Origin of the sequence: Streptomyces sp. NPDC048664 (genome assembly GCF_040650555.1) — a bacterium.
In the GTDB taxonomy this organism is placed as follows: domain Bacteria; phylum Actinomycetota; class Actinomycetes; order Streptomycetales; family Streptomycetaceae; genus Streptomyces.
The window spans coordinates 1-230,686 of the sequence record NZ_JBEZHK010000011.1 but is presented as its reverse complement, the minus strand read 5'-3'; the positions used below and the strand labels follow the sequence as shown (position 1 = coordinate 230,686).

General features: G+C 72.7%; 200 protein-coding genes, 2 tRNA genes, 1 rRNA gene and 1 riboswitch (1 of these 204 cut by a window edge). Of the genes, 134 read left to right on the top strand and 69 right to left on the bottom strand.

Translation table 11 applies throughout. From position 1 onward, the window contains the following. The 3 genes from AB0C59_RS15335 to AB0C59_RS15325 form a co-directional block, all read left to right on the top strand. On the top strand, positions 1-2,101 hold the 3' portion of the coding sequence (locus AB0C59_RS15335) for an MMPL family transporter (RefSeq protein WP_363004547.1). It extends 143 nt beyond the left edge of the window; the window shows 2,101 of its 2,244 coding nt (coding positions 144-2,244); its start codon lies off the left edge, out of view; its stop codon occupies positions 2,099-2,101. 189 nt (positions 2,102-2,290) lie between these two features. Continuing rightward, entirely contained in the window at positions 2,291-3,178 is an 888-nt protein-coding gene (locus AB0C59_RS15330; protein ID WP_363004545.1) for an NAD(P)-dependent oxidoreductase, read from the top strand. A gap of 104 nt (positions 3,179-3,282) precedes the next feature. Continuing rightward, positions 3,283-3,558 (top strand): DUF1876 domain-containing protein, encoded by a 276-nt coding sequence (locus AB0C59_RS15325; protein ID WP_363004543.1) that lies wholly within the window; start codon positions 3,283-3,285, stop codon positions 3,556-3,558. Between the two features lie 28 nt (positions 3,559-3,586). Here the strand turns inward: AB0C59_RS15325 and AB0C59_RS15320 are convergent, their stop codons facing one another. Continuing rightward, complete coding sequence (locus AB0C59_RS15320; RefSeq protein WP_363004541.1) at positions 3,587-4,759, bottom strand: serine hydrolase domain-containing protein; 1,173 nt, start codon at positions 4,757-4,759, stop codon at positions 3,587-3,589. 252 nt (positions 4,760-5,011) lie between these two features. On the opposite strand from AB0C59_RS15320, the gene AB0C59_RS15315 reads away from it, so the two are divergent. Beyond that, positions 5,012-5,389: an SsgA family sporulation/cell division regulator gene (locus AB0C59_RS15315; protein ID WP_363004539.1), complete on the top strand. Its 378-nt coding sequence runs from the start codon at positions 5,012-5,014 to the stop codon at positions 5,387-5,389. A gap of 63 nt (positions 5,390-5,452) precedes the next feature. Here the strand turns inward: AB0C59_RS15315 and AB0C59_RS15310 are convergent, their stop codons facing one another. The 3 genes from AB0C59_RS15310 to AB0C59_RS15300 all read right to left on the bottom strand — a co-directional run bounded on the left by AB0C59_RS15310 (position 5,453) and on the right by AB0C59_RS15300 (position 10,714). Next, the gene (locus AB0C59_RS15310; protein WP_363004537.1) at positions 5,453-7,123 is read right to left on the bottom strand and encodes a penicillin-binding transpeptidase domain-containing protein; all 1,671 of its coding nucleotides are present in this window, start codon (positions 7,121-7,123) and stop codon (positions 5,453-5,455) included. A gap of 94 nt (positions 7,124-7,217) precedes the next feature. After that, the gene (locus AB0C59_RS15305; protein WP_363004535.1) at positions 7,218-8,852 is read right to left on the bottom strand and encodes a penicillin-binding transpeptidase domain-containing protein; all 1,635 of its coding nucleotides are present in this window, start codon (positions 8,850-8,852) and stop codon (positions 7,218-7,220) included. Between the two features lie 116 nt (positions 8,853-8,968). After that, entirely contained in the window at positions 8,969-10,714 is a 1,746-nt protein-coding gene (locus AB0C59_RS15300) for a phospholipid carrier-dependent glycosyltransferase (RefSeq protein WP_363004533.1), read from the bottom strand. A 63-nt stretch (positions 10,715-10,777) separates the two neighbouring features. Between AB0C59_RS15300 and rsmI the strand changes: the two genes are divergently transcribed. The 11 genes from rsmI to AB0C59_RS15245 all read left to right on the top strand — a co-directional run bounded on the left by rsmI (position 10,778) and on the right by AB0C59_RS15245 (position 23,885). After that, positions 10,778-11,632 carry a 16S rRNA (cytidine(1402)-2'-O)-methyltransferase gene (rsmI, locus tag AB0C59_RS15295; RefSeq protein ID WP_363004531.1) on the top strand — a complete coding sequence of 285 codons (855 nt, stop codon included), beginning with the start codon at positions 10,778-10,780 and terminating at the stop codon, positions 11,630-11,632. 403 nt (positions 11,633-12,035) lie between these two features. Continuing rightward, on the top strand, positions 12,036-12,419 hold the full coding sequence (locus tag AB0C59_RS15290; RefSeq protein ID WP_363004529.1) for a hypothetical protein: 384 nt from the start codon (positions 12,036-12,038) through the stop codon (positions 12,417-12,419). Positions 12,420-12,479: 60 nt separating this feature from the next. Further along, complete coding sequence (locus AB0C59_RS15285) at positions 12,480-13,361, top strand: TatD family hydrolase (protein WP_363004527.1); 882 nt, start codon at positions 12,480-12,482, stop codon at positions 13,359-13,361. Between the two features lie 133 nt (positions 13,362-13,494). After that, a complete protein-coding gene (locus AB0C59_RS15280) occupies positions 13,495-14,865 on the top strand; it encodes a ubiquitin-like domain-containing protein (RefSeq protein ID WP_363004525.1) in 1,371 nt (456 codons plus the stop codon). Between the two features lie 63 nt (positions 14,866-14,928). Continuing rightward, positions 14,929-15,801 (top strand): 16S rRNA (adenine(1518)-N(6)/adenine(1519)-N(6))-dimethyltransferase RsmA, encoded by an 873-nt coding sequence (gene rsmA, locus AB0C59_RS15275; protein WP_363004523.1) that lies wholly within the window; start codon positions 14,929-14,931, stop codon positions 15,799-15,801. Further along, positions 15,798-16,691 carry a 4-(cytidine 5'-diphospho)-2-C-methyl-D-erythritol kinase gene (locus tag AB0C59_RS15270; RefSeq protein WP_363004521.1) on the top strand — a complete coding sequence of 298 codons (894 nt, stop codon included), beginning with the start codon at positions 15,798-15,800 and terminating at the stop codon, positions 16,689-16,691. The genes rsmA and AB0C59_RS15270 overlap by 4 nt, the downstream gene beginning before the upstream one ends. A gap of 119 nt (positions 16,692-16,810) precedes the next feature. Next, positions 16,811-17,140: a hypothetical protein gene (locus AB0C59_RS15265; protein ID WP_363004519.1), complete on the top strand. Its 330-nt coding sequence runs from the start codon at positions 16,811-16,813 to the stop codon at positions 17,138-17,140. 108 nt (positions 17,141-17,248) lie between these two features. Next, positions 17,249-19,054: an ABC-F family ATP-binding cassette domain-containing protein gene (locus tag AB0C59_RS15260; protein WP_363004517.1), complete on the top strand. Its 1,806-nt coding sequence runs from the start codon at positions 17,249-17,251 to the stop codon at positions 19,052-19,054. 216 nt (positions 19,055-19,270) lie between these two features. Continuing rightward, on the top strand, positions 19,271-20,992 hold the full coding sequence (locus AB0C59_RS15255; protein WP_363004515.1) for a PQQ-binding-like beta-propeller repeat protein: 1,722 nt from the start codon (positions 19,271-19,273) through the stop codon (positions 20,990-20,992). Positions 20,993-21,086: 94 nt separating this feature from the next. Next, entirely contained in the window at positions 21,087-22,904 is a 1,818-nt protein-coding gene (locus AB0C59_RS15250; RefSeq protein WP_363004513.1) for a PQQ-binding-like beta-propeller repeat protein, read from the top strand. A gap of 288 nt (positions 22,905-23,192) precedes the next feature. After that, a complete protein-coding gene (locus AB0C59_RS15245; RefSeq protein WP_363004511.1) occupies positions 23,193-23,885 on the top strand; it encodes a LuxR C-terminal-related transcriptional regulator in 693 nt (230 codons plus the stop codon). A 52-nt stretch (positions 23,886-23,937) separates the two neighbouring features. Here the strand turns inward: AB0C59_RS15245 and AB0C59_RS15240 are convergent, their stop codons facing one another. After that, the gene (locus AB0C59_RS15240; protein WP_363004509.1) at positions 23,938-24,270 is read right to left on the bottom strand and encodes a hypothetical protein; all 333 of its coding nucleotides are present in this window, start codon (positions 24,268-24,270) and stop codon (positions 23,938-23,940) included. Positions 24,271-24,291: 21 nt separating this feature from the next. Then, a complete protein-coding gene (locus tag AB0C59_RS15235; protein WP_363004507.1) occupies positions 24,292-25,971 on the bottom strand; it encodes a sodium:solute symporter family protein in 1,680 nt (559 codons plus the stop codon). A gap of 222 nt (positions 25,972-26,193) precedes the next feature. Between AB0C59_RS15235 and galT the strand changes: the two genes are divergently transcribed. The 3 genes from galT to galK are packed head-to-tail and all read left to right on the top strand — an operon-like array spanning position 26,194 to position 29,363. Beyond that, the gene (gene galT / locus AB0C59_RS15230; protein ID WP_363004505.1) at positions 26,194-27,255 is read left to right on the top strand and encodes a galactose-1-phosphate uridylyltransferase; all 1,062 of its coding nucleotides are present in this window, start codon (positions 26,194-26,196) and stop codon (positions 27,253-27,255) included. Beyond that, positions 27,252-28,220 carry a UDP-glucose 4-epimerase GalE gene (gene galE, locus AB0C59_RS15225; protein ID WP_363004503.1) on the top strand — a complete coding sequence of 323 codons (969 nt, stop codon included), beginning with the start codon at positions 27,252-27,254 and terminating at the stop codon, positions 28,218-28,220. The genes galT and galE overlap by 4 nt, the downstream gene beginning before the upstream one ends. Beyond that, positions 28,221-29,363, top strand: coding sequence for a galactokinase (gene galK, locus AB0C59_RS15220; protein ID WP_363004501.1), 1,143 nt, complete (start codon positions 28,221-28,223; stop codon positions 29,361-29,363). It begins immediately after the preceding gene. Between the two features lie 25 nt (positions 29,364-29,388). Here galK and AB0C59_RS15215 read toward each other — a convergent pair whose 3' ends face one another. Then, positions 29,389-29,844 carry a GNAT family N-acetyltransferase gene (locus AB0C59_RS15215; protein WP_363004499.1) on the bottom strand — a complete coding sequence of 152 codons (456 nt, stop codon included), beginning with the start codon at positions 29,842-29,844 and terminating at the stop codon, positions 29,389-29,391. Positions 29,845-30,076: 232 nt separating this feature from the next. Here AB0C59_RS15215 and AB0C59_RS15210 point away from each other — a divergent pair, with 232 nt between their 5' ends. After that, a complete protein-coding gene (locus AB0C59_RS15210) occupies positions 30,077-30,850 on the top strand; it encodes a response regulator transcription factor (RefSeq protein ID WP_363004497.1) in 774 nt (257 codons plus the stop codon). Here AB0C59_RS15210 and tamR read toward each other — a convergent pair. Beyond that, positions 30,809-31,306, bottom strand: a complete 498-nt coding sequence (gene tamR, locus AB0C59_RS15205; RefSeq protein ID WP_363004495.1) for a MarR family transcriptional regulator TamR — start codon at positions 31,304-31,306, stop codon at positions 30,809-30,811. The two genes, AB0C59_RS15210 and tamR, sit on opposite strands and share 42 nt — an antisense overlap. 185 nt (positions 31,307-31,491) lie before the next feature. On the opposite strand from tamR, the gene AB0C59_RS15200 reads away from it, so the two are divergent. Together AB0C59_RS15200 and AB0C59_RS15195 are read left to right on the top strand one after the other, a co-directional pair. Beyond that, complete coding sequence (locus tag AB0C59_RS15200) at positions 31,492-32,298, top strand: trans-aconitate 2-methyltransferase (protein ID WP_363004493.1); 807 nt, start codon at positions 31,492-31,494, stop codon at positions 32,296-32,298. A 3-nt stretch (positions 32,299-32,301) separates the two neighbouring features. Further along, positions 32,302-32,691 carry a glyoxalase gene (locus AB0C59_RS15195; protein ID WP_363004491.1) on the top strand — a complete coding sequence of 130 codons (390 nt, stop codon included), beginning with the start codon at positions 32,302-32,304 and terminating at the stop codon, positions 32,689-32,691. A gap of 123 nt (positions 32,692-32,814) precedes the next feature. On the opposite strand, the gene AB0C59_RS15190 is transcribed toward AB0C59_RS15195, so the two are convergent. Next, complete coding sequence (locus AB0C59_RS15190; protein WP_363004489.1) at positions 32,815-33,480, bottom strand: TetR/AcrR family transcriptional regulator; 666 nt, start codon at positions 33,478-33,480, stop codon at positions 32,815-32,817. 7 nt (positions 33,481-33,487) lie between these two features. Continuing rightward, on the bottom strand, positions 33,488-34,498 hold the full coding sequence (locus AB0C59_RS15185; RefSeq protein WP_363004487.1) for a fatty acid desaturase: 1,011 nt from the start codon (positions 34,496-34,498) through the stop codon (positions 33,488-33,490). 381 nt (positions 34,499-34,879) lie between these two features. On the opposite strand from AB0C59_RS15185, the gene ppc reads away from it, so the two are divergent. Next, positions 34,880-37,585 (top strand): phosphoenolpyruvate carboxylase, encoded by a 2,706-nt coding sequence (gene ppc, locus AB0C59_RS15180; protein WP_363004591.1) that lies wholly within the window; start codon positions 34,880-34,882, stop codon positions 37,583-37,585. 82 nt (positions 37,586-37,667) lie between these two features. Here the strand turns inward: ppc and AB0C59_RS15175 are convergent, their stop codons facing one another. The 6 genes from AB0C59_RS15175 to AB0C59_RS15150 all read right to left on the bottom strand — a co-directional run bounded on the left by AB0C59_RS15175 (position 37,668) and on the right by AB0C59_RS15150 (position 42,564). Continuing rightward, a complete protein-coding gene (locus AB0C59_RS15175) occupies positions 37,668-38,189 on the bottom strand; it encodes a hypothetical protein (RefSeq protein WP_363004485.1) in 522 nt (173 codons plus the stop codon). A 103-nt stretch (positions 38,190-38,292) separates the two neighbouring features. Further along, positions 38,293-38,895 (bottom strand): aminoacyl-tRNA hydrolase, encoded by a 603-nt coding sequence (pth, locus tag AB0C59_RS15170; RefSeq protein ID WP_363004483.1) that lies wholly within the window; start codon positions 38,893-38,895, stop codon positions 38,293-38,295. Between the two features lie 70 nt (positions 38,896-38,965). Further along, positions 38,966-39,577: a 50S ribosomal protein L25/general stress protein Ctc gene (locus AB0C59_RS15165; RefSeq protein ID WP_363004481.1), complete on the bottom strand. Its 612-nt coding sequence runs from the start codon at positions 39,575-39,577 to the stop codon at positions 38,966-38,968. Positions 39,578-39,790: 213 nt separating this feature from the next. After that, the gene (locus AB0C59_RS15160) at positions 39,791-40,765 is read right to left on the bottom strand and encodes a ribose-phosphate diphosphokinase (RefSeq protein WP_363004479.1); all 975 of its coding nucleotides are present in this window, start codon (positions 40,763-40,765) and stop codon (positions 39,791-39,793) included. 153 nt (positions 40,766-40,918) lie between these two features. Continuing rightward, positions 40,919-42,367, bottom strand: a complete 1,449-nt coding sequence (glmU, locus tag AB0C59_RS15155; RefSeq protein WP_363004478.1) for a bifunctional UDP-N-acetylglucosamine diphosphorylase/glucosamine-1-phosphate N-acetyltransferase GlmU — start codon at positions 42,365-42,367, stop codon at positions 40,919-40,921. Between the two features lie 124 nt (positions 42,368-42,491). Then, positions 42,492-42,564, bottom strand: a tRNA-Gln gene (locus tag AB0C59_RS15150). Between the two features lie 204 nt (positions 42,565-42,768). Here AB0C59_RS15150 and AB0C59_RS15145 point away from each other — a divergent pair. After that, entirely contained in the window at positions 42,769-44,097 is a 1,329-nt protein-coding gene (locus tag AB0C59_RS15145; protein WP_363004476.1) for a histidine kinase, read from the top strand. 355 nt (positions 44,098-44,452) lie between these two features. Here the strand turns inward: AB0C59_RS15145 and AB0C59_RS15140 are convergent, their stop codons facing one another. Together AB0C59_RS15140 and AB0C59_RS15135 are read right to left on the bottom strand one after the other, a co-directional pair. Further along, positions 44,453-44,986 carry an SUKH-3 domain-containing protein gene (locus AB0C59_RS15140; RefSeq protein ID WP_363004475.1) on the bottom strand — a complete coding sequence of 178 codons (534 nt, stop codon included), beginning with the start codon at positions 44,984-44,986 and terminating at the stop codon, positions 44,453-44,455. Positions 44,987-45,057: 71 nt separating this feature from the next. After that, a complete protein-coding gene (locus AB0C59_RS15135) occupies positions 45,058-45,558 on the bottom strand; it encodes a YwqJ-related putative deaminase (RefSeq protein WP_363004473.1) in 501 nt (166 codons plus the stop codon). Positions 45,559-45,841: 283 nt separating this feature from the next. Between AB0C59_RS15135 and AB0C59_RS15130 the strand changes: the two genes are divergently transcribed. The 6 genes from AB0C59_RS15130 (at position 45,842) to mfd (ending at position 58,740) form a co-directional block, all read left to right on the top strand. Next, positions 45,842-46,861, top strand: coding sequence for an SMI1/KNR4 family protein (locus tag AB0C59_RS15130; RefSeq protein WP_363004471.1), 1,020 nt, complete (start codon positions 45,842-45,844; stop codon positions 46,859-46,861). Positions 46,862-46,868: 7 nt separating this feature from the next. Continuing rightward, positions 46,869-49,676, top strand: coding sequence for an SUKH-4 family immunity protein (locus AB0C59_RS15125; RefSeq protein WP_363004469.1), 2,808 nt, complete (start codon positions 46,869-46,871; stop codon positions 49,674-49,676). Positions 49,677-49,957: 281 nt separating this feature from the next. Continuing rightward, positions 49,958-50,842, top strand: a complete 885-nt coding sequence (locus AB0C59_RS15120; RefSeq protein WP_363004467.1) for a cellulose-binding protein — start codon at positions 49,958-49,960, stop codon at positions 50,840-50,842. 550 nt (positions 50,843-51,392) lie between these two features. Then, on the top strand, positions 51,393-52,181 hold the full coding sequence (locus AB0C59_RS15115; protein ID WP_363004465.1) for an ABC transporter ATP-binding protein: 789 nt from the start codon (positions 51,393-51,395) through the stop codon (positions 52,179-52,181). Next, positions 52,178-54,757, top strand: a complete 2,580-nt coding sequence (locus AB0C59_RS15110; protein WP_363004463.1) for an FtsX-like permease family protein — start codon at positions 52,178-52,180, stop codon at positions 54,755-54,757. The genes AB0C59_RS15115 and AB0C59_RS15110 overlap by 4 nt, the downstream gene beginning before the upstream one ends. Before the next feature lie 443 nt (positions 54,758-55,200). Then, the gene (mfd, locus tag AB0C59_RS15105) at positions 55,201-58,740 is read left to right on the top strand and encodes a transcription-repair coupling factor (protein ID WP_363004461.1); all 3,540 of its coding nucleotides are present in this window, start codon (positions 55,201-55,203) and stop codon (positions 58,738-58,740) included. 32 nt (positions 58,741-58,772) lie between these two features. On the opposite strand, the gene AB0C59_RS15100 is transcribed toward mfd, so the two are convergent. Next, entirely contained in the window at positions 58,773-60,038 is a 1,266-nt protein-coding gene (locus tag AB0C59_RS15100; RefSeq protein ID WP_363004459.1) for a helix-turn-helix transcriptional regulator, read from the bottom strand. Between the two features lie 145 nt (positions 60,039-60,183). Between AB0C59_RS15100 and AB0C59_RS15095 the strand changes: the two genes are divergently transcribed. The 7 genes from AB0C59_RS15095 (at position 60,184) to AB0C59_RS15065 (ending at position 68,341) form a co-directional block, all read left to right on the top strand. Beyond that, positions 60,184-61,299 carry a radical SAM protein gene (locus AB0C59_RS15095; RefSeq protein WP_363004457.1) on the top strand — a complete coding sequence of 372 codons (1,116 nt, stop codon included), beginning with the start codon at positions 60,184-60,186 and terminating at the stop codon, positions 61,297-61,299. Continuing rightward, the gene (locus AB0C59_RS15090) at positions 61,292-63,388 is read left to right on the top strand and encodes a fatty acid--CoA ligase family protein (protein ID WP_363004455.1); all 2,097 of its coding nucleotides are present in this window, start codon (positions 61,292-61,294) and stop codon (positions 63,386-63,388) included. Before AB0C59_RS15095 ends, AB0C59_RS15090 begins: the two co-directional genes overlap by 8 nt. Positions 63,389-63,632: 244 nt before the next feature. Next, a complete protein-coding gene (locus AB0C59_RS15085; RefSeq protein ID WP_363004453.1) occupies positions 63,633-64,349 on the top strand; it encodes an SDR family oxidoreductase in 717 nt (238 codons plus the stop codon). Then, positions 64,343-65,167, top strand: a complete 825-nt coding sequence (locus AB0C59_RS15080) for an ROK family protein (RefSeq protein ID WP_363004451.1) — start codon at positions 64,343-64,345, stop codon at positions 65,165-65,167. Before AB0C59_RS15085 ends, AB0C59_RS15080 begins: the two co-directional genes overlap by 7 nt. A gap of 26 nt (positions 65,168-65,193) precedes the next feature. Continuing rightward, on the top strand, positions 65,194-66,420 hold the full coding sequence (locus tag AB0C59_RS15075; RefSeq protein ID WP_363004449.1) for a DegT/DnrJ/EryC1/StrS family aminotransferase: 1,227 nt from the start codon (positions 65,194-65,196) through the stop codon (positions 66,418-66,420). Continuing rightward, positions 66,417-67,496 carry a Gfo/Idh/MocA family oxidoreductase gene (locus AB0C59_RS15070; RefSeq protein ID WP_363004447.1) on the top strand — a complete coding sequence of 360 codons (1,080 nt, stop codon included), beginning with the start codon at positions 66,417-66,419 and terminating at the stop codon, positions 67,494-67,496. Before AB0C59_RS15075 ends, AB0C59_RS15070 begins: the two co-directional genes overlap by 4 nt. Next, on the top strand, positions 67,493-68,341 hold the full coding sequence (locus tag AB0C59_RS15065) for a glycosyltransferase (RefSeq protein ID WP_363004445.1): 849 nt from the start codon (positions 67,493-67,495) through the stop codon (positions 68,339-68,341). Before AB0C59_RS15070 ends, AB0C59_RS15065 begins: the two co-directional genes overlap by 4 nt. Here AB0C59_RS15065 and AB0C59_RS15060 read toward each other — a convergent pair. From AB0C59_RS15060 to AB0C59_RS15050, 3 genes are read right to left on the bottom strand one after another with little or no spacing between them, the layout of a single operon-like run. Beyond that, positions 68,317-68,982 (bottom strand): PIG-L family deacetylase, encoded by a 666-nt coding sequence (locus AB0C59_RS15060; RefSeq protein ID WP_363004443.1) that lies wholly within the window; start codon positions 68,980-68,982, stop codon positions 68,317-68,319. The two genes, AB0C59_RS15065 and AB0C59_RS15060, sit on opposite strands and share 25 nt — an antisense overlap. Beyond that, a complete protein-coding gene (locus tag AB0C59_RS15055) occupies positions 68,982-69,410 on the bottom strand; it encodes a type II 3-dehydroquinate dehydratase (protein ID WP_363004441.1) in 429 nt (142 codons plus the stop codon). The genes AB0C59_RS15060 and AB0C59_RS15055 overlap by 1 nt, the downstream gene beginning before the upstream one ends. Then, on the bottom strand, positions 69,403-70,086 hold the full coding sequence (locus AB0C59_RS15050; protein WP_363004439.1) for an HAD family hydrolase: 684 nt from the start codon (positions 70,084-70,086) through the stop codon (positions 69,403-69,405). The genes AB0C59_RS15055 and AB0C59_RS15050 overlap by 8 nt, the downstream gene beginning before the upstream one ends. A gap of 105 nt (positions 70,087-70,191) precedes the next feature. On the opposite strand from AB0C59_RS15050, the gene AB0C59_RS15045 reads away from it, so the two are divergent. The 15 genes from AB0C59_RS15045 to AB0C59_RS14975 are packed head-to-tail and all read left to right on the top strand — an operon-like array spanning position 70,192 to position 86,422. Then, positions 70,192-71,727 carry an alkaline phosphatase family protein gene (locus tag AB0C59_RS15045; RefSeq protein WP_363004437.1) on the top strand — a complete coding sequence of 512 codons (1,536 nt, stop codon included), beginning with the start codon at positions 70,192-70,194 and terminating at the stop codon, positions 71,725-71,727. Positions 71,728-71,773: 46 nt separating this feature from the next. Continuing rightward, positions 71,774-72,040, top strand: coding sequence for an acyl carrier protein (locus AB0C59_RS15040; RefSeq protein ID WP_363004435.1), 267 nt, complete (start codon positions 71,774-71,776; stop codon positions 72,038-72,040). Between the two features lie 19 nt (positions 72,041-72,059). Next, a complete protein-coding gene (locus AB0C59_RS15035) occupies positions 72,060-74,336 on the top strand; it encodes a beta-ketoacyl-[acyl-carrier-protein] synthase family protein (RefSeq protein ID WP_363004433.1) in 2,277 nt (758 codons plus the stop codon). After that, positions 74,333-75,715, top strand: a complete 1,383-nt coding sequence (locus AB0C59_RS15030) for an alkaline phosphatase family protein (protein WP_363004431.1) — start codon at positions 74,333-74,335, stop codon at positions 75,713-75,715. The genes AB0C59_RS15035 and AB0C59_RS15030 overlap by 4 nt, the downstream gene beginning before the upstream one ends. Further along, entirely contained in the window at positions 75,712-76,389 is a 678-nt protein-coding gene (locus tag AB0C59_RS15025; RefSeq protein ID WP_363004429.1) for a hypothetical protein, read from the top strand. The genes AB0C59_RS15030 and AB0C59_RS15025 overlap by 4 nt, the downstream gene beginning before the upstream one ends. Beyond that, on the top strand, positions 76,358-77,170 hold the full coding sequence (gene cysD / locus AB0C59_RS15020) for a sulfate adenylyltransferase subunit CysD (protein ID WP_363004427.1): 813 nt from the start codon (positions 76,358-76,360) through the stop codon (positions 77,168-77,170). Before AB0C59_RS15025 ends, cysD begins: the two co-directional genes overlap by 32 nt. Before the next feature lie 10 nt (positions 77,171-77,180). Continuing rightward, positions 77,181-78,446, top strand: coding sequence for a GTP-binding protein (locus AB0C59_RS15015; protein WP_363004425.1), 1,266 nt, complete (start codon positions 77,181-77,183; stop codon positions 78,444-78,446). Beyond that, entirely contained in the window at positions 78,443-79,786 is a 1,344-nt protein-coding gene (locus AB0C59_RS15010; RefSeq protein WP_363004423.1) for an alkaline phosphatase family protein, read from the top strand. Before AB0C59_RS15015 ends, AB0C59_RS15010 begins: the two co-directional genes overlap by 4 nt. Beyond that, the gene (locus tag AB0C59_RS15005) at positions 79,780-81,609 is read left to right on the top strand and encodes a cobalamin-dependent protein (protein WP_363004421.1); all 1,830 of its coding nucleotides are present in this window, start codon (positions 79,780-79,782) and stop codon (positions 81,607-81,609) included. The genes AB0C59_RS15010 and AB0C59_RS15005 overlap by 7 nt, the downstream gene beginning before the upstream one ends. Continuing rightward, complete coding sequence (locus tag AB0C59_RS15000; RefSeq protein WP_363004419.1) at positions 81,603-82,529, top strand: hypothetical protein; 927 nt, start codon at positions 81,603-81,605, stop codon at positions 82,527-82,529. The genes AB0C59_RS15005 and AB0C59_RS15000 overlap by 7 nt, the downstream gene beginning before the upstream one ends. Positions 82,530-82,555: 26 nt before the next feature. Continuing rightward, entirely contained in the window at positions 82,556-84,064 is a 1,509-nt protein-coding gene (locus AB0C59_RS14995) for an MDR family MFS transporter (RefSeq protein ID WP_363004417.1), read from the top strand. Positions 84,065-84,083: 19 nt separating this feature from the next. Continuing rightward, positions 84,084-84,341, top strand: coding sequence for a helix-hairpin-helix domain-containing protein (locus AB0C59_RS14990; RefSeq protein WP_363004415.1), 258 nt, complete (start codon positions 84,084-84,086; stop codon positions 84,339-84,341). Beyond that, a complete protein-coding gene (locus AB0C59_RS14985) occupies positions 84,338-85,162 on the top strand; it encodes a class I SAM-dependent methyltransferase (protein WP_363004413.1) in 825 nt (274 codons plus the stop codon). The genes AB0C59_RS14990 and AB0C59_RS14985 overlap by 4 nt, the downstream gene beginning before the upstream one ends. Further along, positions 85,159-86,031, top strand: coding sequence for a shikimate dehydrogenase (locus AB0C59_RS14980; RefSeq protein ID WP_363004411.1), 873 nt, complete (start codon positions 85,159-85,161; stop codon positions 86,029-86,031). Before AB0C59_RS14985 ends, AB0C59_RS14980 begins: the two co-directional genes overlap by 4 nt. A 31-nt stretch (positions 86,032-86,062) precedes the next feature. Then, positions 86,063-86,422 carry an MmcQ/YjbR family DNA-binding protein gene (locus tag AB0C59_RS14975; protein ID WP_363004409.1) on the top strand — a complete coding sequence of 120 codons (360 nt, stop codon included), beginning with the start codon at positions 86,063-86,065 and terminating at the stop codon, positions 86,420-86,422. Positions 86,423-86,428: 6 nt separating this feature from the next. Here AB0C59_RS14975 and AB0C59_RS14970 read toward each other — a convergent pair whose 3' ends face one another. Genes AB0C59_RS14970 through AB0C59_RS14960 form a run of 3 tightly spaced genes read right to left on the bottom strand, consistent with a single transcriptional unit; the run spans position 86,429 to position 89,029 of the window. Next, on the bottom strand, positions 86,429-87,202 hold the full coding sequence (locus tag AB0C59_RS14970; RefSeq protein WP_363004407.1) for a class I SAM-dependent methyltransferase: 774 nt from the start codon (positions 87,200-87,202) through the stop codon (positions 86,429-86,431). Between the two features lie 37 nt (positions 87,203-87,239). After that, entirely contained in the window at positions 87,240-88,229 is a 990-nt protein-coding gene (locus AB0C59_RS14965; protein ID WP_363004405.1) for an aldo/keto reductase, read from the bottom strand. An 11-nt stretch (positions 88,230-88,240) separates the two neighbouring features. Further along, a complete protein-coding gene (locus AB0C59_RS14960) occupies positions 88,241-89,029 on the bottom strand; it encodes an NAD-dependent epimerase/dehydratase family protein (protein ID WP_363004403.1) in 789 nt (262 codons plus the stop codon). Between the two features lie 125 nt (positions 89,030-89,154). Between AB0C59_RS14960 and AB0C59_RS14955 the strand changes: the two genes are divergently transcribed. Then, a complete protein-coding gene (locus AB0C59_RS14955) occupies positions 89,155-90,399 on the top strand; it encodes a nucleotide disphospho-sugar-binding domain-containing protein (RefSeq protein ID WP_363004401.1) in 1,245 nt (414 codons plus the stop codon). Between the two features lie 27 nt (positions 90,400-90,426). Here the strand turns inward: AB0C59_RS14955 and AB0C59_RS14950 are convergent, their stop codons facing one another. After that, complete coding sequence (locus AB0C59_RS14950; RefSeq protein WP_363004399.1) at positions 90,427-91,782, bottom strand: hypothetical protein; 1,356 nt, start codon at positions 91,780-91,782, stop codon at positions 90,427-90,429. 203 nt (positions 91,783-91,985) lie between these two features. Here AB0C59_RS14950 and AB0C59_RS14945 point away from each other — a divergent pair, with 203 nt between their 5' ends. Then, complete coding sequence (locus AB0C59_RS14945; protein WP_363004397.1) at positions 91,986-93,365, top strand: NDP-hexose 2,3-dehydratase family protein; 1,380 nt, start codon at positions 91,986-91,988, stop codon at positions 93,363-93,365. Here the strand turns inward: AB0C59_RS14945 and AB0C59_RS14940 are convergent. Beyond that, a complete protein-coding gene (locus AB0C59_RS14940; RefSeq protein WP_363004395.1) occupies positions 93,352-93,714 on the bottom strand; it encodes a glyoxalase in 363 nt (120 codons plus the stop codon). The genes AB0C59_RS14945 and AB0C59_RS14940 overlap by 14 nt on opposite strands. Positions 93,715-94,037: 323 nt before the next feature. On the opposite strand from AB0C59_RS14940, the gene AB0C59_RS14935 reads away from it, so the two are divergent. Genes AB0C59_RS14935 through rfbA form a run of 3 tightly spaced genes read left to right on the top strand, consistent with a single transcriptional unit; the run spans position 94,038 to position 96,114 of the window. After that, the gene (locus tag AB0C59_RS14935; protein ID WP_363004393.1) at positions 94,038-95,006 is read left to right on the top strand and encodes a methyltransferase; all 969 of its coding nucleotides are present in this window, start codon (positions 94,038-94,040) and stop codon (positions 95,004-95,006) included. Then, positions 95,003-95,170, top strand: a complete 168-nt coding sequence (locus AB0C59_RS14930; RefSeq protein ID WP_363004391.1) for a hypothetical protein — start codon at positions 95,003-95,005, stop codon at positions 95,168-95,170. Before AB0C59_RS14935 ends, AB0C59_RS14930 begins: the two co-directional genes overlap by 4 nt. Before the next feature lie 44 nt (positions 95,171-95,214). Then, the gene (gene rfbA / locus AB0C59_RS14925; RefSeq protein WP_363004389.1) at positions 95,215-96,114 is read left to right on the top strand and encodes a glucose-1-phosphate thymidylyltransferase RfbA; all 900 of its coding nucleotides are present in this window, start codon (positions 95,215-95,217) and stop codon (positions 96,112-96,114) included. Positions 96,115-96,120: 6 nt separating this feature from the next. Here the strand turns inward: rfbA and AB0C59_RS14920 are convergent, their stop codons facing one another. Next, complete coding sequence (locus AB0C59_RS14920; protein WP_363004387.1) at positions 96,121-97,167, bottom strand: 3-dehydroquinate synthase family protein; 1,047 nt, start codon at positions 97,165-97,167, stop codon at positions 96,121-96,123. Between the two features lie 125 nt (positions 97,168-97,292). Next, on the bottom strand, positions 97,293-97,997 hold the full coding sequence (locus AB0C59_RS14915) for a hypothetical protein (RefSeq protein WP_363004385.1): 705 nt from the start codon (positions 97,995-97,997) through the stop codon (positions 97,293-97,295). A gap of 239 nt (positions 97,998-98,236) precedes the next feature. Between AB0C59_RS14915 and AB0C59_RS14910 the strand changes: the two genes are divergently transcribed. The 13 genes from AB0C59_RS14910 to AB0C59_RS14850 all read left to right on the top strand — a co-directional run bounded on the left by AB0C59_RS14910 (position 98,237) and on the right by AB0C59_RS14850 (position 112,548). Next, positions 98,237-100,255: an N-6 DNA methylase gene (locus AB0C59_RS14910; RefSeq protein WP_363004383.1), complete on the top strand. Its 2,019-nt coding sequence runs from the start codon at positions 98,237-98,239 to the stop codon at positions 100,253-100,255. A gap of 160 nt (positions 100,256-100,415) precedes the next feature. Beyond that, on the top strand, positions 100,416-100,976 hold the full coding sequence (locus tag AB0C59_RS14905; protein ID WP_363004381.1) for a hypothetical protein: 561 nt from the start codon (positions 100,416-100,418) through the stop codon (positions 100,974-100,976). A 38-nt stretch (positions 100,977-101,014) separates the two neighbouring features. After that, the gene (locus tag AB0C59_RS14900) at positions 101,015-102,502 is read left to right on the top strand and encodes a serine/threonine-protein kinase (protein WP_363004589.1); all 1,488 of its coding nucleotides are present in this window, start codon (positions 101,015-101,017) and stop codon (positions 102,500-102,502) included. Between the two features lie 152 nt (positions 102,503-102,654). Further along, positions 102,655-103,482: a glycoside hydrolase domain-containing protein gene (locus AB0C59_RS14895; RefSeq protein ID WP_363004379.1), complete on the top strand. Its 828-nt coding sequence runs from the start codon at positions 102,655-102,657 to the stop codon at positions 103,480-103,482. A gap of 139 nt (positions 103,483-103,621) precedes the next feature. Then, a complete protein-coding gene (locus tag AB0C59_RS14890) occupies positions 103,622-104,272 on the top strand; it encodes a SurA N-terminal domain-containing protein (RefSeq protein WP_363004377.1) in 651 nt (216 codons plus the stop codon). A 38-nt stretch (positions 104,273-104,310) separates the two neighbouring features. Further along, positions 104,311-105,282, top strand: a complete 972-nt coding sequence (locus tag AB0C59_RS14885; protein ID WP_363004375.1) for a nucleoside triphosphate pyrophosphohydrolase — start codon at positions 104,311-104,313, stop codon at positions 105,280-105,282. An 80-nt stretch (positions 105,283-105,362) separates the two neighbouring features. Beyond that, on the top strand, positions 105,363-106,658 hold the full coding sequence (locus AB0C59_RS14880; RefSeq protein WP_363004373.1) for a cytochrome P450: 1,296 nt from the start codon (positions 105,363-105,365) through the stop codon (positions 106,656-106,658). A 144-nt stretch (positions 106,659-106,802) separates the two neighbouring features. Next, a complete protein-coding gene (locus AB0C59_RS14875) occupies positions 106,803-107,816 on the top strand; it encodes a transglycosylase family protein (protein WP_363004371.1) in 1,014 nt (337 codons plus the stop codon). Positions 107,817-108,013: 197 nt separating this feature from the next. Next, positions 108,014-108,181, top strand: a riboswitch (cyclic di-AMP (ydaO/yuaA leader). 4 nt (positions 108,182-108,185) lie between these two features. Continuing rightward, positions 108,186-108,869, top strand: a complete 684-nt coding sequence (locus tag AB0C59_RS14870; RefSeq protein ID WP_363004369.1) for a transglycosylase family protein — start codon at positions 108,186-108,188, stop codon at positions 108,867-108,869. A 263-nt stretch (positions 108,870-109,132) separates the two neighbouring features. Continuing rightward, entirely contained in the window at positions 109,133-110,419 is a 1,287-nt protein-coding gene (eno, locus tag AB0C59_RS14865; RefSeq protein ID WP_363004587.1) for a phosphopyruvate hydratase, read from the top strand. A gap of 134 nt (positions 110,420-110,553) precedes the next feature. Beyond that, the gene (locus tag AB0C59_RS14860) at positions 110,554-111,033 is read left to right on the top strand and encodes a septum formation initiator family protein (protein ID WP_363004367.1); all 480 of its coding nucleotides are present in this window, start codon (positions 110,554-110,556) and stop codon (positions 111,031-111,033) included. 34 nt (positions 111,034-111,067) lie between these two features. Next, entirely contained in the window at positions 111,068-111,598 is a 531-nt protein-coding gene (locus tag AB0C59_RS14855) for a DUF501 domain-containing protein (protein ID WP_363004365.1), read from the top strand. Further along, on the top strand, positions 111,595-112,548 hold the full coding sequence (locus AB0C59_RS14850; RefSeq protein ID WP_363004363.1) for a Ppx/GppA phosphatase family protein: 954 nt from the start codon (positions 111,595-111,597) through the stop codon (positions 112,546-112,548). Before AB0C59_RS14855 ends, AB0C59_RS14850 begins: the two co-directional genes overlap by 4 nt. 51 nt (positions 112,549-112,599) lie before the next feature. Here the strand turns inward: AB0C59_RS14850 and AB0C59_RS14845 are convergent, their stop codons facing one another. Next, a complete protein-coding gene (locus AB0C59_RS14845) occupies positions 112,600-112,869 on the bottom strand; it encodes a type II toxin-antitoxin system RelE/ParE family toxin (protein ID WP_363004361.1) in 270 nt (89 codons plus the stop codon). Further along, positions 112,866-113,138 carry a type II toxin-antitoxin system Phd/YefM family antitoxin gene (locus AB0C59_RS14840; protein WP_260639121.1) on the bottom strand — a complete coding sequence of 91 codons (273 nt, stop codon included), beginning with the start codon at positions 113,136-113,138 and terminating at the stop codon, positions 112,866-112,868. Before AB0C59_RS14840 ends, AB0C59_RS14845 begins: the two co-directional genes overlap by 4 nt. Positions 113,139-113,674: 536 nt before the next feature. Here AB0C59_RS14840 and AB0C59_RS14835 point away from each other — a divergent pair. Continuing rightward, entirely contained in the window at positions 113,675-115,057 is a 1,383-nt protein-coding gene (locus AB0C59_RS14835; protein WP_363004359.1) for an NAD(P)/FAD-dependent oxidoreductase, read from the top strand. 294 nt (positions 115,058-115,351) lie between these two features. Further along, entirely contained in the window at positions 115,352-116,650 is a 1,299-nt protein-coding gene (locus tag AB0C59_RS14830) for a cyclopropane-fatty-acyl-phospholipid synthase family protein (RefSeq protein ID WP_363004357.1), read from the top strand. Positions 116,651-116,749: 99 nt separating this feature from the next. On the opposite strand, the gene AB0C59_RS14825 is transcribed toward AB0C59_RS14830, so the two are convergent. Together AB0C59_RS14825 and AB0C59_RS14820 are read right to left on the bottom strand one after the other, a co-directional pair. Beyond that, positions 116,750-119,278: an ABC transporter permease gene (locus AB0C59_RS14825; RefSeq protein WP_363004355.1), complete on the bottom strand. Its 2,529-nt coding sequence runs from the start codon at positions 119,276-119,278 to the stop codon at positions 116,750-116,752. Between the two features lie 86 nt (positions 119,279-119,364). Continuing rightward, positions 119,365-120,135, bottom strand: a complete 771-nt coding sequence (locus tag AB0C59_RS14820) for an ABC transporter ATP-binding protein (RefSeq protein ID WP_363004353.1) — start codon at positions 120,133-120,135, stop codon at positions 119,365-119,367. 422 nt (positions 120,136-120,557) lie between these two features. Here AB0C59_RS14820 and AB0C59_RS14815 point away from each other — a divergent pair. Continuing rightward, positions 120,558-120,640: transfer RNA gene (locus AB0C59_RS14815), tRNA-Leu, on the top strand. A 248-nt stretch (positions 120,641-120,888) separates the two neighbouring features. Then, on the top strand, positions 120,889-121,764 hold the full coding sequence (locus AB0C59_RS14810; protein WP_363004351.1) for a Bax inhibitor-1/YccA family protein: 876 nt from the start codon (positions 120,889-120,891) through the stop codon (positions 121,762-121,764). A gap of 83 nt (positions 121,765-121,847) precedes the next feature. Here the strand turns inward: AB0C59_RS14810 and AB0C59_RS14805 are convergent, their stop codons facing one another. Beyond that, on the bottom strand, positions 121,848-122,075 hold the full coding sequence (locus tag AB0C59_RS14805; RefSeq protein WP_363004349.1) for a DUF4287 domain-containing protein: 228 nt from the start codon (positions 122,073-122,075) through the stop codon (positions 121,848-121,850). 119 nt (positions 122,076-122,194) lie between these two features. Here AB0C59_RS14805 and AB0C59_RS14800 point away from each other — a divergent pair, with 119 nt between their 5' ends. Continuing rightward, on the top strand, positions 122,195-122,488 hold the full coding sequence (locus AB0C59_RS14800) for a hypothetical protein (RefSeq protein WP_363004347.1): 294 nt from the start codon (positions 122,195-122,197) through the stop codon (positions 122,486-122,488). A gap of 40 nt (positions 122,489-122,528) precedes the next feature. Here AB0C59_RS14800 and AB0C59_RS14795 read toward each other — a convergent pair whose 3' ends face one another. The 3 genes from AB0C59_RS14795 to AB0C59_RS14785 all read right to left on the bottom strand — a co-directional run bounded on the left by AB0C59_RS14795 (position 122,529) and on the right by AB0C59_RS14785 (position 126,182). After that, a complete protein-coding gene (locus AB0C59_RS14795; RefSeq protein WP_363004585.1) occupies positions 122,529-123,455 on the bottom strand; it encodes a hypothetical protein in 927 nt (308 codons plus the stop codon). Between the two features lie 265 nt (positions 123,456-123,720). Then, the gene (locus AB0C59_RS14790) at positions 123,721-124,941 is read right to left on the bottom strand and encodes an acetyl-CoA C-acetyltransferase (RefSeq protein WP_363004345.1); all 1,221 of its coding nucleotides are present in this window, start codon (positions 124,939-124,941) and stop codon (positions 123,721-123,723) included. Positions 124,942-125,111: 170 nt separating this feature from the next. After that, on the bottom strand, positions 125,112-126,182 hold the full coding sequence (locus AB0C59_RS14785; RefSeq protein WP_363004583.1) for an SGNH/GDSL hydrolase family protein: 1,071 nt from the start codon (positions 126,180-126,182) through the stop codon (positions 125,112-125,114). A gap of 179 nt (positions 126,183-126,361) precedes the next feature. Between AB0C59_RS14785 and AB0C59_RS14780 the strand changes: the two genes are divergently transcribed. Further along, entirely contained in the window at positions 126,362-127,753 is a 1,392-nt protein-coding gene (locus tag AB0C59_RS14780) for a cystathionine beta-synthase (RefSeq protein WP_363004343.1), read from the top strand. Between the two features lie 391 nt (positions 127,754-128,144). On the opposite strand, the gene AB0C59_RS14775 is transcribed toward AB0C59_RS14780, so the two are convergent. Both AB0C59_RS14775 and AB0C59_RS14770 read right to left on the bottom strand, forming a co-directional pair. Next, positions 128,145-128,579, bottom strand: coding sequence for a hypothetical protein (locus AB0C59_RS14775; protein WP_363004341.1), 435 nt, complete (start codon positions 128,577-128,579; stop codon positions 128,145-128,147). Between the two features lie 185 nt (positions 128,580-128,764). Further along, positions 128,765-129,751 carry a DMT family transporter gene (locus AB0C59_RS14770; protein ID WP_363004339.1) on the bottom strand — a complete coding sequence of 329 codons (987 nt, stop codon included), beginning with the start codon at positions 129,749-129,751 and terminating at the stop codon, positions 128,765-128,767. Positions 129,752-130,481: 730 nt separating this feature from the next. On the opposite strand from AB0C59_RS14770, the gene AB0C59_RS14765 reads away from it, so the two are divergent. From AB0C59_RS14765 to AB0C59_RS14685, 17 genes are all read left to right on the top strand, one after another. After that, positions 130,482-131,321: an alpha/beta fold hydrolase gene (locus tag AB0C59_RS14765; protein ID WP_363004338.1), complete on the top strand. Its 840-nt coding sequence runs from the start codon at positions 130,482-130,484 to the stop codon at positions 131,319-131,321. Between the two features lie 44 nt (positions 131,322-131,365). Beyond that, complete coding sequence (locus AB0C59_RS14760) at positions 131,366-132,283, top strand: isocitrate lyase/phosphoenolpyruvate mutase family protein (protein WP_363004337.1); 918 nt, start codon at positions 131,366-131,368, stop codon at positions 132,281-132,283. Continuing rightward, positions 132,280-133,281, top strand: coding sequence for a 3-oxoacyl-ACP synthase (locus AB0C59_RS14755; RefSeq protein WP_363004335.1), 1,002 nt, complete (start codon positions 132,280-132,282; stop codon positions 133,279-133,281). The genes AB0C59_RS14760 and AB0C59_RS14755 overlap by 4 nt, the downstream gene beginning before the upstream one ends. Continuing rightward, entirely contained in the window at positions 133,278-135,713 is a 2,436-nt protein-coding gene (locus AB0C59_RS14750; protein ID WP_363004333.1) for an iron-containing redox enzyme family protein, read from the top strand. Before AB0C59_RS14755 ends, AB0C59_RS14750 begins: the two co-directional genes overlap by 4 nt. 18 nt (positions 135,714-135,731) lie before the next feature. Then, entirely contained in the window at positions 135,732-136,922 is a 1,191-nt protein-coding gene (locus AB0C59_RS14745; protein ID WP_363004581.1) for an acyl-CoA dehydrogenase family protein, read from the top strand. A 102-nt stretch (positions 136,923-137,024) separates the two neighbouring features. Continuing rightward, positions 137,025-138,152, top strand: a complete 1,128-nt coding sequence (locus AB0C59_RS14740; protein ID WP_363004331.1) for a cytochrome P450 — start codon at positions 137,025-137,027, stop codon at positions 138,150-138,152. Positions 138,153-138,311: 159 nt separating this feature from the next. Beyond that, positions 138,312-139,391, top strand: a complete 1,080-nt coding sequence (locus AB0C59_RS14735) for a saccharopine dehydrogenase (protein WP_363004329.1) — start codon at positions 138,312-138,314, stop codon at positions 139,389-139,391. Next, entirely contained in the window at positions 139,381-140,604 is a 1,224-nt protein-coding gene (locus AB0C59_RS14730) for a saccharopine dehydrogenase C-terminal domain-containing protein (RefSeq protein WP_363004327.1), read from the top strand. The genes AB0C59_RS14735 and AB0C59_RS14730 overlap by 11 nt, the downstream gene beginning before the upstream one ends. 85 nt (positions 140,605-140,689) lie before the next feature. Next, positions 140,690-142,021, top strand: a complete 1,332-nt coding sequence (locus tag AB0C59_RS14725) for a SidA/IucD/PvdA family monooxygenase (RefSeq protein ID WP_363004325.1) — start codon at positions 140,690-140,692, stop codon at positions 142,019-142,021. After that, positions 142,018-143,109 carry an FAD-dependent oxidoreductase gene (locus AB0C59_RS14720; protein WP_363004323.1) on the top strand — a complete coding sequence of 364 codons (1,092 nt, stop codon included), beginning with the start codon at positions 142,018-142,020 and terminating at the stop codon, positions 143,107-143,109. The genes AB0C59_RS14725 and AB0C59_RS14720 overlap by 4 nt, the downstream gene beginning before the upstream one ends. Beyond that, the gene (locus AB0C59_RS14715) at positions 143,106-145,403 is read left to right on the top strand and encodes a class I tRNA ligase family protein (protein ID WP_363004321.1); all 2,298 of its coding nucleotides are present in this window, start codon (positions 143,106-143,108) and stop codon (positions 145,401-145,403) included. The genes AB0C59_RS14720 and AB0C59_RS14715 overlap by 4 nt, the downstream gene beginning before the upstream one ends. Further along, complete coding sequence (locus tag AB0C59_RS14710) at positions 145,404-148,778, top strand: amino acid adenylation domain-containing protein (RefSeq protein WP_363004319.1); 3,375 nt, start codon at positions 145,404-145,406, stop codon at positions 148,776-148,778. It begins immediately after the preceding gene. Further along, positions 148,775-150,337: an AMP-binding protein gene (locus AB0C59_RS14705; RefSeq protein WP_363004317.1), complete on the top strand. Its 1,563-nt coding sequence runs from the start codon at positions 148,775-148,777 to the stop codon at positions 150,335-150,337. Before AB0C59_RS14710 ends, AB0C59_RS14705 begins: the two co-directional genes overlap by 4 nt. After that, positions 150,330-150,641, top strand: coding sequence for an acyl carrier protein (locus AB0C59_RS14700; RefSeq protein ID WP_363004315.1), 312 nt, complete (start codon positions 150,330-150,332; stop codon positions 150,639-150,641). Before AB0C59_RS14705 ends, AB0C59_RS14700 begins: the two co-directional genes overlap by 8 nt. 2 nt (positions 150,642-150,643) lie before the next feature. Then, positions 150,644-151,258 carry a GNAT family N-acetyltransferase gene (locus AB0C59_RS14695; RefSeq protein ID WP_363004313.1) on the top strand — a complete coding sequence of 205 codons (615 nt, stop codon included), beginning with the start codon at positions 150,644-150,646 and terminating at the stop codon, positions 151,256-151,258. Further along, positions 151,255-152,361: a C45 family peptidase gene (locus AB0C59_RS14690; RefSeq protein ID WP_363004311.1), complete on the top strand. Its 1,107-nt coding sequence runs from the start codon at positions 151,255-151,257 to the stop codon at positions 152,359-152,361. Before AB0C59_RS14695 ends, AB0C59_RS14690 begins: the two co-directional genes overlap by 4 nt. A gap of 24 nt (positions 152,362-152,385) precedes the next feature. Further along, a complete protein-coding gene (locus AB0C59_RS14685) occupies positions 152,386-153,189 on the top strand; it encodes a phosphopantetheinyl transferase-like protein (protein WP_363004309.1) in 804 nt (267 codons plus the stop codon). On the opposite strand, the gene AB0C59_RS14680 is transcribed toward AB0C59_RS14685, so the two are convergent. The 5 genes from AB0C59_RS14680 to AB0C59_RS14660 are packed head-to-tail and all read right to left on the bottom strand — an operon-like array spanning position 153,098 to position 157,891. Further along, positions 153,098-154,315 (bottom strand): aminotransferase class I/II-fold pyridoxal phosphate-dependent enzyme, encoded by a 1,218-nt coding sequence (locus tag AB0C59_RS14680; RefSeq protein ID WP_363004307.1) that lies wholly within the window; start codon positions 154,313-154,315, stop codon positions 153,098-153,100. The genes AB0C59_RS14685 and AB0C59_RS14680 overlap by 92 nt on opposite strands. After that, complete coding sequence (locus tag AB0C59_RS14675) at positions 154,305-155,042, bottom strand: alanyl-tRNA editing protein (RefSeq protein WP_363004305.1); 738 nt, start codon at positions 155,040-155,042, stop codon at positions 154,305-154,307. Before AB0C59_RS14675 ends, AB0C59_RS14680 begins: the two co-directional genes overlap by 11 nt. Continuing rightward, positions 155,035-155,994, bottom strand: coding sequence for a pyridoxal-phosphate dependent enzyme (locus tag AB0C59_RS14670; RefSeq protein ID WP_363004303.1), 960 nt, complete (start codon positions 155,992-155,994; stop codon positions 155,035-155,037). The genes AB0C59_RS14675 and AB0C59_RS14670 overlap by 8 nt, the downstream gene beginning before the upstream one ends. Then, positions 155,991-156,992 (bottom strand): DMT family transporter, encoded by a 1,002-nt coding sequence (locus tag AB0C59_RS14665; protein WP_363004301.1) that lies wholly within the window; start codon positions 156,990-156,992, stop codon positions 155,991-155,993. The genes AB0C59_RS14670 and AB0C59_RS14665 overlap by 4 nt, the downstream gene beginning before the upstream one ends. Next, entirely contained in the window at positions 156,989-157,891 is a 903-nt protein-coding gene (locus AB0C59_RS14660; protein ID WP_363004299.1) for a hypothetical protein, read from the bottom strand. Before AB0C59_RS14660 ends, AB0C59_RS14665 begins: the two co-directional genes overlap by 4 nt. A gap of 279 nt (positions 157,892-158,170) precedes the next feature. Here AB0C59_RS14660 and AB0C59_RS14655 point away from each other — a divergent pair, with 279 nt between their 5' ends. Continuing rightward, the gene (locus AB0C59_RS14655) at positions 158,171-159,094 is read left to right on the top strand and encodes a LysR family transcriptional regulator (RefSeq protein WP_363004297.1); all 924 of its coding nucleotides are present in this window, start codon (positions 158,171-158,173) and stop codon (positions 159,092-159,094) included. 298 nt (positions 159,095-159,392) lie between these two features. On the opposite strand, the gene AB0C59_RS14650 is transcribed toward AB0C59_RS14655, so the two are convergent. The 3 genes from AB0C59_RS14650 to AB0C59_RS14640 all read right to left on the bottom strand — a co-directional run bounded on the left by AB0C59_RS14650 (position 159,393) and on the right by AB0C59_RS14640 (position 161,512). Further along, a complete protein-coding gene (locus AB0C59_RS14650; protein WP_363004295.1) occupies positions 159,393-159,704 on the bottom strand; it encodes a hypothetical protein in 312 nt (103 codons plus the stop codon). Between the two features lie 63 nt (positions 159,705-159,767). After that, positions 159,768-160,604 (bottom strand): hypothetical protein, encoded by an 837-nt coding sequence (locus tag AB0C59_RS14645; RefSeq protein ID WP_363004293.1) that lies wholly within the window; start codon positions 160,602-160,604, stop codon positions 159,768-159,770. Next, on the bottom strand, positions 160,601-161,512 hold the full coding sequence (locus AB0C59_RS14640; protein ID WP_363004291.1) for an ABC transporter ATP-binding protein: 912 nt from the start codon (positions 161,510-161,512) through the stop codon (positions 160,601-160,603). Before AB0C59_RS14640 ends, AB0C59_RS14645 begins: the two co-directional genes overlap by 4 nt. Before the next feature lie 225 nt (positions 161,513-161,737). Here AB0C59_RS14640 and AB0C59_RS14635 point away from each other — a divergent pair, with 225 nt between their 5' ends. Further along, on the top strand, positions 161,738-162,580 hold the full coding sequence (locus tag AB0C59_RS14635; RefSeq protein ID WP_363004289.1) for a MurR/RpiR family transcriptional regulator: 843 nt from the start codon (positions 161,738-161,740) through the stop codon (positions 162,578-162,580). Between the two features lie 170 nt (positions 162,581-162,750). Here the strand turns inward: AB0C59_RS14635 and AB0C59_RS14630 are convergent, their stop codons facing one another. The 5 genes from AB0C59_RS14630 to AB0C59_RS14610 form a co-directional block, all read right to left on the bottom strand. Continuing rightward, on the bottom strand, positions 162,751-163,125 hold the full coding sequence (locus AB0C59_RS14630; RefSeq protein ID WP_363004287.1) for a hypothetical protein: 375 nt from the start codon (positions 163,123-163,125) through the stop codon (positions 162,751-162,753). 16 nt (positions 163,126-163,141) lie between these two features. Then, entirely contained in the window at positions 163,142-163,675 is a 534-nt protein-coding gene (locus tag AB0C59_RS14625; protein WP_363004285.1) for a roadblock/LC7 domain-containing protein, read from the bottom strand. Between the two features lie 43 nt (positions 163,676-163,718). After that, the gene (locus AB0C59_RS14620) at positions 163,719-164,693 is read right to left on the bottom strand and encodes a hypothetical protein (RefSeq protein WP_363004283.1); all 975 of its coding nucleotides are present in this window, start codon (positions 164,691-164,693) and stop codon (positions 163,719-163,721) included. Continuing rightward, positions 164,690-165,088, bottom strand: a complete 399-nt coding sequence (locus AB0C59_RS14615; protein WP_363004281.1) for a hypothetical protein — start codon at positions 165,086-165,088, stop codon at positions 164,690-164,692. The genes AB0C59_RS14620 and AB0C59_RS14615 overlap by 4 nt, the downstream gene beginning before the upstream one ends. A 255-nt stretch (positions 165,089-165,343) precedes the next feature. Next, positions 165,344-166,774: a diaminopimelate decarboxylase gene (locus AB0C59_RS14610; protein ID WP_363004279.1), complete on the bottom strand. Its 1,431-nt coding sequence runs from the start codon at positions 166,772-166,774 to the stop codon at positions 165,344-165,346. Between the two features lie 143 nt (positions 166,775-166,917). Between AB0C59_RS14610 and hutU the strand changes: the two genes are divergently transcribed. The 4 genes from hutU to hutI are packed head-to-tail and all read left to right on the top strand — an operon-like array spanning position 166,918 to position 172,368. Beyond that, positions 166,918-168,582, top strand: coding sequence for a urocanate hydratase (gene hutU, locus AB0C59_RS14605; RefSeq protein WP_363004277.1), 1,665 nt, complete (start codon positions 166,918-166,920; stop codon positions 168,580-168,582). Beyond that, positions 168,579-169,814, top strand: a complete 1,236-nt coding sequence (locus AB0C59_RS14600) for an allantoate amidohydrolase (RefSeq protein WP_363004275.1) — start codon at positions 168,579-168,581, stop codon at positions 169,812-169,814. The genes hutU and AB0C59_RS14600 overlap by 4 nt, the downstream gene beginning before the upstream one ends. Beyond that, complete coding sequence (locus AB0C59_RS14595) at positions 169,811-171,160, top strand: formimidoylglutamate deiminase (protein WP_363004273.1); 1,350 nt, start codon at positions 169,811-169,813, stop codon at positions 171,158-171,160. The genes AB0C59_RS14600 and AB0C59_RS14595 overlap by 4 nt, the downstream gene beginning before the upstream one ends. Positions 171,161-171,195: 35 nt before the next feature. After that, positions 171,196-172,368, top strand: coding sequence for an imidazolonepropionase (gene hutI, locus AB0C59_RS14590; RefSeq protein ID WP_363004271.1), 1,173 nt, complete (start codon positions 171,196-171,198; stop codon positions 172,366-172,368). A 213-nt stretch (positions 172,369-172,581) separates the two neighbouring features. Here hutI and AB0C59_RS14585 read toward each other — a convergent pair whose 3' ends face one another. Then, entirely contained in the window at positions 172,582-173,508 is a 927-nt protein-coding gene (locus tag AB0C59_RS14585; RefSeq protein ID WP_363004269.1) for an RNA polymerase sigma factor SigF, read from the bottom strand. A gap of 251 nt (positions 173,509-173,759) precedes the next feature. On the opposite strand from AB0C59_RS14585, the gene AB0C59_RS14580 reads away from it, so the two are divergent. From AB0C59_RS14580 to AB0C59_RS14550, 7 genes are all read left to right on the top strand, one after another. Beyond that, a complete protein-coding gene (locus AB0C59_RS14580) occupies positions 173,760-174,128 on the top strand; it encodes an STAS domain-containing protein (protein WP_363004267.1) in 369 nt (122 codons plus the stop codon). Positions 174,129-174,447: 319 nt separating this feature from the next. After that, on the top strand, positions 174,448-175,050 hold the full coding sequence (locus AB0C59_RS14575) for an ATP-binding protein (RefSeq protein WP_363004265.1): 603 nt from the start codon (positions 174,448-174,450) through the stop codon (positions 175,048-175,050). Positions 175,051-175,231: 181 nt separating this feature from the next. Continuing rightward, positions 175,232-175,984 (top strand): LPXTG cell wall anchor domain-containing protein, encoded by a 753-nt coding sequence (locus AB0C59_RS14570; RefSeq protein WP_363004263.1) that lies wholly within the window; start codon positions 175,232-175,234, stop codon positions 175,982-175,984. A gap of 48 nt (positions 175,985-176,032) precedes the next feature. Further along, entirely contained in the window at positions 176,033-176,992 is a 960-nt protein-coding gene (locus AB0C59_RS14565; RefSeq protein WP_363004261.1) for a hypothetical protein, read from the top strand. After that, complete coding sequence (locus AB0C59_RS14560; protein ID WP_363004259.1) at positions 176,989-178,134, top strand: hypothetical protein; 1,146 nt, start codon at positions 176,989-176,991, stop codon at positions 178,132-178,134. The genes AB0C59_RS14565 and AB0C59_RS14560 overlap by 4 nt, the downstream gene beginning before the upstream one ends. A gap of 2 nt (positions 178,135-178,136) precedes the next feature. Continuing rightward, a complete protein-coding gene (locus AB0C59_RS14555; RefSeq protein WP_363004257.1) occupies positions 178,137-179,414 on the top strand; it encodes a hypothetical protein in 1,278 nt (425 codons plus the stop codon). A 204-nt stretch (positions 179,415-179,618) separates the two neighbouring features. Next, the gene (locus AB0C59_RS14550) at positions 179,619-179,816 is read left to right on the top strand and encodes a hypothetical protein (protein WP_363004255.1); all 198 of its coding nucleotides are present in this window, start codon (positions 179,619-179,621) and stop codon (positions 179,814-179,816) included. 79 nt (positions 179,817-179,895) lie between these two features. Here the strand turns inward: AB0C59_RS14550 and AB0C59_RS14545 are convergent, their stop codons facing one another. Beyond that, positions 179,896-181,398, bottom strand: a complete 1,503-nt coding sequence (locus AB0C59_RS14545) for an oligopeptide:H+ symporter (protein ID WP_363004253.1) — start codon at positions 181,396-181,398, stop codon at positions 179,896-179,898. 675 nt (positions 181,399-182,073) lie between these two features. Between AB0C59_RS14545 and AB0C59_RS14540 the strand changes: the two genes are divergently transcribed. Further along, positions 182,074-182,751: a response regulator transcription factor gene (locus tag AB0C59_RS14540; protein WP_059130771.1), complete on the top strand. Its 678-nt coding sequence runs from the start codon at positions 182,074-182,076 to the stop codon at positions 182,749-182,751. A gap of 56 nt (positions 182,752-182,807) precedes the next feature. After that, a complete protein-coding gene (locus AB0C59_RS14535) occupies positions 182,808-184,088 on the top strand; it encodes an ATP-binding protein (RefSeq protein WP_363004251.1) in 1,281 nt (426 codons plus the stop codon). A 60-nt stretch (positions 184,089-184,148) separates the two neighbouring features. On the opposite strand, the gene AB0C59_RS14530 is transcribed toward AB0C59_RS14535, so the two are convergent. Further along, positions 184,149-184,691 (bottom strand): GtrA family protein, encoded by a 543-nt coding sequence (locus AB0C59_RS14530; protein ID WP_363004249.1) that lies wholly within the window; start codon positions 184,689-184,691, stop codon positions 184,149-184,151. A gap of 287 nt (positions 184,692-184,978) precedes the next feature. Between AB0C59_RS14530 and AB0C59_RS14525 the strand changes: the two genes are divergently transcribed. Genes AB0C59_RS14525 through AB0C59_RS14515 form a run of 3 tightly spaced genes read left to right on the top strand, consistent with a single transcriptional unit; the run spans position 184,979 to position 187,829 of the window. Then, positions 184,979-186,118, top strand: a complete 1,140-nt coding sequence (locus tag AB0C59_RS14525) for a 5-(carboxyamino)imidazole ribonucleotide synthase (protein WP_363004247.1) — start codon at positions 184,979-184,981, stop codon at positions 186,116-186,118. After that, complete coding sequence (gene purE / locus AB0C59_RS14520) at positions 186,115-186,639, top strand: 5-(carboxyamino)imidazole ribonucleotide mutase (RefSeq protein ID WP_363004245.1); 525 nt, start codon at positions 186,115-186,117, stop codon at positions 186,637-186,639. The genes AB0C59_RS14525 and purE overlap by 4 nt, the downstream gene beginning before the upstream one ends. A gap of 5 nt (positions 186,640-186,644) precedes the next feature. Further along, a complete protein-coding gene (locus AB0C59_RS14515; protein ID WP_363004243.1) occupies positions 186,645-187,829 on the top strand; it encodes a dipeptidase in 1,185 nt (394 codons plus the stop codon). 61 nt (positions 187,830-187,890) lie between these two features. On the opposite strand, the gene AB0C59_RS14510 is transcribed toward AB0C59_RS14515, so the two are convergent. Further along, the gene (locus AB0C59_RS14510; RefSeq protein ID WP_363004241.1) at positions 187,891-188,409 is read right to left on the bottom strand and encodes a CbrC family protein; all 519 of its coding nucleotides are present in this window, start codon (positions 188,407-188,409) and stop codon (positions 187,891-187,893) included. Between the two features lie 264 nt (positions 188,410-188,673). Here AB0C59_RS14510 and AB0C59_RS14505 point away from each other — a divergent pair, with 264 nt between their 5' ends. The 6 genes from AB0C59_RS14505 to AB0C59_RS14480 all read left to right on the top strand — a co-directional run bounded on the left by AB0C59_RS14505 (position 188,674) and on the right by AB0C59_RS14480 (position 191,649). Continuing rightward, positions 188,674-188,865, top strand: a complete 192-nt coding sequence (locus AB0C59_RS14505; RefSeq protein WP_363004236.1) for a hypothetical protein — start codon at positions 188,674-188,676, stop codon at positions 188,863-188,865. Beyond that, the gene (locus AB0C59_RS14500; RefSeq protein WP_363004234.1) at positions 188,849-189,373 is read left to right on the top strand and encodes a DUF6879 family protein; all 525 of its coding nucleotides are present in this window, start codon (positions 188,849-188,851) and stop codon (positions 189,371-189,373) included. Before AB0C59_RS14505 ends, AB0C59_RS14500 begins: the two co-directional genes overlap by 17 nt. Next, positions 189,370-190,200, top strand: coding sequence for a helix-turn-helix transcriptional regulator (locus AB0C59_RS14495; protein ID WP_363004232.1), 831 nt, complete (start codon positions 189,370-189,372; stop codon positions 190,198-190,200). The genes AB0C59_RS14500 and AB0C59_RS14495 overlap by 4 nt, the downstream gene beginning before the upstream one ends. Positions 190,201-190,532: 332 nt before the next feature. Further along, positions 190,533-190,757 (top strand): hypothetical protein, encoded by a 225-nt coding sequence (locus AB0C59_RS14490; protein ID WP_363004230.1) that lies wholly within the window; start codon positions 190,533-190,535, stop codon positions 190,755-190,757. A 96-nt stretch (positions 190,758-190,853) separates the two neighbouring features. Then, positions 190,854-191,087, top strand: a complete 234-nt coding sequence (locus tag AB0C59_RS14485; protein ID WP_363004228.1) for a DUF397 domain-containing protein — start codon at positions 190,854-190,856, stop codon at positions 191,085-191,087. 94 nt (positions 191,088-191,181) lie between these two features. Beyond that, a complete protein-coding gene (locus tag AB0C59_RS14480; RefSeq protein ID WP_363004226.1) occupies positions 191,182-191,649 on the top strand; it encodes a hypothetical protein in 468 nt (155 codons plus the stop codon). On the opposite strand, the gene AB0C59_RS14475 is transcribed toward AB0C59_RS14480, so the two are convergent. Both AB0C59_RS14475 and AB0C59_RS14470 read right to left on the bottom strand, forming a co-directional pair. After that, a complete protein-coding gene (locus AB0C59_RS14475) occupies positions 191,559-192,680 on the bottom strand; it encodes a DUF3987 domain-containing protein (protein WP_363004224.1) in 1,122 nt (373 codons plus the stop codon). The two genes, AB0C59_RS14480 and AB0C59_RS14475, sit on opposite strands and share 91 nt — an antisense overlap. A 338-nt stretch (positions 192,681-193,018) precedes the next feature. Continuing rightward, positions 193,019-194,176: an acyl-CoA dehydrogenase gene (locus AB0C59_RS14470; RefSeq protein WP_363004222.1), complete on the bottom strand. Its 1,158-nt coding sequence runs from the start codon at positions 194,174-194,176 to the stop codon at positions 193,019-193,021. A gap of 179 nt (positions 194,177-194,355) precedes the next feature. Here AB0C59_RS14470 and AB0C59_RS14465 point away from each other — a divergent pair, with 179 nt between their 5' ends. After that, positions 194,356-195,699: a UDP-glucose/GDP-mannose dehydrogenase family protein gene (locus AB0C59_RS14465; RefSeq protein ID WP_363004220.1), complete on the top strand. Its 1,344-nt coding sequence runs from the start codon at positions 194,356-194,358 to the stop codon at positions 195,697-195,699. 100 nt (positions 195,700-195,799) lie between these two features. Here AB0C59_RS14465 and AB0C59_RS14460 read toward each other — a convergent pair whose 3' ends face one another. Then, the gene (locus tag AB0C59_RS14460; RefSeq protein WP_363004218.1) at positions 195,800-197,080 is read right to left on the bottom strand and encodes an LCP family protein; all 1,281 of its coding nucleotides are present in this window, start codon (positions 197,078-197,080) and stop codon (positions 195,800-195,802) included. Positions 197,081-197,221: 141 nt separating this feature from the next. Between AB0C59_RS14460 and AB0C59_RS14455 the strand changes: the two genes are divergently transcribed. After that, positions 197,222-197,794 carry an acyl-CoA thioesterase gene (locus AB0C59_RS14455; RefSeq protein ID WP_363004216.1) on the top strand — a complete coding sequence of 191 codons (573 nt, stop codon included), beginning with the start codon at positions 197,222-197,224 and terminating at the stop codon, positions 197,792-197,794. A 48-nt stretch (positions 197,795-197,842) separates the two neighbouring features. Here AB0C59_RS14455 and AB0C59_RS14450 read toward each other — a convergent pair whose 3' ends face one another. Beyond that, complete coding sequence (locus AB0C59_RS14450) at positions 197,843-199,312, bottom strand: LCP family protein (protein ID WP_363004214.1); 1,470 nt, start codon at positions 199,310-199,312, stop codon at positions 197,843-197,845. Positions 199,313-199,438: 126 nt separating this feature from the next. On the opposite strand from AB0C59_RS14450, the gene AB0C59_RS14445 reads away from it, so the two are divergent. Then, entirely contained in the window at positions 199,439-200,467 is a 1,029-nt protein-coding gene (locus AB0C59_RS14445) for a glycosyltransferase family 2 protein (RefSeq protein ID WP_363004212.1), read from the top strand. A gap of 101 nt (positions 200,468-200,568) precedes the next feature. On the opposite strand, the gene AB0C59_RS14440 is transcribed toward AB0C59_RS14445, so the two are convergent. From AB0C59_RS14440 to AB0C59_RS14430, 3 genes are all read right to left on the bottom strand, one after another. Beyond that, positions 200,569-202,020: an LCP family protein gene (locus tag AB0C59_RS14440; RefSeq protein ID WP_363004579.1), complete on the bottom strand. Its 1,452-nt coding sequence runs from the start codon at positions 202,018-202,020 to the stop codon at positions 200,569-200,571. 407 nt (positions 202,021-202,427) lie between these two features. Next, positions 202,428-204,167 carry an LCP family protein gene (locus AB0C59_RS14435; RefSeq protein WP_363004210.1) on the bottom strand — a complete coding sequence of 580 codons (1,740 nt, stop codon included), beginning with the start codon at positions 204,165-204,167 and terminating at the stop codon, positions 202,428-202,430. 480 nt (positions 204,168-204,647) lie between these two features. Further along, on the bottom strand, positions 204,648-205,403 hold the full coding sequence (locus tag AB0C59_RS14430; protein ID WP_363004208.1) for a TIGR03089 family protein: 756 nt from the start codon (positions 205,401-205,403) through the stop codon (positions 204,648-204,650). A 139-nt stretch (positions 205,404-205,542) separates the two neighbouring features. Between AB0C59_RS14430 and AB0C59_RS14425 the strand changes: the two genes are divergently transcribed. Then, positions 205,543-207,189, top strand: coding sequence for a peptidoglycan recognition protein (locus AB0C59_RS14425; RefSeq protein WP_363004206.1), 1,647 nt, complete (start codon positions 205,543-205,545; stop codon positions 207,187-207,189). 153 nt (positions 207,190-207,342) lie between these two features. Then, a complete protein-coding gene (locus AB0C59_RS14420) occupies positions 207,343-208,425 on the top strand; it encodes an NDP-sugar synthase (protein WP_363004204.1) in 1,083 nt (360 codons plus the stop codon). Positions 208,426-208,490: 65 nt separating this feature from the next. On the opposite strand, the gene AB0C59_RS14415 is transcribed toward AB0C59_RS14420, so the two are convergent. The 4 genes from AB0C59_RS14415 to AB0C59_RS14400 all read right to left on the bottom strand — a co-directional run bounded on the left by AB0C59_RS14415 (position 208,491) and on the right by AB0C59_RS14400 (position 212,462). After that, positions 208,491-209,492, bottom strand: a complete 1,002-nt coding sequence (locus tag AB0C59_RS14415) for a DNA-3-methyladenine glycosylase 2 family protein (protein ID WP_363004202.1) — start codon at positions 209,490-209,492, stop codon at positions 208,491-208,493. Positions 209,493-209,605: 113 nt separating this feature from the next. Next, a complete protein-coding gene (locus AB0C59_RS14410; RefSeq protein ID WP_363004200.1) occupies positions 209,606-210,910 on the bottom strand; it encodes a coenzyme F420-0:L-glutamate ligase in 1,305 nt (434 codons plus the stop codon). Then, a complete protein-coding gene (gene cofD / locus AB0C59_RS14405) occupies positions 210,907-211,890 on the bottom strand; it encodes a 2-phospho-L-lactate transferase (protein WP_363004198.1) in 984 nt (327 codons plus the stop codon). Before cofD ends, AB0C59_RS14410 begins: the two co-directional genes overlap by 4 nt. 65 nt (positions 211,891-211,955) lie before the next feature. Then, complete coding sequence (locus tag AB0C59_RS14400) at positions 211,956-212,462, bottom strand: cysteine dioxygenase family protein (protein WP_363004196.1); 507 nt, start codon at positions 212,460-212,462, stop codon at positions 211,956-211,958. A gap of 727 nt (positions 212,463-213,189) precedes the next feature. Between AB0C59_RS14400 and AB0C59_RS14395 the strand changes: the two genes are divergently transcribed. From AB0C59_RS14395 to AB0C59_RS14385, 3 genes are all read left to right on the top strand, one after another. Beyond that, positions 213,190-213,453, top strand: coding sequence for a WhiB family transcriptional regulator (locus AB0C59_RS14395; protein ID WP_010986447.1), 264 nt, complete (start codon positions 213,190-213,192; stop codon positions 213,451-213,453). A gap of 203 nt (positions 213,454-213,656) precedes the next feature. Next, positions 213,657-217,346: a glycosyltransferase gene (locus AB0C59_RS14390; RefSeq protein ID WP_363004194.1), complete on the top strand. Its 3,690-nt coding sequence runs from the start codon at positions 213,657-213,659 to the stop codon at positions 217,344-217,346. Further along, complete coding sequence (locus AB0C59_RS14385; RefSeq protein ID WP_363004192.1) at positions 217,343-218,899, top strand: DUF5719 family protein; 1,557 nt, start codon at positions 217,343-217,345, stop codon at positions 218,897-218,899. The genes AB0C59_RS14390 and AB0C59_RS14385 overlap by 4 nt, the downstream gene beginning before the upstream one ends. Before the next feature lie 53 nt (positions 218,900-218,952). Here AB0C59_RS14385 and AB0C59_RS14380 read toward each other — a convergent pair whose 3' ends face one another. Beyond that, complete coding sequence (locus AB0C59_RS14380; RefSeq protein WP_363004190.1) at positions 218,953-219,402, bottom strand: metallopeptidase family protein; 450 nt, start codon at positions 219,400-219,402, stop codon at positions 218,953-218,955. A 348-nt stretch (positions 219,403-219,750) separates the two neighbouring features. Here AB0C59_RS14380 and AB0C59_RS14375 point away from each other — a divergent pair, with 348 nt between their 5' ends. From AB0C59_RS14375 to AB0C59_RS14340, 8 genes are all read left to right on the top strand, one after another. Next, positions 219,751-220,125: a DUF3499 domain-containing protein gene (locus AB0C59_RS14375; protein WP_363004188.1), complete on the top strand. Its 375-nt coding sequence runs from the start codon at positions 219,751-219,753 to the stop codon at positions 220,123-220,125. Positions 220,126-220,286: 161 nt separating this feature from the next. Beyond that, positions 220,287-221,654 (top strand): phosphomannomutase/phosphoglucomutase, encoded by a 1,368-nt coding sequence (locus AB0C59_RS14370; RefSeq protein WP_363004186.1) that lies wholly within the window; start codon positions 220,287-220,289, stop codon positions 221,652-221,654. A 133-nt stretch (positions 221,655-221,787) separates the two neighbouring features. Beyond that, on the top strand, positions 221,788-221,958 hold the full coding sequence (locus AB0C59_RS14365) for a Trm112 family protein (protein ID WP_363004184.1): 171 nt from the start codon (positions 221,788-221,790) through the stop codon (positions 221,956-221,958). A gap of 34 nt (positions 221,959-221,992) precedes the next feature. Next, positions 221,993-223,120 (top strand): SIS domain-containing protein, encoded by a 1,128-nt coding sequence (locus tag AB0C59_RS14360; protein WP_363004182.1) that lies wholly within the window; start codon positions 221,993-221,995, stop codon positions 223,118-223,120. A gap of 62 nt (positions 223,121-223,182) precedes the next feature. After that, a complete protein-coding gene (manA, locus tag AB0C59_RS14355; RefSeq protein ID WP_363004180.1) occupies positions 223,183-224,334 on the top strand; it encodes a mannose-6-phosphate isomerase, class I in 1,152 nt (383 codons plus the stop codon). A 156-nt stretch (positions 224,335-224,490) separates the two neighbouring features. Then, entirely contained in the window at positions 224,491-225,462 is a 972-nt protein-coding gene (locus AB0C59_RS14350; protein ID WP_363004178.1) for a cation diffusion facilitator family transporter, read from the top strand. Between the two features lie 253 nt (positions 225,463-225,715). Further along, positions 225,716-227,173: an adenosylhomocysteinase gene (ahcY, locus tag AB0C59_RS14345; protein ID WP_363004176.1), complete on the top strand. Its 1,458-nt coding sequence runs from the start codon at positions 225,716-225,718 to the stop codon at positions 227,171-227,173. A gap of 132 nt (positions 227,174-227,305) precedes the next feature. Next, positions 227,306-227,920 (top strand): hypothetical protein, encoded by a 615-nt coding sequence (locus AB0C59_RS14340; RefSeq protein WP_363004174.1) that lies wholly within the window; start codon positions 227,306-227,308, stop codon positions 227,918-227,920. Positions 227,921-227,947: 27 nt separating this feature from the next. On the opposite strand, the gene AB0C59_RS14335 is transcribed toward AB0C59_RS14340, so the two are convergent. Beyond that, complete coding sequence (locus AB0C59_RS14335; protein WP_363004172.1) at positions 227,948-228,877, bottom strand: RDD family protein; 930 nt, start codon at positions 228,875-228,877, stop codon at positions 227,948-227,950. 121 nt (positions 228,878-228,998) lie between these two features. Here AB0C59_RS14335 and AB0C59_RS14330 point away from each other — a divergent pair, with 121 nt between their 5' ends. After that, a complete protein-coding gene (locus tag AB0C59_RS14330) occupies positions 228,999-230,006 on the top strand; it encodes a stage II sporulation protein M (protein ID WP_363004170.1) in 1,008 nt (335 codons plus the stop codon). A gap of 596 nt (positions 230,007-230,602) precedes the next feature. Then, positions 230,603-230,686, top strand: a 16S ribosomal RNA gene (locus AB0C59_RS14325); the annotation flags it as partial.

The window sequence follows — 230,686 nt, the reverse complement described above, 5'->3', positions numbered from 1 at the left end:
GGGCACGGAGGCGCAGCGGGCCTTCGACCTGCTGGAGCAGCGCTTCCCCGGCATGAGCGCCGACGGCGCCACCGCCCGTGTGGTGTTCAAGGCGCCGGGCGGTGAGAAGGTGACGGCCGCGGACAGCAAGGCGGTCGTGGAGAAGGCCGTCAAGGAGCTGCGTGGCGGCTCGGAGGTCGTCTCCGTCACCGACCCGTACACCGCGCACGCCGTCAGCAAGGACGGCACCACCGCCTACGCGAGCGTGAAGTACAAGGTCTCCGGAATGGAGCTCAAGGACTCCTCCCGCAACGACCTCAAGGACGCCGCGCGGCACGCCCGGGTCGGTGGGCTGACCGTGGAGGTCGGCGGTGACGCGCTCACGGAGATGCCCAAGGAGGGTGCCGGCGAGATCATCGGCATCGCGGTGGCCGCCGTGGTGCTCGTCATCACCTTCGGCTCCCTGGTGGCGGCCGGACTGCCGCTGCTCACGGCCCTGATCGGGGTCGGCATCGGCGTCTGCACGATCACGGCACTGGCCGACGCGCTGGACCTGGGCACGACCACCTCCACCCTGGCGATGATGATCGGACTCGCGGTCGGCATCGACTACGCGCTGTTCATCGTCTCCCGCTACCGCGTCGAGCTGTCCGAGGGCCGCACCCGCGAGGAGGCGGCGGGCCGGGCGGTCGGCACGGCGGGCTCGGCGGTGGTCTTCGCGGGCCTGACCGTGGTGATCGCGCTGGTGGGCCTCGCCGTGGTGAACATCCCGATGCTGACGAAGATGGGCGTGGCCGCGGCTGGCACGGTCGCCGTCGCGGTCCTCATCGCGCTGACGATGATCCCGGCGCTGCTCGGCTACGCGGGCCGCACGGTCAAGCCGGCCGGTGAGAAGAGCCGGCTGCTGGGCGGCGGCCGGCGCGCGGCCGAGTCGGACGCGCAGGGCAAGGGCGCGCAGGGCGCGAAGGACAGGCCCAACATGGGCACGCGCTGGGCGAGCTTCGTCGTGCGCCGCCCGGTCGCGGTCCTGCTGCTCGGCGTCGTCGCGCTCGGCGCGGCGGCGGTCCCCGCCTCCAAGCTCGAACTCGGTCTGCCGGACGACGGCTCGAAGCCGGTCTCCACGACGCAGCGCCGCGCCTACGACCTCCTGTCGGAGGGCTTCGGACCGGGCTTCAACGGCCCCCTGATGGTCGTCGTCGACGCCAAGGCGAGCGCTCACCCGAAGAGCGCGGTCACCGAGGTCACGAACGAGATCAAGGGCATGAAGAACGTGGTGGCCGTGACGCCCGCGACGTTCGACAGGTCGGGCGACACCGCCGTGGTCAGCGTGATCCCCGACTCCAAGCCGTCCTCCACGACGACCGAGGACCTGGTGCACGGCATCCGCGGCGCGGGCGCCGGCATCACCTCGGACACCGGCGCGAAGGTGCTGGTCACGGGCGCGACGGCGATGAACATCGATGTGTCGCAGAAGCTGAACGACGCGCTGGTGCCGTATCTGGCGCTGGTGGTGGGCCTCGCCTTCCTCCTGCTGATCGTGGTCTTCCGCTCGATCCTGGTCCCGCTCAAGGCGGCGCTCGGCTTCCTGCTCTCGGTGACGGCGGCGCTCGGCGCGGTGGTCGCGGTGTTCCAGTGGGGCTGGCTGGCCGGTCTGGTGGGCGTCGAGGAGACGGGCCCGGTCATGTCGATGATGCCGATCTTCATGGTCGGGGTGGTCTTCGGTCTCGCGATGGACTACGAGGTCTTCCTCGTGACCCGGATGCGGGAGGCGTACGTCCACGGGGAGACGGCCGGCCAGGCCGTCGTGACCGGCTTCCGGTACGGCGCCCGGGTCGTCACCGCCGCCGCGATCATCATGATCGCCGTGTTCTCCGGGTTCATCGGCTCCAGCGACTCGATGGTCAAGATGATCGGCTTCGGCCTGGCCATCGCGGTCTTCTTCGACGCCTTCGTCGTCCGCATGGCCCTGGTCCCGGCCGTCCTGGCCCTGCTGGGCAGGAAGGCCTGGTGGCTGCCGCGCTGGCTGGACCGCGTCCTGCCCAACGTGGACGTGGAGGGCGAGGGCCTGCGCGCCCACGAGGAGTCCGGCGCCGAGCGGGACAGGGACCTGGTCCGCGCCTGACGCGCGACGGCGACCCCGAGCCGGTGAGGGCACCGCACCGACGGTGCCCTCACCGGCTCCATCCGTTCCAGGGCCCGAATCGGGCGGCGCGGGCCCCGGCACGCGGATCATGGACCGTGCCGTACGGGGAACACAGGGACGGGAAGACTCTTCCGGGGCGCAGACACCCCGACGACCACAGGAGCCGGCATGACGGACAAGTTCACCGTGAGCGTCCTCGGGACCGGGATCATGGGCGCCGCCATGGCCCGCAACATCGCCCGCGCCGGGCACCCGGTGCGGGCCTGGAACCGCACCCGGGCCAAGGCCGAGCCGCTGGCCGCCGACGGCGCGCACATCGCCGACACCCCTGCCGAGGCCGTACAGGGCGCGGACGTGGTGCTGACCATGCTGTACGACGGCGGGGCCGTCATGGAGGTCATGCGGGAGGCCACCCCCGGTCTGCGCCCCGGAGTCGTCTGGGTGCAGTCGACCACCGCCGGCGGCGAGGCCACCGCTGAGCTGGCCGCCTTCGCCGAGGAGTGCGGGCTGGTCTTCTACGACGCCCCCGTGCTCGGTACCCGCCAGCCCGCCGAGGCGGGGCAGCTGACCGTCCTCGCCGCCGGGCCCGAGGAGGGCAGGGCGGTCCTGGAACCCGTCTTCGGCGCCGTCGGCGCCCGCACGGTGTGGACCGGGCCGGACGCCGCGGAGGGCAGCGCCAGCCGGCTCAAGCTGCTCGCCAACAGCTGGGTGCTGGCGGCCACCGCCGCCGCCGGTGAGGTCCTGGCCCTGGCCCGGGCCCTGGACGTGGACCCGGAGAGGTTCTTCGAACTCATCGCGGACGGCCCGCTCGACATGGGGTACCTGCGCGCCAAGATCGGGCTCCTGGTCGACGGCGAGCTGACCCCGCCCAGCTTCACCGTGGCCACCGCGGAGAAGGACGCCCGGCTGATCCTGGAAGCGGCCGAGCGGGGCGGTGCCCGGCTCCACCTCGCCGCCGCCACCGCCGAGCGCTTCCGCCGTGCCGCCGAGCAGGGCCACGCCGACGAGGACATGGCCGCCGCGTACTTCGCGAGCTTCGACGAACCCCGGCCCTGACGGACCCCACGGACCCCGCGGCCCCCGCGACACCCCGGGGCCGCGCCGTGCGCCGGGAGGCAAGGCGAGGCACCCTGGAATCAGCGGTTCCGGAGGTGATCGTCATGATGCACACCGCAGTCGGATGGCATGTGGAGCTCGAGTTCGAGGAGGACGAGGAGCGCACCCGGGCGGCGGCGCTCGTGCGGCTCCCCGACGGGAACGAGGTCCGCTCCCACGGGTATGCGAGCCGCCATCACTCCGACTCCAATCAGCCCGGGGTCGGGGAGGAGATCGCGGGCGCGCGCGCCCTCAACGACCTCGCCATGCAGTTGCTGTCCAAGGCGCACGACGAGATCGACGGGGCGTCGGGGCGGATCTCGCATCCCCTGACCCACTAGGGCCCGGGCTCCGGCCCGTCGGGACTGCTCAGGCCGTCCCGGCCGTCGACGCGCGCACCGCCCGTACCAGCGCCTGGGCCCGGGGGTCAGCCGTCACGCTCGTGCGGAAGCCGTTGGTCACATAGCCGAAGGCGATCCCCGACTCGGGGTCGGCGAAGCCGAGGGAGCCGCCGCGGCCCGGGTGGCCGAAGGAACCGGGGGCGAGCAGCGGGGACGCGCCGCCGTGCAGCATGTACCCGAGGCCGAAGCGGGTGGACACCACCAGCACCCGGTCGGGGCCGGCCGAGGCCTCGGTGCGGGCGCGCTCGGCCGTCTCGGGGCTGAACAGGCGCACGCCGTCCACCTCGCCGATCAGCGCCGCGTAGAAGCGGGCGAGAGCGCCGGCCGTGGCGATGCCGTTGGAGGCGGGCAGCACCGCCGCGCGATAGGCGGGGTCGTTCTCGTCGGGCAGCGGAGTGATCGCGGCGAAGGCGCGGCGGGTCAGTCCGGCGGGGTCGGCGTAGGCGTCGGCGACCGCGCGCGTGGGGCGGGTGCGCAGCGCGCCCTGCCGCTCCTGCTCCGGTGCCGTGACCGGGCCGACCCGGCCCACGCGGTGCGCCTCGGCCTCGGGCAGTCCCAGCCACAGGTCCAGGCCCAGGGGCCGGGCGATCTCCGAGGCCGTCCACCGGCCGATGGACCCGCCCGTGACCCGGCGTACCAGTTCGCCGGTCAGCCAGCTGTAGGTCTGCGCGTGGTACCCGTGGTCCGTGCCGGGCTCCCAGGCGGGCGCCTGCGCGGCCAGCCGGGCGGCGGCGAGATCGGGATCGGCGGCCTCGGCGGGCGTGAGCGGACGGTCGAGCACCGGAACCCCCGCCCGGTGCGCCGGCACGTCCCGGACCAGGGTCCGGTCCTTGCCGCCCGTCTTGAACTCGGGCCAGTACTGGCCGACCGGCGCGTCCAGGTCCAGTTCCCCGCGCTCGGCCAGCATCAGCAGGACGGCCGCGGCGACGCCCTTGGTCGCCGAGCGCACTATCTGCGCCGTGTCCCGCTCCCAGGGCGCGGTGCCGTCGACGTCCCGCGTCCCGCCCCACAGGTCCACGACCTGGCGCCCGTCGCGGTACACGGCCACCGCCGCGCCGCGCTCCCCGAGCGTCTCGAAGTTCCGTACGAACGCCTCCCTGACCGGCTCGAAGCCCTCGGCCACAGTGCCGTTCACGTCCACGTCCGTACGCTCCTCATGATGCTTGTTCCCTGATCTTCCCTGCCCCCGACGGGATCACCGCCTGCGACTGTGGGTGCAACGCACGCCTGGCGCCTGTGATTCCTGTGTCGCACCTCGGCCACCAGGTGAAACGTGGCAATGCTCACCTGTGCGGCCCAGGCTTCCTTTGTCGCTGTATGGGACATTGGTATGTGTGACCGCACAGTAACGAGGGACTCATCTTCCGCCGGTGTCCAGCGTGAGGAGTGGCCGATGCCCGTTGTCGAACAGTACGCACGAGCCCATGTCGTCACCGACTCCCCCGAGGCCCCGGACGCCGTCCCCATCGTTCTGCGCTACGACCCCGACAGCGATCCGCGCTCCGTACGCGTCGGTCTGCCCGGCCCCCACGAGTGGGCTTTCTCCCGGGAACTCCTGGAGAAGGGACTGCGCGCCCCCGCGGGCAGCGGCGAGGTCCGGATCTGGCCCTGCGGCCGGGTCCAGGCCGTCATGGAGTTCCACTCGGGCCACGGCGTCGAGGTGCTCCAATTGGAGTCGAAGACGCTGCTGCGCTTTCTGCGGCGCACCTACACGACGGGGGCGACGGCCGGGGTGAAGGCGGAGGAGACCCTGGCGCACCAGATCTCCTGACAGATCTCCCGACCCCGCCGCCCACCGCCCGGTGGGCCCCGTCAGCCGCCGGCCGTCAGCCCGTCAGCTTCCCGCCCGCAGCAGCGCCGCGACGATCGGTCCGGCCGAGTCGCCGCCGTGGCCGCCCTGCTGGACGACGCCCGCGGCCGCGAGGTCGCCCTTCCAGGCCGTGAACCAGCCGTTGGGCTGGTCCTGGCCGTCGACCTCCGCCGAGCCCGTCTTCGCGCCGAAGTCCGGGCCGAGACCCGCCATCGCCTTGGCGGCGGTGCCCGAGGAGGCCGTGTACTGGAGGACCTCCTTCAACTGGGCCTGGGTGGAGGCCGACATGGTCCGGCTCGTCTTGGCGGTCGTGCGGTGGTCGACCGAGGGCGAGACCAGGTACGGCTGGTGGAACTCGCCCGTCTTGGCCGTCGAGACCACCGAGGCCATGTTCAGCGGGTTCATCCGCACGCTGCCCTGCCCGATCAGGGACGCCGCCATCTGGGCCGCGCTCTGCACCGGCACAGCCCCGTCGAAGGACGGCACACCGATGGCCCAGCTGTTCATGCCGAGGCCGTAGACCTGCTGGGCGACCTTGGTGAGGTCGTCGTCGTGCAGCTTCTTCGCCTGGCTGATGAAGGCCGTGTTGCAGGACGCGGCGAAACTCGCCTTGAACGTGCCGTTCTTGATCTCGAACGTGTTGTCGTTCTGGAACTTCCAGCCGCCGTACGTCACGTACTTGGGGCAGGGGTGCGGCTTGTCCGCCTTCGCCAGGCCCTTCTCGAACAGCAGGGTCGACGTCACGATCTTCATCGTGGAGCCCGGGGCCAGGGAGCCCTGGAAGGCCACGTTGAAACCGTGGTCGTGGTTCGCCACCGCCAGGATCTCGCCCGTCGAGGGGCGCATGAGGACCACGGACGCCTTGTCCTCGGTCTTCACCTCCTGCTCCGCCTTCGCCTGCAGGGCGGCGCTCAGCGTGGTCCGCACCGTGCCCGGCGTGCCCCGGCTCAGCGTCACCAGCGTCTTGTCGGACGCCTTCTGGACGCCCTTGGCCGCCGCGCCCCGCACGACGCGCAGTTCGATGCCCGCCCTGCCGCCGGCCTTCTTGCCGTACTTCTCCCGCAGGCCGTCCAGCACCGTGCCGAGGGACGGGTAGGCGGCGGTGGTCAGTTCGCGGCCGTCGCGGTCCAGCGCGGTGACGGGGGGCGTGCCCGCCGCGCCCGTCACCAGGCGGTCGCCGTCGGTCAGGTCCGGGTGCACCACCGACGCTCGCCACCGCACCCGCGGGCGACCGGACTCGGGGTCGCGCACGACGGTGAGGCGGGTCGCGTACGCCAGCGGCCTGCTCCTGCCCTCGTAGGACACCGTCGCCTTCACGTCGAACGGGACCGACGCCCCGGACGCCGTGCCCGGGGTGAGGGTGACGCCCGTGATGTGCGCGTCCTTGCGGTACCCGGTGAGGGCGCTCGTCGCGGCGGTCGCGTCGTCCGTGGCGGCGGCTGCCTTCGCCGTGTCCCCGCGGCCCCAGGCCGTGAGGAACGCCGCGGCCGTCGTCCGCACCTCGGAGGCCGACAGCGGGCCGGTCTTCACGGCCCGGTGGGTCCGCCCGGCCCCCTTGCCGTCGTCGGCAGCCGCCCCGCCACCCATCAGGCTGTAGCCGCCGACCGCGCCGGCCACCCCGACGAGGGCGATCAGCCCCCCGATCACCAGCGGCTGGTTGCTCCCGCGTTCGGCGACGCGCCTTCTCTTGCCCACTTCTCCCGATCCTCCGCGCTGCCCAGGCCCCCGCTGCCTCGTTTCTCCTCAACGACGGGACCCACACTAGGGTCCCGGGGTGACAGGAGTGACGTCAGCCGCCGGTTCGTAGCACAGCTGCGACGATCGGGCCGGCCGCGTCGACGCCGTGCCCACCGCCCTGGGACATGGCCGTCGCCGCGACGTCGCCCCGGTAGCCGGTGAACCAGCTGTTGGACTTCGCCTGCCCGTCGACCTCCGCGGAGCCGGTCTTCGCCCCGAAGTCGCCGCTGAACCCCGCCATGACGGGCTGGGCCGTGCCCTGGGTCGCCGTCAGGTGCATCATCGACTTGAGCTGGGCGACCGTGGCGGCGGGCAGGCCCTTGGCGGTGGCCAGTTCGCGGTGGTCCAGGCCCGGCGGGACCAGGTAGGGCTGGCGGAACGTGCCCGTGACGGCGGTCGCCGTGACCGACGCCATGTTCAGCGGGCTCATCTGGACCTGGCCCTGGCCGATGAGGTTCGCCGCCTTGTCCGGGCCGCTCGCCGCCGGCACCGAGCCGTCGAAGGAGACGATGCCGGTCTTCCAGTTGTCCCGGCCGAGCCCGAAGCGGTCCTCGGCCTCCCGGGTCAGCGTGTCCGCCTGCATCCTGTCCGAGCCCGCGAGCTTGACGAACGCCGTGTTGCACGACCTGCGGAAGCTGTCCGCGAGCGTCGCGCCCTCGTCGGCCTCGAGGCCGGTGAGGTTGTGGAAGGTCTGGCTCTGCCACACCGCCGAGTCCGGGCAGGGCGCCGGGCCGTTCATCGTGGTGACGCCGTTGTCGATGGCCGCGGCCGCGCTGACGATCTTCATCGTGGAGCCGGGCGCCACCCGCCCCTCGAACGCGGCGTCGAACCCGTCCTTGCGGTGGTTGGCGACGGCGAGCACCTCGCCCGTGCTGGGCCTGACCGCGACCACCGACGACTCCGGGTACTGCCGCACGGCCCCCTCGGCCGCCGCCTGCGCGGAGGCGCTGAGCGTGGTCCGCAGCTTGCCCGGGGTGCCCGGGGAGAGGGTCAGCAGGGTCTTGCCGGGGGTGTCCTCGGCGGTGTGCCGGACCGCCAGCTCGATGCCCGGGCTGCCGCCCGCCTTGTCGCCGTACTTCGCGCGCAGCGCCTCCAGGACCGGCCCCAGGGACGGGTACTTGTCGGCCGTCAGCACCGCTCCGTCGCGGTCCACCGCCTCGATCGGGGCCTTCGCGGCCTCACCGGTGACGAGCGTGTCGCCCTTCTGGAGGGCGGGATGGATCACGGACGGCTTCCAGTCGACCAGCGCGCGTCCGGTGGTCAGGCCGCGCACGACCGTCAGACTGCCGGTGTAGGCGAGGGGCCGGCTCCTGCCCTCGTAGGCCACCGTCGCCTTCACGGAGAACGGCACCGTGCTCCCGTGCCGGGCCCCGGGGGTGATGGTCACATGGGTGATGTGCGCGCTGGTGGCGTAGTCGCCCAGCAGCGGCCGCGCCTCCACGGCGTCGTTCGTGTACGAGGCCGCCTCGTCGGCGTCGCCCTTCGCCCAGGCGGCGAGGAACTTCGCGCTCGCGTCCTCGACCTCGCCGCCCGACGGAGGCCCGGTCCGCGCCGCCGCCGTCCCCCCGGACCCGCTCCCCGCGGGATCGTGCAGTGCCGACAGAAGGTTGTACGCCCCGTACCCGGCGCCCCCCACGAGCACCGTGCACACCCCGCCCACCAAGGCGACCTTGACCCCCGAACGCATGACGCGCCCCTCCCTCCCCGTGAAGCTCACACTGTAAGCACGCGGAGGGGACGCGGTGACCGTCGTGTTCGTTTTTTGTCCGAATGGTGATCAGAGGGGCGGCGGGTGCCAGCCCGTCAGATCCAGGTGTCGAGCCACATGCGGGAGCGCCATTCGTCGATGGTGATCGTGGTGCCGGTGTACAGGGGCCAGAAGTAGATGAAGTTCCAGGCGATCAGCAGGACGAGGACGCCCGCGGCCGCCGCGCCGACCACGCGGCGGCGTTCGTCCGAGCCGGGCGGGCCCAGGATGGCGCCGATCATCATCGCCACCGCCAGGCACAGGAACGGGACGAACACGACGGCGTAGAAGTAGAAGATCGTCCGCTCCTGGTACAGGAACCAGGGCAGATAGCCCGCGGCGACGGCACCGGCGATGGCGCTCGCCCGCCAGTCGCGCCGGAAGGCCCAGCGCCACAGGACGTACAGCAGCGCGAAGCACGCCGCCCACCACAGCAGCGGGGTGCCGAGCGCCAGGACCTCGCTGGCGCACTTCTGGCCCGGGGCGGCGGAGCAGCCGGGGGAACCGGCGGCCGGGGACTCGTAGTAGTACGAGACCGGGCGGCCCGCCACGATCCAGCTCCACGGGTTCGACTGGTAGGTGTGCGGGGACGTCAGCCCGACGTGGAACAGGTAGACCTCGTGCTCGTAGTGCCACAGGCTGCGCAGCCAGTCGGGCACGAAGGACCAGCTGCTGCCCTTGCCGTCGGTGACCGCCCAGTTGCGGTAGTAGCCGCCGGTGCCGTCCGAGGGGGAGAGGATCCAGCCGATCCAGGAGGTCACGTACACCACGACGGAGACCACCAGCATCGACACGAACGTGAGGGCCGTGTCGAACTTGAGCACCGGCAGGTACGCGCGGTACCCGCGGGCGCCGGCCACCCGGCGCGCGCCCACGTCCCACAGCAGGGTCATCACGCAGAAGGCCGCCAGGAAGTACAGGCCGTTCCACTTGGTGCCGATGGCCAGGCCGAGCATGACGCCCGCCACCCACCGCCACGGCCGCGCGCCGAGGAAGGCGGTCTCGGCGACGCGGGAGTCCGGGCGCAGCCTGCCGTCCGCGTCCACCGGGAGCGCCGCCGCCAGTCTCGCGCGGGCCTTGTCCCGGTCGATGAGCAGGCACCCGAAGGCCGCCAGCACGAAGAACTCCAGGACACCGTCCAGCAGCGAGGTCCGGCTCATCACGTACTGCAGGCCGTCCACCGCCAGCAGTGCGCCGGCCAGGCAGCCCAGGAAGGTCGAGCGGAACAGCCGGCGGCCGATGCGGCACAGCATCAGCACCGCCAGCGTGCCGAGCAGCGCGGTCATGAACCGCCAGCCGAACGGGTTGAAGCCGAAGAGCAGTTCGCCGAGCCCGATCACGTACTTGCCGACCGGCGGATGCACCACATAGGCGGGATCCGTCGGGATCACCACCTGATGGGCGTGATGGATGATCAGGTCGTTGGCGTTCTTCGGCCAGTTGGCCTCGTACCCGTCGTGGACGAGCGCCCACGCGTCCTTGGCGTAGTAGGTCTCGTCGAATATCACCGCGTTCGGCTTGCCCAGGTGCCAGAACCGCATCAGTCCCGCCATGAGCGTCACCAGCAGCGGCCCGCCCCACCCGAACCAGCGGGTGACGCGCTCGGCGGTCGCCTCGCCCACCCCCATCGCCGCCCACAGGCGCGTGCTGGGCCGGTGGTACGCGGGCGTCAGGCGGTCGCGGACATCACCTCTGGGCAGCTCCGCGTTCCCGAACCGGCGCAGCCGTTGCTGCCACCACGGCCGCTGCTCTTCGGTGGCCTGGACCTGCCGGGTGTGCGTGGAGGACGCGGTACTGGTCACCGCGCCATCGTAGGGAACCCGTCTGTGTGAGTCCCGCGCATGGTGCCTGGGAGGATGGAAAACGTGACTGTCGCACCCGGAACCCTGGTCCTTGCCGGTACCCCCATCGGAGACATCGCGGACGCGCCGCCGCGACTCGCCGAGGAACTGGCCACCGCCGATGTGATCGCCGCCGAGGACACCCGGCGGCTGCGCCGGCTCACCCAGGCGCTGGGGGTGCAGCCCACCGGGCGTGTCGTGTCCTACTTCGAGGGCAACGAGTCCGCCCGTACGCCGGAGCTGGTGCAGGCGCTGACCGACGGGGCGCGGGTGCTGCTCGTGACCGACGCGGGGATGCCGTCCGTCTCCGACCCCGGGTACCGGCTGGTGGCCGCCGCCGTGGAGCAGGACGTCCGGGTCACGGCCGTGCCCGGGCCCTCCGCCGTGCTCACCGCGCTCGCGCTGTCCGGGCTGCCCGTCGACCGGTTCTGCTTCGAGGGGTTCCTGCCGCGCAAGGCGGGGGAGCGGCTGTCCCGGCTGCGCGATGCCGCCGAGGAGCGGCGCACCCTGGTCTACTTCGAGGCCCCGCACCGCCTGGAAGCCACCCTCACCGCGATGGCGGAGGCGTTCGGGGCGGAGCGCCGGGCCGCCGTGTGCCGTGAGCTGACCAAGACGTACGAGGAGGTCAGGCGCGGGGCGCTGGGCGAGCTGGTGGAGTGGGCCGGGCAGGGCGTACGGGGGGAGATCACCGTCGTCGTGGAGGGTGCCGGGGAGAAGGGGCCCGAGGAACTGGACGCGACGGAGCTGGTGCGCAGGGTGCGGGTGCGTGAGGAGGCGGGGGAGCGGCGCAAGGAGGCGATCGCGGCGGTGGCTCTGGAGGCGGGGGTGCCGAAGCGGGTGGTGTTCGACGCGGTGGTGGCGGCCAAGCGGGGGGGCTGACCGGCCGGGTGGGGGCGGGTTCGCTTCGGCTCGGGAGCGTTGCGGGTGCGTCGTGGGTTTTGCGCGGTTCCCCGCGCCCCCAAGGGTGGGAGTTCTGTGCGTTGTCCGGTGCGGGGCGTGGGGGATCTGCGCAGTTCCCCGCGCCCCTGACCCGGGCGCCCCAGGACGCTCTGAGCAGGGGGTTTCTCCTTTGAGCGGGTGGGTCAACGGGCGGTAAACGCGGGGCGGGGAAGGCAAAGGCGAAGTCGGGCGAACGGGTGGGTTTGGCAAGCCGGGACCAAATCGGCTCCAACACTCGGCAGACCCTGCTGCGTTCGCGGCGGTGAAGGCGTCCACTGGGGGCAGGGACGTTCCCGTCCCTCGCCCCACCAGGGCGCTTGTCCAGCGGACAAGAGGAGCTGGCATGAGTGAGAGCGCAGGGCAGGCCGGTCGGGGTACCGCCGCCGTCGTGCACGAGTCCTATTCCTTCGCCTGCATGCGGTGCGGGCACGGCTGGGAGCAGTCGTACGAGATCGAGCACCACCACGACGTGGACGGCCACGAGTACGTGCGGTACATCGCCGAAGGCAGTGTCGTGCCGTCGCCGCTGAGCCGGCCCACCTGCCACAACTGCGACAGCCACGTGGTGCGCATCATGCGCCCCGGCCGGGTGTCCTTCGCGCAGGACTCCCTGCGCCGGTACCACCGGGAGGGCCACGACGAGCCCGGGTCGCCCGAGCGGGGCGAGCGCCACCACTGGCACCTCTCGGACCTGCTCCACCCCTTCCAGCACCGCAAGGCGGGCTGAGGGCCCGGTTCGCGCACGGCCCCGCGGGGGGCGGCCCCGACCCTTTCGTAGGATCGGGGCATGCCTTCCCACACGTCCGACAAGAACGTGCCGCCGCCCCTCCCGGAGCCCCTGCGCGTCCCCGTCGCCGACTCGCACACCCACCTCGACATGCAGTCCGGCACGGTCCAGGAGGGTCTCGCCAAGGCCGCGTCGGTGGGCGTGACCACCGTCGTCCAGGTCGGCTGCGACGTGAAGGGCTCCCGCTGGGCCGCCGAGACGGCCGCGACGTACGAGCAGGTGCACGCGGCCGTGGCGCTGCACCCGAACGAGGCCCCCCGGATCGTCCACGGCGACCCGGACGGCTGGTCCCGTCAGGGCGCCCGGGAGCCGGGCGGCGACGCGGCGCTGGACGACGCCCTCGCCGAGATCGACGCCCTCGCGGCCCTCGCGCACGTCAAGGGCGTCGGCGAGACCGGCCTCGACCACTTCCGCACCGGCCCCGAGGGCAAGGCCGCCCAGGAGCGGTCCTTCCGGGCGCACATCGAGATCGCCAAGCGGCACGGCAAGACCCTGGTCATCCACGACCGCGACGCCCACGCCGACGTGCTGCGCGTCCTCGAGGAGGAGGGTGCGCCCGAACGGACGGTCTTCCACTGCTATTCGGGTGACGCGGCGATGGCCGAGGTGTGCGCCCGTGCGGGGTACTTCATGTCCTTCGCCGGCAACGTCACCTTCAAGAACGCGCAGCCGCTGCGCGACGCGCTCGCCGTCGCTCCCCTGGACCTCGTCCTGGTGGAGACCGACGCGCCCTTCCTGACCCCCGCGCCGTACCGCGGACGCCCCAACGCGCCGTATCTGATCCCGCACACGGTGCGGGCGATGGCCGAGGTGAAGGGGGTCGAGGAGGACGTGCTCGCGACCGCGCTCGCCCGCAACACGGCCCGTGCCTTCGACTACTGAGAGCCGCCCGGCGGGCGAGAGGTTCCCGAACGCCACCGTGTCGCCACACCGTGTGACGGCGTTGCTTGGGAGTGGGACGGCCAGGCGCTAGGTTCTGGTCTCCCGTTTCGGATCCTCATCGGAGTGTGTCGTCGTGAGCGAACGGCAGTACTCGACCTATGGGACGTACGAACCGGCCCGGACGTACCGGCCCGCGTACGAGGCGCGCAGGCGCGCGCCACGCGCCGACCAGGCGCAGACACAGGCACAGGCCAGAGGGCAGGCGAAGGCGCAGGCACGCATAACGCCGCCGCAGGCCAGGCAACCCCAGACCAGGCCCCCGGTCCCGCGGCCGGACGCGCAGAGCCGTTCCGGCGCCGGGACCCGGGCCCCGGCGCGGCACGCCGCCCGGCGCGAGAAACCCCTCGGACGCCGCGCCCCCATGCGCCGCCTGATCCCCCAGGCGCTGGTCGTCGCCTTCCTCGCCGGTGGCACCACGGCCTTCATCGCCAAGGACAAGGCCGTCGAGCTGACGGTCGACGGCAGACCGCGCGTCCTGCACACCTTCGCCGACGACGTGGGGGAGCTGCTCGCCCACGAGGGCGTCCGCGTGGGCGTCCACGACGTCGTGGCCCCCTCCCCGGGGACGCCGCTGGCCAGCGGCGACGAGATCGCGGTCCGCTACGGACGCCCCGTGGTCCTCACCATCGACGGCCACCACCGCCTCGTGTGGACCACCGCGCCCACCGTGGACGGCGCGCTCCAGCAGCTCGGGGTGCGCGCGCAGGGCGCGTACCTGTCCGCCTCGCGGTCCCGGCCGATCGGCCCGGACGGGCTGGAGCTGGCCGTCCGCACCGAGCGTGTGGTGACGGTCCTGGCCGACGGGCAGGCCCGCACGATCCGCACCAACGCGGCGACCGTCCGCGAGGCCGTCGACCAGGCCGGGGTCGCCCTGCACGGGCAGGACACCACCTCCGTGCCGCCCGGCAGCTTCCCGTTCGACGGGCAGACGGTGACCGTGCTGCGGGTGAAGGGCTCACGGGAGGTCCGCGAGGAGCCGATCCCCTACGACGTGCGGCACACCAGCGACGCGCACCTGTTGCGGGGCACGGTGGTCGTGGCACGCGTCGGACAGCCGGGCACCCGCCGGGTGACGTACGTGCTGCGCACCGTCAACGGCGTCCGGCAGAGGCCGACGCGGATCGGCTCCGAGGTGGTGGAGCCGCCGCAGACCCAGCTGGTGCGGGTGGGCATCAGGGCGCGCCCGGCCGCGGTGTCGGGCGCCGAGCACCTGGACTGGCACCGGCTCGCGGCCTGCGAGTCGGGCGGCAGGGCACACGCGGTCGACCCGTCGGGCACCTACGGGGGCCTCTACCAGTTCGACCGGCACACCTGGCGCAGCCTGGGCGGGTCCGGTCGGCCGGAGAACGCCCCCGCCGACGAGCAGACGTACCGCGCGAAGAAGCTGTACGTACGCCAGGGCACGAGCCCCTGGCCGCACTGCGGGCACCGGCTGTACAAGTGAGCGGACGGGCGGCGGCGCGGGACACGTGCACGGCCCTTCCGCGCCGCCCCGTACCCTTGCTCCGTGAGCAGCCCCACCCCCGACGCCCTCCTGGGTCCCGCCGACGTCCGCGAGCTGGCGGCCGCCCTCGGCGTACGCCCCACCAAGCAGCGCGGCCAGAACTTCGTCATCGACGCCAACACCGTGCGGCGCATCGTGCGCACCGCCGACGTGCGGCCCGACGACGTGGTGGTGGAGGTGGGCCCCGGCCTCGGATCGCTGACCCTGGCCCTGCTGGAGGTCGCCGAGCGGGTCACCGCCGTCGAGATCGACGACGTGCTGGCCTCCGCGCTTCCCGCGACCATCGCCGCCCGGATGCCGGGCCGCGCCGAGCGCTTCGCGCTGGTGCACCGCGACGCCCTCCAGGTGCGGGAGCTGCCGGGTCCCGCACCCACCGCGCTCGTCGCGAACCTGCCCTACAACGTGGCCGTGCCCGTCCTCCTCCACATGCTCGACACCTTCCCGGGCATCGAGCGGACGCTGGTGATGGTGCAGTCCGAGGTCGCGGACCGGCTCGCGGCGGCGCCCGGCTCCAAGGTGTACGGCGTGCCGTCCGTCAAGGCCAACTGGTACGCGGACGTCAAGCGCGCCGGCGCCATCGGACGCAATGTCTTCTGGCCCGCGCCCAACGTCGACAGCGGCCTCGTCTCGCTGGTCCGGCGGGCCGAGCCGGTCAAGACCACCGCCTCGAAGGCCGAGGTGTTCGCGGTGGTGGACGCCGCGTTCGCCCAGCGGCGCAAGACGCTGCGGGCCGCACTCGCCGGATGGGCGGGCTCGGCCGCCGCCGCGGAGGCGGCGCTCGTCGCCGCCGGGGTCTCACCGCAGGCGCGCGGGGAGTCGCTGACGGTGGAGGAGTTCGCGCGCATCGCCGAGAACAAGGCGGCGAGCCGGCCGTGAGCGTCACCGTCCGCGTCCCGGCCAAGGTCAATGTGCAGCTCGGCGTGGGCGGGACCCGTCCGGACGGCTTCCACGACCTGGCGAACGTCTTCCTGGCCGTCGGCCTGTACGACGAGATCACCGTGACCCCGGCCGAGGAACTGCGCGTCACCTGCTCGGGGCCGGACGCCGCGCAGGTCCCGCTGGACCGGACGAACCTGGCGGCGCGCGCCGCGCTGGCGCTCGCCGAGCGGCACGGGCGCGACGCGGCGGTGCACATCCACATCGACAAGGACATCCCGGTCGCCGGCGGCATGGCGGGCGGCAGCGCGGACGGGGCCGGGGCCCTGCTCGCGTGCGACGCGCTGTGGGGCACCCGGGCCTCCCGCGCCGACCTCCTGGAGATCTGCGCCGAACTGGGCAGCGACGTGCCGTTCAGCCTGGTGGGCGGGGCGGCGCTGGGCACCGGGCGGGGCGAGCGGCTCACGGTGCTGGGCACCGGCGGGACCTTCCACTGGGTGTTCGCCATGGCGGTGCGGGGACTGTCGACCCCGGCGGTGTTCCAGGAGTTCGACCGGCTGAACGACGGGGTGCGCGTCCCCGAGCCGGCCGCCTCGCGGGAACTGCTGGACGCGCTGGCGAAGGGCGACACCGAGGCCCTCGCGGCGTCGGTCTCCAACGACCTGCAGCCCGCCGCGCTGTCCCTGTTCCCGAGCCTCGCGGACACGCTGGCCGAGGGCCGGGCGGCCGGGGCGCTCGCGGCACTGGTGTCGGGTTCGGGCCCGACGACGGCGTTCCTGGCGCCCGACGCGGCCGGGGCCGAGCGGATCGCCCAGGCGCTGCGGGCCTCCGGCACCTGCAGGACGGCCCGCGTGGCGGCCTCGCCGGCACCGGGCGCGACCGTGCTCTGAGTTCTGGGCTCTGGGCGGGGACGCGGTCCGCGCGGGTGCGGGCGCGGTCGGTCCGCGTACTCAGGGGCCGGCATGCCCGGCGAGAGGATCTCCGACATGACGCCGCCCGCGTGTGTGGCGTGCATCTCACCACGATGCTCGGCCTCTACGGCGCGCTGCTGACCGCCGGTGTCCGGCTGCCGGACCCGGTATCCGGTACATGGTGGATGCAGATACCCTTGCGCCTCCTGGCTGCCGCGGCGCTGACCGGCGTCCTGGTGGCCGCCTTCCGGGTCTTCGAAAAACCCTCGGGTGCCCGGGAGTCCCGTGCGCCGCGCGCCTGGGCGGGACCCGCCGCCGCGCTCGGCGCCACCCTGGTGGCCGTCCACGTCACCGCCCCCGCGTCGATGGCGCGGATGCCGGCCGGGCGGGCGCTGGTGGAACGGGCCGGGCGGGCCGCCCGGGGGTGATCGGATCCCACGCGTGCGGGCACGGGGAGTGACGGGCCGTGCGCGTCCCGTGGCCTCGCCCCGAGGGCCTAGGCTTGAAGGCTGATCGATCCCCCCGTCAGGAGTGAAATGGCCGTCAACCTGGTCAATGTCGAGAACGTCAGCAAGGTGTACGGCACGCGTGCCCTGCTCGACGGTGTCTCGCTCGGCGTCTCCGAAGGGGACCGCATCGGGATCGTCGGGCGCAACGGCGACGGCAAGACCACCCTGATCCGGATGCTCGCCAAGCTGGAGGAGGCCGACGCCGGGCGCGTCACCCACTCCGGCGGGCTGCACCTCGGGGTGCTCACCCAGCACGACTCCCTCGACCCGACCGCCACCGTGCGGCACGAGGTCATCCGGGACATGGCCGACCACGAGTGGGCGGGCAACGCCAAGATCCGCGACGTGCTCACCGGCCTGTTCGGCGGCCTCGACCTGCCCGGCTTCCCCCAGGGGCTCGACACCGTCATCGCCCCGCTCTCCGGTGGTGAGCGGCGCCGCATCGCGCTGGCCAAGCTGCTCATCGAGGAGCAGGACCTGATCGTCCTGGACGAGCCCACCAACCATCTCGACGTCGAGGGCATCGCCTGGCTCGCCCAGCATCTGCGCGAGCGCCGCTCCGCGCTGGTGTGCGTCACCCACGACCGGTGGTTCCTGGACCAGGTGTGCACCCGCATGTGGGACGTGCAGCGCGGCACGGTCCACGAGTACGAGGGCGGCTACTCCGACTACGTCTTCGCCCGCGCCGAACGCGAGCGCATCGCCGCCACCGAGGAGGTCAAGCGGCAGAACCTGATGCGCAAGGAACTGGCCTGGCTGCGCCGCGGCGCCCCCGCCCGCACCTCCAAGCCCCGTTTCCGCGTCGAGGCCGCCAACGAGCTGATCAAGGACGTGCCGCCGCCCCGCGACAGCAGCGAGCTGATGAAGTTCGCGTCCTCGCGCCTGGGCAGGACCGTCTTCGACCTGGAGGACATCACCGTCACCGCCGGGCCCAAGACGCTGCTCGAACACGTCACCTGGCAGCTCGGCCCCGGCGACCGCATCGGCCTCGTCGGAGTGAACGGAGCGGGCAAGACCTCGCTCCTGCGCGCCCTGGCGGACGCCGCCCGCAGCGAGGGCGAGGCGCAGCCCGCCAAGGGCCGTGTCGTCGTGGGCAAGACCGTCAGGCTGGCCTATCTGTCGCAGGAGGTCGCCGAGTTGGACCCCTCCTGGCGCGTCCTGGAGGCCGTGCAGAAGGTCCGCGAGCGCGTGGACCTCGGCAAGGGACGCGAGATGACCGCCGGTCAGCTCTGCGAGACCTTCGGCTTCACCAAGGAGAAGCAGTGGACGCCCGTCGGTGACCTGTCCGGCGGCGAGCGGCGGCGGCTCCAACTGCTGCGCCTGCTCATGGACGAGCCCAACGTCCTCTTCCTGGACGAGCCCACCAACGACCTCGACATCGAGACCCTCACCCAGCTCGAGGACGTCCTGGACGGCTGGCCCGGCTCGATGATCGTGATCTCCCACGACCGGTTCTTCGTGGAGCGCACCACCGACAAGGTGTACGCCCTGCTCGGTGACTCCGCGCTGCGGATGCTGCCCCGCGGCATCGACGAGTACCTGGAGCGGCGCCACCGCATGGAGGAGGCCGCCGCGGCGTCCGGCGCCCCGGCCCCCGCCGCCCAGAAGCCCGCCGCCTCCGCAGCCGACGCCCGCGCCGCGAAGAAGGAACTCCAGCGCATCGAGCGGCAGTTGGACAAGATCTCCGAGCGGGAGGGCAAGCTGCACGCCCAGATCGCCGACAACGCCACGGACTTCGGGAAGGTGGCCGGTCTGGACGCCGAGTTGCGGGAACTCGCCGGGGAGCGCGAGGAGCTGGAACTGCGCTGGCTGGAACTCGCCGAGGACGCGTAGTGCTTGAGGGTGTGGTGTGAAGGGCGCGTGAAGGCGCGTAACGAGGGCATCACGGGCCGGTTCACCCTTGGGAACAGGGGCGGGGCCGGCCCTCTGCGCGGGGGTGCCGCGGTGATACAAAGGGCGGTCTTGAGACAGTTCTGAGTACTACCGGTGTGGCGGAAAACCGAGTTCCACGAACGTGCGGGCACATCGGTCACAAGGGGGAGCGCACTGATGACCCAGCCGCCGGACCAGCCATCACCCGACGGTTTCGGGCCGCCGCAGCCACAGCCCGGCTACGGCTATCCGCAGCAGCCCCAGCCCGGCCACCCCCCGCAGACCGGCCCCTACGGCCGACCGGGCCCGTACCCCCAGCAAGGCCCCTACGCGCAGGCCGGCCCGTACGCGCAGCCCGGCCCGTACACCGCCCCCCAGCCCGGCTACGGCTCTCCGCAGCAGTACCCGCAGGTCGCCGGGATGTCCGGGGCACCGGGCGCGCCCACTCCGCCGCCCGGCGGCCAGCGCTCCCGGAACCCCTTCAAGGGCAGGCCCGTTCTGGTCGTGGGCGCCGCGGTCGCCGCGCTGCTCGTCATAGCCGGCACCGTGTACGCGGTCGGAGGCGGCGGGCACAAGAAGCCCACCGCCCAAGCAAGCCACGCACCCGCCCCCTCCGCCACGACCTCCGCCCCGGTCGACGAGGGCGACGGCAACGGCGACGGCGGCCAGGACGACAGGGACCTCAACGCGGGCCGCAGACCGGGGGAGTCGAAGGTCCTCTGGTACAAGGAGGCGCCCAAGGCCCCCGGTTCCGGTGCCTACGCGCCGGGGATGTGGATCACCGGGAGGACCGCGGTCAAGGCCGCGTACAACCAGGTCCTCGCCTACCGGGTGGGGGACGGCGCTCCCGCCTGGGCCCCGATCACCCTCCCGCAGAAGATCTGCGCGGTCACCCCGGAGAAGGCCGCCGGTGACAGGATCGTCGTCGCCTACATGAGCGGCGTCAGCGACAGGGCCAAGTGCGACCAGCTCCAGGAGATCGACCTCGACTCCGGCAGGACGAACTGGAGCATGCAGGTCCCCGACGGCGACGGCTTCGACAGCGCCTCGGAGATCAGCCTGAGCGCGAGCGGCAACGTCGTGCTGGTCGGCCGCGAGTCGTCCGGCATCGCGTACGACATCCGCACCCGCAAGAAGCTGTGGGACGTCAAGGGCACCTCCGCGAGCTGCATGCCGTCCGGGTTCGCGGGCGGCCCCCGGCTGGTCTCCATCCTCTCCTGCTACAAGGGCGGCACCCGCGACCACGACGAGGTGCGCGAACTCGAACCCGTCCACGGCCGACCCAGGTGGACGACGCCGCTGGCCCACGGCCTGCACGTGGAACACGTCTACTCCGTCGACCCGCTCGTCCTCCAGCTCACCGACGAGAGCTTCGTGAAGCGGGTGGTCGTCACGCTGAAGAGCGGCGGCGCGCCGCGCTCCACGATCACGGAGTCCGCCGGCGCCCGTCTCTCCCCCGACTGCTCCTCGGCCCAGTTCGGCAACGACCTGCGCGAGTGCACCGACGCGGTGGCCGACGCGAACACCCTGTACCTGCCGACCAGCGCCCAGACCGGCAGCGCGAACCAGATCGTCGCGCTCGACCTCGACACGGGCAAGGAGAGGTGGCGGGTCAAGTCGCCGGTGTCCGAGCCGATGCAGCCGATCAAGGCCGCCGGCACCGGTCTGATCGCCTATGTCGCGCCGTCGTCCGACGCGGGCGGCCGGGTGCTCTCCGTCGCGACCGGTGGCAGCCACACCATGACGACCCTCCTGCGGAACCCGGCGAGCGTCGCGGAGATCGAGACCTTCCCCTCCCGGGCGATCGACTACGTGGACGGCCGCTTCTACGTCTCCACGACCGAACTCGCCGGCCGGACCCAGACCAACGCCAAGCTGATGCTGGCCTACGGGAAGTGACCGGGCAGCCCGCCGCCCTCTCCCCCTGGCACCCGCCTTCCCCGTCCCTGTCCGCCGTTCGCCCGCTCCCTGCGTCCTTCGAGGTACCGACACCATGAGCCAGCCGCCTCCACCCCCGAACCAGCCCCCGTCCGGCGGCTTCGGCCCACCTCCGCCCGTCCCCGACCCCAGGAGCGCCCCGGCACCCGGCCCCACGCCCGCCCCCACACCCGCGACGCCGCCCGCGCCCGCGCAGACCCCGCCCCCCGCGCAGGGCCCGGGCTACGGCTACCCGCAGCCCCCCACCCCGCCGCAGCAGCCCCACGGGCAGCCCCACCCGCCCTCGGGCCCGCCGGCAGCCGCCGGCTACGGCTACCCGCACCAGGCGCCCGCCGGTTACGGCTATCCCCAGCAGCAGCCCGGTTACGGCTACCCGCACCAGCAGCCCGGGTACGGCTATCCCCAGCAGCCCGGCTTCGGCGCCCCGCAGCCGCCGACCGTGCCGATGGGGCCGGGGCCGGGCCAGGGCGGGGGGCGCACGGGCCTGAAGGCCCAGGTGTGGATCGTCGTCTCGGCCGTGGTGGCCATCGCGCTCATCGTCGGCGGCGGCGTCTGGTACGCCAAGAGCTCGTCGTCGGGCGGCGGGACGCGGCACTCCGCGGCCGACCGGCACGGCGGTGCCACCGGGGGCAAGGAGACGGTCCCGGCCGACCCCCGCGCCCGCACGATCCTCCAGGTGCCCGCCCCGCGGGTCGCCGACAAGGACGAGTTCGACGACATCCACGGCTCCTGGCTCACCGGCTCCGTCTACGCCAAGACCGGTCTGGGCAAGATCGTCGGCTATGCGGCGGGCACCGGCGCGGTCACGTGGACGCTGCCGCTGCACGGCCAGACCTGCGCGGCCTCGCCCGAGGTCAGCCCCGCCGGTATTGCGGCGGTGGTCACCGAGACCCGCAAGCGCACCAGCGCCAAGGACCGCCCGGACTGCGCCGATGTGACGGCCTTCGACGTCGCCACCGGGCGCGAACTGTGGACCAAGCCGGTCACGGTCTCGGGCTCGGCCATCACCTTCGAACAGATCTCGGTCAGTGCCGGCACGGTCGCCGCCGCCGGTTACGAGGGCGGCGCCGGCTTCGAGCTGGCGACGGGCAAGCTCCTGTGGCGGCCCCAGGTCGGCGCGTGCGAGGACGACGGGTACGCGGGCGGTGAGCAGCTCGTCGTGGAGCAGTCGTGCGGCGACTACGACACCGCGACGTACAAGATCCAGCTGCTCGACCCGAGGACGGGCCACGTGAAGTGGACCTACCCGCTGCCCCGGGGCCTGCGCGACGTCAAGGTGATGTCCACCAAGCCGGTCGTGTTCGGCGTGCGGTCCGGCGACACCAAGTCCTACGGCATCTCGGACATCTTCTCGCTGGACGACTCCGGCAGGCTGCGCACGAAGATCTCCCTCCCGGACGGCAGGTACGACGCCGACTGCGACGAGATCAACGTCTGCCACGGGTTCACGGTCGGCAACGACAAGCTGTATCTGCCGACGAAGGAGCACGACGGCTCGGGCGGCTCCGCGCAGACGAACGAGATCGTCGCGTTCTCGCTGGCCACGGGGAAGACGACCGGTGACAAGGTCGACGCGGGGGACGGCTTCGACATCTTCCCGCTCCGTATGGACGGCCCGAACCTGCTGGCCTACAAGGGCGGTTCGTACGAGAAGAGCCCCCAGGTGCTCTCGGTCGACGGCACCACCGGGAAGCCCTCCACGCTGCTGGAGCTGCCCGACTCCGAGGCCATGCGCGAAGCGATCGGCAACCTGGACGGCGACGACTCCGAGATGCGCTTCGCCCAGGGCCGGCTGTGCCTGGCCCAGAACTCGGTGGACCAGTACGACTCCTCGGACGGGAGGAAGGTCGCGCTCTGCTTCGGCCCGAAGTGAGCATCGGCCGGTGACGGCGCGGCGACCCGCGGCGGCACCGGCGTGAAGCGGCGCGCGCCGCGCGCGCGATACGGCCTCGCTCCTGCTCAGGGGCGGGGCCGTTCACGTACCCCTCATCAGGCCCCAATGGGAGGGATTTCGCAAATCCCCGGCATTCTTGCCCCGTTGGGGAAGCGCGACGTCGAACAAGCGTGTAGCTTCCCGGTGCATGAAAGGCAAAGGTGACGTCCCTCAGGGCCGGTCCGGCATCCGTGACGGGCATCCGTGGGGGGACTGGGGGGTTGCTCGATGGGAGTGCGGCTCATGGTGGTCGATGACCACCGGCTGCTGGCCGAGGCGCTGGCCTCGGCACTGAAGCTGCGGGGGCACCGGGTGCTCGCCGCGGCGGCGCCGAGCGCGGGCGCGGCGGACCTGGTGATCGCCAGGGCGCCCGAGGTGTGCCTGCTGGGCACCGCGGTGCCCGCGGAGCCGGGCGCGTTCGACCCGGTGGTGCGGATCAAGCGGGAGCGTCCGCAGGTGGCGGTTCTGGTCCTCGGACCGGTGCCGAGCCCGCGCGGGATAGCCGCGGCGTTCGCGGCCGGAGCGTCCGGATACGTACGGCACGACGAGCGCATCGAGGGCGTGGAGCGGGCCATCATGAAGGCCCGGGCGGGGGAGGCCGCGGTCGCGCCCACCCTGCTCCAGGGGGCGTTCGGCGAGCTGCTCCATCCCGCGGCCCAGCCGGACGACGAGGGCCAGCGTCTGCTGCAGATGCTGACCCCGCGCGAGGTGGAGGTGCTGGTGCGGGTCGCGGACGGGGAGGACACCCGGCTGATCGCGGCCGGCATGGGCATCGCCCCCTCGACGGCACGCACCCACGTCCAGCGGGTCCTGATGAAACTGGGGGTGGGATCCCGGCTGGAGGCCGCGGCCCTCGCCGCCCGCACGGGCCTCCTGGACCGCGCGGGCCCCTTCACCGACGCCAAGGGCCGACAGGCCTAGGCCGGTACGGGTCCCCTCCCCTCGGGGCGGGGGCCCGTACCGGTTCGCGGGGTCAGGCCTGGCCGTCGGTGGTGCCGTCGGTGCTCCCGGTGCCGTCCGGCAGCGGCGGCGCCGGCGGGACCGTCGGGCGCAGCTTCAGCCACAGCAGGAAGAACAGGCCGAGCAGCAGCATGCCCAGGCCGGTCCACAGGTTGATGTTGACGCCCTGGGCCTTGCGGATGTCGGCGTCGGACGCGGTGAACCCCGCGATCATCACGATGACGCCGTAGAGCACGAACAGGCCGCCGATGATGCGGCGCAGGTCGAAGATGCCGGCCGCGGTCGCGGACTTCTCCTCCAGATCGGTGACCGCGCTGTGGACGTCACGCTCGGAGTACTCGGACATGGTCTCTCCATCCTCCCGCGGTCAGAACGAGAACGGGATGTAGCAGGCGGCGGCGAGGACGACCGAGCCCCAGCCGAGCAGGGCGGGCTTGCGGTACCAGGCGTCGTCGCCCTCGGCGGGGGCCTCGGCCATCCCCGGGGACTTGGTGCCGTACACCAGCCCCCGCAGGGACTCCTCCGGCTTCGGCTTGGTGAACAGGGAGACGACCACCATGACGACCGCGCCCGCCACGAACCCGGCGATGGCGGAGACGAAGTTGGCGCCCTGGTCGGAGGGGATGCCGATGACGCCCTCCTTGTAGATGACGAAGTAGTTGACCATCGCGGTCACCGTCCCGGCGAGCAGGCCCCACAGGCCGGACTTCGCGGACGCGCGCTTCCAGAACATGCCGACGACGAAGACCACGAACATCGGCACGTTGAAGAAGGAGAACAGCGTCTGGAGGTAGCTCATGATGTTCGAGAACGAGGAGGCGAGGAAGGCCGTGCCGACGGACGCGAGCACGCCGATCGCGGTGATGAGCCGGCCGAACCGCACGTAGTAGGAGTCCTCGCGGCCCTTGACCACGTACTTCGCCCAGATGTCGTTGGTGAACACCGTGTTGAAGGAGGACACGTTGGCCGCCATGCCCGCCATGAACGCGGCCAGCAGGCCGGTCACGGCGATGCCGAGCACGCCGTTGGGCAGCAGCTCCTGCATCAGGTACGGGATCGCGTCGTTGTACTGGAGGTCCGAGCCCGGGGTGCCGATCTCCGGCACGAGGGCGGCGGCGACCAGGCCGGGGATCATCACCAGGAAGACGATGAAGATCTTCGGGTAGGCGGCGATCAGCGGGGTGCGCTGCGCGGCCGAGAGGTTCTTCGCGGACAGCGCGCGCTGCACCTCGGCGAAGTTGGTGGTCCAGTAGCCGAAGGACAGCACGAACCCGAGGCCGAGGACGATCGTCAGCCAGTTGGCGCCCAGCGGGTTGGCGTGTCCGATGCCGGTGCCGCCCCAGGCGGTGGTGAAGTCGTGGCCGTGGGCCGCGGTGAGCTTGTCGGTCAGGCCGCCCCAGCCGCCCACCTTCCTCAGCCCGAGCACGGTGATCGGGATGAGGGCCGCCAGGATCACGAAGAACTGGAGCACCTCGTTGTAGATCGCGGACGAGAGCCCGCCGAGGGTGATGTACGCGAGCACGAAGAAGCCGGCGACCACGATCGCCACCCACTGCGGCCAGCCGAGCAGCGCCTGGACGACGATCGCGAGGGCGTACAGGTTCACCCCGGCGATCAGGATGGCCGCGAAGGCGAACAGGATCGAACTCAGCAGATGCGCGCCCCTGTCGAAGCGCAGCAGCAGGAACTCCGGGACCGAGCGGACCTTGGAGCCGTAGTAGAACGGCATCATGACCAGGCCCAGGAAGACCATCGCCGGGATGGCGCCGATCCAGTACCAGTGGACGGTGTAGGCGCCGTACTGGGCGCTGTTGGCGGCCATGCCGAGGATCTCGGTGGCGGCCAGGTTGGCGGAGATGAACGCGAGGCCCGTGATCCAGGCGGGCAGTGAGCGTCCGGACAGGAAGAAGTCGAGGCTCGTCTTCACGGAGCGGCGGGCGGCGAAGCCGATGCCCAGCACGACGGCGAAGTAGATCCCGAGGATCGTGTAGTCGAGGCCGTTCGTGGGGAGCCGTAGTCCCGCGGCCAGATGTGTGGCGGTTTCCATGAGTACTCGCTTCGTTGCGTGAGCCGATCAGAGCGGAACCTACGCCCTCGCGTTGGATATCTGAACAGTTCTGATGACGCTCTTTGTTTGATTGTGATGTTGACCCCTGGGGGTCCATCATGGTTCGTTGTGTTGGGTTATGTTTGATCGCAAGGGTGTCGGGTGGGCGCGGGAGCGCCCGGCGTGCCCGGCGCGGGAGTGGCAGCAGAAAGGCACGGAGCCGTGAAGAAGACCTCGACCCGGCTGGCCGACGGTCGCGAGCTCGTCTACTACGACCTGCGCGACGACGCCGTGCGGGACGCGGTGGACCGCCGGCCGCTCCAGCCGACCGTCACCACCTCCGAGATCCGCCGCGACCCGCTGCTCGGCGACTCGGTCGCCGTCGCGTCCCACCGCCAGGGCCGGATCTACCACCCGCCGGCCGACGAGTGCCCGCTGTGCCCCTCCCTGGACGGCAGGCTCAGCGAGATCCCGGAGTCGTCGTACGACGTCGTCGTCTTCGAGAACCGCTTCCCCTCCCTCGCCGGGGACTCCGGGCGCTGCGAGGTCGTCTGCTTCACCTCCGACCACCACGCCTCCTTCGCCGACCTCACCGAGGAGCAGGCGGGCTTGGTGCTGGACGCCTGGACCGATCGCACCGCGGAGCTGTCCCACCTGCCCGCCGTCAAGCAGGTGTTCTGCTTCGAGAACCGCGGCCAGGAGATCGGTGTGACCCTCGGCCATCCGCACGGTCAGATCTACGCGTACCCCTTCACCACCCCCCGCACCACCCTGATGCTCCGTTCGCTCGGCGCCCACAAGGAGGCGACCGGCGGGGGCAACCTCTTCGACGCCGTCCTGGAGCGCGAACTCGCCGCCGAGCGGGTCGTCCTGGAGAGTGAGCACTGGGTCGCCTTCGTCCCCCACGCCGCGCACTGGCCCTACGAGGTCCACCTCTACCCCCGCCGGCGCGTCCCCGACCTTCTCGCGCTGGGCGACGCCGCACGCACAGAGTTCCCCCAGGTGTATCTGGAACTCTTGAGGCGCTTCGACCGGATCTTCGACGGGGTCGGGTCGCCGACGCCGTACATCGCGGCCTGGCACCAGGCGCCGTTCGGTGCCCTGGACGTCCCGGGCGACGTCACCCGGGACGACTTCGCGCTCCACCTCGAGCTTTTCACCGTCCGCCGAACTTCCGGCAAGCTGAAGTTCCTCGCGGGTTCCGAGTCCGGCATGAACGTGTTCATCAACGACGTGCCGCCGGAAGCCGCGGCCCAGCGACTGCGAGAGGTAGCGAGTTCATGAGTGGGAAGTACCTGGTCACCGGCGGCGCGGGATATGTCGGCAGCGTGGTGGCGCAGCACCTGCTCGAGGCGGGGCACGAGGTCGTCGTGCTCGACAACCTCTCGACCGGATTCCGCGCGGGGGTCCCGGAGGGGGCCTCCTTCGTCGAGGGCGACATCCGCGACGCCGCCACCTGGCTGGACCCCTCCTTCGACGCGGTCCTGCACTTCGCCGCCTTCTCCCAGGTCGGCGAGTCGGTCGTCAAGCCCGAGAAGTACTGGGACAACAACGTCGGCGGCACCATGGCGCTGCTCGGCGCGATGCGTGCGGCGGGCGTGCGCACGCTCGTCTTCTCCTCCACCGCCGCCACCTACGGCGAGCCGGAGCGGGTGCCGATCACGGAGTCCGCGCCGACCCGGCCCACCAACCCCTACGGCGCCTCCAAGCTGGCCGTCGACCACATGATCACCGGCGAGGCCGCCGCGCACGGCCTGGCCGCGGTCTCCCTGCGCTACTTCAACGTCGCGGGCGCGTACGGCAGCCGCGGTGAGCGGCACGACCCCGAGTCCCACCTCATCCCGCTCGTGCTCCAGGTCGCGCAGGGGCGGCGTGCGGCGATCTCCGTCTTCGGCGACGACTACCCGACCCCGGACGGCACCTGCGTGCGCGACTACATCCATGTCGCGGACCTGGCCGAGGCCCATCTGCTGGCGCTCGGCGCCGCCACCGCGGGCGAGCACCTGATCTGCAACCTGGGCAACGGCAACGGCTTCTCGGTGCGCGAGGTCGTCGAGACCGTCCGCAAGGTCACCGGGCACCCGATCCCGGAGGTCGTGGCTCCGCGCCGGGGCGGAGACCCGGCGGTCCTGGTCGCCTCCGCCGCCACCGCCCGGGAGCGGCTGGGCTGGAACCCGTCCCGCGCGGACCTCGCGGGCATCGTCGCGGACGCGTGGGAGTTCGCGCGGAAGATCGCCGAGGAGCGGTAGGTGGACGTGCGCGAGGGCTTCACGCGGCTGTACGGGACGACGCCCGAGGGGGTGTGGGCGGCACCGGGCCGGGTCAATCTGATCGGCGAGTACACGGACTTCAACGAGGGGTTCGTGATGCCGTTCGCCCTGCCGCACCAGGCCCTAGCGGCCGTCTCCCGCCGCACGGACGGGGTGCTGCGCCTGCACTCCGCCGACATCGGGGGACCGGTCGTCGAACTGCGTGTCGAGGACCTGGCACCGCCGGCGGACACCGGCTGGGCCGCCTACCCGGCGGGCGTCGTCTGGGCGCTGCGCGAGGCGGGCCACCCGGTCACCGGCGCCGACCTCCACCTGTCCTCCACGGTGCCGACCGGCGCGGGCCTGTCCTCGTCGGCGGCCCTGGAGGTCGTCACCGCGCTCGCCCTGAACGACCTGTACGGCCTCGGCCTGACCCGCCCCGGACTCGCCCGGCTCGCCCAGCGCGCCGAGAACGACTTCGTGGGCGTGCCGTGCGGTGTCATGGACCAGATGGCGTCGGCGTGCGCCACCGAGGGCCACGCCCTGCACCTGGACTGCCGCGATCTGTCCCTGCGCCAGATCCCCTTCGACCCGGGCGCCCAGGGCGTCAAGCTGCTCGTGGTCGACACCCGGGTCAAGCACGCCCTGGGCGACGGGGCGTACGCGGAGCGGCGCGCGGGATGCGAGGAGGGCGCGCGGCAGCTCGGTGTCACGCATCTGCGGGACCTCGCCCACGAGGACCTGCCGGCCGCGCTCGGGCGCCTGACCTCCGAGCGGGTGCGCCGCTATGTGCGCCATGTGGTCTCGGACGACCACCGCGTCGAACGCGTCGCCGCCCTGCTGGACGCGGGCGACGTACGGGCCGTCGGCCCCCTGCTGACCGAGGGCCACCTCTCCCTGCGGGACGACCTGCGGATCTCCTGCCCGGAACTGGACCTGGTGGTCGACACGGCGAACGCCCGCGGCGCGCTGGGCGCCCGCATGACGGGCGGCGGATTCGGCGGCTCGGCGATCGTCCTGGCGAAGGCCGCGCACGCCGACACCCTCACCGAGGACCTGGAGAAGGCCTTCGCCGCGGCCGGCTTCCCGGCGCCCCGCGTCTTCCCGGCGCACCCGTCCCGGGGCGCCCACCGCGTGAGCTGACGCCGCCGGGCCGTGCCGGCGTCCGTCAGGTCAGCCGCCTGGTCATCGTGTACTCCGTGATGCCCGGGGGGTAGTCGGCCACCGTGCCCACCACGGCGTAGCCGCGCCGCCGGTAGAACTGCGGCGCCTGGAAGTCCCAGGTCTCCAGGCGCGCGGCCGTGCACGCGCGCCCCTCGCGCGCGACGCGCTCCGCCTCCAGGAGCAACCGGGTGCCGAGGCCGTTGCCGCGATGGCGGTCGTCGACCCACAGGTAGGTGATGTGCAGCCACGTCGCCCACGTGTGGCCGACCAGTCCACCAGCCACCTCGCCCACTGCGTCCAACCCCCAGACGTGCAAGGGGACTTCACGCTCACGGGGGGTGCCGCGCAGTGCGCGCACCACCGGGGAGGCCGCCGTGTTCGTCTCGCTCAGCCGGGCGCGCAGCAGGTCCCGCCGCCGCTTGTCGACTTCCGTCTCGATACGGAACATGCGGCTCACCATAAACGCGCTGGCAGACCAGTTCAGCGAATCCCCTTCCCCTCCCGGCCTCTGGCTCTACCCTGTGACCAGCGCCGGTCGGGGGGTCGGTGCCGGCCAGTGGGCGGTACAGCCGGGTACGACGCCCCGAAGAGGGGCGGCGGTGGGCTGCGCCGCCCTGTCTCAGGTGAGGAACCGGGGAGTTCCGGGCGCGCCGTACCCCGCATCGGTCGTCCCCCGGTCAGTGGGGGTTTGAGTGGTTCGTATCCGAGTCCTGGTCGTCGACGACCATCGCATCTTCGCCGAGTCCCTCGCCGCCGCGCTGGCGGCCGAGTCGGACGTGGAGGTGTCCGCGGCGGGCAGCGGCCCGGCCGCGCTGCGCTGCCTGGAGCGGGCCGCCGCCGAGGGCCGCAGGTTCGACGTGATGCTCGTCGACGCCGACCTGGGCGGCAACGTCCCGGGCACGCGCCCGGCGGTCCCGGTCCAGGAGAGCAACGAGGAGGGGCTGGTCGACGGCATCTCCCTGGTCGCGGGAGTACGCGCCGGACAGCAGCAGCCGGGTGTGCGCACCGTCGTCCTCGCCGAGCGGGACGACCCCCGGCGGGCGGCCCTCGCGCTGCAGGCCGGGGCGTCCGGCTGGGTGGCCAAGGACTGCTCGCTGTCCCGGCTGCTCACGGTCATCCGGGGTGTGCTGCGCGACGAGACGCACCTTCCGCCCGCCCTGCTCACCGGTGTGCTGCGCGAGCTGACCGCCGCCCGCAAGCACCGCACCGAGAGCGAACGGCTGGTGGAGTCCCTGACGCCCCGGGAGCGTGAGGTGCTGCGCTGCATGGTCGCCGGGCTCGGCCGCAAGGCCGTCGCCGAGCGGCTGTTCCTGTCCCCGCACACGGTCCGCACCCATATGCAGAACGTCCTCGGCAAGCTGGGCGTCCACTCCACCCTCGCCGCCGTGGCCCTGGCCCGCCGGGCCGGTGTGGGGCCGGCCGACCTAGCCGGGGATGTTGTCGAACGGGGCGGTCAGCTGGCGTAGCAGCGCCGCCAGGTCACCGCGCTGGGCCCCGCTCAGCTCCGACAGGATGGCGCGCTCCTGGGCGAGCAGTCCGGCGAGCGCCTGGTCCGCCCGGTCCCGGCCCTCGTCCGTGAGCCGCACCAGCACTCCACGGCGGTCGCTGGGATCGGGCAGCCGCTCGACCAGGCCCTTCTTCGCGAGGCGGTCGATGCGGTTGGTCATCGTGCCGGAGGTGACCAGCGTCTGGGTGAGGAGCTGGCCGGGGGAGAGCTGATAGGGGCTCCCGGCCCGCCTCAGCGCGGTGAGGACGTCGAACTCCCACGGCTCCAGGTTGTGTTCCGCGAACGCCAGTCGGCGGGCGCGGTCCAGGTGCCGGGCCAGCCTGCTCACCCGGCTGAGCACCTCGAGCGGTTCCACGTCGAGGTCCGGGCGCTCCCTGCGCCACGCCGCGACCAGCCGATCGACCTCGTCCTCCATGACGATCAGTGTAGTGGTTGTGTCGACATGGAGTCTCTTGATGTGAAGTCTCTCGATGTCAAGCTTCTTGACATCGAGATAGAGGGGTCCGAGGATGGAGCCCGTACGGCGGCGAAGGCGCCCACGGGGGTGGCGCCTTCGCCCCCGGACCCGCACCACACCTTCACCGCGAGGAGGACCACGCCATGCCCACCGTCCCCGCCTGGGACCCCGGCCAGTACCTGCGCCACGCCGGCCACCGCGCCCGCCCCTTCGCCGACCTGCTCGCCCGCGTCCCCGCGCTGCCCGGCGAGCAGCCCCGCATCGCCGACCTGGGCTGCGGGCCCGGCAACGTCACCGTGCTGCTCGCCGACCGCTGGCCCACCGCGCACATCACCGGCTACGACAACTCGCCCGAGATGCTCGCCGCCGCCCACGCCGAGCACGAGGGCCCGCCCCGGGGCCCCGGCCGTCTCGACTTCGCCCACGCCGACGCCCGCGACTGGACGCCCGCCGAGCCCTGCGACCTGATCATCAGCAACGCCACCCTCCAGTGGGTGCCCGGCCACGTCCACCGCTTCTCCGACTGGATCGACGCCCTCACCCCCGGCGGCACCCTCGCCTTCCAGGTGCCCGGCAACTTCGACTCGCCCAGCCACCGGCTGATGCGCCGGATCGCCCACTCCGCCCGCTGGAAGGACCGTCTCGCCGACACCCTGCGCCACGACGACGCCGTCCTCGCGCCCGAGGCCTACCTGGCGCACCTCACCGCCCTCGGCTGCGCCGCCGACGTGTGGGAGACCACCTATCTGCATCTGCTCCAGGGCGAGGACCCGGTCCTGGACTGGGTCAAGGGCACCGGACTGCGGCCGGTCCTCACCGAGCTGGGCGAGGACGCGGAGGACTTCCTCGCCGAGTACCGCACCGCACTGCGCCAGGCGTACCCGCCCACCCGACACGGCACCGTGTTCCCGTTCCGCCGCGTCTTCGCCGTGGCCACGAAGGAGGGCTGAGCGATGCTCGCCGCCCTCGACCACGTCCAGCTCGCCGCGCCCCCCGGCTCGGAGGAACTGCTGCGCGCCTACTACGCCGGCACTCTCGGCATGACCGAGCTCCCCAAGCCACCGGTACTCGCCGCACGCGGAGGCTGCTGGTTCCAGGCCGGAACCGTGCAACTGCACCTCGGCGTCGAGAACGACTTCCGCCCCGCAAAGAAGGCCCACCCCGGGCTGCGGGTGACGGAGATCGAGGCGTACGCGGCCCGGCTGGCCGCCCACGGGGCACCGGTGAACTGGGACGGCGACCTGCCGGGGCACCGGCGCTTCTACTCGTGGGATCCGGTGGGGAACCGGCTGGAGTTCCTGGAGCCGCTGACTACTGCAGCTGCCTGGGGGCGTTCGTCGTGATGTCGATGTCGAACGGCTCGGCAGTCACGGTGATTCCTCCCATGAGCGGGATTCGGCCCAGGCCGCCACCGTAGCCGTCGAGACCGACAAAGGTCATCACATCGGGTGATCGCGCCCCGCACCTCAGCTCTTGCGGTGCCCTATCAGGCGGGGCCTCGGCTCCAGGCCGTCCAGGCCGTGCCACGCCAGGTTCACCAGATGCGCGGCCACCTCCGCCTTCTTCGGGCGGCGCACGTCCAGCCACCACTGCCCCGTCAGCGCCACCATGCCCACCAGCGCCTGCGCGTACAGCGGGGCCAGCTTCGGGTCGAAACCGCGGCTCTTGAACTCGCGGCCCAGGATGTCCTCCACCTGGGTGGCGATGTCCGAGATCAGCGACGCGAACGACCCCGTCGACTGGGGGATGGGCGAGTCCCGCACCAGGATCCGGAACCCGTCCGTGTACTCCTCGATGTAGTCCAGCAGGGCGAAGGCCGCCTGCTCGCACAGCTCCCGCGGATGCCCCGCCGTCAGCGAGCTCGTCACCATGTCCAGCAGACACCGCATCTCGCGGTCCACCACCACGGCGTACAGCCCCTCCTTGCCGCCGAAGTGCTCGTACACCACCGGCTTGGACACCCCGGCCTTCGCCGCGATCTCCTCCACCGACGTGCCCTCGAACCCCTTCGCCGCGAACAGCGTGCGGCCGATCTCCAGCAACTGCTGACGGCGCTCCGCGCCCGTCATCCGGGTACGGCGGGTACGCCGGGGCTTCTCGCTGTTCGGGGTGCTGGATGAGTCGGTCGCCACGCCTCAATCATGCCGCGTCCGCGGCCGCCCTCCCGCGCCGGGAGTCGTCCCCGGCCCCGCTGCGGCGCGAATCGATACGCGAGCGTGACGGCCAGCGCACGTCGTACGCCCAGCCGAGCCGCTCGAACCAGCGGATCAGCCGCGCCGAGGAGTCCACCTGGCCGCGCTCCACACCGTGCCGCGCCGACGTCGGGTCCGCGTGGTGCAGGTTGTGCCAGGACTCCCCGCACGACAGCACCGCCAGCCACCACACGTTGCCCGAGCGGTCCCGCGACTTGAACGGCCGCTTGCCCACCGCGTGGCAGATCGAGTTGATCGACCAGGTCACGTGGTGCAGCAGCGCCACCCGTACGAGCGAGCCCCAGAAGAACGCCGTGAACGCACCCCACCACGACATCGTCACCAGCCCGCCGATCAGCGGCGGCAGCCCCAGCGACACCGCCGTCCACAGCACGAACTGGCGGGAGACCGCCCGGATCGCCGGATCCTTGACCAGGTCGGGCGCGTACTTCTCCTGCGGTGTCTGCTCCTCGTCGAACAGCCAGCCGATGTGCGCCCACCACAGGCCCTTCATCAGCGCCGGCACCGTCTCACCGAACCGCCACGGCGAGTGGGGGTCGCCCTCGGCGTCCGAGAACTTGTGGTGCTTGCGGTGATCGGCCACCCAGCGCACCAGCGGACCCTCCACCGCCAGCGACCCGGCGATCGCCAGCGCGATCCTCAGGGGCCGCTTCGCCTTGAAGGAGCCGTGCGTGAAATAGCGGTGGAAGCCGATCGTGATGCCGTGGCAGCCGAGGAAGTAGAAGAACACCATCAGGCCCAGATCGAGCCAGCTCACCCCCCGCCCCCACGCCAGCGGCACCGCCGCGATCAGCGCCAGGAACGGGAGGACGATGAACAGCAGCAGGGTGAACTGCTCGATCGAACCCTTGCGCTCGCCACCCAGCGTCGCGGACGTCAACGGCGTGTCGCCGTTCGCCTCCGGAGCGTCATCGATCACATCGGAGCTTGTGGCCATGGGGCGTCCCCTGTGGGGTCGAGGGTCGAGGCAGGTGTGCCCGGATACGGTCCAGGGTTCCCCCGTGATCTGACGGGATTCCCTACGGCTCCGTAACCTACGGCGTCGTAAGTATGGCAGTGCGGCACCCGGCGGCAAGAGCCCCTGACCCTGCGCGTCCGTGTGGACACCTATCCTGGGAGCCGGTCGGACAGCGCGGTCCGCTCTGAATCCCTCCCGGACACCAGGGCCACAAGCGGCATCCGTCGCACGGCCCCGCTCCGGGCCCCCTCCGGACGAGCTTCACCACTGCAAGGAGCCGCACCTGTGAGCAGTGCCGACGACCAGACGCAGGACCAGACCAGCGACCGCACGCCCGACCAGGCCGGTGACCGGACCACGGTGGGCGGCGGCGAGCTGCGCGCCGACATCCGCCGACTGGGTGATCTGCTCGGCGAGACCCTGGTCAGGCAAGAAGGCCCCGAACTCCTGGAACTGGTCGAACGTGTCCGTCGACTGACCCGCGAGGACGGGGAGGCAGCCGCCGAACTCCTGCGCGGCACCGAACTGGAGACCGCCGCGCGCCTCGTCCGCGCCTTCTCCACCTACTTCCACCTCGCCAACGTCGCGGAACAGGTCCACCGCGGACGCGAACTGCGCGCCCGCCGGGAGACCGAGGGCGGGCTCCTCGCCCGCACCGCCGACCGCCTGAAGGACGCCGACCCCCAGCACGTCCGCGAGAGCGTCGAGAACCTCACCGTGCGCCCCGTCTTCACCGCGCACCCCACCGAGGCCGCACGCCGCTCCGTCCTCGGCAAGCTCCGGCGCATCGCCGAACTCCTCGAAACCCCCGTCACGGTCGCCGACCGCCGCCGCCACGACAGCCGCCTCGCCGAGAACATCGACCTCGTCTGGCAGACCGACGAACTGCGCGTGGTCCGCCCCGAACCCGCCGACGAGGCCCGCAACGCCATCTACTACCTCGACGAGCTCCACGCCCACGCCGTCGGCGACGTCCTGGAGGACCTGACCGCCGAACTCGAACGCGTCGGCGTCAAGCTCCCCGACACCACCAGGCCCCTCACCTTCGGCACCTGGATCGGCGGCGACCGCGACGGCAACCCCAACGTCACCCCCCAGGTCACCTGGGACGTGCTCATCCTCCAGCACGAACACGGGATCAACGACGCGCTCGACACCATCGACGAACTGCGCGCCCTGCTCTCCCAGTCCGTCCGCTACACCGGAGCCACCGAGGAACTCCTCGCGTCCCTGCGCACCGACCTGGACCGGCTGCCCGGGATCAGCCCCCGCTACAAGCGGCTGAACGCCGAGGAGCCCTACCGGCTCAAGGCCACCTGCATCCGCGAGAAGCTCACCAACACCAAGGAACGGCTCGCCCGCGGCTCCCGGCACGAACCCGGCCTCGACTACCTCGGCACCGCCGAACTCCTGCACGACCTGCGGCTCATCCAGACCTCCCTGCGCGCCCACCGCGGCGGGCTCTTCGCCGACGGCCGGCTCGCCCGCACCATCCGCACCCTCGCCGCCTTCGGCCTCCAGCTGGCCACCATGGACGTCCGCGAACACGCCGACGCCCACCACCACGCCCTCGGCCAGCTCTTCGACCGCCTGGGCGAGGAGTCCTGGCGCTACGACGACATGCCCCGCGAGTACCGGCACAAGCTCCTCGCCAAGGAGCTCCGCTCCCGTCGCCCGCTCGCCCCCAGCCCGGCCCCCCTCGACGACGCCGGAACGAAGACCCTCGGCACCTTCGAGACCATCGGGCGCGCCATGAAGGCGTTCGGCCCCGACGTCATCGAGTCGTACATCATCTCCATGTGCCAGGGCGCCGACGACGTCTTCGCCGCCGCCGTCCTCGCCCGCGAGGCGGGACTCCTGGACCTCCACGCCGGCTGGGCCAGGATCGGCATCGTCCCCCTCCTGGAGACCACCGACGAGCTCAAGGCCGCCGACACCATCCTGGAGGACATGCTCTCCGACCCCTCCTACCGGCGCCTGGTCGCCCTGCGCGGCGACGTCCAGGAGGTCATGCTCGGCTACAGCGACTCCTCCAAGTTCGGCGGCATCACCACCTCCCAGTGGGAGATCCACCGCGCCCAACGCCGGCTGCGCGACGTCGCCCACCGCTACGGTGTGCGGCTGCGCCTCTTCCACGGCCGCGGCGGCACCGTCGGCCGAGGCGGCGGCCCCACCCACGACGCGATCCTGGCCCAGCCCTGGGGCACCCTCGAAGGCGAGATCAAGGTCACCGAGCAGGGCGAGGTCATCTCCGACAAGTACCTCATCCCCTCCCTGGCCCGCGAGAACCTCGAACTCACCGTCGCCGCCACCCTCCAGGCCTCCGCCCTGCACACCGCGCCCCGCCAGTCCAGCGACGCCCTCGCCCGCTGGGACGCGGCGATGGACGTCGTCTCCGACGCGGCCCACGCCGCCTACCGCACCCTCGTCGACGACCCCGACCTGCCCGCGTACTTCTTCGCCTCCACTCCCGTCGACCAGCTCGCCGAACTCCACCTCGGCTCGCGGCCCTCCCGCCGCCCCGACTCCGGGGCCGGACTCGACGGACTGCGCGCCATCCCCTGGGTCTTCGGCTGGACCCAGTCACGCCAGATCGTCCCCGGCTGGTACGGCGTCGGGTCGGGCCTCAAGGCGCTGCGCGAGTCGGGGCTCGACAGCGTCCTGGACGAGATGCACGGGCAGTGGCACTTCTTCCGCAACTTCGTCTCCAACGTCGAGATGACCCTCGCCAAGACCGATCTGCGGATCGCCCGGCACTACGTGGACACCCTCGTGCCCGACGAGCTGAAGCACGTGTTCGCCCGCATCGAGGCCGAACACGAGCTGACGGTCCGCGAGATTTTGCGTGTCACCGGTGAGAAGGACCTGCTCGACGCCGACCCGGGCCTCAAGCAGACCTTCACCATCCGCGACGCCTACCTGGACCCGATCTCCTACCTCCAGGTCGCCCTTCTCAAGCGCCAGCGCGACGCGGCGGCGGCCGGCACCGAAGCCGACCCGCTGCTGTCCCGCGCGCTGCTGCTCACCGTCAACGGCGTCGCCGCCGGACTGCGCAACACCGGCTGACCCCCGGCTGTCGAGCCGACCGGACACGGCTGTGCCCCCGGGCCCCGCATGGGCCCGGGGGCACAGCCCTACCGTACGCCGTTCAGATCACCGCGAACGCCGACGTCAGCAGCAGGATTCCCGCGCCCGCCAGCAGCCATGCCGCCCGCGCCAGCCGCAGCCCGCCCGCCACCACGACAGAGGCCAGCAGCAGCGCCCCGCCGAGCGGAATCCACGCGTACAGCACGCCCGCCGGACCCGACCGGACCACCTCGTCGGAACCCGGCTTCAGCACCACCGTGTACGTCCGCCCCCGCTGGACCGCGGCCGACCTGCCGATCACCACACGGCCCCGCGCCACCGCGCCGGTCGACAGCGGGGTGAACGGGCCATGGCACGTGTCGGCCCCGCACCGGGTCACCTCGATCGTGCCGCGCTCCCGGCCCTTGGTCAGCATCACGTACTGCGCGGTGCCCCACGACCCCCACACACCGCCGATCAGGATCACCACCGCGACCGCGCCGAGGACCGCGTGCCGCACCGTCCGCAGCGCTGTCACCGCGCCCCGGGGCGCCGCGTGGGAAGGCGCCCGATGGGAGGCCCGGGGGGAGGAGGCGGAAGGCATGGCCGCGATACTGGCCAGCCTTCCGCACCTGGTCAACCCCGCCCGGGACCGGCGGGCGACAAGTCCCCAGTTGTCCGCACGTAACCCCGGGCCGCAGGCAGGCTCACGTGTTGTACGTGCCCTGCGCCCGCTCCAGACCCTCGATCACCAGACACTCCACCGCGTCCGCCGCGCGGTCCACGAAGTAGTCCAGCTCCTTGCGCTCCGCGGAGGAGAAGTCCTTCAGCACGAAGTCCGCCACCTGCATACGACCCGGCGGACGCCCGATCCCGAACCGCACCCGGTGGTAGTCCGGGCCCATCGCCTTGGTCATCGACTTCAGCCCGTTGTGGCCGTTGTCCCCGCCGCCCAGCTTCAGGCGCAGCGTCCCGTAGTCGATGTCCAGCTCGTCATGGACGGCCACGACCTGCGCGAGCGGCACCTTGTAGAAGTCCCGCAGCGCGTTCACCGGCCCACCCGACAGGTTCATGTACGACATGGGCTTCGCCAGGACCACCCGGCGGTTCGCGGGGCCCGGGGGGCCGATCCGCCCCTCCACGACCTGCGCCTGCGCCTTGCCGGCCCGCTTGAACTTCCCGCCGATCCGCGCCGCCAGCAGATCGGCCACCATGAACCCCACGTTGTGCCGGTTCATTTCGTACTCGGGTCCCGGGTTGCCGAGGCCCACGACGAGCCAGGGAGCACTTGCGGGGGTGGTCACGTCCATGCCTCCTTGATACGCGCCGGCCGCCGCCCCCAGTGGGAGCGGCGGCCGGCGACACGATGTGGCGCGAGGATCAGGCCTCGGCGGAAGCCTCGTCGGCCTCGCCCTCGGCCTCGGTCTCCTCGCCCTCCGGGGCCTCCTCGGCCTGGGCGGCCAGGACCTGGAGGACGACCGCGTCCTCCTCGACGGCCAGGGTCACGCCGGAGGGGAGCTTGACGTCCTTGGCGTGGATCGAGGCACCGGCCTCCAGACCCTCGACCGAGACCGTCACGGCCTCCGGGATGTGCGTGGCCTCGGCCTCGACCGGAAGCGCCACCAGGACGTGCTCCAGCAGGTTGCCACCGGGGGCCAGCTCGCCCTCGGCGTGCACCGGGACCTCGACGGTGACCTTCTCGCCGCGCTTCACCAGCAGCAGGTCCACGTGCTCCAGGAAGCCCTTCAGCGGGTCACGCTGCACGGACTTCGGGATCGCCAGCTCGTTGGTCTTGCCGTCGATGTCCAGGGAGATCAGGACGTTCGGCGTGCGCAGCGCCATCAGCAGCTCGTGGCCCGGCAGGGTCAGGTGCAGCGGGTCGGAACCGTGACCGTACAGAACACCCGGGACCTTGTGGTCACGACGGATACGGCGCGCGGCACCCTTGCCGAACTCGCTGCGCGACTCGGCGGAGATCTTCACCTCGGACATGCTCACTCCTCGTAGGACGAAAAACAGTGGGGATCTCCCTGCTCCATGGAGCCTGGAGAGGTCACCCGGCCACGAACGGCCTGCTACGAAGAGCGCGTCGATAACGGACCGCCGTACCCATGGGTACGGCCTCCCTCGCCGAGCAACTGCAGCAGTCTACTCGGCCGGGAGGCCGCACCCAAAACGATCTCTGCCGGGGCTACCGGCGGACCCTCACTGCTCGTCGAACAGGCTCGTCACCGAGCCGTCCTCGAACACCTCGCGCACCGCGCTCGCGATCGTCGGAGCGATCGACAGCACCGTGATCTTGTCCAGCTCCAGCTCTCCCGGGGTGGGCAGCGAGTTCGTGAACACGAACTCGCTCACCTTGGAGTTCTTCAGGCGGTCGGCGGCCGGACCCGACAGCACACCGTGCGTCGCCGTCACGATCACGTCCTCCGCGCCGTGCGCGAACAGCGCGTCCGCGGCGGCGCAGATCGTGCCACCCGTGTCGATCATGTCGTCGACCAGGACGCAGATACGGCCCTCCACGTCACCGACGACCTCGTGCACCGTCACCTGGTTCGCGACGTCCTTGTCACGCCGCTTGTGCACGATCGCCAGCGGCGCGCCCAGCCGGTCGCACCAGCGGTCCGCCACCCGCACACGGCCCGCGTCCGGCGAGACCACCGTCAGCTTGGAGCGGTCCACCTTGTGGCCCACGTAGTCCGCCAGCAGCGGCAGCGCGAACAGGTGGTCCACCGGGCCGTCGAAGAAGCCCTGGATCTGGTCGGTGTGCAGGTCGACCGTCAGAATCCGGTCCGCACCCGCCGTCTTCATCAGATCCGCGACCAGACGCGCCGAGATCGGTTCACGCCCACGGTGCTTCTTGTCCTGCCGCGCGTAACCGTAGAACGGCACGATGACGGTGATCGACCGCGCCGACGCGCGCTTCAGCGCGTCGATCATGATCAGCTGCTCCATGATCCACTTGTTGATCGGAGCCGTGTGGCTCTGGATCAGGAAGCAGTCGGCACCGCGCGCCGACTCCTGGTAGCGCACATAGATCTCACCGTTGGCGAAATCGAAGGCCTTCGTCGGGACGACCCCGACACCCAGCTGCTGGGCGACCTCCTCGGCAAGCTCGGGGTGGGCGCGGCCGGAGAAGAACATCAACTTCTTCTGGCCGGTCGTCTTGATCCCGGTCACGGCACTGTCTCCTCAGAGGTGTCTCAACTCGGTACCGCGAGGCCACCACGGCTGCGGCAACACAGCGACTGCAACTCGGCGGCCATCTCGGCTGGTGGGGGTGCGGGGCGTGCATCTCTCACGGTACGCCGTATCCGGCGCACCCGAGTGCGCTCAGTCCTCGCCCTCGGCCCCCGGGGAAGCGGCCTCGGCCGCCTTCGCCGCCGCGCTTCCCGGACGCTTGCGAGCGACCCAACCCTCGATATTCCGCTGCTGGCCACGGGCCACGGCCAGCGAACCGGGCGGAACGTCCTTCGTGATCACCGAACCCGCCGCGGTGTAGGCACCGTCCCCCACCGTGACAGGAGCCACAAACATGTTGTCCGAACCGGTACGGCAGTGCGACCCCACCGTCGTGTGGTGTTTGTCCTTTCCGTCATAGTTCACGAACACGCTCGCCGCCCCGATGTTGGTGAAGTCGCCGATCGTCGCGTCGCCCACGTACGACAGGTGCGGCACCTTCGTGCCCTCGCCGATGGAGGCGTTCTTCGTCTCCACGTACGTGCCGACCTTCGACCTCACGCCCAGCCGCGTGCCCGGCCGCAGATACGCGAACGGACCCACCGACGCCTCGGGGCCCACCACCGCTCCGTTCGACACCGTGTTGTCCACCCGCGCGCCCGCACCCACCCGGGTGTCCGTCAGGCGCGAGTTCGGACCCACCTCGGCGCCCTCGCCCACGTGCGTCGAACCCAGCAGCTGCGTCCCCGGCAGCACCACCGCGTCCCGCTCGAACGTCACCGTCACGTCGACCCACGTCGACGCCGGGTCCACCACCGTCACGCCGGCGAGCATCGCGTCCGTCAGCAGCCGGTCGTTGAGCACCCGGCGCGCCTGGGACAGCTGCACGCGGTTGTTGATGCCCGCGATCTCCTGGTGGTCCGCCGCCACCGACGCGCCCACCCGGTGCCCCGCCGCGCGCAGGATCCCCAGCACGTCCGTGAGGTACTCCTCACCCTGGCTGTTGTCCGTCCGGACCTTCCCGAGTGCCTCGGCCAGCAGTCGGCCGTCGAAGGCGAACACCCCCGAGTTGATCTCCCGGATCGCCCGCTCGTCCTCGCTCGCGTCCTTGTGCTCGACGATCGCGGTCACGGCACCGCTGGCGGCGTCGCGCACGATACGGCCGTAACCGGTGGCGTCCGGCACCTCGGCGGTCAGCACCGTGACGGCGTTGCCGTCCTCCTGGTGCGTGGCGGTCAGCCGGCCGAGGGTCGCGCCGGTGAGCAGCGGAGTGTCGCCGCACACCACGACCACGGTGCCGTCCACACCGCCGCCCAGCTCCTCCAGGCCCATCCGCACGGCGTGTCCGGTGCCGTTCTGCTCGGCCTGGACGGCCGTGCGGACGTCCGGGTCGATCGCGGTGAGGTGCGCGGAGACCTGCTCGCGGGCGTGGCCCACGACGACGACGAGATGCTCGGGCTTCAACTCGCGCGCGGCGGCGAGCACATGTCCGACGAGGGAACGGCCGCAGATCTCATGCAGGACCTTGGGTGTGGCCGACTTCATACGGGTGCCCTCACCCGCTGCGAGAACGACGACGGCGGCCGGGCGGTTGGCACTCACGGGATGCCCTTCGGCTTCTGGGGTGGGTGGACATCCGCAGGATACCGGGGCGTTGGGTGCGCGACATGAGAGCGGGTCCCGGGCCCATCGGGCCGGGACCCGGACCGGGCCTCGTGTGCCGGGGCTCCCCCGCAAGGATTCGAACCTTGTCCTGCTGGTACCAAAAACCAGTGTGCTGCCAGTTACACCACGGGGGACAGCGCCTCAGACCTTACCGGAGACGTACCGGGGCTCGGGCCGTGAATCCCCTCTCCCCCGCCCTCGATCCGACGGGACGGGCGGGCGCCGCGCACGACGTGGACGATCTTGGCCGGTGCCCTCGCGCGCCCCGCGCGGCGCGGGGCGGCCCGCCCGGCGAAACTCGCCGGATCCGCCCGGCCCGGCGCCCGTAGGCTGAGGGCATGACCACAACGGGGGAAGTCCACCGGGGGGCCGATGCCGGCCCCTGGTGGTGGGCGAGGTGGCGCGGTGCGGTGCTGGACGTCTCGCTCGCGGCGGCGTCGGCCGTGGAGTGTGCGCTGGAGGGGATCGAGTTCTCCCGGGACGCGGGGCTGCCCGTGCCCGTGGGGATGGTGTTCGGGCTGTTCGCGGGGCTCACGCTGCTGCTGAGGCGGAGATGGCCGATCGCCGTGGTGCTGGTCTCGATCGCGATCACCCCCGCCCAGATGGGCTTCCTGATGGGCGTGGTGGGGCTGTACACGCTGGCGGCGTCCGAACTGCCGCGGCGGATCATCGGCGCGCTCGCGGGGATGTCGTTCGCCGGGATGTTCATCGTGACGTATGTGCGGGCCCATCAGGGTCTGGCGCGGGGTGATCTCTCGATCGCCGGCGGGTTCATCCCGTTCCTGTCGGTGACGACGGCCCTCGGGATGATGGCGCCGCCGGTGCTGCTCGGGCTGTACGCGGGTGCGCGGCGGCGGTTGATGGAGAGCCTGCGGGAGCGGGCGGACTCGCTGGAGCGGGAGCTGATGCTGCTCGCCGAGCGGGCGGAGGAGCGCGCGGAGTGGGCGCGCAACGAGGAGCGGACGCGGATCGCCCGTGAGATGCACGACGTGGTGGCGCATCGGGTGAGCCTGATGGTGGTGCACGCGGCCGCGTTGCAGGCTGTGGCGCGCAAGGACCCGGAGAAGGCGGTGCGCAACGCGGCCCTGGTGGGGGACATGGGGCGGCAGGCGCTGACCGAGCTGCGGGAGATGCTCGGCGTGCTGCGGACGGGCGAGGGCGCGGGGGTGCGGCCCGCCGAGGTCGTGGCCGAGGTGGCGGTGCCGTTGGCGGCGGTGGGGGCGGCGGCCGCGGCGGCGGCGTCGCGGGCGGCGGACGACGGGGTGGAAGGGCCGTGCCTGGCGGAGCTGGAGGAGCTGGTCGGGCAGTCGGCGGCCGCGGGGATGGTGGTGCGGTTGTCGGTGGAGGGCGTGGTCAGGCCGTACGCGCGGGTGGTGGAGCGGACGGCGTACCGCGTGGTGCAGGAGGCGTTGACCAACGTGCACAAGCACGCGGCGGGCGCGCGGACGCATGTGCGGCTCGCCCACCGGTCCGCGGAGATCGCGATGCAGGTGGAGAACGAGCGGCCGGAGCCGGGCGTGGTGGAGGGGGCGCGGTTGCCGAGCGGGGGCAACGGACTGGTGGGGATGCGGGAGCGGGTGAGCGCGCTGGGCGGGGTGTTCGTCTCGGGTCCCACCGACGCGGGCGGCTTCCGCGTGTCGGCGGTGATCCCGGCCCGGGCGGCCTGAGGGCTGGGGCCCCGCGCCGCGAAGGGGCGCGGGGAACCGCCCGACCGGCCACGGCGGCGCCGCGGACGAACGACGGGCGCGGTGGACCGCGCTGCCGGGCCGCGCCCGAGCGGGCATCCCGAAAGGGCCCCTCGGCCGGCTTGGCCGGCGCCGAGGCCCTTGGCACGGCTGCCCGCTCCGGCGAGCACGGCGAGCAGTCCGCCGTGGGGCGGGATGCGGACGTTGGTGGGCGGGGGCCGGTCCGGCGGGGCCGGGTGGGGCCCGGCCCCGGTGACCGGCGCCGGTGTGTGCGGGTCGGGTCCTGCGGACGGGGGCGGCCTGGGGGCTGAGGCCCCGTCCGGCGGGGCGGCGGCTGTCAGCCCTGGGTGAGTCGTACGGGTTCGACGCCGGTGAGCAGGGCGGTGAGCCCGTGGTCGATGTCGGGGCCGAGATACCAGTCGCCGGTGTGGTCGAGGGCGTAGACGCGGCCCTCGCTGTCCATGGCGATGAGCGCCCGTCCGGCCGTCTCCTCGCCGAGCGGGCAGATCTCGGTGCCGAGGGCGCGGCCCAGGTCGCCGAGGGTGCGTGCGAGATGCAGGCCGTGGAGCGGGTCGAGATGGAGTGCGCTGGGCGCGAGCCGGCGCCCCGGGGCGGTGGGGGTGATCCGGAGCGCGCCGAACTCGGCCCAGGCCTCGACGGCGGCCGGGAAGACCGCGTGCCGGTGGCCAGCCGGCGAGGTGTGGCCGCGCAGGGCGTCGGCCCAGACCTCCGCCTGTTTGATGTCCCAGCGCCCCGGCTGCCAGCCCGCGGCACGCAGGGCGGAGTCGACGGCGGCGGGGAACCGCGGTGGCGGTGTTCCCTGCTCGGCGCGGGCGGGGGGCCGGGCGGCCGGGGTGCGGTCGGGGTGCATCTGCCTCTCGTTCGTCGAGTGCCGTGGCGGGTGTGCTGAGAAGAAGCGGGTGTGCTGAGAAGAAGAAGGAATCAGTTCGGCGCCGCGGTGTCGACGACGCGTACGCCGAAGTGCTCGCTGAGCGAGGTGCAGGCGCGACAGGGGGCGGCGAAGCTGCCGTGGAGGGGATCGCCGTCCTCGCGGATGCGGCGGGCGGTGAGCTTGGCGTGCTTGAGGGCTTTGCGGGCCTCGCCGTTGGTCATGGGTTTGCGGGCGGCGCGTTTGCTGCGCGTGGCGTCGGCGGCGGTGATGTGGCGGGAGATGAGGATCGCCTCGGCGCAGCGGCCGGTGGACCGGTCGCGGTGGCTGCCGGCGAGGGTGTCGAGGTAGTCCTGGACGAGCGGGTGCAGGACGGGTGGCTGGTCGCCGCGGGCGGCGGTGCCCGTGAGGGTGGTGCCGCGGACGGAGAGCGCGGCGGCGACGGTGGGGAGTATGCCGTCGCGGCGATGGCGCAGGGCGGGAACGCTGTCGGTGTCGGTGGTGCTCCAGGTGACGCGCGGGTCTCCTGAGGCGCCTGTTGGTGCGGTGTTCATGGTGTGTCGTTTCTCCCCTTGCCTCCCCCGTGGGAGGACACAGACTGCCAAATGCCGTGGGTGGTGCGGAAGCTGGGGCGGCGCGACACGCCAGGTTTGGGCGGACGGTCACGGTGGGGTGACGGCTGGTCACGGTGGGGGAGGTGTGGGCCCGGGCGAGGGGTCGGCGGGCCGGTGACCGGCGTCGTCGTACGGCTTAGGCTGTCGGCATTCGCGATGCGCGATGCCGTAGAGGGCCGTAGAGGCCGCACAGCCAGACAGAACGCCGCAGGGGGCATACGTCATGACGACAGGTCGGCTCGGGCTGGGGGCACCTCCCGGCCGTCAGGCCGGTGGAGCGGCCGCGCCGCCGAACGCCGCGTACGCCGGGCAGACGGTGCGGTTCCCGGACCCCGTGAGGGCCGCCCGGCATCCCCGAGGGGTGCGGGTGGACGAGGACGGGTTCCCGGACTTCTCGCCCTACGCCCGTGCGGCGGCGGAGATCGCGGAGCCGCCGGAGGGCTTCGGCGTGGACGAGCTGCGGCTGACGGACTACGTGTCGGCGAACGCGGCGTCGGCGGCGGCCGGGCATGAGCTGTGGGACGCGATCGATGCGGTGGCGACGCCGCACGGCTGGACATGGCATCACGCGCGGGCGTCGCGGCGGCTGGAGTTGATCCCGGTCGAGGTCAAGGCGCTGCTGAGGCATCACGGCGGTCTCGCCGAGGCGGGGGTCGACCACGAGAAGCGGGGCACGCGGCCGTTGCAGGAGACGCGTCCGGCGCACTTCGGGTTGCCGCGGGGTGCGGTGGCGGTGACGGAGCAGCAGGTGCTGGGGGTCGAGGAGGACCTCGGGTACCGGTTGCCGGGCGCGTACCGGTCGTTCCTGAAGGCGGCGGGCGGTTGCGCGCCGGTGGGCGCCGCGTTGGACGCGGAGCTGGGGCTGCTGGTCGACCAGCCGTTCTTCACGGTGCGGGACGAGGCGGCGGTCAACGACCTGCTGTACGTGAACAAGTGCCTGCGGGACCACCTGACGAAGGACTACCTCGGCGTCGGGTTCGTGCAGGGCGGCCTGCTCGCGGTGAAGGTGAAGGGCGACCGGATCGGTTCCGTCTGGTTCTGCGCCTATGACGACGCGCGGGACGTCGACGCGTCGTGGACGCCCGCACAGCGGGTGGAGCGGCTGCTGCTGCCGTGCGGGGACGACTTCGACGCCTTCCTGTCCCGGCTCGCGGGCGATCCGCCGGAGCTGGAGACGGTGGCGAACCTGATGGTGGACGGCGGGTTCGCGCGTGCGGTGCCTGTGTCGTCGGTGGAGGAGTGAGTCGGCGATGGTGACGTTCGCACAGGCGCAGGAGCGCGCGGAAGAGTGGATCAACGGCGATGTCCCGGCTTACCAGCATCGTGAGGTGCGGGTGCGGGAGTTCGAGTCGGGCTTCGTGGCGTGGGCCGAGGACCGCGCCGAGGGGCCCCGTTCGGACGGGGGCGCGCAGCGGCTGGTGATCTCCCGGGACAGCGGTGAGGCGACGCTGTGGCCGGGGCTGCCGGTGGGCGAGGTGATCCGCCGCTACGAGGAGCGGTACGGGACGCGGGAGGCCGCGGAGCCCGCTCCGGACCCGGCGGCGCGGGTGGACCTGAACCAGACGTCGTTCCTGCTGAGTCCGCCGGAGTGGTTGCAGGAGGCGGCGGACAGGATGGGGATACCGGATCGCCGACAGGAGCGTGACGGCGGCGAGACCGGTGCCGGTGCCGGTGCCGAGGCCGCCGGGGCTGATGGTGAGGCCGGGGCTGCGGGTGCGGCTTCGGTTGCGGGTGTCGGTGGTGGGGCCGGTGCGGGTGCCGAGGGTGCCCGTGCGGGTGCGCCGGGCGGGCCGGGGGCGTCGGGGGCGCCGGCTGGTGGGCCGGGGGACACCTCCGGGGGCTCGGTCGGCTCCGCGCCGTCCGGGGCTGCGCCCTTCGCGCCGGTCGATGTCGCGCCTTCCGCGCCCGCCGCGTCTCGCGTGCCTTCCGCGTCTCCGGCGCCCGCCGCGCCCGAGTCGGGGCCGGCGGAGGCGCCGGCGGCCGAGTCCGCCGCAGCCGACGTGGCCGTGGACGGGCCGGGGAGCGAGGTCGCGGACGCGGTGCCGGGTGCGCCCGCGGACGTGACGCCGTGGGCCGGGACGGACACCAGCGCCGAGGTGGGCGAGGACCGCTCGGTTCCGCTGCCCGACACGGTGTTCGCGGCACCCCCGGTGGCCGGTCTGGGCGCGGGCGGTACGCCGCCCCTGTCCACGCCGGAGGCGAAGACCGCGCTGCTGGCGGGTCCCGTCCTGCCCGGCGCGGGTGCCGCGCCGGGCACGCCGCCCCCTCCGGGAGCACCCGCGTACGGCTTTCCCCAGGGTCCCGGTGGCGTTCCGGGGACGCCGCCCCCGCCCCCGCCGCCCGGCGCCGTTCCGCCGGGTCCGCCGCGGCCTCAGGCCGATGCGGTGGGACCGGGGCGGCCGCCTGCGCCCTACGCCGGGGACATAGCGGACGCCGCGACCAGCATGGCGGCACCCCCGCGGGCGGCGCGTGGCGCGGGTGCGCCGCATCCGCCCGGTGCGCCCGGTGCGCCGGGCGCGGCCGGGGCGCGGTCCGGTGGGACGCCGCCTCCGCCCCCGCCGCCGCCTCCGGGTGGGGCGCCGGGAGGCGCGGGGGCCGGATACATGCCGACGCAGATGGTGCCGCCGCCCGGTCCGGCGGGCCCGGTTCCGGGCGTGCCCGCGCCGGGTGCGCCGCGGCCGCCGGGCGCTCCTCAGGCCGCAGGGGCTCCTCAGGCTCCGGGTGGGACGGCTCCTGGTGAGGTGCACCACGCGGCGACGATGCTCGCCGGTCCGGCCGTCGGCGGGCCGGGCATGCCGCCGGTCGCCCCCGGCGCTCCGGGCGGCACCCCTGGTGGCGTGCACCACGCCGAGACCATGCTGGCGGGGCCGCCGGCGGGAGGTCCTGGACTGCCGCCTCCGCCGCCCCCGGGTGTGCCGAACGCCGCCGGGCAGCCCGCGCCCGGTCGCCCCGTGCCCGGCCCGCCGATGCCCGGTCAGGCCGTTCCGGGCCCGCCGGTGCCCGGTCAGGCCGTGCCCGGTCCGCCGGTCCCCGGTGGGCCTGTGCCCGGTCAGCCGCCCACGTACGGCTATCCGCAGTCGGGGCAGCCGACCGTCGGCCCCGGCTACCAGGCCGTGTTGCGCTACCGCGCGCAGGACGGTTCGGAGCAGCAGCTGATCCGGCGTTCGGCGCCGGGCACGGCGCATCCGGAGTGGCAGATCTTCCATGAGCTGCGCGCGATGAACGTGCCGCCGGGCCAGGTGCTGGAGCTGCACACGGAGTTGGAGTCGTGTGAGCTTCCGGGCGCCTACTGCGCCCGGATGATCCGGGAGAACTGGCCGCAGGCGAGGATCACGAGCATCGCCCCCTACGGCACCGACCACGTCTCGCGTCAGCAGGGCATGCAGCAACTGCTGGCACACCAGGGTGAGTTGCACCAGGTGGCCGACGGTCCGGCACGCCCTGCCCCGGTGCGCGCGCCGCTGCCGCCGGTGCAGCCGGCACCGCCCGTCCCACCGGAGGCCGTCGCGCAGGAGCTGGCCGGCGCCTTCGGCCCGGGCGTGTTCCGCTTCGACCAGGCGTCGGTGGCCCGGCAGGGCGTGCCGCCGGTCGTGGCGCACACCCTGGTGGTCGCCGGACTTCCGCTGGACATGGGCCCGTTCTTCTGGGCGCAGGCCCAGCCGGGCCGCCCGGTGCCCACGCTCGCGGAGCTGGCGCAGGAGCGCGGGGTGCTGCCGGCCGCCGACGCGGGCTCTTACCTGGTGATGGGCAGCGACTTCGGCAAGGCCGTCTGCGTGCAGTACGGCACGGCGAACATCGTGGCGGTTCCGGTCGAGGCGGGTCCGGGCGGTGCCGCGGTGCCGCCGCAGTTCGTGAACACGGGGCTGCCCGAGTTCGTGCGGTGCATGGCGCTGCTCGGCCGGATGTGGCGGCTGCGGTACGGGCTCAACCAGGAGCAGGCGGGCCGTTGGACCGTCGACTTCCAGGCGCAGCTCGCCTCCCTCGACCCGGCGGCGCTCGGTTCGCCGGAGAGCTGGTGGTCGGTGCTGCTGGAGCAGATGTGGGACGGACTGCTGTGACGGCGTGATGTCCGGATGAACAGATGAATAGATGGGCAGATGAACAGCTGGCCGGATGGCCGGATGGTCAGGGGTTGGGCCCCGGAGGTGCGTGTACGTCGCGTGCGTCCGGGGCCCAGCCCTTTCGCGGCCGGTCCCCCCGCCCGCACCCCTTGCCCCGGCCCGGGCCCCTGCCCACCCCATGGATCATGTGCGGAGTGTCTGTTATGAACACTTACGCCTGATCCATCAGGATGTGCGCGAAATCATCAGTTCGTGCAGGTCGCCTGGAGAGGGGTCGTATGAGCAGCGCATCGGGGTCGCCGCACGGCTTTGTGCCCGTGCGGCGGGGATACCGTCCCGACCAGGCCGACGCCTGCGTGACGGCCCTCTCGCGGGACCGCGACGCCGCGTGGGAGCGGGCCGCCCGGCTCACCGTGCTGGCCAGGGACATGGAGGCCGATCTGGCGGGGCTGCGTGAGACGGTGGCGCGGCTCGGCCCGCAGACGTATGAGTCCCTGGGGGAGCGCGCGCGGGGGCTGTTCGATCTGGCGCTGGAGGAGGTCGCCGCCCTGGGGGAGGAAGGGCGGCAGCGGGCACACCGGCAGGTCGAGGAGGCGCGGGCGGCGGCCGGGCGGACGGAGGAGGCGGCCCGGGCGTACGCGGAAGGGGTGCGCGCCGAGGCCGAGGAGTGGGCCCGTACGCGGCTGCTGTCGGCGCGGGCGGAGGCCGACGAGGCGCGGATCGCCGCGCGCCGCGAGGTGAAGGAGGGGCGGGCGGAGGCGCTGGCCGCGCTGCGGGAGGTCCGGCAGCGTACGCAGGCGCTGCTGGCGGACCAGGAGCGGGAGCACGTCGAGCGGGTGGTGGCCGAGGAGCGGGCCGCCGCCGAGCGGGTGGCGGCCGTGGACGCGTGGGCCGCGGAGCGGACGGTGGCGGCGGAGGCGTCCCTGGTGGAGGCGCGGCGGGCGCTGGACGAGGCCGAGGAGTCGGCGCGGCGGGTTCAGCGGGACGCGCAGGCGCGTGCGGCGGAGGTGATCGCCGAGGCGCGCCTGGGGGAGGAGCGCGCGGCGAGGGAGACGGAACGGCTGCTGCGGGAGCACGCCGAGCACCGGGACGGCGTGCAGGCCGAACTGGACCATGTCCGCAACAGCCTCGCCATGCTGATGGGCAAGGCCGCGGCGGAGTAGCCGCACAGGGGCGGACGGGGTCGTCACCGCGTGATGCCGGCCGGTCCGCCACCGCTGTGGAGCCGGTCGGTTGGTCACCGCCTCGGCGAAGGCCGGCGGGCCCACCCCGCCGTGGTGCGCGACGGGTTGACCCTGACGTGGCGGCAGGGTGGAGGCTTGTCGCGCAGGCGGCGAGGCGCTGGGGTCGCCGTGGCCCCGTGCCGGGGGTGGAGACAACCCTGAGGCGGGCTCCGCCTGTGGGCGGACTGCCCCTAGGGGTTGTTCCCCATCACGGCAGGGGACGGGTTCGTCCCGGCGGAGGAGGAGGGCCGGGGGCGCCGTCCTTAACCTGGTTTCACGCCGCTGGGAGCGGTCGGCACGTACGGGGGTCGTGTCGACCGCAGCACAGGGGGTGGGGTTATCCCCAGCGGAAGACGGGGCCGGGCACCAGCGCGCCGGGACATGGTCCGGCACGAGACTGGCGGACAGAGCCGGACGGCATCCCTTTCACCGAGCGAGACCGACCTGGGGCTCACGCGTCCCTTTCGTTGACCGACATAGGAGATATGACATGACATCGGCCGTGACCATTCCCAGGCACGGGGGCACTGGAGGGCGTACGGCCGTTGCCGCGCGAGCCCGGCAGGTCGTCAAGGCGTACGGGTCGGGGGAGACCCGTGTCGTCGCCCTCGACCACGTCGACGTGGACATCGCCCGGGGCCAGTTCACCGCGATCATGGGCCCCTCGGGGTCCGGCAAGTCCACGCTGATGCACTGCCTGGCCGGACTCGACACCGTGACGAGCGGTCAGATCCACCTGGACGAGACCGAGATAACCGGCCTGAAGGACAAGAAGCTCACGAGGCTGCGCCGGGACCGGATCGGATTCATCTTCCAGGCGTTCAACCTGCTCCCGACGCTGAACGCGATCGAGAACATCACGCTGCCCATGGACATAGCCGGCCGGAAGCCGGACCGCGCGTGGCTGGACCGCGTGGTGGAGACGGTGGGGCTGGCCGGCCGGCTCAGCCACCGGCCCACTCAGCTCTCCGGCGGTCAGCAGCAGCGGGTCGCCGTGGCCCGCGCCCTGGCCGCACGGCCGGAGATCATCTTCGGTGACGAGCCGACCGGCAACCTCGACTCGCGCGCCGGGGCCGAGGTGCTCGGATTCCTGCGCCGCTCGGTCGACGAGCTGGGACAGACCATCGTGATGGTCACGCACGACCCGGTGGCCGCCTCGTACGCCGACCGCGTGCTCTACCTGGCCGACGGCCGGATCGTGGACGAGATGGTCACGCCGACCGCGGAGGCGGTCCTCGACCGCATGAAGGACTTCGACGCCCGGGGGCGCACGTCATGACCATCCTGAAGACCTCGATGCGCAACTTCTTCGCGCACAAGGGGCGGATGGCCCTGTCGGCCGTAGCGGTGCTGCTGTCGGTGGCCTTCGTGTGCGGCACGCTGGTGTTCACCGACACGATGAACACGACGTTCGACAAGCTCTTCGCGGCCACCTCCTCGGACGTGACGGTCAGCGCCAAGGGCTCCTCCGACACCGGGGAGACCACCTCCCGCACCGGCAAGCCGCCGGTCATGCCGACGTCCACGCTGGAGAGGGTCCGCAAGGCCCAGGGCGTGCGGAAGGCCGAGGGCACGGTGTTCTCGACCTCGGTGACGGTCGTCGACCACGACCTGGACAAGCTGTCGCCCACCAGCGGCGCGCCGACCATCGTCGGCAGCTGGAACGGCAACGACGCCCGCACCATGAAGATCACGTCCGGTGCGGCGCCCAGAGGTCCCGACCAGATCATGGTCGACGCGGACACCGCCGCAAAGCACCATCTGCGGCTGGGCGACGAGATCGGTGTGATCAGCGCCGTCGGCACGCACCACGCGCACGTCTCGGGCATCGCCGCCTTCACGGTCACCAACCCCGGTGCGGCGATCTTCTACCTGGACACCAGGACCGCGCAGCAGACCCTGGTGGGGCGGACGGAGGTGTACACCAACATCAACGTCACGGCCGCCCGGGGCGTCACCGACGACCAGCTGAAGAAGAACGTGGCGGCCGGGCTGGGCAGCGGCTTCAAGGTGCAGACCGCCAAGGAGGTCGCCGACGCCAACCAGAAGGACGTCAAGTCCATGCTGAACGTGATGAGGTACGCGATGCTCGGCTTCGCCGGGATCGCCTTCCTCGTCGGCATCTTCCTGATCGTCAACACCTTCTCGATGCTGGTCGCCCAGCGGACCCGCGAGATCGGCCTGATGCGAGCCCTCGGCTCCTCCCGCAAGCAGGTCAACCGGTCCGTGCTGATCGAGGCCCTGCTGCTCGGAGTGCTGGGCTCCGCCCTCGGTGTCGGCGCGGGGGTCGGCATCGCGGTCGGGTTGATGAAGCTCATGGGCAACCTGGGCATGCGTCTGTCCACGGACGACCTGACCGTCGCCTGGACCACTCCCGCCCTGGGCCTGCTCCTCGGCGTGGTCGTCACCGTCCTGGCCGCCTGTCTGCCGGCCCGGCGCGCCGGCAAGGTGTCCCCGATGGCCGCCCTGCGTGAGGCGGGCGCCCCTGCGGACGCCAGGGCGGGTGCCATCAGGGCCGTCCTCGGTGTGGTCCTGACCGGCGCCGGCGGTTGGTGCCTGTACGCGGCGGCCACCGCCGACAAGGCCAAGGAGGGCTCGTCCTGGCTGGGCCTGGGCATTCTGCTGACCCTGGTCGGCTTCGTGGTCATCGGCCCGCTGGCGGCCGGCGCCCTGGTCCGCGTCCTCGGCGCGCTCATGCTGCGGATGTTCGGCCCGGTGGGCCGGATGGCCGAGCGCAACGCGCTGCGCAACCCGCGCCGTACCGGCGCCACCGGTGCCGCGCTGATGATCGGACTGGCCCTGGTGGCCTGCCTGTCGGTGGTCGGCTCCTCGATGGTGGCCTCCGCCACCGATCAGCTGGACAAGACCGTCGGCACGGACTTCATCATCCAGGCCGACAACGAGAACACGCTCATCACCACCCAGGCCGTGCGGGCCGTGAAGGACACGCCGGGCCTCGCCCGGGTCACCGAGTACAGGATGGTGGACGCGTCCCTGACCACTCCCGACGGCCGCACCTCGGACGACGCCATCAAGGCGGCGGACCCCACGTACGCGCAGGACCTGCGGACCAAGACCGTCGCCGGTGACCTGGCGGACGCCTACCGGCCCGACTCGATGTCCGTGTACGAGAAGTTCGCCAAGGACCACGGGATCAGGCTCGGTTCCACGGTCACGGTCGGCTTCAAGGACGGCAGGAGGGCCAGGCTGACGGTCCGCGCGATCACCAGCGACGACGTCGTGGTCGACAAGGGCTCGCTGTACGTGTCGACCGCCACGGCCGCCCGGTACGTCCCCGCCGACAGGATGCCGCTCGACCTGATGGTCTTCGCCACCGCCAAGGACGGGCAGGAGGCGACGGCGTACAAGGCGCTGAAGTCGGCCCTGCACGACTATCCGCAGTACACGGTGCGCGATCAGACCGACTACAAGAAGGCGCTGAAGGACCAGATCGGCCAACTGCTCAACATGATCTACGGGCTGCTGGCGCTCGCGATCATCGTCGCGGTCCTCGGCGTGGTGAACACCCTGGCCCTGTCGGTGGTCGAGCGGACCCGGGAGATCGGCCTGATGAGGGCGATCGGCCTCTCCCGCCGCCAGATGCGCCGCATGATCCGCCTGGAGTCCGTGGTCATCGCGGTCTTCGGCGCCCTGCTGGGCCTCGGCCTGGGCATGTGCTGGGGCGCGACGGCCCACCAGCTCCTCGCGCTGGAGGGCCTGCACACCCTGGAGATCCCCTGGCCGACGATCACCTCCGTCTTCGTCGGCTCCGCCTTCGTAGGCCTGGTGGCCGCCTTGATGCCGGCCTTCAGAGCAGCCCGAATGAACATCCTGAAAGCAATAGCCACCGACTGACCCCCAGTTCCCCGCGCCCCCGACAGGGGCGCGGGGAACCGCGCAAAACCCACGACGCACGGTCAGCCGACCACGTACGCCCGGTCCCCGATCCAGGGGCGCGGGGAACCGCGCGAAATCCCACGACGCACGGCCGGCCGACAACGCGCCGAACACCCCGCGGTCAGGGGCGCGGGGAACTGCGCAAAACCCACGACGCACCCGCACCCGACAACGCACGTGCCCCCCGACAGGGGCGCGGGGAACTGCGCGAAACCCCGCGACACCCCCGAGCTCCGAACCCCCCGCCGACAGGCGAACCCACCCCGCCCAGCAGACCGCAAGGTCACCGCGTCGTCCACACCCCCACACCCCCGCCCCCCGCGACGTACGCTGGACACCCCCGGCCGAACCACCTCGCGGCCGGGCGTTCGCGTTGCCCACCCGGGACAGGATGCCCCTTCATGAGCCTGCACGGTCTGCTCGACGCCGTCGTCAAGGACGCCGCCCTCGCGGAAGCGGTCACCGCCGCCTGTGACGGCAACCGGAGGCACGTCGACCTGGTCGGCCCTCCGGCGGTACGCCCCTTCGCCGTGGCCGCGCTGGCCCGGGACAGCGGCAGGCCGGTCCTCGCGGTGACCGCGACGGGACGTGAGGCCGAGGACCTCGCCGCCGCCCTGCGCTCCCTGCTGCCGCCCGACACGGTCGTGGAGTACCCCTCCTGGGAGACGCTCCCGCACGAGCGGCTCAGCCCGCGCAGCGACACCGTCGGCCGCCGCCTCGCCGTGCTCCGACGGCTCGCCCACCCCAGCCAGGACGACCCCGAGACCGGCCCCGTCTCGGTGGTCGTCGCCCCCGTGCGCTCCGTGCTCCAGCCGCAGGTCAAGGGGCTGGGCGAGCTGGAGCCGGTCGCCCTGCGCACCGGGCAGCGGGCCGACCTCGGCGAGATCGTGAACGCGCTCGCGGCGGCCGCCTACTCCCGGGTCGAGCTGGTCGAGAAGCGCGGGGAGTTCGCGGTGCGCGGCGGCATCCTGGACGTGTTCCCGCCCACCGAGGAGCACCCTCTGCGCGTCGAGTTCTGGGGCGACGACGTGGAGGAGATCCGCTACTTCAAGGTCGCCGACCAACGCTCCCTGGAGGTCGCCGAGCACGGCCTGTGGGCGCCGCCCTGCCGTGAGCTGCTGCTCACCGACGAGGTGCGCGAGCGCGCGCGTGTCCTCGCCGAGGAGCACCCCGAGCTGGGCGAGCTGCTCGGCAAGATCGCCGAGGGCATCGCGGTGGAGGGCATGGAGTCCCTGGCCCCGGTGCTGGTGGACGACATGGAGCTGCTGCTCGACGTGCTGCCCGCGGGTGCCATGGCCGTGGTCTGCGACCCGGAGCGGGTACGCACCCGGGCCGCGGACCTGGTGGCGACCAGCCAGGAGTTCCTGCACGCGTCCTGGGCGGCGACCGCAGGCGGCGGCGAGGCCCCGATCGACGTCGGCGCGGCCTCGCTGTGGTCGATCGCGGACGTGCGGGAGCGGGCGCGCGAGCTGGACATGCTGTGGTGGTCGGTGTCGCCGTTCGCCGCCGACGACGCGCTCGACTCCCTGGACGGGGACACCCTCAAGCTGGGCATGCGCGCCTCGGAGACCTATCGCGGCGACACGGCGAAGGCGCTCGCCGACACCAAGGGCTGGCTCGCCGACGGCTGGCGCGCGGTGTTCGTGACGGAGGGCCACGGCCCGGCGTCCCGCACGGTGGAGGTGCTGGGCGGTGAGGGCATCGCCGCCCGCCTGGACGCCGACCTCGAGGCGCTGTCCCCGTCGGTCGTGCACGTGGCGTGCGGCTCGATCGACTACGGCTTCCTCGACCCGGACCTCAAGCTCGCCGTGCTCACCGAGACCGACCTGTCCGGCCAGAAGGCCGCGGGACGCGACGGCGCGAGGATGCCGGCCCGCCGCCGCAAGACGATCGACCCGCTGACGCTGGAGGCGGGCGACTACATCGTGCACGAGCAGCACGGCGTGGGCCGCTACATCGAGATGGTGCAGCGCACGGTGCAGGGCGCGACCCGCGAGTACCTGGTGGTGGAGTACGCCCCGGCCAAGCGCGGCCAGCCCGGTGACCGGCTCTACATCCCCACCGACCAGCTGGAGCAGATCACCAAGTACGTCGGTGGCGAGGCCCCGACGATGCACCGCCTGGGCGGCGCGGACTGGACGAAGACGAAGGCGCGGGCGAAGAAGGCGGTCAAGGAGATCGCCGCGGACCTGATCAAGCTGTACAGCGCGCGGATGGCGGCGCCGGGGCACGCGTTCGGCTCGGACACGCCGTGGCAGCGGGAGCTGGAGGACGCGTTCCCGTACGCGGAGACGCCCGATCAGCTCACCACGATCGCCGAGGTCAAGGACGACATGGAGAAGACGGTTCCGATGGACCGGCTGATCTGCGGTGACGTGGGGTACGGAAAGACGGAGATCGCGGTCCGTGCCGCGTTCAAGGCGGTGCAGGACGGCAAGCAGGTCGCCGTGCTGGTGCCCACGACCCTGCTGGTGCAGCAGCACTTCGGCACGTTCAGCGACCGGTACGCGCAGTTCCCGGTGAACGTGCGGGCGCTGTCCCGCTTCCAGACGGACACGCAGGCCAAGGCGGTCCTGGAGGGCCTGCGGGAGGGCTCGGTGGACGTCGTCATCGGCACCCACCGCCTGTTCTCCTCCGAGACGAAGTTCAAGGACCTGGGCCTGGTCATCGTGGACGAGGAGCAGCGTTTCGGTGTCGAGCACAAGGAGCAGCTGAAGAAGCTGCGGGCCAACGTCGACGTGCTCACCATGTCGGCGACGCCGATCCCGCGCACGCTGGAGATGGCGGTGACGGGCATCCGGGAGATGTCCACCATCACGACCCCGCCGGAGGAGCGGCACCCGGTGCTGACCTTCGTCGGGCCCTACGAGGAGAAGCAGATCGGCGCCGCCGTCCGCCGTGAGCTGCTGCGCGAGGGCCAGGTCTTCTACATCCACAACCGGGTGGAGTCGATCGACCGGGCCGCCGCCCGGCTGCGGGAGATCGTCCCGGAGGCGCGGATCGCCACCGCGCACGGCCAGATGTCGGAGCAGGCGCTGGAGCAGGTGGTGGTGGACTTCTGGGAGAAGAAGTACGACGTGCTGGTGTCCACGACGATCGTGGAGTCGGGCATCGACATCTCGAACGCGAACACGCTGATCGTGGAGCGCGGCGACAACTTCGGCCTGTCCCAGCTGCACCAGTTGCGGGGCCGGGTCGGTCGCGGCCGGGAGCGCGGCTACGCCTACTTCCTGTATCCGCCGGAGAAGCCGCTCACGGAGACCGCCCACGAGCGGCTGGCGACCATCGCGCAGCACACGGAGATGGGCGCCGGCATGTACGTGGCGATGAAGGACCTGGAGATCCGCGGCGCGGGCAACCTGCTCGGCGGTGAGCAGTCGGGCCATATCGCGGGAGTGGGCTTCGACCTGTACGTCCGGATGGTGGGCGAGGCCGTCGCGGACTACCGCGCGTCCCTGGAGGGCGGGGTGGAGGAGGAGCCGCCGCTGGAGGTCAAGATCGAGCTGCCGGTCGACGCGCACGTCCCGCACGACTACGCGCCCGGCGAGCGGCTGCGCCTGCAGGCCTACCGCGCCATCGCCTCCGTCGCCACGGAGGAGGACATCACGTCCGTGCGGGAGGAGCTGGTCGACCGCTACGGCAAGCTGCCGGAGCCGGTGGAGAACCTGCTGCTGGTCGCGGGGCTCCGGATGTTCGCGCGGGCGTGCGGTGTCGGTGAGATCGTGCTCCAGGGCACCAACATCCGCTTCGCGCCGGTCGAGTTGCGGGAGTCGCAGGAGCTGCGGCTGAAGCGCCTGTACCCGGGGACGGTCCTCAAGCCGGCCGCCCACCAGATCCTGGTGCCCCGCCCCAAGACCGCGAAGGTGGGCGGGAAGCCGCTGGTCGGACGGGAGCTGCTGGCCTGGGTCGGGGAGTTCCTCACCTCGGTGCTGGGGTCGTAGACGCCGCCCGGGCGCGCCGTGGCGCGCCCGGGTCAGGGGCGCAGGGCGTCGATGCGTTTCCAGACGTGGACGGCCAGTTCGTAGGCGGTGAGTTCGTCGCAGAGGGCCCCGGTCGCGCGCAGCAGGTCCTCGGCCTGGTCGGCGCGGCCGAGTGCGGCCAGCGCGTCGGCCTGGACGAGGTTGGCGCGCACGAGGTCGGGTCCGGTCAGCGGTGCGGGGCCCGAGGTCAGCCGGGGGTGGAGTTCGGCGGCTTCGGCGGCGGCGCCGGTGGCCAGTTCGTAGCGGGCGCGCAGCGCGAGGAGCCGGGTGGTCTCGCCGGGGGCGTCGACCATGGGGCCGACCTGTTCGGCGGCCTGGAGCCAGGGCAGTGCCGCACCGGGGTCCTGGTCGTCCAGCAGGATCCCGGCGGCCGAGCGCATGAACCGCAGCCAGTCGCGGATCGGGGTGCCGGGCGCGGTGAGTTCGGTGCGGGCCAGGTCCAGGTGGCGGCGTGCGGCGGTGCCCATGGCCAGGCGGGAGTAGGCGGTGCCGGCGATCCAGTGGGCCCGGCCGCGCACGGGCGGGCGGTGGGCCTCGGCGAGCGACAGCATGTCCTTCAGGAGCAGTTCGACCGGGCCGAGGTCGTTGAGTTCGCAGAGCACCGAGATGAGGATGCCGAGCAGCCGTACGTGCTCGAAGGAGCCGGTGAGCTGGGCCGTGCCCATGTCGCCGAGGGCGGTGTAGGCGGAGGCGCGGGCGTCGGCGAGCCGGCCGGAGTCGCGCTGCGCGGTGGCCAGTTCGGTGAACAGGATGGCGCGCAGCTGCGGGTCGGTGCTCGCCCACTCCTGGTCGGCGAGGCGTTCCAGCAGGGTCAGCCGGTCGGGCTGGCGCCCCGCGGCCCGCAGCTCGCCCTGGAGCGCGAGTCCGAGGTCGAGTTGCAGGGCGGTGTCGCCCTGGTCGACGGCGGCGGCGTAGGCGGTCGCGAGCAGTTCGGCCGCACGGACGTGGTCTCCGAGCTCGGCGGCGCCGCGGGCGGCGGAGCGGGCGACGGCCAGGTCGAGGCCGCCGGGCCCGGCGGTCGCGGCGAGGCCCTCGCCGCCCTCACTCTGCCCGGTCAGCTCGGCCAGCGTCATCCGCAGCACCTCCGACAGATGGAGGACGAGGTCGAGCGTGGGGGAACGCTGACCCGACTCCAGCAGGGAGATGTAACTGGCGGTCACGATGTCGCCGGCGAGATCGCGTTGGGAGAAGCCCAGCTCCTTGCGCCGTCTGCGCACACGACGGCCGAACTCAGGTTGCTGGCTGCGTTCGGTTTTCATAGCTGTGACTATTGTAGACGGGAGGTCCCTGTCCTGGCCAGTAGCCATTCGGCCGCCCGGCGGCCCGCTTCGGCAGGAAAAGAATGTTGACGATAGTTATCGACTAAAGTTATTGTCTTCCCGTCCGCCGCGGGAAGGGTGCGCCGTGATCGAATCACTCCTCGGGAACGATCTGGTCATCAACGAGGACTCGTGCAACCTGAGCTGCACGTACTGCCTCACCGGCCAGAGCAACCTCAAGCAGTCGCACCACGCGCAGCTGATCTTCGGGCCGCCGACCCGGGACCGGTACGCCGGCGACACGCTCCTGGGGCGCCGCCTGCCGCTCATCGCCCAACGCATCGACGACACGTTCCGGGCGCCGATGCTCAAGGTCACCGGCGGGGAGATCTTCCTGGTCGCCGGGATCATGGACTACCTGCGCGAGCAGGCCGCCCTGCACGAGGTGCTGATCGTCCAGACCAACGGGGTGCTGGTCCGCGAGGAGCACCTGGAGGAGCTGCGCGGCTGGGGCAACGTCGTCCTCCAGGTGTCGCTGGACAGCCACCTGTACACCGGCAACTCCCACCGGGTGCAGAGCGAGTCCCTGCACGGCAAGGTGCTGCGCCGCATCGAGGGGATCCTCGACAGCGGACTGCCGGTGGAGATCTACGGCGTGCTGAACGACCGCAGCGCCCCCGAGGCGCTGGCCTTCGCCCGCTGGCTCGCCGACCGCGAACGCCCGCCGACCTTCTTCCCGTTCCCGGTGCGCGGCCCCGACTCGGAGCGGTTCGCGATGCGGCCGCAGCAGATCGTCCACATCGAGGAACTGGCCGAGCACCGCGACGAACTGGCTGCCGCCCTGCCGCCCCGCGCCTACTTCGACCGGCTGCTGTCCTTCCTGCGGGAGGGCGAGCGCACCTTCCGCTGCCATCTGCCGCGCCTGGTCATCTCGACCTTCAGCGACGGCATGGTGACCCCGTGCCCCAACATCTGGTTCTCCAACATGGGCAACCTGCTCCAGGACGACCACGCCGGGGTGCTGAAGGACGTCGGGGAGACCGGCCTGTACACCGCGCTGCTGGCCGAGAAGCCCCGACTCGACGCGTGCAAGGGCTGCTTCACCCCCTGGGACACGCTGTCGATGTACTTCGAGGACGAGATCACCCTCGACGAGCTGTGCCAGGCGCCCACCTACGCCCCGCCGGTGATCCGGGAGCTGATCGCCGAGCGCAAGCGCCTGTACCTGGAGGGGCGCGACGGAGTGGGCTGCGGTGGCTGACCCGCCGACCACCGCGGACGGACTCGACGCGCTCGGCGGTGTCGAGGAACTGCGCCGCGTCGAGCCCGCGACCACCGTCGCGCTCGCCGCCGAGAGCGGGGGGCCGTGGCTCGCGGCGTACCGGACGCTGATCGACGCCGGCGCCGTCGTCCTGCTGCTGGACCGCGACGCGCCGCACGCCGAGCACCGCAGACTGCTGACGGCGGCGGGCGGCGGACGCCTCGCGGCCGTGGAGGGCGACCGGGTCACGGTCACCGGCACCCCGGTCTCCTCCTCCCACCCGCCGGGCACCGTGCTGCTGCCCAGCTCGGGCACCACCGGCGCGCCCAAACTCGTCGCGCGCTCCCCCGAGTCCCTGCGCGCGGAGGGCCGCCGGCACGCGCGCCACGCCGGGCTCGGCGCCGACGACACCCTGCTGCTGCCGCTGCACCTGTGGCACGCCTACGCCCTCGGCTGGGCGCACGCGGCGTTCGAGGCCGAGTGCCGGATCGTCGCCCTCCCGCCGACCGCGCTCGGCCGCTGCGCGGAACAGATCGCCGCCGGGGCGAGCGTCCTCGCGCTCGTGCCGACCGTCGCCCGCCTGCTGGCGCAGCGCAGGGCCCACGCGGTGCCGGACAACGCGCTGCGCCTGGCCATGGCCGGCGCGGGGCCGGTCGACGAGGCGCTCCAGGAGCGGTTCACGGCCGCGTTCGGCATCGGCCTGGCACGCAACTACGGCTCCACCGAGACCGGTGCGCTGTTCAGCGGCGCCCCCACCAGCCCTCCCGGCTGCGTCGGATTCCCGCTGGACGGCGTGGAGTTCCGGGTGGCCGCCCCGGACGGGGCCGCGGTGCGGCCCGGGGCCCAGGGCGAACTGCTGGTGCGGGTGGACGGCTCCGCGTGGCACGCGACCGGGGACCTCGCCTCCTACGACCCCACCGCCGGACTGCGGCTGCTGGGCCGCAGGACGCGCGCCATCCGGCGCGGTGACCGGTGGATCGCGCCGGAGGAGATCGAGGCCGCGCTGTGCCTCCACCCCGACGTCGCCGACGCCCGCGTCCACTCCGTCCCGCACGGCACGTCCGTGGTGCTGCAGGCCGAGGTCGTCCATGTGCGCGGGCCGGGCGCCGACGCCCACGGCCTCAAGGAGCACGCGCGGGCGCTGCTGGGCCCCCAGAAGGTGCCCGACCGGGTCCGGTGCGTCAGCGAGGTGCCGCGCGGCCGGGTCGGCAAACCGGTTCCGCCGCGCGCGCTCACGCTGGCCGCTCCGGACGCCCTCGTCGCCGCCGCCACCGCCTACAAGCGCAGCGAACTGCTGTTCACCCTGGTGGAGCTCGGGATCGTCGACGCCCTGGGCGAGGGGGCGGCGACCGCGCCGCAACTGGCGGCGCGACTGGGCCTGGAGGAGGCGGCCGCCGCCGAACTGCTGCGCGCGGCCGAGGACGCCGGGCTGCTGCGCCCCGACGAAGCCGCGGGCTCCGGCCGCCCGGGTACCGCCGGTACCGGCAGGGAACTGATCGAGCTGGAAAGGGAGCTGTCGCGGTCGTGGGTGACCCGGGAGGCGCTGGCCGAGGCCGTCCGCACCGGGGCCGCGCGGCGCCCGTACGAGGCGGAAGGGCCCTCCGAGCGGCTGCGCGAGGTCTACGAGGCGGCCATGCACGGTCCGGCCGCGCACCACCGTGCGCGCAGCGGCCTGGCGCTGGCCCGCTTCGCGCCCGGCCACAGGCTCCTGGAGGTCTCCGGCGGTCCCGGCGTCTACCGCAAGGTCGCGGGCGACGGCGTCCACGTCGGACGCGGGCCGCTGCCCGACGGCGTCTTCGACCTGGTGGTGCTGGCCAACGCGGTCCACGGCCCGGCGGCGGACCTGCGCGCGGTCGCCGAACGGCTGTCCCCGGGCGGGCGGCTGCTGGTGGACGACGTGTTCCTGGACGTGCCCGACGGCATCCCGCCCGAGACCCGGCTGGACTGGCTCACCCACGGCGGCCTCGCGTGGCCGACCGAGGCGGCGGCGAGCGCCGGCCTCACCGCCGTCGGCCTGACCGTCGAACGCACCCTGCACCTCGGCCACCCCGCCTGCACCCTGCTGCTCGCGACCCGGGAGCGCTCGTGACGGGCCCGGTCCGTGCGTCGCGGAGGGCGCCGGGGCGCCGAGGTACGGTCCGGGCCGGTCGCCTCGGACATGAGGGTCCGGTCGGCGCGTGCGCGGCTGTTCGCGGTCCGGGAGCCGTCGTGACGGGCCCGGGGGCCGCTTGGATGTCCGGGGTGCCGTGCTCGGTGCGGGGCGCGTGTCGCGGTGGACGCCGGGGTGCCGGCCGGTCGGCGTGGACGCGGCTGTTCGTGGTCCGGGAGTCGTCGTGACGGGCCCGGTGGTGGCGGTGGTGACCGGGGCCAGTGGGTTGCTGGGGGCGGCGGTCTGTCGGGCTCTGGCCGAGGACGGGCTGCGTGTGCTGCCGCTGTGCCACCGGGGTGTGGAGCGGGCGGCCGAACTCGCCGGGCGGATCGGGGCGCTGGAACCCGTGCAGGCCGATCTGACCGATCCGGACGCCGCGATGGACCGGATCCGCGAGCGCGGCGTCGTGCCGGGCGTCCTGGTGTGCGCGCACGGCAGGACCCTGCGGCGCAGCGTCCTGGCCCCGGGCGGCGACGAGGGACTGTGGGACGTCAACGTCCACGCGGTGACCCGGCTCGCCGCGCTCGTCGGCAAGGGGATGCTGCGCCGCCGCGGCGGCCGGATCGTCCTGGTCGGCTCCAGAGCGGGCAGCGCGGGCATGCCGGGCCAGGCCGAGTACGCGGCCACCAAGGCCGCCCTGTCCGCCTGGGCCGCCTCCGCCGCCTGGGACTTCGGCCGCTTCGGCATCACCGTCAACGTCGTGGCACCCGGCGCAGTCCAGCCCGCCGAGGGCTCCGCGCTCTACTCCGACGACGAGAACCGCGCCGTCACCGAACGCATCGCGCTGCGCCGACTCGCCACACCCGAGGAGGTCGCCGACGCCGTGACCTTCCTGGCCGGGCCGCGCTCCGGCTACATCACCGGGCAGACGCTGCTGGTCGACGGGGGCGCCCGATGGTGACGCTCGCCATCGACATCGGCGGCTCCGGGGCGCGGGCGCTGGCGGCACAGGACGCCCGGGACGGCACCGGCACCGACGTACGGGAACTGCGCTGGGGCGCACCGCGGTCCGCCGACGAGCCCGGACAGGTGGCCGAGCTCGCGCGGTCCGTGCTCGGCGGCCGGGTCCCCGACGCCGTGGCCGTGGCCTTCCCCGGAACGCTCGACGCCGCCGGAGTCGTACGGCGCTGGCCGAACCGGCCCTGGTGGACCGGTGTCGCACTGGCCGGACGGCTGGACTTCGGCCCGCCGACGCTGGTCGACGACGACGCCTACCTGGCCGCGCTCGCCGAGGTCGAGGCCCGACCCGAGGCGCACCAGGACGGCCTGTTCTACCTGGGCCTCGGCACGGGCGTGGGCGGCGCGTGGGCGCCACCCGGCGCGGGGCCGGGCCACCCGGCGCCCGGCGCGGGGCGCGGACAGCCCGGCGGGGGTCTCGTCCGCTGCGAGCCCGGTCATCTGATCGTGAGACCGGACGGTCCGCGCTGCGTCTGCGGCCGGCGCGGCTGCCTCCAGGCCCATCTGCGCACCGCCGACGCCGCGTGGGCCCTCGCGCTCGCCGTCGCCGACCTGGCCGAGATCTGCGCGTTCGGCCGGCTGGTCGTGGGCGGTGGTCTGGCGGACCCGGCGCTGCTGCGGGACCTCGCCGACCACCTGCCGCTCCTGGCCCGGCCCGGCACCGACCTGCCCCGCCCCGAGCCGGCCGCGCACGGGGCGCGTTCCTCCCTGCGGGGCGCGCTGTTGGCCGCCCGCGCCCGCCCGCGCTCCCACCACCTGTGACGCATGCGACGAAAGGGCTCAGTGACGTGACACCCGACCCGACAGCCCTGCCCCCGGCCCCGGCACCGGCCGGTGCGATCGCCCCCGACGACCTGCCGCCCTGGCCCCAGCACGACCACACGGAGCGCGCGGCGCTGGACCGCGTCCTCGCGCAGGGGCAGTGGTGGCGTGCGGCCGGCACCGAGAACGAGGACTTCGAGCGGGAGTTCGCCGCCTACAACGGCGCGCCGTACGCGCTCGCCGTCACCAACGGCACCGCCGCGCTCGAACTGGCGCTCAGGCTGCACGGCATAGGGCGCGGCGACGAGGTCGTGGTGCCCGCGTTCACCTTCATCAGCACCTCGCTCGCCGTGCAGAACGTCGGCGCCACACCCGTCCCCGCGGACGTGGACCCCGCCACCTGGTGCCTGACCGCCGACGCCGTGCGCGCCGCGCTGACCCCGGCGACCCGCGCGATCATCCCCGTCCACATGGCGGGCCACCTGGTCGACATGGGCTCCCTCGCGGACCTGGCCGCCGAGCACGGCCTGGCGATCGTCCAGGACGCCGCGCACGCCCAGGGCGCGGTGTGGGACGGGACGCCGGTCGGCGCGTTCCCCACCGTGGCCTGCTACAGCTTCCAGAACGGCAAGCTGATGACCGCGGGCGAGGGCGGGGCGCTGACGCTGCCCGACGAGAAGACGTACGAGCAGGCGTATCTGATGCACACCTGCGGCAGGCCGCGCGGGGACCTCACCTACCAGCACATGACGGCCGGCTCCAACTACCGCGTCAGCGAGTTCACGGCGGCGATCCTGCGCGCGCAGCTCGCGCGCCTGGCCGAACACACCCGGATCCGGGAGCAGCGCGCCGCCCAACTCGACGAGCTGCTGGCCGACGTGCCCGGTGTGCGCGTCCAGGCCCGCGACCCGCGCCTGGAGGTCGACCCGCACTACATGTACCTGCTGGCCCTCGACCCCGCGGCGGGACGGGCGGCGCGCGACACGCTCGTCGAGGAGCTGACGGCGGCGGGCGTCCCGGCGTGCGTGAACTTCCCGCCCGTCTACCGCACCCGGTCCTTCCAGGCGGGCCCGGTCCCCTCGACCCCCGCGCCGGAGCTGGCGCGGCGGTGCGCGGTGTCGGAGGACCTGGGCGAGCACGGCCTGTGGATCCACCACCGGGTGCTGCTCGCCCGCCCGCACGTGGTCGAGCGCGTGGCCGAGGTGATCGCCGCGCTGGTCGCGCGGGTCGGCCCCGGCGCGGCGACCCGGTGACCGCTGCGCTGCGGGTGGGCCTGCTCGGCCACGGCTGGGTCAACCGGACCGTCTGGCTGCCGCGCGTCCGCTCCCATCCGCGCCTGGAACTGGCGGCCGTGCACGATCCGGAGGCCGCCGACGTCCCCTCGGCGGCGTCCTGGAGCGGATTCTGGGAGGCGCGCCCCGACGTCGTCGTGGTCGGCACGCCCAACCACACCCATGCCGCGCTGGCCTCGGCCGCCCTGGAGCGAGGGATCCCCGTGGTGGTGGAGAAGCCGCTGTGCCTGAGCCGCACGGAGTTCGACACGCTGGCCGAACAGGCGCGCGGGAGCGGGCTGCTGGTCAGCCGGGCCGCCGTGCGCCGCGAGGACGTGCGGCGGCTCGCCGACTCGACTCCGGCGGGGCCGCTGACCGTCAGGGCGAGCTGGCTGCGCGCGGACGGGGTGCCGCGCCCCGGCTCCTGGTTCACCGGGCGCGCGCGGGCGGGCGGGGGAGCGCTGCTCGACCTCGGCTGGCATCTGGCGGACGTGGCGCTCGGGCTGCTCGGCCGCCCCCGGCTCACCTCGGTGACGGCGCGCCTGCGCGTGCCGGAGGGTTCGGCGGACTCGGCGGGGGAGCGCGCCGAGCGGGGCGGCCCGTACGTTCCCGGGCGTGCCGCCTGGCGTGGGGACGGCGTCGGGCCCGGTGCGGTGGACGTCGAGGTGGACGGCACGCTGAGCGCCGCGTTCGAGGGCGGCGCGCGGCTGCTGCTACGGGCGGCCTGGGAGAGCGAGGCCGCCGTCGACACCACGCGCTTCGCCGTGACGGGCGGCGGTGAACACCGGGAGCTGACGGGCACGTTCGGTTTCAGCCCGAACCGGGTGGCCGTGCCCGCCCTGACCGCCTGGAACGCCCACTCCTACCGTCGGGTCGTCCTGCCGGACGCGGTCGGGCAGGAGTACGACGCGCAGCTGGAGGCGATCGTCGCCTTCGCGTCGGGCCGGCTCGACTGGGAGGCGGAACTGGCCGAGTCCGCCGCCGTGCTGGACCTGCTGGAGGCCGCCTACCGGGCCGCGGGACGCCCCCTGCTCCTGCCCGCGGGCACGGTCGTATGAGCGGGCTCGGCGCAGCGGGCCCGGGCGGCGGGCTGAGCGTCGTCGTCCCGTCGAAGGACAAGCCCCGCCCGCTGCGCGCGACCCTGGCGTGCCTGCTGGCCGACGCGGCGGACGGCGGGCCGGCCGCGGTGGAGATCGTCGTCGTGGACGACGGCGACACCCCCGTGACCGTCCCGGCGGGCGCGCCGGTCCGGGTCGTCGAGGGGCCCCACCGGGGCCGGGCCGCCGCGCGCAACACCGGTGCGCGCGCGGCCCTGGGCACGCGCCTGCTGTTCGTGGACGACGACATCCTCACCGGCCCCGGCTTCCTCGCCGCGCACGCCGCCCACGGCACCGGGCCCGGCTTCGTCCACGGCCCCCTGCTGGAGTTCCCCGGCGCCCGGCGCTGGTTGGAGAGCGAGAGCGCCGAGGCCGGCCCGGACGCGACGCGGGCCGTGCTGGGCGGGGGGCGGCGGCTGGTCCGCAACAACCTGGAGGCCGCCGTGCTGGCCGTGGCCGACGGCACGGCCCCCGACCATCTGGGCTGGTTGGCCTGCGTGGGCGCCAACGTGTCGATGGCGCGGGCGGTGTTCGAGCGGGTGGGCGGGTTCGACGAGGGCTTCGGCACCCGCTGGGGCTGCGAGGACCTGGAGTTGGGCGTACGGCTGCTGGCGGCGGGGCACCGGCCCACGGTGGACCGGGCCGCCGCCGGCGTCCACCTCACCCACGCCCGCCCCGACCGCTGGGAGCAGCACGACGCCAGCCACGCCCGGTTCGCCGCCCTGCACGACAGCGCCGGGGTGCGCGCCCTGCCGCTGCTGCTGACGGGGAGTCCGGCCGCCTACTTCGCCGCCGTCACGCCCTGAGCGGGGCTCGGGCGGTGCTCACGCCACACCGCCGGGGTGCGGGTGTGCCGGGCCAGGGTCCGGGTGAAGCCCAGCGGCCCGCCGAACATCCCGTTCACCTGGGACCGGTAGGCGAGGGAGCCGCGCAGCCAGGCGGAGAAGTCGGCCCGGTGCTCGGTGACCGCCAGCCGGGGCAGCGCCGCGCGCGGGGGGCCGTAGGGGAACTCGGCGTAGTAGGCGATCCGGGCCGCGCCGCCCGCCGCCGCGCGCTCGGCGGCCGACCGGGCGAGAGCGTGGTCCACATGGGTGCGTTCGGCCAGCGGGAGCAGCAGCAGGTCGGCGTCGCGCAGCCGCGGTGCCAGCGCGTCCGCGACCGCCTCGGCCGTCCCCGCGTCGTCGGGGTGCACGGCGCGCCGGCGGGCCAGCGGTCCGGGATACAGGCTCCCGCGGTGGACTGCCTCGGGGAAGCCGAGGCCGACCGCCGAGAGCGGCCAGGCGGCGAGCGCGGCGGCGTCCTCGGCGCGGCGTACGGCGGCCTGGGGTCCGTCGTCGAAGACGGTGACCACGACGAGCGTGTCCCCGCCCGTCGTCCAGGTGCCGAACATCCCCCCGCAGGACCACACGGCGTCGTCGGGGTGCGGGCTCACCACGACCCGGCGCATCAGCCGTCGATCCTGGCCCGCAGCGCGAGGGCCGCCAGCCGGTACCCGTCGGCGCCGAGGCCCGCGACGACGCCCGAGGCCAGCGGGGACAGCACCGACCGGTGCCGGAACTCCTCGCGGGCCCACACGTTCGACAGATGGACCTCGATCCACGGTGCGGGGAAGCTCTCCAGCGCGTCCCGCAGGCTCCAGCCGGCCATCATCAGCGCGCCCGGGTTGACGATGGCGCCCGCGCAGTCGGCGGCGGCGTGCACGGCGCGCACCAGCGCCCCCTCGCACTCGTCCTGCACCGCGCGCACGGTGTGCCCGGGGACCGCCTCGCGGACCATCTCCTCGATCTCGGCGAGCGTGGTGGTGCCGTAGATCTCGGGGCGGCGCCGGCCGAGCTGGGCCAGGTTGGGGCCGTTGAGCAGCAGCAGTTCAGACACCGCGGCCCCCGTGCGAGGACTCCCGCGGCGCGGGGGACAGACCGAACACGGTAAGCAGGTCCCAGGCGGTCTCGGCGTAGTGCCCGGGGCCCTCGGCACGCAGTGTCCCCGGATCGGTCTGACCCCAGCCCGCCGCGACCACGCCGACGCCCGCGGCCCGGCCGGAGCGCATGTCCAGCACGCTGTCGCCGACGAAGAACGCCCCTGCCGGGTCGGGGCCACCGGGCAGCGCGGCGAGCGCGGTCAGGACGATCTCCGGGTCGGGCTTGGGCCGCGCCACCTGGTCGCTGCCGATCACGGCGTCCAGATGGGGGGCGAGTCCGGTCGCGGTGAGCGCCTGCAGGGCGCGTTCGTGCGACTTCCCGGTGGCGACAGCCGTCGCCACCCCGGCCGAGGCGAGCGCCGCCAGCACGTCGAGGACCCCCGGGTGCGGGGCGACCAGGGTGATGTGGCGGGTGCTCTCGGCCGTGTAGACCGCCGCCAGCTCGGGGGCCAGGCCGAGTGCACCGAGGATCCGGGGCAGGGGCGCGCCCATGTGGTCCAGGAAGCGGTCGAACGGCGGATCCCCCGGTCGTCCGGCCGCCCGCCAGGTGGCGGCGAACGCGCGGCGCATGTTCTCGGTGGTGTCGAGCAGGACGCCGTCCAGGTCGAAGACGACAGCGGAGGGGAGGCTCATGACCTCGATGATCGGGAGAATGATGACGAAAGTCAATGAAATTGTTTGACTTTAGTTTTGACCCTGCATACGGTTGCTGCCACGCCGCGAGCAGGGGGAGCGACCATGCCGCACACCGCACCACCCAAGGCCGTCGTGCTCGGGATAGACGGGGGCAGCCTCGACCTGATCGAGCCACTGGTGGCCGAGGGCGCGCTGCCGGTGCTCCGGCGGCTGCTCGCCGACAGCGCGCACGGCCCGACCACCACGACCTGGCCCGCGCACACCGCGCCCGGCTGGAGCACGTTCGCCACCGCGCGCCGCCCCGGCGGCCACGGCATCTACCAGTTCTTCGACACCCAGGACCCCGGCTACGGGGACCGCCTGGTCGGCACCGGCGACTACGGATGCGACACCGGCTGGGAGTGGTTCGCCCGGCAGGGCTGGAGCGTCGGCCTGGTGAACGTGCCGATGTCCCACCCGCCCCGCGACGTCCCCGGCTACCAGCTGACCTGGCCGCTGGCGCGGACCCTGCGCTACAGCCGACCGCCCGGCCTGCTCGGCGAACTGGCGCGGGCGGGGGCCGGCTTCAGGGCCGACATCGCCGCGATGTTCCAGGGCGACCTGTCCTACGCCGAGTTCGCCGTCGAGCACGTGAGGGCCCGCGGCCGGACGATCCAGTACCTGCTGCGCGAACACCCGGTCGACGTCCTCATGGCGGTCGTCACCGAGATCGACCGCGTCTGCCATCACTACTGGCACTTCGCCGACGCCTGCCACGACCGCCACACGGTCCCCGACCACAAGGAGTGGGCCGACGCGATCCGCGCCACCTACATCGCGATCGACGAGGTGTTCGGCGAGATCCTCGACGTGGTGGGCGATGCGACGCCCGTCCTGCTGCTGTCGGACCACGGGTTCGGACCCGGCCGCCACAACCTCGCCGTCAACGCCGTGCTCGCCGAGGCCGGACTGCTCGCCACCCGCCCCGCCGCCGCGTCGCCCGCCGCCGGCGACGGCCTCGCGCCCTGGTTCCGGGCCGACGGCCGCGAGGTGGACTTCACCCGCACCCGTGCCTACATGCCGACGCCCGGCTGCTACGCCGTCAACGTCAACCGCGCGGGCCGCCAGCGCGACGGCTTCGTGACCGACCCCGCTCCCGTGCTCGCCGAGGTCGCCGACCTGCTGCTCGGGCTGCGCGCTCCCGACACCGGCGAGGCCGTCTTCGCCGCCGCCCTGCCGCGCGAGGACGCCTACCCGGGCCCGATGACCCGCACGGCCCCCGACCTCCTGCTCGTCCCCGCCGACGAGGGCGTGCTCGCGAGCCCCGCGATCACGGGCCCCCTGTGGCGGCCGAGCGAACAGACCGGCATGCACCGCTACCTGGGGATGTGGGCACTGCGCGGGCGCAGCCTCCCACCCGGCCGGCGCGGCACGCCCGTCGCCCTCGCCGACCTGATGCCCACCCTGCTCACGGAGGCCGGACTCCGCTTCCCGGCCGACGTCCACGGCCGCCCGGTGCAGTGGGAGGGCTCGGACGAGGGCCGCTCCTTCCTCGCCCCCGAGCCGACCGCTCCCACCGCCCCCGCGCCCGGCGGACAGGCGCGGCTCAGCGAGGAGGACCTGACCGCCAAGGCGCTCGGCGCCATGGGCTACCTGTGACGACATCCGGCCCCCTGAAGCCGGCTCACACCCCTACGGAGAGCTGATGAACGACACCAAGGACCGTCTGCGCCGCGTGATGGTGGAATCGCTGCGGCTCGACCTCGCCCCCGAGGCGATACCCGACACCGACCTGCGCAACAAGGTCGGCATCGACTCGGTGATGGGCCTGGAGTTCCTCATCTGGGTGGAGAACGAGTTCGGCATCCAGATCAAGGACGAGGACCTCAGCGTCCACCTGGTCGACTCGCTCGACACGCTCGCCGCCTACGTGGACGAGCGGGTGGCCGAGACCGCCGTCGCCCGGGACTGACGGACGGGAGGCGACGAGCATGAGCTGTCCGGTGGTCATCACTGGTATGGGCGCGGTCACCGTGTTCGGCGACGGCTGCCCCGCGCTGTTCGACGCGCTGCGCGCGGGCGAGTCGGGCCTGCACGCGCTGCGCGGCATCGCGGTCGCGCGCGGCAAGGACCGCTCGGCCCAGATCGAGGACCCGCGGCGTGCGGGCACCTGGCGGCTGTCCGGCATGGCCGTGGACGCCGCCCGGGAGGCGCTGGAGCAGGCGGGCGGACCCGCCCGGGGCGTCACCGGCCTCTACGTGGGCACGACCGGCGGCGAGAACCGGGCGCTGGAGGACCGCTGGGACGACTTCCTGGCCGCCCGCCGGGCGCTGGAGAGCGGCGCCGACCCGGGGATGGACGACGAACTCGCCGAGGCGATGGTGCGGTTCCCGATCGGAGTGCTCGCCGACGTGCTGGCGCACCGGCTCGACATCGCGGGACCCCGCTACGTGGCGACGAACGCCTGCGCGTCCGGGACGATCGCGACCGCGACGGCCCTGCTGGCGCTGCGTCAGGGCACCGTGGACCGGGCCGTCGTGGTCGGCGCCGACCATCTGAAGGCGACCTCCTACTGGGGCGCCGAGCGCGCCGGGTTCGTGGGCCACGACCTGCGCCCCTTCCACGCCGACCGGGACGGCAGCGTCCTCGGCGACGGGGCCGGGGCCCTGGTGCTGGAGCGCGCCGCCGACGTGGCGGCCCGCGGCGGCACACCGCTGGCCCGGCTCGCGGGCTGGGCCGTCACCTGCGACGACAACCCGCACGCGATCATCCCCCCGGAGGACGGCGCGTCCAACGCCGAGGCGGTCCGGCTGGCCCTGGCCGACGCGGGGCTCACCCCGCAGGAGATCGACTACTTCAACGCGCACGGCACCGGGACCCCGCTGATCGACCGCCTGGAGACCGCCTCGGCACGGCTGGTGTTCGGCGAGCGGGCGGGCCAGGTCCCGATCAGCAGCACCAAGTCGCTCGTCGGACACCTGGCCGCCGCGTCCCCGATCATCGAGGCGATCGCCACCGTGTACTGCCTGCGCGAGCAGTGGGTGCACCCGACCGCGAAGCTGGACCGGATCGATCCCGCGCTCACCCTCGACTACGTCCCGCTACGCGGACGCCCCCAGCGGATCCGCGCGGCGGTGTCCAACTCCCTGGGCGGCGGCGGCACCAACGCCGTCCTCGCGCTGTGCCGCGAGGACCACGCCCCGGCCGGCGACAGCGCCGCACAGCCGGTCCCCGACGTGGTGGTGACCGGAACCGGCGCGGTCAGCAGGCTCGGTGACGGGCCCGGCGCCCTGGAGGCCGCCTACGGCCCCAACACGGCGCCCGAACGGCAGCGCCCGTTCTCGGTCCTCGACCACATCGACCGTTCGCAGGGCTACCACTACCTCAGCCGCTGCGCGCAGCTCGGCTTCGGCGCGGCGGCGCAGGCGCTGGCGGACGCGGGAGTCGCCGTGCCGCTGCCCGCCGAGGGGCCGCTCACCGGACGCCGGGTGGCGGTCGTGATGGGCACCGCCGTCGGCGGGCTGAGCGCGATGGCCGAGACCCTGTGCCCGCATCTGTCGACCGACCCGACGCGGATCACCCCGTCGATGTCCCTGGACCACGGGCCGCAGCTCGCCGCGACCCTGGTGTGCCGGGCCGCCGGCATCACCGGTCCGATGATCACCCTGATCAGTGGGCCGATCGCCGCGTTGCAGGCGGTCGAGATCGGCCGGGCGCTGCTGGCGGCCGACGTCTGCGACCTGGTGGTCGCGGGCGGCGCCGACGCGGGCGACGTCCCGATGCGCGCCACGGCGCGGCTGCTGGCCCGCCGCCGGGGACGCGCGGCCCTCGAACCGGTGGACAGCGCGGCCTGTGTGGTGCTGGAGCGCCCCGCCGGCGCGCGCGAGCGCGGCGCCACCGTGCGCGCGGTCGTCACCGGCGCCGCGAGCTGGTCGGAGCCGCTGGCGCCGGACCGGACCGACGCGGCGGCCGGCGCGCTGGCCCGCTGTCTGACGGCCGTCGGCACCGGCAGCGTGGACCAGCCGCATCTGTCGTACCACCTGGGCGGCGGCAACCTGTCGGACACCGGCGAGGTGAAGCTGATCGCCTCCGGGTTCCGGGCGGAGGCGCTCGGCGGCGCACAGGCCGCGGGCCCGCTGCTGGCCGCCGTCGCGGCGGTCGCCCGGGTCACCGTCGAACCCGGGGCCGCCGCGATCGTGTCCGCCGTCGCGCCGGGCGGCTCGGCCGCCGCGCTGCGCCTGGCCAGCCCCGACGGGAGGCACCTGTGAGCGGCCGTGCCCGGGCGATCGCCCTGATCACCGAGGGAGCCTGCCCCGAACTGATCGACCGGTGGGGCCCCGAGCACCTGCCCCATCTGCACCGGCTGCGCACGCTCGGCGCGAGCGGCCCGCTGCGCTCGGACTTCGTGCCCTACGAGGCCCCCGGGCTGTTCAGCGCGTTCACCGGGTACGCGCCCGACGAGCACGGCTGCTTCTCGTACTGGGACGTGCACGCCCCCGACTACCGGCCCATCGTGCTCGACGGGTCCGCGAGCCGCCGCCCGTTCCTGTGGCGGCGGCCCGAACTGAAGGACCACCGCGTCGCGTTGGTGAACCTGTTCGGCACGCACCCGGTGGAGCCGGTGGACGGGTACTGCGTCGGCTATCCGATGCGGGCCACCGTGCACGCCTGCCACCCCCGCGACCTGCCGGTGCTGCTGGCCCGCGAGGGCGTACGGCCGGTGCACGACGTCACCGTGTGGTTCACCGGCGGCCCCAAGGACCCCTTCGTCAGCGCTGTCCTGAACGCCGACCGGCAGCGCGCGGACGCGGCCCTGGCCATGCTGGACGGCCGCATCGGGCCGCGTCCGGACCTGACCGTCCTCAACCTCACCGCGATCGACCGGCTCTCCCACGTCTACTGGCAGGAGACCGAGCCGGGCAGTCCCGTCCCCGAGGCCGACCAGGCGGTGCTGCGCGCCTACCGGCTCGCCGACCAGGTGCTGGGCGAACTGCTGCGGCGGCTCGACGACCGCACCAGCCTGCTGGCCTTCTCCGAGATCGGCTTCGGGCCCCTGCGCTCCTACCGCTCCGTCAACGACGCGTTGACCGGGGCCGGGCTGCTGACCCTCGGCGCGGACGGCATGCCCGACTGGTCCCGCACCGTCGCCTTCGAGGCGGTGCAGGGCGCGCAGGGCGTCAACCTCAACCTCACCGGCCGCTACCGGCAGGGCACCGTACGCCCCGCCGACCGCGCGAGCGTGCTGGCCGAGGTCGCCGCCGTCCTGGAGGACCACGTCAACCCGGCGACCGGCACCCCGCTGCTCGCCCGTGCCGTCCCCCGGGAGGAACTGCACACGGGCCCGGCCGCCGACGCCGCCCCCGACCTCGTGCTCGACCCGGCCGACTGGCGGTACCTGCCGCTGGGCGACCCGTTCTGGTCGGGCCGCACCAACCGCGTGCTGCAGAGCGGCTGGCACCGGCGCGACTCCTACTGGGCCGGGGCGGGCGCGGCGTTCACCGCCCAGGGCGGCGGACCCGCCCGCCCGCTGGACATCGCGCCGACCCTGCTCGCGATGCTCGGCCTGGACGCCGCCCCCGACCTGCCCGGCACGACCCTGACCGAGGCCACGCCGCGCCCCGCCCCCGCACCGGCGGGTGCGCCATGACCGAGACCTTCCTCCCCCTGGCGGTGACGCTCGACACCGACGGCGGCGCCTGTGTCGCGGGCCTGGACGCGGACGGCCGCTGGATACGCCCCGAGCCGGTGACGGCCGACGAGGTCGGACCCGAGGGCCCCTACGCGTTCTTCCGGCCCGTCCGCCTCGGCCTCGGCCCGAGCACCGAGCCCGACGCCCGCCCCGAGGACCGCGCCGTCCGCACCCCGCCCCGGCCCGCCGGTGAGGCCCTCGGCGCCGCCGCACGCGCACGCCTGCTGAGGGACAGCGCCGACGCCGGCGTGGAGGCGGCGTTCGCGGGCGAGCGCAGCGCCGGACTGGTGGCGGTCCAGGTGCGCCGGCTGTACGGGCGGCCCTCCACCGGGGGCCGCTCGTTCCTGCGGATGGAGTTCACCGACGCCTCCGGCGCGGAGCACGACTGGATCGTCCGGGACCGGCGGCTGGTCCGCCGCTTCCCGGCGCCGCATCAGGACCCGCCGCCCGACCTGGCGGGCCCCTGCTTCCTGTCCATCGGCCTGACCAAGCCGAACGGCCGCTTCCCCGGCCGGTTCCGGGGCTGCCACCCCCTGGTGGTGGGGGTCCTCTCCGGGGACTTCTCCGGGGTCCTTTCCGAGGTGCTTTCCGAGAGGGGTGATGCGGGTGCCTTCGGCGCTGCGCGACCTTGAGAACGAGACGGTGCAGGTGCTGCGCGAAGTGCGCGGCCGGTTCACCAACCCGGCCCTGCTGTGGTCGATGGGCAAGGACTCGACGACCCTGATGTGGCTGGTCCGCAAGGCGTTCTTCGGGGAGGTCCCCTTCCCCGTCATCCACATCGACACCTCCTACAAGTTCCGGCAGATGTACGAGTTCCGCGACCACTGGGCGCGGGAGTGGGGCCTGGACCTGCGGGTGCACCGCAACGAGGAGGCGCTCGCCGCCGGGATGGGCCCGAAGGCCGGCACCAAGCTCGCATGCTGCACCGCCCTGAAGACCAACGCCCTGCAGCAGGCCATCGAGGCCGGCGGACACGACGCGGTGCTCCTCGGTATCCGCGGCGACGAGCACGGGGTGCGCGCCAAGGAGCGGGTCTTCAGCCCCAGGGACCGCTCCTTCGGCTGGGACTTCCACCACCAGCCCGCCGAGTTCTGGGACCTCAGGCAGACCGCCGTGGACGAGGGCGGGCACATGCGCGTCCACCCGATGCTGCCCTGGCGGGAGACCGACATCTGGGAGTACGTCCTCCAGGAGGACATCCCCGTCCCCGACCTGTACTTCGCCGACAACGGCCTGCGGTACCGGTCGATCGGCTGCGAGTGCTGCTGCTCGCCGGTGCGCAGCGACGCCGGGACGGTCACCGACATCGTCATCGAGGTCCGCGGCTCCCGCGAGGGCGAGCGCGCGGGCCGGGCGCAGGACAAGGAAGACGCGGCGGCGATGGAGAAGCTCCGCGCCCTCGGATACATGTGAGGCGGCACCAGTGACCCGTTCCGTACTGCCCGAAGGGGGAGCGGCCCCCCAGGCCGCCCCCCGCGACACCGACACCCTGCGGGTGGCGTTCGTGGGAGAGGTGGACCACGGCAAGTCCACCCTGCTCGGCCGTCTCCTGCTGGACACCGGCAGCGTCACCTCCGACCGGCTGACCGTGCCCGTGGAGGACGGCGGGCTGGCGTTCCTGCTCGACGGGCTGACCGAGGAACGCGCCGGACTGTTCACCCTCGACACCGCCAGCGCCGTCCTGGAGACCGAGGACCGCAGGTACGTCCTGACCGATGTGCCCGGGCACGCCGGACTGCTCGTCAACATGGCCACCGGGGCCTCCCGCGCCGAGGCCGCCGTGATCGTGGTGGACTGGCGCGAGCGCGCCGCCGAGCAGACCCGGCGGCACATGCGGGTCCTCGCGCTGCTGGGTGTCACCGCCGTCGTCTGCGCCGTCACCAAGATGGACCTGGCCGACTGGCGGGAGAAGGAGTTCCGGGCCGCCGTCGACCAGGTCGCCGCGCTCGCCGACGAGATCGGGCTCACCCTGGTCGCCGCCGTCCCGGTCAGCGCGATCACCGGCGACAACATCACCGTTCCCACCGCCCGGTCGCCCTGGTACCCCGGGCAGCCCCTGCTCGGCACGCTCGCCGGGCTCGCCCCCTGGGCCGACGGCGGCGCGCCGCCCCGGGTGGAGACCCAGGACACCGTCGGCGGCCGGGTGCTGGCCCGGGTGCTCAGCGGTGAACTGCGCACCGGGGACCGGCTCGTGGCGTCCGGCGAGGACGCCCGCACCGTCCTGCGCATCGAACGCTTCGGCCGGCCGCCCCAGGAGAGCGCCGCCGCCGGGGACAACATCGGACTGCTCCTGTCCGGCCCGCCCTGCGCGCCCGGAACCATCCTCGCGCCCGGCGACCGAAGGCCCCTGCGCGGCGACCGCTGGCGGGTGCACGTGCTGTGCACCGCCGAGGACGGCTTCGCCGAGGGCGCCCGCTGCGTCCTGCGCCGCGCCGGCGCCGACCTGACCGGCACGATCGCCCGGGTGGAACGCCACTGGGACAGCTCCCGGCCCGCCCCGCACACCCCCACCCCCGGCCCGGTCCGCTTCAGCGAGGTCGCCGAACTGACCCTCCGCCTCGACGCCCCCGCCGACGGCGACGACGTACGGGTGTGCGCGCCGCTGGGCCGCTTCATGCTCACCGACGGCGCCGCCCGCGTCCTGGGCCTCGGCATCGTCGACGCGATCGCGGGGGAGGAGGGGCGATGAGCGCGATGGTGATCGGGCTGGACGGTGTGCCGTACTGGCTGCTGCGCGACCTGGCACGGCAGGGCGTCATGCCGAAGACCGCCGGACTGCTGGCCGAGGGCAGCCTGCGCGCGATGAGCGCGCCCGTCCCGGAGATCAGCTCCACCTCCTGGGCCAGCTTCCTCACCGGGACCGACCCCGGCACACACGGCATCTACGGATTCGTCGACCTCAGGCCCGGCACCTACCGCACCTACTTCCCCCACTACGGCGACCTGAAGGCCCCGCCCCTGTGGGACGCGGTCGACCGCGCCGGCGGCCGCAGCGTGATCATGAACGTGCCGAGCACCTATCCCGCGCCGCCCCTGCGCGGCACCCTGGTGTCCGGGTTCGTGGCCCCCGACTTCGACCGCGCCGTCCATCCGCCCTCCCTGCGCGCCCCGTTGCGCGCGATGGACTACCAGCTCGACGTCGAGGTCGGCGACGTGTCGGGCGACCCGGACGGCTTCCTGGACCGGGTGGACGCCGCCCTCGCCGCCCGCCGCGCCGCGTTCGCCCATGTCCTGGCCGACGGCTGGGACCTCGCGGTGTGCGTGATCACCGAGACCGACCGCGTCCACCACTTCCTGTGGAGCTCGCTCACCGACCCCTCCGCCCGGCTGCACGGCCGCATCCTCGACTTCTACCGGGCGGTCGACGAGGCCGTCGCGGAGCTCGCGGACCGCGCCGGGGACGGCGGCCTGTTCATCGCCAGCGACCACGGGTTCGGGCCCGCGCACACCCAGTTCTATCTGAACGCCTGGCTCCGGCAGGCCGGCTACCTCGCGCTGCCCTCGGACGCGGCGTCGCTGGAGGAGATCGACGAGCGCACCCGGGCGTTCGCCCTGGACCCCGGCCGCGTCTACCTCAACACCCGGGACCGCTTCCCGCGCGGCGGGGCGGCCGTCGACCCCGCCGAACTCGGCGAGCGGCTGCTCTCCCTGCGGCTGACCGAGGACGGCCGCGTCACCGAGGGCGGCGACGGGCAGCCGGTCGTCGCCGAGGTGCTGTCCGGGCCGCGGATCTACTCCGGGCCGTGCGCGGGCGACGCCCCCGACCTCGTCGTGATGCCGGCGCCCGGCGTGCAGATCCGCGGCGCGTGGGCCACCGACCGGCTCACCGGTGACGCCCCGCTGACCGGCACCCACACCCGGCCCGACGCCACCTTCTGGTGCCGGGGCGACCACGGCACGGAGCCCCTGCACATGCGGGACGTGGCGCCGACCGTCCTGGCCGCCGCGGGCATCGCCCCGCCGCCCGGGACCGAGGGCCGCGACATACGGGTCACCAGGCCGCGAGGCGAGGAGGACGTCCCATGCTGACCCCTGGGAAGAAGCTCGAACTGGAGCCCCGGGAGAAGCCGGGGCACTTCGAGATAGCGCTCGACCCGAGGATCACCGACCCGGCCGCGTTCCGGGTGAGCTTCGTGATCCTGCTGGACGGCGACCTGGTGATGTCCCCCGAGCACCTCGGCGTCGCCTACATGGCCGCCACCCTGCGCGCCGCGGGCTTCTCCTGCGAGATCCGCGAGGCCGAACACGGCCGCCACCGGCAGACCGTGGACGCCATCGCCGCCTACGCACCCCACCTGGTGTGCTTCACGCTGATGAGCCTGAACGTGCCGAGCTGCGTCGAGTTCTGCGCGGCCCTGCGGAAGGAACTGCCCGAGGTGCCCATCGCCTGCGGCGGGCCCGCCGGGACGTTCACCGGCACGGACGTCCTGCGCGCCAACCCGTACGCCGACATCGTCGCCGTCGGCGAGGGCGAGCCCATCGTCCTCGACCTGGCGCAGCGGCTCGCGCTCGGCCAGGGCCTCGCCGACTGCCCCGGCATCGCCTACCGCGACCGGGACGGCGAGCCCCGCCAGAACCCCGCCCGGCCCCTCGTGCACAACCTGGAGGCGCTGCCGTATCCGGCCCGCGACCAGCTCGTCGCCCACGGCAACAAGCTGGAGTACGTCCGGGTCAGCACCAGTCGCGGCTGCGTCGCCCGCTGCACCTTCTGCTCGGCCCCCAACCTCGGCAACCGGGTCCAGGCGGGCAAGGCGTGGCGCGCGGTGGGCCCCGAGCACGTGCTGGACGAGGTCGAGCAGCTGGTGCGCGACCACCGGTTCCGCACCTTCGACTTCATCGACTCCACCTTCGAGGACCCCGACGGCGGCCGGGTCGGCAAGAAGCGGGTCCGCGCCATCGCCGAGGGCATCCTGGAGCGCGGGCTCGACATCTACTACAACGTCTGCATGCGGGCCGAGAACTGGGCCGACACGGCCGGGGACCGCGACCTGCTCGACCTGCTCGTCCGCAGCGGCCTGGAGAAGGTCAACGTCGGCATCGAGTCCGGTGTCCCCGACGAACTCCTGCTGTGGGAGAAGCGCGCCACCGTCGAGGACAACATCACCATCATCCGGCTGCTGCGCGAACACGGCATCTACCTGGCCATGGGGTTCATCCCGTTCCACCCCTACGCGACCGTCGAGACCCTGATCGAGAACGCCCGCTTCCTGCGGGAGCACGCCGGGCACAACCTGCGCCGCCTCACCGAGCGGCTGGAGGTGTACCCGGGCACGTCCATCGCCCGCAGGCTCGAGGACGACGGGCTGCTCGGCGACCGCTACCACGACAGCCTCGACCCCTACGACTACCGCTACGGCGACGAGCGGGTCCAACGGCTCGCCGTGCACTTCGCCTCGCTGTACAACAACGAGGACTACCACCGGCGCGGCGTGCTCACCGACCAGTCGGCGGTGTTCGAGTTCGAGACGTTCAACGTGGTCGTGCAGACCTTCGTCTCCCGGCTCTACCGCCGCTTCCACCGCCTTCCGGGAGCGGTCGAGATCCTGCAGGACTTCAAGGACTTCCTGCACGACACCCGCCAGGACATGGGGCGGCGCAACCACGAGTTCTTCATGGAGAACCTGGACGACGTCCTCGGCGACCGGCTCGACCCCGCCAAGCGGCTGCGTCAACTTGAGGACATCGAGGGCAGGTTCCGGTCCCGCATCGACCTCATCCGCGGCGAGCAGCTCCGCGTCGGGATGCGGCTGCACCGGATCGGCGCGGACGTCACCGCCATCAGCTCCACCCTGCCGCCGGTCACCCCCGGCGGCGCCCCCCGCTCCTACAACGGGGGTGCCCCCACGTGGTGACCCCCCTGGACGGCGATGTCGCGGTGTGCACCCTGCGCGCGCACACGCTGCCCGCGCGGCTGACCGGGCATCCCAGGGTGGCGGTCGCGGGACCCCTGGTAACCGCCAACCTGGGGATCGAGGAGGTCGTACGGGGCACGCTCGCCCGCCCCGCGGTCCGGCACCTGGTGGTGTGCGGGCCGGACTCCCGGATGTTCCACGCCGGCCAGAGCCTGCTCGCGCTGGCCGCGCACGGCACCGCGCCGGACGGCACCATCATCGGGGCGCACGGCCACCGGGCCCGGCTGCCGAACCTGCTCCCGTCCGTGGTCGCCGCCTTCCGCCGCCGGATCGCCGTGCACGACCTGCGCGGACAGGACGACCCGGCCGCCCTGCTGGCCGCCATCGACGCCCTGCCCCGGCGGCCGGCCGAGGGCGAGGACGTGCCCGCGGAGGAACTGGCCGCCAGCGAACCCCGGTTGGTGCGGCTGACCGCCGCCGGCCGGGTCCGGCCCATCGCCTCGGCGGGGGCCGGCTGCTTCGTCGTGCTGCTGGACCGCCCGGCGGGCCGGATCGTGCTGCGGCACTACGCCGACGACCTGGCGAGCGGGCACGAACTGCGCAGTCACAGCGCGACCGCGCTCGTCCTCGCCGCGGTCGCGCACGGACTGACCGGCGACCCCGCGCACGCGGGCTACCTGGGCGGCGAACTGGCCAAGGCCGAGACCGCCCTGAGGCTGGGCCTCCCCTACACCCAGGACCGCCCCCTCACCGCCCCGGCCGACGACCCGGAAGACGACCCGTCCGGGCCCGGGCCTCGGGATCCGGCCGCCGGGGCTCGGGATCCGGTCTTTTCCCGCCACGATCGGGTTGCGTTCGCGCCTTGCCCTGCCCCCTCCCCGCACGATCTGGTTCCTTCCCCTCATCGGAAAGCACCATGACCCAGAACCCCCGAGGGAGTAGCCCTGTGACCGCCGAATCGACAACGGCCGCCCCGGACGCGGCGGCCCCGAGCCTCAGGCGCCGGCTGCTGGTGTTCGGCGGCATCCTGCTCGGGATGCTGCTGCCCACGCTCGATCAGTCCATCGTCGCGGCGGCCCTGCCGAGCGTCGTCCACGACCTGGGCGGGATCGAGCACTTCGCCTGGGTGTTCACCGGGTACGGGCTGACGCTGAGCATCACCACCGTCATCGGCGGAAAGCTCGGCGACCTGTTCGGCCACCGGGTGGTGTTCCTCAGCGGCATCCTGGTGTTCATCGCCGGATCGATGCTGTGCGGCCTGGCCGGGGACATGCCCCAGATGATCGCCTTCCGGGTGGTGCAGGGGATCGGCGGCGGCGCCCTCGTCGTCGCCTCCTTCTCCCTCATCGGCCAGCTCTTCGACCCCGCCGAGCGGGCCAAGTACGCCGGCTACTCCACCAGCGTGTTCGCCGTCGCCAGTGTCGCGGGCCCGCTGGCCGGCGGTGTCGTCACCGAGGTGGCCGGCTGGCGCTGGGCGTTCTACGTCAACCTGCCCCTCGGCCTGGTCACCCTCGCCCTGGTGGCGTTCCTGCTGCCGCGCTCGGCCACCCGGGCCCGGCCGAGGATCGACTACGCGGGCGCGGCCCTGCTGGCGGCCCTGTCGGCCTGCGTCGCCCTGCTGGCGGGGCGCGCCGGCAGCCTGGACGCGGTGCTGTCCGCGCCCGGCATCGCGCTGATCGCCGCCGTCGTGGTGATCGTCCCGGTGTGGATCCTGGTGGAACGGCGCGCGGCCGAACCGATGATCCCGCTCTCCCTGTTCGGCAACTCCACCTTCGTCCTGTCGAACGCGATCACCATGCTCGCCGGGTTCGCGATCCTCGCCACCGTCAACTTCCTGCCGCTGTTCCTCCAGGCCGCCTCGGGCGCCTCGGCCCTCATGTCCGGCCTGGTCCTCATCCCGATGATGTTCGGCCTGGTGGTCTCCTCCACCCTCGTCGGCCGCAGGATCGCCGAGACCAGGAGGTACCGCTGGTTCCCGCCGGCCAGCATGGCCGTCGCCGCGACGGCGTCGTACCTGCTGTCCACCATGGACGCGGGCACCCCCTGGCTGGTCGTGGTGGCCTACTCGGTGCTGCTGGGCATCGGCTCCGGCCTGTCGATGCAGGTGTTCGTGGTGGCCGTGCAGGGCTGCGCGCCCCCTGCCCAGATCGGGGCCGCGACCGCCACGGTCACCTATGCGCGCCTGGTCGGGGCCTCGTTCGGGGTCTCGGCGTTCGGCGCGGTGTTCTCGGCCCGGCTGGCCACCGAACTGCCCCGCCACGTACCCGGCGCCGAGACCGGGACCATGACGAACCTGACCGCCGCGGCGCTCGACAAGCTCCCCGCCGACCTGCGGCACGGCTTCACCGAGGCGTACGCCGACTCGCTGGGCACCGTCTTCTTCGTCGCGGTGCCCGTCCTGCTGCTGGCTCTCGTACTGTCACTCGCGATGCGCGACCGCGCACTCGGTGCGTGAGGGAGTCAGGAGCAGCCGTATGGAAAGCGATCTGAGGGAGATCCCCGGCGTCGGCAAGGCCGTCGAGGGCGACCTGCACCGCATGGGCATCCACCGCGTCGGGGAACTCGTGGGCCAGGACCCCGAGGAGCTGTACGACCGGCTGATGCTGGAACAGGGCTCCTACGTCGACCGCTGCATGCTCTACGTCTTCCGGTGCGCCGTCTACTACGCCGAGGGCGGGCGGGAACCGGACAAGCTGCGTTGGTGGAACTGGAAGGACCTGAGGGAACGATGACCGCGACATCGGCTGTGCCCGCCCTCCCGGTGGGTGCCCTGTTCAGCCAGACCCGCCGGGAGTTCGCGTCCTGGTACGCGCGGCTGTGGGGACCTCTCGGGGCGCTCGCCACGGGCGTCTCCCGGCCCCGCCCCGGGGAGCGGGTCCTGGACGCCTGCTGCGGCTCGGGTGCCTCGGCCGTGCCCGCCGCCCGCGCCGTCGGCCCGGGCGGCCGCGTCGACGCCGTCGACATGGCCGACGCCCTGCTGGAGCAGGGCCGGGCCGAGGCGGACCGGCTGGGCCTCGATCACCTGCGCTTCCACTGCGGGGACGCCACCGCCTGGCGCGCGGTGGCTCCCTACGACCTCGTCCAGTGCTGCTACGGCGTGTTCTTCTTCCCCGACATGGACGCCGGCACCCGGCATCTGGTGGACCTGCTGCGGCCCGGTGGACGCATCACCGTCAGCACCTGGGTCGGTGGCGGCATGGACCGGATGGTCCGCCGCGCGCGCGAGGCCGCCGGCGCCGTCCGCCCCCTGCCGTCGCCCCCGGCCGCCCCCGACCCGCGCACCCGGGTCGACTCGCCCGACGGGCTCGCCGCCTGGCTGGGCTCCCTCGGCCTCCGGGACGTCGCGGTCCACCAGGTGGACTACCGCATACCGCTGCTCGACGACGACGCCTGGATGTTCCTGCTCGGCGCGGCACCCCGCCGCTTCGTGCTCGGCATGGACGAGGCCCAGCTCCACCGCGTGCGGGAGCACCTGTACGCGGACCTCGACGCCGCCGGCCACTCCCATCTGGACGCCAGCAGCCTCATCGCCGTCGGCGTCCGGTCGACGTGAGAGCCGTGGACCCGAGCGGCAGCGCCCACCCGGCCTACACGATCGGCCTGATCGGGGCGGGCATCCAGGGGTCGCTGAGCCCGCTGCTGCACACGCGCGCGGCGGCCCGGCACGGGCTGCGCTGCCACTACCGCCTCCTGGACCTGAAGGAGCCGGGCACGGCCGGCGCGCCGGAACTGGTGGCGCGGGCCCGCGCGGAGGGACTGCGGGGGGTGGGGGTCACCCACCCGTGCAAGCAGTCCGTCCTGCCGGTCCTGGACCGGCTCTCGCCCGAGGCCGAGGCGATCGGCGCGGTCAACACCATCGTGTTCGACGCACAGGGTGCGACCGGCCACAACACCGACGGAACCGGCTTCATGGCGAGCCTGCGGCACGGTCTGCCCGGCGCCCGGCTGGACCGGGTCGCGGTGCTCGGTGCCGGAGGCGCGGGCGCGGCGGTGGCCCACGCGCTGCTCGCCGGTGGAGCCCGCCGGCTGACCGTGCTCGACGCGGACCCGGCGCCGGCCGGCCGCCTCGCCGCCCGCCTGAGTGCCGGGTTCGGCGGCGACCGCGTCCGCGACGCGCCGCTCACGACGCTCGCGGCGGTCCTGGAGCGGGCGACCGGCCTGGTGAACGCCACTCCCGTCGGCATGCCCGGATCGCCCGGCTGCCCGGTGCCGGCGCGGCTCCTGCGCCCCGGCCTGTGGGTCGCCGACCTGGTCTACCGCCCGGCCGAGACCGAACTGCTCTCCCTCGCGGGCAAGGCGGGTTGCCCCACTCTGCCCGGTGGCGGCATGCTGGTCTTCCAGGCCGTCGAGGGGTTCCGTCTCTTCACCGGGATCCGCCCCGACGCGCGGCGCATGCTGGCCGATCTCGCCACCGCTGTGTGACGTCGCGCCGCAACCGGGGAGGGCTCGCACCGTGACACCCGACGACATCACCCGACACTGCCTGGCCCTGCCCGGCACGGCCGAGGACTTCCCCTTCGGCGACGTGCCGGCCGTCTACCGCGTCGGCGGCAGGATCTTCGCGCTGCTGAGCGAGGGCGCTGTTCCGCCCCGCGTCAGCGTGAAGCTGCCGCCCGACGACGTCGTCGCGTTGCGGGCCCAGTACCCGGACACCGTGCTGCCGGGCTACCACCTCAACAAGCGGCACTGGGTCACCGTGCTGCTGGGCGCGGACCTGGAAGCCGACGAGGTGGGGGAGTTGCTGGAGCAGTCCTACGAACTCGTCGTGTCGTCCCTGCCCCGCCGGCTGCGTCCCGTCGAGCCCTCCGCCTGAGGGCCCCTACTCGCCCCATCGCGCGTAGATCACCGGCTGCTCCCGGAAGGGGAGTTGCCGCAGTGCCAGATCGCCGAGGCCGAGGGTCTCGCGGATCGCGGCGGTCACCCCGGGCCACCGGGGATGCCCGAGTTCGTCGAAGGCGAGGATGCTGCCCTTGACGAGGTGGGGGCGGATCGCCTCCAGCACCTCACGGGTCGGCTCGTAGAGATCGAGGTCGAAGAAGGCCATGCCGATGACCGTCTCGGGGTTCTCCTCCAGGTAGCGCGGGACGGTCTCCGCGACGTCGCCCTGGACCACGAAGGTCCGCTGGACGTGGGGGATCGGGTCGCCGGCCTCGTGCGCGGCGAGCACCTCCCGCAGATGGTCCACCTCGTCCTCGGGCACGGCGAACCGGCCGAGGGCGGCGCTCGGGCTCACCTTGTCGATCGCGGAGAGGTGGGGAAAGCCGGTGAACGTGTCGAAGCCGATGATCCGGCGGAAGGAGTTGTACGGCTCGTGCAGGGCGCGCAGCGCGGTCAGGGTCGCGAGATGGCGTCCGTGCAGCACACCGAACTCCATGATCACACCGGGGACCTCGGGCAGCATCCGGTACAGCGCGTCCATCGTCAGCAGATCGGCGAGCTGATGGCGCCGCAGATAGACCGGGAGGTTGTCGATCAGGTACACGGGCGGGATCGGGGTCTGTGTCAGCAGTTTCGTGAGGCGCTCCCGCACCTCCTTCTCCTGCTCCGACTCGTGGGGCAGCAACCGCGGGTCCTTGTGCCCGGCATCGGACATGCGGACTTCCTCTCTGCGTGGTGGGGGCGGGGGCGGCTCAGGAGTTCCACGCCTCGGGCGCGGCGCCCCCCCTGCCCGTGGGCGGGAACAGGGCGTCGAGCCGGACCAGTTCCGGCTCGGTCAGGGACAGCTCCAGCGCGTCGAGCGCGCCGTCCACGTGCTCCGGGGTGCGGGGTCCGATGACCAGCGCGGTCACTCCCGGGCGGGACAGCACCCAGGCGAGGGCGACCTGCGCGGGGTCGCGGCCGATCTCGTCGCAGAACCGCTCGTACGCCACGACGGTCTCGCGCCGGTCCTTCAGCGCGGTCAGCGCGCGGCCCTGCGCCGACTTGACCGCACGGCCCTCGGCCAGCTTGCGGACCGCGCCGCCGAGCAGCCCGCCGTGCAGGGGTGACCAGACCAGCACCCCGATGCCGTAGGCGCGCGCCGCGGGCAGCACCTCCAGTTCGGCGTACCGGGTCGCCAGGTTGTACACGCACTGCTCGGAGGCGAGGCCGAGGAAGTGCCGGCTCCTGGCCGCCTCCTGTGCGGCGGCCAGGTTCCAGCCCGCGAAGTTCGACGAGCCGACGTAGCGGACCTTGCCCTGGCCGACCAGCTGCTCCATGGCCTGCCACACCTCCTCCCAGCCGACCGCGTGGTCCACGCGGTGCATCTGGTAGAGGTCGATCCAGTCGGTGCGCATCCTGCGCAGCGAGGCCTCGCAGGAGGCGATGATGTGCCGCGCGGACAGGCCCCGGTCGTTGGGTCCCGGGCCCATCTCGTTGCCGACCTTGGTGGCCAGGACGACCTCGTCGCGGCGCGCCGGCCGGCCGGCCAGCCACCGGCCGATGGACTCCTCCGTGTAGCCCTTGTGGACGCGCCAGCCGTACACGTCCGCGGTGTCGACGAGGTTGATGCCACGGGCCAGCGCGTGGTCCATGAGCCGGTGGGACTCCGGTTCGTCCACCCGGCCTCCGAAGTTCACGGTGCCCAGGGCGAGTCGGCCGATCCTCAGGCCGGTGCGGCCCAGGTGCGCGGAGAGTTCCATGAAGGCCATCCCTAAGTGGGGTGCCGGACAGGGTCCGGCCGGGGGTCGGCGACCGCGCCGTCCGCGGCGTAGGCGCCGAGGTACGTGTCCAGTACGCGCCGGTGGTAGTCCTCCTCGCCGGTCCGGGCGATCTCCGGGACGAGGCGGTGCAGCCGGGCGGTGGACACCGCGCCGCTGACCTCGCCGTCGACGTACGTGCGCGCGGCCCTGGTCCCGAGCCGTGCCTCGATGTGGTCCACGAGCGACTCGATGGGCACCGCGCGCCCGGAGGCGACGTTGACGACGGTACGGTTCACCCCGGTCTCCAGCAGCCGGTCCAGCACCGTGACCACGTCGGCCACGTCGATGAGGTCCCGCCGCGCGCCCCGGTGGAGCCGCACCCTGCCGGAGCGGACCTGCCGCACCATGGCGGGCACCAGCAGATGCCCCGGCTGCCCGGGACCGACGACATGCGCGAGCCGCAGCACCAGATGGTCGACACCGGACGCGGCCAGCACCGCTTCCAGCGCCAGGTTGTGCCGGCCGTAGGCGGTCGAGGGGAAGACCGGTCCGTCCTCCCGGCCCGCCTGCCCGGGCAGCGCGTACATGGCCGGCGACGCCGTGGAGAAGAACACCAGTGTCCTGCGCCGCCGTTCGCAGTCCCGCAGCAGTTCGTACAGACGTACGGCCTCCCTGGTGAACTCGGCCTCGGGGACGCCCGAGGCGTACGACACCCCGAAGGCGGCGGCCACCGCGTGGGGATGGGAGGCGGCCAGCGGAGCGAGAGCGCCGGCCAGGAAGCCGCTTCCGATGATCTCCACTGGTCTCCCTCCCCGCGGTCGACCCCACGATACCGTCCAGTTGACTTTAGTCAACAGGGCTCGGATACTGGCACGCCGACCGTGGTCCGTGATCGCGGGGCCGCCGCGGGGGAGGGGAAGCTGCCGTGACCGAGCATCACCGTGAACTGGCGGGCACGCGCGTCCTGTTCGTGCTCTGGGACGGCGGGGGCAACGTCGGGACGTCGCTGCTGTTCGTCCGCGACCTGGTCGCCCGGGGCGCCGCGGTCACGGTACTGGGCAATCCGTCCGTCGAGCAGCGGGCCGCGGCCGCCGGGGCCGCCTTCCGCCCGTTCCGCCACTCCCCGCTCCACGACCCCCGCACGCCCGGGGGCGACCTGCTGAGGATCCAGGAGGCCACGTCCCCCTCGGAGGCCGCACGGCTGATCAGGGACCGGGTGATGTTCGGGCCCGCGTCGCCGATGTGCCAGGACGTCACCGAGGCGGCCCGGGAGGCGGGCACGCACGTGGTGGTGGCGGACTACGTGCTGCCCGGCGCCCTGGTGGCCGCCGAGCACCTCGGACTGCCCCGGATCGTGTTCATGAACGCCGTCTATCCGCTGTCCGTCGGCGAGTCCCCGCACGAGGCGATGCGCAACGGGCCCTTCGTGCCGCTGTTCGAGCGCATGATCAAGGAGGCGCTCCCGGACCTGAACGAGGTGCGGGCACGCTGGGGGCTCGCACCGCTGGACGCGACGAGGGAGCAGTACACGCGGGCGGACCGGTGCATGGTGGCGACCCATCCGGTGGCGGACCCGGCGGCGGACTCGGTCCCCGGACGCGTCCGGTACGTGGGCCCGGGCTTCGCCCCGCCCGAGCGGCGGCCGGGGCGGGCGGGGCAGCCGGGGCAGGCGGACGCGCCCCGTCGTGTCCTGGTCAGCCTGTCGACCACCCGGCACTCCGCCCAGCCCGGCCTGGTGCGGTCCCTCCTGGAGGCCGCCGACGAGGTCGACGCCGAGTTCCACTTCCTCGGCGGGATCGTCCCCGACGAACGGCTGCCGCCCCGGGTGCGCGCGTCCGGCTATCTGCCCCTCGGCGAACTGCTCCCGCGCACCGACGTCCTGGTGACGCTCGGCGGGCACGGCACGTTCGTCAGGGGGCTGGCCTTCGGAGTGCCCATGCTGCTGGCCCCCTTCGAGCAGGACGCGTTCAACAACGCCCGCCGGGCGCAGCACCTGGGCGTGGGGCGCCAGACCCGCCTGGACGCCCCCGCCGACGCCCTCGCCCGGGAGCTGCGGCTCCTGCTCGCGGACGACGCGTACCGGCTGGCGGCGGGCGAGATCCAGGACCGGATCCGCCGCGAGCACCGTCCGGCGGCCGCCGCCTCGGTGATCGCGGAACTGGTCGGCTGAGGGCTGTCAGGTCGTTCCTGGTGCGGTTCAGTTCAGGAAGCAGCTCGGTGAGACCGCGCCGTCCGCGTCGGTCGCGGCCCGGTCGCCCGTCCCGCTCACCGCCCGGCCCCCGCCGTCCTCCCGCGCGGGCAGACCGGAGGCCTTGCGGCTGTCGTAGTCGCCCGGACCGTAGAGGAGGAGCACGGGCGCCCCGTCGGGATCGGCGTTCTGCACCCTCGTCCGGATCCGCTCCAGCTCACCCGCGACGACCTCCTCGCGGCGGCGCGGTGAGGAGGAGCGCCGCACCCGCGCTCCGAGGTCCGCCAGGAAGCGCCGGCGCGCCAGGGTGTCGGGGGTGGAGCTGACGAGCGTGGAGGTGCTGCCGTCCGTCACGGACGCCCAGTGGGTCAGGGGCCTGGGCGCCCAGGACTCCGGCCGCAGCTGGGGCAGCAGTGCCGTGACCAGCTCGCCCGCCGACCAGTTCATCCGATGGATCTTGTGGTTGCCCGGGTCGCGGGTGTTGAGGACGCTGAGCGTGAGGACGCCGCCGCCGTCCGCGGGCCCCGGAGCGTGGGCGAGCATCGCCAGCATCCGCCCGATCGCGGTCACCTCGCATATGTAGGCGCCGTCCTCGTTGGTCAGCGGAACGGCCTCGGGGCCGGTCTGGATGCGCCCGCGCCCGTCGAGCGGGGACAGGTCGGCGAAGTGCTGCCCGATCGACAGGGTGTTCGGCGTCGCGCACAGCACCTGGCCCATCCCGGCGACGGGTTGGGACTCGTCCCGGCGCCGGAGCGGGACGCACCCGGTCCGAAGGAACAGGTCGACCAGCCGCCCGGTGGGCACCGACGGCATGACCGGGCGCACCTCGCTGCGCAGCCGGTCCACGAACCGGTCCCCGAGTCTGCGGTAGTTCAGGGAGAAGTCGAACGCGAGCCGCCCGCCCACCGCGTGGTGGAGCTCCAGTGCGGCGGGGGGCAGGAAGCGCTCGGGGTGCGCGGTGATCCGGGAGTGGACCCGCCGCGCCGCCGCGCGTCCGATGCCGTGGACCATCTTGCCGTCGAAGACCGACAGCGAGAACGTGACCGCCCCCGCTCCGCGTCCCGGTCGCGCGCGCAGCCGCTCGGCCAGGGCCGAGGCGAACCGCAGGTCCGACTCGCCCTCCGTGCTGAGCCGCTCGGGCGGCGACAGCAGGGTGCGTTCGCTGAGGGGGTCGTAGGTCCCCGACCCGAACCAGGCCTCGGTCCCGTCGGAGCAGAGCGGGATCCCCACGGTGACGACGCAGGACCAGCCGGCGGCGACCGCGTCCGCGAGCGCCTCGGCGGTCGCCTCGGGATCTCGCCGCGGGTCGCTCGGGGGGATCGGATCGACCGCGGTGGCCGCCGCCTCCGGTTCCTGCTCCGACATGCCTGCTTCCTCCCTGCACCGTGGCCGACATCGAGAGGCCGCCTTCCGGATCGCCGACGACGTGGGCAGGCGGGTGTGGTGACTCTAGGTGCATCATTGACTAAAGTCAAGCAGTTCGGTAGTGGATGCCTGGAGACTGTCGGTTGACAATTACTATAGTTATCCAGTCCCCTGGTGTCCGACCCGACCCGGGAGGTCCGCCGATGACCGCGCTGCCGCATCCGAGAGCGGACGATGTGCTGGGTGAGGCGCCGGGCGGGCCGCCCGCCCGCTCGCTCACGGCGGCCGCGCCACTCGGCGCGTTCGAGGCCTGGCTCGCCGAACGCCGCGCCGCGCACACCTTCCGTGTCGAGCGCGTGCCGTTCTCCGCGCTGGACCAGTGGTCCACCGATCCGGTGACGGGCGACATCGGGCACCGCAGCGGCCGGTTCTTCACCGTGGAGGGGCTGCGGGTCACCGTGGACGGCCGGTCGCACGAGCAGCCGGTCATCCGCCAGCCCGAGGTGGGCGTCCTGGGCATCCTGACCCGGACGGTCGACGGGGTCCCGCACTTCCTGATGCAGGCCAAGATGGAGCCGGGCAACCCCGGGCTGCTCCAGCTCTCCCCCACCGTCCAGGCCACCCGCAGCAACTACACCGGCGTGCACGGCGGTCAGGCGGTGCGCTATCTGGACCACTTCCGGCGGCCGGGCCCCGGCCGGGTGATCGCCGATGTGCTCCAGTCGGAGAACGGCTGCTGGTTCCTGCGCAAGCACAACCGGAACATGATCGTCCAGGTGGACGCGGAGGTGGAACCGCACCCCGACTTCCACTGGCTGACGCTGGGCCAGCTCGGCCGGCTGCTGCGCCGGGACAACCTGGTCAACATGGACGCGCGCAGCGTGCTCGCCTGCCTGCCCCCGGCCGACGGCCCGGGCGGTGCGGCCGGGGGCGCCGGTCCCCGCTGCTCCGACACGGGGCTGCGGTCGTGGTTCACCGCGGAACTCGCGCGGCGCGACACGCGGATCCAGTCCCTCCCACTGGCGCGACTGGCCGACTGGCGATGGGAGGAGGGGGTACTGCGGCACCGGGACGGACGCTATTTCAGCATCGTCGGTGTCCGCGTGGAGGCGGCGAGCCGCGAGGTGGCGCGCTGGTCGCAGCCGCTGCTGCGCCCGCACGGCCGGGCGCTCGCGGCGTTCCTCATGCGGCGCATCGACGGGACCCCGCATCTGCTGGCGCGCGCGTCGGTGGAGGCCGGGCTGGTGCACGGCACGGAGATCGGGCCGACCGTGCAGCACATCCCCGGCGACTGCGCGGGCCCGGACCGGCAGCCGTTCCTGGACCTGGTGCGCGACCCCGATCCCGCCCGGGTCCGCTACGACGCCGTGCACGCGGACGAGGGCGGGCGGTTCCAGCACTCCCAGTGCCGGTACCTGGTCGTCGAGACCGACGACGACCAGGCGCCGCTGGACCCGCCGCCCGGCCATGTCTGGCTGACACCGGGCCAGTTGGCCGCCCTCGCCCAGCACCGGTCCTACGTCAACGTCCAGGCGCGGACCCTGCTGGCATGCCTGAACCTGGGTGCGGTCACTCCTGCTTGAAGTGCGGGTTGAAGATGAGGCCGACCAGGTCGCCGGACGGGTTGCGCACCACCGCGACCTCGATACCGCCGCCGACCTCGCGGCACGGCGAGTGGGACTGGCAGCCGGCGGCGAGCAACTGGTCCTCGGCCTCGGACACGTCGGCCACGCCCCAGTAGACGATCGGGCCCTCCTCCGGGTCGCCGTCGGGGTCGAGGGCGAGCTCGTAGCCACTGACGTCGTAGCCGACGTAGAAGGGCTCGTCGAAATAGGGCTCATAACCGAGGACGGAGTTCCACCAGAGCTTCGCGGCATCGAGATCGCGCGCCGGGTAGATAACCGTTCGAAGACCCAGGAACTTCACACTCACGAGCAAACTCCTTCGCTTGTTTCAGTCGCGCTGTATTTCGGCGTAGCGCACGCTAGCGCACAACGGCTGAGTCACGGTAGCGCGTCGGGCGTAGGGCTGTCGGGCCCGCGGCCGGCGCTACCGGAAGGTAATCGTCGGCGTGCCGGGAAATGGCGTAATCCCGATCATCGCGGGCCTCGGTGATCATTTTATTGATCGTTTCCGTGTTCGACAACAATGTCTTGACACAGGTGTTTGGGTACTAAATACTCGCTGCGGAGGCTACGGGGGAGGCTGCCATTCGCACTCTGGACGAGTTGGTGCGTGCCAGGAAGATTCTGGCCATGATCGATGCCGCGGACGAGTTAGGGCTGCTCGCGGAACTCGCGCGAGAGCCTCTGAGTCTGGCCGAGGCCGCCGACCGGGCCGCGATGGACCCGGCAATATTACATCCTTTCTTCACGGTTCTTGCCTGGAACGGAATTCTTACCGGAATCGACGACCGCTGGGCGCTGAATGAGGCGCTGGGGGCCGAGGTGGCGAGTGGGGCACTCCCTCTGCTGCGGATCGAGAAATGGGCCGCTCGGGATCATCTGAACGGGAGCGGGATCGTCGCCGCCCTGCGCGGACACCGCAGCCCGCCGGAGATCGACGACCGCTATGTGGGCGCGCTCGCCGAGGCCATGCTGCGCGGCGCGCGGGCCAGTGCCCCGTACGTGGCGCGGTTGCCGCTGTGGCGCGACCGCGTCCATCTGGCCGACCTGGCGGGCGGCAGCGGGGGGTACGCGATCCTGCTGTGCCGGATGTTCCCGCGGCTGAGGGCGACGGTGTACGACCGCCCCGAGATGCTGGAGCACACCGCCGGCGCGGTGGCCGAGGCCGGTCTGGAGAAGCGGATCGCGCTGGAGCCCTGGGACCTGCGCGGCGACCCCGTTCCCGAGGGGCACGACTGCGCGCTGCTGTCCCACGTCCTGCATCTGCTCGACGCCGCGGCGCGGGCGGGGCTGCTGGGCCGGGTCCGCGACGCGCTCGCGGACGGCGACCCGGTCGTGGTGCACGACTTCGTCCCCGGCACCGCCGAGGGCGCGCCGTCGCCGCAGGAGGCCGCGTCCGCGATCGACTGGCTCGCCAACGGATCGGGCTTCCTGCCGGGCCCGGACGAACTCGGTGCCGAACTGGCGGGCGCGGGAATGTCCGTGCGAGGGATCACGCCGATCGCGGCCACCCGCACCACCCTGGTGTCCGCGGCCTGCGCGCCCCTGCCCCAGGGCTCGCGTGCGGGCGACCCGGTGGTGCGGAGGACCCGATCGTGAGCGACGGCACGCACGCCCTCCAGGCCCGCCGGGACGGCCAGGCCCAGGCCGCCGCCGACTCGCCGGACGACTGTCTGGAAAGACTGCTGCGCTCCCTGGACGAGAGCGGACCCGAGCCGCGCCCGTGCGACGGGTACGCCGTGTGCGGCGACTGGCCCTGGTGAGGGGTGTCATGGGGACGCGGCGTACGGGGGACGGGTAGGGGCATATGCGCGGGATCATTCTCGCCGGGGGCACGGGCTCGCGGCTCTGGCCGATCACCAAAGCGGTGTCCAAGCAGCTCATGCCCGTCTATGACAAGCCGATGATCTACTATCCGCTGGCCACGCTGGTCCTGCTCGGCGTCCGGGAGATCCTGGTCGTCACCAGACCGGAGGACCGCGCGGATTTCCGGCGCCTGCTCGGCGACGGGTCCCAATGGGGGATCGAGATCGCCTATGTCTCCCAGCCGAAACCCGAGGGGCTGGCCCAGGCTTTTCTGCTCGGTGCGGATTTCATCGGGGATGATTCCGTCGCCCTGGTCCTGGGGGACAACATTTTCCATGGTGCCGGGCTGGAGGAGCAGTTGCGGAAAAGCGTGGACGGAAAAGGCGCCCGGGTGTTCGCCTATCCGGTTTCCGATCCCAGCGCGTACGGCGTGGTCGACTTCGACGAGCAGGGCCGCGTCCGCTCCATCGAGGAGAAACCGGACCGGCCGAAATCGCGCTACGCCGTCCCAGGACTCTATTTCTATGACAATCAAGTGGTGGCGATAGCCCGGGAACTCACCCCCAGCGCCCGGGGGGAGCTGGAAATCACCGCGGTGAACTCGGCCTACCTGGAGCAGGGAGACCTGCAGGTCACGGTGCTGGACCGGGGCACCGCCTGGCTGGACACCGGCACCTTCGGGTCGCTGGTCGAGGCCGCCGAGTTCGTCCGGGTGCTCGAACAGCGCCAGGGACTGAAGGTCGGCTGCGTGGAGGAGGCGGCCTGGCGGGCCGGGTTCATCGACGCCGCCCAACTCAGGAGACTCGCGGAGCCCTTGGTCAAGAGCGGCTACGGCACCTATCTGCTGGACCTGCTGGACGCGCGGGAGGGGCACCCCGCCCTGAGCGGCAGCGCCGGATAGGCCGGGTCAGGGCAGTTCGGCGCGGGGCATGCCGGCCAGGGTCCGGGCGACCTCGGTCTCCGGGACGTCCCGCACCAGTTCCACCCCGTCCGGTCCGTCGAGGACGAAGCCCAGTCCCGAGGTCGCCTTCTTGTCCAGCCGCATCAGGGGGAGGAGCACGGCGGGGTCGAGGCCGGCGGGCAGGGCGACGGGCAGACCGTAGGAGCGCACGACCTGTTCGTGCTCCGCGACCCGGCGCGGGCCGATCCGCCCGAGGGCGCCGGCGAGCCGCCCGGCGAACACGGTGCCGATCGCGACGCCCTCGCCGTGCCGCAGCGTGAAGTCCGTGGCGCGCTCCAGCGCGTGGCCCAGTGTGTGGCCGTAGTTGAGGATGTGCCGCCGGCCCGTGTCGCGCTCGTCGGCGGCCACCACCGAGGCCTTGAGCCGTACGCTCGCCGCGATCTGCTCCGCCACGGGCAGCTCGCGCAGGTTCTCGGCGCCGATGAAGTGGCACCGGGCGATCTCGCCGTAGCCGTTGCGCCACTCCCGCTCGGGCAGGGTGCGCAGATAGTCCGTGTCGCAGAGCACCGCCGCGGGCTGCCAGTAGGCGCCCACCAGGTTCTTGCCCTGCGGCAGGTTCACCGCCGTCTTGCCGCCGACGCTCGCGTCCACCTGGGCGAGCAGGGTGGTGGGCAGGTGGATCACCGGGACGCCGCGGTGGTAGAGCGCGGCGGCCAGGCCCACGGTGTCGGTGGTGGTGCCGCCGCCGCAGGAGACGACCACGTCGTCCCGGGTGAGCCCGAAGTCGGCGAACGCGCCGCACAGACGTGCCACGGCCGCCGGGGTCTTGTGCTCCTCGCCGTCGCGCAGCGCCACCCGCAGCGCCGCCACCCCGGGGTCGGGCGTCTCCTCCTCGGGCCGCGCGGAGACCACGGCGGCCCGGCGCGCACCGAGGTCCCGGACGAGGTCGGCGAGCCGGTCGCGGACACCGGGGCCGATACGGACGGCGTAGGCGCGGGCGCCGAGCGGCACCTCGATGATCTGTACCCCGGCCGAGTGCTGAGGACGCGTCATGCGCCTTTTATAGCGGGGCTCGTGAACCCGCGTACAGCGCTGCGGGCGCACCCGCGCGCGGGGTGCGGGTTGCGTCCTGACCCGCCCCCCGTCCGGGTCGGGACGCCACCGCGTTCGGGGTGTCGTCAGGCGGCCTTGCGCAGGGAGCCGGCGATGCGCGCCGTCAGCTTCTTCGCCGTGGCCGCCCCGTTGTCGTGGCCGTCCGACGACAGCACGGTCACCACGTTGGTGCCCACGCGCGAGGCGATCAGGGTGGAGCCGTTCTCCCAGGCGCTGTCCGTGAGCGTGATGGTGTACGCCTCGTCGCCCGGTCCGGACGCCGCCTCGCCGGTCACCTTGACCTTCGTGTGCGTCTGCGAGTCCGTGAAGGACGCGCAGGCGGCCACCACGCGGTGCAGGTCCTGCATGACCTTCGCCGCCGTCGACCCGCGGTAGGTGTCGACCTCCTGCGCGACCTCCTCGGAGGTGTTCTTGTCGAGGTAGTCGCTCTGCGCGAAGGACACGCCGCCCACCCCGGTGGTGTTGATCCAGCTGGTGCCGTCCAGCAGCTCGCAGTCCGGCTTGGCCGAGGCGGGCCCCGCGGACGGTGCGATGTAGGCGCTGCCGGTGTCGCGGGTGCCGTCCTTCACCTCGGCGAAGCCGGAGGCGAAGAACGAGGCCGGGGCCAGGGCCTTCTTGAGCTGTGCGCCCGTGGCGAGATGCGCGTTCGGGTCCTTGGACGCCGACTGCTTCGGGGCGGCGGTGGAGGAGCCGGAGGAGCACGCCGTCAGGGTCAGGGCCAGCGGGAGCGCGGCGGCGAGGGCGAGAGCGGTGAGCGCGGGGCGACGCATGGGGATTCCTTGGGATGAGAGGGCGCGCGGTGCGGCGGAGCGGGGAGAGACGGCCGCCGTCCGAAGGCGGTTCGCTCCTGCGATGAACCTATGACAGCAGAGCTTGTGAACCGAGTCAACCTCGTTCATAGGGCAAGCTGTGTACACGGTCGTGAAGAGGTGGATTCCGCGCTTATCGGTATGCTCGACGACACATCGACGAGGTCGGCGCGAAGTCGTGGCAGAGGGGAGCCGGGCGGGTGCGGGACAACGAGACAGAGGTGACCGCCGCCGGGATCGCCCGGCTCGCGGGGGTCGGGCGCGCTGCCGTCAGCAACTGGCGCCGGCGCCACGGCGACTTCCCCCAACCGGTCGGCGGCACCGAGACCAGCCCGACCTTCTCGCTCGGCGAGGTCGAGGACTGGCTGCGCCGCCAGGGCAAGCTCGCCGAAGTCCCCTTGCGGGAACGGGTGTGGCAGCAACTCGCCGGCCACCCCGAAGGGCCCGTCACCGCCCTGGTCCACGCGGGGTGCGTCCTCCTGCTCGTCCGCGACCGGCCCACGGTGTGGCAGGAGGCGAGCGCCGGCTCCGACACCCGGCTCGCCGAACTGCTGCCCACCGCCCTGGAACAGGTGCTGACCCCCCGCTTCGGCGCGCTCCACCGGCCCGCCGTGCCCACCTCCGCGCACCTGCTTCCGTCGGCCCCGCTGCTGCGCGGCGTCGCCGCCCTAGCCGCGGAACAGGGCGCCCCGCAGGCGTACGAGTTCCTGCTGGGCCGTCATCTGGACGCCAACCCCAGGCAGTACACGCTCACCCCCGCCGACCCCGCCGCCCTGATGGCCGAACTCGCGGGCACGGCACGCGTCGTCCTGGACCCGGCCTGCGGCACCGGCGCCCTGCTGGGCGCCGTCGCCCCCGTGCCCGGTCAGCAGCTCCACGGCCAGGACAGCGACCCCGCGCTCGCCGCGCTCACCGCGCTGCGTCTGGCCCTGCACACCAGGGCGGACGTGCGCACCGCCGTCGGCGACAGCCTGCGGGCCGACGCCTTCGACACGCTCGCGGCGGACGCCGTGCTGTGCCACCCCCCGTTCAACGAGCGCAACTGGGGCCATGAGGAACTCGCCTACGACCCCCGCTGGGAGTACGGCTTCCCGGCCCGTACCGAGTCCGAGCTCGCCTGGGTGCAGCACGCGCTGGCCCGGCTGAAGGACGGCGGCACCGCCGTCCTGCTGATGCCCCCGGCCGCCGCCTCCCGCCGCTCCGGCCGCCGGATCCGCGCCGACCTGCTGCGCCGGGGCGCCCTGCGTGCCGTGATCGCCCTGCCCGCGGGCACGGCACCGCCGTACAACATCCCGCTGCACCTCTGGCTCCTGCGCCGCCCCGACCGGGGCCGGCCGCACCCCGAACTGCTGGTCGTGGACGCCGGGGCGGCGGTGGCCGAGGGACGCGGCGGACCGGACTGGCAGGCGGTGCGCTCCACCGTCCTGGACGCCTGGCGCCCCTTCGCGCGGGAGAGCGGCACACCCGAGGTGCCGGGCGTGAGCCGCTCCGTGCCCGTCATCGAACTCCTGGACGACGACGTCGACCTGGCTCCGGCCCGCCATCTGCCGCCGCCCGTGCCGGGCGGCGGCGTCGAGGCGCTGCCGGCCCTGCGGGCGCGGCTGGACGAGACCTTGCGGCTGACCGCCGAACTGGCCCCGCCCGTCACCGACCCCGTCGAGCAGACCCGCTGGCCGCTCACCACCGTCGGCGAACTCGCCCGGGCCGGCGCCCTGGTGATGCGCTCCGGCGGACAGGGCCCCCACGCGCGCGTGCTCACCGACCACGACGTCCTCGCCGGGACCGGGCCGTCCGGGACCCTGCCCGACTCCGGGGAGGAGCCGGTCCTGGTGGCGGAGGGCGACGTGGTCGTGCCCGTGCTCGGCGGCGGCACGGCGGCACGGGTGATCGACCGGGACACCGCCGGAGCGGCCCTGGGCCGCAACCTCGTGCTCCTGCGCCCCGACGCCGCCGCGCTCGACGCCTGGTTCCTCGCCGGCTTCCTGCGCGGCACCGCCAACAACCGCCAGGCCAGCAGCTACGCCTCCACCGCGACCCGGCTCGACGTGCGCCGCCTCCAGCTGCCCCGGCTGCCGCCGGAGCGGCAGCGCCGCTACGGCGAACGCTTCCGGGCGCTCGCCGCGTTCGAGGACACCCTGCGCCTGGCGGGCCGGCTCGGCGAAGACCTCGTCCGCGGCCTGCACGACGGACTGACGGACGGGACGCTCCCCCCGGACTGAGGCGTCCGGCGCCCGGGCTCCCGCGCGCCCCCCGGCCGTGCTCCCCGCCGCTGTGATCGGTACGGCAACGGTTCGGCACATCCCCTGACCGGTTGTCGGAACCGGGTTATACCCTCGGACCTCGACACTCGTCCGTCCTCACCCGGTTCCAGGAGCAGTCATGTACGGCCATGGCGCGGCGCCGCCCACCCGCAGTTCGGGCACGGTCATCACCATGCGCGTCCTGTACGCCGTCTCCCCCCTCCTGTGCTGCGGGCTCTTCTCCTGCGTCCCGCTGTTCCGGGTGGCGGTGCTGCGCGGCAAGAAGAGGGACTGGCTCCTGGCCTGGCTCAGTCTGCCGCTGGCCTTCCTGTGCTTCGCCGTCGTCGGCTCCGTGCCCGAGAACGACCGCCGCAGCGACCTCGGACTGGGTGCCGCCCTGCTCCTCGGCCTGGCGAGCGGCATCTACTTCCTGGTCGTGGACATACGGCAGCGCGGCGTGCCGCGCACAGCCACTGCCTCCATACCGCCGGGGCCGCCGCCGCAGCAGAGCTACGGCTACCCGCCCGCGCAGCCGTACACCACGCACTCCACCCCGACCCCCGTTCCCCCGCAGCCCCCGTACACGCCCGCGCCGCCGCACCCCCAGCCGCAGCAGCCGTCGCCCGCCCGCATCGACCAGGTCCGGGCCGAACTCGACGAGCTGAGCGACTATCTGCGCAAGCACCAGGACAACACGTGAGCGTGGGGACCGGCCGGGTCGTCGCCGACCGCTACGAACTGTCCACGCTCATCGGCCAGGGCGGCATGGGCCAGGTCTGGACGGCGTACGACCAGCGCCTGGACCGGCGGGTGGCGGTCAAGCTGCTGCGCCCCGACAAGGTCGCGGGACAGGAGGCCGACGAGCTGCGCCGCCGCTTCGTACGGGAGTGCCGGGTGACCGCGCAGGTCGACCACCCCGGTCTGGTGACGGTGCACGACGCGGGCAGCGAGGGCGAGGAGCTGTACCTCGTCATGCAGTACGTCGACGGGGCCGACCTCTCCGACCATCTCGCCGAGCACGAGCCGTATCCCTGGCAGTGGACGGTCGCGGTCGCCGCTCAACTGTGCGCCGTGCTGTCCGCCGTGCACGCCGTGCCGATCATCCACCGGGACCTCAAGCCCCGGAACGTGATGGTCAAGCAGGACGGCACGGTCACCGTGCTCGACCTCGGCGTGGCCTCCGTGATGGACACGGACACCACCCGCCTGACCCACACCGGATCCCCCATCGGCTCACCCGCGTACATGGCGCCCGAGCAGGCGATGGGCGGCGCGGTGGGCCCCTACACCGACCTGTACGCACTCGGCGCGCTGATGCACGAACTCCTCAGCGGCGACGTGCCGTTCACCGGCAGCACCGCGCTCGGCGTGCTGCACCGCCACCTCTACGAGCCCCCGGTCCCGGTGCGCCGGCTGCGGCCCGAGGTGCCCGAGGCGCTCGAAGCCCTCGTGCTGCGGCTGCTCGCCAAGGACCCGCAGCACCGCCCGGCGTCCGCGCAGGAGACCTACGAGGACCTCCTCCCGCTCCTGCCGGCGCGCGGCACCCCCACCGGCTCACCGCTGGATCCCACGCGCCCCTTCCTGCGCCCGCACGCCCCGTGGCCGGACCGTGCGCGCACCCCCGCGCCCCAGCCCCAGACGCCGCCGACGCCGGCGTCCGGGACCTCCGACGTCGCGGGCGCCGTGGACGAGGTCAAACGGCTGCTCGGCGAGGGCCGGATCACCCAGGCCGTCGACATCCTGGGCTCGATCCTCCCGGTCGCCGCCGCGCAGCACGGGGAGAACTCACCGGTCGTGCGCACCCTGCGCAAGCAGTACGCGGCCACCCTCATGGACGACGGCCAGTACCGGCGGGCCCTGCCCGAACTGCGCCGTCTCGCCGACGAACGCGCCTCGCAGACGGGCCAGGCCGACCCCCAGTCCCTGCGCTTCCGCTACGACATCGCGCAGTGCCTGGAGCAGCTGGGCGAACCGTCGGCAGCGCTCGCTGAGTACCGCTCCCTGCTGCCGTACTACGAGAACCAGTACGTGGCGGGGGACCCGGAACTCGCCCACGAGGTCCGCCGCCGCATCGGCCATCTGCTGCTCGCCCTCGGCGACCGGGCCTCGGCCCACGACACCCTCGTACGGCTCCTGCACGATGTCGAACGCCTGCGCGGCACCGGCCATCCGCTCGCCTCGGACGTCCGCCGGACCCTGCAGTGGCTGGGGCAGGTCCGCGGCTGAGACGCGATCGCCCCGCCCCGACGCGGACTTGGGAAAGAATTGGTCTTTCCGGGGGATTAGCTTTTCCGATCATGGTGAGGCCGTCCGCTAGGTTCGTCAGCTCGCCCGTACGCACCTCGTACGCACATCGAACAAAAAAGGGTGGGGCCTTCATGTCGAGCCATCGGCTGTCCAAGAAACGCCGGTACGCAGCCTGGGCCGTGGCCGGCGTCGCCGTGGTCGCCGGAGCGGGGATCACCGCGCAGGCCTCCATGGCCGCGACCGTCTGGCCCGCCCAGAGGACGTACACCGGACACGCCTTCGACACGTGCACCGCGCCCTCGCTGTCCGCGATGAAGGCCTGGCACGACGGGTCCTACGGCGCCGCCGCCGTGTACGTCGGGGGCAGGAACCGCGGCTGCTCCCAGCCCAACCTCACCGCGTCCTGGGTGAAGTCGGTCAGCTCGGTCGGCTGGAAGCTGATCCCGCTCTACGTCGGCGCCCAGCCGCCCTGCCAGTCCGGCTCCAACCCGGAGAAGATCACCGCCTCCACCGCGACCTCGCTCGGCACCGCCGACGCCAACGACGCGGTCGCCAAGGCCTCGGCACTCGGCATGAAGGCCGGCAGCCCGGTCTACCTGGACATGGAGGGGTACGACACGACCGACACGTCCTGCAACAACGCCGTGCTCACCTACGTGCGCGCCTTCGACAAGCAGCTGCGCGTCAAGACCTACCGCGCGGGCCTCTACGGGTTCACCAGCTCCAGTGCCAAGGCCGTCGCGAACGCCACCGACCGGACCGACCTGCCGGGCAATCTCTGGTACGCGCTGTGGGACAAGCAGTACACGACGACCACGGACTGGCCCTTCGCCGCCGGCCGGTTCACCGATCACAGCCGTGCGCACCAGTACCTGGTCAACAGCAAGGAGACGCACGGCGGTTACACGCTCACCGTGGACCGCGACGCCTGGGACGCGCCGGTGGCCATCACCGGCTGAGCACGGGAGCGGGGCGCGACGGTGCCCGAAGTCCGCGGGAATCGTTGATTCGAATGGGTTGGCCAGAGCCTGGCCACTGCCTACCATCGATCACCGCAAGACTTTGTGCACCGTCGCACAATCTCCTCGGGAGGCTCCCTTGCACCGCCGTCGCACCGCGATCGCCCTCAGTGCCGCCCTCGCCGCGGCCCCCCTGCTCACCGCGTGCGGCGGCACCGCCCACGCGGGCACCGCGGCCGTCGTGGGAGGGCAGCGGATCACGGTCACCCAACTCGAGGGCCGAGTCGACGAGGTGCGCACCGCCCAGCGCGCCGCCGCGAACGACGCCCAGTACGAGCAGGTCGTCGCCCAGACCGGCAGCCTCACCCGCAACACCCTCCACGCCCTCGTCCTCGAACAGGTCCTGGACCGCGCCGCCCAGGACGCCGGTGTCACCGTCGACCGCGGCGAGGTCGAACAGCTGCGCACCCTCAGGGAGCGGCAGGTGGGCGGCGCGGCGGCGCTGCGCACGGCCATGCTCCAGCAGTACCAGGTGGCCCCGCGGCGCCTCGACGACAACCTGCGCACCGATGTCCAGGTCCAGAAGCTGGCCACCGTGATCGGCGCCGACATGGGCACCGAACAGGGCACGGCCCTGTTCTGGAAGGCGATGTCGAAGGCGTCCAGGGAACTGCGCGTCGACATCAATCCGCGCTACGGCGCCTGGGACATGGACAAGAGCAGCCGCGTCGACGCCACGACGCCGTGGATCAGGGAGGTCACCGCGCCGCCGGCGCAGCAGACGACGTAGCCGCGGGGGATGTCCGAGGCGTGCGTTACGTTCGAGGGGTGAACGCGAACGCCTCGGACCCGGCCCCCGGCCGTATCGTCCTGCTCACCACCAGCCACCGGGTCGCGCCCGGACTGCTGTCCTGGCCCGCGTGGCAGGCCCTGCGCCGAGCCGACCGGGTCCTGTGCGCCGACGGGACCCATCCCCAGCTCCCGTATCTGCGCGAGGCGGGTGTGGAGGTGGAGGAGGCCGCCCCCACGGCGCGGGAGCTGCTCGACGCCTGCGCCGGCGGCCGCACGGCGGTGGTCGTCGCGACCGGTGAGGGCGAGCCGCGTCTCACCGACGGCCTGGCACGGCTCGCGGGCTCGGGCCGGGTGAGCATGCCGGAGCTGGAGCTGCTCCCCGCGTCCTACGACCTCCCGGGCGCCCGGCTGCTCGACCTCGTCCAGGTCATGGACCGTATCCGCGTCGCCTGCCCCTGGTCCTCGCAGCGGACCCACCAGGGGCTGGCCAAGTACGCCATCGAGGAGGCGTACGAACTGGTCGAGGCGATCGAGGCGGGCGACCGCGAGGAACTGCGCGAGGAACTGGGCGACGTCCTGCTCCAGGTGGTCTTCCACTCCCGCATCGCCGAGGAGGACCCGGACGCCCCCTTCTCCATCGACGACGTGGCGGGCGGCATCGTCACCAAGCTGATCCACCGCCACCCGCACGTCTTCGGCGACGAGACGGCGGAGACACCCGAAGAGGTCAAGGAGCACTGGCTGCGCACGAAGGCGGTGGAGAAGCAGCGGGAGTCGGTGACCGACGGAGTCCCCCTGGGCCAGCCGGGCCTGGCCCTGGCCGCGAAGCTGGCCTCCCGCGCCCGCACCGCCGGGCTCGACGTCCCCCTGCCGACGGGCGAGGGCGTCGGGTACGAGCTCCTGGCCCTGGCGGCCCGCGCGGAAGCGGCGGGAGTGGACCCGGAGGCCGCCCTGAGAGCGGCGTCCCGCACCTACCGCGAAGCCCTGCGGGCAGCCGAGGGACTCTGACACGGCGGGAGCCGGACGGGGGGGCGCGGGCCGCACCCCCGGGACCGCCGGGGGTGCGCGCAGCGCATAACGTCAGCACCGTGACCAACCCCCCGCCCTCCGACCCCGCCGTTCCCGAACTCTTCAGCTGGGAGTTCGCCGCCGACCCCTACCCCGCCTACGCCCACCTGCGGGACCACGCCCCCGTGCACCGCACCCGCCTGCCCAGCGGGGTGGAGGCCTGGCTGGTCACCCGGTACGCCGACGCCAAGCAGGCCCTGGCCGACCAGCGCCTGAGCAAGAACCCGGCCCACCACGCCGAGCCCGCCCACGCCAAGGGCAAGACCGGCATCCCCGGCGAGCGCAAGGCCGAGCTGATGACGCATCTGCTCAACATCGACCCCCCGGACCACACCCGGCTGCGCCGCCTCGTCTCCAAGGCGTTCACCCCGCGCCGGGTGGCCGAGTTCGCCCCGCGCGTGCAGGAGCTGACCGACCACCTCATCGACGGCATCGCGGCCCGCGGCCACGCCGACCTGATCCACGAGTTCGCGTTCCCGCTCCCCATCTACGCCATCTGCGACCTGCTCGGCGTCCCCCGCGAGGACCAGGACGACTTCCGGGACTGGGCGGGCATGATGATCCGGCACGGCGGCGGCCCGCGCGGCGGGGTCGCCCGGTCGGTCAAGAAGATGCGCGGCTACCTGGCCGACCTCATCCACCGCAAGCGCGCGGCCCTGCCCGACACGCCCGCACCCGGCGAGGACCTGATCTCCGGCCTCATCCGGGCCTCCGACCACGGCGAGCACCTCACCGAGAACGAGGCCGCGGCCATGGCCTTCATCCTGCTCTTCGCCGGCTTCGAGACCACGGTCAACCTCATCGGCAACGGCACGTACGCCCTGCTCACCCACCCCGGCCAGCGCACCCGCCTCCAGGACTCCCTCGCCCGCGGCGAACGAGGCCTGCTGGAGACCGGGGTGGAGGAACTCCTGCGCTACGACGGCCCGGTCGAGCTGGCCACCTGGCGCTTCGCCACCCAGCCGCTGACCGTCGGCGGACAGGACATCGCGGCGGGGGATCCGGTCCTGGTCGTGCTCGCCGCGGCCGACCGCGACCCCGCGCGGTTCGCCGACCCCGACGTGCTCGACCTGAGCCGCCGGGACAACCAGCACCTGGGGTACGGGCACGGCATCCACTACTGCCTCGGCGCCCCGCTCGCGCGCCTGGAGGGGCAGACCGCGCTCGCCACGCTGCTCACCCGCCTCCCGGACCTGCGCCTCGCCGCCGAACCCTCCGATCTGCGCTGGCGCGGCGGTCTCATCATGCGCGGGCTGCGCACCCTTCCCGTGGAGTTCACCCCGGTGGTGAACACGCCGACCGTCACAAAAACCTGACACTCCCTCAGTAATGTGATCTTCACGTGATCTGCGCTGCATGAACTTGTGACAAGCAAGTGTCTGCGGATACGTTCACGCAGCAACGCGGCGGGACCCCACCAGCGCCGCGTCGGCCACCGCTGTCGTGTGAAAGGCAACCGCATGCTCTCCGGGAACGGTCGTCACCGTCGCCCCCGCCAGGCTCCCGCGCTCCTCGTCGCGGCCGGAGTGACCGGCTCCGCCATCGCGATCCCGCTGCTGGCGGCCTCCGGTGCGAGCGCCGCCAGCGGCACCACGTGGGACCAGGTCGCGAGCTGCGAGAGCGGCGGTTCCTGGAGCGCGCACACCAGTGACGGCCACTACGGCGGGCTTCACCTGACGAAGCAGGACTGGAACCGGTACGGCGGCCTCGACTACGCCCCGACCCCCGACCAGGCGAGCCGCTCGCAGCAGATCGCGGTCGCCGAGAAGATCCTCGCCGACCGGGGCGCCTCCGCCTGGCCCGGCTGCGGCCAGGCCGCCGGGCTCGCCCACGACTCCGGCTCCGCCGACGTCGTCACGGGCCTCGCGGACGACCTGACCGGCGGCTCCCACTCGGACGACCCGGGCACGGACCCGGGCATGGACTCCGGCCTGTCCGACTCGTCCGGCACAACCGACTCGTCGGGCTCGTCCGGCTCCTCCTCGCCGTCGGCGGCCTCGACGCCGTCCACGGGCACCTCCTCGCCCGCACCCTCCTCCTCCACCACCCCGGACGCGGACGGCACCCGGGCGGGCTCCGACGCCCCCCGGAGCCCCGCCGGCTCGCCCACCCCCACCGCGAAGCGCGACGACTCGGGCAAGTCGGGCCGGAGCGACCCCTCTTCGCACGCCGGCGACGACACGACCCCGGGTGCCGGACGCCATCGCGGCGGCAGCGCGGAGGACGGCCGCACGGACGACGCGTCCGGCCGGCACGCCTCACGCGGCGCGGACGACGCACGCGGCGCGGCCGACGGCACCTACACCGTCCGCCCCGGCGACAGTCTGTCGGCCATCGCCGACTCCCTTGACCTCAAGGGCGGATGGGCCGTGCTGTACGAGGCGAACAAGGGCGCCGTGGGCGCCGACCCCGACCTCATATTCCCGGGTCAGAGCCTCGCGCTGGACGCCCGGCCGGCGGCGGACCCCTCCTGAACTGGTGCCGCGAAGCCGGGAGTTCGCACCCCACTTCGCGGCGAATGTCCGGTTTCGTGAGAGTGAGACATGAGTCTCATAGGCCCTGATCGTCTTTGGAGATCGGGCGATCGGCTGCTTACGGTCGTCTCGCTCGCCACAGCGGGCCCCGCCTGTCGCAACGCCGAGTCCTGCCAGCGGCCGTGTGGGAACAGTCGTCGCTTCGAGCGCCGTAGGCAGGAGCGGGGGACCCAAGGTAGGTGCCGCGCCCGGACGATGACCGGGAGCGGCTTGGGGTGAAGCCGCGCACTCACGAGGTGCGCGGCCGGGCAACTCAACCGGCCCGAACCCGACAGCTCACCTCGCAGGCGTCGGTGAGGGGATCGAACCATGCTGTTTTCCGGCAAGGGCAAGCACCGTCGTCCGTCCAAGGCCGTTCGCGCCGTCACGCTCGCCGGTGTCACCGGCGCCGCGGTCGCCGCCCCGCTGCTCGCGGCCGGCAACGCCTCCGCCGCCACCACCACCGAGTGGGACGCCGTCGCCCAGTGCGAGTCGGGCGGCAACTGGTCCATCAACACCGGCAACGGCTTCTACGGCGGCCTTCAGTTCACCGACTCCACCTGGGCCGCCTACGGTGGCACCGCCTACGCCTCCCGTGCCGACCTCGCCGGCAAGGCGCAGCAGATAGCCGTCGCCGAGAAGGTCCTCGCGGGTCAGGGCAAGGGCGCCTGGCCGGTCTGCGGCAAGGGCCTGTCCAGCGCCTCGGACGGCGGCGCCGCCGCCCCGGCCCCCTCCGTCACCACGAAGGCGGCTCCCCGCCCCGCCGAGGAGAAGGCCTCCCGCTCCACCACCCGCCCGAAGGCCCCGGCCCCGCGTGCGACCGTGACCACCCCGACCGGCCAGAAGGTCGAGAAGGGTGACGGCGAGTACAAGGTCGTCGCGGGCGACACCCTCGGCGCGATCGCCGAGCGGCACCACGTGCAGGGCGGCTGGGCGAAGCTGTTCGAGCTGAACAAGGACATCGTCCACGACGCCGACCTGATCTTCCCGGGTCAGCAGCTGCACCTGAAGTGATCCCCGGCCCCTGACGGCCCCCGTCCCCACGGACCCCCGCTCCGGTGCGTGTTCCCCCGTACCCACCGGAGCGGGGCTTTTTCCTTCCGCGTCCAGAGCCCTTCACCGGGATCACCCCGGCCCCTCGCCCTCTTTGTTCCGACGTGAAACAATGTGGGGTGTCACCCCGTCCACGGGGCGGTCGGTCGGCCGGCCGCCGGTCCGGGACGGATAGGCTCTAGTCGCAAGTGCCCCGCACTCTCAGCGTCACATCCAAGAAGGAGATGCTCGTGCCGTCCATCGACGTCGTCGTAGCCCGGGAAATCCTGGACTCCCGAGGCAACCCCACGGTCGAGGTCGAGGTCGGCCTCGACGACGGCAGCACGGGTCGTGCCGCCGTTCCGTCCGGCGCCTCCACCGGCGCCTTCGAGGCCGTCGAGCTGCGCGACGGCGACCCCAACCGCTACCAGGGCAAGGGTGTGGAGAAGGCGGTCCTCGCCGTCATCGAGCAGATCGGCCCGGAGCTCGTCGGCTACGACGCCACCGAGCAGCGCCTGATCGACCAGGCGATGTTCGACCTGGACGCCACCGACAACAAGGGCTCGCTCGGCGCCAACGCCATCCTCGGCGTCTCCCTCGCCGTCGCCCACGCAGCCTCCGAGGCCAGCGACCTCCCGCTCTTCCGCTACCTGGGCGGCCCGAACGCGCACCTGCTGCCGGTGCCGATGATGAACATCCTCAACGGCGGCTCGCACGCCGACTCCAACGTGGACATCCAGGAGTTCATGATCGCCCCGATCGGCGCGGAGTCCTTCTCCGAGGCGCTGCGCTGGGGCACCGAGGTCTACCACACCCTCAAGAAGGTGCTGAAGACCAAGGGCCTGTCCACCGGCCTCGGTGACGAGGGCGGCTTCGCCCCGAACCTCGGCTCCAACCGCGAGGCCCTGGACCTCATCCTCGAGGCCATCAAGCAGGCCGGGTACGTGCCCGGCGAGCAGGTCGCCCTCGCCCTGGACGTCGCCGCCTCCGAGTTCTACAAGGACGGCAAGTACCTCTTCGAGGGCAAGGAGCACTCCGCCGCCGAGATGACGGAGTACTACGAGGAGCTCGTCGCGGCCTACCCGCTCGTCTCCATCGAGGACCCGCTGTTCGAGGACGACTGGGCCGGCTGGAAGGTCATCACCGACAAGCTCGGCGACAAGGTCCAGCTCGTCGGCGACGACCTGTTCGTCACCAACCCCGAGCGCCTGGCCCGCGGCATCGAGGAGGGCACCGCCAACGCCCTGCTCGTCAAGGTCAACCAGATCGGCTCGCTCACCGAGACCCTGGACGCCGTGGAGCTGGCCCAGCGCAGCGGCTTCAAGTGCATGATGTCCCACCGCTCCGGCGAGACCGAGGACGTCACCATCGCCGACCTGGCCGTCGCCACCAACTGCGGCCAGATCAAGACCGGCGCCCCGGCCCGCTCCGAGCGCGTCGCCAAGTACAACCAGCTCCTGCGCATCGAGGAGATCCTGGACGACGCCGCGGTCTACGCCGGCCGCAGCGCCTTCCCGCGCTTCAAGGGCTGAGCGACGCCAGGGTCCGGTCAAACGCGGGACCCTGGTGCCAGTCGCCCCCACGTCCCCGTACCCGGTCCCGTACCGTGTGCGGGGACGTGTGTACGTAGGAGACGTGTGTACGCAGGCAAGGGGAGGCGCCAGACATGGCTGTGAAGGACCGTGACCGGTTCTCCACCGCGACCCGGCTGCGCCTGCTGGGGGAGCAGACCGCGGCCCGGGTCTACCGTTCCCAGACCAAGCGACAGGCCCGCCGCTCCCGGCTCACCGGCCGGGCCGCGCTGCTCGCGCTCGTCCTGTGCTCGCTGATCGTGGCGCTTGCGTACCCGATACGGCAGTACGTCTCCCAGCGCGCCGACATCGAGGACCTGGAGCGGCAGCGGGCGCAGGCCCGGCAGCGGGTCGAGCAACTGCGCGACCTCAAGGCCCGCTGGCAGGACGACGCCTACGCCGAGCAGCAGATCCGGCTGCGACTGCACTACGTGCTGCCGGGGGAGACCGGGTACGTCGTGATCGACCCGGACGCGGCGGCAAAGCACTCGCCCACGGACCGCACCACGGCGGCGCGCCCCTGGTACACCAACATCTGGGACGGGATCGACAGGTCCGACCAGTCCGGCCAGTGAACCGACAAGCACGAAAGACAGCCTGAAAGCACCCATGGAAACCCCTCCGCCGCCCACCCCGAGCACCGAGCCCACCGACGCGGACGTCGACGCCTTCCAGCAGCAGCTCGGCCGTGCGCCGCGCGGGCTGCGCGCCATCGCGCACCGGTGCCCGTGCGGACAGCCGGACGTCGTCGAGACCGCGCCGCGGCTCCCCGACGGCACGCCGTTCCCGACGACGTACTACCTGACGTGCCCGCGCGCCGCCTCCGCGATCGGCACGCTGGAGGCGAACGGCGTCATGAAGGAGATGACGGAGCGCCTGGCCACCGACCCGGAGCTGGCCGCCGCCTACCGCGCCGCCCACGAGGACTACATCGCCCGCCGCGACACCATCGAGGTGCTCGAGGGCTTCCCGAGCGCCGGCGGCATGCCGGACCGGGTCAAGTGCCTGCACGTGCTTGTCGCGCACTCCCTGGTCGCGGGCCCGGGCGTCAACCCGCTGGGCGACGAGGCGATCGCCATGCTGCCCGAGTGGTGGAGCAAGGGGCCGTGCGTGCGCCCCGCGGGGGAGGACGGCGCGTGACCCGCGTGGCCGCCGTCGACTGCGGCACGAACTCGATCCGCCTGCTGGTCGCGGACGTGGACCGGGCGACGGGTGAACTCCTCGAACTGGACCGGCGGATGACGATCGTCCGGCTCGGGCAGGGCGTGGACCGCACCGGGCGGCTCGCCCCCGAGGCGCTGGAGCGCACCTTCGCCGCGTGCCGTGAGTACGCGCGGGTCATCGAGGAGCACGGCGCCGAGCGGGTGCGTTTCGTGGCCACCTCGGCCACCCGGGACGCACGGAACAGGGACGACTTCGTGCGCGGGGTGCGGGAGATCCTCGGCGTCGAACCCGAGGTCGTCTCCGGTGACCAGGAGGCGGAGTTCTCCTTCACCGGCGCCACCCGGGAACTCGCGGGCCGCAGCGACCTCGAAGGCCCCTTCCTGGTCGTGGACATCGGCGGCGGCTCCACGGAGTTCGTCGTCGGCGAGGACCATGTGCGCGCCGCGCGCTCGGTCGACATCGGCTGCGTCCGTATGACCGAGCGCCATCTCGTGCGGGACGGCGCCGTCGTCGACCCGGCGACCCCGGAGCGGATCGCGGCCATGCGGTCCGACATCGAGGCGGCGCTGGACCTCGCGGAGGCGACGGTGCCGCTGCGTGAGGCGCGGACGCTGGTCGGCCTCGCGGGCTCGGTGACGACGGTCTCGGCCATCGCCCAGGGCCTGGTGGAGTACGACCCCGCGCGCATCCACCACTCCCGCGTCCCGGCCGCCCGCGTCCGGGAGATCACCGAGGGCCTGCTGCGCTCGACCCACGCCGAGCGCGCGGCGATCCCCTCGATGCACCCGGGCCGGGTGGACGTGATCGCGGCGGGCTCCCTGGTCCTGCTGGCCGTCATGGAGCGCACGGGGGCCCAGGAGGTCGTGGTCAGCGAGCACGACATCCTCGACGGCATCGCCTTCCAGGCGGCACTCGCCACCGAGTGACCCTCTGGCTGTGAGGCGACCCGGAACCTCAGGGCTTCGGGTCGCCTGCTCTCAGATGTCGCGGTAGACGTCGCGTCGGTCGCCGATCTTGACGACGAGGATGATGAGTTCGCCGTCTCCGACCCGATAGGCGACCCGGTAGCTGCCGACCCGGAGCCGATATAGGCCCGACGGGCCGGTGAGTTTCTTGATGTCGGCGTCCTCACGGTACGGGTCGTCGCCGAGCGCGGTCAGCGCGGCCAGGATGCGCATGGCGGCAGGCCGGTCGATGGCTCGAAGTTGCCGCTGCGCCGCCGTGGTGAACCGGAACGCGTACTTCACGCCGCGTCGTCGGTGCGATCGGCGAACAGGTCTGCCAGAAGCTCGGCCATGGACACCGTCGGGCCGTCCTGGGCCAGGACGGCTTCCGCTTCCCGGGCCAGCAGTACGTCGGCTGCTTCCTCCAGCGCGTTGAAGTCCGCGATCGGCACCACGGCCGCGACGGGCTCGCCGTTGCGGGTGATCACCGTAGGTGTGCCCTCCTCGGCGCGATTGATGTGGTCCGCCAGGTGTGCGCGGGCTTCCCGTACCGTCACAGTGCTCTCGGCCATGAAGAAAGTGTACGCGCGATTGTGTACACGCGCGCGGGCTCGGGAGGGAGCGACGCTTCGAAGGCGGCACCCGCCGGCGACTGGCCGGCCGGTCGCCCTCCTCGCGGTTACCGACCGGTAGCCTCTCCTGGTGAGGCCGGGTGAGGAGGGCACCTCCGGGGCCTTTCCGGGACCTTTCCCGGGCCCTTCGAGGAGCCTTGGGGGAAAGCTTCGTGAAGTTCTTCACAAGGAAATCGCCCCTGCTGGGGGACCTTTCGGGTCCGTTGGGCCGTCCGGGGGGCTCAAGGGGGACATGGAGGTGCTCACGCGAGCGGTTTCGAGGGTTCCGGCGGGGGCGATGTAAAGGCCCGGTATGGATCCTCGGAGAGGCAGGACGGGCAGCTCACAGGGCCTTGACACGGGGGCGCACTACACTGTGGTTCCTGTCCCGCGCCATGACCTCCGTCACGTGAGCCGCGCAGTGTAGCAGACACCCCGTCAAAGCTTGTGAAGGGGCGCACGAGCGACCCCCCATCGACGGGTGGATACTCGATGGCATGAGCACCACGGAGCGTCCCAGGATCCTCGTAGTAGGCGGTGGGTACGTAGGCCTGTACGCAGCTCGTCGCATTCTCAAGAAGATGCGCTACGGCGAGGCGACCGTCACGGTCGTCGACCCGCGCTCGTACATGACCTACCAGCCCTTCCTCCCCGAAGCCGCCGCCGGCAGCATCTCCCCGCGGCATGTCGTCGTCCCGCTGCGACGCGTGCTTCCGAAGGCGGAGGTCCTCACCGGCCGGGTCACCACCATCGACCAGGACCGCAAGGTCGCCATGATCGCCCCGCTGGTGGGCGAGGCGTACGAGCTGCCCTTCGACTACCTCGTCATCGCGCTCGGCGCGGTCTCCCGCACCTTCCCGATCCCCGGCCTCGCCGAGCAGGGCATCGGCATGAAGGGCATCGAGGAGTCCATCGGTCTGCGCAACCACGTGCTGGAGCAGCTCGACAAGGCCGACTCCACCACCGACGAGGAGATCCGCCGCAAGGCGCTCACCTTCGTCTTCATCGGCGGCGGCTTCGCCGGCGCGGAGACCATCGGTGAGGTCGAGGACATGGCCCGCGACGCGGCCAAGTACTACACCAACGTCTCCCGCGAGGACATGCGCTTCGTCCTCGTGGACGCCGCGGACAAGATCCTCCCCGAGGTCGGCCCGAAGCTCGGCCAGTACGGCAAGGAGCACCTCGAGGGCCGCGGTGTCGAGGTCTACCTCTCCACCTCCATGGAGTCCTGCGTCGACGGCCACGTCGTGCTGAAGAACGGCCTGGAGGTCGACTCCAACACCATCGTGTGGACGGCCGGCGTCAAGCCGAACCCGGCCCTCGCGCGCTTCGGCCTCCCGCTCGGCCCCCGCGGCCACGTGGACACCGCCGCCACCCTCCAGGTCCAGGGCACGGACTACATCTGGGCCGCGGGCGACAACGCCCAGGTCCCGGACATGGTCGGCCGCAAGGCGGGCAACGAGAACGCCTGGTGCCCGCCGAACGCCCAGCACGCGCTGCGCCAGGCCAAGGTCCTCGGCGACAACGTCATCTCCGGCATGCGGGGCTTCCCGCAGAAGGAGTACTCGCACGCCAACAAGGGTGCGGTGGCCGGTCTCGGCCTCCACAAGGGCGTCGCGATGATCGTCCTGGGCAAGACGAAGATCAAGCTCAAGGGCCGCCTGGCCTGGTACATGCACCGCGGCTACCACGGTCTGGCCATGCCGACCTGGAACCGGAAGATCCGGATCTTCGCCGACTGGACGCTGGGCATGTTCCTCAAGCGCGAGGTCGTCTCGCTCGGCGCCATGGAGACGCCGCGCGAGGAGTTCTACGAGGCGGCCAAGCCGGCTCCGGTCGCCGCCGCCCCGGTCAAGACCGAGGAGAAGGCCAAGGCCTGAACCACGGTCGAGGCACCGGTCGAGGGCTCCTGACGGCTCCTGACGACCGGTCACCGATCCAGCCGAAGGGCCTCCCGCCATCCGTGGTGCGGGGGGCCCTTCGGCGTTCCCGGTGCGGCGCCGCCCCGGCGATCTCCATGGTGCGTACACCTGTTTTTGCCGAGCCGTAACGCCAACGGGGGACTGCGGCCGGGCCCCGCAGGTGTTTTCGTGGTGGGGGGACATTCCGGGATCCCCTTCCCGAGCGCTCGGCGGCTCGCCGAGCCAGGGACGCCCTCATCGGAGGTGTGCACCATGGCCGATGCCGCGTCGCGGCTGAAGAGCTTCGCCGAACAGTTGCTGGGAGAACCGCTCCCCCTGCGTGTCCGCGCCTGGGACGGCTCTCAGGCCGGTCCGCCCGGCGCTCCGGTCCTCGTCGTACGCAACCGCCGCGCCCTGCGCCGTCTGCTGTGGAAGCCGGGCGAGTTGGGCCTGGTCCGGGCCTGGGTCGCCGGCGACCTGGACATCGACGGCGACCTCTACACCGCCCTCGGCTGCCTCGCCGGCCTGATCTGGGAGCGCGGGGACGACGCCCGCTCCCTCGCCCAGGCCCTGCGCGAGGCCGACGTGCGCGCCGCCGTCCGCGGCCTGGCCCGGATGGCGGGCCCCTACCCGCCGCCCCCGCCGCCCCCCGAGGAGATCCGCCGGCCGCGCGCCAACCTGCACACCAGACGCAGCGACAAGCGGGCCATCAGCCACCACTACGACGTGGGGAACGACTTCTACGAGCTCGTCCTCGGCCCGTCCATGGTGTACTCCTGCGCCTACTGGGCCGGCGCGGACGCGGGCGCCGCCCTCGAGGACGCACAGCGCGACAAGCTGGAACTGGTCTGCCGCAAGCTCGCCCTGAAGCCCGGTCAGCGACTCCTGGACGTCGGCTGCGGCTGGGGCTCCATGGCCCTGCACGCGGCCCGCGAGCACGGGGTGGGCGTCGTCGGCGTCACCCTCTCCCACGAGCAGGCCACCTATGCCCGCAAGCGGGTCGCGGAAGAGGGCCTGGCCGACCGGATCGAGATCCGGGTGCAGGACTACCGCGACGTCCGCGACGGGCCCTACGACGCGATCTCCTCCATCGGCATGGCCGAACACGTCGGCGCGCAGCGGTACCTGGAGTACGCCCGCGACCTCCACGCCCTCCTGGCGCCGGGCGGACGGCTGCTCAACCACCAGATCGCGCGGCGGCCCCAGCGGGACGAGGAGTCGTACTCCGTCGACGCGTTCATCGACGCCTACGTCTTCCCCGACGGGGAGCTCGCCCCCATCGGCACCACGGTGACCCAGCTGGAGCGCGCCGGGTTCGAGGTGCGGGACGTCGAGTCGCTGCGGGAGCACTACGCCCTCACCCTGCGCCGCTGGGTGGCCAACCTGGAGGCCGAGTGGCCGCGGGCCCAGCGGCTCGCCGGCCCCGGGCGGGCCCGCGTCTGGCGGCTGTACATGGCCGCCTCCGCGCTCGCCTTCGAGCGCAACCGCATCGGGATCAACCAGGTCCTCGCGCTGCGGACGCCCGCGTCGGGCGACTCCGGGATGCCGCTGCGCTCCCGCACCTGGAACTGAGCCACCGGGCCCGGACGGGAACGGCAGGGGCCCCGCCCGGGCGTCGAACGCCGGGCGGGGCCCCTGCCGCACTGCCGTGCCGCCGCTGCTCCGCCGCGACTACTCGGTCTTGATCGCGGTGAGCATGTTGAGGCGCGCCGCGCGTCGGGCCGGCCACAGGGCGGCCAGTACGCCGACCGTCCCCGCGAGCAGCAGGAAGACGGCCATCCGGCCCCAGGGCAGCACCAGCTCGTACGTCGGCATCTTCGCGCCGACCAGTTCACCGGCCGCCCAGCCGAAGAACACGCCGACGCCGATGCCGAGCACGCCGCCGAACAGCGAGATCAGGAGGGACTCCAGGCGGACCATCCGCTTGATGCCCTTGCGGTCCAGGCCGATCGCCCGCAGCATGCCGATCTCCTGGGAGCGCTCGAAGACCGACATGGCCATGGTGTTGATGACTCCCAGGACCGCCACGATCACCGCCATGCCCAGCAGGCCGTAGAGCAGGTTCAGCATCAGCGTGAACACCTGGCCGATGGCGTCGGAGATCTCCTTCTTGTCCTGGACCCTGATGGCCGGGTTGTCGCCGAGGGCCTTCACCAGCGCGTCCTTGGCGGAGGCGGAAGCGCCCGAGGACGTCCTGACCATGATCTGCCGGTCGGACAGGTCGCTCTGGTGCGGGGCGAGCACGGCGTTGTCCAGCATGATGCCGGACATCATCTCGGTGGCCTCGTAGACGCCCGTGACCTGCAGCTGCCGCTTCGCGCCGTCCTCGAACGCCACCGTGAACCGCGAACCCGGGCGCCAGTGGTGGTCCTTGGCGGTCGAGTCGTCCACGACGACCCGGGAGCCGCCCACCTCGAAGGCGCCGCTCTTGAGGGTCAGGTCCGTCAGCTCGCGGATGGCGGCGCCGTTCACGCCGGTCAGGTACTCGCCCCGGCCCTCGACGCGCGAGGGCGCGTTGCGCAGCGGGCTGATGGCCGTGACGCCCTTCGCCGAGGACAGGGCCTTGGCGACGCCCGGCGCGAGATCGTTGCCGTTCGCCATGGACACCACGTAGTCCGCTTTGAGCGAGGCGGACGCCATCTTGTCGATCGAGGTCTGGAGGCTGGCCGCCGCCACCGTCATGCCGGTGATCAGGGTCAGGCCGATCATCAGCGCCGAGGCGGTGGCCGCGGTGCGGCGCGGGTTGCGCAGCGCGTTCTGCCGGGCCAGCTTCCCGGAGATCCCGAACATCCGCAGGAGCGGCGCGAGGGCCGCGACGAGCGGCCGGGACAGCAGCGGGGTGAGGACGAAGACGCCGGTGATCAGCAGCACCGCGCCGAGCGCCATCAGCGCCTGGCCGTCCGTGCTGTCGAGCGTGGTCGCGTACAGGACGGTGGCCACGCCCGCCGAGGTGAACAGGGCGCCGATGGTGTTCCGCAGCACCAGGGACTTGGTGGTCGCCTTGGCGTGGACGCTGCTCATCGCGGCGACCGGGGGGATCTTCGCGGCGCGGCGGCCCGGCAGCCAGGCCGCCAGCATGGTGATCAGGACACCCACGGCGAGGGCCGTGACGATCGTGGCCGGGGCGATGACGAGCGGGCCGTCGGGGACCGTGGCGCCGAACCGGCCCAGCAGGGAGCGCATACCGGCGCCGATGCCGATACCCGCCGCCAGGCCGCTGACGGCCGCGACCACACCCACGACGAACGCCTCGATGAGCACCGACCGCGTGACCTGTCGGCGGGTGGCGCCGACGGCGCGCAGCAGGGCCAGTTCCCTGGTGCGCTGGGAGACCAGCATGGTGAAGGTGTTGGCGATGATGAAGGTGCCGACGAACAGCGCGATGCCGGCGAAGATCAGCAGCCCGGTCCGCATGCCGCTGGTTCCCTCGGCGATGCTGCGTGCCTGGTCGTCGGCGAGCTGACGGCCGGTCGTGGTGAACGCGGTGTCCTTGGGGAGCATCTGGTCCAGGGCGTTGCGCAGCGCGATCTGGCTGGTGCCGTCGGCCGCCTTCACGTCGATCTGGTCGTAGGCGCCGGGCTTGTGGAACAGGTGCTGCGCGGTGGCCGTGTCGAACAGGGCGAGGCTGCCGCCCGCGGCGACGTTGCCGTCGTCGGTGGTGAAGACGCCGGCGATCCGCGGGGTCAGGACGGGCCCGTCGACCGAGATCCGGACGGTGTCGCCGACCTTGTACCCGGCCCGCCGGGCGGTCTCGGAGTCGATGAGGACCTCGCCGGCGCCCTTCGGGGCGTGCCCGTCGACCAGCGGATAGCGGGGGTCCTTCGCCCCCCAGTAGTTCCCGCCCTCCGAGCGGAACCCGCCGCCGATCAGTTCGCCGTCCTTGTCGGCGATGGCGGTGAAGCCGTTGACGACACCGATGGCCGATCCGGCGCCCCGCACCCCCGCGGCCCTGTCGACGAGGTCCTGGGTGAGCCGGGGCTCCTTCCCGATCCTGTCCCCGGAGACCTGGCGGCCGTCCGGCTGGATGGCGACGTCCACCTGGTCGAAGCCCTTGGCGGAACTCTTCTGGTAGGCCTGCGAGATGGTGTCGGTCAGCACCAGGGTGCCCGACACGAACGCCACGCCGAGCAGCACGGCGAGCACGGTCATGAGCAGCCTGGCCTTGTGCGTGAGCACGTTGCGCAAGGCGGTACGGAACATGAGTCTTTCCAGGGCAGGGGTGGACACCGCACGGGTGGACACCGGATGAGTGGACGAGGTGGGGCGGGATCGGGGAGGCGGGTGCCTCAGCTGGTGCGGCCCTTGGCGTCGAAGCGCTTCATGCGGTCCAGCACCGAGTCCGCGTCCGGCTCGTGCAGCTCGTCGACGATGCGTCCGTCCGCGAGGAACACGACCCGGTCCGCGTAGGCCGCCGCCACCGGGTCGTGGGTGACCATCACCACCGTCTGCCCCAGCTCCCGCACCGAGTTGCGCAGGAAGCCGAGCACCTCGGCGCCCGAGCGCGAGTCCAGGTTGCCGGTGGGCTCGTCACCGAAGATGATCTCCGGCTTGGAGGCCAGGGCGCGCGCCACGGCGACACGCTGCTGCTGACCGCCCGACAGCTGCGCGGGCCGGTGGCTCAGTCGCCCGGACAGCCCGACCATCTGGATGACGAGGTCCAGCCACGCCTTGTCCGGCTTCCGGCCCGCGATGTCCATCGGCAGCGTGATGTTCTCCAGCGCCGTCAGGGTGGGCAGCAGGTTGAACGCCTGGAAGATGAAGCCGATCTTGTCCCGGCGCAGCTTGGTGAGCTGCTTGTCCTTCAGCGAGCCCAGTTCCGTGTCACCGATGCGGACGGAGCCGGACGAGAAGGAGTCGAGCCCGGCCACACAGTGCATCAGGGTCGACTTGCCCGAGCCCGAGGGGCCCATGATCGCGGTGAGCTGGGCCTGCTGGAAGTCGACGGTGACCTGGTCGAGGGCCACGACCTGGGTCTCGCCCTGTCCGTAGACCTTCGACAGTTCCGTGGCGCGGGCCGCCACGGCGGTGGTCCGGTCGGCGAGGGGAGTGCTGGTCACGGGAGGGTGCTCCTGTCGGGAGGCTGCGGTGGAGAGGACCCTTCCATCGTCGCGGCCCGAGGGCCGCGGGGAATCAGCCGCTGCTCCGGTTCGCGGGACAGTCTGGAGTCGGACCGGGGCCCGCCCGGTCATACCTCGGGATGACGCCCTCTGTGACCTCCGGGGGACCCGGCCGGCGGGAAAGCGGTTGGCCATGCCGGTTCGGGGGCGGCTCGCGATCTCCATCAAGACGGTGAAATTCCGTCATTCCCCATGCACGCGCTGTGGCCACCGGAAACGCTGGGGGCATGTGCGGACGGCCCGTACCAGTGGCTGATGCCCCCTCAGGCATCAATAAAATAAGACAACATCGCGCCGCACGGCCCCTGTTCGGGTGATGCGCCCCGATAGGCTCGGCACGCTCGATGCCTGGCCCACGGCCTGCCCGGATGGTGGAATGCAGACACGGCGAGCTTAAACCTCGCTGCCCCTCGCGGGCGTGCCGGTTCAAGTCCGGCTCCGGGCACTTCCGCACTTGCCGCACGGAGCACGCAGCCCCCGGCGAACGCCCGGGGGCCCGACGGTCAGCGTCAGGTCTCGAATCGGTCCCAGGTCGGTCATGGGGGCGGACATCCTCCCGGTGGGAATCCCGCGCGCGCGTAGCGTGTTGCGCGCAAGGATGAGGGAAAGATCCTTCTCAGGCAGTAGGACCGTTCCTTTGCCTACCTATTACTCTTGAGCCAAGACCACGCCACGTGGCCATGGAGGAGTGAAATGAGGAGCAGCAACCCGGTCTTCTCGCGACGGGGATTCAGCCGCGACAACGGCTACGCGGGCTTCAACGCCGCGCCCGGGGCCGGGGGAGCCACACAGGGCAACCCGTACGCGCAGAACCCCTACGCGGGCGGCAACCCCTACGCGCAGAACCCCTACGGCCAGCAGACGCAGTACGGCGCCCCGCCGCAGGCCCCGGCCGCCCCCGGCCGGATGACGATGGACGACGTCGTCATGCGCTCGGCGATGACGCTCGGCACGGTCGTCGTCGGAGCGGTCCTCGCCTGGGCCCTGCTGCCGGTCTCGGCCACCAGCTACGGACTGGCCGTGGGATCCGCGCTCGTCGCGTTCGTCCTGGCGATGGTGCAGTCCTTCAAGCGGACCCCGGTGCCCGCACTGATCCTCGGCTACGCCGCCTTCGAGGGCGTCTTCCTGGGCGTCGTCAGCGAGATGTACAACGAGCGGTGGCACGGCGCGCCCTTCCAGGCGGTGCTCGGCACCATGGCGGTGTTCGGCGCGACCCTTCTCGTCTACAAGGCCGGCTGGATCCGGGTGACCGCGCGGTACGCCCGCGTGGGCATGGCCATCGCCATCGCCTTCGTCCTGACCATGGCGGTCAACCTGCTGCTGGTCGTCTTCGGGGTCGCCCCCGACGGCGGGCTGCGCAGCATGGGCCCGCTGGGCGCGGTCGTGGGACTCATCGCGATCCTGATCGGCGCGTTCTTCCTGACGCTCGACTTCAAGGTGATCGAGGACGGCGTCGCGTACGGCGCGCCGCGCGAGGAGTCCTGGCTGGCCGCGTTCGGCCTGACCGTGCACCTGGTGTGGATCTACATGGAGATGCTGCGACTGGTCGCCATCTTCAGCAGGGACTGAGGCCTCGGACGCCTCGAAGGGCCCGCGGACCGTCACGGTCCGCGGGCCCTTCGCATGGAGGGGACGGTGCGGGTGGTGCGCGCTCAGAGCAGTTTGCGCGCGGCTCTCCTCAGGTCGTACTCGTGGATGATCGCCTTGGCGTGCCCGTACGCGAGGTTGTGCTCGTGGCGGAGCCAGATGAGCTTCTCCTCGAAGCAGAGGGCGGGGCCTTCGTCGATGGTGCGCAGCCAGTCGGAGACTTCACGACCGGTGCAGTGGGGGATGCGGGCGAGCAGGTTGCGGTGGGTCTCCTCGGAGAAGACTTGGGACATCGGCGCCTCCGGACGCACTCGATGAAGCCGGTCCTTCAGGCCACCGTGCCTGAGCGTTCGCCTGTTGGCAACAGTCGTGTGGTGACGCGTAGTCTCGCGACGTGCTTGATACGACGCCTTTGACCCAGGCAGTGGACCACTTCGCCGACCGCCTGCGGGCCGCGCCGCAGAGCCGGCTCCAGCGGAGCGCGGCGGCCGAGGCCCTGGGCCTGGCCAGGGAGTTGGCACGGCGTGCCCAGCTCCTGGAGGACCCCTCGGCCCAGCCCCGCCGGATGCCCGACGCCGGCATGTTCGCGGCGGCGGACCAGGTCACGGTCGCCGGACACGATCTGGCGATCGTCCTGAAAGACGCGGAGCAGCTTGCCGAGGCCCTGGTCCTCGTGGAGGAGGCGCAGAAGCGCGCCGGCGTGTGAGGCCGCCCGACGGCCGGCACCCGGGGCCGGCCGGCCTGGGCTACATCGACGCGATGACGCGGTCCGCGAGGACGTAGACGTTCTCCTCGCCGCACCCGAAGGTCAGCGCGTAGGCGCCCGAGACGCCGGAGCCGCCCAGCAGTACCGGGGTGTTGCCCTCGGCCAGCGCCGAGGCCAGCCGCTGCGCGGTCTCGCGGTGGCCCGGGGTCATGCACAGCGTCGTACCGTCGGCGAAGACGTAGACGTCGAGGGTGCCCAGCGGGCCCGGACGCACATCGGCGAGCTCGGTCCGTGCCGCGGCGAGCTTCTCCAGGCGGGAGACCGTGCCCTCGGGGTTGCCGACGACGGGCGACGGGGACGGCACGAAGTCCGGGTGGGAGGGGTGGCGGCGGCGGGCCGCGGCCCGTTCGGGCGACTCGCCCGCGAAGGCTCCGTCCTGGAAGGCGCCCGCGACGAACCCGCTCTCCTCGGACACGGGCTCGCCCACCGGCTCCAGGCCGCCGTGCTCCAGCCCGACCTGCTCCGGACGGCCGTGCTCCAGGCCGTATTGGCCGAAGTCGTCGTGCCCGAGGGCGGGGTGGCCGAGGCCGTCGTGCTCCCCCAGGTCGTCGTGCTCCAGACCCGCGAAGTCCGAGGGGCGGGGCAGGAAGAGGTCGCTGTCGGGCAGGCCGAGCAGGGTGGGGGCGTCGGCGATGTCATGCGCCTCCTGGGCCGCCCAGAAGGCGCGTGCCTCGGCCAGTTCGCGCTCCCGCTCCTCGGCGAGCGCGTCGGCCACCGCGGCACGTATCTCCTCCGTGTCGGAGGCGGAACGGGCGGCCGGCACCAGGCCGTGCGGCTGCGCGCCACGGCTTCTCGCGAGTTCGCCGTGCAGGGCCGCGACCTGTCGGCGCAGCGACCGCATGCCGCACAGGACGGCGACGCCCACGCCCGCGGTCGCGGCCGTGGTGAGCAGCAGGACTATCGGCATGGCGCTCACTGACGTACTCCCGGTTCAAAGTCGACCCCCGACTTCCTACATCAGCTTGAAGGGCGGACTAACCCACTGTCAGTGCGTAACGTCACGAAACGGACAGCCGATCGGTGCTGATGTCTCCCATGGGGCCAGCGTGACCTGCGAGTATCCCCGGCGCAGGGAGATAGGTCACATCCTGGGGGAGATTGGATCACAAAACGGCCCGGAACCCCGGCAACAGGCGGGATCCCGGGCCGTCGCGCGCTCGGGCGCGAGAGGGTCAGCTGAGGCGCTCGATGACCATCGCCATGCCCTGGCCGCCGCCGACGCACATCGTCTCCAGGCCGAACTGCTTGTCATGCCACTGGAGGGAGTTGATCAGCGTGCCGGTGATGCGGGCGCCGGTCATGCCGAAGGGGTGGCCGACGGCGATGGCGCCGCCGTTGACGTTCAGCTTGTCCAGCGGGATGCCCAGGTCGCGGTAGGAGGGGATCACCTGGGCGGCGAACGCCTCGTTGATCTCGACCAGGTCGATGTCGTCGATGGTGAGGCCGGCGCGCCGCAGGGCCTGCTTGCTGGCCTCGACCGGGCCGTAGCCCATGATCTCGGGGGACAGGCCGGAGACGCCGGTGGAGACGATCCGCGCCAGCGGGGTCAGTCCCAGCTCACGGGCCTTGGTGTCGCTCATGATGACCAGGGCGGCGGCGCCGTCGTTGAGCGGGCAGCAGTTGCCGGCGGTGATCCGGCCGTCGGGGCGGAAGACCGGCTTGAGCCCGGCGACGCCCTCCACGGTGACACCGGCCCGCGGGCCGTCGTCCTTGCTGACGACCGTCCCGTCCGGAAGGGTCACCGGGGTGATCTCGCGCTCCCAGAAGCCCTTGGCGATGGCCTGCTCGGCGAGGTTCTGCGAGCGGACGCCGAACTCGTCCATCTCCTCGCGGCTCACGCCCTTGAGGCGGGCGAGGTTCTCGGCGGTCTGGCCCATGGCGATGTACGGGTCGGGCAGGAGGCCGTCCTCGCGCGGGTCGTGCCACTCGGCGCCCTCGGAGGCGGCGACGGCGGCGGTGCGGGCCTCGGCCTCGGCGAAGAGGGGGTTGTGGGTGTCCGGGAGGCCGTCGGAGCTGCCCTTGACGCTGCGGCTGACCGTCTCGACGCCCGCGGAGATGAAGACGTCGCCCTCACCGGCCTTGATGGCGTGCAGGGCCATGCGGGAGGTCTGCAGGGAGGACGAGCAGTAGCGGGTGATGGTGCAGCCCGGCAGATGGTCCATGCCCATCTGGACGGCGACGACGCGGCCGAGGTTGTGGCCCTGCTCGCCGCCGGGGAGGCCGCAGCCGAGCATCAGGTCGTCGATGTCCTTCGGGTCCAGCGAGGGGACCTTGGCGAGGGCGGCCTGGATGATCGTGGCGGTGAGGTCGTCGGGGCGCAGGTCCTTCAGGGAGCCCTTGAAGGCGCGGCCGATGGGGGAGCGGGCGGTCGACACGATGACGGCTTCGGGCATCACGGCTCCAGTGCACGAGGATGGGCAGGGCTGTGGGGGAAGTTACCCGTACGTACGGTGGAGGTCACGGGCCGTGGGGTGTGACTCCGACCGCACTTTTCTAAGCGCTTGCTTTTTCTGGCGACCTCTCGGCGCCCGGGCGCCCGGGTGCCCGGCGGTGCGGCGCCGGGTCACGCCGTGGGTTCCGCCGCCGTGGCCGGGGTGTCGGCCGGGGTGGGCAGGCGCCGCCGGCGGCGCTTGAGGAGGGCCCAGGGGCCGCGCGGCCCGGTCGGCATCGCGGCCGTGACCTCCGTGCCTGCCTCCGACGCCGCCTCGGCGGCGGCGCGGGCCACCGGCAGGAAGCCCTCGCGACGGGAGGCGTCCGGGCGCTCCTCCTCGGCCGGCCACAGCCCGAGGGCCGCGCAGACCGTCGGCAGGACCGCCATCGCCGCCGTCGCGTAGCCCTCCGCCGAGGGGTGGTAGCTGTCCGGTCCGAACAGCTCCCGCGGATTGGCCGCGAACTCGGGGCCCAGCAGATCGCCCAGCGACACCGTGCGGCCCCCCTGCTCGACGGCCCCGATCGTCTGCGCGGCGGCCAGCTGGCGGGAGGCCCGGCGGGCCAGCCAGCGCAGCGGCTGCTGCACCGGTTCGATCGTGCCGAGGTCGGGGCAGGTGCCCACCACCACCTCCGCCCCGGCCGTACGCATCCGGCGTACCGCCGCCGACAGATGGCGCACCGACCGCGTGGCCGGCATCCGGTGGGTGACGTCGTTGGCGCCGATCATGATCACGCAGATGTCGGGAACCCCGTCCTGGGCCTCCAGCGCGCGCGACACCTGGCGCTCCAGATCGTCCGACTGGGCTCCCGGGAGGGCGACCACCCGCAGGTCCACCGGGCGCTCCGCCACCGCCGCGAGCCCCGAGGCCAACAGCGCGCCCGGAGTCTGGCGGGCGCGGCGCACACCCTGTCCGGCGGCGGTGGAGTCGCCGAGCATCACCAGGCGCAGCGGCGGATCGCCCGGAGCGGAGAGCCCCTGCACGCCGGCGCGGGTCCGGCCCGCGTGGGCCGACTCCCAGCCGTAGCGGCCGTCCGCGCTCGGCGGGTGGGGGCTGTGGCCGTTGCCCACGTGGCGCTTGGCCATCTGCGCCTCGGCGACCAGCAGCCCCACGGCAGCCGCTCCGATCAGGCCGATCCCGCCGCCGCCGTACGCCGCGCCCGTCGCGATGCGCCGGGCCACCCTCGCTCTGGACATGCTCGACATGCGCGCCGCCACCTCCTCGTAGCCGTACATCCACTGCTTGCCCCGTACGCCCCGTCCCCCAATCCCCACCGAGCGTGTTCGGCCTGTACGGGCCCGCGTTCCCCGACCCTCGGGGCGCTCGACCGCTTACTCTGACGTGACCATCACGACCACCCCTTTTGCAGCAACCGGAGACAACGGTGCAATTCCACGACTCGATGATCAGCCTGGTCGGCAACACCCCGCTGGTGAGGCTCAACCGCGTGGCCGCCGGCATCCAGGCGACCGTTCTCGCGAAGGTCGAGTACTTCAATCCCGGCGGTTCCGTGAAGGACCGCATCGCGCTGCGCATGATCGAGGCGGCCGAGGAGAGCGGCGAGCTCAAGCCGGGCGGCACGATCGTCGAGCCGACCAGCGGCAACACGGGCGTCGGCCTGGCGATCGTGGCCCAGCAGAAGGGCTACAAGTGCATCTTCGTGTGCCCCGACAAGGTCTCCACCGACAAGATCAATGTGCTGCGCGCCTACGGCGCCGAGGTGGTCGTGTGCCCGACGGCGGTCGACCCGGAGCACCCGGACTCGTACTACAACGTGTCCGACCGCCTGGTCCGTGAGACGCCGGGCGCCTGGAAGCCGGACCAGTACTCCAACCCCAACAACCCCCTTTCGCACTATCACTCGACCGGCCCCGAGCTGTGGGAGCAGACGGAGGGGAAGATCACCCACTTCGTCGCCGGTGTCGGCACCGGCGGGACCATCTCCGGCACCGGCCGCTATCTGAAGGAGATCAGCGACGGCACGGTGAAGGTCGTCGGCGCCGACCCCGAGGGCTCGGTGTACTCGGGCGGATCCGGGCGGCCGTACCTGGTCGAGGGCGTGGGCGAGGACTTCTGGCCGACGGCGTACGACCGCACCGTCGCCGACGAGATCGTCCCCGTGTCCGACAAGGACTCCTTCCAGATGACCCGGCGTCTGGCCAAGGAGGAGGGGCTGCTGGTGGGCGGCTCCTGCGGCATGGCCGTCGTGGCGGCGCTGCGCGTCGCCGAGCGGCTCGGCCCCGACGACGTGGTGGTCGTGCTCCTTCCCGACAGCGGACGCGGCTACCTGAGCAAGATCTTCAACGACGAGTGGATGGCGGACTACGGCTTCCTGGAGGACACCGGCCCGAGCGCCCGCGTCGCCGACGTGCTCGGCGACAAGGAGGGCGACGCCATTCCCTCCCTGGTCCACATGCACCCCGACGAGACGGTCGGTCAGGCCATCGAGGTGCTGCGCGAGTACGGCGTCTCGCAGATGCCGATCGTCAAGCCGGGTGCGGGCCACCCGGACGTGATGGCGGCCGAGGTCGTCGGCTCCGTGGTCGAGCGGGAACTGCTGGACGCGCTGTTCACCAAGCGCGCCTCGCTGGAGGACCCGCTGGAGAAGCACATGTCCGCCCCGCTGCCGCAGGTCGGTTCCGGTGAGCCGGTCGAGGACCTGATGTCCGTGCTCGGCGCGGCCGACGCCGCGATCGTCCTGGTCGAGGGCAAGCCGACCGGTGTGGTCAGCCGGCAGGACCTGCTCGCCTTCCTGGCCAAGGGCGCCAAGCAGTGACCCACGCCCGGTGAACCGGGTCGGCGCCCCCGGTCAGCGGGGCGCCGGCCCGAACCCGGTGCGGCGCGCGCGGAGATGGGATTCCCGGAACTGGTACGCGCACGTCACGTCCACGCAGCACCCGCTTAACACGGGTCCGGCACAGTGGTGTCTGTCGGCGAACGGCAGGGGCACCTCCCGGTGGTGGAAATCGGGGGGAGGGCCACTGGCTTCGTCCGACGCCCGAAACGGCGTCAAGGACCTCCGGAGCGGCTCCCGGACCTCCATGGACGCCATGGACGCGGAGCCCGGCCCTGACCCGGCCCGTGTCCCTCGCGGGGACCGCCGTCGTCCCGCCCCCCGGCTACGGGGGTGCGGCGGTCCCCGCGCCAAGCCTTCTTCCCGGGAGCGGTCAGTCCTCCCGGTCGGTCTCGCGCGAGGATCTGCCGCCGCGGCGGAACATGCCCGGGGTGACACGGGCGACCTGGACCACGTTCACCCCGACGAGGCCCGCCCAGGTGATCAGCAGGCCGGGCAGGTGGCCGATGCCTCCGCCGATCGCCGACAGCGGGACCGCCAGCACCAGCGACACGATGCCGAAGCCGAAGCGCTCGCCCCAGGAGTCCGTGGCCCGGGGGGAGCGGGCGCCACGGGCCATCACCGTCTGCTGCTCGGCCAGCCCCCGCCGCACCTGTCTGTCGACGACACCGTCGATGCGCCGACCGAGCTGTTCCAGGAAAGAGTCGACCAGCGCCGAGTCGTATTCCTCGCCCAGCTCCCTGCGGGCCTGGAGGGTGGCGTGGAGTTCCGTCCTGAGGTCGCTGTCCCGCGTGTCCATTCCGGTCATGGGCATCACGTTACGGAGCGTCGGCGCCTCACTCACTGGGGTTAGCCCCCCTCTTCGCGCGGGGGCGGCCCGCACGAGGCCGGTGGACTCCCGTGAGCGCGGGAGTCCACCGGCGAGGGGGACGGGGACGAGGGAGGACGAGGGAGAGGCCCGGGACGGCGGCCGGTGCGGCCGTCCCGGACGGGTCAGTCGTTGGCGGGGACGCCTCGGCGGTCGTCCTCGGGGGAGAGCGGGGGCGCGGTGGGCTCCGTCGCCGTGGCCGCGGTCGCGGTCGCCACCCCGGCCGCCGCCGGGCGGCGGCGGGAGACGGCCACGCCGGCCAGGCAGATCGCCCCGCCCAGGAGCGTCAGCCAGCCCGGCACCTCGCCCAGCACGAGCCACGCGATCAGGACCACGATGGCGGGAACGGCGTACGTGGTCGCGCCGAGCTTGCCCGCCGTGGTCCGCGACAGGGCGTAGGCCCAGGTGCTGAAGGCCAGGGCGGTCGGGAACAGGCCCAGATAGACGACGTTGAGCGTGGCCCGCGCGGGTGCGTCGCCGAGCTGGTCGAGGAGCTGCCAGGCGAAGGGCAGGGTGGCGGCGGCCCCGACGAAGCAGCTGTACGCGGTGACCTGGATCGGGCTCGCGTACGACAGGGCCGGCTTCTGCAGGACCACTCCAGCCCCGTACGCCAGCGCGGCCGTCAGGCACAGGAGCACCCCGCCCACGGAGGACGAGCCGCCGGAGGAGGTGGACAGGCCGACCACCACGGCACCCACGAAGGACACCGCCATACCGGCCAGCAGCATGCGCGGGAAGCCCTCCTTGAGCAGCCAGCCGCTGAGCAGGGCGATGACGATGGGACCGATGTTCACGACCATGGCCGCCGTGCCGGCGTCGACCAGCTTCTCACCCCAGTTGAGCACGACCATGTAGAGCCCGAACCAGAGCAGGCCCGAGGCGAGGATGCCCGGCCACGCCTGGCGCGGCGGTACCGGCACCCGTTTCACGATCAGGACCACGCCGAGTACCGCGGAGGCCGTCAGCAGGCGGCCGAGCGCGAGATCGCCGGGCCCGAAGTATTTGGCGGAGGCACGGATGGAGACGAATGCGGAGGCCCACAGCACGACCGTGATCGACGCGGCTATCAGGGCACGGTAATCGACTTTGGATTCGGCAGCCTTGTGGTTCATGCCTGCAAGCTACTAGCTCACGGGGGCAGTTGGGCCGGTGGCGGACAAAAACCGGAGATGCCACCGGATTCCGGGGACCCCCGGTGCGAGCCGCGATCTTCGTCGCGGGACCGGCCGACAAAAAAGCGGTTGGTCAGCCGAATATCGGGAGTCGGACGGGATATCCACCGAGGTGGGAGCGGAGAACCGTGCGGTCTGTCCGGAAGGATCGCGTGGTCCCGGCGCCCGCGGGTGTTGTGCTCGCCGAGTTCCGGGGTACGGTGGCCAACGTTCCGGGTACGGTGATCAAGCGGGGCCACTCCGGTCATGTGCGATCGAGGCGCCCGACGAGTTTCCCGGAATCAGCCGCGGTGTGGCGGTGGGCGGTCGGATCGGCGGCCATGGTCACGCCTATTTCCGCGACCCGTATATCGGGTATCGACACCCACTCGTAATCCCGCCGAGATCTGCGTCACATCAAGTTGACACTTGATCAAGTCGTTGATTGCCTAGTAGCGTTCGGATGTCTGCGAAAGACTCCCTGCGAAACACTCTCAAGGCCCATGACCGGAGCAATGTCGCTACCTGACGGGGGAGAGAAATAATGTCAGCCGCTGGTTCGTCGGATGAATTTTCCTTATCACGCCGGATGAATAACTCGACCGCTTCGGAATACGAGCGGTCGACGTCGGTGCGCGAGGTCGCGCTCGTCGATGAGTTGTCTCCGTCAGCGTCGGGCCCCGTTCACCCCGTGGACCCCTCCCCCTGGTTACTGGCCGCGGACCCCGCCGGCGATCCCGCCGGCCGCCCGGCCGGCTCCGCGTCGGCCGGCCGCCCCGACGCCGACGCGCTCCTCTTCTGCTTCGCCCACGCGGGCGGCAACCCCCGCACCTACCTCCGCTGGCAGGACGCCCTCGGCCGGGACGGCCGCGTCCTCGCGGTGTGTCCCCCCGGCCGCGGCCACCGCTTCCGCGAACCCGCGCTCTCGACCGTCGCCGAACTCGCCGACGGCGCGGCGGACGCCGTCGAGGCCACCGCCGCCCGCCAGGGGCTGCCGTTCCTCCTCTTCGGCCACAGCTTCGGCGCCGCCCTCGCCTTCGAGGTCGCCCGGCGCATCGACGGTGTCCCCGGCTTCGCGGGCCTGGTCGTCTCCGGCTGCGCCGCCCCCAGCCTGCTGCCGACCCCCCGCGTGGTCGAGGCCGCCGGCCTCACCGGCCGCGCGTTCACGGAGGCCGTCGCCTTCTTCGGCGGACTGCCGCCCGAGGTCGCCGAGGACGAGACCGTGCAGGAGTTCCTCCTGCCCCACCTCAAGGCCGACTTCCGCATGGTCGCCGGCTACCGGTACCGCCCCGCCGCCCCGCTCGGTGTCCCGGTCACCCTCGTCAACGGAACGGGCGACCCGCATGTCACCCCCGAGTCGGTCGAGCCCTGGGGCCGCGAGTGCGCCCAGGCACCCGTACGCCACTGGGTCGACGGCGGCCACTTCTACTTCGAGGACCGGCCCGCCGACGCCATCGGCGTCCTGCGGCCGCTGCTGCGCGCGGCAGCGGCGTCCGCCCAAGCCGGTGACGAGTACGTTGAGTTGATCTGACGGCCCAGGCGGCACCAGCGCCGACGCACCGCGAGGAATCGACCATGAGCCACACCCCCCGCACGACGCAGGCCCCCCGCACGGCGAACGCCCAGCACCGTCGGGCCGTGGCCTTCCGGGAACTGCACGAGAACCCCCGTCCGTTCGTCGTCCCCAACCCCTGGGACGCCGGTTCCGCCCGTCTGCTGGCGGGTCTCGGTTTCACGGCACTGGCCACCACCGGCGCCGGTCTCGCCCACAGTTCGGGCCGCCCCGACGGCACCCTGACCCGCGCCGACATCCTCACCAACGCCCGGGAGATCGTTGCCGCCACCGACCTGCCCGTCACGGCCGACCTGGAGAGCGGCTTCGGCGACAAGCCCGAGGACGTCGCCGAGACCGTCCGCCTGGCCGCCGCCGCGGGCCTCGTGGGCGGATCGATCGAGGACTCCACCGGTCGCGCCGAGGACCCCGTACGCCCGCTCGGCGAGGCCGTCGAACGCGTCGCCGCCGCCGTCGAGGCCGCCCGCGGGCTCGACTTCCCCTTCACCGTGACCGCCCGCGCCGAGAACTTCTTCGTAGGCCGCCCCGACCTCGACGACACCATCCTGCGTCTGCGGGCGTACGAGGAGGCCGGCGCGGACGTGCTCTACGCCCCCGCCCTGCCCGACGCCGAGTCCGTCCGCGCGGTCTGCGCGGCCGTGTCCCGCCCCGTCAACGTCCTGATGGGCGGGGCCCTGCCGCTGTCCGTCGCCGACCTCGGCGACCTCGGCGTCCGCCGTGTCAGCACCGGCTCGGCCCTGTCCCGGGCCGCCCTCGGCGCCCTCGTCCGCGCGGCCCGCGAGATCGCCGAGCACGGCACGTTCGGCTTCGGCGCCGACGCCCTGCCCTACGCCGAGGCCAACACCCTTCTCGCCGCACCGGCCCCCACCGCCGCCTCCCCGAACCTCGCCGACGACCGAGAGAGCGATCTGGCACCGTGAGTCCCACCCACGACCTTCCCGGCGCGCCCCCCGGCCCCTCGCCGCAGGAGCGCCCCGCCCGCCCCGCCGCCCATCTGTCCGCCCCCGCCTACGTGCTCGGCGAACAGGAGACCGACCACAGCGCCCTTCCCGGACTGGAGGAACGGGCCCGCCGATTAGAGATGCAGCCCAATGCCCGGCTCTGGGGATGGGGCACCGTCCACCGCACCACCCGGAGCCTTGAGGAGCTGGCCGTCGAGAGCGGCCGGCGCACCCTCGCCGAGGCCGGGGCCGACCCGGCCTCGATCGACTGCCTGATCCTGTGCTCCACCCGGTTCCCTGGCGGCCCGAGCACCCACGGCGCGCTGGTACGCACCGTGATGGCCGGTCTCGGCCTCGGCTCCGGCACCGCCTTCACCGGCATCACCCTCAACCGGTGCACCAACCTCCTGACCGCCCTGCGCACCGCCGAGGCCCTGGTCGCCGCCGGCCAGTACCGCCGGGTCCTGGTGATCACCACCGACCGCGTCACCGACGAGGCCGAGCGGATGGAGAGCTTCGCCCTCTTCAGCGACGGCGCCGCGTCCTGCCTGGTCGGCACCGAGCCGCTCGGCGAGAACGCGTACGGCGTCGTCGCCGGCGCCACCGCCCAGGACCCCGACGCGCTCGACTGGTCGAGCGAGATCAGCTCCGACCTCGCCCGCGCCGTCAACGACCGGATCCTCGCGGACGCCGGGATGAAGCTCGGCGACATCCACGGTCTGCTGCACCTCAATCTCTTCAAGCCCGTGGTGGTCCTCAAGGAGCGCCAGGCGGGCTTCGCCAAGGACCAGCTCTACCTCGACAACATCACCCGCTTCGGGCACTGCTTCGCCGCCGACCCGCTCATCAACCTGGTGGACCGGGCCGCGGGCGGCGGCGTCAGGCCCGATGGCCACTACCTTCTGGCGGCCGCCGTTCCCGGGGTCCGGGTCGGTGTCCTGCTGCACAAGCCGGCCGACAGGGAGGTCCGCTCATGACCGTCCAGCACTCCGCGCACACCCCCGTGAACGCCCTCGCGGACCCGACAGCCGGTGCGCCTGCGGTGCCCGGCGCACCGGCCCTGCAAATCGCCGGTGGCTCCGCCGCGTACCCCCTGCCGGACCTGACCACCTCGCTGCCCCGCGCCCCCTTCGAGGCCTCGCCCGCGGCGGCCGAGGAGGCGGCGGCGCTGGCCGAGGGCGAGCCCGCCGCGCTCTACCGCCGGCTGCTGGGCGACCAGGAGAGCGAGAGCGCCCTGCTCGCCGCCCGCCAGGTCCTCGCCGGGTTCCTCGACACGCCGACCGACGGCTCCCTGCCCGAGGGCTCGCACGACGTCCCGTCCCCCGACGCCCCGTCGCAGGCCCCAGTACCGTCCCAGGATCCCGCCACCTCCGACGGCGGCCGCCCTGACGCCGCCCTGCCCGACGACGCCGACGCGGCCACCGCCGTCGACCACGTCCTGGCGGCACGTGCCGAACTCGCCCCCGCCCTGGCCGCGCTGCGCGAGCACGCCGACCCCGAGGTCCGCGCCGCCGTGCTGCGTCAGCGCGCCCCCCTCGCCCTCGCCGGGAGCTGCTGGCTCGACACCGTCTCCCAGGCCGCCACCCAGCCCGCCGAGATCGTCGGCCGGCTCTTCGGCCACCACTGGATCCTCATGGGCGAGGGCCGCTTCCAGGCCGGCCAGACCGCCCGCCGACGCCGGGCGCTGGCCGAACTCGACGTCCATCTGCCCGCGATCGAGGCCGAGGGTTTTCTGCGCGAGGCCGACGTCCGGCCGCTGACCGCGCTGCACGGCGCCTTCCGCCTCGCGCTGTCCCGGCTGCCCGCCGCCTTCCTGCCCGAGGTCGTGGGCGTCCACTGCGCGGCCCATCTCCTCGGCGTGGACGACCTTCTCCTGGGCACCGAGCCGATGCTCGCCGAGGACGACGCGCGCTCCGTGCTCGCCGAGTACCTCGCCCTGTGCGAGGTCTCGCCCACCGGCGCGCAGGACCGCCGCCGCGCCCTGGCCGCCCTTCGGCTGACGGTCCGGATGGAGCGCGAGCACACCGCCGTGCTCACGGAACTCGCCGCCTGGCAGGACGGGCTCTCCCTGGACGCCAAGGTCGCCCGGATCGTGGCGCGGCACGCCCCGCACGCCGGCCGCCAGCACCGCGCGGTCCGGATCGGCAAGCAGAAGCTCACCGACTGGCTGGACGACGAGCACCTCGATCCGGTCGCCTTCGTCCGGGAGTTCCGCTCCTCCCGCCAGCTCAGGCCCGGCCGCGACGGCTCCCCCTGCCGCTTTCTCCAGGCCATCAAGTTCGGTGGGCCCATGTTCGGCATCTTCGACGAGCACGAGGCCGCCGTCTTCACCGCCTGGGCCCAGGCCATCGCCGACGGCGAGCCCGCCGACCTCGACCACGAGCTCGTCCCGCGCGCCGGCGACGACCTCGCCGCCCGCCGGAGCGCCCGGATCGCCGCCGCCAGGACCACCGGCGTCCGCATCGTCGAGCCGGACCCGCAGGCCGACGACCGCGCGCTGTTCCACCGCCTGGTCAACGTCGAGCGCCACCCTCATGTCCTGCCCGTCGCCCGGGCCCGCGCCGAGGCCGGACTCGCCGAGGCCGAGCTGCTGTTCGCGCACGGCTCCGGCGGAAGGTTCACCGACGCCTCCTACTTCGACTACACGCCCGAGGCTCTGATGGAGCGGGTCGAGCGGATCTACTGGGACAAGCTGGTCGACCCCTACGAGCCGCTCACCGAGATCCCCGACCGCGACGAGGTGATCTTCGAGCAGTCGACGTACGCGCTGGGCAGCCTCATCGACGGCACCTGGGCGCACCGCATCGGCAACCTCGGCCGCCGCGCCCGTACCGGCGACGAGATGCTCTTCGCCATCTACGCCGACGAGATGGGACGCGGCGACGTCGCCAAGAACCACATCACGATCATCCACCGGGTGCTGGCCAGCATGGACATGAACCTGCCGCACATCCGTCAGGAGGCGTTCCTGGACCAGGTCGACCTGCCCGACCACCTCTACGGCTTCTCGGTGCACCAGGTCTGTCTGTCCCTGTTCCCCGACAGCCTCTACAACGAGATCCTCGGCTACAACCTCGGCATCGAGATGTTCGGCCTCGGCGAGATGCGGCTGCACGAGATCCAGAAGCTGCGCGGCCACGGCCTGGACATCTCCTACGAGGAGGCCCATCTGTCGATCGACAACTTCTCCGCGGGCCACGCCCGCCAGTCGGCCGAGATCATCGTCGCCCACCTGGACGACGTGCGCCGGGCGGCGGGCCAGGAGGCCGTCCAGCGCGAGTGGCGCCGCATCTGGCGCGGCTACGCCTCCTTCGCCTACTTCGTGGAGCACACCCTGGTGAAGCGGCTGAGCGCCGAGAGCCCGGCGGGCGCGGGCGCGGTGGCCGCCGCAGCCGATCTGGTGATCTGAGGAGAAGCCGTGGACCTGATGACGAGTCACGACCCCGAGATCCTCGGGCTGCCGTTCTACGACGACGCCCACCGCGCGCTCGCCGCCGAGGCGGGCGCCTGGTGCGACGCGCACCTCGTGCTGTGGGAGGAGACACGGGAGGCGGACCCCGACGCCGCGGGCCGCCGACTGGTGCGCACCCTCGGCGAGGCCGGCTGGCTCGCCGGCCTGAACCCGGCGGAGCCCGGCGACCACCCGGGCGACCTCCGCGCGGTGTGCCTGCGCCGCGAGGCCCTCGCCTACGCCGAGGACCTCGCCGACTTCGCCTACTCCATCCAGGCCCTGTCCGCCACGCCGATCATCCGCTTCGGCAGCGAGCGGCAGCGCGCGGACTGGTTGCCTGGCCTGGCCGCCGGCACGCTCATCGGCGCCTTCGCGGTCTCCGAGAAGGAGGCCGGCTCGGACCTGGCGGCGGTGGCCCTGTCCGCCACGAAGGACGCGGACGGCTCGTACGTGCTGGACGGGCGCAAGGCGTGGATCGCCAACGCCACCATCGCCGACGTGTTCGTCGTCATCGCCCGGACCGGCGAGGGCCCCGGCGCGCTGGGCCTGTCCGCCCTGCTGGTCCCCGCGGACACCCCCGGCCTGCGGGTGGAGCCGGTCGACGCGACGGCCCCGCGCTCCTTCGGGCAGCTGTCCTTCGAGGACTGCCGGCTGCCCGCCGAGGCGCTGCTCGGCCGGCCGGGCCGCGGCTTCGTCGTGGCCGTGGACCTGCTGGAGCGCTTCCGCACCACGGTGGGGGCCGCCGCGCTCGGCTTCGCCCGCCGCGCCCACGACACCGCGCTCGCCCACACGCGCGCCCGGGAGGCCTACGGGGCCACGCTCTTCGACCTCCAGCTGGTCAAGGGCCGGCTCGCCGACATGGAGATCACGCTCAACGCGAGCGCCCTGATGGTCGCCCGGGCCGCCTGGGAGACCGACCGGGGCAGCCGGTCCTTCGCCCGGCACTCCAACATGGCCAAGGTGTACGCCACCGAGGCCGCCCAGCGGACCGTGGACGACGCGGTGCAACTGCTCGGCGCGGCCGGCATCGTGCGGGACGGTGTCACCGAGCGGCTCTACCGGCAGATCCGCTCGCTGCGGATCTACGAGGGCAGCACGGACGTCCTGCGGATGGCGATAGCGGGATCCCTGGACATGCGGCGCGCCGCCCGGGTCGCCGCCGCCTGACCACGACCGGGGTGCGGACCGCCCGCGCCGCGGTCCCACCCCGGGCGCACCGAAGCCGCGGCGGCACGCGCCACCCCTGTTCGACCGAGCGAGGAGCTCCCCGTGACCACCACCCCCCTCCAGGCCGTGGGCCTGCCCGACCCCTACCCGTACTACGCCGACCTGGCCGCCGAACGGCCGTTCGCGCACGACGAGACGCTGGGCGCCTGGGTGGCCGCCGACGCGGCGGCGGTGCGCGCCGTGCTCGGCACCCCGAGCCTGCGGGTGCGCCCGGCGGCGGAACCGGTGCCCGCGGGCATCGTCGGCACCGCGGCCGGGGAGGTCTTCGGGGAGCTGGTGCGGATGACCGACGGCCCGCTCCAGCGCCGGTTGAAGGCGCTGGTGGTCCAGGCGCTGGCCCGGCCCGACCGCGACCGGGTCGCCGGCCTGGCCGCCGCGTCCACCCGTGCGGTGCTGGCCGGCGGGGAGGTCCCGTACCAGGAGCTGATGTTCGGTGTGCCGGCCCGGACGGTGGCCGCGCTCATGGGGCTCACCGACGGCGCCGACGCCGAAGCGGCCCGGCTGATCGGGGACTTCGTGCAGTGCATCCCGGCGGGCGCGGACGAGGAGCAGTACAAGGCGGCCGCGGTGGCCGCCGCCTCGCTGAAGGACCTGCTGGGGCCGGGGCTCGACGGGCGGGGGGAGGGGCTGCTGGCCGAGCTGGTCCGGGCGGCCCGCGCGGACTCCTGGCCCGACACGGCGCCCCTGCTGGCCAACGCGGTGGGCTTCCTGTCCCAGACGTACGACGCCACCGCCGGGCTGATCGGCAACACCCTGCTGGCGCTGTCCCGGGGAGCCGCCCGGCCGGGCGACCCGAAGGCCGCCGACGCGCTGGTGCGGGAGGTCGTCCGCCATGACGCGCCGATCCAGAACACCCGCCGGTTCGCCGCCGAGGCCTTCACCCACGGCGACCACGTCGTGGAGCCCGGTGGGCAGGTGCTGGTGGTGCTCGCCGCGGCCAACCGCGACCCGTCCGTCAACCCCGATCCGCACACGCTGCTCCTCGACCGGGTGAATCCGGTGGTCTTCACCTTCGGCGCCGGGGCCCATCGCTGTCCGGGCGAGGACCTGGCCACGGCCATCTCCGGCGCCGTGGTCGGCGAGCTGCTCGCCGCGGGCTGGAACCCCGCCACCCTGCCCGAGTCCCCTCGCTACCGGCCTCTGGCCAACGCCCGCATCCCCCACCTCTGACCCCGGCTCACCCCGGCGCCCGTACCGCACCAGCCGCCCGGCCCGTCGCACGGCGCCGGCCCTCCCCTCCCTCTCCTCTCTCCGCCGCGCCCGGCGCCCGCCGCCCCCTCGGCCCGGGTGCAGTCCGCCCGTACGTCTCCAGACAGGACAAAACATCTCATGTTGGACAGTCCGCATCTGTGGATGCGTCATGAGGTCCGTCCCACCGAACGCCGTGCCCCCGTCGTCCCCGAGGACGCGGCCGCCCTCGTCCGGCAGGGCGTGCGCGTCACCGTCGAGGACTCCGGCCGGCGCGCCTTCCCGCTCGCCGACTACGCGGCCGCCGGCTGCGCCACCGCACCCGGAGGCAGCTGGACGGACGCACCGCGCGACGCGTACGTCCTCGGTCTCAAGGAACTCCCCGAGGGGCCGGCCGCGCTGCGGCACCGCCACATCTACTTCGCCCACGCCTACAAGGGCCAGACCGGCGCCGACGCCCTGCTGGGCCGCTTCGGCGCCGGCGGCGGCGCCCTGCTCGACCTCGAACACCTCACCGACGACACCGGCCGCAGGGTCGCCGCCTTCGGCTACTGGGCCGGCTACGTCGGCGCGGCCCTCGCCGTCCTGCACCGCCGGGGCCGGCTCACCGCCCCGCTCACCCCCACCGACCGCCCCGCGCTCGACGCGCTGCTGGCCGCCGACCCCGGCGGCGACACCAAGGCCCTGGTGATCGGCGCGCTGGGCCGCAGCGGCCGGGGCGCCTGCGACGCGCTGGAGCGGGCGGGCCTGGACCCCACCCGGTGGGACGTCGCCGAGACCCGTGAGCTGGACCGGCCCGCGCTCCTCGCCCACGACCTGCTGGTCAACACCGTGCTGACGACGCGTCCGATCCCGCCCTTCCTCACCCCGGCCGACCTGGACGAGCCCACCCGCAGGCTCTCCACGGTCAGCGACGTCACCTGCGACGTCACCTCCGAGTGCAACGTCCTGCCGGTCTACGACACGACCACCGACTGGACCACCCCGGTCCGGGCCCTGCGCGCCGCCCCGGCCCCCCTGGACCTGATCGCCATCGACAACCTGCCCTCCCTGCTGCCGGTGGAGGCCAGCCGGGCCTTCTCCGCCGAACTCACCCCCCACCTGGCCCGCCTGACGCACGGCGGCGGCCCCACCGACGGCTGGTCCCCCGTCTGGGCCCGCGCCCTGCGCCTGTTCGAGACCACGACCGCCCCCTCGGAGGGAGACACCCGTGTCCGCTGAATCGCCCGCACCCGCCTCCGGCACCGTCCACTGGATCGGTACCGGTCTGTCCACCGGCGCCGCCGGCCTCCACCTGGTCTGCGACCGTGCCGCCCGGGCCCTGCTGTGGGACCGCACCGCCGAGCGCGCCGCCGAGCGGCTGGCCGCACTGGGCCTGGCCGGGCGCGCGGAGGTCCGCGCCTACGGCCCCGAGGCCCTGGCCGCCGAGGTGCGCCCCGGCGACGTACTCGTCTCGATGCTCCCCGCGACCGAGCACCCGGTGCTGCTGCGTGTCGCGCTGGCCGCCGGCGCGCACTTCGCCTGCACCAGCTACACCTCCCCCGAGCTGGCCGAACTGGCCGCCCAGGCAGGGTCGTCGGCGGGCACCGTCGTCCTCACGGAGGCCGGGCTCGACCCGGGCATCGACCACCTCTACGCCCACGACCTGGTCGCGAAGGCCGTCGCGGCCCTCGGGGACACCCCGGCGAGCGCCGCCTTCACCTCCTACTGCGGCGGCCTGCCCGCCGAGCCCAACGAGTTCCGCTACCGCTTCAGCTGGGCCCCGTACGGCGTGCTGGCCGCGCTGGGCTCGCCCGCCCGCTACCTGGACGGCGGCTCCGAACTCACCGCCCCCCGCCCCTGGGAGGCCACCCGCACCCTCACCCTGGCCGGCGAGGACTTCGAGGCCTACCCCAACCGGGACAGCCTGCCCTTCATCACCCAGTACGGGCTGCCCGAGCGCTGGAGCCTGGACACCTTCGTGCGCGGCACCCTGCGCTCCGCGGGCTGGCGCACCGCCTGGAAGGAGGTCTTCGAGACCGTCGCCGGCGGGGACGAGCGGGCCACCCGGGCCCTGGCCGGCGAGCTGGCGGCCCGCTACCCGGCCACCGCGGACGACCGCGACCGGGTCGTGCTGTCCGTCGCCCTCGAACTGCGCACGCGGGACGGCCGCCGCTGGTCCGGCTCCCATCTGCTCGACCTCACGGGGGAGGCGGCCGAGTCCGCGATGGCCCGGTGCGTCAGTCTCCCGCTCGCGTACGGCGTCACCCGCATCCTCGACGGCGCCCTGCCCGCAGGACTCGCGCGGGCCGCGGAGTCCCCCGGGGAGACCGCCCGCTGGCTCGCCTTCCTCGCCGAGAACGGCCTGGCCGGGACCTGTGTGACCCACGACGGGACGGACGGCGGCATCCGTGCGGGACACCCCGCCGGCCCGTCACCCGCAGGCCAGGCATGACCCGCTGGCACCCGCCCTCACACCCGGGCACAGGTGTCACTCCCTCCCCGCACCCGTCACCACTTCACACACGAGAGGTTCGACCATGGGGCACGAGAACAACCGGTCCGACGCGGCCCACTTCCGCTGCATAGGCATCGGCGTCGGGCCGGCCAACCTGAGCCTGGCGTCGCTGCTGCACGGCCGACCTGAGGTACCCAACCTCTTCATCGACCGCAAGAAGTCCTTCTCCTGGCACGACGGCCAGCAGATCCCGGGCACCACCCTCCAGGTCTCCCAGTTCAAGGACCTGGTCTCGCTCGCCGACCCGAGCAACCCGTTCTCCTTCCTCGCCTACCTGCACGAGAAGGGCCGGGTCTACCACTTCCTCAACGCCCGCTTCGACGACGTGCCGCGCCGGGAGTTCCGCAACTACCTGGCCTGGGCCAGCTGCCGCAACGAGAACATCGCCTTCGGCGAGAGCGTGCGGGAGGTCGGCTTCGACGACGCACAGAACCGTTTCATCGTACGGACGGACTGCCGCACCGCCACCGCCGAGCACGTGGTGGTCGGCGTCGGCAGCCGCCCCTGGGTGCCGCCGCAGGGCGCGAGCCTGCTCGGCCCCACCCAGTTCCACGTGGCCGACTACCTCGGCAGCGCCCGGGACGTCGGGGGCAAACGCGTGGTCGTCGTCGGCGGTGGCCAGTCCGGCGCCGAGGTCTTCCTCGACCTGATCTCCCGCCCGCAGGCCGAACTGCCGCGCCGCGTCTCGTGGATCTCGCGCCGGCAGAACTTCTTCCCGATCGACGACTCGCCGTTCACCAACGACTTCTACATGCCGAGCCACGCGGACTACTTCTACGGGCTGCCGCGCGAGCAGCGCCACGCGCTCAACACCCGCCACATCCTCACCAGCGACGGCATCTCCGAGTCCACCCTGCGCGAGATCTACCAGGCCATCTACGTCCACCGGTTCGTGGAGGACAACGACGACCTGGTCGGCCTGCACCCCGACCGGGAGGTCTTCGAGGTCACCCCCGGCGCCGTCGACGGCTGGGAGGTCAGCGCCCGCCACAACGGCGAACCCGACTCCCTGGAGAAGTACGACGCCGACGTGATCGTCTGGGCCACCGGCTACCGCCCGGCCGCCATGGACTTCCTGGCCCCGCTCGCCGGCCGACTGGAGCGCGAGGGCGAGGAACTGCGCGTGGACGAGGACTACGCGGTGCTCTGGGACGGGCCCGCCGACCGCCGCGTCTTCGTCCAGAACGGCGTGCGCGGCCAGCGCGGCCTCGCCGACCCCAACCTCAGCCTCAACGCCTGGCGCAGCCGCCGGATCGCCGACCGGCTCATCGGTGTGCGCGGCGACGAGCAGAAGGCGTCGTTCATCGAGTGGTCCTCCAAGGCGGCCCGGCGCGAAGACCGGTGGACCGCATGAGCACCGGTCCGGTCCGGGCCGACCGGGGCCGCACGGATGTGGCGATCGTCGGCGCCGGCATCCTCGGCGTCCTCACCGCCCGCGAGATCCTCGCCCGCGCCCCCGGCACCACCGTCACCCTCCTGGAGCGGGACCTGATCGGCTCCGGCGCCACCCGCCGGTCCGCCGGGCTGCACTTCCCGCGCGGCGCCACCGCCACCACCCGGGAACTGGCCGCCGAGAGCGAGCGGTTCTACGCCGAGCTGCGCGCGGCCCGCCCCGAACTGCCCCTCCACCCGCTGCGGATGAGCGTGCTCGCGCCGCAGGAGCACGAAGGGGCCCTGCGGGAGGCCTATCTGCCCGAGGCGAAGCTCCGGCCGAGCGACGACCTGCCCCCGCAGGTGCCCGTCCTGCCCCCCGGGTACGGCCTGTGGGAGGGCGACGGCTGCCAGTACGCCGACGTCCACGCCCTGACCCAGGCGCTCGCCCTCGAACTGCGGCCCGCCGCGGCCTTCCGCGAGGGCGTGGCCGTGACCGCACTCGACCCCGGCCCCGACGGGGTCCGACTCACCCTGACGGGCGGGGCGGAACTCACCGCCGGGCACGTGGTGCTCGCCCCGGGCCCCTGGCTCGCCGACCCGGCCTGGGCCGAACTCGTCGCCCCGCTGGGCGCCCGCGTCAAGAAGATCGTCGCCCTGCACCTCGACGTCGCCCCCGCCCCCGAGGACCGCGCGGTCGTCCTCCACGCCGAGGACGCCTTCCTGCTGCCCTTCCACCACCGCGGCCACTGGCTCTTCAGCTACACCTGCCAGGAGTGGGACGTGGACCCGGGCACCGTCGAACCGACCCTCACCGCCGCCCACCTCGCCGACGCCCTGACCCTGCTGCGCCGGTACGCCCCCGCCCTCGCCGCCGCCCCCGCCTCGGGCCGGGTCTTCTGCGACGCGTACGGGCCCGGCAACACCGCCCTCGTCCGGGCGCTGGCCGACGACCGGGTGGTCTTCGCGGGCGCCGCCAGCGGCTCCGGATACCGGCTCGCCCCCGCCCTCGCGGCCCGTGCCGCCGACCTGATACCGACCCTCCCGCGCCAGCGAAAGGCCACGACATGATCATCGCCAGCTATGACGCCGCCGCGCTGGAAGAGGCGTTCGGCATCGACATGAGCTCCGTGGAGGGGCTGGGCACCGGCGCGGGCTGGGGCCGGGTCGCCCCCGGCGTCACCTCCGAGCGCCACCACCACGACGAGACCGAGCTGTTCGTCGTCGTCGCCGGCAGCGGTGAGTTCGCCGTCGACGGCGGCCGCCACCCGGCGTCCCCCGGCACCGTCATCCTCTTCGAGCCCTTCGAGACCCACGTCCTGACCAACACGGGCGACAGCGACCTGGTCTTCTTCACCCAGTACTGGCGCGACGCCGGGCGGGCCCTGACGTCCGCGGGCGACGAGCGGCGCAAGAGCTTCGGCGACCGCCCCGTCTTCGTCTTCTCCACCCCGCCCACCCCCAACGGCGACCTGCACCTGGGCCATCTCTCCGGCCCCTACCTGGGCGCCGACGCCTTCACCCGCTTCCAGCGCATGAACGGCACCGAGGCCTACCACCTCACCGGCAGCGACGACTACCAGAGCTACGTCGTCGGCGCCGCCCGCGCCGAGGGCCGCACGCCCGCCGAGACCGCCGCCCACCACAGCGCCGAGATCGCCGAGACGCTGCGGCTGATGGACATCGAGCCGGACCAGTACACGGTCACCGACCAGGACCCGCGCTACCGCGAGGGACTGAAGGACTTCTTCAGCAAGGTCGTCGCCTCCGGCAAGGTCGCCGTCACCGGGCGCGACGCCCTCTTCGACGCCGACTCGGGCGCCTACCTGTACGAGGTCGACGTCAAGGGAGGCTGCCCCGGCTGCGGCAACGGCACCTCCGGCAACATCTGCGAGGAGTGCGGCGAGCCCAACACCGTCGCCGACCTCACCGAGCCCCGCTCCGCCGCCGAGGCCGCACCTGTGCGCGGCACCTCCGAACGCTGGACCCTTCCGCTGCACACCTTCGGCGGCGAGGTGCGCGACCACCACAAGCTGGGCCGGGTCCCGGCCAGGCTGCGCGAGCTGGCCGACCGACTCTTCGCCCGCCCCGGCCTCGACATCCCGATCACCCACCCCTCCTCCTGGGGGGTCGAACCCCATGAGGGCGACACCGAGGGCCAGGTCATCTGGGTGTGGCCCGAGATGAGCTACGGCTTCCTGCACGGCATCCAGTCCCTGGGCGGCCGGCTGGGCCGCGACTGGCAGGCGGCCGCCCCGGCCCCCGACTGGAAGATCGTCCACTTCTTCGGCTACGACAACAGCTTCTACCACGCGGTCCTCTACCCGGTGCTGTACCGGCTGGCGTTCCCCGACTGGAAGCCCGACATCGACTACCACGTCAACGAGTTCTACCTCCTGGAGGGCCAGAAGTTCTCCACCAGCCGGCGGCACGCCATCTGGGGCAAGGAGATCCTGAACCCCGGCACGGTCGACGCGGTGCGCTACTTCCTGTCCGCCACCCGCCCCGAGGGCCTGCGCACCAACTTCCAGCGCGCCGCCTACGACAGGACCCTCGACGAGACCCTCGTCGGCACCTGGCAGGCCTGGCTCAACGGCCTCGGCGCCCGCGTGGCCAAGCACCACGGCGGCAAGGCCCCCGACGCCGGCAACTGGACCCCCGAGCAGCAGGCCTTCCTCGCCCGCCTCGGCGCGCGCCTCGCGGCGATCACCGGCGCCCTGTCGAACGACGCCTTCTCCCTCAACCAGGCCGCCGCGGAACTCGACGGCATCGTGGCCGACACCGTCCGCTTCAGCCGCGCGGAGAGCCTGCTCACCGACACCGTCGGCTGGGAGAAGGAGAGCCGCACCGCCATCGCCCTGGAGCTGGCCGCCGCCCGGCTGCTGGCGCACGCCGCCACCCCGGTCATGCCGCGCTTCGCGGCACGCCTCGCCGCCGCCCTGGGCATGCCCGACGCCCCCTCGGCGTGGCCGCGCACGGTCGAACTCGTCGCCCCGGGCACGCCCGTCGACCTCGCCCACGCGCACTTCTTCACGTCGCCGGGCGCCGCGGCCGCCCCGGACGGCACGGACGGCGGGGCCGCCGGCCCGGTCACCGGCTGGCTGGCCGCCACCGTGCGCGCCGCGCTGCGGCTGGAGGACGGGCAGCAGATCGCGGACCGCACCCTGACCCAGCTGGCCGCGAGCTCCCTGCAGGCCGTCACCGTCCAGTACCAGATCCAGGAGGCGCTCGACGTGGACCTGTCCATGGACGAGCTGCTGCACGGCGGCACCGTCGAGGAACTGGCCGCCCTGCTGGCCGAGCGCGCCGACCCGGCCGCCGTCGAGGCCCTCGCGGAAGCCGCCCGCACGGAAGGCGGACACTGAATGGAAACCCATGACCGGATCGGTCCCCCGGACCGCACCGACTCCCACGACCACCTCGCCGTGCTCAAGGACATCGCCGAGCGGGGCCTGACCGTCGCCCTCGCCGACGGCGACCTGCGGTTGCAGGGCCCGCGCGAGCGCATGGACGCCGCGTTCGTCGCCCGGATCAAGGCCGTCAAGCCCGCCCTGGTCGCCCATCTGGCCGCCGAGGCCGAGCTCGGCCCGGGCTTCCCCCTCACCCCGCTCCAGCGCGGCTACCACCTCGGCCGCTCGGGCATCTTCGAGATCGGCGACGTGGCCAGCCACGTCTACCACGAGATCGAGGGGGCCTGGGACCTCGACCGCCTGCAGCAAGCCCTGGACCGCGTCGTCGCCGCCCACAGCGCCCTGCGCTCCCGGTTCCTCGCCGACGACCGCCAGGTCACCGTCCCGGTGGCCGCCGCCCGCGTGCCGATCGGGCGCCTCGACCTGCGCGACCAGGACCCCGCCCGGCAGCGGCGCACCCGCGCCGAACTGCGCGAGGCCCGCTCCCACCGGGTCCTGGCGGCCGACGGCGGCCCCCTGCTCGCCGTGGACGTCACCGTCCTCGCCGACGACTCGATGGTGCTGCACGTCAGCCATGACGGGCTCGTGATGGACGGGATCAGCATGTTCCTGTTCTTCCGCGCCTGGTGGCACGCCTACGAGAACCCGGACGCCGAGCAGCCCGAGGAACTGCCCTACGCGCGCTACCTCGACGTCCGCCAGGCGGCCCGCGACAAGGCCCCGGCCCGCCGCTCGAAGGCGTACTGGAGCGAGCGCGCCCCCGACCTGGCCCCCCACCCGGACCTGCCGCTGCGCACCAGCCCGGCGGCCCTGACCCGGTCCCGCTTCAGCCAGCGCACCGTCGAACTCGACGCGCCCACCTGGGGCCGGCTGAGGGAACGGGGTGCCGCCCTCGGCCTGACCCCGTCCGCGGTCCTGCTCGCCGCCTACGCCGAGACCCTGTCGACGTGGGGCGCGGGGGAGCGGTTCACCCTCACCACCACCATCGCCCAGCGGCCTCCCGTGCACCCGCGGATCTTCGACGCCATCGGCCAGTTCTCCGACACCCTGCTGGTGGAGACCGAGGTCGACCGCTCCCGTCCGTTCGCCGAGCGGGCCGAGGCCCTGCAGAAGCGGCTGCACAGCGACATCGACCACCGCCACCACTCCGGCGTCGACGTCATGGCCGAACTCGCCCGGCTGCGCGGCGGAGTGGCGGGCGCCCGGATGCCGTTCACCTTCAACAGCGCCATCGGGCACAGCGGGACCGAGGTCGACGGCTCCGCCCTGGACCTGTTCGGCCCCGAGGTGTTCACCGTCTCCCAGACCCCGCAGGTGTGGCTCAACGCCTTCGCCATGGAGCGCGGCGGCGCCCTCGTCGTCCAACTCGACGGCCTCGACGAGCTGTTCCCCGCCGGGCTCCTGGACGACCTCGCCCACGGCTACCGGACGCTGCTGGCCGCCCTGGCCGACGGGAGCTCCTGGCAGCGGCACAGCTTCGACCTGCTGCCGCCCGGCCAACGGGAGCGCCGCGACGCCGCCAACGACACCCGCGTGGAGCGCGCCCCCGAGATGCTCGGCGACGCCATCGCCGCGCAGGCCCGCCGCACCCCCGACGCGCCGGCCGTCCTGACCACCGCGGGCGTCCTCACCTACGGCGAACTCCTCGACCGCGCCGCCCGTGCCGCCACCTGGCTGCGCGAGCACGGGGTCGGCCGGGGCGACCTGGTCGGACTGGTCATGCACCGCGGCCCCGAGCAGATCGTCGGCATCCTCGCCACCGTGCTGGCCGGCGCCGCCTACCTGCCCGTGGACGCGGCCCTGCCCGAGGCCCGCCGCGCGTACATGCTCACCGACGGCCGGGTCCGCTGCGTGCTGACCGACACGGGCCCGGAAGGGGGCCTCGACGCCGGGCCCGGGATCTCCACGCTGGACCTGACGGCGTACGAGCCGGGCACCTGCCCCGCCGAGGTGCCGGCCCGCGAGGCCGGATCGGACCCGCAGGACCTGGCGTACGTGCTCTACACCTCCGGTACCACCGGCGCCCCCAAGGGCGTGATGGTCACCCACGCCAACGTCACCAATCTCGTCGCCGACTGCCAGGAGCGCTTCGGCATCCGCCCCGACGACCGGTTCATGGCCATCAGCGCCTTCACCTTCGACCTGTCCGTCTGGGACGTCTTCGGGGCGCTGTCGGCCGGAGCGGCCCTGGTGATGCCCGACCGGGACCGGGCCGTCGACCCCGGCCACTGGCTGGAGCTGGCCGCCGAGTTCGGCATCAGCGTCTGGAACTCCGTACCGGCCATCGTCAACCTGATGCACGACCATGCGGTCGCCGACGCCACCCGACCGCCCCGGCTGCGCCTGGTCATGATGAGCGGCGACCGGCTGCCCCCGGCGCTGCCCGCCGCCCTGCGGCGGCTGATCCCCGGACTGGAGGTGGTCTCCCTCGGCGGCCCCACCGAGACCACCGTCTGGAACATCCTGCACCCGGTCCGCGAGGACGAGGACGGCGCCGAGTCCATCCCGTACGGCAGGCCCAACGCCAACAACCGCGCCTATGTGCTCGACCGGGACGGCCTGGACTGCCCCGACTGGGTCACCGGCGAGATCGTCGCCGCCGGCGCGGGGCTCGCCCGCGGCTACTGGGGCGACGAGGCGCGTACCGCCGAGAAGTTCTTCCTCGACCCGGTCCGCGGCGAGCGCCTCTACCGGACCGGCGATCTGGGCCGCTATCTGCCCGACGGCGAGATACAGATCCTCGGCCGGGGCGACTTCCAGATCAAGGTCAACGGCTACCGCATCGAGGCCGGCGAGGTCGAGACCCGGCTCGCCGCCCTGGACGGCGTCGCCAAGGCCGTCGTCGCGGCCCGACCCGGACCGCGCGGGGACCAGCTCGTCGCCCACCTCGTCCCGGCCGGCCCCGCACGGCCGGACACCGGGGAGCTGCGCCAGGCCCTGCGGGCCCACCTGCCCGAGTACATGATCCCGACCGTGGTGCGCTGGCACGACGCGCTGCCGCTCACCAGGAACGCCAAGGTCGACCGCACGAAGCTGGCGGAGCTGGGCGCCGAGGACATCGGCTCCCCGACCGAGCCGGGCTCCGGCTCCGCCGCCCCCGAGACCGAGACGGAGAAGGTGCTCGCCGAGATCTGGTCGACCGTGCTGCGCCGTCCCGACCTGGGAGTGACCGACACCCTCGCCTCGCTCGGCGGCGACTCCATCGCCGCGGCCCGCGTCCTGACCGCCGTCCGCAAGCGGTTCGGCACCACCGTCACCCTCGATCAGTTCGCCGAGATCGACACGGTCCGCCTCATGGCCGCCCACCTCGACCCGGAGAGCCACCGATGACCACGACCGACGGCGCGCCCCCGCGCACGCACACCCCCGATCCCGCGATCCAACGCCTCGTCACCACCGCTCCGACGGCGGGGAGGCTGACCGTCGTCCGGCTCGACGGCACCCGCGAGGTGCCGCTCACCGAGCTGTACGAACGCTCCGGCCGACTCGCGCTGAGGCTGCGGGAGCGGGGCATCGGCCCCGGCAGCCGGATCGGCGTCCTGGCCGCCAACAGCCTGGAGTGGGTGCTGCTCGACCTGGCCGCGCTGCGGCTGAAGGCCGAGACGGCCGGCCTGGAACCCGGCAAGTTCGCGCCGTCCGCCGAACTGATGGGCGCCTACGGGCTCGACGTGCTCTTCACCGACCAGGACCCGGCCGGTCTCGCGGGCGCGGTGCCGATGGACACGGTGTGGGACCTGACCGAGCCCGGCGGCACCGGGGCGGCGGAGGACCTGCCGGCCGTCACCTGGGAGCCGGGCGAGGTCACCACCATCAAGTTCACCTCGGGCAGCACCGGGGTCCCCAAGGGGCTGGGCGCCACCGTCGGCAGCATCGACAGCTCGCTGGCCGCGGTGCAGCAGATCTTCGGACACGGCACGGACGACCACCTGTTCGTCTTCCTGCCGCTGTCCCTGCTCCAGCAGCGCTACTGGGTCTACTCCGCCCTGCTGCACGGGCACGACCTCACCATCAGCACCTACGAGGCCGCGTTCGCGGCGCTGCGCCGTGCCCGGCCCACCGTGGTGATGGGCGTCCCGGCGTTCTTCGAGACCGCCCGCCGCCAGATCGAGGCCCGGCACCGCAGGGCGGCCGCCGGCACGGACCTGCGGCAGACCGCGCGGGTGCTGTTCGGCGACCGGATCCGCTACCTGTGGACCGGCTCCGCCCCCGCCGCGGCGGCCGTGCACCGCTTCTACGCCGAGGCCGGACTGGCCCTCTGGGAGGGCTACGGCATGAACGAGACCTGCATCGTCACCAAGAACCACCCCGGGGCCCACCGCGAGGGCAGCGTCGGCCAGGTGCTGCCCGGCAAGGAGGTCCTGATCGACGCGGACGGCGTCATCCACGTGCGCAGCGCCCACCCCGTCAACACGCGCTATCTGTACGCCCGTCCCGGGGACTCCGAGAAGGTCTTCGCCCCCGACGGCACCGTCCGCACCGGCGATCTCGGCCACCTCGACGAGGACGGCTTCCTCTTCGTCCACGGCCGCGCCGACGACGTCATCGTCCTGGACAACGGCAGGAAGATCGTCGTACGGCCCGTCGAGGAGCTGATGAGAGCCGATCCGGCGGTCGGCGAGTGCGTGCTGTTCAGCCCCACCCAGACCGACCTGGTCGCCGTCGTCTCGCCCGCCTCCACGCCGGCCGACCACGGCGCGATCGCCGCGCGCCTGGCCGCCGTCAACGCCGTCACCACCGCGGACGAGCACATCAGCCGCGTGATCGTGGCCGACCCCCCCTTCAGCATCGACAACGACCTCCTCACCTCCCAGTACAAGCCCAAGCGCGCGCGGATCGAAGCCGCGTACGCCACCCGACTGCTCGACCAGGAGACCGGTATCCATGCCTGACACCACCGCCCCCGACACCACCACCGCCGAGGACACCGCCGTGCCCGCGATCGAGGCCGCCGCCCGTGACCAGCTCGCCCTCGTCCTGACCTCCGGTCCCGCTGCCGAGGAGCTGGACCTGGACGCCGACATGGTCGCCGCGTACGGACTGACCTCGCTCAACAAGGTCCTGTTCCTGACCGAGGTCTGCGACGAGACCGGTGTCGACCTCGCCCACTTCACCGAACACGACCTTGCCGACATGATCACACTGCGGCACGTCGTGGCCGCGCTCACCCGCCACAGCGACACCACTGGAGCCTGACCATGACCGCACGCTGGTCCACCCACGCCGCCGCCCACCTGGAGAACGACCACGTCGTCGTCCGCCCCCTCGCCGAGTCCGACCGCGACGGCATCCGCGCGGTCGCCATGGACCCCGACATCTGGCGCTACTTCGTCTCCGCCGTCGAGACCGAGGCCGACTTCGAGACCTTCTTCGCCACCAACCTGTCCGACCACGCCGCGGGCCGGCGGGTTGTCCACACCATCGTGGACAAGGCCACCGGCCGGATCGCCGGCAGCATGAGCTACGGCAACCTCGCCGAGGCCGACCGCCGTCTGGAGATCGGCTGGTCGTGGCTGGGCCGCGACTTCCGGGGCAGGGGCGTCAACCACTGGGCCAAGGCCCTGCTGCTGGCCCACGCCTTCGAGGTGCTGGACGCCGAACGTGTCGAGTTCAAGACCGACATCCTCAACCTCCAGGCCCGCAAGGGGCTGAGCAACATCGGCGCCACCGAGGAGGGCACCCTGCGCAGCTACAACTACATGCCGGGCGGCCGGCGCCGCGACGCGATCTTCTACAGCGTCCTGCGCGCCGAGTGGCCCGAGGTCAAGTCCGCCCTCGCCGCCGGCCCCAAGCGTTCCGTGGCGCACGCGTGACCGGCGCCGCCCGGGCGACCCCCGCCGCCGCGGCCGCGCCCGGCGGCGGGGGCCCGGTCGCCCTCGTCGACGCGGCGGGCAGCCCGTACGCCCTCGGGCGCGCGCACGGCGAGGCGCTCGCGTCCGGTCTGCGCGCCTTCCTGGACGACGGCCTGGCCCGCCTCAACCACCTGACCGCCACCCCGTTCACCGAGGCCGCGCTCCGGCCCCGGATCGCCGCGTACCGCGAGGCCGTCACCGCGGCCCTGCCCGCGCTGGCCGAGGAGGTCGCCGGCCTGGCCGCCGGCGCCCGCCTCACCGAGGACGAGGCCTGGCTGCTCCAGCTGCGCCGCGAGATCATGGGGTACTCCAGGATCCCGACGGCCGGGGACTGCACCACGTACGCGCGGACCGGTGCCGGAGCGCCCGTCCTCGCCCAGACCGTGGACCTCAACGGCAACCTGGACGATCACGTCAGCGTCCTGCGGCTGGCCCCGGCCGGCTCGCCGCGCCGCTCGCTGGTCCTCAGCTTCGCCGGGCTGCTCGGCTACCTCGGCGTCAACAGCGACGGGCTCGCCGTCGGCCTCAACCTGGTCCTCGGCGGCGACTGGCACCCGGGAGTGCCCCCGTACCTCGCGATCCGGCATCTGCTCGACCGCGCCGGCGACGTCACCGAGGCGCTGGACATCCTGGCCGGCCTGCCGCTGGCCAGCTCCCGCTCCCTCATGCTGTGCGACACCGAGCGGGCGCTGTACGTCGAACTCCTCGGCGGCGAGCTGCGGGTGACCCAGGCCGGTGCGGTGGGCGCGGCCCGGGTGGCGGTGCACACCAACCACTTCCTCCACCCCGATCTCGCCCCGCACGACGAGCTCAACGTCTTCGCCCGCAACTCCTCCACGCGCCGGCTCAAGGCCGCCGCCGAGGGCGTGGCGGAGCTGCCCGCCGACGCGGGCCCCGACGACCACTTCGCCCTGCTGTCCCGGCCACCGATCTGCGTCCCGGACCGCGGTGACATCCGGGCCGAACGCACCGTCGCCGCCGTCGTCCTGGAACCCGCCGCGGGCGCGCTCCACCTGCGCCCCGGCGACCCGTCCCGGTCCACCACCCGGACGTTCACCCTGTAGGACACGGACGAGGGGACGGTGCCGATGGATGCCTGGCTGGTCGACCTCGACCACGAGGACCACGACGACCACGAGAACCACGAGGACCACGACCACGGGGCCCGCCACCACACGGAGCACGGCCTCGGGGACCCTCGCGACGGCCTCACCGCGGACGAGCGGCGCCGGGCCGCCGCGTTCGTGCGCGGTGAGGACGCGCGCCGCTTCTCCCGGGCCCGGCGCACCGTGCGCCGGCTGCTCGCCGACCGCCTGGGCACCGCCCCGCGCGACGTGCGCATCGGCTACGACGACGCAGGCAAGCCACGCCTGCCCGACCACCCCGGCACCCACGTCAGCTGGTCCCGTTCCGGCCCCCTGCTGCTCGTGGGCGCCACCGAGAGCGGCCCCCTCGGGGTGGACGTGGAGATCGTCCGCCCCGAGGGCGCCCGCCTGGACGTGCTGTCCTTCGTGTACCCGGCCGTGCCGGCCACCGCGTCGCCGGAGGTCTTCTTCCCCGCGTGGACGCTTCTGGAGGCGGCGGTCAAGGCCACCGGCCGGGGACTTGCCGAGGGGGCCGGGGAGGTCCGGCTCGCCTTCCCCGCCGACGGCTCCGTCGCCCTGCGCGGCATCGACGGCCACGGCACCGGGCCCTGGCACGGGCACACGGTGCCGGTACCGGCCCGCGCGGACGCCCCCGGGGCATCCCCGTGGGCGATGACCGCCTTCGTCTCGCCCGAGGCGCGGCCCCCCGCCCTGCTCAGGGGGTCAGCGATCGGCCCCGGGTGCGCAGCGCGGACCGCAGGCGGGCGAAGGCATGCCGCAGGACCACCGGGTGGGCGGCGGCGTTGACCCGGAAGCAGTGCTCGTAGGAGGGCCCGCCGAAGCCCGCTCCGGGCAGCGTGTGCACCCCCGCGGCCTCCAGGGCGCCGGCGACGGCGCGGGCCTGGTCCGGGCGCGGGAACTCGGCCCACACCAGATAGGTGGCCTCCGGCGGGGCGGCGCTCACCTCCAGCCCCAGGCTGCCGAGTTCGTCCAGCGCCACGGCCGCGCACGCGGCGAGCTCGCGGCGCAGCGCGCGCAACCAGTCCAGGCCCTGCTCGTAGCAGGCGACGGTGGCGATGGCCCCGAGGCTGCCCGGCCGCCCCAGCAGGCTCTGCGGTGTGAGCGACAGTGCGTCGGCGGTGCGCTGCGAGGCGTACACGGTCGCGCTCTTGAGGCCGGCGATGTTGAAGGCCTTCGACGCCGAGGTCAGGCCGAAGGCCCGCACCTCGTGCGTGCGCGGGTCGGCGAACACCGAGCGGGGCTGGACGGCGGACAGCCCCAGCGGGATGTGCACCTCGTTGGCGAGCACCAGGAGGTCGTGCGCGGCCGACAGGGAGACGGCCCGCGCCGTCTCCTCGGCGGTCCACGCGCGCCCCACCGGGTTGTGCGGCTGGCACAGGATCCAGGCCCGCGCCCCCGCCTCGGCCGCCGCGGTCAGCGCCGCCCAGTCGTGCCGGTAGCCGTCCGTCCCGCGGATCAGGGGCACCGCCACCGGGACGTGCCCGGCCTCCCGTACGACGGTGAGCAGGTCGCCGTACACCGGTGTCTCCACGATCACGCCGCTGCCCGGCTCCAACTGGAGCCCCATCAGGGTGCGCAGGCCGGTGAGCACGTCGGTGGTGCACCGCGCACCGGCGATCGAGGCGCCGTGCTCGTCCTGGAGGTAGCGCGCGCACGCCTCCTCCTGGCGTGCGCACAGCCCGTACCCCGTCTCGCCGTCGCCCACGGCCTCGGTGAGCGCCGTGCGCAGGAACCGCGGCACGGCCACGTCCATCTCGGCGACCCCGAGGCATATGCGGTCGGGGTCGGGGGCCCCGATCTGCCACTTCAGTGTGCGGCGGCGGCGCAGGAGGTCCAGGGAGTCGATGAACTCCGGCCCGTCCTGGTGCCCTTGCCGGAGCGGGGTGGAGAGCGCGGGTGCCTCAGAGTTCACGGCGGTCCAGTTCGATGTAGAGGCGGGTGCCTCCCTTGCCCTTGGTGCGGCGGCGGACCCTGATCGTCCCCTGGATCTCCTTGGGGTGGTTCACATGGGTGCCGCCGCAGGGGATCTCGATGTCGCCGGAGCGCCAGACGAAGACGTCGTGGGTGTCGGGCAGGGGCCGCACGGTCGCCTCCGGGGACGTCGCGAGCAGCTGTTCCACGCGCTCCTGGATCTCGGTCACCGCCTCGCCGGGGATCGAGCAGCCGAAGTCGAAGCGCGCGGCGTCGTCGCTGATCCGGCAGCCGCGGGTGGAGCGGGTCAGGCCCTGGGACGTGAGGTACTCACCGGTCGCGTGGAAGAGGAAGTGCGCGAGGGTGTGCATCTGCATGTTGCGGAACCGGCGTTCCCAGTCGATCTCCATCGTCACCCGGTCGCCCACGGTCAGGGTGCAGGGGGCGTCGAACTCGTGGCAGAACACCGCCTCGACGGTGGCGACCTCGCCGTTGGGCAGCTGGAACGGGCGGCCGCCCGCCTTCTGCACGTCGATCACCGGCGATCCGTCGACGGTGCCCTGGTCGGCCACCTGGCCGCCGGACTCCGCGTAGAAGAGGGACTGGTCGAAGACGGCGTGGTGCCCGCTCACCGCCAGCACGGTGGCGGTCGCGGACGTGGCGTAGGGGTCGTCGTGGTAGAGCTGCCGTGTCGCGGGGGCGGTGCTCCACATGGCGGGGTCAATCACCGGGGGTTCCTCCGTCCAAGAGGGTGGTGCCGTACAGCTCGCCGCGGTCGGCGAAGAAGGTGAGGATCTCGCCGTCGGTCGCCGGCCCGAGATCCCGGGCGAGCCGGCGCGCTCCCATGTAGCAGACGCCGGAGGAGCCGCCCACGCTGATCCCTCGGGCCGCCAGGTCCCGTACCGCCGCGCAGGCCTCGGCGTCGGAGACCCGGTGGACCCCGGTCACCCGGGATCGCGCGGACTCGATGACGGCGGGGATCCGGTTCTGGTTGCCGGTGCCGCGCAGCATGCTGCGGCCCGGCTCGCCGCCGAAGGTGATCGAGCCCTCCCGGTCGGCGACGTAGGAGGGGATGCCCTTGTCCTGGAGCATCGCCGAGAGCGCCGCGAAGTGCCCGCCGCTGCCGACGCAGAAGATCCCGGCGACGATCCGGGAGAAGTCCAGGGTCGCCGCCAGGCGCGGGACCACCCAGCGGGTGTACACCTGCGGGTTGAGCGGGCTGTCGTTCTGGTTCGTCCAGTGGTACTCGGGGTGGTCGGCCAGGATCGACTTCAGCAGGTCGTCCCGGGCCTGCTGGGTGCCGAGGACCGGGTGCGGGCGCTCCGCGAAGTGCAGTACGGCGCCGGTGAGCTCTATCTTGCGGCGGGTCACGTCCGGGATGCCGCGGTCGGAGACGAGGTGCACCGGGTGGCCGAGCAGCCGGCCCGCGACGGCGAGGCCGAGGCCGAGGGAGCCCGAGGTGGACTCGATGACGGGCTGGCCCGGCGCCAGCAGCCCCTGCTCACGGCTCAGCAGGAGCAGACCGAGGCCCAGGATCGACTTGAAGCTGGACTCCGTGGCCGGGCTGCCGTGGATCGCCCGTAACCGCAGCGGACCGCCCTCCAGGGTGCCGCAGTCGAGCGTGGTGAGGTCGCTGAACTCCTCGATGAGCGCGTAGGGGTCGATGTCTCTGCGGCTCATTTCCGTTCCTCCAGAAGGTTCTTGGCCCAGAAGATCGAGACGAGGAGCATGGCGATGCCCGCCAGTTGCAGCAGGCTCAGACGCTGGTCGAACAGGAAGAAGCCGTAGACGGCGGCCGCCACGGGCTGGAGCAGCACGAAGAGCGCCGCGAGTTGCAGGGGCAGGAACTTCACCGCGTGCGCCATGAGGGTCTGGCCGAAGACCTGGGAGGTCACCGCGAGCGCGACCAGCACCGCCCAGCCGCGCAGGGTGTGGGGCACGAGACCCTCACCCAGGACGGCCGCCACCGCGAAGCAGACCACGGCGCACACCAGGCTCAGGCTCGCCATGATGCGCGTCGCCTCGTAGCGCTCGCGCAGTCCCTTGGCTATCACCAGGAACAGCGCGTAGAACACGGCCGTGGCCAGGGCCAGCAGGTCGCCGCGCAGATGCTTCGGGTCGAGCCCGGTACCGAGGATCACGAGGATGTACAGGCCGGCCAGGGCCAGCACGGCGGGGAGGACGAGCTGCCAGGGCAGCCGGTCGCCGAAGAGGAAGAAGCACAGGGGCGCGATGATGAAGGGCACCAGGTTGGCCAGCAGGTTGGACTCGGCCAGCGAGGTGTACAGGAACGAGATGTTCCACAGGCACAGGTCGCCCGCGAGGAACAGCCCGCCCAGCGCGATCATCAGCCGGTCGCGCCACTCGATACGGGCGCCGCGCGCCGGCTCGGCGGTGCCGGGTGCCCTGCGTGCCGTGCCCAGGGCGATGCCCAGCAGCATCGGGGCCGCGAAGAGCGAGCGGTAGGCGCCGGTCGCCACCGGGCCGATCTCGCTGATCCGGACGAAGACGCCGCCGAGGGCCAGGCAGCAGACCGCGCACAGCACCATGAGCTGGTACCGGCCGCGCGTCGGTCCGGCGGCCGGTACCGCGGAGGCCGGACTCAGGGGGCCGGTGTCCGCGCCCTCCTGTGCCGGCGGGCCGTTCTCCTCGACGGGAGCCGTCGTTGCTCGGCTCATGAGCGCCTCGATTCCTTGAGCGTGAACGTGCTGCTCTCCAGGTCCTGGGAGCGCAGGGCGGCGTGGCACTGCGCGACCCGGAGGTCGTGGTCCGCCTGGTGCCTGGAGAAGACGAGACCGGCGAGGGTTCCGCTGTGCGCCACGCAGACGCCGAGGGCACCGAGGTCCTCGCCCACCTCCCGGAGCGTGCCGAGGGTCTTCTTGGGGAGCCGGTCGTCGTGCAGTTCGGCGCTGCGGGTGGCGACCCGCGCGGCCGCGAGCCCGTCGTTCGCGCGCAGCGCCGCGTCGAGCTCGCCGAACAGCTCCTCGTAGACGCGGGCCTTCCCGGCGTCCTCGGGGCACTCCCGGTGGAACTCCTCGGTGCGCACCAGACCGCCCTCGTCCACCCCGACGATGGTCCAGCGCAGATCCGTGTCGTACGCGGCGATCAGCTCGTGCCGGCGCTGTGCGCAGGCGGCTATGCCGGGGTGCAGCAGATAATCGCCGTATTCGAGCCGGCGGGCCACGGAAAGGGCCAGTGCGTGGGCGACGGGTTCGGGAGTTTCCGGATGTGTTTCCCGGACGCAGAGCAGGGCCGCCGCGAGAATGTCGGCCGTCGAACTCGCGTACCCTTTTGCCACGGGTATGTTCGAGGTGATCTCGATGGTCACGCCGTCGGTGGGCAGGCCGAGATCGCGGCTCATCTTCGCGTAGGCGGAAAGCGCCTTCGTGCGATTCCCGGGGCTGACGGACAGTGCCTGCGCGGACGTCGCCCCCGTGCGTCGCGTGCGGGCTTCGGAGCGGAGCTCCTCGACGGGCGCCGTGAAGAGGAAGTGCTCAAATCCGTCGGCGCCAAGGGTGTAGCCTTGAAGGATTTCTCCGAAAGTGCCGTGGATCGTGCTGGCGATCTTGGCGTGCATGCATGCTTTTTACACGGACCCAAGCGCGGCAGGCAACCCAAAATATCTCTTTTGGTAGGGATAAAGAGAGCTGATCGGTGCGACGCATTCCGCTTGTGCGCCGCGGATCGGAGCCAATGTCCGGTTTGCGGACCGGCTTCTCGACAGGAATGCCCAAGCATTCCGAGGAGCGGCCATAATCGCTCCTTATGGATGCCTCCGTGAGGGTGCCGCAGCTCACATCGGCCCGCATCGGCGCACACGCCGCCGCCTCCGCCCTGCTCGGCTAGGGTCCGTTTCATGATCGAGGCCCGACATCTCCGCATGCTCTGCGCCGTCGCGCAGACCAGCTCCCTCACCGCGGCCGCCCGGGAACTGGGCTGCACACAACCCGCCGTGAGCCAGCAGATGAAGGCGTTAGAGCGGTCCCTGGGAACGCCGTTACTCGTCCGCGCCGGCAGAGGGGTGCGCCTCACCGAGGCGGGAGAGGTGCTCGTACGGCACGCCGCCGGTGTCCTCGCCGGACTCCAGGCCGCCCAGGAGGAGGTGGCGTCCCTGGCCGGCCTGCGCGGCGGGCGGGTCCGGCTGGTCTCCTTCCGCAGCGCGGCATCGATGCTGGTGCCCTCCGCCCTCGCCTCGATGCGCGCCGCGTGGCCGGACGTCGAGGTGACCATGACCGAGTCCGCGCCGTCCCGCGCCCTCGACATGCTGCGCAAGGCGGACTGCGACATCGTCCTCACCTTCCGGTATCCGCAGATGGCGAGCGTGCGAGGCGGTTCCGAGGCGACCTGGGACGACCTGGCCGTCCGCCCGCTGCTCACCGATCCGCTGGTCGCCCTGGTCCCGGACGACCACCGGCTCGCCCGCGCGCACCGGGTGAAGCTGACCGACCTCGCCGACGAGTCCTGGGTCGCGGGCTGCCCCGTGTGCCGCCGGCATGTGGTCGACCTGTGCCGGAGCGAGGGCTTCACCCCCCGCATCGACTTCGCCACCGACGACTACCTCACCGTGATCGGCCTGGTGAGGGCCGGGCTCGGCGTGGCCGTCCTGCCCGAGATGGCCTGGCAGTCCCTGCCCACGGAATCCGTGTCGCTGCTGCGCCTGGAACCCGCGGTGCACCGGGAGGTCGTCGCCCTCACCCTGCCGGAACTGACCTCCGTCCCCGCGGTGAGGGCGATGCTCCACGAACTGAGCGACACGGCCCGCACGAGGGAGCCGGCCTGAGGACGGCCCGGCCCGCGGGACGGCCCGCGGACCGGGGCCCGTCGGCTCCGCCCGCCGCCTACAGGTGCCCCACGTCGTGCGCCCGGGCGGCGGTGAGCTGCTCCTCGGTGAGGCCCGACGGATCCGGTCTGCTCACCACGGCCCAGTGCCTGCCGACGGGGCAGCGGGCGAAGCGTGTGGAGGGTGTGAGACGCAGGGACCTGATACCGAGGAATGGTATCCAGGTAGCCGTGAAGAGATGTCCCGCCGAGCACCGCACGACCGATTTCCTGGGCATGTGTCCGACTCCCCTCCGCGCTCAGGCGAACGTCACCTTGAAGCTGCTGCCGTTGCGGGGCCCGAGCCGGGCCGTCACCCGAGGCCGCGTGGACGCGTCCTCCCGGACGGTGAACTCCTCGGTGCTGACGCCGAGTCGGGCCGTGCGCTGCCCCTTGTAGCGGAAGAACACGGCGATCTCGTGGGCGCCGGGCTCGATCGGCACCTCCGTCGTGCCCCACCGGGCGGGCCGCTCCACCCCGTCGATCTCCACGACCGGCCGCGTGAAGGCACGGTGGAAAGGCATCGCCACCAGCGAGGGGCGGATGTCTACGACGACGTTCACCGTGACCATCACCATTCCTTGCGTAGGTGTCCGACTGCACAGCCATCTCACGCCACCCGGTCGTGACGCGTCTCATGCCGACGAGGACAGCACCGACTCCGGGCGGAACCCCCTCGCGATCCCGACCAGGCTGCCCACCGCGATCACCACGGTCACCCCGCCCGCGTACAGCAGCAGCCTCGTCGGGCCGAGCGGGTCCAGGGCGATGGACATCGCCAGCAGGGCGCCGAACCCCGGCAGCATCGCGGCCAGGCTGACCAGGCCGCCCCCGTTGCCCGCGAGGGCTCCGGCGCCGGGTTGGGACAGCCGCGGGAACAGCAGGTTGAGCAGCAGGGCGAGGGCCGCGCCCGCCCAGGTGGCGAGGAGCGGCAGCGCCAGGGCCAGCGCCAGATAGCCGGCGTCCGGCCTGAGGCTGTCGTGGTGCAGGGCGCTGGACAGCGTGAGCGCGAGGGCGCCGAGCGCACTCATCACCGCCCACTGCCCCGTCGTGACGACGAGCGCGTATCCGAGCAGCCCACCCGCGATGCTCGCCGGGTTGTACGGGGCGGCGAGCATGCCCTCCAGCGCGCCGACCCCGGCCTCCGCACCGACCACGTTGCGCACCGCGAGACCGGCGCCCACGGTCCCGTGCAGGGCGACGACGCCGGGCATCAGCACGAGCAGCAGCCCGGCCGCGACCGTGTCCCCGTGTGCCCCGTACCGCAGGCCGAGCCGGGCGCTGCTCGCCGCGCCGTTCATGTCCGAGTCGTCGGCCAGCAGGGGAAGGGCGACCATCGAGGCGACCGTCAGCACGAACGGCAGGAACACCGTGGCGAAGTTCCGCAGCCGCTCCCGCCGCATCCGCCACAGCAGGGCGGACGCCAGGACCCTGGCCCGGGCCGCGTCGAAGGGGAGACTACGTCGCGTCACGGTGTGCCTCCCCGCTGCAGCTGCCGATAGACGTCCTCCAACGGGTTCCCGGCCGGCACCACTTCCCGCACGCCGATCCCCTCCCGCACCAGGTCGGCGACCAGCGTCTCCGCCGCCCCCTCGTCGGTCACCTCCACGATCACGGCGCCCCGCTGCTCCTCGTAGCGGTGGCCGAGCCGGTCGAGGACCGCCGGCACGTCGCCGGAGCCGCGGACGCGCAGCCGGTAGGCGCTGCCGAGCAGGGCGGTGCGCAGCGCGGCCGGTTCGCCCCGGCCCACGACGCGCCCCTCCTGCAGCACGGTCACGTCGTCGGCCAGGCGGTGGGCGTCGGCCAGGGCGTGCGTGGAGACGACGACCGTGTGCCCCTGGTCCGCCAGCGTGCGCAGGTGTCCGGCCAGCTGCTCCGTCGTGCTCGGGTCCAGGCCCGACATCGGCTCGTCCAGGAGCAGGATCGGCGCCCGCCCCAGGAAGGCCTTCGCCAGGCCGGCGCGCTGGTTCTGGCCGCGGCTGAGGCTGCCGATGCGGCGGTCCGCGAGAGCGGTGAGGCCGAGCAGGTCCAGGACCTCAGCTATCCGCTCCTCGCCGGGCCCTGGTGGCAGGCCGAGGACGCGTGCCCAGTACCGCAGGTTGTCCACGACGCTCAGCCGCGGCGCGAGCGCCGAGCGGTGCGTGGCCAGGGCGACCAGGGACTTGGCCTGCGTGCGGGTGTTCGGGTCGGCGCCGTTCACCAGGACGGTGCCCTCGAACGGCGCGAGAATCCCGGCGAACACCCGGAACGCCGTTGTCTTGCCGGCGCCGTTCGGGCCGAGCAGGACGTGGATTCCCGCGTCGTACTCGAGAGTGACGTCCCGCAGCACCGGACGATCCCGGTAGCCCGCGGAGACGTTCAGGACTTCCAGCTTGGCCACCGGCTCAACGTAGCACCGCCGGCGCGTGGTCAACTGAGCTGTCATCACGGCCGGTTCGGGAGGGACGCCGGCCGGCGGGAGGGCGCTCGGCCCGCCGTCACCCACCGGGGCGGCTCACGCGCGGGCCGGGCGGGGCCCAGGCTGCATATCGCCATGCAGAGCTCTTGGTGTTTGAATAGGTCATCCGGTGATCCCGCGTCCGGGCATCTGGAGGGGGAGTAGGTCATGAGCGTCGCCGAGAGCCCTGCGGCACGGTTGCAGGCACTCTTCGAGGGGCACCGCCTCACGCCGACCCAGCGGCGTATCGCGCACTGCATGGTGCGCAGGGCGGCCGACGTGCCCTTCCTGTCGAGCGTGGAGCTCGCCGAGCTCGCCGGGGTCAGCCAGCCGTCCGTCACCCGCTTCGCGGTCGCCCTCGGCTTCGACGGCTACCCCGCGCTGCGCAAGCACCTGCGTGAGGTCGCCCCCGCCGAGGAGCCCGCCCAGAGCGGCGCGCACAACGAGTACCAGCAGGCCGTGGAAGCCGAGATCGAGAACCTGAAGCACCTCGCGCGGCTGCTGGCCGACCCCGAGCCCGTGCGCAAGGCCGGCCGGATCCTCGCCGCCTCGCGCCCGCTGCCGGTGCTCGGGCTGCGGGCCGCGGCCTCCCAGGCCTACGGGTTCGCGTACTTCGGTGCCAAGGTCCACCCGGACGTCCGGCTGCTGGACGAGGCCGGCTCGATGCTCCACGACCGGGTCGACGCGGCCGTGCGGGCGGGCGCGAGCGCCCTGCTGTGCTTCGCGCTGCCACGGCACCCGAGGGAGGTCGTGGACGCGCTGGACCACGCGCGGCGGTCGGGCCTGACGGTGGTCACGGTCGCCGACTCGGCCTTCGCCCCGGTGGCGAAGGTCTCCGACCTGCTGCTCCCGGCCGCCGTGGGCACCGGGCTCGCCTTCGACACGGCCTGCGCGCCGATGCTGCTGGGCCGGGTCCTGCTGGAGGCGATGTGCGACGACCTGCCGGACGCGCAGGCCCGGCTGGAGGAGTTCGACGCGCGGGCCGCCGCGCGCGGGCTGTTCGTGGAGTAGGAGAAGCCCCTCCCCGGGCGGGCGGGCGTCTTCGGGCTCGTCTCACCACGGCGGCACGGGCGTCGCGGCCGGCGACGCGGCCCCGGGTGGGGCGCGCCGCCGTACCGTCGCGCTCGTCCAACGACAGCCCTTGGTGCCCGAGGCGGGGAAGACGCCCGGGGCGGGGAAGGTCAGACCTCCAGGTCCTCCTCGATCTTCTTCAGCTGGTGGCGCGCCATCGCCAGGTTCGCGCGCTTGGCGTCCAGCACCAGGTAGAGGAACAGCCCGTTGCCGCCGCGCCCGGTGAGCAGCCGGATCAGGTGGTACTGGTCGCTCAGGGTGATGAGGATGTCCTCGATCTGGGCCTTGAGCCCGAGGTGTTCCATGGTGCGCAGCTTGGCGCGGACGACGTCGGTGTTGCCCGCCGCCGCGACCGTGAGGTCGAAGCTCTTGCTGCCGCCGAGCGTGCCCAGCGCCATTCCGCTGGTGTAGTCGACGAGTGCGGCCGCGGTCGCGCCCTCGATCTGGGCGAGCGCTTCCTTCAGCGTGGTCTCGGTGTTCGCCATGGGATGGTGTGTCCTTTCAACTTTCCGTGGTGGTGCGCGAGTCCGCGGCCGGTCGAGGGCTCGCGGGCGGGCGCGGGGTGCGGGTCCGCAGGGGCGCGGACCAGGTGGCGGGTCGGGTGGGGAGGCCGGCGGTGGTGCCGGGCGGACGCGGCAGCGGTGGCGGCGGCGCGGGCCTGGCGGCGATCGCGTCGACCAGTTCTCCGATCCGGGAGCCCGAGCGGCGGCCCTCCAGGTGCAGCCGGCCGACGTTGACGCGGTCCCGCGCCAGCAGCGTGAGCACCGCGTTGCGGCCGGCGGCGTAGGTGGCGACATAGCCGTGCACGCCGCGGACCAGCAGTTCACGGAACTCGCCCTGGCCCGTGGCGTCCGCCAGCCGCATGGCCACGCCCAGCGCGGCGGCGGTCAGGGCGGCGACGCCCTCCGGTTCGACACCGGGGGTGTCCTGGGCGAGGACCAGTCCGTCGACGCTGGCGGCGAGGGCGCCGCTCAGCTGGGGGATGCGGGAGCGCAGCCGGCGCAGTTCGTCGAGCACTTCGGGCTCCGCTTCCATCAAGGGCCTCCTGTCCTCGGCGGGGTTTGGCCGTTCGAGCCGGTCAAAGGGCCTCCAGCGCATCCCTCAGCCTCTTCAGCAACGTGATGTGGGGGTCGGTGAACGGCGACAGCTCCGCCGCGGGGACCGTGGCGGGAGCGGGCAGGGGCACGCCGACTCCGACGGGGTCCGGGAGCGCGGGCGCGGCCAGGGGCCGTCGGGGCGCGGTCACCGCCACGCGGGGTGCGGCCGGCGGCCTGCGGGGCGCGGCGGCGGGCACGTGCGGCGGGGCCGCGGGCCGGGGCGGAGCGGTCACGGTCGCGCGGGGCGAGAGGACCCCGGCCGCGGCCAGGCGCCGTACGTCCACCAGCGTGTGGAACGCGGGCCGGCCGAGCTCGCGCGAGATGTCCGCCGCCGTCCGTACCCCGTCCACCCGGTCCAGGACCTCGCCCTGGCGGGGCGAGACCCTCGGCCCCTCCGGGCCCGGGGTGCTCCCGGTGCGGACGAGGGGGGCCTCGTCGGCGGCCGGGTCGGGCCAGATGCTGTGCAGGAGGTCGCGGCGGCGCAGCGTCTCCCGCTCCACCGCGGCCACCTGCACCGGGCGCACGGGACCGAGCCAGTGGGCGTCGCCGTAGCGGAAGCGGGCGGGGGCGCTGCTCGGGCCGAGGACGAAGTAGGCCGCGTCGTACAGGGCCCCGAGGTGGCACAGCTCCAGCGCGCCCTGGCCGATCCGGCCGCTGTCCACCAGGAAGCGGCCCACCAGTCGGCGGCCTCCCGAGTGGGCGATCGCCTCCCGCCAGCCGTCCTCGTCGATCGCGCCGCGCGCCATGAGCAGGGCGTCCAGGCCCGGGGTCGCGGGGCTCTCGGCGTACACCACATGGCCGTCGCAGAGGTGGATCATGCCGCCGTCGCGCATCAGCACACCGGTGGCCCGCTCCGCGGCGAGCCTGCTGAGCATGGGGGAGAGCCCGCCGCTCGGGATCTCGGTGCGCTGCCGCACGGGCAGCGGGGGCGGCACGGGCGTGCGCACCGTCGTCATACCAGCACCAGCCGTCCGGCCATCTCGCCCAGCCGGATGCGGGCGAGGGCGAGGTTGCCTTCCGAGCGGGCCAGCCACAGATGCAGGAAGACGCTGCTGTCGAACGTGGTCGGCACGAACCGCAGCAGGTGGTAGCTGTCGCGGTTGGCGATGATCAGGTCCTCCACCGGGCAGGCGTCGACGGACCACTCGGCGTCGCCCTCCGGGGCGAACGCCCGGTGCTCGGCGGCCAGTCGGGCCAGTTCGGCGGCCTCCGCCGCGGTCGTCTCGTGGTCACCGCCGGGCGAGTCCCCGACCGTGCCCAGGGCGAGCCCGCTGGTCCAGTCGACCACCGCGGCGCCCCGGGCACCGGGCAGTCGCATGGCTTCCAGCAGGCACTCGTCGATTCCGGGCACCGTGGCTCCCCTCCCGCCTCGGGTTCGGCTGAGTGACGCAGACGTTACGCAACGTGCACGCGCTGAGGGGAGGATCGCGGCATTTTCCGGTGGAACATGCGCCGAGCCGCTAATGTTGGTCGGCTGTCCCCGTTTACGTGCCCGGCTGAGCCCCGACCGGGCCGCCCCGCTGACCTGCGGATATGTGGCCCTGCGAGAGATGGGGTGCGGCGCGCGGAGAGGGGGTGCGCGGCCGGTCGGGCGCCGGGGTCCCGCTCAGAGCGCCGTCAGTGTCCCCGTGTGCTCCCCGCCGGATTCCGCCACGATCTCCTCAAGGCTCTGCGGCTCCCGTACGACCGCGAACCGGAGCTCGCCGTCCTCGCCCGGCGCGTAGCCGTACACCCCCGGCCGGGCGAGGGAGTTGTAGGCGTAGTGGTGGGCGAAGTAGTACGCCCCGGTGTCCAGGGCGGCCACGAGGTCCCCCTGCTCAAGGAGCGGCAGCTCCCGCTCCGTGGCCAGCAGGTCGCCCGCGAAGCACGCCGGCCCGGCCACGTCCTGCACCGCCTCGTGCCCCTCCTTCGGGCGCCCCTTGGCGTCGTACGCGGTGATGCGCAGGGGCCAGGAGGCCGGCGCGTACACCGTGCGGGTCGCGACCTGCACGCCCGCGTGGGTGACCGCGACGGCCCGGCCGCCCGCGCGCTTGACGTACTCCACCCGCGCCAGCAATGTCCCCTGCTTGGCGAGCAGCGACCGCCCGAACTCGGTGACCAGCCCGTACCGCCCGTCGAACAGCCCCGGCACCGCCTCCGAGAGCAGCCGCGCGTACTGCGCGTACGTCGGCGCCGTGGCGTCCGAGTCGAAGTTGACCGGCAGTCCGCCGCCGATGTCGATGGTGTCGATCTGCCGCCGCCCGGCCGCCTCGTTGATCTCCTCGGCCAGCGCGTGGACCTCCGCCACCCCCCGCGCCATCAGGGAGAGCGGCACCCCCTGCGAACCGGAGTGCGTGTGCAGCCGGGTCAGCCAGGGCCGCTCGACGCAGGCGCGGACCAGCCACGCGCGCGCTCCCTCGTCCCGCAGCGCCACCCCGAACTTGGAGGTGGCGGTCGCCGTGGACAGCGCCTCGATGGCGCCCGCCCCGAGCTGCGGGTTCACCCGGATCCCGAGGGGCGAGGACGTCCTCGTGGTGGGCAGCAGGGCGTCGAGCCGCTCCAGCTCCTGCGGGTTGTCCACGTTCACGGCGACGCCGAGCGCGAGGGCCTCGCGCAGTTCCCGGGGCGTCTTGGCGGGCGCGTCCAGCACGGTCCGCTCCGGTGCGATCCCGGCCGCCCCGGCCAGGGCCAGCTCGCCGGGGCTGGCGACCTCCGCGCCGATGCCCGCCTCGCCCAGCAGGGCCAGTACCGGGACCAGCGGCGTCGCCTTCACGGCGAAGGCGTGCAGCACCGGGGTGCCCGGCGCCACCACCGCGTCGAAGGCCGCCCGCAGCGAGGCCGCCGCCTCCCGGATGCCGGCGACGTCCAGGAGGCCGACGACCGGTGTTCCCGGCCCCAGCAGCCCCTGCTCGACGGCGCCGCGCACCGCGTCGTCCCGGCGGGCGACCCGCTCGTCGTCGCCCGGTCCGCTCACCCGAGCCGCCCTCGTGCCGCTCGTCTCCCGCGTGCTCCTGCCGTCCACCGTGTCCGCCTTCCCCGGGTGCCGTTCTGGCGTCATGTATTCAGCCAAACACCCTCCACTCCGACGCGCTGGCGCACGATGTATTGACTAGCTCTATTCAGATGGTCAGGATGTGAATAACCACCGCAACACTCCCCGCGCGCCCCCGGCCGCGTGCGGCCGTCACCAGGAGGCAGCCCATGTCAGGACCCCGCCCCGTCCGAGCGTCGCGCGGCACGGAACTGAACACCCTGGGATGGCAGCAGGAAGCCGCCCTGCGCATGCTGCAGAACAACCTGGACCCCGAGGTCGCCGAGCACCCCGACAAGCTCGTCGTCTACGGCGGCACCGGCAAGGCCGCGCGCGACTGGCGCTCCTTCGACGCGATGGCGCGCACGCTGAGGACCCTCAAGCAGGACGAGACGATGCTCGTCCAGTCCGGCCGCCCCGTCGGCGTCATGCAGACCCACGAGTGGGCGCCGCGCGTCCTGCTCGCCAACTCCAACCTCGTCGGCGACTGGGCCAACTGGGAGGAGTTCCGCCGCCTGGAGGCCCTCGGCCTGACCATGTACGGGCAGATGACCGCCGGCTCCTGGATCTACATCGGCACCCAGGGCATCCTCCAGGGCACCTACGAGACCTTCGCGGCCGTCGCCGCGAAGAAGTTCGGCGGCACCCTGGCCGGCACCATCACCCTGACGGCCGGACTCGGCGGCATGGGCGGCGCCCAGCCCCTCGCCGTCACCATGAACGACGGTGTCGCGATCTGCGTCGACTGCGACCCCCGCGCCATCGAGCGCCGCATCGAGCACCGGTACCTGGACGTGAAGGCCGACTCCCTGGAGCACGCCCTCCAGCTGGCCGTCGAGGCGCGCGACCAGCGCAGGCCGCTGTCGATCGGCGTGCTCGGCAACGCCGCCGACGTCCTCCCCCGGCTGCTCGCCATGAGCGCCCCCATCGACATCGTCACCGACCAGACCTCGGCCCACGACCCGCTGGCCTATCTGCCGACCGGCGTCGACTTCGCGGACATGGCCGACCAGGCGGCCAAGGACCCGGCCGGCTTCACCACGCGCGCCCGCGAGTCGATGGCCCGCCATGTGGAGGCGATGGTCGGCTTCATGGACGCCGGTGCCGAGGTCTTCGACTACGGCAACTCGATCCGCGGCGAGGCCCAGCTCGCGGGCTACGACCGGGCGTTCGCCTTCCCCGGCTTCGTCCCCGCCTACATCCGGCCGCTGTTCTGCGAGGGCAAGGGCCCCTTCCGCTGGGCGGCGCTGTCCGGCGACCCGGCCGACATCGCCAAGACCGACCGGGCGATCCTCGACCTCTTCCCGAAGAACGAGTCCCTCGCGCGCTGGATGAAGATGGCCGGGGAGCGCGTCCACTTCCAGGGCCTGCCCGCCCGCATCTGCTGGCTCGGTTACGGCGAGCGGGACAAGGCGGGCGAGCGGTTCAACGACATGGTGGCGAGTGGTGAGCTGTCCGCGCCGGTCGTCATCGGCCGCGACCACCTCGACTGCGGCTCCGTCGCCTCGCCCTACCGCGAGACCGAGGCGATGCTCGACGGCTCCGACGCCATCGCCGACTGGCCGCTGCTCAACGCCATGGTGAACGTGGCCTCGGGCGCGTCCTGGGTGTCCATCCACCACGGCGGCGGCGTCGGCATGGGCCGCTCCATCCACGCCGGCCAGGTGACCGTGGCCGACGGCACCGCGCTGGCCGGCGAGAAGATCCGCCGGGTCCTCACCAACGACCCCGGCATGGGCGTCATCCGGCACGTCGACGCCGGATACGACATCGCGGAGACCGTGGCGCAGGAGCGCGACGTCCGCGTCCCGATGCGCGAGGGTGACGACGCGTGACCTTCCACAGCATGTGGGCGGAGCTGCTGCCCATCGGCCGCAGCTCCGCCTCCGGCGGCTACCGCCGCTACGCCTGGACGTCCGCCGACGCCGAGTGCCGGGCCTGGTTCGAGGAGCAGGCCCGCGCCCGGGGCCTCGCCCACGAGGTCGACCGCAACGGCAACCAGTGGGCCTGGCTCGGTGACCCCGCGGCCGGCGACGCCGTCGTCACCGGGTCCCACCTGGACTCCGTCCCCGACGGCGGCGCCTTCGACGGCCCCCTCGGCGTCGTGTCCTCCTTCGCCGCCCTGGACGAGCTGAGGGCGCGGGGCACCGAGTTCCGCCGCCCCTTCGCCGTGGTCAACTTCGGGGACGAGGAGGGCGCCCGCTTCGGACTGGCCTGCGTCGGCTCGCGCCTGGCGGCCGGACAGCTCACCCGCGAGCAGGCGCACCGGCTGACCGACGGTGACGGCGTCACCCTGGCCCGGGCCATGGAGGCCGCCGGACACGACCCCGACACCCTCGGGCCCGACCCCGAGCGGCTCGCCCGCATCGGCGCGTTCGTGGAGCTCCACGTCGAGCAGGGCCGCGCCCTCGACCTGAGCGGCGACCCGGTGGGCGTCGCCAGCGCCATCTGGCCGCACGGCCGGTGGCGGTTCGACTTCCGCGGTGAGGCCAACCACGCCGGCACCACCCGGCTCACCGACCGCCGCGACCCCATGCTCCCCTACGCCGAGACCGTCCTCGCCGCCCGGCGCGAGGCCGAACTCGCGGGCGCCGTCGCCACCTTCGGCAAGATCGCCGTCGAGCCCAACGGGGTCAACGCCATCCCCTCGCTGGTACGGGGCTGGCTCGACTCCCGGGCTCCCGGCCAGGACGGCCTGGACACCGTCGTCGGCGCGATCGAGAAGGCGGCCCGCGAGCACGCCGAGCGGCACGGGGTCGACCTGGACGTGGCACGGGAGTCCTTCACCCCCGTCGTGGAGTTCGACCACGCCCTGCGCGACGAGCTGGCGCGCATCCTCGGCCAGGACACGCAGGGCGCCGCGGTTCCCGGCCTGACCGTGCCCGTCCTGGGCACCGGTGCCGGACACGACGCCGGAATCCTGTCCGGGAGCGTCCCGACCGCCATGCTGTTCGTGCGCAACCCCACCGGCGTCTCGCACTCCCCGGCCGAACACGCCACCGAGGACGACTGCCTGGCCGGGGTGCGGGCACTCGCCGACGTACTGGAAGGGCTGGTGTGCAGGTGACAGCGACGCAGCGGACACGCGCCTACTGGCTGGAGCACGCCTGGCTCGACACCCGTGCCGAGCCCGGTGTCCTGGTCGAGGTCGCGGACGGCCGTGTCGCCGCCGTCCGCACCGGTGTCCCCGCCCCGCCCCAGGGCGCCGAGATCCTCAGGGGGATCACCCTCCCGGGGCTCGCCAACGCGCACAGCCACGCCTTCCACCGCGCCCTGCGCGCCAGGACCCAGGTCGGCAGCGGCACCTTCTGGACCTGGCGGGAGGTCATGTACTCCTTCGCCGACCGCCTGACCCCGGACACCTACCGGGCACTCGCCCGCGCCGTGTACGCGGAGATGGCCCTGGCCGGGGTCACCTCCGTCGGCGAGTTCCACTATGTGCACCACGCCCCGGACGGCACCCCCTACGCCGACCCGAACGCCATGGGCGAGGCCCTCCTCGACGCCGCCGCCGAGGCCGGCATCCGTATCACCCTGCTGGACACCGCCTATCTCTCCTCCGGGTTCGGTGAGCCGCCCAGCGCCCACCAGCGCCGCTTCTGCGACGGCACCGCCGAGGCCTGGGCGGAACGCTGTTCAGATCTCAAGGAACGTGATCACGCGCGGATCGGGGCCGCCGTCCACTCCGTACGCGCCGTGCCCGCCGACCAGCTGGGGACGGTGGCGCGCTGGGCCGAGGAGCGGGGGGCCCCGCTCCATGTGCACCTGTCCGAGCAGACGGCGGAGAACGACGCCTGCCAGGCCGCCCACGGATGCACCCCGACCCGGCTGCTGGCCGATCACGGAGTTCTCGGCCCGCGTACCACCGGGGTGCACAACACCCATCTCACCGACGAGGACATCCGGCTGATCGGCTCCACCGGAACCGGCACCTGTATGTGCCCGACCACCGAACGGGACCTCGCCGACGGCATCGGGCCCGCCGTGGCCCTGCACGCGGCCGGCTCCCCGCTCAGCCTGGGCTCCGACAGCCACGCCGTCATCGACCTGCTCGAGGAGGCGCGGGCCATGGAGCTGGACGAGCGGCTGCGCAGCCGCACCCGCGGTCACTGGACGGCCGAGGCACTCCTGCGGGCGGCCTCCGCCGACGGGCACGCGGCGCTCGGCTGGACGGACGCCGGAACGCTCGAACCCGGAGCGCTCGCCGACTTCACGACGATCGCGCTCGACTCGGTCAGGACCGCGGGAGCGCCACCGGCCCTCGGCGCCGAGACGGCCGTATTCGCCGCGACCGCGGCCGATGTGCGCCATACGGTCGTCGCGGGCCGCCACGTCGTGCGCGACGGGGCGCACACGCTCGTCCCCGACGTACCGCGGGCGCTGGCGGACGCCGTCGAAGCCCTGCGCGCCTGACGCCCACCACCGGACCGGCCACCCACGAGGACACCATGAGCAGCACGGTCATCACCAACATCGCCAGCCTGGTCACCAACGACCCCTCCCTCGGCGACAACTCCCCTCTGGGACTGATCCAGGACGCGGCCGTCGCCATCGACGGCGACCGGGTCGTGTGGACCGGTGAGACAAGCAAAGCACCCGCCACCGACAATCGGGTCGACGCCGGGGGCCGGGCGGTCGTCCCGGGCTTCGTGGACTCCCACTCGCACCTCGTCTTCGCCGGCGACCGCACCCAGGAGTTCAACGCCCGGATGTCCGGACGCGCCTACTCGGCGGGCGGCATCCGCACCACGGTCGCCGCGACCCGGGCGGCCACGGACGCGGAACTGGAGGCGAACCTCGTCCGCTATCTCGACGAGGCGCTCCGCCAGGGCACCACCACGTTCGAGACCAAGTCCGGCTACGGCCTCACGGTCCAGGACGAGGCACGGGCCCTGCGCATCGCGTCCGCGCACACGGACGAGGTCACCTACCTCGGCGCCCACATCGTGTCCCCCGACTACGCCGACGACCCCGCCGGGTACGTCGACCTGGTCACCGGCGAGATGCTGCGGGCGTGCGCGCCGCACGCCCGGTGGATCGACGTCTTCTGCGAGAAGGGCGCCTTCGACGGCGACCAGGCCCGCGCGATCCTCACCGCGGGCAAGCGGCACGGGCTGCACCCGCGCGTCCACGCCAACCAGCTGTCCTACGGTCCCGGCGTCCAGCTCGCCGTCGAACTCGACGCGGCCAGCGCCGACCACTGCACGCACCTGACGGACGCCGACGTGGACGCGCTCGCGAACAGCGACACGGTGGCCACCCTCCTGCCCGGCGCCGAGTTCTCCACCCGGGCCCGGTGGCCCGACGCGCGCCGGCTGCTGGACGCGGGCGCCACGGTGGCTCTGTCGACCGACTGCAACCCGGGTTCGTCCTTCACGTCCTCGGTGCCGTTCTGCGTGGCGCTGGCGGTGCGGGACATGGGCATGACGCCCGACGAGGCGGTCTGGTCGGCGACGGCGGGCGGGGCCCGCGCCCTGCGCCGCACGGACATCGGCCGTCTCAGCCCGGGCGCGTACGCGGACCTGGCCGTCCTCGACGCCCCGAGCCATGTCCACCTGGCCTACCGGCCCGGCGTGCCCCTGGTCGCCGAGGTGTGGCGCAGGGGAGTACGGCAGGTCTGAGCGCGGTCCCGGCGGGGGCGGCGGCGGTGGTGGTGTCGACGGGGCGTCCGCGGTGGTGCCGACATGGCTCCGCCCGGCGCCGTAGCGGCACCGGGCGGTGGGTGGACGAGGCGACGTCGCGGAGTGACGGCCTCGCGGAGTGACGGCCGTGGAACCGCGGCGTCACCTCGGGGCCGCGGCCCCCGCCGCTGTCACTCCTCCGTCACTCCTCGGTCACTCCTCGACGGTGAGTCCCCTGCGCAGCCGCACCAGCGTGCGGGACAGCAGCCGCGACACGTGCATCTGGGAGATGCCGAGCTCGTCGCCGATCTCCGACTGGGTCATGTTGGCGACGAAGCGCAGCGAGAGGATCTGCCGGTCACGCGGCGGCAGTTCGGCGATCAGCGGCTTCAACGACTCGACGTACTCGATGCCTTCGAGCCCGTGGTCCTCGTATCCGATGCGGTCCGCGAGCGCGCCCTCGGAGTCGTCGTCCTCGGGCTGGGCGTCGAGCGAACTGGCCGTGTAGGCGTTCGACGCCGCCATGCCCTCGACGACCTGGTCGTTGGAGATGCCGAGGTGCTCGGCCAGCTCGGCCACCGTGGGGGCGCGGTCGAGCCGCTGGGCGAGGTCGTCGCCGGCCTTCGCCAGGTCCAGACGGAGTTCCTGCAGCCGTCTCGGGACACGCACGGACCACGACGTGTCGCGGAAGAAGCGCTTGATCTCACCGATGATCGTCGGCATCGCGAAGGTCGGGAACTCGACGCCGCGGCTCAGCTCGAAGCGGTCGATGGCCTTGATCAGGCCGATCGTGCCGACCTGGATGATGTCCTCCATCGGCTCGCTGCGCGAGCGGAAGCGGGAGGCGGCGAACTTCACCAGCGCGAGGTTCAGCTCCACCAGGGTGTTGCGCACGTACGAGTACTCGTACGTGCCCTCTTCCAGCGACTCGAGGCGCTCGAAGAGCGTCTTGGACAGCGCCCGGGCGTCGACCGCCTCCACCTCGTCGAACGGCGGGATCTCGGGAAGGTCCGAGAGGCCGTCGTCGAACTCGGCGGGACCGCGCGGGGCGAGGCTGTCGGCACTGTCGTGGTTCATACGGTCCAGAAGGGGTGCCGACGTCGCCCTCTGGTTCTGCGGTGTGTCGAGCCGGGGTGACATGATGTCCTCCATCGTTCTCGGCATATGGCCGCCGAAGCCGATACGTGCACTGCGGTGTGCGGCGCCTCCAAAGCCGGCCGTGTCGAATCGGTGCGTTACTAGCCCTACCTGCTTTTGTCGGCCCACCGCAAGTGCTTTCTGTTGTGATATGTCCGAATTAGTCGGGTTGTTCGGGTGCCGAGAGGTGTGAGGAAGGCGTAGTGTTCGAGAGCGTCCAATCAGACAGCCACGACGGTCGGGAGAGAGACGGCATGGACCGCGGGACGGTCGGCAGCGCACAGTCGGGCCGGCTACTGGTCGAAGTGCGGCAGGAAGGCACGAGCGCCGTGGTGACCCCGGCGGGTGAGTTGGATCACCACACCGCCGATCTGCTGCGCGAGCCCTTGGAGGACTGCCTCGAGAAGGGGCTCTCACGCTTGGTCGTGGACTGTTCACGGTTGGAGTTCTGCGACTCCACCGGGCTGAACGTGCTCCTCGGCGCCCGGCTGAAGGCCGAGGCCGCCGGTGGCGGGGTCCATCTGGCGGGAATGCTGCCCGTCGTGGCCAGGGTGTTCGAGATCACCGGGGCGGACGCCGTCTTCACCGTCCACGACCGCGTGGACGACGCGCTGGCCGAGTGATGCCGCGCGTCACCGGACCCCACCGGGTGGCACGGCGGGGAGCCCTCGGTGGTCACCGTGTGACCAGCGCGTTACAGGCGTCACAGTTCCCGGTCGAATCGGTGGGTGTTCCAGCGATCCGCCCGGGCAGGAGACATGCTGAACGTGTCCGCGGTCGGGGCGAAGCTCCCGGGCCGCCGGGCCGGGGGGGTCGGATTCGAAGGTGGAAGGCCCCCACACGCGAATGGCATGGCAGAAGACCGGCGGAAACGCCGCCCGAGCACGTATTGAGTACCGAGATTTGAATCGTGAACTGGTGAATCGGTGAGGTGAAGCGCTGATGAGCACCACCCGGCCCTACTCGCCGGGCGACCGCGGCCCCGAGCCCAGCGGCGCTTCGGCGGCGCCCGTGGAGGCCTCGCCCGCGCAGGCGATGTCCGCGCGGAGCGCCTCCGTGTCGGACGCGCCCGTGACAGGCGTGTCCGCCGTGGGCGCTCCCTCCGGCGTGCCCGAAGGCGGCGGGCCCTCCTCGGACCGGCAGGTGCGCAGGCTGAGCTTCGAGGGCGCGAGCGGCGTCGTTCCGCTCGCCCGCGATTTCACCCGTCAGGCCCTGTACGCGTGGGGCTGGCTGCCCGCCGCCACCGCCGACCGGCGGGCCGCGGCCGAGGACGTGCTGCTCGTCGTCTCCGAGCTCGTCACCAACGCCTGCCTGCACGCCGAGGGTCCCGAGGAGCTGTGGATCGCGTGCGACAGGAAGGTGCTGCGCATCGAGGTCTCGGACCGGGGCGCGGGTCAGCCCGCCCCGCGCACCCCGCATCGTGCGGGCCGCCCGGGCGGCCACGGAATGTTCATCGTGCAGCGGCTCTGCCTGGACTGGGGGGTCGTGCGCGCGCCCGGGGTCGCGGGCAAGAAGGTGTGGGCCGAGCTGGGCGCTCCCGCCTGACGCCGCCCCCTCCCGCACGGCCGCGCGGTCACGCCAGGTGACCACCGGTCACGCCCCACGTCCACCGCACCCCATGCACGCCGGATCGCCACAGATCCGGCGTGCGCTGTGTCTTCCCTCCTCAACGGCCCGGGCGTACCTTGACGGCCCGATCTGATGCGCCGTCAGGAATGAGGGGACCGTGCCGAACCACCAACGGACCGCCGTGCTCGTGTCCGCCGCCGCCCTGGCCGGCTCGGCGGTCCTGATGACCGCCCCCGTGGCCCGGGCCGAGGTCGTCGACGTCAACTACCAGTGCAGGACGCCCATCGGCGACAAGAGCGCCGTGTCCCCCATCGACATCAAGGGCGTCAGGAGCGGTGGCTCCTACCGGCTCACCATGTCCTGGCAGAAGGGCGTCTCCTCCAGCCCGGTCGAACTGGGCAAGGGGGCGATGAGCCCGAGCGCGACCATCACGGTGGGCGGCGCCGACAGCGGCAGCGTCGCGGTGACGGGCCCGGCCAACCAGGAGTCGATCCCCGCCAACACCCCCATCAAGATCAACGACTTGAGCGGCACCTACACGCCCAGGAAGTCCGGCAAGGTGACCTTCACCGCCGGGGTGCTGACCATCAAGGCGCTCGGCACGACGACCACCTGTACGCCCGCCAACACCCCGGGCCCGTCGCTGACCCTGGACGTGACGGCGGCGGGCGGCGGCTCCTCCGGTTCGTCCTCGGGCTCGTCCTCCGGTTCAACGGGTTCATCCGGTGCGTCAGGCTCGTCCGGCTCCTCGTCGGGCTCCGGGAGCGGCACGGACACCGGCGGACAGCTGCCGCAGACCGGCCCCGAGGACTCCGCGGTCGCGCTGGGCACCTTCGGCGGCACGGTGCTCCTCGCGGGCGTGGCCGGGGCGCTGTGGCTGACGCGCAGGAACCGCACGGCACGCCCCTGAGGCGCCCGCCCACGCCCCTGACGCCCGTCGCCCGCTGGGAGCCCGCCCATGCCGTACGCCCGCCGCGCCGCCCTCACCCTCCTGACCGCCCTGACGGTCCTGTGGGGTGCCGCGCCGGCCTTCGCCGACCGGGGCTGGTCGGTCCTGCCCGCGACGGGCGGCGCCGGCGGACGGCCGTACGTCTACGCGGAGGGCGCGCCCGGGACGGTGCTCCAGGACGCGGTGTCGGTGCTCAATCCGGGCACCCGGCCGCTGACCGTCCGTCTGAGCGGCGCCGACACCGAGGGCGGCCCGGCCGGACGGGGCGGGCCCACCGGGCGCGCGGAGCCGGGGGGCGCCGGGGCGTGGATCCGGTTCGCCGGTACGACCGCGGGTCGCAGAGCCCCGGTGCCCGCGCTCGGGGTGACGGTGCCCGCCCGTACCCGCGCCGACGTGCCGTTCACCGTGACGGTGCCGCCGGGTGCCGCGCCGGGGGACCGCCTCGGCGCGATCGTGGCGGACGCGGGCGCCGGCCGCACCTCGGCCGTGCCGATCCGGCTCAGGGTCGTAGGACCCTCACTGGCCGCGCTGACGGTGGAACACGTGCGGGTGCGGGGCGGGCGGATCGGCTACGAGCTGGTCAACCGGGGCACCACCGTGCTGACCCCTCGCCTCGCGGTGCGCGCGGACGGAGTGCTCGGCCGGGTCCTGGACCGGGCCCCGAGGGCACTGCCCCTGAAGCTGACGCCGGGCCGCCGGGTGCTGCTCAGCGAGCCCTGGCCGCACCACCCGGCGTTCGACGCGGTCCACGTGCGGCTCACCGTGACGGCGGCGGCCGGGGCGCACGGCTCCGCGTCCGCCTCGGCGCGCTTCGTCCCCCGGGGCACGCTGGCCGCCGCCCTGGCCGCCGTGCTGTGCGCCGCGGCGGGCGCCGGTGCGGTCCTACGGCGTCGACGGCGCCCGCCACCGCCGCCGCGGGGCGAGGACCGGGCGGGCACGCGGGCCGAGTCGAAGGGGGCGGTGCGATGAAGGGGCGCGTCTCGGCGCTGCTGGCGGCGCTCGTGCTCACCCTGGTGCCCCTGGCGACGGCCGCCTCGGGGGCGGACGGGCCGGCCGTACGGCTGTCCGCGTCCCAGGCCGGCACGGGCGGCTCGGTCACCGTCAGCGGCAGCGGCTGGCGGGCCAGGACCCTGGTGATGATCCTGGTCTGCGGACAGGCCTCGCCCTCCCGCGGAGTGATCGGCGGCACCAACTCCTGCGCCAACGCGGACGGCAGAGCCGTCACGACCGACGACCGGGGGGCGTTCCGCAGAAGCCTGCCGGTGTCCGAACCGCCGGTCCCCTGCCCCTGCGTCGTCCACGTCGCCACCGTCACCGGGGCGAGCGCCCAGGCCGACGCGGTCCTGGAGGTCGCCGGACACGCCGTACGGCCGCTTCCGCCGCAGTCCTCGGCCGGGCGCCTCGCGGTGCTGACGGACACCCGGTTCGAGGGCGGCGACGGGCTGCTCACCTGGTTCGGGGCACCGCCCTCGCGCACGCTCGTCTTCACCGTCGGCAACGTCGGATCCGGGCCGGTCGAGGACCCCGTGTTCCAGGTCGGCACCGCCCACGGTGTGTTCGCCCCGCAGTGGGACGAGCAGCAGTACCACGGCACGGTGGGGCCCGGCGGGAAGGCGCGGATCGAACTGCCCGTGGAACTGACCGCCGGGGCCCACGGCGACTACACGGTGAGCGTGCGGTACGGCGGCAAGGTGATCGCCGAGCAGCCGTGGGGCGTGGGCCGGCCCTGGGGCGTGACCCTGTTCTGGCTGCTGCTGTGCGTGGTCGTGCCGGTCGGGCTGTTCCGCGTCGGGATGGCCGTGGTGGACCGGCTGCGGCCGCGCCACCCGGGCGCCGTCCGCCACCGGCGCGCCGGTGGCCCCACCCTGCGGCTGCCCCGCCTCGGCCCCCGCCTCCCCGAGCCCGCGCCCCCCACGGCCCCGGCCCTGCCCTGGTTCGCCCCCGACTCCGCTCCGGGCGACCCGGCGGGCCGGCGCTCCGCACCGCACGAGGACAGCCCCCCGGGTCCCCCGAGTCCCGCGGACCCCGCCGGCCCCGCGACCGACGCGGGCCCGGCGCCGTCCACGACTCGGGCGACCCCGACGCCCCCCACCAGGAAGGGACGCACGTGAGGATGCGAAGGAGAGGCACGGCGGTGGGAGCCGCGCTGGTGCTGAGCGGTGCGGGTGCCCTGCTGGGCCTGGCCGCCACGCCCGCGCAGGCGGCCACGGTGGCCTACGCCACCCACTGTGTGCCGCCCGCGGGCATCAGCCCGGTCGACGGCACCACCCAGGTCGAGATCACCGCGCCGGCCACCGCCAGGGTGGGCGACACCGTCGACGTCGTATGGAAGTTCACGCAGGCCGCGTCCAGGAACCCGGACATCATCGACCTGCCCGCCAACTCGGTGCAGCCGTCCGGGGTCCTGAAGGCGGCCGGTGCGCAGAGCGCCGACATCGCGATGCGGGGCCCGCGGGAGAACCCCGCGATCCCCAAGGGCGGCGCGATGGTGCTGTCCGACATGAAGGGCAGCCTGAAGCTGACGACGGCGGGCGCGGTGACGCTGACACCGGACGCGTACACCGTCAACGCGATGTCCACGGACACCAGGTGCGCGCCGAAGGAGACCGTGGGGAAGGCGGCCACGATCCAGGTGACCGGCGCGGGCTCCAGCACGAGCCCGTCCCCGCCGCCGAGTTCGGGGACGCCCTCGCCCCCGCCCTCGTCCGCCACCCCGACCGCCACCGCCACCTCGACCGGCGGGAGCGGGCAGACCGACTTCACCGGCAAGGAGGTGCAGGTCCCGTACGCCTGCAGGACCCCGATCGGCGACAAGAGCGCCACCTCGCCGGTGCGGATCGACGCGAGGAAGGACGGCGGGAACTTCGCGCTGACCGTGCACTTCGGGAAGTCGGTGATGGACAGCCCGGCGGACATACCGGCGGGCTCGGTGAAGCCGTCCATGGAGGTCGCGCTGGGCGGCGCGGACAAGGGGACCGTGCCGGTGGAGGGCCCGGTGAACGCGAGCGCGATCAGGTCGGGCGAGCCGATCGCGATCCCGGACCTCACCGGCACCTACCGGCCCGGCGCGAGCGGCACCTCCACCCTGGCCCCGGGCGTGCTGATCATCAAGGCGCTCGGTACGACCACGACCTGCACGCCGACCGGCACGCAGGTGTCCCTCACCCTGGACACGGCCCAGCAGCCGGGCGGCGCCTCCGGCGGCACCTCGACGTCCGGGGGCTCCTCCTCGTCCGGAGGCGGCGGTGACGGCGCCGGCAGTTCGGGAGGCCTCGCGGAGACCGGCTCCAGCGACCACGGCGCTCTCAAGGCCCTGGGGCTGGTGTCGGGCACAGTGTTGCTGCTGGGCGGGGCGGTGTTCGCGTTCATGCCGGGGCGACGTACGCGCTGACCTGCGGAAACCAACCTCAAATGTTGCTCAGAATCCCCTTTCGGGGTGGCGATTGGATCTTGTGCGCGACTAGATTCCCTATCCGGAATGCGTCGTTCAACGGTGGATTCCAGCCAAGGCAGTACAGCACGACCGGCTGTCCGTCCGCGATCTCCTGACCAGAGGTGCATCCGGAGACAGCCCGGCTTTGACAGGGGAATGACCATGCGCAAGAACAAGAAGTTCACGGGAGCCGTCGCGGCTCTGGCCCTGGCGGGCGTCATCGCCCTCGGCAGCGCGGGCTCGGCCAGCGCCGCCAGCGAGGGGTTCGGCGAGCACTCGCCCGGCAAGTGGCAGAGCGGTGCCAGCGGCTACGCGCTCGGCTGCGCCGTCGCCGCGCTGTGGGGCGTGAAGTGCGGCTGACACACCGCTGAGTGTGCGAGAGGGGCGGTACGGGAAATCCCGTACCGCCCCTCTCGCGTGGGGGCCGAGGCCCCTCGGATCAGCGCACGTCACCCATGAGCGCGATGACCTTCTTGCGGTAGGCGATGAAGCCGAGGCCGCCGAGCGCCGCGATGGCGCCCTGGATGGCGAACGAGGTCGTCGACAGGAAGGCGTCCCCGATGACCAGCTGGGTCAGTGCCGCCAGGCAGTCACCGGCGGTGACCGCGAGGAACCACAGGCCCATCATCTGGCTCGCGTACTTCTGCGGCGCCAACTTGGTGGTGACCGACAGGCCGACGGGGGACAGGCACAGCTCGGCCACCGTCTGGATCAGGTAGACCATGCACAGCCACAGCGGGGTGACCTTGGCGTCACCGGAGGCGGCGCCCATGGCCATCATCATCACGCCGAAGGAGACGCCGATGCCGATGAGGCCGAGGGCGAACTTCACCGTGGTGCTGGGGTTGCGCTCGCGCAGCTTGATCCACAGGGCCGCGATCACCGGCGCGAGGGCCATGACGAACAGGGGGTTCAGCGACTGGAACCAGCTGGCCGGGAAGCCGAAGCCCCACAGCTTGTTCGCGGTGTGGTCGCTGGCGAACAGGCTCAGCGTGGAGCCGGACTGGTCGTAGATCATCCAGAAGATCGCGGCGACGACGAAGAACCAGACGTAACCGCTGATCTTGGACTTGTCGTCCGCCGTCAGTTCCTGGTCCCGGCGCATGCGGGTGAAGTAGAAGGCGGGCAGCGCCAGACCCAGCAGGGACAGGGGCCACAGGACCCAGTCGATGGTGAACGAGCCGGAGGCGGCCACGACGCCGTAGAAGACCGCGGCGGCGGCGGCCCACAGGCCGGTCTTCTTCAGCAGGGCGGTGCGCTCGGTGGCGTCCATCGGCTGCGACACCTCGTCGCTGATCGCGCTCAGATGGCGCGTGCCGAGCAGGTACTGGACCAGGCCCAGCGCCATGCCCACACCCGCGAGCGCGAAGCCGAAGTGCCAGTTGGTGACGTCGGCGACCCAGCCGATGAGCAGCGGGGCGACGAAGGCGCCCAGGTTGATGCCCATGTAGAAGACCGTGAAGGCGCCGTCGCGGCGGGCGTCGTTGCGGTCCGGGTAGAGGTGGCCCACCATCGTGGAGATGTTGGCCTTGAGCAGGCCCGAACCCACGGCGATGAAGACGAGGCCGACGAAGAAGGAGGCCTGGAGCGGGACGGCGAGCAGGAAGTGGCCGATCATGATGATCGTGCCGCCCACCGCCACGGTCTTGCGCGGACCCCACACGCGGTCGGCGAACCAGCCGCCGGGCACGGCCAGCAGATACACGGTGGCGTTGTAGACCGAGTAGATCGCCGCGCCGGTGGCCGCGGCGAACGCCAGTCCGCCCTTGGACGCCGGGGCGACCAGGTACAGGACGAGCAGGGCTCGCATGCCGTAGAAGCTGAAGCGCTCCCACATCTCGGTCATGAAGAGAGTGGCCAGTCCGCGGGGGTGGCCGAAGAAGGTCTTCTCGGAACCGGGGGTGCCCGGGCGGACCGAGTCCTTCGTCAGGCTGGACGCCATGGTCGTTCCTTGCTGGTTGGGGCATGCGGGTGGGGGCCCGCGCCCGCGGAGTCCCCTCCGCCTCGGTCGTGCCGAGAACGAGGGGGAAGCCAGGGGCTTCGAGAGTCGCACGCCCGGTGGGGGCGGCCGGCACCGGCGGTTCGGTCGTCCACCCCACGCCCCGGGGTTTCCGCTCCGGGTCACGGAGCGGTGGACGGCGACCACCGGGATCCACGCCTCCACGTGTGGAGAACACAGGAGAGGCCCGGCCCTAGGTCATTCCTTTGAAGGCCGGTCGAGACCAGCCCGCACACAAAAAAGACCTTCAGCGTCATATGCCCGCCAAAGGTCAGGTGGGTGCTACAGGCGTTTCGGTCACCATACGTCATGAGCGCGCCGGGCATGGAAGGCCTTGAGACGGGGATCACAGGTGAGAAAGGAACTGAGAACGCCCAATCGAAGGTCTCAGTCGGAATGCCACTTCGGACGGAAACGGACGGTCGCATTCTGTGATCGGGGCGAGGGTGAGCCGGGGACGGAGCCGGGTCGGGGGCGCGGTGCCCGAGGGCCGGGCCGAGGGCGGAGCCCGGGGCCGGCGCCGGTGCGTTGTGGCAGGCCAAGGTAAGAATGGCGCTCCGGCGATCACACCCCCGGTCACACCTTTGCTCCGGTCGCGGGCGGACTACCATCACCCCCATGACCCGTGTACTGCTCGCCGAGGACGACGCGTCCATCTCGGAGCCCCTGGCCCGCGCCCTGCGCCGGGAGGGCTACGAGGTCGAAGTGCGTGAGGACGGACCCACCGCGCTCGACGCCGGAATGCAGGGCGGGGTCGACCTGGTCGTGCTGGACCTCGGTCTGCCCGGCATGGACGGCCTGGAGGTGGCGCGCCGGCTGCGCGCCGAGGGGCACACCGTGCCGATCCTCATCCTGACCGCGCGTGCCGACGAGGTGGACACCGTCGTCGGTCTCGACGCGGGCGCCGACGACTACGTGACCAAGCCGTTCCGGCTCGCCGAGCTGCTCGCCCGGGTCCGGGCGCTGCTGCGGCGCGGCTCCACCGAGCCCGCGCAGCCGCCCGCGACGCACGGGGTCCGTATCGACGTCGAGTCGCACCGGGCGTGGATGGGGGACGAGGAGCTCCAGCTCACCGCGAAGGAGTTCGACCTGCTGCGGGTCCTGGTGCGGGACGCGGGCCGGGTGGTCACCCGGGACCAGTTGATGCGCGAGGTCTGGGACACCACATGGTGGTCGTCCACCAAGACGCTGGACATGCACATCTCCTGGCTGCGCAAGAAGCTGGGCGACGACGCCGCCAATCCGCGGTACATCGCCACCGTGCGGGGTGTGGGCTTCCGGTTCGAGAAGAGCTAGTTTCCGCGGGTTCCCCGCGTCCCTGATCGTCGGATCCGTCAGCGGTCGGAGGACCCGTGCGCCGTCGTCTCATCCAGTCCACCCTCGCCGTCGTCCTCGTGGTGATCGCCGTGTTCGGGGTGTCCCTCGTGATCGTCGAGACCAGGACGATCAGCAACAGCGCCCAGGAGCGCGTCGACTCCGAGGCGCTGCGGCTGGCCAGCATCGTGGACAGCCGGCTGCTCGGCGACGAGCGGGTGGCGCCCGAGATCTTCAGGGCCCAGGTCACCGGCGAGCGGTACGCCGTGATCGACATTCCCGGCCAGACCCCCATCCAGGTCGGGGTGAAGCCCGGCGGCGACGTCATCCACTCGACGGCCAAGGGCGAGGAGGGGGAGACGGTCCGGGTGGAGGAGCCCCGCTCCTCCGTCACCCGCGAGGTGGGCCGCACCCTGATGATCATCGCCTTGGTCGCGCTCCTCGCGATCATCGCCGCGGTCCTGCTCGCCGTGCGCCAGGCCAACCGCCTCGCCTCCCCGCTGACCGACCTCGCCGAGACCGCGGAGCGCCTCGGCTCCGGCGATCCGCGCCCCCGCCACAAGCGGTACGGCGTCCCCGAGCTGGACCGGGTCGCCGACGTCCTGGACGGCTCCGCCGAGCGGATCGCCCGCATGCTCACCGCGGAGCGGCGGCTCGCGGCCGACGCCTCCCACCAGCTGCGGACGCCCCTGACCGCGCTGTCCATGCGCCTGGAGGAGATCACCCTCACCGACGACCCGGACACGGTGAAGGACGAGGCGACCATCGCGCTGACGCAGGTGGAGCGGCTCACGGACGTCGTGGAGCGGCTGCTGACGAACGCGCGGGACCCGCGCACCGGCTCCGCGGTCTCCTTCGACCTGGACGAGGTCATCCAGCAGCAGATCGCCGAGTGGCGCCCCGCCTACCGCGGCGTGAACCGGGCGATCGTCAGCTCCGGCAAGCGGCATCTGCGGGCCGTGGGCACCCCGGGCGCGGTCGCCCAAGTGCTGGCCGCTCTGATCGAGAACTCCCTCATGCACGGCAGCGGCACGGTCGCCCTGCGCACCCGGGTCACCGGCAACCAGGCCGTGGTGGAGGTCACCGACGAGGGGCCGGGAGTGCCCACCGAACTGGGCTCCCGCATCTTCGAGCGCACCATCAGCGGCCGCAACTCCACGGGCATCGGCCTCGCGGTCGCCCGGGACCTCGCGGAGGCCGACGGCGGCCGGCTCGAGATGCTCCAGGCCATGCCGCCCGTCTTCGGGCTGTTCCTGTCCCGCACACCGCTGAAGGTGCCGACGGAGCCGGGCGACGACGCGGAGCCGACGGTCAGGTAGGGCGCCCGCAGCCGCCGCACCTGGAGGAGCGGGACGCGTGAGGGCGCGGGAGGCGGCGGGTCAGTGGCCCACGCGCTGGTCGTGGCGGCGCTGCCGCTCCGCTTCCTGCAGTATCGACTCCGCGCCCGCCACGGCCTGGCCGGCCGGCATCGCCTGGAAGACCCAGGTGCGGTACGACCAGAAGCGGAACAGGGTGCCGAGGCCGATGCCGAGGAACTTGAAGATGTTGCTCTGCAGCGGGCTGTCCCAGCCGAAGCCGTACGTCGCCACGAACAGCACGCCGTTCTCGATCACCAGGCCCGCCGCGCTGAACAGCAGGAACAGCGTCATCTCCCGCGCGCTGCCGTTCTTGTCGCGGTCGCGGTAGGTGAAGTAGCGGAACCCCACGTAGTTGAAGGCGATCGCGACGACGGTGGCGATGACACTGGCGCGGACCACCTGCAGGCCGGTGGCGTGCCGGACGAGGTTGAACACGAGAAGGTTGACCAGCAGCCCCGCCCCGCCGACCGCGCCGAACTTGGCGATCTCACGCACCAGCTGGTCGAACTGCCGGCGCATCGTGCTGCGGGGTTTGTCGCTCAGGCTCGTCGAACCATTGCCCATGGTGTTGCCAGCCCCTGTCGGGTCGGTGTCGTAGGTCGCTCGGATCGGCCGTGTCGGCCGTGGCGGTCGGTCGCATCGGCCCCCGGTGAGCACACCGGGCGGCTGCGTCAACCCCGCCATGCTAACCAGCGGCCGGGAAGGGTGCCGCCGGACGAGTTCATGAGGACGGAAAGAATGCTCACACCCTCGGGTGCCCCGAAGGCCTCCGGCGAGTCCCGGCGGACGCCTCGCGCGCCCGCCGCAGGGACCAGATCCGGCCGCGGTGGCGCGGCCGATACCCTAGGAGCGTGACGTTCCCGGTAGTCGGCATGGTCGGCGGTGGCCAGCTCGCTCGTATGACACACGAGGCGGGCATTCCGCTGGGCATCAAATTCAAGCTCCTCAGTGACACTCCCCAGGATTCCGCGGCGCAGGTCGTCCACGATGTCGTCATCGGCGACTATCGCGACCTGGACACGCTGCGCGCCTTCGCGCGGGGCTGCGATGTGATCACCTTCGATCACGAGCACGTCCCCACCGAGCACCTGCGGGCCCTGGAGGCGGACGGCATCCCCGTCCGCCCGGGCCCGGACGCGCTCGTGCACGCCCAGGACAAGGGCGTGATGCGCGCGAAGCTCGACGCGATCGGCGTGCCGTGTCCACGCCACCGCATCGTGAGCGACCCGGCGGACGTGGTGGCCTTCGCGGCCGAGGGCGAGGGCTTCCCCGTCGTCCTGAAGACCGTCCGCGGCGGCTACGACGGCAAGGGCGTCTGGGTGGTCGAGACCGCCGAGGAGGCCGCCGAGCCGTTCCGCGCCGGGGTCCCGGTCCTCGCCGAGGAGAAGGTCGACTTCCTGCGGGAGCTCGCCGCCAACGTCGTGCGCTCGCCGCACGGCCAGGCCGTCGCCTACCCCGTCGTGGAGTCGCGGCAGGTCGCCGGGGTCTGCGACACCGTGATCGCGCCCGCGCCCGGCCTGGACGAGGAGATCGCGCTGGCGGCCGAGGAACTGGCCCTGACCGTCGCGAAGGAACTCGGGGTCGTCGGTCATCTCGCCGTGGAGCTGTTCCAGACGCGCGACGGCCGCATCCTCGTCAACGAGCTCGCGATGCGCCCGCACAACTCGGGCCACTGGAGCCAGGACGGCGCGATCACCTCGCAGTTCGCCAACCACGTGCGGGCCGTCCTGGACCTCCCGCTCGGCGACCCGCGCCCGCGCGCCAAGTGGACCGTCATGGTCAACGTCCTGGGCGGCGACTACCCCGACATGTACTCCGCGTACCTGCACTGCATGGCCCGGGACCCGCAGCTCAAGATCCATATGTACGGCAAGGACGTGAAGCCCGGCCGCAAGGTCGGTCACGTCAACACCTACGGCGACGACCTGGACGACGTGCTGGAGCGCGCACGTCACGCTGCCGGCTACCTGAGAGGCACCATCACCGAATGAGCCCCGTTGTTGGCATCGTCATGGGGTCGGACTCCGACTGGCCCGTCATGGAGGCGGCCGCCAAGGCACTCGACGAGTTCGAGATCGCCTACGAGGTCGACGTCGTCTCCGCGCACCGCATGCCCCGCGAGATGATCGCCTACGGTGAGCAGGCCGCGGACCGCGGTCTGAAGGCGATCATCGCGGGCGCCGGAGGTGCCGCGCACCTGCCCGGCATGCTCGCCTCGGTCACCCCGCTGCCCGTCATCGGCGTCCCGGTCCCGCTGAAGTACCTGGACGGCATGGACTCGCTGCTGTCGATCGTGCAGATGCCCGCCGGTGTCCCGGTGGCGACGGTCTCGGTGGGCGGCGCCCGCAACGCCGGCCTGCTCGCCGCCCGCATCCTGGCCGCGCACGACGAGGAACTCCTCGGCCGCATGCGCGAGTTCCAGCAGGACCTGGGTGACCAGGCCAAGGAGAAGGGCAAGCGTCTGCGCGCCAAGGCCGAGGGGTCGGCGGCCAACTTCGGCTTCGGGAAGTGACGCCGGTGGCCTCCCCCTCCCTCGACGCGGCCCGGGAACTGCTGCGCGCGTACCCGGTCGTGGACGGGCACAACGACCTGCCCTGGGCCCTGCGCGAGCAGGTCGGCTACGACCTCACCGCCCGTGACGTCTCCGTCCACCAGGGCGCCCACCTCCACACCGACCTGCCGCGCCTGCGCGAGGGCGGCGTGGGCGCGCAGTTCTGGTCGGTGTACGTGCGCAGCGACCTGCCCGACCCGGTGCCCGCGACGCTCGAACAGATCGACTGCGTACGGCAGCTGATCGACCGCTACCCGGCCGAGCTGCGCCGGGCGCTGACCGCCGCCGACATGGCGCAGGCGCGCGCGGACGGCCGGATAGCGTCCCTGATGGGCGCGGAGGGCGGCCACTCGATCGCCAACTCGCTGGGCACGCTGCGCGGGCTGTACGAGCTGGGCGTGCGGTACATGACGCTCACCCACAACGACAACGTCGCGTGGGCGGACTCGGCGACCGACAAGCCGGTGGCGGGCGGTCTGACGGAGTTCGGCCGCGAGGTCGTACGGGAGATGAACCGCCTCGGCATGCTGGTCGACCTCTCGCACGTCGCGGCGACGACGATGCGGGACGCGCTGGACACCTCCGACGCGCCGGTGATCTTCTCGCACTCCTCGGCCCGGGCGGTGTGCGACCACCCGCGCAACATCCCGGACGACGTCCTGGAACGGCTGCCCGCCAACGGCGGTGTCGCGATGGTGACGTTCGTGCCGAAGTTCGTCCTCCAGGCCGCGGTCGACTGGACCGCCGCGGCGGACGCGAACATGCGGGCCCACGGCCTGCACCACCTGGCCACGACGCCCGAGGCGATGAAGGTCCACCAGGCCTTCGAGGAGCGCGAGCCGCGGCCGGTCGCCACCGTCGCGACGGTCGCCGACCACCTGGACCACATGCGCGAGGTGGCGGGCGTCGACCACCTCGGCATCGGCGGCGACTACGACGGCACGGCCTTCACCCCCGACGGCCTGGACGACGTCGCGGGCTACCCGAACCTGATCGCGGAACTCATGGACCGCGGCTGGTCGACCTCCGATCTGGCCAAGCTGACCTGGCAGAACGCGGTCCGGGTGCTCGGCGCGGCCGAGGACGTGGCCCGCGACCTGCGCGGCCGCCGGAGCCCGTCGAACGCGACGCTGGAGCAGCTCGACGGCTGAGGGAGCGTGAACGCGAGGACGGGGCGCGGGCCGAGGCCCGCGCCCCGTCCCCACGTCCGCGTCAGGTGAAGGCCGCGTACGCCAGGTGCCGGGCGCAGGTGCGGCAGCGGAACAGATACGCGGTGGGCTGCCCGTCGGCGTCCAGGGAGGCGTAGAACGTCTCGCCCAGGGTCTCGCGCAGGCTCCGCGCCGCCTCCGGATGCTCCGCCAGCTCCCTGGCCCCCGCCCGCCCCAGGTAGGCCGCCGCGTCACCGCAGTGCGTGAGCCAGCGCTCCTGCTGCCAGCCGGCGAAGCCGGGCGTGCGGTGCTCCACGGCGCGCACCACCGACCTCGGCGCCTCCCCCGTCACCTCGGTGAACCGGGCCCGGAAGCGCGCCGCCGCGCTCCCGTCCGCGATGCACCACGGGCACAGCTCGGCCCGGACGTCGGCCACCGCGTGCACCGGCCCCACGTACACATGGCCGCGCCGCAGCCCGCAGCACAGGCACTCGGTGTCCGCGGCGACCACGGAGCCGGTGGCCAAGGGGTCCGGGTGGTAGGGGAAGGACGGCAACCGCACCGCCGGCAGCGGATCACTCATCCCCTCAGCCTGCCGCAGCACGCGAAGGGGCACCCCGAAGGATGCCCCTGAACGTCCCGCGCGTCGAGGCACCGCCCCGCGCACTACGGCAGGTTGCGCGCCATCACGATCCGCTGGACCTGGTTCGTGCCGTGCAGGAACGGGTCAGGTGACGTGGTTTCCCGTTCTGTCAACCGTGATCGCTTGACCGGTGCGCCCGGCCCTCGGGAGCATCAACCCGGATGCGGGGCACTGGCAGCGGTACGGGAGAGGGGAACCCAGACCATGAAGGTCACCAAGCTGGTCAGCACGTGCGACATCAAGGACTGCCCGACGATCTACGCCACGGATCGTGGCACTTTCCTGGTGCAGGGCGAGACACCGACCGACCACGGGCTTCAGATTCCCGCCCACGAAACCCTGGTCGAGATCCCGACGGAACTGATCCAGAAGGCCATCCGTGACAACCTCATCTAGGACCCTCGGCGACCTTTTTGACGCATTCGAGCGGGAGGCATTCCGACTGGAGACCCTGGACGACTACAGCAGGTCCGGGAGCGTCGACGCCTACCAGGTATTCCTGGCCGGGGAGCCGCAGCCGGGCGACTACAACGCGGGATGGGTCAAAGAAGTACGCTCGCACACCGAGAAGGGGAAGCGGGTGTACCGGGTCCATGTCCTGTCCCGCCCGCTGACGGACTATCTCAGGTTCGAACTCGGCTGGGGATACCACAAGAACGTGAGCGGGGGCGAGGAGTTCTTCATCCTCGACATCACCGACAAACCAAACCCCTTGGAGAACGTTCCAGATTTCTGGTTCTTCGACTCCGAATCCGTAGCCGTGATGAACTACGACGGAGACGGAAAATTCCTGGGTTCGGAAGTGCTACCGCCGGAACGAACAGCAGAATTCACGCGGTACCGTGACGCGGCACTCGCGCATGCGGAGCCGTTCACCGAATGGTGGGCCAAGTACAGGGCGTGAACAGGGCACAGCTTGGAGCCGCGCTGCGGGCGCTGCGAGTGGCATCCGGCAAGGAAGCCAAAGCGGTGGCCCGCAGCGCCCTCATGTCTCCGTCCAAGCTGTCCAAGATCGAGAATGCGAAGCTGGCACCCAGCGCCACGGACGTAGAGCGCATCCTGACCGCCATCGGCGTCTCGGACGAGGCGAAGGCGGAGTACGCGGAGGCCGCACGCGCGTCAGCGACAGAGGCGACGGCGTGGCGCCTGCTCAAGCGGATCGGAGTCCACAAGGGCCAACAGGCCGCCAAGGCCCTGGAAGCCCAGATGTCCGTACTGCGGCTGTTTCAACCCGCGCTTGTTCCGGGCCTGCTCCAGACTCCCGAGTACATCCGGGCCATTCTGCAACGCCACAATCTGAGTGAAGACGCACTCACGCGAACGATCAACGGGCGACTCGAACGGCAAGCGGTTCTCTACGACAACGCAAAGTCGCTTCGGTTCGTCATCACCGAACCTGTTCTGCGCTGGCGTATCGTGCGACCGCAGATGATGGCTGCTCAGCTTGATCGCATCGTCTCCATTTCACGGCTCTCCCACGTGGACATCCGGATAGTCCCTCTGCGGGTTCAGCAACACGACATCGCAAATCACGCCTTCGTCATCCGTGATGACCGCATGGTGACCGTTGAAACCGTCCACGCCGAAGTCGTCGTTACGGACCCGCGAGATGTGAGTCTTTACGTTGACAAGTTCGAAGGATTCGAGCGAGCCGCGCTGGCCGGTGAAGAAATGCGGGACCTGATCGAAGGTGTCCGCGACGACTTTTTGCGGGAACAGGAAACAGGCTAGAAGCTCAGCCCTGGACCTCAGAAGATGAGCGCCATGGTGAGCGACAGCAGGGCGCATGGGACCGAAGAGGCTGATCACCTGGGCAGCAGTGAAGCCCGGCAGTTTCTCTCACGTCTCTCCGGAGCATTCGGCGTGGACGGTGTGCTCACGGTCCAGAAGAGCAACCACGGCCCCGAGGGGGCGGACCTGGCACCCAACTCGGCCTTGCGCTGGCCCCGGTGCGAGTGCGGTAGCCCCAAGTGCCCTGACTACAAAGCCCCGCCGAGCGGGCCGACAGAGGGACTGAGCGGCAAGGTCGCTGAGGCCAACGCGCGGAGCCGTAGGAGTGGGCTGTGAGCATCAGAGCGGCTATGCGGTACGTGATGCACAGGATCACCGAGCATCCCGACACCGATGTGACGTTCGAGGCCGAGTGTCTGTACTGCGGCTGGAAGGCCACTCCCGCCGATGACTCGGCGCCCGTCGACGTGGAGTGCATGAGCCACACCGGCCGATCGGGTCACGCCGGCTTCCGGCGCATCCGGACCTCGTTCGCGATGGTGGTTCGCGCCGAGTAGAACCCCGGTTCCAGGAGGGGAACCCCTGAACTCCCGCCCGGTACGGGCGGCGGCGGTCAGCCATGACCGCGATGAGTTGAGCAGAAAGGTGCAGAGATGCAGAACGGAACCGGCCTGTACGCGCTCGACATCAGCGGGGCCTCGTTCGTGAAGGCGTGCGGGGGAAACACTCACCCGGACGGCGAGTCGTGCGTGACCCTGGCCCGGATCGGTGACGACGCCTGGGCACTCGGTGACAGCAAGCAGCCCGACGCGCAGCCGCTGCGGTTCACCACGGAGGAACTGGGCGCGGCCGGGATCGACCCCGCGCGCTTCGGGCTGAGTGCCTGACCCTCCGGTCTCTCTCCAACCGGCTCCGGTCCACCCCTCCACAGGGTCGGGGCCGGTTGGTCTTTCGACCGACAACACGAATCGGGAACGACAGGTGCACCACCACGGCTATCTATGGACCGGCCTGAAAGCGCGCTTCGACCAAGAGGCGCTACGACGGCCCCCGCATCCTGAGCCGCCCCCTGCCGGAAGCAGACCGGAGCTGATCCAGCGGTACCGCGAGGTGGCGGCAGAGTTCCCGACCGTCGACCTGCCACCCCTGGAAACGACGTACTGGCTCATCAAGCCCCGTTCCCTCCTGCGTGGCACATGGGGCGAGGCGAAGGAGGCCTCATCATGGCTCGGTGAACGGCTGGCCGAGTACGCGCCCCGGTTCGCTTCCGAGAGGGAGCGCGACACGACCCGTCTAGTACGGCTGGTGAACAGTGCTGCCGAACAACTGCGCTCGGGTGCTGACGTGTCGTACGGCTTCTACCTGGAACACCCCTCGTATCTGTCCCTGGCAGTGGTGACCTGCTCCCCGAATCGCTCGAATACTGAACTGGCCTGCCCAGCCGCATAGCCGAAGCAACGAAACGCCCCGGCCCGAAAGGGACCGAGGCCTGTCTGGTTTGGCTGGAGCAGCGCGAGGAAGGGATTCACGTCCCCGAGCGGCTCCAGCCGCCTTGGTTCGAGTACAGGCTTCGGGGTCGGCTTGGGGGCAGGGCGGTAAGCGTCCAGGCGGACGACCGTTGCCCGGTTCTCTTCACGCTCCGCGCTGGCCGGCTGCGGCGCAGAGTCCCCAGAACTGTCACCGCGGATTGTGAAAACGGTGGCCGGTCGACCGCTCTTCCCCGATCGCTCCACAGTCACGACGATTCCGGGCAGTTGCTTGACCTCAGAGGCCGTCGCCCCCACGTACGGGAGCACCTGCGAGGACGTGGCCCGTCCGCCGTGCATCTCGATCCGGGCCCGGACCTTGTCCTCAAGGCTGAGCGGCTGACGCTTCACCTTCGGGGAGGCTGCTCCCTTGGTGATGCGGATGGCGTCCTGGACCGACCGGCGAACCAGGCTGAAGGCGGCCGACAACACCTCTTCCGTTACCGCGTCCGAGCACTCGGAGGCAGCGAGGCAGGCCGCAACCCTGAGCGTCTGTTCTGCGGTCCGTTCGATGAAAACGGCCTGTCCCTCGGGCAAGGTCTCACCCGGGATGCGGGCGTATCGGCGCACGATCCGCCCCAGCGACCGGGCATCCTCCGCAAGCGTGATCACACGCGGCCGGGCCTTGGCCCAGCCGTAAGGGTCGGCCAGCTCTCGCCCGTCCACCTCGGGCAGACTCACCCGGTCGTCATTCAAGAGCGGCACCGACCCGAGCAGGAAGGGAAGGATGCGGTTGTACGAGCCACCCGCCGCTTCCGACTTCCCGACATACTTGGCCCAGTCAGAGGGCGTGACGGGACAGTGCAGAGCCATGGCGGGGTCGCGTACTTCCTGCGCCTCATCCTTGGTGGTGTTCCGCAGAGTCGCACCGTCCCATGCGGTCCGCAGCTTGGTCGTGAACGACGGATCCCGCTTCACCCTGCGGAGCACTTCCGACCACTCTTCCCCGACCACCAGAGTCCGCTACGCGTCGTACTTGAGGGAGCACTGCCACTACATCTTCGAAGGAGCCGAGCAGCGCGGCCGGGCCGCAATCGCAACTATGTTGACCCCCGGTGCCGACGACCCTGCAGAGGCGTCAGAGGTCGCCTGATACGCGTACGACGACAGCCCCCGGCGTCGCGCCGGGGGCTGTGTTGTTCGTACAGGTCAGTGGCTGTTTTCAGCCCGGCATCTGCCCAGGATTCCCCCAGCATGACGCCCAGGAACGGCCCTCGTCGGGCCGCGACGGACGGAAAACCGAGGGTGCCCCTCCGGACCGTCGAAACAGCTTCTGACCTGCAAAAACCCTGCTACGGCAGGTTGCGCGCCATCACGATCCGCTGGACCTGGTTCGTGCCCTCGTAGATCTGCGTGATCTTCGCGTCGCGCATCATGCGCTCCACCGGGTAGTCGCGCGTGTAGCCGTAGCCGCCGAGGAGCTGGACCGCGTCCGTGGTGACCTCCATGGCCACGTCCGAGGCGAAGCACTTGGCGGCGGCGCCCTGGAAGGTCAGGTCGCTGTCGCCGCGCTCGGACTTGGCCGCCGCCGCGTACGTCAGCTGGCGGGCCGCCTCGATCTTCATCGCCATGTCGGCCAGCATGAACTGCACGCCCTGGAAGTCGCCGATCGGCTTGCCGAACTGCTTGCGCTCGCGCACGTAGCCCTTGGCGTAGTCGAGGGCGCCCTGGGCGACACCGAGCGCCTGGGCGGCGATGGTGATGCGGGTGTGGTCGAGGGTCTTCATCGCGGTCGCGAAGCCCGTGCCCTCCGCGCCGATCATGCGGTCGGCGGGGATGCGGACGTTGTCGAAGTAGACCTCGCGGGTCGGGGAGCCCTTGATGCCGAGCTTCTTCTCCGGGGCGCCGAAGGAGACGCCCGGGTCGGACTTCTCGACCACGAAGGCCGATATGCCCTTGGAGCGCTTCTCGGGGTCGGTCACGGCCATGACCGTGTAGTACTCGGAGACGCCCGCGTTGGTGATCCAGCGCTTCACGCCGTTGAGGATCCAGTGGTCGCCGTCGCGGACCGCCTTGGTCTTCATGCCGGCCGCGTCCGAGCCCGCCTCGGGCTCGGAGAGGCAGTACGAGAACATGGCGTCGCCCTTGGCGAGCGGTCCCAGGTACTTCTTCTTCAGCTCCTCGGAGCCGGAGAGGATCACCGGCAGGGAGCCGAGCTTGTTGACGGCCGGGATCAGCGAGGACGACACGCACACGCGCGCCACCTCCTCGATCACGATGACCGTGGCGAGCGCGTCGGCGCCCGCGCCGCCGTACTCCTCGGGCACGTGCACCGCGTGCAGGTCGCCCGCGACCAGCGCGTCCAGCGCCTCCTGGGGGAAGCGCGCCTCCTCGTCCACCGCTGCGGCGTGCGGCGCGATCTTCGCCTCGGACAGCGAGCGGATCGCGTCGCGGAGCATGTCGTGCTCCTCGGACGGGCGGTACAGGTCGAAGTCAGCCGATCCGGCCAAGGTCTCTCACGCTCCATAACACTGCGGTGCCGACGCTAATTACCGTTAAGTAACTCAAATTTTAGAGGCACGCCGACCCGTCTCGTACGTGAGCTTGGCGACAGCGGGAAACCTGCCCGTCCGTGAGCCCGGCTATGCTCGGGCACCGATTCACAGCCGTAATCCCTGGAGCAGATTCCATGAGCCTCAAGATCACCGTGATCGGTACCGGCTACCTGGGCGCGACGCACGCCGCGGCCATGGCCGAGCTGGGGTTCGAGGTGCTGGGACTCGATGTCGCCCCCGAGAAGATCGAGATGCTCCAACGGGGCCAGGTCCCCATGTACGAGCCCGGCCTCGAGGAGCTGCTCCGCAAGCACGTGGCGGGCATCGAGGGTTCCACCGGGCGGCTGCGCTTCACCATGGACTGGGCCGAGCTGGCGGACTTCGGCGACATCCACTTCGTGTGTGTGAACACTCCGCAGAGGCACGGCGAGTACGCGTGTGACATGTCCTACGTCGACGCCGCGATCGCCTCGCTGGCCCCGCACCTGACGGAGCCCGCCCTGGTCGTCGGCAAGTCGACCGTGCCCGTCGGCTCCGCCGACCGCCTGGCCGCCTACCTCGCCGAGCACGCGCCCGCCGGCCGGGACGCCGAGCTCGCCTGGAACCCGGAGTTCCTGCGCGAGGGCTTCGCCGTCCAGGACACGCTGCACCCGGACCGCATCGTCGTCGGGGTGCGCGGCGAGCGCGCCGAGAAGCTGCTGCGCGAGGTGTACGCCACACCCGTCGCCGAGGGGTCGCCCTTCGTCGTCACCGACTTCCCGACCGCCGAGCTGGTGAAGACCTCGGCGAACTCCTTCCTCGCCACCAAGATCTCCTTCATCAACGCGATGGCGGAGGTCTGCGAGGCGGCGGGCGGTGACGTCGCCAAGCTGGCGGAGGCCATCGGGCACGACGACCGGATCGGGAAGAAGTTCCTGCGGGCGGGCATCGGCTTCGGCGGCGGCTGCCTGCCCAAGGACATCCGGGCCTTCATGGCCCGGGCGGGCGAGCTGGGTGCCGACCAGGCGCTGACCTTCCTGCGCGAGATCGACTCGATCAACATGCGCCGCCGCGGCCAGATGGTCGAGATGGCGCGCGAGGCGCTGGGCGGCGACTCCTTCCTCGGCAAGCGGGTCGCGGTCCTCGGCGCGACCTTCAAGCCCGACTCGGACGACGTGCGCGACTCGCCCGCGCTGAACGTCGCCGGACAGATACACCTCCAGGGCGGCCAGGTCACCGTCTACGACCCCAAGGGCATGGACAACGCCCGGCGGCTCTTCCCCACCCTCGGATACGCCGCCTCGGCCCTCGAAGCGGTGCGCGGCGCCGATGTCGTCCTGCACCTGACGGAGTGGCGGGAGTTCCGCGAGCTGGACCCGGAGGAGCTGGGCGCGGCCGCCGCCTCCCGTGTGCTGCTCGACGGCCGCAACGCGCTCGACCCCGAGCTGTGGCGAGCGGCGGGCTGGACGTACCGCGCGATGGGCCGCCCGACGGCCTGACCCGGGCGCGGCCGGAAAACCGGAACCGGAAAAGGGGGACGGCGGTCCGGCCGAGGCTCAGTCGGCCGGACCGGCGTCCGGGGCCCATTGTAGGCGCGGCTCAGTTGCCCGAGACCGTCACCGGCTGGTCGTTCTTCAGCTCGTCGACCAGCGTCTTGACCTTGGCCTTGTCCCACACCAGGTTGCCGCCCGTGGAACCGGAGATCGGCATGTTCAGCGACTTCCCGTCGCCGCCAGAGACGCCCTTCATCGCGAAGAACATCGAGCCGAGGTCCCAGAGGTTCATGTCCTTGTCGACGATGAGGGAGTCCAGCCCCGCGCTCATCGTCGGGTAGAGGGCGAACGGGTTGAGGACGGTCGAGGGCGTCGCGACCTCGTGGGCCAGCGCGGAGAGGAACTTCTGCTGGTTCTTGGTGCGTTCGAGGTCGCTGGCCGCGAAGGCGTGCCGGGTGCGGACGAAGGCCAGGGCCTGCTCGCCGTTCAGCGTCTGCGTGCCCGCCTTGAAGTCGGCACCCGAGTACTTGTCCTTGAAGCCCTTGTCGATGGTGATGTCGACCCCGCCCACCGCGTCCACGATGTTGGCGAAGCCGGCGAAGCCGATCTCCACGTAGTGGTCGATGTGCAGCCCGGTGTTGTACTCGACCGTGCGCACCAGCAGTTCGGGACCGTCCTCGGCGTAGGCCGCGTTCAGCTTCGTGTGGCGGCCGGTGCCCTTGTAGGTCTTCCCGGACGTCGAGCCCTGGTACGTGGGTATCTCCACGTCCGAGTCACGCGGCAGCGAGACGAGGGTGTCGCCGTTGTCGCCGACGTGCAGGATCATCATCGAGTCCGTGCGCTTGCCCTCGGCGGACCCGGTGTGCAGCTTCCTCTTGTCCGCGTCGGACAGTCCCGCCCGGCTGTCGGAGCCGACGATCAGGTAGTTGGTCCCCTCGCCCGCCGCGGGCCGGTCGATGACCTTGGAGAGGTCGACGTCCCGGTGGAGTTTGGAGTCCGCCCAGAAGTACGTGGCCACCGACGTCACCGCGAGCAGCGTGACCAGCGTGATCGCGGTCCACTTGATCCGGCGCCCCCAGTTCGGGCGCGGACGGTAGCGCTGCGCGTCCGGTCCGTCACCGTCGCCCGGCGGACGGCCGCCGGGGCGGGGGTCGCCGTAGACCTGCCCGGTGTTGTAACCGCTGTCGTACCCGTCGTGACCGTCCTGGTAGGTCGGCTGCTGAGGCACCCCGCGCGGCGGTGCGCCCTGAGGGCCGCCCGGAGCGCCGGGCGCGCGCCTGACCTGCCGCATCACACGCGCGCCCTCAGGCTGCGTGTTGCTGCTGCCGCGTCCGTAGCGGTCGCCGCCGCGGTTCGCGTCGGACCATCCCTCGGGCCAATCGTTCATGCGCCCCAGTGTGCAGGGTCGAGGTAGGGGCCCGACAAGGGGCGGCGAAGAACGGGGTCAGGGCTGTTGCGAAGCTGACACAAATGCCAGGGAACGCACCACGGCGCGGACGGGCGTGTGGCGCGGCATATGGTGGACGCCATGACAGACCAGGCCTCTGCTCCGGAATCAGCGATTTCGGACGGCATAGCGGGTGAACTCCCCGGGAAGCCCACCTCCGCGTCCCGGACCACCCTGAGCCACATCATGACCCACGCCGACACCAATCTGCTGGGCACGGTGCACGGCGGTGTGATCATGAAACTCGTGGACGACGCGGCCGGTGCCGTGGCGGGCCGGCACTCCGGCGGCCCGGCCGTCACCGCCTCCATGGACGAGATGGCGTTCCTGGCACCCGTCAGGGTCGGCGACCTCGTGCATGTGAAGGCCCAGGTCAACTGGACCGGGCGGACCTCGATGGAGGTCGGCGTACGGGTCCTGGCCGAGCGCTGGAACGAGTCGACGCCGCCCACCCAGGTCGGTTCCGCCTATCTCGTCTTCGCCGCCGTGGACGCCGACGGCAAGCCCCGGGCGGTGCCGCCGGTCATGCCGGAGACGGACCGCGACCAGCGCCGCTACCAGGAAGCCCAGATCCGCCGCACCCACCGCCTCGCCCGCCGCCGCGCGATCATGGAACTGCGGGAGCAGCGGGCCGCGAGGGGCCAGGAGGACTGACCTCCGGGCCCGGCCCGCGGCCGGGTCCGATCCGCCGGCGCCGGTGGTTCACGGGCACACCACCTGATCCCCGGTCGTCACCTCGTCCGGCTTCTGCGGCTGGTCCGCCCGCACCGGGTGCACCTGCGTGAAGTCGCTGCCCGCGACCACCTTCAGCAGCTCCCCCTGCCCCGGAGCGGGACGCAGCTCACTGCCCGGCAGGGCCGCCGCCAGGGAGCGGGCCGAGCGGTCCCAGCGCGGGTCGTAGAGGATCACCGTGTGCCGGGTCGAACGGTCCGCCGCGTCCGCCGGCTGCCCGGTCGTGCGGAACCCGGTGGCCGCGAGCTGGTCGTCCACGCGCTTGCCGAGCCCGGACTCCGGCGTCCCGTTCTGGACCTGCACCCGGATCTGCTGCGGGGGCACCGCCACGACCGCCGGTGCGGGCGCCTTCGCCCGGTGGCGGGGGGCGGCGGGCGTCAGGGGCCTGTCGTCGCGCAGCGACCGGAACAGCGCCCGCGCCCTGGCGTCGTCCCACTTCACCGTCGAGCCCAGGCCGTCGACGTGGAAGGTGGTGTCGGCCAGGGGCACGGTCGTGAACTCGGACGAGCGCGGGGAGAACGTCCGCATCGCGCGGCTCAGGTCGAGCAGCTCGTTCGCCCCGAAGTCCGGGTCCGCGCGGACCGAGCCGAGGACGGCCCCGGTCACCTCCCGGAACCTGATCGGGTTCAGCAGGACGCCCGAGGACGTCGCCCGGTCGATCAGCGCCGCCAGGAACCGCTGCTGGCGCTGCATGCGGCTCATGTCGGACGCCGCGTCCACATGCCGTGACCGTACGTACTGCAGCGCCTGCCCGCCGTTCAGCAGATGGGTGCCGGGCGCCAGGTCGAGGCCGGTGTAGCCGTCCTTGAGCGGGGTCGCGGTGCAGACCCGGACACCGCCGAGCGCGTCCACCGTCTTCATGAAGCTGACGAAGTCGACCTCCATGTAGTGGTCGATCTTCAGCTGCGTCATGGCCTCGACCGTCCGCACCGTCAGCCCGGGACCGCCCTCCGCGTACGCCGCGTTCAGCCGCAGCGCCTGCGCCGGGTGCCGCACCCCCGTCGCACGGTCGGTGAACGCGGGCGCCTGCGCGTAGGAGTCCCGCGGCAGACTGACCACGCTCGCCCGCTCCCGGTCCGCCGAGATGTGCACGATCATGACCGTGTCGGTGCAGTGGCAGGGAGCACCGCCCAGGTGGAACGCGTGCCGCTCCTGCTCGGTGACCCCGTCCCGCCCGTCGGTGCCCACCAGCAGGATGTTCATCCCGTGGCCCCCTGCGGGGCGGTCCTTCATGTCCCTGAAGGGGTCGATACGGGAGATGTCCGCGTCGACCCCGGCGATCACCGCGTGCCCGATACCGGCCGCGGCGAGCACGCTCACCGACAGCGCGGTGAGCATCCGTGCGGCCCAGCGCGGCCTCCTGCGCCGGGCGGGGTGGCGGCGGGCGGGGGACCGGCGGGACGGATGGGGGCGCGCGGGCGCGCGGGGCGGCGTGGGCACCGGGCAGACCTCCGCGGGACGGGGCGTGGATCCCTGAGCACCGTAGGCCGCCGTGATCGGCGCCCCCCGGTGCCGCCCCGGGGGGCGCGCACCGGTGTCCCCCGTTCGCGGTAACGTGAGGCTCCTATGAACGCCACTCCCGACATGCAGCTCCCCGCCGTGTCCGTGATCATGCCGGTCCTCAACGAGGAACGGCATCTGCGCGGCGCCGTCCAAGCGATCCTCGCCCAGGAGTACGCCGGCGAGATGGAGGTCGTGATCGCCCTCGGTCCGTCCACGGACCGCACGGACGAGATCGCGGCCGAGCTGGTGCGGGAGGACGCGCGCGTCCACACCGTCCCGAACCCGACCGGCCGCACGCCCGCCGCGCTCAACGCCGCGATCAAGGCCTCCCGGCACCCGGTCGTGGTCCGCGTCGACGGCCACGGCATGCTGTCGCCCAACTACATCGCGACCGCCGTGCGCCTCCTCGGCGAGACCGGCGCGCAGAACGTCGGCGGGATCATGCACGCCGAGGGCGAGAACGCGTGGGAGCACGCGGTCGCCGCCGCGATGACCTCGAAGATAGGTGTTGGCAACGCCGCCTTCCACACCGGCGGCCAGGCCGGCGCCGCCGACACGGTCTACCTCGGCGTCTTCCGGCGCGAGGCCCTGGAGCAGCAGGGCGGCTACAACGAGGAGTTCATCCGCGCCCAGGACTGGGAGCTGAACTTCCGCATCCGCGAGGCCGGCGGCCTCATCTGGTTCTCGCCCGAACTCAGGGTGTCCTACCGCCCCCGTCCCTCGGTGCGCGCTCTGGCCAAGCAGTACAAGGACTACGGGCGCTGGCGGCATGTGGTCGCCCGCTACCACGAGGGCTCCATCAACCTGCGCTACCTCGCTCCGCCGGCCGCGGTGTGCGCGATCGCGGCGGGCGTCGTGGTGGGTGCGGCGCTGACCCCGTGGGGCCTCGTGGTCCCCGGCGGCTATCTCGCGGCGATCCTCCTCGGCTCGCTGCCGGCGGGCCGGGGCCTGCCCCTGGCGGCGCGCCTGCGGATCCCCGTCGCCCTCGCGACGATGCACATGTCCTGGGGCTGGGGCTTCCTGACCAGCCCTAAGACCCTGGCGAAGAAGGTCATCGCCTCGCGGCGCCCGGCGGTCCTCGCCGCCCGCTGACGCGGCGGCTTCGGCGCGGTCGGCTTCCTCGGCGCGCGGGGCCTGCCCGTACGGTTCTTCTTCGGGGCCCTCTCCGATCGGGGAGGGCCCCGCTCACACGGTCACCAGCTGTAGGCCGGGTCCACCGTCATGCACTTCTGCTCCGCGCCGTTGAGGATGTTCGCGGACGCCGGGGTCCGGTCGCTCTGCTTCGGCGCCTTGTAGGTCCCGCCCGTGCGCCAGTCCGCGCCCACGACCAGGGTGACGCCGGAGACGTCGGTCGAGCGCTGCACCGAACCGGCCGGAATGCCCAGGACCTTGGCGACGCGCTCGGCGTCCCCCTTCAGGTCCGCGCTCGGGTAGCGGACCAGCGTCCGCTGCTCGGAGGGCAGCGTCGAGGAGTCGGACCCGGCCCGGCTGAAGCCCTTGCCGACGAGGAGCTGCGCCACCTCGGTCGCCCGCCCCCGGGCCGGCGCCGACTCGTCGGTGCGGGTGCCGTTCTGCACCTGGACCGCGATCCTGTCGTCGCTGTCGGCCGGGACCGCCGTCGCCTCGGGCGCCGGCTTCCTGGTGCTCCGGGTGCCCTTGCCGTCCAGCGGGATGTCCTCGCGGACCAGCCGGAACAGCTGGTCCGCGTCACCCGGCTTGGGCAGGACGCGCTCCCCGGAGTACACGAAAGGCATCGTCGTCATCGTGATGCGGTCGGTGGGCACCTTCTTCAGCTCGGTGCTCAGGTCGTAGAGCCGGGCGACCGTGCCGAGCCCCCGGTCCACGGTCAGCGCCGAGGTGGCGGTCTCGGCGAGCCCCCGCAGCTTGTCCGGGTTGCCGAGCGTGGCGTTCGCGCGCAGCTCGCGCACCATGGCGCTCATGTACTGGTGCTGGGCCTTCGTCCGGGCGATGTCGCTGCCGTCCTCGAAGCCGTACCGCGTGCGCAGCCACTGCAGCGCCTGCGTGCCCTTGACGTAGGTGGTGCCCTTCTTCAGCTTCAGGCCCGAGCCGTGTCCGGAGGAGGTGTGGGAGTAGATGTTCCTGTCCACGCACACCGGGACGCCGCCGATCGCGTCCGCCATCGACACCACACCCGCGAAGTCGACCATCATGAAGTGGTCGATGTGGATGTCGGTGAGCTTCTCCCAGGTCGCGACGGTGCAGCCGGGGCCGCCTCGGCCCAGGGAGTCGTTCGTGATCCGCAGCGAGGTCGTCGCCGGGTAGACCTGCCGGGTCTCGGGGTCGGTGCACTCGGGGAACTGGAGCAGTGTGTCGCGCGGCATGCTCACCACGGACATGTTGGTGCGGTCGGCCGAGACGTGCAGCAGCATCTGGACGTCGGCGCGGGGCGGGGAGTTGAAGGTGTCCTTCGCGCCGCCGAGCTCCTGGTCCTCCTTGGAGTTGCGGCCGTCGGACCCGATGAGAAGGATGTTCAGCGGGGTCTGGCCCGCCGCGTTCGGCGTGGGTGCCGCGGCCCGGTCCTTCGGGTCGCCGATGTTGAGGTCCTCCTTCTTCAGGTTGTCGTTGAGGTGCTGGTAGTAGAGGCAGCCCGCGCCGGCGGTGCCGAGCACGACCACCGCGAGCACCGTCGCCGACCAGCGCAGGACCCGACGCCTGCGGCGCGCGGGGACTTCTCCCGTGTCGGCGTCACCGGGCGGCTGCTCGCCGCCCCGACCGGCGCCCTCGCCGTCACCGCTTCGCTGCGCACCCTCGTCGTCCGGCCCGTGCGGATCCTCGTCCGCGCTTCGGTCACCGGCCTGTCCGTCGGGTATTCGTGTCCCTTTGTCGCCCCGCACGCTGCCCTGCACCACGTCCCTGCCCTCCCCGCCCGCGCCCGGCGCACCGGGCCGTGCTCCGTGCCGTGGCCTCACACGCCACCGGAACCCAAACACTTCCGCTAGCTAGACGTTCGACACGCCCGGGGGGATGCATCCCCCCGGGCGTGTTCGTGTCCTGTTACACGGACGTGTTCCGTTTCGCGTGCCTCAGGCCGTCACGTCGAGCACACCTGCTTGTCCGCGGTGGCCTTCTGGATGTCCGAGGGAGCCTTGGACGGTGCCGTCAGGGGAACGCCCGCCCCCTTGAAGTCCCGGCCGAGGGTCAGCACGATCGCGGGCAGCCCCTGGTCGTTCGTCTCGCTCTTGCCCGGCTTCATCGCCGAGGCGGGCAGCCCCATGAGATCCGCCAGCTTGCGCGCCTGGTCGGCCTGGTCGGGCGCGTACTCGAGGGACGTCTTGGCCAGGGGAGCGGGCGCGTTGCCGCGCTGGGCGGACTTGAGGACGCCCTCCTGGTTCTGCAGCCAGCTGAGGGTCTGCTGCGCGCTGCCGGCCGGGGCGCCGCCGTTGTAGATGTCGACCCGGACGTCGGAGGCGGCCGAACGGGAGCCCTTGAGACGGGCGGCCACCGCCGCGCTCTCCTTCTTCTTCTGCTGCTTGACCGCCGTCAGAGAGACGTCGCTGTTGATCGTCTGGAACAGCTGCTGCGCCGCCGGCTGCTGGAGGACCACCGTGGCGCGGACCTTCTCGGCGGGGTTGTCCATCACGGGCACCGTCGTGAAGGCGATGTTCTTCGGCGGCACCTTCTTCAGCTCCAGGGCGACGTCCTTGAGCGTGCTCACCTTGCCGATGCCGGTGTCGACGGTGAGCGCCTTGGTGGCCGCCTCCGCCAGGTCCAGCAGCTTGCCCGGGTCGGTCAGCGTGTCGCTGGAGGTCATCTTGCGGGCCAGCGCGCCGAGGAACTGCTGCTGCACCTTGATCCGGTCCAGGTCGCCCTGGTTGCCGAAGCTGTGCCGGGTGCGGACGAAGGCGAGGGCCTGCTCACCCTCGACCTTGGACACGCCCTTGGGCAGCTTGAGATGCGATTCCTTGTCGTCGACCGGCTTGCCCACGCAGACGTCGACGCCGCCGACGGCCGAGGTCAGCGTCTTGACCGCGTTGAAGTCGGCCATCATGAAGTGGTCCGGTGCTATGCCGGTGACCGCCTTGACCGTGCGCATGGTGCAGCCCGGGTCCCGGCCGTCCTGGCCGAGGCTCGTGTTGAAGCGGACGTTGTCCGTGCCCGGGATGTCCTTGGTGCTGCCGTCGGGCTGCTTGGTCGGGCAGTCGGGGACGTTGACGATCAGATCGCGGGGGATGCTGAGCGCGGTCGCGTTCGTCCGGTCCTTGGACACGTGCAGCAGGATGTTGGTGTCGGCGTGCCCGACGCTGCCCGAGTCGCCGTAGCCGGTGTTTCCCTTGCCGGTGCGCTTGTCCGTGCCGATGATCAGCAGGTTGAACGCCTCGTCCTTGCTGAAGCCCTGCTTGCCCGCGCTGCCGACGTCCGTCGTCGTGACGTTGCCCTCCAGGTGCTGGAGGTAGAGGTATCCGGCACCGGTGACCGCGATCAGGACGAAGGCCATACTGCCGCCGGTCCACAGCAGTATCTTCTTCGCCTTCCCCTTCCTGGGTTTCGTACGGCCCCGCCGGCGCCCCGGTGGAGGCTCGGGCTCCGACCGGCGTCGGCGAGGACCCGGCAGGGTGTCGGGAGCCGGCGTCCCGGGGCCCGGCGCGGTGCGCGTGCCCCCCTGTCCGTCCGCGCCGGACGCACCGGTGGGATTTCCCCGCCGGGGTCTCGGTACGGCCGACTGCGGTGCGGAAGGGCTCAGTCGCAGTTCGTATTCGCCGGTGTTCGGGTTGCGTACCCATTGATCTGCGGGGTCCATGTTGTTCGCCCGCCCACGGCCTTGCGCGTCCACGGTTGTCCGAATCCTCCGTCGGGGCCACGCGGCGCCTTCCCCTCAAGGCGCTCGGGTCTCTTTGGCCAGTGCGCGACCCAGGACGGACCTCGGGGGCATGGCACCGGATCGCTCACACTATCCGCCCAGTTCAGCGTTGAGCGACGGCGGTGACAAATTCCACTCCCCTACAACCGGGCAATCCGCCCTATTTCCCGGAGAGTTCTTAGCTCACGCGTTCCCCGCCTTGGTGTTCTCTTTACCTGCGGACGCGCGGCGCGGGGGAGTTTCCGCGGAATGCGGGCACGGGTTCGGGGGATCACCGGGAGACAGAAGCAGGGCGAGGGACCGCTTTTCCGGGGACATTCCGTTGCCGTGTGACTGCTCACCGTCATCAATGCCCGGCGTCGTATCCCGTATTGTCGGACGCCGCCGCTCTTCTTTCCGGTGGATCTCCGCACGGTCGGGCGAAAGCCTCGCCGGGAACCGGTCGGCCGCCGCTCAGTGCGCGGTGGCCGACACCCGCTCGCTGTCGATCCGCCGGGCGAGCGCGTCCTGTCCGAGCCGCTCCAGATGGCGGCACAGCACCACCGAACCGCCGGAGGCCAGGGGGGCGTACAGTCCGGCGCTGACGCCCTCCCAGGAGTCGTACGCCCGTCCGGACAGCAGTCGTGAGCCGGGTCCCGTCAGGCCGAGGTCGGGCGCGTCGGCGCGGGCCCGCTCCACCACCTCCGCACCCGTGTACTCCGCTCCGGCGACGATCAGCGCGGGCTCCTCCGGGTCGACGGGGGCGAACGGCTGGAAGCGGTCGCCCTGGCCCGGCACCTCGACCGCGTAGTCGAGGAAGCCGTCCGGGGTCTGCGGGAAGCGCCCGCCCAGGGGGCGCAGGGCGAGGGCGACGCGCTCGCCGGAGCAGGCGCGTGCGGCGTCCAGGGTGTCGGGGCCGCTGACGACGAGATCCGCGGCGCCGGGGTCGCCGCCCAGGTCCGCGACGACTCCCGTGGACGCGCACGCGAGCAGCCAGACCGCCGTCTGCCAGTGCGCGGGCAGCAGCAGCGCGAGCCGGTCGCCGGGCTCCGCCGCGAGGTCGCCCTGGAGCAGATTGGCGGTCTTGGCCACCCAATTGGCGAAGGTGGCCACGGAGAGTTCGACGCGTTCCCCCGTGGCGTCGTCGTAGAAGGTCACCAGGGGGCGTGCGGGATCCGCGGCGAGCGCGGATCGCAGCAGGTCGGCAGCGGTGCGGTCGGTGGCGTTCACGCGCGCAAGGGTACGCGGCGCGCCGGGCGGGGGCTCATCGGCGGGTGCGGGGGCGCGCCACCGGTTCGGGCGAGCGGAGCCGACGAACCGTCAGTTCCCAGATGGACATATATGTCTGACTATGTCCAAGATCATGGGCATGCGTGCATACCTTGCTTCCTCGACCGGTCTCGCCACCTCGGTGGGCCTCGCCTGCGCGACGGTCCTGACCCTGGCCTCGGCCCCGCCCGCCGTGGCGGCCGGGTCCGACCTCACGCCCGGGCGGAACGCGCCGCCCGCCGGCGTGTCCGCCGGATCCCTCCCCGGGGCGGAGATCCCCGGCAGCACCCAGTCCCTGCCCCTGGAGCCAGTGGGCGACGCCCGGCGCACCGGCGGGGCGGCCGAACGGGGCCTGAGGGCCACCGCGGTGCGCTCCTTCTCCCTGGCCGGGGTGGTCTGGGACGACCCCGGGGCCGAACTGCGCGGCCAGGTCCAGATCCGTACCCGGGCGAGCCGTACACGTGTGTGGTCGGCCTGGCAGTCGCTGGAGACGCGCAACGACGGCCACGGCCCCGACCCGGCGACCAGGGAGGGGCGTTCGACCCGGATGCGCGGGTCGACGGCGCCGCTGTGGGTCGGCGACTCGGACGGGGTCGAGGTGCGGGTGCGCGCGGAGGCGGACCAGGCGGGCGGAACCCGCGCGCCGCTCCTGCCCGACGGCCTGCGGGTGGAACTGGTCGACCCCGGCGCCGACCCGCGCCTCGACGCCGCACGGGAGGGGCAGGGCGCGTCGGCCGGGCGGGACGCGCGGGCGGAGGCGGACGCGCAGGACGTGTCCGCCTCGTCCTGGAGCGGGATCGCGGCGTCGGCAGCGGCCTCGGTGTCCGCGGCCGCCTCGGCGTCCACCTGGGCGTGGCGCGGGGGAGCGTACGGCGCGAGCGCGCACGAGGAGGACGGTTACGAGGGGGACGGGTACGAGGAGGGCGCGTCCGACCCGGACGCGTACGGCCGAGGCACGTACGGCCACGGCGCGTACGGTGGTGAGTCCAGCGCACGACTCGCCGCGTCCGCCGCCAACGCGCGCCTCGCGCCCCTGAATGCCGCCGTGATCCCGGCGCTGTCCGCGCAGGCGACGAGGAAAGCCGCGCTGCGGCAGGAGCATCTGGTGTCCCGCAAGGGCGGCCCCGGAGCGGCGGGCCCGTTCATCGGCCCGCGGCCGCGGATCGTCACCCGCGCCGGCTGGGGAGCCGACGAGAGCCTGCGCGAGTCGGGCTTCGTCTACACGGGCGCGGTGAAGGTCGCGTTCGTGCACCACACGGCCTCGGGCAACAACTACTCCTGCTCGCAGGCCCCTTCGGTCATCCGCAGCATCTACCGCTACCACGTGGTGAGCAGCGGCTGGCGGGACATCGGCTACAACTTCCTCATCGACAAGTGCGGCACCATCTACGAGGGCCGGGCCGGCGGCGTGGACAAGCCGGTGATGGGCGCCCACACCCTCGGGTTCAACACGAACAGCACGGGCATCGCCGTGCTCGGCACCTTCACCGGCAGCGCCCCCTCGGCCGCCTCCGTGAACGCCATCGCGTCGCTCACCGCGTGGAAGCTCGGCCTCTCCGGCATGGACCCGCGCGCCAAGACCTACCTCACGTCGGGCGGGGGGAACCGCTTCCCCAAGGGGGAGGACGCGCACCTGAACGTGATCTCGGGCCACCGAGACGGCTTCGCCACCGAGTGCCCGGGAGCCATGCTGTACGGCAGACTCGGCGCGGCCCGCACCGCGGCGGCCCGCCTGCAGGGCCGCTGAGGGGCGGGGCCGGGCCACGAGTACGGGACGGAACCTCGACGCGCCGTCTCTCACGGTCCTCATAACGCCCTTACCCAACGCCCTACCCGGGCTGCGTACACTGGCCCGCCGATCGACAGCACGGCCGTTCCCGGCAGGAAGCAGAGACGACAGGTGACAGAAGCGATCCTCCTGGTCGGCGGCAGAGGCACCCGGCTGCGCCCGCTCACGGTGCACACGCCCAAGCCCATGGTCCCGGCGGCAGGGGTTCCATTCCTCACACACCAGCTGGCGCGGGCGAGGGCGGCGGGGGTGGAGCACATCGTGCTCGCCACCTCCTACCTCGCAGAGGTGTTCGAGCCGTACTTCGGCGACGGCTCCGCCCTCGGCCTGCGGCTGGAGTACGTCACGGAGGAGGAGCCCCTCGGCACGGGCGGTGCCATCCGCAACGTGGCGAGCCGGCTCCACTCCGGACCGGACGAACCCGTCCTGATCTTCAACGGGGACATCCTCACGGGCCTGGACATCCCGGCCCTGGTCGACACCCACCGCTCGACGGGCGCGGATGTCTCCCTGCACCTGACGAAGGTGACGGACCCGAGGGCGTTCGGCCTCGTGCCCACGGACGGGACGGGCAGGGTCACGGCCTTCCTGGAGAAGCCGCAGACCCCCGAGGAGATCGTCACCGACCAGATCAACGCCGGCGCCTATGTGTTCCGGCGCTCGGTCATCGACTCCATCCCCGCCGGCAGGCCGGTCTCGGTGGAACGGGAGACCTTCCCGGACCTGCTGGCCGCCGGCGCCCATCTGCAGGGCATGGTGGACTCGACCTACTGGCTGGACCTCGGCACCCCGGCGGCCTTCGTGCGCGGCTCGGCGGACCTGGTCCTCGGACGCGCCCCGTCCCCGGCGGTGCCCGGCCGCTGCGGCGACCGCCTGGTCCTGCCGACCGCGTCGGTGGCCCCGGACGCCAAGCTCACGGGCGGCACGGTGGTCGGCGAGGGCGCGGTCGTGGGCGAGGGCGCGCGGATCTGCGGCAGCACCCTTCTCGCGGGCGCGGTGGTGGAGCCGGGCGCGGTGGTCACCGACTCGCTGATCGGCGCCCGGTCCCGCATCGGCGAGCGCACGGTGCTCACCGGTGCGGTGGTGGGCGACGGCGCGGTGGTCGGCGCGGACAACGAACTCCGCGACGGCGTACGGATCTGGTGCGACGCGCGCATCCCGGCGGGCGCGGTGCGCTTCTCCTCCGACCAGTAGCCCGCACCCGGCGATCGGTCCGGGCAAGGCCCCTGGGGCCTTGCCCGTCCGGGCCGACCGGAGCCCTACAGGCGTCCGATGTCGCCCCGCCGCATCCGCGGTGCGCGGCGGGCCGGTACCTGGCCGCTCAGCAGGATCAGCCGCGCCGCCCGATGGCGCTGCCCCGCATAGGGCTCCAGCAGCGCCAGCATCGCCTCGTCGTCCGCGTCGCGGTCCCCGGCGAGGGCGTACCCGACGATCCCCGGCAGATGCAGATCGCCGACGGTCACCGAGTCCGCCGCCCCGTGGCTGCGCTGCACGGTCTCCGCCGAGGTCCACGGGCCGATCCCGGGCACCACCTCCAGCCGTGCCCGCGCCGCCGCCGGGTCCATCGTGCACGACTCCTCCAGCCGCGCGGCGACCCGCACGGCCCGCAGGATCGTGGACGCCCTCTTGTCGTCGACACCGGCCCTGTGCCATTCCCAGGACGGGATCAGCGCCCAGGTGCGCGGCGCCGGCATCACCCACAGCCGGTCCGGTGCGGGTCCCGGCGCGGGCTCGCCGAACCTCCGCACCAGCAGGCGCCAGGCCCGGTACGCCTCGTCCGTCGTGACCTTCTGCTCCAGGACCGACGGGATCAGCGACTCCAGCACCAGCCCGGTCCGCGTCAGGCGCAGCCCGGGCCGGTGGTGCCGCGCCAGGGCGAGCAGCCGGTGCCGGGGCTCGAAGGCGTCGGGGTCGTCGGACGCGCCGAGAAGGTCGGGGAGCTGGTGCAGCAGCCAGTCGGCCCCGGGCCCCCAGGCCTCCGCCTCGGCGACCGTGCCCCGCAGCGCGACCCGCAGGGTGCCGGGGCCCGTCGGCGTCCGGCTGGCCCGCCACACCGATCCGTCCGGGGCGGCCCGGAACGTGGGGTCCGCGGGGCCGCGCCGCAGCGGCCCGAGCACCAGCCCGAGGTCCAGGGGGCCGGGCGGGGTCCAGCTCCGCCGCCGCCCCGGTGCCGGGGCCGGCCGCGGCACCCCCGCGGGCACGGCGACATGCCCACCGCGCGCGGTCGTGGGGGTGGGGCGCTGGGGAAATCGTCCGGCCACGGGAGAGGTCCTGGGTGAGGGGGTGTCCCTACGAGGTGAGGTGTTCCCTACGAGGTTACGGGGGAGAGCGGGGAGCGCGGACGGATTCCCGATGCGCGCTCCCCGGGCCGAGGTCAGCGGACCTCGATGAACCCCTGCGCGTCACGCTCCGGCCGGGGCCGCGGCTCCTCGGCGGGATGCCCCACCGCTACGGCCCCCATCGGCTCCCAGTTCCCCGGCAGCCCGAGCACCTCGCGCACGACGTCCCGGCAGAACATCGTGGACGACACCCACGCCGAGCCCAGCCGTTCCCCGGCGAGCGCGACCAGCAGGTTCTGCACGCCCGCGCCGGTGGCGACGACGAACATCTCGCGCTCGGCCGCGTCCCGCCGGGCGTCGCCGTAGGTGTGGGACCCGTCCATGACCATGCAGGGCACGACGAGATACGGCGCGTGGCGCAGCACGTCGCCACGGCGGACGCGCTTGGCGATCGACTCCTCGGACTTCCCGTCCCGCCGCAGATCGGCGATCCAGGCCTCCCGCATCGCGTCCAGCAGCCGGGCCCGCGCGGCGGCGGACTCCAGCAGCACGAACCGCCACGGGGTGGTGTGGTGCGGTGCGGGAGCGGTCACGGCGGCGGCCACCGCGCGGCGCACGGCACCGGCGTCGACGGGCTCGTCGGTGAACGCCCGCACCGTACGCCGCTGGGTCACCGCCTCCCGTACCGCCTCCGAGGTGCCCAGCCGGAACATGTCGTCGCGGGCGTCGCGCACCAGCGCGCGCGCCCCCTCACCGTCATCCCGGGCCACCACGTGCCCGAGCCCGCGCACCACGGCCACGGGCAGCCCGGCGGCCTTGCCCTTGACCAGGTCGCCGGCGGCGGCCAGCTCGTCGGCGGTGGCCACGACGGTCGCGCTCAGCGGATTGCCGTACGCGTCCGTGCCGCCTCGCAGATCGTCGACGACCCGTACGCCGGCCGCGCCGATGGCCACATCGGTCAGCCCCGCGCGCCACGGCCTGCCGAAGGTGTCCGTCACGATCACCCCGACCCGTACACCGAGCGTGTCCCGCAGGCCGTCCCTGAGGGCACGCGCGGAGGCGTCGGGGTCCTCGGGCAGCAACAGCACGGTCCCCGAGGGGGTGTTCGAGGCGTCGACCCCGGCGGCGGCCATGACCAGCCCCTGCCGGTTCTCCACGATCCTGAGCGGACCGCGCCGGGCCACGACCCGCACGGTCTCGGCGTCGATGGCGGCCTCCCGGTCGTCCGCCCGCACGACGCGCCCCTCGGCCTTGGACACGATCTTCGACGTGACGAGCAGCACGTCCCCGTCCACGAGCCCGGGCTCGGCGGCGGCGATCAGCTTGGCCAGGTCGTCGCCGGCCGCGACCTCGGGCAGACCGGGCAGGGCCCAGACCCGGTAGCCGGGTGCCTCGCTCACGTGGTCCGCACCTCTTCCGCGAGCGCCAGCGCCTCCTGGGCCATCCGGGCCGTCGCCTCCAGGTCGGTCATCATCAGCGGCACCGCGCGGCAGCGGATGCCCGCGGCCTCCACGCGCTCCACCGCCGCCGCGTCGGCCGTGTCCACGAGCCAGCCGTCCAGCAGCCCCGAGCCGTAGTGCTCGGCGACCGCCGCGGCGTTCGACTCGACCCCGACCGCCGCGAGCACCTTGTCCGCCATCCCGCGCACGGGCGCGTCACCGATGATGGGGGACAGGCCCACCACCGGAACTCCCGCGTCGGCGAGGGCCTCGCGGATGCCGGGCACGGCCAGGATCGTGCCGATGGAGACGACCGGGTTGGACGGCGGGAAGAGGATCACGTCCGCCCGCCCGATGGACTCCAGCACACCCGGTGCCGGCGTGGCCTGCTCCGCGCCGACCGGCACGACCGCCTCGGCGGGCACCGACGCCCTCAACCGCACCCAGTACTCCTGGAAGTGGATGACCTTGCGCTCGCTGGAACTCTGGGAGGTGTCGTCGTCGGGCAGGGTCACGGCGACATGGGTCTCGACGCGGTCGTCCGACATGGGGATGAGCCGGACCCCGGGTTTCCACCGCTCGCACAGCGCCTCGGTGACCGAGCTGAGCGGATAGCCCGCGCTCAGCATCTGCGTCCGCACGATGTGCGTGGCGAAGTCCCGGTCGCCGAGCCCGAACCAGTCCGGTCCGACGCCGTACGCCGCGAGTTCCTCCTTGAGGTGGAAGGTCTCGTCGGCCCGCCCCCAGCCCTGCTCCTCGTTGATGCCGTCGCCGAGCGTGTACATCACCGTGTCGAGGTCCGGGCAGACCTTCAGTCCGAAGAGATGGATGTCGTCCCCGGTGTTCCCGATGACGGTGATGTCCGCGGCGGGCACGGCCCGCTTCAGACCACGCAGAAACCGGGCACCACCGATGCCCCCTGCCAGAACCACAATGCGCATGGCGCCCAGTCTCGCAGGCCCCCACGGCAACGACCGCCCCGACCGCCCGACCGGGGGGCGCGCGCTCAACCGTGTCGCGCGGCCTCCACCATGGAGCGCCCCCGCGCGGAGCGCGCCCGCATGGGCATGTCGGTGAGTCCCGGGTAGTACACGTGCAGGCTGACCGCGGGTTCCAGCGCGTCGTTCACCACCTCGTGCACATATCCGGGCGCGAACACCCGCTGCGTGCCCGCCCCCAGCGCACGCTCCCCGCGCTCCGTGCGCTCGGTCAGCGCGCCGTCCAGGACCGTCAGCACGCCGGACGAGCGCCCGTGGTCGTGCGTCCCGCTGCCCTGCCCGGGCACCCAGGACAGCAGCCAGACCTCGTACCCGGGCCCGGTCCGCAGACGGTGGTACCACCGGGACGTCGCGTCGAACCGGACCAGCGGCTCCCAGTGGGAGCGGTCGGTGGCGATGGCGCGGGCGAGACCCGCGAACTCGGCCACGGTGGCCGGGTGCTCGCGCGGCGGCTGGAGCAGGTGCGGTACTTCGAGGATGTCGCCGGCGATCTGGAGGTCGCTGTCGCTGTTCATGGGGTGCGGTGTTCCTCGGCAGGAGATGAGCGGTGCGGTGGGGGAGGCGGCGAAGGTCTCGCGAGCCGTGCCGGGCGCCCGGATCGCGGGCGTGGCGCGTACGCGGGCCCTGATGCGGGCGGGGGGAACGGCGGCCGAGCCGGATGGGCTCAGATACGGCTGGAGCGCGGGGGAAGGCTCAACAGCTCGAACAGCGACAGCTACAGCGAGCGCGGGCAGCACCGAGGGACCCGACGGGGCGGGTCTGGGTGGGCACCGAGTACGCGAGCATGCCCCCTAGGAGATCGGGTCACACCCGCGCTGTCAACTTCAGCACCGGTATGTGCGACCTGATTCACCTCATCCGGTTCATCTGACAGGCGAAAGGTTTGTTCATAGGGAGACGGGGACACATGGAGCGCACCGCGGGTGAACGGAGCCCGTCGTGATTCCGTGATCCGACTGTGATCAGGTTCGCTCCGCGGCGCGCGACGGAACGGGATCGAACGTGTGGGCGTCCTCCCCCTTGAGGGGTCGGAGGCCCGCGGGGGCCTCGATGACTGTCAGGGTTTATGCCGATTTGAACACTTTCCGCATAGCCTTGGTTCCGCAGAGTGAATAAGGGGCCCAATAGCAGATCTCGGCTTGACTGGCCCGGATCGGCACACTTGTAATTTCACTCGTGTCGTTCAGCCGGAATCGGTAACGGCTACATCACGGGGACGCGAAAGACTGACGAGGGGCGCACATGACCGAGCTGGTGCAGCAACTGCTGGTCGACGACGCGGACGAGGAACTCGGCTGGCAGGAGCGCGCGCTGTGCGCCCAGACCGACCCCGAGTCCTTCTTCCCGGAGAAGGGCGGCTCCACCCGCGAGGCCAAGAAGGTCTGCCTCGCCTGCGAGGTCCGCTCGGAGTGCCTCGAGTACGCGCTGGCCAACGACGAGCGCTTCGGGATCTGGGGCGGTCTGTCCGAGCGTGAGCGCCGCCGCCTGAAGAAGGCCGCGATCTGAAGCATCGCCGGCCGGCGGGTCCGGCCCGTGGCGAAAAGGTGCACATCGCCAGGTAACGAACGGCCCGGTGCTGGTGGGTTGTCCACAGGCGGCGGGCCGTGATCTTGTCCAGCCGTTAGTGTGGGGCTCCGTCCGAGACGTCCCGCTGCCCCCTCGGGGCACAGGCGTCCACCGCAGTCCAGCGAACCGGGGCCCGTACCTCGATGTCCGTGCACAGCCATTCGGCGGCCCAACACGACGCCGCCACGCCAGAGTTCCCGCGTCACGTGGTCACCGCGGTGCTCGTCTCCCATGACGGAGCCCGCTGGCTGCCCGACGCGCTCACCGGGCTGCTCGGCCAGGAGCGCCCCGTGCAGAACGCCGTGGCGGCCGACACCGGCAGCGCGGACGACTCCGCCCGACTGCTCGCCGACGCGCTCGGCGACGACCGCGTCCTGCACCTCGCCCGCCGCACCGGCTTCGGCCAGGCCGTGGACGAGGCGAACCGCGCGGCGCCCGCCCTGTCACCGGACGACCTGCCCTATCTCAAGCGCCCCAGCGGCTGGGACCCCGCCACCCGCAGCTGGCGCGACGACGCCTACGACCTGCCGGCACTGCCGCACGGCGAACCCGTCCAGTGGCTGTGGCTGCTCCACGACGACTGCGCGCCCGAACCCGGGGCCCTGGCCGAGCTGCTGCGCGTCGTGGAGAACGAGGCGGAGCTCGGCCGCGACGACGTGGCGGTCGTCGGCCCCAAGCTGCACGGCTGGTACGACCGCCGCCAGCTCCTCGAGGTCGGCGTCACCATCGCCAACTCCGGCCGCCGCTGGACCGGACTCGACCGCCGCGAGCAGGACCAGGGGCAGCACGACCACATCCGATCCGTGCTCTCCGTCTCCACGGCCGGCATGCTCGTGCGCCGGGACGTCTTCGAGGCCCTCGGGGGCTTCGACCCCCATCTGCCGCTGATGCGCGACGACGTCGACCTGTGCTGGCGCGCCCACACCGCGGGCCACCGCGTGCTCATCGCCCCCGACGCGGTCGTACGGCACGCCGAGGCCGCCTCCCGCGAGCGCCGCACGGTCGACTGCGTGGGCCGCACCACGGCCTCCCCGCACAAGGTCGACAAGGCCGGCGCCGTCTACGCCCTGCTCGCCAACGCCCGTACGGCACAGCTGCCGTGGATCCTCGTCCGCCTCGTCCTGGGCACCGTGCTGCGCACCGTGGCCTACCTCGTCGGGAAGGTCCCCGGACAGGCGGTGGACGAGATCCGCGGCCTGCTGGGAACGCTGCTGCGGCCCGAGCGGATCATCGCCGCCCGGCGCAGGCGCGGTAGCCCGCAGATCGGCAAGGAGGAGCTGCGTCCGCTCTTCCCGCCCCCCGGGGCGACCGTGCGGGCCACCGTCGAACAGGTCGCGGGCAACGTGGTGGGCCGGTCCGACCCCGAGGTCTCCTCGGCCGGCCGGCACGGCGGCAGCACGGAGTCGGGGCCCGGCGGCGACGACGCCGACTTCCTCGAGGTCGAGCAGTTCGCCCGCCTCAAGCGCGTCGCCCGCAAGCCCGGCCCGGTGCTCTTCCTCGTCCTCCTGCTCGTCTCCCTCGCCGCCTGCCGCGCCCTGCTCGGAGGCGGTGCCCTCGCGGGCGGCGCGCTGCTGCCCGCACCCGCCGACACCTCCGACCTGTGGGCGCGCTACCTGGACGCCTGGCACCCGGTCGGCGCGGGCGGCACCGGCTCCGCGCCGCCCTACGTCGCCCTCGTCGCCCTGTTCGCGAGCATCCTGTTCGGCTCCACCGGACTCGCGGTCACCCTGCTGCTCGTCTGCTCGGTGCCGCTGGCCGGGTTCACCGCCTACTTCGCCTCGCGCCCCCTGGTCGAGTCGCGGCTGCTGCGCGCCTGGGCGTCCGTCGCGTACGCCTTCCTGCCCGCCACCACCGGAGCCCTGGCGGGCGGCCACATCGGCACCGCCGTCCTCGCCGTCCTTCTCCCGCTGATCGCGCGCGCGGGCGTCGCGGCGGCCGGCCTCACCCGCGCGCCCGGCACCCGCGGCAGCTGGCGCGCCACCTGGGCGTACGCCCTGCTGCTGACGATCACCACCGCGTTCACGCCCATCGTGTGGCCGATCGCCCTGGTCCTCGGCCTCGCCCTGCTCGTGGTGCGCAGGAACGACGCCGTCGCCCACCTCTCGCGCCTGGTCGCCGCCGTGGGCACCCCGCTCCTGGTCCTCGCCCCCTGGTCCCTGTCGCTGCTGCCCTTCGGCTTCTTCAAGGAGGCCGGACTCACCTTCGACGCGAGCGCGGCCTCCGCCGCCGACCTGTTCGGCGCGAGCCCGGGCGGCTCCGGCACCGTCAGCGGACTGATGCTCACCGGTGTGGTCCTCGCGGCCCTGGCCGCGCTGCTGCGCTCCGGGCGCCAGGCGGGCGTCTGGACGGCGTGGGGCGTCGCCCTGACCGCGCTCGTCTTCGCCGTCCTGTCCAACCACTCCGCCTGGGCCGGACCCGCGACCCTCGTCTACGGCCTCGCGCTGATCACGGCCGCCGCCATCGGCGCGGAGGGCGCACGCGCGCGCGTCGCCGAGCAGAACTTCGGCTGGCGCCAGCCGGTCGCCGCCCTCATCGCCTTCGCCTGCATGGCGGGCCCCCTGCTCATCGCCGCGGGCTGGATGATCCGGGGCGCCGACGGCCCGCTGGAACGCCGGAACCCCGTCCAGGTCCCCGCGTTCGTCGCCGAGGAGGGCGGCACCAGCGACCAGGCCCGCACCCTCGTCCTGGACGGGCAGTCCACCGCGCGCGTCGGCTACACCCTGGTCCGCGGCTCCGGCGCCCGCCTCGGCGACGGCGAACTCGCCGGGCGAGACGGCCAGAACAAGCAGCTCGACAAGGTCGTCGCCAACCTCGTGGCGGGCTCGGGAGCCGACCAGGGCGACGAACTGGGCGGCTTCGCCGTGCGCTACGTCCTCGTACGCCGCGGCGCTCCGCACGAGATCGGCCGCGTCCTGGACGCCACACCGGGACTGTCCCGGCTCAGCCAGCAGGACGGCAGCGCCCTGTGGCGCGTGGACCGGCAGGTCTCCCGGGCCGCGATCGTCGGCGGTACCGGCGCGCCGGTGTCCGTCCCGGCCGGACCCGTGGAGATCCACACCACGATCCCGACCGGCCAGGCGGGCCGCGTCCTGCGCATCGCCGACACCGCCGACCCCGGCTGGACCGCCACCCTGAACGGAAAGGCCCTGACCCGCACCACGGTCGACGGCTGGGCCCAGGGCTTCCAACTGCCCGCCGAGGGCGGCACGCTGGCCGTCACCCACGAGGCGCCGCTCACCCACACCGCCTGGCTGTGGACTCAAGGCGCCCTCGCCGTCGTCCTCGTGGTCCTCGCCCTGCCCGGCCGCCGCCGGGACGTGGACGACGACCTGCCCGAGGAGGCCGCCGTGCCCGCCCAGGACACCACCGGCGAGGGCCGCCGGGCCCGCAGGCTGCGCGCCGCCCAGGCCGAGGCCGAGGCAGCCGGTCGGGCCGACGGCCAGGAACCGGAGCAGCCCGCCTGGCAGGAGACCCCGTCGCAGGAGACCGGTCAGGACGCCGGCGACCCGCCGCCCTTCCCGCAGGCCGCCGTACCGCAGCAGGGGGCCTACGGGGAGTGGGACCGGACGGGCTACCCGGGCGGCGGGGAGTGGGACGCCTTCGCCGGCCCGCAGCAGTACCCGGACGCGCAGCAGCAGTACGCGCAGGGTGCCTACGAGCAGCAGCCCTACCAGCCGGACCCCTACCAGGGCGCACCGTACGACCCGTACGCCTACGGGGCCTCGGCCCCCTACGACCCGACGTACCAGCAGGGCTACGCCACGCCGTACGACCTGGCGCACGACCCGGCCCACGGCACCGACAGCGAGCGCCCCGACGGGAGCCAGCAGTGAACCGCACGACCCTGTCCCTGATCGCCGGCACGACCGCGCTCGCCGCCGTCACCGGCTTCGCGGCGCTCACCGCACCGTCCGCGTCGGGCGACAACACCGACAAGGCGGCCGCCCGGCTGCCCGTGGAGCAGACCCGGCTGCTGTGCCCGGAGCCGAGCACCTCGGACCTCGCCGAGACCTCCTACACGTCGTACACGCCCCTGTCCAAGGGCACGGGCGAGGGCGGCAAGGCGGAACTGGGCGCGGCCGGCGAGCAGTCGGGGGACGGCACGGACACGACCGGGTCCGGCAAGGCGGACGGGACGTCCGGAAAGGGCAAGGCGGGTGGGAAGGGCACGGCCAAGAAGCAGTCCGACGCGCCCAGCATCACCCCCAAGCAGCCGGGCACCCCGGCCACGGGCGACAGCTCCGGCTCCGACACGCCCGCGCTGCTGGGCACGGCGACGGGCGGACTCGCCCCCGGGTGGACGGTCCAGGAGACGACCGAGGTCAGCGCCGGCACCGGACGAGGCCTGCTCGGAACCGCCTGCACGGCACCGGACACCGACTTCTGGTTCCCGGGGGCGGCCACCTCCGCCTCCCGCACCGACTACGTGCACCTGACCAACCCCGATGACTCCGCCGCGGTGGTCGACATCGAGCTGTACGGCAAGGACGGCGACCTCAAGTCGACGGTGGGCGAGGGCATCACCGTCCAGCCGCACGCCAGCGAGCCCGTGCTGCTGCCCACCCTCACCAACGCGAAGCAGGACGACCTCACGGTCCACGTCAGCGTCCGCACCGGGCGGGTGTCGGCCGCCGTCCAGGCGCTGGACGACAGGTCGGGCGGCGACTGGCTGGACGCCGCGGCGGACCCCGCGCCGTCCCTGGTGCTGCCCGGCATCCCCAAGGACGCCACGGACGTCCGCCTGATCGCCTTCGCGCCCGGAGACCAGGACGCCGACCTCAAGGTGCACCTGGCCTCCCCCACCGGCTCCCTCACCCCGGCCGGCAACGAGACGCTGCACGTGAAGGGCGGCATGACCACCGCGGTGGACCTCGGCGACGTCACACGCGGCGAGGCGGGCTCGCTGGTGCTGACCCCCGGCGACAGCCACGTGCCGGTGGTCGCCGCCCTGCGGGTGCTGCGGGGCAAGGGCGACAAGCAGGAGACGGCGTTCATCCCGGCCACCGCGCCGGTCGGCGCGCGCGCGTCCGCCGCCGGGAACAGCAGCGCCAAGGACACGACGCTCACGCTGGCCGCCCCGGCCGGCGCGGCCACGGTGAAGGTCACCGCCTCCGCGGGCAGCGAGGGCGGCACCGCGCTGACGAAGCAGTACACGATCAAGGGCGGGACGACACAGGACGTGGACGCCCCCGTGCCGAGCGGCCTGAAGGGCACGTACGCGCTCACCGTCGAGCCGGTCTCCGGCGGCCCCGTCTACGCCGCCCGCACCCTGAGGGCGGACGCCGACGGCGTGCCGGGGTTCACCGTGCAGCCCCTGCCGGACGACCGGGGGACGGTCGCGGTACCCGAGGCGGACCAGGACCTGTCGGTCCTGCTGACGAAGTGACAGCCCGAGGACGGTGAGGGTGACGGCCGGCCGGGCTTCGGGAGCCGGTCCGGTCAGTCCTCGCCGTAGCGCGGGTCCACCGTCTCCGGGGTGAGCCCGAGCAGTTCCGCCACCTGCTCCACGACGACCTCGTGGACCAGGGCGGCGCGCTCGTCGCGGCCCTTGGTGCGGATCTCGACCGGCCGCCGGTAGACCACCACACGCGCCCGCCGGCCGTCGCGGGCCTCGATCGTGCCCCCCAGGGGCACCGTCTCGTCGCTCCAGCCCTCGCCGGGCGCGTCCAGACGCGGCACCTCCAGGACCATGAAGTCGATCTCGGCGAGCTGCGGCCAGTGCCGCTCCAGGCGCTCCACGGAGTCCTGCACCAGATCCGCGAACACCTCGGCGCGGCTCGCGGCGAGCGGCACCTGGGGCGGCGCGACGGGTCCGCGCATGCCTCGGCCATGGCGGTCACGGCGGCGCGGGCCGGGCGCGGCGGGGCGGGGCGGTACGGGGCTGTCCATCACTGACGAAGCGTAATCCCCGAGGGGGCCCTGCGCCCGGCCCCCTCCGGCCGATCGCCCGGGCGGGGGAGGCGCCGACGCCGTACGGCGTGTCGCAGGATGACCATTCCAGCCAAGTTGGGCTCGATTCCGCGCCGCTGCGAGACCGTCGACCGCACGGCGATTGGCGGTGTTTGTGCCAAGTGATGACCGGTCGCGGCGGCGCGCGCGACCGCCGCGACCGGTGTCCACGCAGGTCAGCAGGGTGGGTCAAGAAGGACATGTGGGGCGCCGCACGGCACGACACGGTGGGGTGACCTGGGGGAGAGTCGTCGCGGCCCGCTCAAGAGTGCGGTACCGTCCAACGTCGTGAGCCCTGTACGTCGCTGTTCGCGCACCGCTTGCGGCCGACCCGCCGTCGCGACGCTGACGTACGTCTACGCCGACTCGACCGCGGTCCTCGGCCCGCTCGCCACCTACGCCGAACCCCACTGCTACGACCTGTGCGCCGAGCACTCCGAGCGCCTGACCGCCCCGCGCGGCTGGGAAGTCGTCCGACTGCTCGACGGCTCGGCCCCGGCGCACCCGAGCGGGGACGATCTCGAAGCCCTCGCCAACGCGGTGCGGGAGGCGGCCCGCCCGCAGCAGCGCGCGGCGGAGGCGGGCGGCGGCGGCCGCACGGCGGACCCGATGGAGGTCGCACGCCGCGGCCACCTGCGCGTCCTTCGCTCACCGGACAACTGAGCGACCCGCTCACCCGGGCGGGCCCGATCGCCCGACGGGGCCCGGCGGAGCACGGTATGAACTCCGTGGGAACTGTTCACCCGGACAGCGCGATCACAGCCCGGTGCCGGTTCCGCCAGGTACGTTGACCCCATCGTTGAGCTTTTCCAGGAGGGTTGCCCGTGTCTGCCGACCTGTCGCAGATCGTGAAGGCGTACGACGTACGCGGAGTGGTTCCGGACCAGTGGGACGAGTCGCTCGCCGAGCTCTTCGGCGCGGCCTTCGCCCAGGTGACCGGAGCGGACGCGATCGTGATCGGTCACGACATGCGGCCCTCGTCCCCGGGCCTGGCGCACGCCTTCGCGCGCGGCGCGTCCGCACGCGGGGTGAACGTCACCGAGATCGGCCTGTGTTCGACGGACCAGCTCTACTACGCGTCGGGCGCGCTCGGCCTGCCGGGCGCCATGTTCACCGCGTCCCACAACCCGGCGCAGTACAACGGCATCAAGATGTGCCGTGCCGGCGCCGCCCCGATCGGCCAGGACACGGGACTCACCGAGATCCGTGAACTCGTCGAGGAATGGCTGGATTCGGGCGCCCCCCGGCCCGAGGCCGCGGCCCCCGGAGAGGTCACCCGGCGCGACACGCTGAAGGACTACGCGGCGCACCTGCGCTCCCTGGTGGACGTCGCCTCCATCCGCCCCCTCAAGGTCGTGGTCGACGCCGGCAACGGCATGGGCGGCCACACCGTGCCCACCGTGTTCGAGGGCCTGCCCCTGGACGTCGTACCGATGTACTTCGAACTGGACGGGACCTTCCCGAACCACGAGGCCAACCCACTCGACCCGAAGAACATCGTGGACCTGCAGCAGCGGGTGCGCCAGGAGCACGCCGACCTCGGCATCGCCTTCGACGGCGACGCGGACCGCTGCTTCGTCGTGGACGAGAACGGCGACCCGGTCTCCCCGTCCGCGATCACCGCCCTGGTGGCCGCGCGCGAACTGGCCAAGCACGGCGGCAAGGGCACGATCATCCACAACCTGATCACCTCCTGGTCGGTGCCCGAGGTCGTACGGGAGAACGGCGGCACGCCGGTCCGCACCCGGGTGGGCCACTCCTTCATCAAGGGCGAGATGGCCCGCTCCCAGGCGATCTTTGGTGGCGAGCACTCCGCGCACTACTACTTCAAGGACTTCTGGAACGCCGACACGGGCATGCTGGCCGCCCTCCACGTCCTCGCCGCCCTGGGCGGCCAGGACGAGCCGCTGTCGCAGCTGGTCGCCGAGTACGACCGGTACGTGGGATCCGGCGAGATCAACTCCACGGTCGCCGACCAGCAGGCCCGCCTCGCCGCGATCAGGGCGGCCTACGAGGGCCGCGACGGCGTCGAGCTGGACGACCTGGACGGCCTGACCGTCTCCAGCGCCGACTGGTGGTTCAACGTCCGCCCCTCCAACACCGAACCGCTGCTGCGCCTGAACGCGGAGGCGCGCGACGAGGCGACCATGGCCAAGGTCCGGGACGAGGCGCTGGAGATCATCCGGGGCTGACCCTCCCACCGCGCGGGCCGCCGCCGGCCGGGCAGTCGCGAGCGACGTGTCCGGCCCGCCCAACCCCCGCACGCCGCGCCCCGCGGCGGTACTCTGACCAGGCCAAGCGCCATTCGCCCCGAAGGGACCTGTCATGCCGCTCGAAGCCGGCCTCCTGGAGATCCTCGCCTGCCCGGCGTGCCACGCCCCGCTCAAGGAGGAGGAGAGCGAGCTGGTCTGCACGGGCCAGGGCTGCGGGCTCGCCTACCCGGTCCGGGACGGCATCCCGGTCCTGCTGGTCGACGAGGCCCGCCGCCCCGCCTGACGGACCTGACCCGGCGAATCGGAGGCTGCCGCCCATGCTCGACGAATCGCTGCTCGACGACCCCGAGGCGCTCGCCCGCGCCGACCGCCGCGCGCTGCTGCGCGGCGCCGCCGAGGCAGGCGCCCGGGTGCGCTCCGCCGTGCGGCACGCCGCCGAGGCGGGGGTCAACGACCTCAAGCCCGACGGACGCCCCCGCGGCGTCCTCATCGCGGGCCCCGGCACCGCCTCGGTGGGCGTGGCCGAACTGATCGGCAGCCTCGCGGGCACCGCGTGCCCGGTCACCAGGATCCACCCCACCGGCGTCGCCCCGGCTCCCGGCGCCCTGCGCTGGGACCTGCCCGGCTGGGCGGGTCCCGTCGACCTCCTGCTGATCGCGACGCCGGACGGCACCGAGCCGGGCCTGTCGCTCCTGGTCGAGCAGGCCTACCGCCGTGGCTGCACGGTCGTGGCCGTGGCGCCCGCCCGCTCACCGATCACGGACGCGGTGCTCGGCGCCCACGGACTGTTCGTTCCCATGGCCACCGCCCCCTACGAGCAGGACGAACCCCTCACCGCGTCCGCTCCCGGCGTCCTGTGGGCCCTGCTCACCCCCCTGCTCGTGCTCCTGGACCGCACCGGCCTGCTCTTCGCGGGCCCCGACGTCCTGGAGAAGGTCGCGAACCGCCTGGACCAGGTCGCCGAACGCTGCGGTCCGGCCATCGCCACCTACGGGAACCCGGCGAAGACCCTCGCCGCCGAGCTGGCCGAGTCCCTTCCCGTGATCTGGACGGAGGGCGTCTCGGCCGCCCCGACCGGCCAGCGGTTCGCCGCCGCGCTCGCCGAACTCGCCGGCCGCCCCGCCCTCACCGCGCCGCTGCCCGAGGCCCTCGCCTCGCACCGCGTCCTGCTCTCCGGCGCCTTCGCCGCCGGCGCCGACCCCGACGACTTCTTCCGGGACCGCGTCGAGGAGGCACAGGCCCTGCACGCGCGCGTGGTGCTGCTGCGGGACCGTCCCATCGGCGGCCTGAGCGCCGCACCGGCCGCCCGTGAACTGGCCCTCGGCCACGACACGGCGATCAGCGAGCTCGAACCGGAGGACGGCGACGATCTGGAGACCCTCGCGGAACTGATCGCCATCACAGATTTCGCCGCTGTTTACGTGGCGCTCGCTTCGGGGGCCTGATCTTGGCTCGCGCCCTGTGAAGAGCGCCCGCAGCGCCGCGTACGTATGGAGAAAAGACACCCATGGACCGCCTCGTCAACACCGTCCGCCCCTACGCCTGGGGTTCGACCACCGCCATCCCCCGGCTCCTCGGCGTGGAGCCGACCGGTGAACCGCAGGCCGAGATGTGGATGGGCGCCCACCCGGGCGCTCCCTCGCGCACCGAGCGCGGTCCTCTCCACGAGGTGATCGACAGGGCGCCGGAAGAGGCCCTGGGCAGCGCGGCGGTCGCCCGGTTCGGTCCCCGGCTGCCCTTCCTGCTGAAGATCCTCGCCGCCGGCGCCCCGCTCTCCCTCCAGGTGCACCCGGACCTGGCGCAGGCGAAGGCGGGCTACGCCGACGAGGAGCGCCGGGGCGTCCCGGTCGGCGCCCCGCACCGCAACTACAAGGACGCCAACCACAAGCCCGAGCTGATCTGCGCCCTCACCGAGTTCGACGGCCTGTGCGGCTTCCGCGCGCCCGACGACGCCGCCGAGCTGATCGCGGGCCTCCAGGTCGACTCGCTGAAGCCGTACGTCGACCTGCTGCACGCGCGCCCCGAGGAGGCCGCCCTGCGCGAGGTCCTCACGGCCGTGCTGAGCGCCGACCCCGAGGAGATGGCCCACACGGTCGCCGAGGCCGCGGCCGCCTGCGCCCGCCTCGGCGGCGCCTACGCCCCCTACGCCGACCTCGCCCACCACTTCCCCGGCGACCCCGGCGTCATCGCGGCCATGCTGCTCAACCACGTACGGCTCCAGCCCGGCGAGGCGCTCTTCCTGGGCGCGGGCATCCCGCACGCGTACCTGAACGGCCTGGGCGTCGAGATCATGGCCAACTCCGACAACGTCCTGCGCTGCGGACTGACCCCCAAGCACGTCGACGTGCCCGAACTGCTGAAGGTCGTGCGCTTCGAGGCGAGCGACCCCGGCATCCTGCGCCCGGAGGCGTCCCCCGACGGCGAGGAGGTCTACGAGACCCCCATCGACGAGTTCCGCCTCTCCCGCCACGTCCTGTCGGCGAGCGCCGCCCCGCACGATCTCACCCGGTCCACCCCGCAGATCCTCCTGTGCACCGCGGGCACGGTCCGCGCGGGCGACGAGGTGCTCGCCCCCGGTGAGTCGGTCTTCGTACCGGCGGACGAGAAGACCGAAGTGTCCGGGGACGGTACGGTCTTCCGCGCCACGGTCGTCGCCTGACCGGCAGCGGTACGGGCCCTCGAGCCGGTCCGGCGTGGCGCCGCCGGACCCGGCTGCAAGAATGTCCCACCGGCAAAGCACGTGCAAAGCCCCGGACGGCATGCGCGACGTGCGAACACCCGGGGCTGGACGGCGACGAAGGGACAACGCGAACACATGAGCGCGTCAGGCGGCACCAGGGCGATCGTGGCGGCACTCGGCGCCAACCTCGCGATCGCGGCATCGAAGTTCGTGGCGTTCGCCTTCAGCGGCTCCTCGTCGATGCTCGCCGAGGGCGTCCACTCCCTCGCCGACTCCGGCAACCAGTTCCTGCTGCTGGTCGGCGGCAAGCGCGCCCAGCGCGAGGCGACGCCCCAGCACCCCTTCGGCTACGGCCGTGAACGGTTCATCTACGCCTTCCTCGTCTCGATCGTCCTCTTCTCGGTCGGCGGCATGTTCGCCATCTACGAGGGCGTCGAGAAGATCGAGCACCCCCACGAGCTGGACAACTGGTACTGGCCGGTCGGCGTGCTCCTCTTCGCGATCATCGCGGAGGGCTTCTCCTTCCGCACGGCCATCAAGGAATCCAACGAACTGCGCGGCAAGCTGTCCTGGGCGCAGTTCATCCGCCGCGCCAAGGCGCCCGAGCTGCCCGTGGTCCTCCTGGAGGACTTCGGCGCGCTCATCGGCCTGGCCCTCGCCCTCGGCGGGGTCGGCCTCTCGATCCTGACCGGCGACGGCATCTGGGACGGCGTCGGCACCGTCTGCATCGGCGCGCTCCTCGTGCTGATCGCCCTCGTCCTCGCCGCCGAGACCAAGTCCCTCCTCCTCGGCGAGGCCGCGGGCATCGACGTGGTCAGGAAGATCGAGGCCGCGATGGTCGACGGCGACACGGTCCCCGGCATCATCCACATGCGCACGCTCCACCTCGGCCCCGAGGAACTGCTGATCGCCGCCAAGATCGCGGTGCGGCACGACGACACGGCCGCGCAGGTCGCCGCGGCCATCGACGCCGCCGAGGCCCGCGTCCGCGACGCCGTCCCGATCGCCCGCGTCATCTACCTGGAACCGGACATCTACAGCGAGACGGAAGCGGCGAAGGGCCCGGACCCCAAGGCCACCCCCGGCGGCCCCGTCCCCGCCTCCTAGGGCCCAAAACCCGCCCCGCCCGCGCCCGCGACTGTGGTCCCGCCCTTCCCCCGGTGTAGCTTGGATCCCGAGCCAGACGTCGCTGCTGATGGCGGTCGGGCGGTCCCGGCAGGGACCGACCGAGGGAGAGAGGGCCTCCGACGGACTGCGCTGCGCGCACGTGGGCCCGCCCGTGCCCTTCAGGGCACTCGCTCCCGCCGCCGCGCAGACCAGCCGTACCCACCTCGACCCAACCCCCGAGGAGCAGCTCGCAATGACGACTGTCGACAAGCGACAGGACTTCAAGGTCGCCGACCTCTCCCTGGCCGACTTCGGCCGCAAGGAGATCACCCTCGCCGAGCACGAGATGCCCGGCCTGATGGCGATCCGCAAGGAGCACGCCGAGACGCAGCCGCTTGCCGGCGCCCGCGTCACCGGTTCCCTGCACATGACCGTCCAGACCGCCGTGCTCATCGAGACGCTGGTCGCCCTGGGCGCGCAGGTCCGCTGGGCGTCCTGCAACATCTTCTCCACCCAGGACCACGCGGCCGCCGCCATCGCCGTGGGCCCGAACGGCACCGCCGACAACCCGCAGGGTGTCCCGGTCTTCGCCTGGAAGGGCGAGACGCTCGAGGAGTACTGGTGGTGCACGGAGCAGGCGCTGACCTGGCCGGACAGCCCCACCGGCGGCCCGAACATGATCCTGGACGACGGCGGTGACGCCACCCTCCTCGTCCACAAGGGCGTCGAGTACGAGAAGGACGGCAAGGTCCCCTCGGTCGACACCGCGGAGTCCGACGAGCACCGCGTCATCCTGGAACTCCTGCACCGCACCATCACGGACGGCTCGCAGAAGTGGACCCAGCTGGCCTCCGAGATCCGTGGCGTCACGGAGGAGACCACGACGGGCGTGCACCGCCTGTACGAGATGCAGCGCGACGGCGTCCTCCTGTTCCCGGCGATCAACGTCAACGACGCGGTCACCAAGTCGAAGTTCGACAACAAGTACGGCTGCCGCCACTCCCTGATCGACGGCATCAACCGCGCCACCGACGTGCTCATCGGCGGCAAGACCGCGGTCGTCTGCGGCTACGGCGACGTGGGCAAGGGCTGCGCGGAGTCCCTGCGCGGACAGGGCGCCCGCGTGATCGTCACCGAGATCGACCCGATCTGCGCCCTCCAGGCGGCGATGGACGGCTACCAGGTCACGACCCTCGACGAGGTCGTCGACAAGGCCGACATCTTCATCACCACGACCGGCAACAAGGACATCATCATGGCCTCGGACATGGCCAAGATGAAGCACCAGGCGATCGTCGGCAACATCGGCCACTTCGACAACGAGATCGACATGGCCGGCCTCGCCAAGCTCCCGGGCATCGTCAAGGACGAGGTCAAGCCGCAGGTCCACACCTGGACCTTCCCCGACGGCAAGGTGCTCATCGTCCTGTCCGAGGGCCGCCTGCTGAACCTGGGCAACGCCACCGGTCACCCGTCGTTCGTGATGTCCAACTCCTTCGCGGACCAGACGCTGGCCCAGATCGAGCTGTTCACCAAGCCCGACGCGTACCCGACCGACGTGTACACGCTGCCCAAGCACCTGGACGAGAAGGTCGCCCGCCTCCACCTGGACGCACTCGGCGTGAAGCTCACCCAGCTCCGCCCCGAGCAGGCCTCGTACATCGGCGTCGAGGTCGACGGCCCGTACAAGTCGGACCACTACCGCTACTGATCCAGACAGCAGTACCGGTCAGGCAGCAGGTACCGAGAGACAGGCCCCCGCACCCCCCGTGCCGGGGGCCTGTCCCCTTGGCCGGGTCGGCGACCGCCGGCCCGCCCAGCCCCATCACCACCCAGGACCCTCATGCCCCGCGGCCGATATTCGCTCCACGATCCGCACGACCACACCCTCCTCGCCGAAGAACACTTCCACTGCGCGCCCGGCCCCGCCGGCTGGCGCTACGTCTCGCAGCTCACCACTCCGTCCGGCGAACACGCCGGTTCCGTCGACCTCGCCCTCGACGAGCTCGGCCGCCCCATCCGCCTCGAACTGCACGCCGCGAGCTGGCAGGTGCGAGGCGCCGCGCTCGACGGCGTGACCTGGGTCCGCACCGACCCGTCCGGCACCCACGCCACCGAAGGCAACGTCCGCGCACACGCCTTCACCGGCACATCCCCCGCCTTCCTGATCGCCACCGCTCGTCTGCTCCGCCTCACCACCCCCTCCTCCGTGACCCGGGTACGCCTCGTCGCCTTCACGGACCCGGTCCTCGCCCCCCGCACCGTGGACCAGTCCTGGGCTCTGGTGGACACAGAAACACACACCACTGACAACGCCCCCCTGATCGTGGAGACGTACCAGGTCACAGCCCTGGACACCGGGGAACAGCACACCGTCCACCTCAGCGGAGACGTGGTGCTCGCCGCGCCCGGCGTCGAGCTGGAGCACCTGGAGACACCCCCGTCGGTGTTCCCCTGAGGCGTTCCTCCGAGGTGATCCCGCCGATCACACCGGCGGCGCGAACCCGGTCGCGGCCCGGCCCGACGGATCGGCCGGCGGACCCGGGGGCTGCCGCTCCGGCGGCGGCGCGACGGGTGGCCCGGCCGCAGGAGCCCAACCGGGATTCCCCTCGGCGGCCCGGACGGGCGCGGCAGGCGCCCCCGCCGCACCGGCACCGCTCCCGGCCTGACCGGCGAGCGACCGCCGCGTCTCCCTGACCTGACGCTCATGCACCACCGCCGCCAGGTACGCGACCGGTGGAACGCCCTGCGGTGCCGGCGCCCCCGTGCACGCGACGAGATCCGAGGCCAGACGTACCGCCATCGCCGAGCCCACCTGGGGATCCAGCTGATGCAGGCGGGTCAGGTACTGCCGGACGGCCAGCCACAGCCCGTCCGGGACAGCGGACAGGTCCAGCCCGGAGAACCGCCCCGCGAGCCAGGGCGGCGGCGGTGGCGCGAAGCCCGTGCGCCCGACGGGCACCCGTTCCCGTACGACCAGCGTCCCCGCGAACACGTCGCCGAGCCGCCGACCGCGGGCGGAGACGAGTGAGGCGATCGTGGCGACGACGCCGAACGTCATCAGAATCTCGATCACCCCGACCGCGCCCCGGACCAGCGCGTGCCGGAACCGGATCGGTCCACCGTCGTCCCGCACCACCCGCAGTCCGCAGGCCAGCTTCCCCAGCGAGCGGCCATGGCTCAACGACTCCACCGCGATCGGTCCGCCCACCAGCACGAGCACGAAGGCCGAGATCGACAGCGCGATCTGCGCGGCTTCGTCGAGCCCGCCCGCGGACAGCACCAGGACGATCATCACGATGACGTAGGCCGTGACGGACACGGCCAGGTCGAGCAACACGGCGAGTGCCCGGCTCGGGAGCTTCGCCGGGCTCACCTCCAGCGACACCGCCTCGCCCGTTGTCAGCCCACTCACGTCATCAGTCCTTCCCATGGCCCACCCCTGTGCATGACAGTCTGCCAAGCTGAGGGCACATCGCGCCGTCGCAGTACGACAAGCCGATGCACAGAACGAGAGGCGAGGAGCAGCACACCCCATGGACCTCGACGTGTTCGTGTCCACCCATCGCGCCGAGTGGGACCGACTCGCCGCCCTGCTGCGCCGGCAGCGCCGTCTCACCGGAGCCGAGGCCGACGAGCTCGTCTCTCTCTACCAGCGCACCGCGACCCATCTCTCGGTGATCCAGTCCAGTGCGCCGGATCCGCAGCTCACCGGCTGGCTCAGCCAGCTCGTGGCCCGCGCGCGCAGTGCCGTGACCGGCACGCGCCGCGCCTCCTGGCACGACGTCGTCCGCTTCCTCACTCAGGGCTTCCCCGCCGCGGTCTACCGTTCGCGCCGCTGGTGGATACCGACGGCCCTGATCTCGACGGCGGTGGGAGCGGTCCTCGGATGGTGGATCGCCACCCATCCGGAGGTTCAGGCGTCGATCGCGGCCCCCGGCCAGCTGCGCAGCCTGACCCGTCCCGGCGGCGAGTACGAGACCTACTACTCCAGCCATCCCGCCGCCGCCTTCGCCGCCCAGGTGTGGACGAACAACGCCCAGGCCGCCGCGCTGTGCCTGGTCCTCGGCGTCTTCCTCGGCATCCCGGTCCTGTGGGTCCTCTTCGAGAACATGCTCAACCTGGGCGTGGGCGTCGGCCTGATGTCCTCGGCCGGTCGCCTCGACACGTTCCTGGGCCTGATCCTGCCGCACGGTCTCCTCGAACTGACGGCCGTCTTCGTCGCGGCCGGCACGGGCCTACGACTCGGCTGGACCGTCATCGACCCGGGTCCCCGCACCCGGCGCACCGCCCTGGCCGAGGAGGGAAGGGGTGCACTCGGCATGGCGATCGGGCTCGCCCTCGTCCTGTTCGTGTCGGGCGCCATCGAAGGCTTCGTGACACCGTCCGGTCTTCCGACATGGGCTCGCGTCGGCATAGGCGTTCTCGCCGAGCTGGCGTTCCTCAGCTATGTCTACGTCCTGGGCGGACGGGCGGTACGCGCCGGCGACACCGGGGACGTGGAGGCGGACGAGCGCAGCGCCACGGTCCCGATGGCCGCGTGACGCGACGCCCACTCCGTCGGCTCCGCTCGATGTGCGTTTCCCGGCGTTGACCTGCTAGTCTCCTCTTCGCCCCACGGGAGCCGTTGACACGGGTCGCGCGGGGAGGTAGATTCGAACAGTTGCCTAGAGGTGGGTCAGCCCACCGGCGACAGTGAGCATCTATCCGCTCCTGAAGCCTCGCTTCCGAGGAGCATCACCCGATGATTCAGAAATTGGGCGCCGGTCAATCGGCCTCAGAATCTCTGATAAAGTCGGAACCGCCGGAAAGGGAAAGCGCGGAAGCGCAGAACTGGAAAGCGCCGAGGAAATCGGATCGGAAAAAGATCTGATAGAGTCGGAAACGCAAGACCGAAGGGAAGAAGCCCGGAGGAAAGCCTGAGAGAGTCTCTCGGGTGAGTACAAAGGAAGCGTCCGTTCCTTGAGAACTCAACAGCGTGCCAAAAGTCAACGCCAGATATGTTGATACCCCGTCCGTCGGACTTGTTCCGATGGTCGAGGTTCCTTTGAAAAAACACAGCGAGGACGCTGTGAACCGGAAGGACTATTCCTCCTTCTGGTTCCGCTCTCGTGGTGTTGCACCGGATCACCGGTAAACATTCACGGAGAGTTTGATCCTGGCTCAGGACGAACGCTGGCGGCGTGCTTAACACATGCAAGTCGAACGATGAACCACTTCGGTG

Bases quoted from the DNA above. Each gene is read 5' to 3' on its own strand.
- AB0C59_RS15285 (WP_363004527.1), top strand. From the start codon at position 12,480: ATGCCTTCCCACACGTCCGACAAGAACGTGCCGCCGCCCCTCCCGGAG.
- hutU (WP_363004277.1), top strand. From the start codon at position 166,918: ATGTCAGGACCCCGCCCCGTCCGAGCGTCGCGCGGCACGGAACTGAAC.
- AB0C59_RS14580 (WP_363004267.1), top strand. From the start codon at position 173,760: ATGGACCGCGGGACGGTCGGCAGCGCACAGTCGGGCCGGCTACTGGTC.
- AB0C59_RS15325 (WP_363004543.1), top strand. From the start codon at position 3,283: ATGATGCACACCGCAGTCGGATGGCATGTGGAGCTCGAGTTCGAGGAG.
- AB0C59_RS15305 (WP_363004535.1), bottom strand. From the start codon at position 8,852: ATGCGTTCGGGGGTCAAGGTCGCCTTGGTGGGCGGGGTGTGCACGGTG.
- AB0C59_RS14660 (WP_363004299.1), bottom strand. From the start codon at position 157,891: ATGCACGCCAAGATCGCCAGCACGATCCACGGCACTTTCGGAGAAATC.
- AB0C59_RS15195 (WP_363004491.1), top strand. From the start codon at position 32,302: ATGCTCGCCGCCCTCGACCACGTCCAGCTCGCCGCGCCCCCCGGCTCG.
- AB0C59_RS14950 (WP_363004399.1), bottom strand. From the start codon at position 91,782: ATGTCGGAGCAGGAACCGGAGGCGGCGGCCACCGCGGTCGATCCGATC.
- AB0C59_RS15330 (WP_363004545.1), top strand. From the start codon at position 2,291: ATGACGGACAAGTTCACCGTGAGCGTCCTCGGGACCGGGATCATGGGC.
- AB0C59_RS14610 (WP_363004279.1), bottom strand. From the start codon at position 166,774: ATGACGCCAGAACGGCACCCGGGGAAGGCGGACACGGTGGACGGCAGG.
- AB0C59_RS14785 (WP_363004583.1), bottom strand. From the start codon at position 126,182: ATGTCGAGCATGTCCAGAGCGAGGGTGGCCCGGCGCATCGCGACGGGC.
- AB0C59_RS14620 (WP_363004283.1), bottom strand. From the start codon at position 164,693: ATGACGACGGTGCGCACGCCCGTGCCGCCCCCGCTGCCCGTGCGGCAG.
- AB0C59_RS14750 (WP_363004333.1), top strand. From the start codon at position 133,278: ATGACCGTCCAGCACTCCGCGCACACCCCCGTGAACGCCCTCGCGGAC.
- AB0C59_RS14870 (WP_363004369.1), top strand. From the start codon at position 108,186: ATGCTGTTTTCCGGCAAGGGCAAGCACCGTCGTCCGTCCAAGGCCGTT.
- AB0C59_RS14775 (WP_363004341.1), bottom strand. From the start codon at position 128,579: ATGACCGGAATGGACACGCGGGACAGCGACCTCAGGACGGAACTCCAC.
- AB0C59_RS14970 (WP_363004407.1), bottom strand. From the start codon at position 87,202: ATGTCCGATGCCGGGCACAAGGACCCGCGGTTGCTGCCCCACGAGTCG.
- AB0C59_RS14365 (WP_363004184.1), top strand. From the start codon at position 221,788: ATGCCGCTCGAAGCCGGCCTCCTGGAGATCCTCGCCTGCCCGGCGTGC.
- tamR (WP_363004495.1), bottom strand. From the start codon at position 31,306: ATGGAGGACGAGGTCGATCGGCTGGTCGCGGCGTGGCGCAGGGAGCGC.
- AB0C59_RS14560 (WP_363004259.1), top strand. From the start codon at position 176,989: ATGAAGGGGCGCGTCTCGGCGCTGCTGGCGGCGCTCGTGCTCACCCTG.
- AB0C59_RS14460 (WP_363004218.1), bottom strand. From the start codon at position 197,080: ATGAACGATTGGCCCGAGGGATGGTCCGACGCGAACCGCGGCGGCGAC.
- AB0C59_RS14585 (WP_363004269.1), bottom strand. From the start codon at position 173,508: ATGTCACCCCGGCTCGACACACCGCAGAACCAGAGGGCGACGTCGGCA.
- rfbA (WP_363004389.1), top strand. From the start codon at position 95,215: ATGCGCGGGATCATTCTCGCCGGGGGCACGGGCTCGCGGCTCTGGCCG.
- AB0C59_RS14835 (WP_363004359.1), top strand. From the start codon at position 113,675: ATGAGCACCACGGAGCGTCCCAGGATCCTCGTAGTAGGCGGTGGGTAC.
- AB0C59_RS15135 (WP_363004473.1), bottom strand. From the start codon at position 45,558: ATGAACACCGCACCAACAGGCGCCTCAGGAGACCCGCGCGTCACCTGG.
- AB0C59_RS14990 (WP_363004415.1), top strand. From the start codon at position 84,084: ATGGAAAGCGATCTGAGGGAGATCCCCGGCGTCGGCAAGGCCGTCGAG.
- purE (WP_363004245.1), top strand. From the start codon at position 186,115: ATGAGCCCCGTTGTTGGCATCGTCATGGGGTCGGACTCCGACTGGCCC.
- AB0C59_RS14805 (WP_363004349.1), bottom strand. From the start codon at position 122,075: ATGTCCCAAGTCTTCTCCGAGGAGACCCACCGCAACCTGCTCGCCCGC.
- ahcY (WP_363004176.1), top strand. From the start codon at position 225,716: ATGACGACTGTCGACAAGCGACAGGACTTCAAGGTCGCCGACCTCTCC.
- AB0C59_RS15120 (WP_363004467.1), top strand. From the start codon at position 49,958: ATGAGCAGCGCATCGGGGTCGCCGCACGGCTTTGTGCCCGTGCGGCGG.
- AB0C59_RS14935 (WP_363004393.1), top strand. From the start codon at position 94,038: ATGATCGATGCCGCGGACGAGTTAGGGCTGCTCGCGGAACTCGCGCGA.
- AB0C59_RS14840 (WP_260639121.1), bottom strand. From the start codon at position 113,138: ATGGCCGAGAGCACTGTGACGGTACGGGAAGCCCGCGCACACCTGGCG.
- manA (WP_363004180.1), top strand. From the start codon at position 223,183: ATGGACCGCCTCGTCAACACCGTCCGCCCCTACGCCTGGGGTTCGACC.
- AB0C59_RS14530 (WP_363004249.1), bottom strand. From the start codon at position 184,691: ATGGGCAATGGTTCGACGAGCCTGAGCGACAAACCCCGCAGCACGATG.
- AB0C59_RS15115 (WP_363004465.1), top strand. From the start codon at position 51,393: ATGACATCGGCCGTGACCATTCCCAGGCACGGGGGCACTGGAGGGCGT.
- AB0C59_RS15200 (WP_363004493.1), top strand. From the start codon at position 31,492: ATGCCCACCGTCCCCGCCTGGGACCCCGGCCAGTACCTGCGCCACGCC.
- AB0C59_RS14455 (WP_363004216.1), top strand. From the start codon at position 197,222: ATGACAGACCAGGCCTCTGCTCCGGAATCAGCGATTTCGGACGGCATA.
- AB0C59_RS14725 (WP_363004325.1), top strand. From the start codon at position 140,690: ATGGGGCACGAGAACAACCGGTCCGACGCGGCCCACTTCCGCTGCATA.
- AB0C59_RS14340 (WP_363004174.1), top strand. From the start codon at position 227,306: ATGCCCCGCGGCCGATATTCGCTCCACGATCCGCACGACCACACCCTC.
- AB0C59_RS15175 (WP_363004485.1), bottom strand. From the start codon at position 38,189: ATGCCTTCCGCCTCCTCCCCCCGGGCCTCCCATCGGGCGCCTTCCCAC.
- AB0C59_RS14400 (WP_363004196.1), bottom strand. From the start codon at position 212,462: ATGAACAGCGACAGCGACCTCCAGATCGCCGGCGACATCCTCGAAGTA.
- AB0C59_RS14330 (WP_363004170.1), top strand. From the start codon at position 228,999: ATGGACCTCGACGTGTTCGTGTCCACCCATCGCGCCGAGTGGGACCGA.
- AB0C59_RS15065 (WP_363004445.1), top strand. From the start codon at position 67,493: ATGAGCGGGCTCGGCGCAGCGGGCCCGGGCGGCGGGCTGAGCGTCGTC.
- AB0C59_RS14920 (WP_363004387.1), bottom strand. From the start codon at position 97,167: ATGACGCGTCCTCAGCACTCGGCCGGGGTACAGATCATCGAGGTGCCG.
- AB0C59_RS15025 (WP_363004429.1), top strand. From the start codon at position 75,712: ATGACCGAGACCTTCCTCCCCCTGGCGGTGACGCTCGACACCGACGGC.
- AB0C59_RS14790 (WP_363004345.1), bottom strand. From the start codon at position 124,941: ATGCCCGAAGCCGTCATCGTGTCGACCGCCCGCTCCCCCATCGGCCGC.
- AB0C59_RS14395 (WP_010986447.1), top strand. From the start codon at position 213,190: ATGACCGAGCTGGTGCAGCAACTGCTGGTCGACGACGCGGACGAGGAA.
- AB0C59_RS15255 (WP_363004515.1), top strand. From the start codon at position 19,271: ATGACCCAGCCGCCGGACCAGCCATCACCCGACGGTTTCGGGCCGCCG.
- AB0C59_RS15080 (WP_363004451.1), top strand. From the start codon at position 64,343: ATGGTGACGCTCGCCATCGACATCGGCGGCTCCGGGGCGCGGGCGCTG.
- AB0C59_RS15290 (WP_363004529.1), top strand. From the start codon at position 12,036: ATGAGTGAGAGCGCAGGGCAGGCCGGTCGGGGTACCGCCGCCGTCGTG.
- AB0C59_RS15140 (WP_363004475.1), bottom strand. From the start codon at position 44,986: ATGCACCCCGACCGCACCCCGGCCGCCCGGCCCCCCGCCCGCGCCGAG.
- mfd (WP_363004461.1), top strand. From the start codon at position 55,201: ATGAGCCTGCACGGTCTGCTCGACGCCGTCGTCAAGGACGCCGCCCTC.
- AB0C59_RS14830 (WP_363004357.1), top strand. From the start codon at position 115,352: ATGGCCGATGCCGCGTCGCGGCTGAAGAGCTTCGCCGAACAGTTGCTG.
- AB0C59_RS15110 (WP_363004463.1), top strand. From the start codon at position 52,178: ATGACCATCCTGAAGACCTCGATGCGCAACTTCTTCGCGCACAAGGGG.
- hutI (WP_363004271.1), top strand. From the start codon at position 171,196: ATGAGCAGCACGGTCATCACCAACATCGCCAGCCTGGTCACCAACGAC.
- AB0C59_RS14360 (WP_363004182.1), top strand. From the start codon at position 221,993: ATGCTCGACGAATCGCTGCTCGACGACCCCGAGGCGCTCGCCCGCGCC.
- AB0C59_RS14860 (WP_363004367.1), top strand. From the start codon at position 110,554: ATGGCTGTGAAGGACCGTGACCGGTTCTCCACCGCGACCCGGCTGCGC.
- AB0C59_RS14700 (WP_363004315.1), top strand. From the start codon at position 150,330: ATGCCTGACACCACCGCCCCCGACACCACCACCGCCGAGGACACCGCC.
- AB0C59_RS14965 (WP_363004405.1), bottom strand. From the start codon at position 88,229: ATGGAACTCTCCGCGCACCTGGGCCGCACCGGCCTGAGGATCGGCCGA.
- AB0C59_RS14630 (WP_363004287.1), bottom strand. From the start codon at position 163,125: ATGGCGAACACCGAGACCACGCTGAAGGAAGCGCTCGCCCAGATCGAG.
- AB0C59_RS14510 (WP_363004241.1), bottom strand. From the start codon at position 188,409: ATGAGTGATCCGCTGCCGGCGGTGCGGTTGCCGTCCTTCCCCTACCAC.
- AB0C59_RS14715 (WP_363004321.1), top strand. From the start codon at position 143,106: ATGATCATCGCCAGCTATGACGCCGCCGCGCTGGAAGAGGCGTTCGGC.
- AB0C59_RS15260 (WP_363004517.1), top strand. From the start codon at position 17,249: ATGGCCGTCAACCTGGTCAATGTCGAGAACGTCAGCAAGGTGTACGGC.
- AB0C59_RS14485 (WP_363004228.1), top strand. From the start codon at position 190,854: ATGCAGAACGGAACCGGCCTGTACGCGCTCGACATCAGCGGGGCCTCG.
- AB0C59_RS14895 (WP_363004379.1), top strand. From the start codon at position 102,655: ATGTCGAGCCATCGGCTGTCCAAGAAACGCCGGTACGCAGCCTGGGCC.
- AB0C59_RS15145 (WP_363004476.1), top strand. From the start codon at position 42,769: ATGACCACAACGGGGGAAGTCCACCGGGGGGCCGATGCCGGCCCCTGG.
- AB0C59_RS15050 (WP_363004439.1), bottom strand. From the start codon at position 70,086: ATGAGCCTCCCCTCCGCTGTCGTCTTCGACCTGGACGGCGTCCTGCTC.
- AB0C59_RS15060 (WP_363004443.1), bottom strand. From the start codon at position 68,982: ATGCGCCGGGTCGTGGTGAGCCCGCACCCCGACGACGCCGTGTGGTCC.
- AB0C59_RS14650 (WP_363004295.1), bottom strand. From the start codon at position 159,704: ATGGTCACGGTGAACGTCGTCGTAGACATCCGCCCCTCGCTGGTGGCG.
- AB0C59_RS14915 (WP_363004385.1), bottom strand. From the start codon at position 97,997: ATGCGTCGCCCCGCGCTCACCGCTCTCGCCCTCGCCGCCGCGCTCCCG.
- AB0C59_RS15235 (WP_363004507.1), bottom strand. From the start codon at position 25,971: ATGGAAACCGCCACACATCTGGCCGCGGGACTACGGCTCCCCACGAAC.
- AB0C59_RS14770 (WP_363004339.1), bottom strand. From the start codon at position 129,751: ATGAACCACAAGGCTGCCGAATCCAAAGTCGATTACCGTGCCCTGATA.
- AB0C59_RS15240 (WP_363004509.1), bottom strand. From the start codon at position 24,270: ATGTCCGAGTACTCCGAGCGTGACGTCCACAGCGCGGTCACCGATCTG.
- AB0C59_RS15245 (WP_363004511.1), top strand. From the start codon at position 23,193: ATGGGAGTGCGGCTCATGGTGGTCGATGACCACCGGCTGCTGGCCGAG.
- AB0C59_RS14505 (WP_363004236.1), top strand. From the start codon at position 188,674: ATGAAGGTCACCAAGCTGGTCAGCACGTGCGACATCAAGGACTGCCCG.
- AB0C59_RS15040 (WP_363004435.1), top strand. From the start codon at position 71,774: ATGAACGACACCAAGGACCGTCTGCGCCGCGTGATGGTGGAATCGCTG.
- AB0C59_RS15215 (WP_363004499.1), bottom strand. From the start codon at position 29,844: ATGGTGAGCCGCATGTTCCGTATCGAGACGGAAGTCGACAAGCGGCGG.
- AB0C59_RS14565 (WP_363004261.1), top strand. From the start codon at position 176,033: ATGCCGTACGCCCGCCGCGCCGCCCTCACCCTCCTGACCGCCCTGACG.
- AB0C59_RS14575 (WP_363004265.1), top strand. From the start codon at position 174,448: ATGAGCACCACCCGGCCCTACTCGCCGGGCGACCGCGGCCCCGAGCCC.
- AB0C59_RS14905 (WP_363004381.1), top strand. From the start codon at position 100,416: ATGTACGGCCATGGCGCGGCGCCGCCCACCCGCAGTTCGGGCACGGTC.
- AB0C59_RS14625 (WP_363004285.1), bottom strand. From the start codon at position 163,675: ATGGAAGCGGAGCCCGAAGTGCTCGACGAACTGCGCCGGCTGCGCTCC.
- AB0C59_RS15005 (WP_363004421.1), top strand. From the start codon at position 79,780: ATGCTGACCCCTGGGAAGAAGCTCGAACTGGAGCCCCGGGAGAAGCCG.
- AB0C59_RS14720 (WP_363004323.1), top strand. From the start codon at position 142,018: ATGAGCACCGGTCCGGTCCGGGCCGACCGGGGCCGCACGGATGTGGCG.
- AB0C59_RS14685 (WP_363004309.1), top strand. From the start codon at position 152,386: ATGGATGCCTGGCTGGTCGACCTCGACCACGAGGACCACGACGACCAC.
- AB0C59_RS14945 (WP_363004397.1), top strand. From the start codon at position 91,986: ATGACCGCGCTGCCGCATCCGAGAGCGGACGATGTGCTGGGTGAGGCG.
- AB0C59_RS15045 (WP_363004437.1), top strand. From the start codon at position 70,192: ATGCCGCACACCGCACCACCCAAGGCCGTCGTGCTCGGGATAGACGGG.
- AB0C59_RS15010 (WP_363004423.1), top strand. From the start codon at position 78,443: ATGAGCGCGATGGTGATCGGGCTGGACGGTGTGCCGTACTGGCTGCTG.
- cofD (WP_363004198.1), bottom strand. From the start codon at position 211,890: ATGCGCATTGTGGTTCTGGCAGGGGGCATCGGTGGTGCCCGGTTTCTG.
- AB0C59_RS14795 (WP_363004585.1), bottom strand. From the start codon at position 123,455: ATGCCGATAGTCCTGCTGCTCACCACGGCCGCGACCGCGGGCGTGGGC.
- AB0C59_RS14875 (WP_363004371.1), top strand. From the start codon at position 106,803: ATGCTCTCCGGGAACGGTCGTCACCGTCGCCCCCGCCAGGCTCCCGCG.
- AB0C59_RS14425 (WP_363004206.1), top strand. From the start codon at position 205,543: ATGCGTGCATACCTTGCTTCCTCGACCGGTCTCGCCACCTCGGTGGGC.
- AB0C59_RS15100 (WP_363004459.1), bottom strand. From the start codon at position 60,038: ATGAAAACCGAACGCAGCCAGCAACCTGAGTTCGGCCGTCGTGTGCGC.
- cysD (WP_363004427.1), top strand. From the start codon at position 76,358: ATGCGGGTGCCTTCGGCGCTGCGCGACCTTGAGAACGAGACGGTGCAG.
- AB0C59_RS14465 (WP_363004220.1), top strand. From the start codon at position 194,356: ATGAGCCTCAAGATCACCGTGATCGGTACCGGCTACCTGGGCGCGACG.
- AB0C59_RS14350 (WP_363004178.1), top strand. From the start codon at position 224,491: ATGAGCGCGTCAGGCGGCACCAGGGCGATCGTGGCGGCACTCGGCGCC.
- AB0C59_RS15130 (WP_363004471.1), top strand. From the start codon at position 45,842: ATGACGACAGGTCGGCTCGGGCTGGGGGCACCTCCCGGCCGTCAGGCC.
- AB0C59_RS14540 (WP_059130771.1), top strand. From the start codon at position 182,074: ATGACCCGTGTACTGCTCGCCGAGGACGACGCGTCCATCTCGGAGCCC.
- AB0C59_RS14390 (WP_363004194.1), top strand. From the start codon at position 213,657: ATGTCCGTGCACAGCCATTCGGCGGCCCAACACGACGCCGCCACGCCA.
- AB0C59_RS15035 (WP_363004433.1), top strand. From the start codon at position 72,060: ATGAGCTGTCCGGTGGTCATCACTGGTATGGGCGCGGTCACCGTGTTC.
- AB0C59_RS14665 (WP_363004301.1), bottom strand. From the start codon at position 156,992: ATGAGCCGAGCAACGACGGCTCCCGTCGAGGAGAACGGCCCGCCGGCA.
- galE (WP_363004503.1), top strand. From the start codon at position 27,252: ATGAGTGGGAAGTACCTGGTCACCGGCGGCGCGGGATATGTCGGCAGC.
- AB0C59_RS14545 (WP_363004253.1), bottom strand. From the start codon at position 181,398: ATGGCGTCCAGCCTGACGAAGGACTCGGTCCGCCCGGGCACCCCCGGT.
- AB0C59_RS15165 (WP_363004481.1), bottom strand. From the start codon at position 39,577: ATGTCCGAGGTGAAGATCTCCGCCGAGTCGCGCAGCGAGTTCGGCAAG.
- AB0C59_RS14635 (WP_363004289.1), top strand. From the start codon at position 161,738: ATGAGCGTCGCCGAGAGCCCTGCGGCACGGTTGCAGGCACTCTTCGAG.
- AB0C59_RS15315 (WP_363004539.1), top strand. From the start codon at position 5,012: ATGCCCGTTGTCGAACAGTACGCACGAGCCCATGTCGTCACCGACTCC.
- AB0C59_RS14855 (WP_363004365.1), top strand. From the start codon at position 111,068: ATGGAAACCCCTCCGCCGCCCACCCCGAGCACCGAGCCCACCGACGCG.
- AB0C59_RS14555 (WP_363004257.1), top strand. From the start codon at position 178,137: ATGCGAAGGAGAGGCACGGCGGTGGGAGCCGCGCTGGTGCTGAGCGGT.
- AB0C59_RS14985 (WP_363004413.1), top strand. From the start codon at position 84,338: ATGACCGCGACATCGGCTGTGCCCGCCCTCCCGGTGGGTGCCCTGTTC.
- AB0C59_RS14710 (WP_363004319.1), top strand. From the start codon at position 145,404: ATGGAAACCCATGACCGGATCGGTCCCCCGGACCGCACCGACTCCCAC.
- eno (WP_363004587.1), top strand. From the start codon at position 109,133: ATGCTCGTGCCGTCCATCGACGTCGTCGTAGCCCGGGAAATCCTGGAC.
- AB0C59_RS14745 (WP_363004581.1), top strand. From the start codon at position 135,732: ATGACGAGTCACGACCCCGAGATCCTCGGGCTGCCGTTCTACGACGAC.
- AB0C59_RS14670 (WP_363004303.1), bottom strand. From the start codon at position 155,994: ATGAGCCGCAGAGACATCGACCCCTACGCGCTCATCGAGGAGTTCAGC.
- AB0C59_RS14760 (WP_363004337.1), top strand. From the start codon at position 131,366: ATGAGCCACACCCCCCGCACGACGCAGGCCCCCCGCACGGCGAACGCC.
- AB0C59_RS15125 (WP_363004469.1), top strand. From the start codon at position 46,869: ATGGTGACGTTCGCACAGGCGCAGGAGCGCGCGGAAGAGTGGATCAAC.
- AB0C59_RS14655 (WP_363004297.1), top strand. From the start codon at position 158,171: ATGATCGAGGCCCGACATCTCCGCATGCTCTGCGCCGTCGCGCAGACC.
- AB0C59_RS14550 (WP_363004255.1), top strand. From the start codon at position 179,619: ATGCGCAAGAACAAGAAGTTCACGGGAGCCGTCGCGGCTCTGGCCCTG.
- AB0C59_RS14735 (WP_363004329.1), top strand. From the start codon at position 138,312: ATGTTGGACAGTCCGCATCTGTGGATGCGTCATGAGGTCCGTCCCACC.
- AB0C59_RS14825 (WP_363004355.1), bottom strand. From the start codon at position 119,278: ATGTTCCGTACCGCCTTGCGCAACGTGCTCACGCACAAGGCCAGGCTG.
- AB0C59_RS14695 (WP_363004313.1), top strand. From the start codon at position 150,644: ATGACCGCACGCTGGTCCACCCACGCCGCCGCCCACCTGGAGAACGAC.
- AB0C59_RS14445 (WP_363004212.1), top strand. From the start codon at position 199,439: ATGAACGCCACTCCCGACATGCAGCTCCCCGCCGTGTCCGTGATCATG.
- AB0C59_RS14380 (WP_363004190.1), bottom strand. From the start codon at position 219,402: ATGGACAGCCCCGTACCGCCCCGCCCCGCCGCGCCCGGCCCGCGCCGC.
- AB0C59_RS14705 (WP_363004317.1), top strand. From the start codon at position 148,775: ATGACCACGACCGACGGCGCGCCCCCGCGCACGCACACCCCCGATCCC.
- AB0C59_RS15185 (WP_363004487.1), bottom strand. From the start codon at position 34,498: ATGGCCACAAGCTCCGATGTGATCGATGACGCTCCGGAGGCGAACGGC.
- pth (WP_363004483.1), bottom strand. From the start codon at position 38,895: ATGGACGTGACCACCCCCGCAAGTGCTCCCTGGCTCGTCGTGGGCCTC.
- AB0C59_RS14810 (WP_363004351.1), top strand. From the start codon at position 120,889: ATGAGGAGCAGCAACCCGGTCTTCTCGCGACGGGGATTCAGCCGCGAC.
- AB0C59_RS15250 (WP_363004513.1), top strand. From the start codon at position 21,087: ATGAGCCAGCCGCCTCCACCCCCGAACCAGCCCCCGTCCGGCGGCTTC.